This window comes from Labilibaculum filiforme (assembly GCF_002843315.1).
Taxonomy (GTDB): domain Bacteria; phylum Bacteroidota; class Bacteroidia; order Bacteroidales; family Marinifilaceae; genus Labilibaculum; species Labilibaculum filiforme.
Genome location: NZ_MVDD01000008.1, coordinates 57672 through 227960 on the forward strand (window position 1 = coordinate 57672; position 170289 = coordinate 227960).

The 170289-nt window shown below is 35.4% G+C and carries 128 protein-coding genes, 5 tRNA genes and 1 pseudogene (1 of these 134 cut by a window edge); 57 read left to right on the plus strand and 77 right to left on the minus strand.

The features are described from left to right. The 3 genes in view from BZG02_RS12200 to BZG02_RS12210 are tightly spaced (at most 39 nt apart) and all read right to left on the minus strand, a layout consistent with a single transcriptional unit that may run on beyond the window. On the minus strand, positions 1 to 969 hold the 5' portion of the coding sequence (locus BZG02_RS12200; RefSeq protein ID WP_101261721.1) for an ABC transporter permease. Its footprint begins 282 nt before the window's first position; the window shows 969 of its 1251 coding nt (coding positions 1-969); it begins with the start codon at positions 967 to 969; the stop codon falls past the left edge of the window. Positions 970 to 997: 28 nt separating this feature from the next. Continuing rightward, on the minus strand, positions 998 to 2251 hold the full coding sequence (locus BZG02_RS12205; RefSeq protein WP_101261722.1) for an ABC transporter permease: 1254 nt from the start codon (positions 2249 to 2251) through the stop codon (positions 998 to 1000). 39 nt (positions 2252 to 2290) lie between these two features. Further along, positions 2291 to 3004 carry an ABC transporter ATP-binding protein gene (locus BZG02_RS12210; RefSeq protein WP_101261723.1) on the minus strand — a complete coding sequence of 238 codons (714 nt, stop codon included), beginning with the start codon at positions 3002 to 3004 and terminating at the stop codon, positions 2291 to 2293. Positions 3005 to 3420: 416 nt separating this feature from the next. Between BZG02_RS12210 and BZG02_RS12215 the strand changes: the two genes are divergently transcribed. The 13 genes from BZG02_RS12215 to BZG02_RS12275 all read left to right on the plus strand — a co-directional run bounded on the left by BZG02_RS12215 (position 3421) and on the right by BZG02_RS12275 (position 23549). Next, positions 3421 to 4767 carry a deoxyguanosinetriphosphate triphosphohydrolase gene (locus BZG02_RS12215; protein ID WP_101261844.1) on the plus strand — a complete coding sequence of 449 codons (1347 nt, stop codon included), beginning with the start codon at positions 3421 to 3423 and terminating at the stop codon, positions 4765 to 4767. Positions 4768 to 4809: 42 nt separating this feature from the next. Beyond that, positions 4810 to 5334: a hypothetical protein gene (locus tag BZG02_RS12220; RefSeq protein ID WP_101261724.1), complete on the plus strand. Its 525-nt coding sequence runs from the start codon at positions 4810 to 4812 to the stop codon at positions 5332 to 5334. Between the two features lie 157 nt (positions 5335 to 5491). Continuing rightward, entirely contained in the window at positions 5492 to 5647 is a 156-nt protein-coding gene (locus tag BZG02_RS20835; RefSeq protein WP_180335711.1) for a hypothetical protein, read from the plus strand. A gap of 872 nt (positions 5648 to 6519) precedes the next feature. Next, on the plus strand, positions 6520 to 9639 hold the full coding sequence (locus BZG02_RS12230) for a SusC/RagA family TonB-linked outer membrane protein (RefSeq protein WP_101261726.1): 3120 nt from the start codon (positions 6520 to 6522) through the stop codon (positions 9637 to 9639). Between the two features lie 31 nt (positions 9640 to 9670). Then, positions 9671 to 11197 carry a RagB/SusD family nutrient uptake outer membrane protein gene (locus tag BZG02_RS12235; protein ID WP_180335712.1) on the plus strand — a complete coding sequence of 509 codons (1527 nt, stop codon included), beginning with the start codon at positions 9671 to 9673 and terminating at the stop codon, positions 11195 to 11197. A gap of 13 nt (positions 11198 to 11210) precedes the next feature. Continuing rightward, positions 11211 to 12365, plus strand: a complete 1155-nt coding sequence (locus BZG02_RS12240; RefSeq protein ID WP_180335713.1) for an IPT/TIG domain-containing protein — start codon at positions 11211 to 11213, stop codon at positions 12363 to 12365. Positions 12366 to 12473: 108 nt separating this feature from the next. Beyond that, positions 12474 to 13829: an endo-1,4-beta-xylanase gene (locus BZG02_RS12245; RefSeq protein ID WP_101261729.1), complete on the plus strand. Its 1356-nt coding sequence runs from the start codon at positions 12474 to 12476 to the stop codon at positions 13827 to 13829. Positions 13830 to 13932: 103 nt separating this feature from the next. Then, positions 13933 to 16488 (plus strand): glycoside hydrolase family 3 C-terminal domain-containing protein, encoded by a 2556-nt coding sequence (locus BZG02_RS12250; RefSeq protein WP_245868088.1) that lies wholly within the window; start codon positions 13933 to 13935, stop codon positions 16486 to 16488. Between the two features lie 289 nt (positions 16489 to 16777). Next, positions 16778 to 18244 (plus strand): MFS transporter, encoded by a 1467-nt coding sequence (locus tag BZG02_RS12255; protein ID WP_101261731.1) that lies wholly within the window; start codon positions 16778 to 16780, stop codon positions 18242 to 18244. A gap of 19 nt (positions 18245 to 18263) precedes the next feature. Beyond that, positions 18264 to 19403 (plus strand): endo-1,4-beta-xylanase, encoded by a 1140-nt coding sequence (locus BZG02_RS12260; RefSeq protein WP_101261732.1) that lies wholly within the window; start codon positions 18264 to 18266, stop codon positions 19401 to 19403. 130 nt (positions 19404 to 19533) lie between these two features. Continuing rightward, the gene (locus tag BZG02_RS12265) at positions 19534 to 20499 is read left to right on the plus strand and encodes a glycoside hydrolase family 43 protein (protein ID WP_101261733.1); all 966 of its coding nucleotides are present in this window, start codon (positions 19534 to 19536) and stop codon (positions 20497 to 20499) included. 96 nt (positions 20500 to 20595) lie between these two features. Further along, a complete protein-coding gene (locus BZG02_RS12270; RefSeq protein ID WP_218972231.1) occupies positions 20596 to 22305 on the plus strand; it encodes a glycoside hydrolase family 43 protein in 1710 nt (569 codons plus the stop codon). A gap of 164 nt (positions 22306 to 22469) precedes the next feature. Then, a complete protein-coding gene (locus tag BZG02_RS12275) occupies positions 22470 to 23549 on the plus strand; it encodes a hypothetical protein (RefSeq protein ID WP_218972232.1) in 1080 nt (359 codons plus the stop codon). 212 nt (positions 23550 to 23761) lie between these two features. On the opposite strand, the gene BZG02_RS12280 is transcribed toward BZG02_RS12275, so the two are convergent. From BZG02_RS12280 to BZG02_RS12305, 5 genes are all read right to left on the minus strand, one after another. After that, positions 23762 to 27700, minus strand: a complete 3939-nt coding sequence (locus BZG02_RS12280) for a hybrid sensor histidine kinase/response regulator transcription factor (RefSeq protein ID WP_101261734.1) — start codon at positions 27698 to 27700, stop codon at positions 23762 to 23764. Between the two features lie 256 nt (positions 27701 to 27956). After that, a complete protein-coding gene (locus tag BZG02_RS12290; protein ID WP_101261736.1) occupies positions 27957 to 28976 on the minus strand; it encodes an RES family NAD+ phosphorylase in 1020 nt (339 codons plus the stop codon). Positions 28977 to 28987: 11 nt separating this feature from the next. Beyond that, complete coding sequence (locus tag BZG02_RS12295; protein WP_101261737.1) at positions 28988 to 29905, minus strand: sce7725 family protein; 918 nt, start codon at positions 29903 to 29905, stop codon at positions 28988 to 28990. Between the two features lie 5 nt (positions 29906 to 29910). Next, positions 29911 to 30792: a sce7726 family protein gene (locus BZG02_RS12300; protein WP_101261738.1), complete on the minus strand. Its 882-nt coding sequence runs from the start codon at positions 30790 to 30792 to the stop codon at positions 29911 to 29913. Positions 30793 to 30999: 207 nt separating this feature from the next. Beyond that, positions 31000 to 31878: a radical SAM protein gene (locus BZG02_RS12305; protein WP_101261739.1), complete on the minus strand. Its 879-nt coding sequence runs from the start codon at positions 31876 to 31878 to the stop codon at positions 31000 to 31002. Between the two features lie 579 nt (positions 31879 to 32457). On the opposite strand from BZG02_RS12305, the gene BZG02_RS12310 reads away from it, so the two are divergent. Continuing rightward, positions 32458 to 32730 carry an acylphosphatase gene (locus BZG02_RS12310; protein WP_101261740.1) on the plus strand — a complete coding sequence of 91 codons (273 nt, stop codon included), beginning with the start codon at positions 32458 to 32460 and terminating at the stop codon, positions 32728 to 32730. 31 nt (positions 32731 to 32761) lie between these two features. On the opposite strand, the gene BZG02_RS12315 is transcribed toward BZG02_RS12310, so the two are convergent. After that, positions 32762 to 32832 (minus strand) — tRNA-Gln (locus BZG02_RS12315). A 156-nt stretch (positions 32833 to 32988) separates the two neighbouring features. Here BZG02_RS12315 and BZG02_RS12320 point away from each other — a divergent pair. Further along, complete coding sequence (locus tag BZG02_RS12320) at positions 32989 to 33360, plus strand: hypothetical protein (protein WP_101261741.1); 372 nt, start codon at positions 32989 to 32991, stop codon at positions 33358 to 33360. A 53-nt stretch (positions 33361 to 33413) separates the two neighbouring features. On the opposite strand, the gene BZG02_RS12325 is transcribed toward BZG02_RS12320, so the two are convergent. Then, positions 33414 to 33484, minus strand: a tRNA-Gln gene (locus tag BZG02_RS12325). 169 nt (positions 33485 to 33653) lie between these two features. Between BZG02_RS12325 and BZG02_RS12330 the strand changes: the two genes are divergently transcribed. The 5 genes from BZG02_RS12330 to BZG02_RS12350 all read left to right on the plus strand — a co-directional run bounded on the left by BZG02_RS12330 (position 33654) and on the right by BZG02_RS12350 (position 43161). After that, the gene (locus BZG02_RS12330) at positions 33654 to 36725 is read left to right on the plus strand and encodes a glycosyltransferase family 117 protein (protein ID WP_101261742.1); all 3072 of its coding nucleotides are present in this window, start codon (positions 33654 to 33656) and stop codon (positions 36723 to 36725) included. 255 nt (positions 36726 to 36980) lie between these two features. Next, the gene (locus tag BZG02_RS12335) at positions 36981 to 40043 is read left to right on the plus strand and encodes a protein O-mannosyl-transferase family (RefSeq protein WP_101261743.1); all 3063 of its coding nucleotides are present in this window, start codon (positions 36981 to 36983) and stop codon (positions 40041 to 40043) included. 2 nt (positions 40044 to 40045) lie between these two features. Then, positions 40046 to 40660 (plus strand): polysaccharide deacetylase family protein, encoded by a 615-nt coding sequence (locus BZG02_RS12340; RefSeq protein ID WP_101261744.1) that lies wholly within the window; start codon positions 40046 to 40048, stop codon positions 40658 to 40660. Positions 40661 to 40823: 163 nt separating this feature from the next. Further along, the gene (gene purD, locus BZG02_RS12345; RefSeq protein WP_101261745.1) at positions 40824 to 42095 is read left to right on the plus strand and encodes a phosphoribosylamine--glycine ligase; all 1272 of its coding nucleotides are present in this window, start codon (positions 40824 to 40826) and stop codon (positions 42093 to 42095) included. Positions 42096 to 42186: 91 nt separating this feature from the next. After that, positions 42187 to 43161 carry a DUF6427 family protein gene (locus tag BZG02_RS12350; RefSeq protein WP_101261746.1) on the plus strand — a complete coding sequence of 325 codons (975 nt, stop codon included), beginning with the start codon at positions 42187 to 42189 and terminating at the stop codon, positions 43159 to 43161. Between the two features lie 50 nt (positions 43162 to 43211). Here BZG02_RS12350 and BZG02_RS12355 read toward each other — a convergent pair whose 3' ends face one another. The 3 genes from BZG02_RS12355 to BZG02_RS12365 all read right to left on the minus strand — a co-directional run bounded on the left by BZG02_RS12355 (position 43212) and on the right by BZG02_RS12365 (position 47493). Next, a complete protein-coding gene (locus BZG02_RS12355; RefSeq protein ID WP_101261747.1) occupies positions 43212 to 45083 on the minus strand; it encodes a DUF4114 domain-containing protein in 1872 nt (623 codons plus the stop codon). Between the two features lie 383 nt (positions 45084 to 45466). Then, positions 45467 to 46537 carry a lysylphosphatidylglycerol synthase transmembrane domain-containing protein gene (locus BZG02_RS12360; protein ID WP_101261748.1) on the minus strand — a complete coding sequence of 357 codons (1071 nt, stop codon included), beginning with the start codon at positions 46535 to 46537 and terminating at the stop codon, positions 45467 to 45469. A gap of 101 nt (positions 46538 to 46638) precedes the next feature. Then, entirely contained in the window at positions 46639 to 47493 is an 855-nt protein-coding gene (locus tag BZG02_RS12365; RefSeq protein ID WP_101261749.1) for an oxidoreductase, read from the minus strand. 158 nt (positions 47494 to 47651) lie between these two features. Here BZG02_RS12365 and BZG02_RS12370 point away from each other — a divergent pair, with 158 nt between their 5' ends. Then, positions 47652 to 47858 carry a hypothetical protein gene (locus tag BZG02_RS12370; RefSeq protein WP_101261750.1) on the plus strand — a complete coding sequence of 69 codons (207 nt, stop codon included), beginning with the start codon at positions 47652 to 47654 and terminating at the stop codon, positions 47856 to 47858. 69 nt (positions 47859 to 47927) lie between these two features. Here BZG02_RS12370 and BZG02_RS12375 read toward each other — a convergent pair whose 3' ends face one another. Together BZG02_RS12375 and BZG02_RS12380 are read right to left on the minus strand one after the other, a co-directional pair. Beyond that, positions 47928 to 48335 carry a hypothetical protein gene (locus BZG02_RS12375; protein ID WP_101261751.1) on the minus strand — a complete coding sequence of 136 codons (408 nt, stop codon included), beginning with the start codon at positions 48333 to 48335 and terminating at the stop codon, positions 47928 to 47930. A gap of 68 nt (positions 48336 to 48403) precedes the next feature. Next, entirely contained in the window at positions 48404 to 48973 is a 570-nt protein-coding gene (locus tag BZG02_RS12380) for an RNA polymerase sigma factor (protein ID WP_101261752.1), read from the minus strand. Positions 48974 to 49159: 186 nt separating this feature from the next. On the opposite strand from BZG02_RS12380, the gene BZG02_RS12385 reads away from it, so the two are divergent. The 4 genes from BZG02_RS12385 to BZG02_RS12400 all read left to right on the plus strand — a co-directional run bounded on the left by BZG02_RS12385 (position 49160) and on the right by BZG02_RS12400 (position 52479). Continuing rightward, positions 49160 to 49759 carry a hypothetical protein gene (locus tag BZG02_RS12385; protein WP_101261753.1) on the plus strand — a complete coding sequence of 200 codons (600 nt, stop codon included), beginning with the start codon at positions 49160 to 49162 and terminating at the stop codon, positions 49757 to 49759. Between the two features lie 76 nt (positions 49760 to 49835). Next, the gene (locus BZG02_RS12390) at positions 49836 to 50954 is read left to right on the plus strand and encodes a L,D-transpeptidase family protein (RefSeq protein WP_101261754.1); all 1119 of its coding nucleotides are present in this window, start codon (positions 49836 to 49838) and stop codon (positions 50952 to 50954) included. 9 nt (positions 50955 to 50963) lie between these two features. Beyond that, entirely contained in the window at positions 50964 to 51677 is a 714-nt protein-coding gene (locus BZG02_RS12395; protein WP_101261755.1) for a L,D-transpeptidase, read from the plus strand. 1 nt (position 51678) lies between these two features. Then, positions 51679 to 52479 (plus strand): hypothetical protein, encoded by an 801-nt coding sequence (locus tag BZG02_RS12400; RefSeq protein WP_101261756.1) that lies wholly within the window; start codon positions 51679 to 51681, stop codon positions 52477 to 52479. 479 nt (positions 52480 to 52958) lie between these two features. Here BZG02_RS12400 and BZG02_RS12405 read toward each other — a convergent pair whose 3' ends face one another. Together BZG02_RS12405 and BZG02_RS12410 are read right to left on the minus strand one after the other, a co-directional pair. Further along, the gene (locus BZG02_RS12405; protein WP_101261847.1) at positions 52959 to 54626 is read right to left on the minus strand and encodes a glycoside hydrolase family protein; all 1668 of its coding nucleotides are present in this window, start codon (positions 54624 to 54626) and stop codon (positions 52959 to 52961) included. A gap of 56 nt (positions 54627 to 54682) precedes the next feature. Further along, positions 54683 to 56218 (minus strand): sulfatase family protein, encoded by a 1536-nt coding sequence (locus BZG02_RS12410; RefSeq protein ID WP_101261757.1) that lies wholly within the window; start codon positions 56216 to 56218, stop codon positions 54683 to 54685. Positions 56219 to 56446: 228 nt separating this feature from the next. Between BZG02_RS12410 and BZG02_RS12415 the strand changes: the two genes are divergently transcribed. From BZG02_RS12415 to BZG02_RS12430, 4 genes are all read left to right on the plus strand, one after another. Further along, positions 56447 to 58060, plus strand: a complete 1614-nt coding sequence (locus BZG02_RS12415; RefSeq protein ID WP_101261758.1) for a helix-turn-helix transcriptional regulator — start codon at positions 56447 to 56449, stop codon at positions 58058 to 58060. Between the two features lie 340 nt (positions 58061 to 58400). Then, a complete protein-coding gene (locus BZG02_RS12420) occupies positions 58401 to 58598 on the plus strand; it encodes a type II toxin-antitoxin system Y4mF family antitoxin (protein WP_101261759.1) in 198 nt (65 codons plus the stop codon). Between the two features lie 3 nt (positions 58599 to 58601). Continuing rightward, positions 58602 to 58919 (plus strand): HipA N-terminal domain-containing protein, encoded by a 318-nt coding sequence (locus BZG02_RS12425; RefSeq protein WP_101261760.1) that lies wholly within the window; start codon positions 58602 to 58604, stop codon positions 58917 to 58919. A 23-nt stretch (positions 58920 to 58942) separates the two neighbouring features. Continuing rightward, positions 58943 to 59899, plus strand: coding sequence for a HipA domain-containing protein (locus tag BZG02_RS12430; protein ID WP_101261761.1), 957 nt, complete (start codon positions 58943 to 58945; stop codon positions 59897 to 59899). 114 nt (positions 59900 to 60013) lie between these two features. Here the strand turns inward: BZG02_RS12430 and BZG02_RS12435 are convergent. Both BZG02_RS12435 and BZG02_RS21340 read right to left on the minus strand, forming a co-directional pair. Next, positions 60014 to 60739: pseudogene (locus BZG02_RS12435) on the minus strand (IS4 family transposase); the annotation flags it as partial. Further along, on the minus strand, positions 60643 to 61176 hold the full coding sequence (locus BZG02_RS21340; RefSeq protein WP_425432619.1) for a DUF4372 domain-containing protein: 534 nt from the start codon (positions 61174 to 61176) through the stop codon (positions 60643 to 60645). The gene BZG02_RS21340 and the pseudogene BZG02_RS12435, both read right to left, overlap by 97 nt. A 141-nt stretch (positions 61177 to 61317) precedes the next feature. Here BZG02_RS21340 and BZG02_RS12440 point away from each other — a divergent pair, with 141 nt between their 5' ends. After that, positions 61318 to 61884, plus strand: coding sequence for a hypothetical protein (locus BZG02_RS12440; protein ID WP_101261762.1), 567 nt, complete (start codon positions 61318 to 61320; stop codon positions 61882 to 61884). Positions 61885 to 61974: 90 nt separating this feature from the next. Here BZG02_RS12440 and BZG02_RS12445 read toward each other — a convergent pair whose 3' ends face one another. The 9 genes from BZG02_RS12445 to BZG02_RS12485 form a co-directional block, all read right to left on the minus strand. Beyond that, positions 61975 to 65199: a type I restriction endonuclease subunit R gene (locus BZG02_RS12445; RefSeq protein WP_101261763.1), complete on the minus strand. Its 3225-nt coding sequence runs from the start codon at positions 65197 to 65199 to the stop codon at positions 61975 to 61977. 156 nt (positions 65200 to 65355) lie between these two features. Beyond that, complete coding sequence (locus BZG02_RS12450; RefSeq protein WP_101261764.1) at positions 65356 to 66837, minus strand: RNA-binding domain-containing protein; 1482 nt, start codon at positions 66835 to 66837, stop codon at positions 65356 to 65358. 176 nt (positions 66838 to 67013) lie between these two features. Beyond that, the gene (locus BZG02_RS12455; RefSeq protein WP_101261765.1) at positions 67014 to 67538 is read right to left on the minus strand and encodes a hypothetical protein; all 525 of its coding nucleotides are present in this window, start codon (positions 67536 to 67538) and stop codon (positions 67014 to 67016) included. Between the two features lie 36 nt (positions 67539 to 67574). Then, positions 67575 to 70748, minus strand: a complete 3174-nt coding sequence (locus tag BZG02_RS12460) for a P-loop NTPase fold protein (protein ID WP_101261766.1) — start codon at positions 70746 to 70748, stop codon at positions 67575 to 67577. 42 nt (positions 70749 to 70790) lie between these two features. Further along, a complete protein-coding gene (locus tag BZG02_RS12465) occupies positions 70791 to 71759 on the minus strand; it encodes a Kiwa anti-phage protein KwaB-like domain-containing protein (RefSeq protein ID WP_101261767.1) in 969 nt (322 codons plus the stop codon). 3 nt (positions 71760 to 71762) lie between these two features. Further along, positions 71763 to 72320 (minus strand): hypothetical protein, encoded by a 558-nt coding sequence (locus tag BZG02_RS12470; protein WP_101261768.1) that lies wholly within the window; start codon positions 72318 to 72320, stop codon positions 71763 to 71765. A gap of 2 nt (positions 72321 to 72322) precedes the next feature. After that, positions 72323 to 73657 carry a restriction endonuclease subunit S gene (locus tag BZG02_RS12475; RefSeq protein ID WP_245868089.1) on the minus strand — a complete coding sequence of 445 codons (1335 nt, stop codon included), beginning with the start codon at positions 73655 to 73657 and terminating at the stop codon, positions 72323 to 72325. A gap of 49 nt (positions 73658 to 73706) precedes the next feature. Beyond that, positions 73707 to 74600, minus strand: coding sequence for an ORF6N domain-containing protein (locus tag BZG02_RS12480; protein WP_101261770.1), 894 nt, complete (start codon positions 74598 to 74600; stop codon positions 73707 to 73709). After that, positions 74590 to 76140 (minus strand): type I restriction-modification system subunit M, encoded by a 1551-nt coding sequence (locus BZG02_RS12485; protein WP_101261771.1) that lies wholly within the window; start codon positions 76138 to 76140, stop codon positions 74590 to 74592. Before BZG02_RS12485 ends, BZG02_RS12480 begins: the two co-directional genes overlap by 11 nt. Before the next feature lie 804 nt (positions 76141 to 76944). On the opposite strand from BZG02_RS12485, the gene BZG02_RS12490 reads away from it, so the two are divergent. The 5 genes from BZG02_RS12490 (at position 76945) to BZG02_RS12510 (ending at position 81132) form a co-directional block, all read left to right on the plus strand. Continuing rightward, positions 76945 to 77928: a hypothetical protein gene (locus BZG02_RS12490; RefSeq protein WP_101261772.1), complete on the plus strand. Its 984-nt coding sequence runs from the start codon at positions 76945 to 76947 to the stop codon at positions 77926 to 77928. Positions 77929 to 78241: 313 nt separating this feature from the next. Further along, positions 78242 to 78337 carry an AbrB/MazE/SpoVT family DNA-binding domain-containing protein gene (locus BZG02_RS21345; protein WP_425432620.1) on the plus strand — a complete coding sequence of 32 codons (96 nt, stop codon included), beginning with the start codon at positions 78242 to 78244 and terminating at the stop codon, positions 78335 to 78337. Positions 78338 to 78536: 199 nt separating this feature from the next. After that, a complete protein-coding gene (locus BZG02_RS12500) occupies positions 78537 to 79304 on the plus strand; it encodes a metallophosphoesterase (protein ID WP_101261774.1) in 768 nt (255 codons plus the stop codon). Between the two features lie 65 nt (positions 79305 to 79369). Then, on the plus strand, positions 79370 to 80377 hold the full coding sequence (locus BZG02_RS12505; RefSeq protein WP_101261775.1) for a MarR family transcriptional regulator: 1008 nt from the start codon (positions 79370 to 79372) through the stop codon (positions 80375 to 80377). Then, complete coding sequence (locus tag BZG02_RS12510; RefSeq protein WP_101261776.1) at positions 80371 to 81132, plus strand: hypothetical protein; 762 nt, start codon at positions 80371 to 80373, stop codon at positions 81130 to 81132. Before BZG02_RS12505 ends, BZG02_RS12510 begins: the two co-directional genes overlap by 7 nt. Before the next feature lie 532 nt (positions 81133 to 81664). Here the strand turns inward: BZG02_RS12510 and BZG02_RS12515 are convergent. Continuing rightward, positions 81665 to 81738 (minus strand) — tRNA-Ala (locus BZG02_RS12515). A gap of 515 nt (positions 81739 to 82253) precedes the next feature. Here BZG02_RS12515 and BZG02_RS12520 point away from each other — a divergent pair. Together BZG02_RS12520 and hflX are read left to right on the plus strand one after the other, a co-directional pair. Beyond that, complete coding sequence (locus tag BZG02_RS12520; RefSeq protein ID WP_101261777.1) at positions 82254 to 82937, plus strand: energy transducer TonB; 684 nt, start codon at positions 82254 to 82256, stop codon at positions 82935 to 82937. A gap of 220 nt (positions 82938 to 83157) precedes the next feature. After that, positions 83158 to 84384 carry a GTPase HflX gene (gene hflX / locus BZG02_RS12525; protein ID WP_101261778.1) on the plus strand — a complete coding sequence of 409 codons (1227 nt, stop codon included), beginning with the start codon at positions 83158 to 83160 and terminating at the stop codon, positions 84382 to 84384. 127 nt (positions 84385 to 84511) lie between these two features. On the opposite strand, the gene BZG02_RS12530 is transcribed toward hflX, so the two are convergent. After that, on the minus strand, positions 84512 to 85501 hold the full coding sequence (locus BZG02_RS12530) for an aspartate-semialdehyde dehydrogenase (protein ID WP_101261779.1): 990 nt from the start codon (positions 85499 to 85501) through the stop codon (positions 84512 to 84514). 94 nt (positions 85502 to 85595) lie between these two features. Between BZG02_RS12530 and BZG02_RS12535 the strand changes: the two genes are divergently transcribed. Next, positions 85596 to 91121 carry a lamin tail domain-containing protein gene (locus BZG02_RS12535; protein ID WP_101261780.1) on the plus strand — a complete coding sequence of 1842 codons (5526 nt, stop codon included), beginning with the start codon at positions 85596 to 85598 and terminating at the stop codon, positions 91119 to 91121. 212 nt (positions 91122 to 91333) lie between these two features. Here BZG02_RS12535 and lpxK read toward each other — a convergent pair whose 3' ends face one another. Together lpxK and sppA are read right to left on the minus strand one after the other, a co-directional pair. Further along, on the minus strand, positions 91334 to 92461 hold the full coding sequence (lpxK, locus tag BZG02_RS12540; protein ID WP_101261781.1) for a tetraacyldisaccharide 4'-kinase: 1128 nt from the start codon (positions 92459 to 92461) through the stop codon (positions 91334 to 91336). Between the two features lie 272 nt (positions 92462 to 92733). Further along, on the minus strand, positions 92734 to 94527 hold the full coding sequence (sppA, locus tag BZG02_RS12545; RefSeq protein WP_101261782.1) for a signal peptide peptidase SppA: 1794 nt from the start codon (positions 94525 to 94527) through the stop codon (positions 92734 to 92736). A gap of 181 nt (positions 94528 to 94708) precedes the next feature. On the opposite strand from sppA, the gene folK reads away from it, so the two are divergent. Continuing rightward, positions 94709 to 95197 (plus strand): 2-amino-4-hydroxy-6-hydroxymethyldihydropteridine diphosphokinase, encoded by a 489-nt coding sequence (folK, locus tag BZG02_RS12550; RefSeq protein ID WP_101261783.1) that lies wholly within the window; start codon positions 94709 to 94711, stop codon positions 95195 to 95197. Positions 95198 to 95246: 49 nt separating this feature from the next. Here the strand turns inward: folK and upp are convergent, their stop codons facing one another. The 6 genes from upp to BZG02_RS12580 form a co-directional block, all read right to left on the minus strand. Next, positions 95247 to 95903, minus strand: a complete 657-nt coding sequence (gene upp, locus BZG02_RS12555; protein ID WP_101261784.1) for a uracil phosphoribosyltransferase — start codon at positions 95901 to 95903, stop codon at positions 95247 to 95249. 96 nt (positions 95904 to 95999) lie between these two features. Next, positions 96000 to 96704, minus strand: a complete 705-nt coding sequence (gene radC, locus BZG02_RS12560) for a RadC family protein (RefSeq protein ID WP_245868090.1) — start codon at positions 96702 to 96704, stop codon at positions 96000 to 96002. Positions 96705 to 96820: 116 nt separating this feature from the next. Then, on the minus strand, positions 96821 to 97072 hold the full coding sequence (gene rpsT / locus BZG02_RS12565; RefSeq protein WP_101261785.1) for a 30S ribosomal protein S20: 252 nt from the start codon (positions 97070 to 97072) through the stop codon (positions 96821 to 96823). A gap of 28 nt (positions 97073 to 97100) precedes the next feature. Further along, positions 97101 to 97175 (minus strand) — tRNA-Glu (locus BZG02_RS12570). Between the two features lie 59 nt (positions 97176 to 97234). Then, positions 97235 to 97306 (minus strand) — tRNA-Glu (locus BZG02_RS12575). Between the two features lie 234 nt (positions 97307 to 97540). After that, a complete protein-coding gene (locus tag BZG02_RS12580) occupies positions 97541 to 98482 on the minus strand; it encodes a hydrogen peroxide-inducible genes activator (RefSeq protein WP_101261786.1) in 942 nt (313 codons plus the stop codon). Positions 98483 to 99208: 726 nt separating this feature from the next. On the opposite strand from BZG02_RS12580, the gene BZG02_RS12585 reads away from it, so the two are divergent. Continuing rightward, positions 99209 to 100522: an acetyl-CoA hydrolase/transferase family protein gene (locus tag BZG02_RS12585; protein ID WP_101261787.1), complete on the plus strand. Its 1314-nt coding sequence runs from the start codon at positions 99209 to 99211 to the stop codon at positions 100520 to 100522. A 289-nt stretch (positions 100523 to 100811) separates the two neighbouring features. On the opposite strand, the gene BZG02_RS12590 is transcribed toward BZG02_RS12585, so the two are convergent. Both BZG02_RS12590 and BZG02_RS12595 read right to left on the minus strand, forming a co-directional pair. Continuing rightward, positions 100812 to 103121, minus strand: coding sequence for a tetratricopeptide repeat-containing sensor histidine kinase (locus BZG02_RS12590; protein ID WP_101261788.1), 2310 nt, complete (start codon positions 103119 to 103121; stop codon positions 100812 to 100814). 94 nt (positions 103122 to 103215) lie between these two features. Continuing rightward, positions 103216 to 104583 carry a UDP-N-acetylmuramate--L-alanine ligase gene (locus tag BZG02_RS12595; RefSeq protein WP_101261789.1) on the minus strand — a complete coding sequence of 456 codons (1368 nt, stop codon included), beginning with the start codon at positions 104581 to 104583 and terminating at the stop codon, positions 103216 to 103218. A gap of 110 nt (positions 104584 to 104693) precedes the next feature. On the opposite strand from BZG02_RS12595, the gene BZG02_RS12600 reads away from it, so the two are divergent. After that, complete coding sequence (locus BZG02_RS12600) at positions 104694 to 105536, plus strand: MBL fold metallo-hydrolase (protein ID WP_101261790.1); 843 nt, start codon at positions 104694 to 104696, stop codon at positions 105534 to 105536. Here BZG02_RS12600 and BZG02_RS12605 read toward each other — a convergent pair. The 10 genes from BZG02_RS12605 to BZG02_RS12650 all read right to left on the minus strand — a co-directional run bounded on the left by BZG02_RS12605 (position 105529) and on the right by BZG02_RS12650 (position 114623). After that, positions 105529 to 105864, minus strand: coding sequence for a hypothetical protein (locus BZG02_RS12605; RefSeq protein WP_101261791.1), 336 nt, complete (start codon positions 105862 to 105864; stop codon positions 105529 to 105531). The genes BZG02_RS12600 and BZG02_RS12605 overlap by 8 nt on opposite strands. 36 nt (positions 105865 to 105900) lie before the next feature. Further along, on the minus strand, positions 105901 to 106338 hold the full coding sequence (locus BZG02_RS12610) for a DUF2752 domain-containing protein (protein ID WP_101261792.1): 438 nt from the start codon (positions 106336 to 106338) through the stop codon (positions 105901 to 105903). Further along, positions 106331 to 106789, minus strand: a complete 459-nt coding sequence (locus BZG02_RS12615; protein ID WP_101261793.1) for a DUF4190 domain-containing protein — start codon at positions 106787 to 106789, stop codon at positions 106331 to 106333. Before BZG02_RS12615 ends, BZG02_RS12610 begins: the two co-directional genes overlap by 8 nt. Before the next feature lie 153 nt (positions 106790 to 106942). Continuing rightward, positions 106943 to 107332, minus strand: a complete 390-nt coding sequence (locus BZG02_RS12620; protein WP_101261794.1) for a hypothetical protein — start codon at positions 107330 to 107332, stop codon at positions 106943 to 106945. Positions 107333 to 107421: 89 nt separating this feature from the next. Next, the gene (scpA, locus tag BZG02_RS12625; RefSeq protein WP_101261795.1) at positions 107422 to 109578 is read right to left on the minus strand and encodes a methylmalonyl-CoA mutase; all 2157 of its coding nucleotides are present in this window, start codon (positions 109576 to 109578) and stop codon (positions 107422 to 107424) included. A 48-nt stretch (positions 109579 to 109626) separates the two neighbouring features. Further along, the gene (locus BZG02_RS12630; RefSeq protein WP_101261796.1) at positions 109627 to 110022 is read right to left on the minus strand and encodes a GxxExxY protein; all 396 of its coding nucleotides are present in this window, start codon (positions 110020 to 110022) and stop codon (positions 109627 to 109629) included. 123 nt (positions 110023 to 110145) lie between these two features. After that, positions 110146 to 112008, minus strand: coding sequence for a methylmalonyl-CoA mutase family protein (locus tag BZG02_RS12635; protein WP_101261797.1), 1863 nt, complete (start codon positions 112006 to 112008; stop codon positions 110146 to 110148). A gap of 102 nt (positions 112009 to 112110) precedes the next feature. Continuing rightward, positions 112111 to 113166 carry an endonuclease/exonuclease/phosphatase family protein gene (locus BZG02_RS12640; RefSeq protein WP_101261798.1) on the minus strand — a complete coding sequence of 352 codons (1056 nt, stop codon included), beginning with the start codon at positions 113164 to 113166 and terminating at the stop codon, positions 112111 to 112113. 11 nt (positions 113167 to 113177) lie between these two features. Beyond that, complete coding sequence (arsC, locus tag BZG02_RS12645; protein ID WP_218972233.1) at positions 113178 to 113519, minus strand: arsenate reductase (glutaredoxin); 342 nt, start codon at positions 113517 to 113519, stop codon at positions 113178 to 113180. A 417-nt stretch (positions 113520 to 113936) separates the two neighbouring features. Further along, positions 113937 to 114623, minus strand: a complete 687-nt coding sequence (locus BZG02_RS12650) for a toxin-antitoxin system YwqK family antitoxin (RefSeq protein WP_101261799.1) — start codon at positions 114621 to 114623, stop codon at positions 113937 to 113939. A 135-nt stretch (positions 114624 to 114758) separates the two neighbouring features. Between BZG02_RS12650 and BZG02_RS12655 the strand changes: the two genes are divergently transcribed. Together BZG02_RS12655 and BZG02_RS12660 are read left to right on the plus strand one after the other, a co-directional pair. After that, positions 114759 to 115118 (plus strand): C10 family peptidase, encoded by a 360-nt coding sequence (locus BZG02_RS12655; protein ID WP_101261800.1) that lies wholly within the window; start codon positions 114759 to 114761, stop codon positions 115116 to 115118. A 223-nt stretch (positions 115119 to 115341) separates the two neighbouring features. Then, positions 115342 to 115545: a hypothetical protein gene (locus tag BZG02_RS12660; protein WP_101261801.1), complete on the plus strand. Its 204-nt coding sequence runs from the start codon at positions 115342 to 115344 to the stop codon at positions 115543 to 115545. 29 nt (positions 115546 to 115574) lie between these two features. On the opposite strand, the gene prfB is transcribed toward BZG02_RS12660, so the two are convergent. The 5 genes from prfB to prmC form a co-directional block, all read right to left on the minus strand. Then, positions 115575 to 116673 (minus strand): peptide chain release factor 2 gene (gene prfB, locus BZG02_RS12665; RefSeq protein ID WP_143470465.1). Its coding sequence is split into 2 segments (ribosomal slippage): positions 115575 to 116609 and positions 116611 to 116673, totalling 1098 coding nucleotides; the frame shifts between segments, so codons are not numbered across the junction. A gap of 913 nt (positions 116674 to 117586) precedes the next feature. After that, positions 117587 to 118186: an LPP20 family lipoprotein gene (locus tag BZG02_RS12670; protein ID WP_101261803.1), complete on the minus strand. Its 600-nt coding sequence runs from the start codon at positions 118184 to 118186 to the stop codon at positions 117587 to 117589. A 146-nt stretch (positions 118187 to 118332) separates the two neighbouring features. Continuing rightward, entirely contained in the window at positions 118333 to 119742 is a 1410-nt protein-coding gene (locus BZG02_RS12675; RefSeq protein WP_101261804.1) for an LPP20 family lipoprotein, read from the minus strand. Positions 119743 to 119825: 83 nt separating this feature from the next. Next, positions 119826 to 120317: a regulatory protein RecX gene (locus BZG02_RS12680; protein ID WP_101261805.1), complete on the minus strand. Its 492-nt coding sequence runs from the start codon at positions 120315 to 120317 to the stop codon at positions 119826 to 119828. Continuing rightward, positions 120317 to 121180: a peptide chain release factor N(5)-glutamine methyltransferase gene (gene prmC, locus BZG02_RS12685; protein ID WP_101261806.1), complete on the minus strand. Its 864-nt coding sequence runs from the start codon at positions 121178 to 121180 to the stop codon at positions 120317 to 120319. The genes BZG02_RS12680 and prmC overlap by 1 nt, the downstream gene beginning before the upstream one ends. Before the next feature lie 144 nt (positions 121181 to 121324). Between prmC and cls the strand changes: the two genes are divergently transcribed. After that, a complete protein-coding gene (gene cls / locus BZG02_RS12690) occupies positions 121325 to 122797 on the plus strand; it encodes a cardiolipin synthase (RefSeq protein WP_101261807.1) in 1473 nt (490 codons plus the stop codon). On the opposite strand, the gene BZG02_RS12695 is transcribed toward cls, so the two are convergent. The 3 genes from BZG02_RS12695 to BZG02_RS12705 form a co-directional block, all read right to left on the minus strand. Further along, positions 122781 to 123614, minus strand: coding sequence for a carboxypeptidase-like regulatory domain-containing protein (locus tag BZG02_RS12695; protein ID WP_101261808.1), 834 nt, complete (start codon positions 123612 to 123614; stop codon positions 122781 to 122783). The two genes, cls and BZG02_RS12695, sit on opposite strands and share 17 nt — an antisense overlap. 22 nt (positions 123615 to 123636) lie before the next feature. Next, the gene (locus BZG02_RS12700) at positions 123637 to 124479 is read right to left on the minus strand and encodes a carboxypeptidase-like regulatory domain-containing protein (RefSeq protein ID WP_180335714.1); all 843 of its coding nucleotides are present in this window, start codon (positions 124477 to 124479) and stop codon (positions 123637 to 123639) included. Positions 124480 to 124589: 110 nt separating this feature from the next. Continuing rightward, positions 124590 to 125333, minus strand: coding sequence for a uracil-DNA glycosylase (locus BZG02_RS12705; protein WP_101261810.1), 744 nt, complete (start codon positions 125331 to 125333; stop codon positions 124590 to 124592). Positions 125334 to 125593: 260 nt separating this feature from the next. Between BZG02_RS12705 and BZG02_RS12710 the strand changes: the two genes are divergently transcribed. Together BZG02_RS12710 and BZG02_RS12715 are read left to right on the plus strand one after the other, a co-directional pair. Continuing rightward, on the plus strand, positions 125594 to 126412 hold the full coding sequence (locus BZG02_RS12710; RefSeq protein WP_101261811.1) for a 2,3,4,5-tetrahydropyridine-2,6-dicarboxylate N-succinyltransferase: 819 nt from the start codon (positions 125594 to 125596) through the stop codon (positions 126410 to 126412). Positions 126413 to 126507: 95 nt separating this feature from the next. Further along, positions 126508 to 127071, plus strand: a complete 564-nt coding sequence (locus BZG02_RS12715; RefSeq protein ID WP_101261812.1) for an L-threonylcarbamoyladenylate synthase — start codon at positions 126508 to 126510, stop codon at positions 127069 to 127071. A gap of 31 nt (positions 127072 to 127102) precedes the next feature. On the opposite strand, the gene BZG02_RS12720 is transcribed toward BZG02_RS12715, so the two are convergent. Beyond that, positions 127103 to 127822: a head GIN domain-containing protein gene (locus BZG02_RS12720; protein WP_180335715.1), complete on the minus strand. Its 720-nt coding sequence runs from the start codon at positions 127820 to 127822 to the stop codon at positions 127103 to 127105. A 191-nt stretch (positions 127823 to 128013) separates the two neighbouring features. On the opposite strand from BZG02_RS12720, the gene BZG02_RS12725 reads away from it, so the two are divergent. Further along, positions 128014 to 128433: an acyl-CoA thioesterase gene (locus tag BZG02_RS12725; protein ID WP_101261814.1), complete on the plus strand. Its 420-nt coding sequence runs from the start codon at positions 128014 to 128016 to the stop codon at positions 128431 to 128433. Between the two features lie 53 nt (positions 128434 to 128486). Here the strand turns inward: BZG02_RS12725 and rimM are convergent, their stop codons facing one another. Then, complete coding sequence (rimM, locus tag BZG02_RS12730; protein ID WP_101261815.1) at positions 128487 to 129029, minus strand: ribosome maturation factor RimM; 543 nt, start codon at positions 129027 to 129029, stop codon at positions 128487 to 128489. Positions 129030 to 129039: 10 nt separating this feature from the next. After that, on the minus strand, positions 129040 to 129585 hold the full coding sequence (locus BZG02_RS12735) for a 30S ribosomal protein S16 (protein WP_101261816.1): 546 nt from the start codon (positions 129583 to 129585) through the stop codon (positions 129040 to 129042). Positions 129586 to 129886: 301 nt separating this feature from the next. On the opposite strand from BZG02_RS12735, the gene dnaE reads away from it, so the two are divergent. The 4 genes from dnaE (at position 129887) to BZG02_RS12755 (ending at position 136503) form a co-directional block, all read left to right on the plus strand. After that, positions 129887 to 134263 (plus strand): DNA polymerase III subunit alpha, encoded by a 4377-nt coding sequence (gene dnaE, locus BZG02_RS12740; RefSeq protein WP_101261817.1) that lies wholly within the window; start codon positions 129887 to 129889, stop codon positions 134261 to 134263. A gap of 49 nt (positions 134264 to 134312) precedes the next feature. Next, entirely contained in the window at positions 134313 to 134630 is a 318-nt protein-coding gene (gene trxA / locus BZG02_RS12745; protein ID WP_101261818.1) for a thioredoxin, read from the plus strand. A gap of 83 nt (positions 134631 to 134713) precedes the next feature. Then, positions 134714 to 135634: a DUF58 domain-containing protein gene (locus BZG02_RS12750; RefSeq protein WP_101261819.1), complete on the plus strand. Its 921-nt coding sequence runs from the start codon at positions 134714 to 134716 to the stop codon at positions 135632 to 135634. Between the two features lie 146 nt (positions 135635 to 135780). After that, positions 135781 to 136503 (plus strand): toxin-antitoxin system YwqK family antitoxin, encoded by a 723-nt coding sequence (locus BZG02_RS12755; RefSeq protein WP_101261820.1) that lies wholly within the window; start codon positions 135781 to 135783, stop codon positions 136501 to 136503. Positions 136504 to 136549: 46 nt separating this feature from the next. Here the strand turns inward: BZG02_RS12755 and BZG02_RS12760 are convergent, their stop codons facing one another. From BZG02_RS12760 to BZG02_RS12785, 6 genes are all read right to left on the minus strand, one after another. Beyond that, the gene (locus BZG02_RS12760) at positions 136550 to 137623 is read right to left on the minus strand and encodes an endonuclease/exonuclease/phosphatase family protein (RefSeq protein WP_180335716.1); all 1074 of its coding nucleotides are present in this window, start codon (positions 137621 to 137623) and stop codon (positions 136550 to 136552) included. A 4-nt stretch (positions 137624 to 137627) separates the two neighbouring features. Next, on the minus strand, positions 137628 to 138560 hold the full coding sequence (locus BZG02_RS12765) for a rhomboid family protein (protein ID WP_245868091.1): 933 nt from the start codon (positions 138558 to 138560) through the stop codon (positions 137628 to 137630). Between the two features lie 20 nt (positions 138561 to 138580). Then, entirely contained in the window at positions 138581 to 139399 is an 819-nt protein-coding gene (locus BZG02_RS12770; RefSeq protein WP_101261822.1) for a rhomboid family intramembrane serine protease, read from the minus strand. A gap of 95 nt (positions 139400 to 139494) precedes the next feature. Continuing rightward, the gene (gene mutL / locus BZG02_RS12775; protein WP_101261823.1) at positions 139495 to 141477 is read right to left on the minus strand and encodes a DNA mismatch repair endonuclease MutL; all 1983 of its coding nucleotides are present in this window, start codon (positions 141475 to 141477) and stop codon (positions 139495 to 139497) included. 113 nt (positions 141478 to 141590) lie between these two features. Next, entirely contained in the window at positions 141591 to 141896 is a 306-nt protein-coding gene (locus BZG02_RS12780) for a hypothetical protein (RefSeq protein WP_101261824.1), read from the minus strand. Positions 141897 to 142160: 264 nt separating this feature from the next. Next, a complete protein-coding gene (locus tag BZG02_RS12785) occupies positions 142161 to 142964 on the minus strand; it encodes an ion transporter (RefSeq protein ID WP_101261825.1) in 804 nt (267 codons plus the stop codon). Positions 142965 to 143159: 195 nt separating this feature from the next. Here BZG02_RS12785 and lpcA point away from each other — a divergent pair, with 195 nt between their 5' ends. The 6 genes from lpcA to BZG02_RS12825 all read left to right on the plus strand — a co-directional run bounded on the left by lpcA (position 143160) and on the right by BZG02_RS12825 (position 149823). Next, positions 143160 to 143738, plus strand: a complete 579-nt coding sequence (gene lpcA, locus BZG02_RS12790; protein ID WP_101261826.1) for a D-sedoheptulose 7-phosphate isomerase — start codon at positions 143160 to 143162, stop codon at positions 143736 to 143738. A 212-nt stretch (positions 143739 to 143950) separates the two neighbouring features. Further along, complete coding sequence (locus tag BZG02_RS12795; RefSeq protein WP_101261827.1) at positions 143951 to 145489, plus strand: YifB family Mg chelatase-like AAA ATPase; 1539 nt, start codon at positions 143951 to 143953, stop codon at positions 145487 to 145489. A 510-nt stretch (positions 145490 to 145999) separates the two neighbouring features. Next, positions 146000 to 146539 carry a hypothetical protein gene (locus tag BZG02_RS12805; RefSeq protein WP_101261829.1) on the plus strand — a complete coding sequence of 180 codons (540 nt, stop codon included), beginning with the start codon at positions 146000 to 146002 and terminating at the stop codon, positions 146537 to 146539. 20 nt (positions 146540 to 146559) lie between these two features. Then, positions 146560 to 147483, plus strand: a complete 924-nt coding sequence (locus tag BZG02_RS12810; RefSeq protein ID WP_101261830.1) for a DUF4238 domain-containing protein — start codon at positions 146560 to 146562, stop codon at positions 147481 to 147483. 783 nt (positions 147484 to 148266) lie between these two features. Next, positions 148267 to 148938: an inorganic pyrophosphatase gene (locus tag BZG02_RS12820; RefSeq protein ID WP_101261832.1), complete on the plus strand. Its 672-nt coding sequence runs from the start codon at positions 148267 to 148269 to the stop codon at positions 148936 to 148938. Between the two features lie 366 nt (positions 148939 to 149304). Further along, complete coding sequence (locus tag BZG02_RS12825; protein WP_101261833.1) at positions 149305 to 149823, plus strand: GNAT family N-acetyltransferase; 519 nt, start codon at positions 149305 to 149307, stop codon at positions 149821 to 149823. A gap of 255 nt (positions 149824 to 150078) precedes the next feature. Here the strand turns inward: BZG02_RS12825 and BZG02_RS12830 are convergent, their stop codons facing one another. The 10 genes from BZG02_RS12830 to BZG02_RS12880 form a co-directional block, all read right to left on the minus strand. Further along, positions 150079 to 151614 (minus strand): DUF4933 domain-containing protein, encoded by a 1536-nt coding sequence (locus BZG02_RS12830; RefSeq protein ID WP_101261834.1) that lies wholly within the window; start codon positions 151612 to 151614, stop codon positions 150079 to 150081. Between the two features lie 33 nt (positions 151615 to 151647). After that, a complete protein-coding gene (locus BZG02_RS12835; protein WP_281253687.1) occupies positions 151648 to 153846 on the minus strand; it encodes an ABC transporter permease in 2199 nt (732 codons plus the stop codon). 213 nt (positions 153847 to 154059) lie between these two features. Next, a complete protein-coding gene (locus BZG02_RS12845) occupies positions 154060 to 155595 on the minus strand; it encodes a DUF4933 domain-containing protein (RefSeq protein ID WP_101261837.1) in 1536 nt (511 codons plus the stop codon). A gap of 41 nt (positions 155596 to 155636) precedes the next feature. Beyond that, positions 155637 to 157985 carry an ABC transporter permease gene (locus tag BZG02_RS12850; RefSeq protein WP_101261838.1) on the minus strand — a complete coding sequence of 783 codons (2349 nt, stop codon included), beginning with the start codon at positions 157983 to 157985 and terminating at the stop codon, positions 155637 to 155639. Between the two features lie 32 nt (positions 157986 to 158017). Beyond that, complete coding sequence (locus BZG02_RS12855) at positions 158018 to 160417, minus strand: ABC transporter permease (protein ID WP_101261839.1); 2400 nt, start codon at positions 160415 to 160417, stop codon at positions 158018 to 158020. A 38-nt stretch (positions 160418 to 160455) separates the two neighbouring features. Beyond that, positions 160456 to 162822 carry an ABC transporter permease gene (locus tag BZG02_RS12860; RefSeq protein ID WP_101261840.1) on the minus strand — a complete coding sequence of 789 codons (2367 nt, stop codon included), beginning with the start codon at positions 162820 to 162822 and terminating at the stop codon, positions 160456 to 160458. A gap of 71 nt (positions 162823 to 162893) precedes the next feature. Continuing rightward, a complete protein-coding gene (locus BZG02_RS12865; protein WP_101261841.1) occupies positions 162894 to 165254 on the minus strand; it encodes an ABC transporter permease in 2361 nt (786 codons plus the stop codon). Positions 165255 to 165296: 42 nt separating this feature from the next. Continuing rightward, the gene (locus tag BZG02_RS12870; protein ID WP_101261842.1) at positions 165297 to 167609 is read right to left on the minus strand and encodes an ABC transporter permease; all 2313 of its coding nucleotides are present in this window, start codon (positions 167607 to 167609) and stop codon (positions 165297 to 165299) included. 203 nt (positions 167610 to 167812) lie between these two features. After that, the gene (locus tag BZG02_RS12875) at positions 167813 to 168505 is read right to left on the minus strand and encodes an ABC transporter ATP-binding protein (protein WP_101261843.1); all 693 of its coding nucleotides are present in this window, start codon (positions 168503 to 168505) and stop codon (positions 167813 to 167815) included. A 115-nt stretch (positions 168506 to 168620) separates the two neighbouring features. Further along, complete coding sequence (locus BZG02_RS12880; RefSeq protein WP_101261851.1) at positions 168621 to 169868, minus strand: efflux RND transporter periplasmic adaptor subunit; 1248 nt, start codon at positions 169866 to 169868, stop codon at positions 168621 to 168623. Positions 169869 to 170289: the final 421 nt, after the last annotated feature.

Below are 170289 nucleotides of genomic sequence, written 5' to 3' on the forward strand. Positions count from 1 at the left end.
AATGGCGCGTTTAATTCCTATTTCTTTAGTTCTCTCTTTAACAACTACATGCATAATATTACTCACTCCAATTATGCCAGTTAGGAGAACTCCAAGGCCAATAATCCAAAATAGGAATCCAATACTATTAAAGAGACCAAATATTTTTTGAAATAACTTGGCAATGTTAAAGTTCCCAATTGCTTGTTTGTCATCGGGATGAATGTTGTGGCGTCGAGCTAAAATTGAAAAAATGCTATTTTGAAGCTCATCAACCGACTCACCAACTTTTGCAGTTGCTAAAAAAGAATAAAATTTGTCTCCTCTGTTGTATAATCGCTGAAGAGTGGTATATGGCATTTGAATAATGTCTTCACGATTTCCCATGTTCTGACTTAATGGCTTAACCGTTCCAATAATTTTTAAGTAGATACCATTTACCTTCAGATATTGACCAATAGGGTCTTCATCTTTTTCGAACATTAGTTCCTGAACTCTTGGACCAATTGTAATTACCTTTCGATAATCTTTTAAATCATTTTCATTAATGAATCGACCAGCAGTAACGTCAACAGGATTAACCATATTCATCTCTGGAGAAGTTCCTTTGATTCTAAAGTTTCCTTTTTTTTCTGCACGAAACGTATTGTTTGTTGCACCTCCACTCCATCCATCAATTTCTGGAGCTATATTTTCTAATTCGGGAACAGATATTTTAATTGCGACTATATCATCATTTGTAAATTGATAAAATCGATTTCGAGGCAATCCTTTATAAGCTTTGGTAGTTCGTTGCACCCAAAATACTGTAGAATTGGTAGCAAAATTTCCCAAAGAAGATTGAATATTGTTCTGGAAACCTTTACCAATACCCAGCAGTGTTACGAGAATTAAAATCCCGAACATTACCCCCATGCCGGTAAGTATGGTTCTAAGTTTATTTTTTTTGAGTGCGGCAGTTATTTCCTGCCATTTATCCAAATCGATCATGATCTGATTATTTTTTTTAGTCTAATTACTATTCGTCTCTTAATGCTTCTATTGGTCGGATTCTTGCGGCTTTACGTGCAGGGAAAAATCCTGCTAAAGCACCCGTTACAACCAAAACAATGGTTGCGCCTACTGCAATTCCTAAGTCAACTTGTGGGTTTACAAAGTAGATTGCTGCGGGGGGATATATTTTGTAGATAAGATCGAACTGCGTAATAACTTCGAGCAATCCAACACCAGCAATTAGTCCAATATAGCCCGAGGCTGCGGTAATAAAAATGGCTTCCATTAAAATTAAGCCTATTACCGAAGCTGGCGATGCACCAATGGCTTTTCTTACTCCAATCTCTTTGGTTCTTTCTTTAACAACAATCATCATAATGTTGAAAACGCCGATAACGCCAAGTGCGATGGTGAAAATTCCAATAATCCATACAAACATTTCTATTGCTGTAAAAAGGGCAGCAAAGGTTTGAGAGTTTTCAATGTTATTTTGTATCCACAAAGCACTTTTATCTTCTTTGCTAAATCCGTGCTTGTCGGCCATTTTGTAAATGACTTGTTGCACCACGCCCTTACTTTCTTCTACAGAGATATCGTTAAGAGTAAAGGATATTCTTTGAAGGTGATCGTTGTTGTTAAAAATCTTTTGAGCAACTGTAATTGGAATGTAAATATCTCTGGAGTTTTCGTCGAAACTTTGTTGGCTAAATACTCCAACGACTTTAAACTTGATATTGTTAATATTGATTAATTTGTTGATTGCCGTTTCTTTAGGGAAAAGAACATCTTTTACAACATCTTGTATTACAACAACTTTTCGATTTTCTTTAATATCTTTTTCGTTTAAGAATCGACCAGAAAGTATTTCAAAGTTTTTAATTTTCTCATAAGTATCGTGAACCGGAGAAACGTTAAAGTTTCCAAAGTTATTTTTGTAGGAGATGGTTTCGGCACCAGGAATGTAAGACATTGCAGAAATTACATCCAGTTTACTGATTGATTTTTTAAGACCAAGATAGTCTTCATTAACCATCTGAATTCTTTTGCCTTCGGGGGTTCCTTTGTATGCTTTTGTAGTTCTTCCACCATATATCTGCATACTGTTGGTTGCATCTTGGGCAAAAACAGAAGTCATACCATTTCGTAGACCTCTTCCTGCACCCAAAAGAAAAATCAACATGAAAATACCTGTTGCCACCGAAAACCCGGTTAAAACAGTTCTGGTTTTGTTTTTACGAATGGTACTAAATATTTCTTGCCACTTATCTCTGTCGAACATAGCTTTATTCTAGGCGTTTAGGTTTGGAAAGTTTGCTTACTACTGAGGAATTTTACTGCTTTCCGTACGATTAACTTTTCTGGTTTCAATAATCGATTCGATTCTACCATCTTTCAAATTAATAATACGATCTGTCATGTGAGCGATGTCATTTTCGTGTGTTACGATAATTACAGTAATACCACTTGCGTTGATTTCTTTTAGAATATCCATTACTTCAATCGAAGTTTTAGAATCTAAAGCACCAGTAGGTTCATCTGCTAAAATAATTTTTGGATTTGTTATGATTGATCGTGCAATGGCAACTCTTTGTTTTTGACCTCCGGAAAGTTCATTTGGCATGTGTTCTGCCCAATCTTTAAGGCCTAACTTGTCGAGATATTCAACAGCCATTCTGTTTCGTTTTTTTCGAGCAACTTTTTTATAGTACAAAGGAAGGGCAACATTCTCCATTGCATTTTTAAAAGAAATAAGGTTGAACGATTGAAATACAAATCCCAAGAGATCATTTCGAAGCTTAGCGGCTTTGGTTTCGCTCATGGCTTTTATTTCTTGCTGATTAAGCAGGTAAACACCATCATCATGATTATCTAAAAGCCCAAGTATATTTAAAAGTGTCGATTTACCCGATCCGGACGAACCCATTATGGAAACTAATTCACCTTCTTTTATATGCAAATCGATTCCCTTTAAAACATGAAGTTTATTCGTGCCGGTAATATACGATTTGTGAATGTTTTGTAATCGAATCATAATAGATAGTGGTATTAAAAATAAATCTGTATACAATATTAATGTTAAATCATGTTATTGCAAACAAAATTAGATAAACATGTTTTTCTATCGACAAACTTGGAATTACTACTGATAATGTCGAGTTTTAATCGATTTAAAAAGTAAAGAAACTATTCATCTCAAATTAAGTATAGTTTATCAATCGGTATGCCATATGCTTAATTGGCCTGATAATTAATAAATTATGAAGATGTGTATTGTTGCGTGTTTTACAATTGTGTTCATTTACAGTACAAAGAGTGTACGATAATGTACATTACTTTTTAATTTAGCTATTAAATTAGTGTATTTTATCTTAATAAATGTGAATAAACACTATAGGATAAGCTCAAAGCCAAATATTAGTGTAATTTTAGCTTCTCTAAATGGAAAAAATGAATTGGAATAGCTTACTATCAGCAAAACGCTTTGGTCAAGAAGACCAGTTTTCTTCGGTACAACAGAAAGATGTTAGATCCCAGTTTCAGCGCGATTATGATCGATTAATATTTTCATCCCCTTTTCGGCGCTTGCAAAATAAAACACAGGTATTTCCTTTACCGGGGAGTATTTTTGTGCACAACCGATTAACCCATAGTTTGGAGGTTTCTAGTGTGGGACGATCTTTAGGAAATGCGCTTGCCGACAAACTTATTCAGCTTGATTCAACTACAGATTCTATTTTAATTAAAGAAATTGGAAGTATTGTTGCTGGTGCTTGTTTGGCACATGATTTAGGCAATCCGCCATTTGGACATTCGGGAGAGAAGGCTTTGTCTCATTTTTTTTCGGATGGCAAAGGAAAAAAATTGCAGGATAGATTCACGCAGAAAGAATGGTGTGATTTAACTAATTTTGAAGGAAATGCAAATGCGTTTCGCTTGTTAACTCACGCCTTTTACGGAAGAAGAAAGGGTGGCTTTGCATTAACTTATTCGAGTATTGCGGCTATTGTAAAGTATCCTTGGGAAAGTGATAAAATTGAGATTGTTAAGAAAAGAAAGTATGGTTTTTTTCAGGCAGAAAAGGAAGATTATCAGAAAATTGCGAAGGAATTAGGCATTCCAGAGTTATCGTCTGGAATATTTGCGCGTTTTCCCTTGGTTTATTTAGTGGAGGCGGCAGATGATATTTGTTACCAAATTATGGATATTGAAGATGCTCATAAGCTGATGATACTGAGTACTGAAGAAACAAAGACTTTACTATTGAGTTTTTATCATCCCGATAAGGACAAAAATAGTTTGCGCCGAATTGCCGAAACCTGTAAAGAGGTTACCGACATTAATGAACAAATTGCCTACATACGGGCTGGAGTGATAGGGAAACTAATTTCGGAATGTGTGAATGTGTTTGTGGATCGTTATGAATTAATCATGGCAGGGACTTTTACCTCTACGTTGATTAAAGAGATTAATGAAACATCCTTATCGGCCTATAAAAAGTGCTCTAAAGTAGCAGTTTCGCGAATTTATCGACATCGATCGGTTGTGGAAATTGAATTGGCTGGCTATAAGATATTGGGGACCTTGCTAGATGAGTTTGTTTCTGCTGTTCTGGAACCTGAAAATTTTTATTCTAAAAATCTACTGTCATTAATACCGGAGCAGTATCATGCAAATTGTGGCTCGGACTATGAGAAAATTATGGCGATATTGGATTTTATTTCTGGAATGACAGATGTTTTTGCTTTGGATTTGTATCGAACTATAAAGGGAATAGAGTTGCCGGGTATTAATTAATAGAGGTTTTGAGTTCTAAAAAAGTGGCATTAAATGCATTAAATGAGAAAAATATATTTGTTAATCGGCTTGCTTATTTCTATTCTGCCTTCGGTATTTGCACAAAACGATTGGGTTAAAACCATATCGGAAAAGTCAAAAATTAGTTTCGATTTGCCTGAAAATCCGATGATGCAGACAAAAGATTTAAATGGGATAAAAATTGAGGTGTTTAGCTATAAAGATGCAGCGACGGTTTTTGGAGTTGTTGCCTCCGATTTTTCAGGTGTAGGCTTAGATTTTACCTATTCCGATCCTACGGAATATTATCAGGAAATGAAAGAGGGGAGTTTGGTAACAGGAAATGCGATTTTAATTTTGGAAAGTTCGGTTCCTTATCAGAAAATGTTAGGCAAGGAGATTATTTATACTCAGTTGGTAGGAGAGCATGAATATACCTACTACAAGCGATTTTTTTTTAGAGGCAAGTTTATTTATCAGATTGCAATTGGTGGTCCTTCGAGAATGAAACAGTTTTTGGTAGATAAAAAAGACCTCTTTTTTAATACAATTGACTTTAAGGATTAGGTTTTTCTTGAAAAATACCCTTGGATGTTACGTAAATGTGAACTGAAAATACGCGTTTAGAAACTCATATTACGTAATTATTAAATCGTGCCAAATCGGCTTGACTTTGTCCATTTATCCTCTTAATTTTATGTTATTAAAAACCGATAAAACGAGGATGATGAATATTTTTAGCAAAATTAAAGAGTTGTTTTCCTTTTCGAGAGATGAGGATTTTATTGTGGTTGATTTAACTACAAAAATAATTCAGTCGATGAATTCTAAAGACTGGAGTAGGTTGCAGAATAAGAAGAATTATATGGTGATAAAATAAGTAATTTTTTATTCCTTAATTTTTTTTTCGGTAAAAGCCTGAAAAGATTCTTTTTCTTACAGATTTTATCATGGAGTTTCGTGCACATTATCATTTTAATAATTCGATAGTTTCCATTTTTCTTTGTTCGTTCTGAACTGTGTTTCCCTGCAATTGTAAAAAGCTTATTTGCCAATTAGTAGTGGAAGTTTTTGGTGCAATAGTTTGTCGTTTTTCGCAGTTACTATATCTAAAATAAATTTATTAGCGGTACAATTTCTGTTATAGATTGCTACATGCATACATCCTGTTCTTCATGTAAATAGGATTCTTAACTAGTTTTTTTGTTTTAATTCAAGCTTTTTCGCCTCCTTCTCCAAATATTTCTGCCCGTTTATTTTATACCAATTTAAGTTTGGTAAAAAATAGCTAGTTCCTAAAGTAGGTTTTGAAAAGCAAAGATGGCATTCCGATAAATAATATCGTGTATTTATTCCCTATTAAAAGGTTTTACTTTTTGATAGGTTTGTTGGTGCATTGAATCGTAATTTTGATCTTTTTAAAGAAAGTGTAGGTTTTTTCGAAGGGCGAAAATCGATTTAACCTTGAAAATATTCAATTTTAAATTGTCACTATTCAATAGAAAATTTAGTTATAAGTGATAGTATCATAGGGGGTTGGAAGAATTTCCACTTTCTATGGAAGATTTTAAACGTCGTACTGAGGCGTAAGTATTAAACTTGCGGGAGAAGAAAAATTGACATTACGCAAAGGTTTGAATTTCTGAAAAGACAAACTTAGATGTAAAAAGCTAACTATTGATTGGACTTCTTTTTTCACTAATTAATGTTGAATTGATTTCAATATTCCTATTCTAATCTAATTACTAAAAGATGAAAAGAAAACTTAATTTATTACTCTTAATGCTTGTTCTGAGCATTACTGCTTATTCACAGCAGATGGTAGTATCGGGTAAAGTAGTAGTCAAAGAATCCCGGGAGCCTTTGCCAGGCGTTACTGTTATTGAGAAAGGGACTACAAACGGTACAACTACCGACATGGATGGTAACTACTCTATTAATGTATCGAAGAATGGTGTTTTGCTTTATTCTTTTATTGGTTTCGAAACGGTAAACCAAGAAGTTAAAGGACAATCTTTAATTAATATTGAACTGATTGAGTCTTCTATTGGTTTGAATGAGGTTGTAGCGGTTGGTTACGGTGTAATGAAAAAGAGTGATCTTACCGGATCGGTTGTATCTGTAAAAGGAGAAACGATGGAAGACCAACCATTTGCAGGGGTTGACCAAGCGTTGCAAGGACGAGTTGCTGGAGTTACAGTTACCCAAAACTCTGGTGCTCCAGGTGGAGGTGTTTCTTTACGTGTACGTGGTATTACTTCCTTAACCGGAAACAATGAGCCATTATATGTTATTGATGGTGTGCCTTTACAGGGAAATTCAAATAATGATTCTTATACTTTTTCTGCATTAGGAGGTGGAAATGGACAAACTAAAGTAAGTGCATTGTCTAGCATTAATCCTTCGGATATTGAATCTATTGAGGTGTTAAAGGATGCTTCGGCATCGGCAATTTACGGTTCTCGTGGAGCTAATGGAGTTGTGTTGATTACAACAAAAAGCGGTCAAAAAGGAAAATCGAAAGTGTCTTACGAAGGCTATTACGGAGTACAACAAGTGGGAAAATATGTAGACGTAATGAATTTAAAAGAGTATGCTGAATATTATGCAGATGTATTAACAACGCAAGGAAAATCGGTTCCTTTCGAATTTCAAAATCCGGAATTATTAGGTGAAGGTACCGATTGGCAGAAAGAAATTTTTCGTTCGGCTCCAATTCAGAATCATCAGGTTTCTGTTTCGGGTGGTAACGATAAAACAACATTTTATACTTCCTTAAGCTATTTTGATCAGGAAGGTATCGTTATAAATTCTGATTTTCGTCGATTTTCAACTCGTTTGAATTTAGATCATAAAGTAAATGAATGGATTAAAGTTGGAAATAATGTTTCGATGAGTAATTCGAAGGAACACATTACTTTCAATGATGATGAAGCGGGTGTAATTAGTTCTGCATTAAGACAATCCCCAAATATTCCTGTTACTTATTCCGACGGAAGTTGGGGTGGACCAACCGATGGAATTGGTGTGGGAAACGGTAGAAATCCTGTTGCATGGTCCGAAATCAGAAACAGTGAATTAGAGCGTTATAAGATTAATGGGAACTTCTTCCTGGATCTTACTTTAGCCGAAGGTTTGACTTTTAGAAGTGAAATCGGTTACGATTTTAACTTGAATAAGACAAATGTATTCAATCCCACCTACGAAATTGGTAGAGAGGTAAACGAAATTAGTACTTCGTCAAAATCTAGTAGTGATAGTTTCTTTTGGGTATTGAAAAATTATTTGAACTATCTGAAATCTTTTGGTGATCATTCATTGAATGCAATGCTTGGTCATGAGTCTCAAAAGTCAACATGGGAGTCTTTAAGTGGTACAAGAACTGGATTTCTTACCAATGACATTACTGCATTAAATGCTGGTGATGCTTTAACTGCAACAAACGGGAACTCATTGGGAACACATAGTATTGAATCCTATTTTGGTCGTTTCAACTATGGTTTCAAAGGAAAATATTTAATGACAGCAACGCTTCGTGCGGATGCATCGTCGAATTTTGGAGAAAACAACAAGTGGGGATATTTTCCTTCCTTTTCTGGAGCTTGGGTGGTAACTAAGGAGCCTTTTATGGAGCAATTTTCAGGTGTGTTGAACTATGCGAAATTACGTGCAGGTTACGGTGAGGTTGGAAATCAGGATATTGGAGGATATGCTTATGGTGCAAGTTTAAGAAGTATCACAACTGTTTATGGAACAGGTTTTTCTCAAGCAAATATCGCAAATCCTGATGTAAAATGGGAATCGACAAGATCGACAAATATTGGTTTAGAGCTTGGGTTTTTGGATAATAAAATCAAGTTAGATGTTGATGTATACAAGAAAACTTCTAAAGATTTCTTATTTCCTCAGCCACTGCCTAGTTATTTAGGAGCAATGAATTCGGCCTCTTATATGGGATTAAAGCCTCCAATGGTAAATTTGGGTGAGATGGAAAACCAAGGAATTGATATTTCATTAACAACTAGAAATATTACCAAGCCTAACTTTACATGGTCATCTACATTTGTATTTTCAACTTACAAAAATGAGTTGATTAGTATGAACAGTGATGAGGGAGCAATTTTCCAAACATTTGAATTCAACAATACGTTAACGAAAACTGCCGAAGGGAAAGCTGTTGGACAGTTTTACGGATATCAAGTTGACGGATTATTTAAAGATGAAGCTGAATTGTATGCAAGTCCTTCGCAAGGAGATATCGGAGAAGTGAATGGTGTTTGGGTAGGAGATATAAAGTTTAAAGATATCAACGAAGATGGAAAAATTGATGATGCAGATCGTACTTTTATCGGTAATCCTCATCCCGATTTCACTTACAGTATTACGAATGAGATGTCTTATAAGAATTTTGACTTTTCGTTCACATTGCAAGGTTCTCAAGGAAATGATATTTACAACTGGACACGTAAATTGACCGAAGGAATGAAAGAGGTTACTGGAAATCAGGCGAAAACAGTTGCCAACCGTTTTATTGCTGGTGTAAATGAAGATACAAATTTCCCTCGTTTTGCATTTGGCGATCCAAATAACAACAGTAGAGTCTCCGATCGTTTTATTGAGGATGGTTCTTTCTTAAAAATTCAAAATGTGACTTTGGCTTATACTTTCGATAAAAGTCAATTAGCAAGATTGTCTTTCGTGAACAAGTTGAGAGTTTATGCTACTGTTCAGAACCTACACACATTCACTAACTATTCTGGTTACGATCCTGAAATTGGTGCTTACAATCAGAATTCTCTGCTAATGGGAGTTGACAATGGTCGTTACCCAGTTCCAAGAATCTTTATGATGGGTGTTAATGTTGAATTCTAAATCTACTTGTTACGTTAAAAAAATTACGATCATGAAAAATAACATATTCATATTATTACTCCTTTTTCTTTCGGCTTCTTGCTCGGATAGTTTCTTGGAGAATGCCCCTGAAGATTCGTTGGTAGTTGATAATTATTACAATACCAACGAGCAGGTTAAAAGTGCTGGAGCTCCACTTTACGGATATCCATGGTTTTACTTTAATGAAAAATTCCTTATCTGCGTTGGCGACAATTACAGTGGAAATTCAACGGGTACTTATTCCGACATTGCTCAGTTTACTTTATTTTCAGTAAATCAGGGAAACCAATTTGCAACCGAAGGTTGGGATGCTCTTTATAATGTAATTGGAACAGCAAATACATTGCTTTACAATTTAGATACAAAAGTTTCAGGTGATGTTGATGAGGATGTTCTGGAATCGGTTCGAGGTGAGGCGTATTTTATGAGAGCAACTGCTTATTATTACTTGGTGAGAACATGGGGAGCAGTACCAATTATTCATAGTATGGATCAGTATAATGCTGAAGCTGATGTGTATAGAAACACTGTTGAAGATGTTTATACTTTTATATTGAACGATTACGCTATGGCAGCGAGCAGAGTTCCGATTCAAAGAGCAGATAGCGAAGTTGGTCGAGTAACACAAACAGCTTGTAATGCAATGATGGCTTCGGTATATCTTACCTTAAAAGATTATGCCAATGCAAAAGCACAAGCCGAATTGGTTATTAATTCGGGTTATTATGGATTATTGGATAAGTTTGGTGATGTATTCCATCCAAGGAACAACAACAGTCGGGAATCAATTTTTGCATTGCAATGGGTTGCTAACCAAGGTTGGGGATATGCAAATGTAAATCAAGCTTACTTAGCCGCTTCTCCAAAATTAACAAATGCTGGCGATGGTTGGGGAACTTTTCAACCAAGTATCGATTTTCAAAATGCTTTTGAAGATGGTGATTTGAGAAGACATGAAACCATTATGGAGCCAGGCGATTTTTACCCAGACTTAGTAACTGCCGAAGGAGGTTATACTGTTCCCGAAGCTGGAATGACAAGTACAATGGCTGGTTGGAGAAAGTATGTGGTAGGTTCTAAAGATGAGTGGGAAGATGTTGGTTTCATGTCAACAAATTTGAACACATACATTATAAGATATGCCGAAGTATTATTGATTCATGCGGAAGCAATTTTAGGAACTAGTGCTTCTACTACAGATGCAAAAGCCTTAGAGTCATTTAATATGGTAAGAAAAAGAGCAGGATTAGCTGAAAAAACTTCTCTTACTTTCGATGATATTCTTCAGGAAAGAAGAATGGAATTTGCTGTTGAAGGAAAATATTGGTACGATTTAGCACGTATGGATAGAACCAAAGCAATAGCTATTATATCGAATCAGGAAAGAGGAGATTATAACGATGGAGATTATGATGACATCATTACAAGAAAAGTAACTCCTTCAGCTGGCGATTTTTTACTACCTATTCCAGGTTCGGAAGCAGATTTAAATCCGCTATTGTTAGAGGAGCCGGTTCCATTCGATTTTAACAACTAAAATGTCTTCTATTATGAAAACGAAATATAAAATGAACAATATCATCAGCGCACTACTTGTGTTGATGGTAAGTGTCCTGAGTTATTCTTGTGATGATGATGCCAATTTAAATCCAGCGATTGATGTAATGGTATCTGAGAATACAGACCTAAACATTAATTCAGGAAAGCCAAATGATTTGATTATTGCCGAAGGAAACGATCTTCAGGATGTTAAAACAGTTACTTTTAGAGCGCTTAGTGCACCTGAAGAAAACATTGTTGATGTTGTTTTTAATCCGGTATTGAATTCAAAATTAGCCATCATGTTTAATGTTCCTTTCGATGAAACAAAAGGAAGTGAATTTGGTGCGCAAGTTGTAACCATCACAAATAAAGATGGTGATGTAATTACGCACGATTTTAATTTAATTCAACCAGAACCAACAATCGGTGTATTTTCACCAGAGCGCCCAAAAGCGAATGAAACAGTTTCTATTTCAGGCGAATGGTTCCAGAATGTTATTTCTGTATCTTTTGCAGGAAGCCTGGTTGATTATACTATAATTTCATCAACTGAAATTTCGATAGTGGTACCTGATGGAACCGTATTAGGTTCTGATGTAACTATTGTTACTGATGGAGGTGAAGTAACTGCATTTCTTGATATTGATATAGGATACAACTTGTATTTAGTTGCTGATTTTGATGGAGGCGGATTGCGTCCGAATAATAATTGGATTACTTATGGCGATGCAGGACCGCTTGACTATGTAACAGGCGGACCAAGCGGAACATTTGCTCAATTTCAATGGTTAGGCGACAATTCTAACGGATACAATGGTTGCCAGTCGGATGCTACAGAAACAATGGTGGTAGAGAGTGACCCTGAAAAGGTGATGTTCTTGATTGATGTAAATTGTAATGGAAAAATTGGTTCGGTTGCTGAATTCTTAATTGTGGACCGCGATGGTGGTAACTGGGCATTCCGCCATGAATTTACCGAAGATGGATGGCATACAATAGAAACACCAGTTGCCGCATTTGGAGCGAACTACGATCCTGAAAATCAAGGAAGTGGTGATGTGGATCCAACACAGATTAATCAAGTTAAAGTTACTATAGCAGAGTGGGGAGCAAATCCTTCCACTGTACAGTTTGATAACATTCGTTTTCACGGTTTTTATTAGAGATTAGTTTTTTTTCAGGCTTGCGTCATGGGTTGCAAGCCTGAATTTTTTATTATTTGAGCTATTTTTATAATAGCTTTTAACCACCAAAAGTAATTGCAAAATAAGATGAACGAATTCAGATTTAGATTTTTAACCATTTTAATTGGTCTGTTAATTTCCATTACTAGTTGTTCAAGTGGCGGTGGCGATTCAGAGCCAGAAATTGAATTGGGAGATCCTATTGCCAACCAGGCTACAAGTATTACCTCTTCAAGTTTTACAGCAAGTTGGTCAAGAGTGTATCGTGCCGAAAGTTATCTACTGGATGTTTCGGAAGATGCTGGTTTTGCAACATTTTTGGCAGGGTATAATGCTAAATCTTTAGTTTCTCTTAACGAAGATATTACAGGGTTAGAAAGTAATATGCAGTATTACTATCGAGTAAAAGCTGTAAATGGAGCTATTGTTTCCAGTTATTCAAATATAGTAGAAACTACAACTTCATTTATTCCTGATTCAGATCAGACTTTAAAGAAAGCTGCCGATACATTCTTTGTTGGGGTTGCCGTTCAATCGGGAAAACTAAATGGACAGTACGATGAAACCTATAGAAAAGAGTTTAGCAGTATTACCGCAGAATGGGAAATGAAAATGAATGTAATGCATCCATCTGTTGACACTTATGATTTTGGTCCAGCCGATGCGATTGTAAATTACGGGCAGACAAATGGAATTAATGTTCATGGTCATTCGCTTATTTGGCACAATTCAACTCCTGATTGGGTAAAGAATTTTGCAGGAACCGATCAGGAATTCGAAGACATGATTGAGGAGTACATCACGACAGTGGTAACTCGTTACAAAGGAAAAGTAACCTCTTGGGATGTGGTGAATGAAGCAGTAGAGGATGGATCAGGAAATTTAAGAAATTCAATCTATCGTCAGAAAATGGGCGACGATTACATTGCCAAATGTTATCAGTTTGTTCGCGCTGCCGATCCTGATGTATTAATTTTTTATAATGATTACAGTATGATTATCGATCAAACAAAACAAGATGCTGTTTTTGCAATGGTGGATGATTTTATTGCACGAAATATTCCAATTGACGGCGTTGGATTTCAAATGCACATTTCTCACGATTATCCTGCGAAAGCAGATATTCAAAAGGCTACCGACCGAATTGTAGAAAGAAATTTAAAAGTTCACTTTTCTGAATTGGATGTCCGGGCAAATCCCAATAAGGATATCACTTCTTTAACCGCTGAAAGATCATTATCGCAAAAAGCGAAGGTAAAGGAAGTAGTTCAAGTGTACAATAGTATTCCGAACGATAACAAATACGCATTAACAGTTTGGGGATTGAAAGATTCTGAAACCTGGTTGACTGATTTTTATGGATATGTTGATTGGCCATTATTATTTGATGGAAACTATAACAAAAAAGATGCATACTACGGATTTTTAGAAGGCTTGCAATAAAACTGAATTATAACCAACTACTATGATATTAAATAAGATATTTCCATTTTGTATTTTTCTCACCCTTTTATCCTGTTCACAGGATGTGAAAAAACATGAGAATATGAATTTATCCTTCGAAGAAAGAGCGGAAAACTTGGTTTCACAGATGACATTGGCCGAAAAAGTTTCTCAGATGAGTTACGAATCGCCAGCCATTGATCGTTTGGAAATTCCTGAACACAATTGGTGGAACGAATGTTTGCATGGAGTTGCACGTGCCGGAGTGGCAACAGTTTTTCCTCAAGCAATTGGAATGGCAGCCATGTGGGATCGTGAACAAATGTTCGAGGTAGCGAATGCTATTTCCGATGAGGCAAGAGCAAAACATCATCAGTTTGCGGAAAATGGCAAACGTGGAATTTATCAGGGATTAACTTTTTGGACTCCCAATGTAAATATTTTTAGAGATCCTCGTTGGGGAAGAGGAATGGAAACCTATGGCGAAGATCCTTATTTGACAGGAGAACTAGGTGTTCAGTTTATTAAAGGTTTACAAGGCGATGATGATACTTACTATAAGGTAATTGCGACTGCAAAGCATTTTGTAGTTCATAGCGGACCAGAAGCAGAAAGACATAGTTTTAATGCTACGCCCAGTCAGTACGACATGCTGAATACTTACAGTCCTCACTTTAAAAAAGTGATTCAGGAAGGTGGTGTGTATTCGGTAATGTGTGCTTACAACAGTTACAATGGTTTGCCTTGTTGTGGAAATAAATCTTTAAGCAATCTTTTGCGCGAAGAATGGGGATTTAAAGGATATATTGTATCGGATTGCTGGGCAATTAATGATTTCTACATGCCAGATGCACATGCGGTTACATCTTCGCAACAGGAAGCCGCAGCAATGGCAGTAAAAGCAGGAACCGATTTAAATTGTGGTAATTCGTATCCTTCTTTAGTTGAAGCAGTTAAGAATGGTTTGATTTCAGAGGCTGAGCTAGATATTTCGGTGAAGAGATTATTGCTTGCCCGTTTAAAGTTGGGATTATTTGCACCTAAGGGAGCGGTGAAATATGAAAAGATATCCTACGATGTGGTCGATTCGGAAATGCATCGGTTGTTGGCATTACAAACTGCCAGAAAATCGATGGTTCTTCTAAAAAATGAGAACAAATTACTTCCTCTTAATAAATCAATCCAAAAAGTAGCGGTAATTGGTTCTAATGCCAACGATTTGGAAGTTTTATTGGGGAATTACAATGGTTATCCATCTGCGCCAGTTACTCCATTGGAGGGAATCAAGCAAAAATTACCAAATGCTGAAGTAAAGTATGCGGTAGGATGTAAATTGGCCGAGGGTTTGCCAATTTTTGAAGCCATACCAGCTTCCGTTTTATTTACCGATGAAACTTGTAAAACAAATGGTTTATCTGCAGAATATTTTAACAATAAAGAATTAAAAGGCGAAGCAAGTCATACGAGAATCGATTCGAATGTTGATTTTATTTGGGGAACAACTCCACCTTTTGAAGACTTAGCTTACGACCAATTTTCGGCACGCTGGAAAGGTGTTATTAAAGTGGAGGAATCAGGCGATTACGCATTGGGTGGCGAAGGATTTTTAGGAATTAAAATATTCTTTCAAGATTCTTTGTTGATTTCCAGAAGTGAGGTTCATCATCCGCATAAAGAATACGAATATGTGCATTTAGAAGCTAACAAGCCATATTCTATTCAATTGGAATACATTCAGGACAACACCGAGCATGCTATGATGCGCCTTTTGTGGGAAAAACCAAATAGTAATTTAGCCGATGAGGCCATTGCAATTGCTAAAGAAGCGGAGGTTGTAATTTTCTGTATGGGAATTAGTCCTTTGCTGGAAGGCGAGGAAATGAAGGTGAAAGTGGATGGTTTTGCTCACGGAGACAGATTAAATATCAAGCTTCCGGCAACACAAACTGCTTTAATGAAGGAAATCAAGAAATTGGGGAAACCAATGGTTTTGGTTTTACTAAATGGAAGTGCTTTGGCTGTTAATTGGGAAAATGAAAACATACCTGCAATAGTAGAAGCGTGGTATCCTGGTCAGGCCGGAGGTACTGCAATTGCCGATGTTTTGTTTGGCGATTACAATCCTGCTGGTCGTTTGCCATTAACTTTTTATAAGAGTGTTGACGATATTCCTGCTTTTAGCGATTACGATATGAAAGGAAAAACCTATCGTTATTTCGAAGGAGAAGCTTTATACGATTTCGGTTTTGGCTTGTCTTATTCTGATTTTACTTATTCGAACTTAAAAGCTCCAGATCATATTGCTCCAGGCGATTGTGTGGAAATATCGGTAGATGTAACTAATAATAGTAAAATTGATGGGGAAGAGGTAATTCAGTGTTATGCATCGAATCCGCAAGCTGGAGGAGTAAATCCAAATCGTTCGTTAGTCGAATTTCAACGAGTGATGATAAAAGCGGGCGAAAGTAAAACCATTCATTTTACCATCGAAGCGTCTCAATTAACTATTGTCGATAATCAATTCAAAGAAATGGTGATGGCTGGTGAATTAAAAATCTCGCTTGGTGGAGCTCAGCCCAATTTGCAACGAATTAAGGAACGAAAAGTACTAACAAAAAACATACTGGTTGAAGGTTCTGCCTGTGAAATGGGCAAATAAGTAAAACCTTATTTCACAGCTTAAATTTATAGCACTTCATGTTACAAATGAAGTGCTACAGCCAATTCTTTGTGCTTTTTTTAAGGGTGTTGTGTAGAGTTTGAATTGATAACAATGGTTCGGGAAGTTTTTGTAAGTATTTGATATCTAGAGTGTTTTGTTTATTGGTGCGAATCATTTAAGGTTCTGAAGATAAGTGAGATATGAATTAGTCTTGTGTCTTACATCTCATGTTTAACGATCTATTGTGATAAAATACAGTGATTAAATAGAATTATAATAATACAATATGAGTGAGTCGGCAAAAATTTCGATAAAAGAAAAGATAGGGTATAGTTTGGGTGATTTGGCTGCCAATCTAATTTTTCAAACCCTAATGACTTTCTTGGCATTCTTTTATACCGATGTGTATAAAATTCCGCCAGCTACGGCTTCTGCAATCATTTTTGCGGGAGGAATGATAGGTGCTTTTTTTAATCCAGTTATGGGTGTAATAGCCGATAGAACCAAAACAAAATGGGGAAAGTTTCGTCCGTGGATTTTATGGACTGCCGTACCTTTTGGCGCAATGGCTATGCTAGCCTTTAGCACGCCAGATTTCGGTCCATCGGGTAAAGTTATTTATGCTTTGGTTACCTACATTTTATTGGTGATGGTATATTCGGCTAGTAACTTGCCTTATTCGGCTTTAAGTGGGGTGATTACGGGCGATATGAAAGAGCGAAACAGTATCTCATCCTATCGTTTTGTGGCAGTAATGATTGCTCAGTTTATTGTACAAGCACTGCTTTTGCCACTGGTATTAATTCTTGGCGATGGCGATAAAACAGTTGGTTTCGAGAATACAATCGGAATTTTTGCAGTAGTAGGAGTCATCTTTCTTTTAATCACTTTTCTTACAACCAAAGAGAGAATTGTTCCTAATGCAGAGCAAAATACAAGTGTAAAACAAGATTTTGCTGATTTGTTTAAAAACAGACCTTGGATTGCCATGTTGATTTTAACAATTTTCATTTTCATTACGCTTTCTCTTAAGGGGGGAATGTATGTGTACTATTTCGAAAATTATTTAGACGAGCAAGCACTGGCTAGCTTCTTAAATAATATTGGTTTTAATAGTTTCATCGATGGATTGAATAGTCTTCTAACCAATATGGGATTAGTAGGCTTTCATTGGCCCGAAGATGTTTCTACGTCTGGTTTTAGTTTGTTTAATGCCTCAGGGATCATTTTCATGATTATTGGAATTGGATTTTCGAAGTTCTTCGCCGATAAATTTGGTAAACGGGATGCATTTGGAACCAGTTTATTTCTTTCGGCATTGTGTCTATTGGCTTTCTATTTCTATTCTCCACAATCTATAGCAATTGTATTTATTAGTCAGATGGTGCATGGTTTCTTCTACGGAATATCAACGCCACTACTTTGGGCGATGATTGCCGATGTAGCCGATTATTCCGAATGGAAAAATCACCGACGAGCTACAGCAATTATCTTTTCAGCAATGATATTTGGTTTAAAAGCCGGATTGAGTATTGGTGGCGCTTTGGTGGCAGGAATTTTAGCCATGTATGGATACAATGAGCAATTACTTGCCCAATCAGCAGAAACAGTTGGGGGAATAAAATTAGCAATGAGTGTATTGCCAACCCTAACTTTTTGTGTGAGTGTTGCCTGTCTTTTCTTTTACGATATCGATAAGAAAAAAGAAATACAGATAGAAAAAGAACTAACGCTTCGCAGACAAAATGCATAACCCTTTAAATAGACAAATTATGACACTAAGAAATTATACGAAAGGACTTTTATTGATTTGCGTAGTCTCTGCAATCATGAGTGCTTGTTCAGAAAATAAATGCACATCCGAAGAGGGGCTGAAAGATGCTTTTCAAGGATCTTACCTAATTGGAACGGCATTAAATACTCCTCAAATTTTGGGTGAAGATAGTTTAGCGCTTCAAGTGGTAACAAAGCATTTTAACACTATTGTTGCCGAAAACTGCATGAAAAGTGAGGTAGTACAACCGGAAGAAGGCAAATTTGATTTTAACTTATCGGATAAATTTGTTGAATTCGGAGAAAAAAACAAGATGTTCATCACTGGGCATACCTTAGTTTGGCATTCGCAAGCTCCGGCTTGGTTCTTTGTCGATAGCTTAGGAAATGATGTTAGTCGCGACGTGATGATCGAGCGCATGAGAACACACATTTCAACAGTTGTTGGTCGTTACAAAGGTCGCGTAAAAGGCTGGGATGTGGTGAACGAAACCATTATGGAAGACGGAAGCTTTCGCGATAGCAAGTTGGTTCAGATTATTGGAGAAGACTTTGTAAAATTGGCTTTTCAGTTTGCGCACGAGGCCGATCCCGAAGCTGAATTGTATTACAATGATTATTCCATGTCTATTCCTGCTAAGCGCGACGGTGTTATTCGTATGGTAAAAAGTTTGCAGGAAGCTGGAGTTAGAATCGATGGAATTGGAATGCAGGCGCATAGCTCAATAACCACTCCTGATAGGAACGAATTTGAAAAAAGTATAGAAGCGTTTGCGAGTTTAGGAGTGAAGGTGATGATTACCGAATTGGATATTTCGGTATTGCCTTTTCCAGATTTAAATGTTGGAGCAGATGTAGCAAAGAGTTATGAGTTTAAACCAGAGCTAAATCCATACCCAACGGAACTTCCTGATTCAATTTCTGTTCAGTTAAATAATAGATATGTTGAATTTTTCGAATTGTTCAACAAACATCAGGATAAAATTAGTAGGGTAACTTTTTGGGGAGTTAACGATTTACAAACTTGGCGTAACAATTGGCCCGTATCCGGAAGAACTGATTATCCTTTGCTATTTGATAGAAACAGTAAGGAGAAATCAGCAGTTCAGGCAATCATTAATTTAAGAAAAAAATTATAGCATAATTCGCGTAGTTGGGATTATAAGTCAGAGTCTGGATACCAATTGTGAGCTTAACAAGATTTGGCTGGCTTAAGCCACGATTGGTTTCAAGAATAATTCAGATTGAATTGAGATTAATATAACTAGAATGAAAGAACCAAAGTACTTAGTAGAAGATTTATATACTGCAGATCCGGCAGCGCATGTTTTTAATGGAAAACTGTATATTTATCCATCTCACGATATCGAAACAGGTATGCCTGAGAACGATAATGGCGATCATTTTGCGATGAGAGATTACCATGTTTATTCGATGGAGGAGATAGATGGAAAAGTAACTGATCATGGTGTTATTTTGGATGTGGATGATGTGCCTTGGTCGGGCAGACAAATGTGGGCACCAGCAGCTGCCGCTAAAAATGGAAAGTATTACTTCTATTTTCCGCTGAAGGATAAAAACGACATTTTTAGAATTGGAGCCGCGGTAAGCGATAAACCCGAAGGTCCTTTTATTGCTGAAAAGCATCCAATTATGGGAAGTTATAGTATCGACCCTGGAATGTTTGAAGAGAATGGCGAGCATTACATGTATTTTGGTGGAATTTGGGGAGGTCAGCTACAGCGTTACCGCGATAATAAAGCTATTGAAGTAGGTGCAGAACCTGCCGATGAGGAACCTGCTTTGTGTGCAAAAGTGGTGAGAATGGCCGACGATTTATTGGAGTTTGCTGAGGAGCCAAAAGATGTTGTGATTTTAGATGAGGATGGAAATCCATTAAAAGCTGGTGATCACGATCGTCGTTTTTTCGAAGCTGCTAAAATGCATAAATACAAGGAAAAATATTACTTCTCCTACTCTACGGGTAACACGCACTTATTGTGTTACGCCATTGGAGATAATCCTTATGGACCATTTACCTATAAAGGGGAAATTTTATCGCCGGTCGTAGGTTGGACTACTCATCATTCCATTTGTGAATTTAAGGGCAAATGGTATCTTTTTTATCACGATTGCAAACCATCAGGGGGCAAGACCTGGTTGCGAAGTGTAAAGTTTGTGGAATTGGAATACAACGAAGATGGTACTATTAAACCATTGGATGGAATGTCCTAAGCAATTCTGTTTTTTTAAATAGGTTAGTTGGTAAAGGTGTGTTGGGAGAGTATTTCAATGCACCTTTTTTTATAACTTCAACTTTAAAATATTAATATGACTGCTTCTTTTAATAAAGGTTTTTTACTGATTTTAATTTTAAGCTGGTTTAGCTCTTGCTCTTTCCACGAAATGGCAAGGAATTCGGCTAGCTTTTCCTATTTTAAATACGAGGGAAAAGATTCCTTTTACACGGATAATCAGTTGGATTCAAATGAATTTTACAATCCAATTTTGCCTGGATTTTATCCTGATCCATCCATCTGTAAAAAGGGAGATGATTTCTATTTGGTGAACTCCAGTTTTTCTTTTTTTCCCGGAATTCCAATTTTTCACAGCACCAATATAACAGATTGGGAGCAGTTGGGACATGTTTTAAATCGCCCATCGCAATTGAATCTAGATTCATTAGGTATTTCTCAAGGTGTTTTTGCCCCTGCAATTAGCTTCAATAAATTCAACGATACTTTTTATTTGATTGGCACAGTGGTTGGCGGAAAAAACAACTTTATTGTGAAGACCAAAGATCCTGCAGGCAAATGGAGCGAGCCAATTTGGCTTCCTAAAATAGAGGGAATCGATCCTTCTTTGTTTATCGATGAGGATGGAAAAGCTTATATCGTTCACAATTCTGAACCTAATGAAGAGGCTCTTTACGATGGACACAGAGCCATTCGGATGTGGCAGTACGATTTGGCTACCGATAAGGTAATTGGCAAAGGGAAAGTACTTGTAAACGGTGGTACTGATATCCGTAAAAAACCAATTTGGATCGAAGGTCCGCACCTTTATAAAATAAAAGATTACTATTATTTGATGTGTGCCGAAGGTGGAACCGCTGAAGATCATTCCGAAGTAATTTTTCGAAGCAAAGAAGTGGAAGGACCTTACATTTCCTACGAAAATAATCCAATTTTATCGCAACGTCAGTTGAGTTCTGATAGAGAATATCCGGTGACTTGTACCGGTCATGCCGATATTATTCAAGATAATAATGGCGATTGGTGGGGCGTGTTTTTAGGCTGTAGACCTTATGGCGATAATTATTTTAATACCGGACGCGAGACTTTTTTATTGCCTGTTAGTTGGAAAGATGGATGGCCGGTATTTTTAGAAGCTGATAAAGCCGTTGGCCTGATACAAGAAAAAACGGGTTTGGTTTCAACAATTGAAGAATCCGATCTTGTTCCCAATGGGATTTTTACAAAAACAGATTATTTCGATTCGGATACCTTGGGTTTGGAGTGGAATTTTATTCGTACACCACACACGAAATGGTATCGTATCAATTCACAGAAAAATGTTTTAGAAATCGATTTAATCGAAACCAACATTTATGAAAAAGGGAATCCAGCTTTTATTGGTCGACGACAACAACATGCTAATTTCGAGGTGCAGGTTGCAATGGAATTTAATCCTGTTAAAGATAAAGAAGTAGCTGGTTTGGTCTGTTTTCAGAACGAATCGCATCATTTTTTCTTTGGAAAAGTACAGGAAAAGGGCAAAACTTATCTTCATTTAGAAAAGGCTATTTCTGGAGGTAAAACTCCAGAAAAGCTGGTTATTAATCAATTGGAGCTGATTGATAATTCGAAAGTATCGCTTAAAATAGAAGGCAAAGGCAAATATTACAATTTTTACTATTCGCTTGACGCTGAAAACTGGATTTTGTTTGCAGGGAATATTGATGCAAGTATTCTGAGTACAAAAATTGCAGGAGGTTTTGTTGGTACTTATATCGGAATGTATGCTTCCTCAAATCATTAAGTAAGAGCTTAGCCCGTCAGCGGTTTTTTTTACCCTGACGGTGCTTCTTTACTATTTATTCCGATGATTCGGCATGGATTTAGGAGCTCGGAATTTGTGCGGAGAAGGATGTATAATGCGAATAAATATTTACCTATTTCATTCAATAACTAATTATTAAGAAAATGAAAAACCATTTATTACCAATTACACTAGCACTTTTACTTTTTGTTTCTTGTAATAACACAGAAAATAAAACCACCCTTAGTATTCAATCTGACGAATTCTATATTAACGATCAACCAACTCTAAAAGGAAAGGTTTGGAGAAACTATTCTATACAGGGATTGTTACCCAACGTAAGAATGGTGCAGGGAATTTACGACGATTTAAATCCGGAAACGGTAAACCGTTGGGCTTATCCGGATACTAAAACTTGGGATGCCAACAGAAATACCAAAGAGTTTATCGAAGCCATGTCTTTGTGGAAGGAGAATGGCTTGCTGGCCTTCACGATTAATTTGCAAGGCGGGAGTCCCGAAGGATATTCTAAAACTCAGCCATGGCACAACTCAGCAATAACTGAAAAAGGAGAATTACGTTCGGATTACATGAATCGCTTAAAGCAAATACTGACTGAAGCTGATCGTTTGGGAATGGTTGCTATTGTTGGCGTGTACTATTTTGGACAGGAGCGAAGAATGGAAAGTGAAGAGGCCATTAAAACGGGTTTGATTAATGCTGTTGACTGGATTTTAGAAAATAGTTTTCAGAATGTATTGCTGGAAGTTTGCAACGAAAGTTCATTTCTATATTCTTATTCCATTCTACAAGAGAAGCGAGTGCATGAGTTGATTAATCTGGCAAAATCACGCCAAGTGGAAGGTAGAAGTTTGTTGGTTGGAACCAGTTTTCTGGGAAATCATATTCCAACAGATACAGTTGCTGCAGTTTCCGATTTTATTTTAATTCATGGCAATGCTGTTGAAAAATGGGAAGGAATTGTGGAGCAAATAAATAAAACCAAGGCTCTAAAAGGATACAAAGGACAACCAATTGTGTATAACGAAGATGATCATGAGGATTTTGATCAGCCAATGAATAATTTTGTTGCAGCTACAAGTCAAAAAGTATCTTGGGGATATTTCGATTATCGCCGAAAAGGAGAGGCTTTCGAATGCGGTTATCAAAATCCGCCTGTCGATTGGGGAATCAACTCAGAACGTAAAAAGGCATTTTTCAAGATCTTAAGCGAGTGGAAATAAAATATGCCCGTCAGTGGTTTTTTTACCCTGACGGTGCTTTTTAATTTTTCAATTCAGTACATCATTTTGAATTGAAAATATTACGGTGCTCTGCACCATGTACATCATTAATTGAAATAGCCCGTCAGTGGTTTTTTTATCCCTGACGGTGCTTAATCTTTCAATTCTGAGTTGAAAATATTACGGTGCTCTGCACTTCAAATAAAAATTGCTTACTGTTTATCGAAATACTTACTTGGCGTTTTGCCAAACAATTTCTTAAAGCAGGTACTAAAATACTTTGGATCGTCGAATCCCGAAAGGGTAGCCACTTCGTTGATGTTGTATTTGCCTTTCTGTAACAATTCCAAGGCATGTTTTAAACGAATTATTTTCACAAAATCGTTTGGTGTCTGACCAATTAATGCCTTCAATTTTTCGTAAAGTAAACTTTTACTCACACCCATTTCCTGGGCAAAATCGTTCACGGCAAATTTTGGGTTATCCATTTGATTTTCGACCAATTGAACGGCCTTTTCAATAAAAGCTTTATCCTGAGCGTTAGCGTAGCTTACATCTTTTACAATGGGAGTTGTTGCACTAAGAAATCGTTCTTTTACTCGCATTCGGTTACGAATCAGGTTGTCGATTTTGGTTCGTAAAATTACGATGTCAAAAGGCTTTGTAATATAATCATCAACGCCAGTTTGCAGGCCTTTCATAATATCTTCCTTCTCGTTAAGGGCCGAAAGCAGAATGACAGGAATATGCGAAGTTTCGAAATTATTTCTTACGCTGTTGCTAAGGGTGAGTCCATCCATTTCCGGCATTTTCACATCCGAAATTAAAATATCAGGTTTCACTGTTGTGATATCGTTTAAAGCCACTTTTCCATTTTCGGCAAGCGAAACATTGTAGTATTCGCTTAAGCTGGTAAAAAGGTAGTTTCTTAACTCATCATTATCTTCAGCAATTAGTATTTTTGGCAATTTTTTACGTTCCGAAGCTGTTTTCTCTACTTGGTCGGAATTGATATCCATGTGTTCCACTTTTATTTCTTTAAGTGGCTTTACTTCAATAAAACTAACCTCTTTTCCGAAATGCTCTTTTCCCCTTTTTAGAATGATATTGAATTCGGAACCTTTATCTTCTTCGCTTTCAAATTGTATTTTCCCTTTGTGCAGGGCCACATAATTTTTCACCAGCAGTAAACCTATTCCTGTTCCTGGCACTTTCGAATTAATGGCATTTTCGCCCCGATAAAATTCTTTAAATAAATTGCCTTGTGCTTTTTTCGAAATGCCAATTCCTGAATCTTTTACGGTAATCGACCATGTTTTTTTATCTGCGATAAGCGAAACATGAACGGTTCCATTGTTGGGCGTGTATTTAATGGCATTAGAAAGTAAATTTTCAATCACTTTATCCATTTTGGCCACATCGATGTATTCTTCTAATTTTTCTAATTCAGAGGAGAAACTTAAAACAATTTCTTTTCGCTCGGCCAGAGTTTTAAAATTCACCACTTTTCGTTGCAAAAAGTCATGCAATTCAATCTTACTCAATACCAATTGACTTTTGTCTAGGTCGGATTTCTGAAAATCGAGTAGCTGACAAACCAGAGCATTTAGTTTATCGAGGTTGTTTACCGATAAATTAAGATAATACTTTCCTTTTTCCGATAATCCATTCTCCATTTTAAGTTCGTTAAGCGGAGCACTAACAAGAGTTAGCGGTGTTCTAATATCGTGTGCCGTATTGGTAAAGAAGTTGATCTTATCTTCAGAATTTTTCTTTTTAATTCGAATTTGCAGATAAATAAAGATCCATCGTGCTATTAAAATCACCGTAAGGAAATACAGTAGTTTGGCCCAAAGAGTATTGTAAAAAGGAGGAAGTACAGTTATTTCTATTTTTCTTTCGTCTAAAACAGTATCGGTAGAATAATCCAAGGCCTTAAGATGAAGCGTGTAATCTCCCGGCGATAGATTGGTATAGTTGGTCGATTTTCCAAAAGAGGGCAAACTCCAATTTTCGTCTAAACCTTCCAGTTTCGAGCTGTATTTTATTTCATCGGAACCAAAAAAACTAATGGAAGTATAGCTAATTGAGAAGGAGTGCTGATAGTGTTTCAGGACAAGTTTGCTGGTGTTGTTAATCGATTTTTCGAGAGGAGAAGCTTCTTCGTCCGGAAACACGACTTTATTAAACAAACTAAATTCCTCTAAATAGATTTTGGCCTTTTTTTCGGAGGGATTGATAGTTGAGGGGTAAAAACGAGTGACTCCATGATAAGAACCAAACAAAATTTCACCTGATTTACTTTTAAAACCAGCACATTGATTAAATGTCTTATCGGAGATGCCATCTTCAGTCGAGAAATTTTGAAAGTTTTCGTTATTTGTGTTGAAGCGTGATATTCCATTTTCGGTGGAGAGCCATAAAAAATCACCATCGGGAACAATGGCGTATATATGATCGGAAGGAAGGCCATCCTCCATGGTAAAAACTTTGGTATCTTTTAAAGTGGAGCTGTAGCGGAAAAAACCAGACCCTCGTGTACCATAGTAGATGTAATCTTTTTTATCTGGATAAATGCAATAGACCTTGTATCGTTTCGAAATTAGATTTAGCAGGCTGGTGTTTTTATCGAAAAGGTAAAGACCTTGAGTACCACCAATGCACAATTCCTCTTTACTGGTCTCCTGAATGCTATTTATGTTAAGTTTATTGTATTGGATAAAAGATTGTGATTTATTATGGAATTGGCAAAGATTCCCATCGCGACCACCTATCCAAATATTTTTGTCGGAATCTAAACTTATTTCGAAAATATAGTTGGTTCCAATCGATTTTGAATTCGTTTCATCTTGAAGATAATGATGCTTCACCTTAAAGTCGGGGCCAATAACATAAGCACCTTTTGAGTAGGAACCGGCCCAGATATTGCCGTTTGCATCCTCGCACAAGTCAAGGAAAACAATTGTTTCATTTCCAGTATTTGAAAAAAAATGTTGCCATTTCCCATTGCTTTTTTCAAGAAGACTTACTCCGTTGTTGGTTCCAAACCATAAATTTCCACTACAATCTTCTAGAATACTGTTCACAATACTGTTGCCGAGCGATTGCTCATTATTAATCTGATGGCTGATAATTTTAAATTTCAGTGCCGAAGGGTCGAGAATATTTACTCCGCCGGTGTAGGTGCAAATCCAGATTCTATTTTCTTTGTCTTTGTAGATATCGTAAATACCGTTGCCATTCATCGAAAATTGAATGTCTTCATCTTCCTGATAAATTTGTTTTACCTGAAAGCTATTTTGATCCACCAAATAAACTCCCATGCCATCCGATCCAATCAGTATTTCATTTTTGTTTAGTAATTCAAATTTACGAATCGGAACCTGAGGGAAATTTGTATTTATTTGCTTTAAATCAATAAGTTTTTGGTTTTCTAACTGATAGCAGTAAACGCCATCGTAAAAAGTACCAATCCAAATGGTTTTGCTCTGTTGATTATAAAATAAACTGTTTATTCGTTGATTCTTTCCCAGTTTAATATCCAAAGTCTGCAAGGCATTATTTTCAAAATCGTAGGAGTAAATTTTATCGAAAGTGGAACAAAGTAGCTTGTTAGTACCCATTAAACAAGTCGAAGTAATTAAAGCCTGTTTTAAGGGATATATCGAGAATTGCTGAAGGTGATTGTTTTTTAAAAAGAAAAGGCCATTGTCCGTTCCTACCCAAAGTGTATTTTCCTTATCAAAACAGGTAGTATTTACCCATAATTCGGGATGATATTTATTTCGATGAAAGTTAAAGTGTAGCTCGAATCGATCGTTTTGGTAATTGAATCGGTAGATTTGTCCGATGTCGCTGTAAGCCCAAACTAAAGAGTCCTTATCTATTTTTAAATAATAGTTTTCGGGAGCATTGTCGCGAGGTGTAGAGGGCAGACTATAATTTTTGATTGTCTTTCCATCGAATCGATCTACACCAGTTTTGGTCGAAATCCAGATAAATTCCTTTTTGTCCTGCAACACATTAACAGTCTGTCGGCTACTTAGGCCTTGTTCTACATTTAAATGCCTGAATTCTTGTGCGTTTAGAGCATTTATTCCAGAAAAAAGGAAGACAAAGAAAATGATCGTAAGTAAAGCTCTTTTATTCATTCCGCTAGATTGGTGTATTGCAAATAGATTCTTTTCCTTTAAAATTCTATTCTACAGAGTTTGGCAAAATGTTGGGGGTACTGCAATTTTAGCCAAAAAATACGGGAATTACAAGGATTTTAGGAGGAGAGACAGAAGAGATTTTAAAGGTGTTTTTGGTAGGAAAATTGTTTGCTGTAGTTCTCTTGATGACGGAAAATGAAAATCCCAAATCGGAAGGGAGTTGGGATAAGAAATAATATCTTTTAAGAGAACCTTAAATATTCTGAGAGCGGATTTGAATATTTGTTATTTGCTGCTTATAAACATTAACACAATCAAAATTGTTTTGGTCAAATATTACAAGGTTTTTTCCACCTGAGTGTAACGAGCTTTCAAATAATATACCGTCAGCTTCAATTATGTATCTAATATATTCACAGATGAATTGTGTAGGAATATAATCTAGGTTAGAATCATATCTCCTGATGGGTTTTGATAGATCGGAGCTTATTAGTTGTTTCAATAAGGTACTCTTTACAAAATCTTCAATTTGTCCAATATGTTCGTAAAGGCTTTGTTCTTCCGTAAAATCGACTAAGACAATCGACTGATTGTTTTTGGCAATAAACTCTCCGATGCTTAGTTCGTCTAAATAAGATGATCTTGTTTCGTAAAGTGTTGTGGTAGGGCTTGTGCTCAAATACAGATAAGGTATTCCTTGTGGATTGGCTCTCCCTGCAGATGCGATTTTTCGAGGAGGACATTTCATTTGGTCTAAAGGGTATGGATCTTGATCTGCAGATTCATTTATTCTTGCTCGGTAGAACGTTCTGGTACTATCTAATAAAATTTTCCTACTCAATAAACGATTCCACTCCAGCTCTTCTAATTCATCTAAATCTGTAATGAAACGCCTGTGTTTAAATAGTGTATCTTTTAGAATATGCCAATTATCGACACATTCAATAATTTCCTTGGTATAGCTATAATTGAGGTTTAAGTCTATATGTAGATCGGTGGAGAATGAAATGATGTCTTCCAGAAGAGTAGTGTCTTTTACTGCATCAGAAAAGAGGTTCCAATCACTATAAATAAGGTCATTAATTGGTTGGCCTTCATCATTCTTTTCGAATATATTTAAAAATTCAATGAAAAAATCTAATATTTCTTCTATCTCAACAAGTTGTACAGGATCAGGATTATTGCAATAATCACATATACCCATTGATGATACATTTGTTTTGATAAATCCTATAAGGTCTTCGTCCTTAAAGCAATTAATACAAACTTTCATGCGTGATTATTTTATAAAATAGAGTTAATTAGTTCCAAGTGGTTTTTGATTGTGATTTTTTTCACCATTCCTAAGCCAGGATATTTTTCTTGATTGTAATAATCTCTTAGTTCATTGGATGCATTGTTTTCGATATTTTCTTCGTCAAGAAAGTGAACAGCTTTTCGAGCAGCTTCAGCAAATTTTCCTTGGATGTTCTCGCGACCAAAATTTGATTCTGAGGTGAAATGTCTGATCCAAATTTCTTCATTTGCTTTTTGATAGGTTAGGTGAATAGATACAGCATAAGGAGTTGCTCCACCCTCCTTAAAATCACTGGTTAATACGGTATAATCAGAAAATCCTTGATAACCATCTTCACCGAAGAATAAATGTTCTTCTGTAAATTTTTGTTCTGGTATTTCCAGATAGTCACTGTTTCTCTTTTGGGCTTCGAATTTATCATCAATTCGGATAAAGAATTTATTATGTCCTCTTAGTGTTCTTTTTAGTGTTCTATTGTTACTAACAATATATTTAACTTGATCGGATTTAGCTAATGCTTCGAAATGTTCCGAAGAGGTATCAAGCATATCAGAGCATATTAACATTACATTTTCATAACCATTACTATGGATGGCAGTTCTAATTGCCAATATATTATTCGTCACGATGAAAGTGGGAATCCAATTGTCTTTATTCTCTAATTCAATACTAAGTGATTCTGTGATATGCGAAGAATCTTCTATTTCTCCAACTTGAGGATTTAATATCAAGGCAAATTTTACTTCGCCAGCAATTAATCTAGGAATAGCAAGCTTAAGGCTGTTAAAGGTTTTTTTAACTGGCTCGATAATAGGAATTATTTGATTATTGTCACCTCTTTGTTGAGCGTATTCACGAAGTGCAATTAGTTCGAATTGTCTTCCTCTTAAATAAGGGTAGTACATATGGGTTAAATTTTAATTGGGGCGGTTAGTTTCAAATGAAGATTGTTGTAGTTTTTTTTATCTAGGTTCATTGCTAATCCAATTTGTCTTAATTCTTTGGGGAAAGAACTCAATTCATTCATGTTTGATTTTCTTTTTTTCATCTGATCAATGAATAAAGAATTCAAATTTTCTTGTGGAATGTTATGGATCATTTCAGAGCAAATTTGGAACATGTCAAAGCTTGTCATTTTGGGTAATGCACCATAGTACTTTTTCACAATGCTTTTGTATTCTTCTGTACGAAGGGATCTTATTAAAATATTGGCATCAATAGTATCGTTGCTTTTAGCAACTCTCACTTCTTCAAGTTTTAAAGAACGAGGATTTTCAACTATTTTGATAATTCCTATAGAGTTATCTTCTTGAATATATTTTTCAACTAGAGATTCATGAGTGACAATAAAATTCTCTTTGAATATTTTAGTGTAATCGTTAAGTTGTCCTTTTAATCTTGTACTGGAATCTAATTCTGTTTTTATTTCGAATGCTTTACTTGTACCGTTAAACATTACTGTATCGGCAATTGAAGTACCAACACGAAATTCATTAATTGCAATAGTGTCGTTGATACCATATTTATTAATAAGAAGTTCGTTAATTAAGGTGTTTTTAAAAATATATTCGTTTCGGTAAGATTTTCTTAATTCTCCGTAAACAAAGCGAATATATTCATAGTAATTTTCAAATTGAGTGCCAATCTTTGCGTGGTCGTATTTTTTTATGTTGTAATTAATGAACGAATAATCATCATAGCGTAATAACTTTTTAAAGGCTGTGCTAGAAAAAACAGAGGAATAGCTTCTCAGTCTTTCAAGGTTTTTCTTATTTGTTAAGCTATGAGTCATTTGTTATTCTTTCTAAAGTAAATTTATAATTGCGTAAAAGTAATTAATCAATTTATAATAAAGGACAATTTCATGTGAATTGAATACCATTTCGAAGTTATGAAAAGCTGAAATGTAATCAAATTTATTTCGAGGATATATTTTTGAGACAGATTGCCACTGTCGCTTCGCTCCTTCGCAATGACAGAATAAATGGTGGTGAAGAGTTTACAATCCCCTCATCCACTCCGGTCTTAACTGCGCATTGGCCGGATCATTTAAAACACCATTAATCCGATTTAGCATCTCCTGTTTGTCACGAGGAAAATTGCCTCTCAAAATCAAGTAATTGGAGGCATGATCGCTTCGGAAAATCGATTGGTTTAATTCTAAGTTTTCGATAAAAATTTTCATTTCGGCAATTAACTCTATGGTATTGAGAGGGATAAATTCGCCATCGAACTTTTTCCTGAAACGTTCCTCTCCATAAGGATAGCTAATTACAAGAGTAGAGAGGAATTCGGGTTGTATTTCGTTCACTAATTTGGCAGAGTTGATGGCATGTTGATGCGAGTAGTTTTTGCCACCCAATCCATTTAGAATCATCACCGAAAGTTTAATTCCTGCTTTTCGAGCTCGTTGCAGGGCACGACTCGTACTTTCAAAAGTTTCCCCTTTGTTAATTGCGGTCAGTAGCTCATTATCTCCCGATTCAATGCCTACATAAAGTAGTTTTAGCCCTTTTCCGGCTAAAATCTGTAGCTCCTCGTCTGTTTTTGCTTCAATATCTTTGGGGATGGCATAGGCCGAAACACGAGTTAAGCGTGGAAAAGTAGTATTTAGTTGATCTAATATCCGCGAAAGCTTAGTAAAAGAGACTACCATCGCATTTCCATCGGCTAAAAATACTTTGCGATACTGATTGGCATAAGCCGACATAGAATCAATTTCAGCAAAAACATCTTCCTCCTTACGAACCGAAAAATTTTTACTGCTATACATCTCGCAAAAAGCACATTTGTTCCAGGCGCATCCTAAACTTACTTGTAAAATAAGCGAATAGGCTTCACTTGGTGGTCGAAACAGTGGTTCGTGATAGTTGATCATGTGGCAAAAGTAGAAAAAGAAGTGCCAAGTATCAAGTGCCAAGTGCCAAGTTAAAAGGATAAAGTAACAAGTAGAAAGTAACAAGTTTCAAGTTGGAATCAAATCCTAAAATTTAAAATTCTCCCTTTTCAGGGGAGATGCCGACAGGCAGAGGGGTGATTTATTCATGGAACAGGAAAAGTAACAAGTGTAAAGTTTCAAGTACCCAGTTTTATGTTGAATCAAATCCTAAAATTTAAAATTCTCCCTTTGCAGGGGAGATGCCGACAGGCAGAGGGGTGATTTACTCACGAAACAGGAAAAGTAGCAAGTAGAAAGTAACAAGTTTCAAGTTGGAATCAAATCCTAAAATTTAAAATTCTCCCTTTGCAGGGGAGATGCCGACAGGCAGAGGGGTGATTTACTCACGAAACAGGTAAAGTAACAAGTAGAAAGTATCAGGAGAGTTTCTGTAAATATATTTTATCTCATTCTTTAATTTGGGGGATGGATAAAATTTAATAGCCTGTTTTAATTACTAAATTTTAACCCTTAATTCATCATTTAAAATTCTATCTTGCATTTAAAAATTAGAATAAAATGGAAGGAAAGTCGGTAAGCATACGAGTATCAGGTAAGGTGCAACATGTAGGGTATCGGTATTATGCCAAAGAGGGTGCGAATCGTTTTGGTGTTTATGGCTTTGTGAGAAATCAGCCAGATGGCACGGTTTATATTGAAGCTATTGGAACAAATCTGGGTATTGAATTGTTTTGTGAGTGGTGTAGAAAGGGGGCGGATGCTTCCAGAGTAAAGGATATCTTTATTTGTAATTTGCCAGATCAGGATTTTACTGATTTTGTCATAAAATAAAAAAAGCTTCTGATCAAATCAGAAGCTTGTGTTGTCCCGTAAGGACTCGAACCTTAAATGCCTGGACCAAAACCAGGTGTGTTACCATTACACCACGGGACAATTCCCATTCAGTCATTTCTGACTAAGACGTTGCAAATATAATAGAAATATTTGTTTGCCAAAACCAAAAAATGCAAAAATATTGCAGGCTTTTATACGTTGTAGTGGTTGTGGTATTGTAATTATTCTGATTGTCAATTTGAAAGGCTAGAAAATATGGAGCAAAAAAAAATAGAATCGTTAACAGGAAAGTGGATTTACGAGGAAGATTATGGCTATGGGATAGCAAAAGGAGAGCTTTTATTAACTCAAATAGGGAAAAAATTAAGTGGAAAAATCATTTTTTCGGAAAATATAGAAGCTGAAGATACATTTATGATTCAAGAAACATTGGAAGGAGAGGTAAATTTGAATCGAGTTCAATTAAAAGCAATCGAGTATGATATTATTCATGCCGATTTTGAGATTAATTACGAATTGGATTCCTGGGATGGTATGTTAATTAACGAGACCACAATAGAGGGAGATAGTTTAGATGATCAAGGAATTTCGGGTAGTTTTAAATTTCACCGGGTTCTGGAAAAATAAAAATATGGGTAAAATAAAAAAAAGCTTCGAATAATTTCGAAGCTTTTTTCTTGTTGTCCCGTAAGGACTCGAACCTTAAATGCCTGGACCAAAACCAGGTGTGTTACCATTACACCACGGGACAATCAGATTTGCCTTTTTGCAAAGACTCTGCAAATGTAATACTTTTTTTATTTGTGCAAACAAAAAGTGTAAAATTTTCAAACAGAATTCGGGGGAACTGTTAAAATTGACTATTTTCGTTCAAAATATTATCCTGCAAATCGAATATAATAAATAAAAATACACACAAGATGAGATCTAATTACAATGTGGTTAACAATGTGTTAGGCTGGGTAGCCTTCGCCATTGCTGCACTTACCTACTTGTTTACTATGGAGCCTACAGCCAGTTTGTGGGATTGTGGAGAATTTATTACTACTGCCTACGGATTAGAGGTCGGACATCCTCCGGGAGCACCTTTATTCATGATTATAGCGCGTTTTTTCTCTCTTTTTGCTCCAAGTCCTGCCGAGGCAGCCTTACTTGTAAATTCGATGTCGGCCTTGGCGTCGGCCTTTACAATTCTGTTTTTGTTTTGGACAATTACTCATCTTGCTAAAAAATTAGTGATTACCGATGGCGAAATTTCAAAAGGGAATTTAATTGCCGTTATGGGAACCGGAATGGTTGGAGCACTTGCTTACACTTTTTCGGATACATTTTGGTTTTCGGCCGTAGAAGGGGAAGTTTACGCATTATCATCATTGTTTACAGCCGTGGTATTTTGGGCAATTCTGAAATGGGAAAACGTAGCCAATGAGAAGTATGCAAACCGATGGATTATTTTAATCGCTTATTTAATGGGATTATCGATTGGTGTTCACTTGCTCAACCTTTTAGCTATTCCTGCTATTATATTTGTTTACTATTTTAAAAAATATACACCTACCCGAAATGGAATAATTGGAGCATTTTTACTTTCTGTTCTTATTTTGGGAGTGGTTATGTATGGGGTTATTCCCGGCGTAATTACAATCGCATCTTGGTTCGAGTTGATTTTTGTAAATCAATTGGGTTTGCCTTACAATACCGGCGTAATGTTTTATGCAGTCGCGTTAATTGCATTGGTTGTTTGGTTAATTAATTTCTCTATTAAACGTGGTATGGTGGTTTTAAATACCATTGTTACTGCTTTTGTGGTGATCATGATTGGATATTCTTCCTTTGCAATGATCGTAATTCGCTCATCAGCAAATCCACCAATGGATGAAAATAATCCCGATAACGTGTTTGCTTTACTTTCCTATTTAAATCGGGAGCAATATGGCGACAGACCACTTGTTTATGGAGAGTATTACAATGCTCCAGCAGTTGATTTGGTGGAAACTAGTCCGGTTTACATTCAAAAAAAGGATAAAAATAATAAGGATAGATACATTGTTGCTTCGCACAAACAGCAATATAAATTCGACTCTAGGTTCAATACTTTATTTCCTAGAATGTATAGTTCCCGAGCAAATCATATTCAGGAATATGAGTATTGGGGCGATGTAAAAAAGAACAATCCAATTCAGGTTGGCGATGGTGAAACTCTTTACAAACCAAGTTTTGGTTCCAATCTAAAGTTTTTCTTCTCCTATCAGGTGAACCATATGTACTGGCGTTATTTCATGTGGAATTTTGTTGGTCGTCAGAATGATATTCAAGGACATGGTGATATTCTGAACGGAAACTGGATTTCGGGAATTCCTTTTGTCGATGAATTAAAAATTGGAAATCAGGATAAGTTGTATCCTGAAATGGCAAATAAGAAATCAAGAAATACCTACTTCTTTTTACCATTTTTACTTGGTTTAATAGGTTTAATCTATCATTATAGATCAAGTGCAAAAGGCAAACAAGACTTTTTTGTGGTGATGTTGCTTTTTGTATTTACCGGATTGGCAATTGTTGTTTATTTAAACCAGTCTCCTTATCAGCCACGTGAGCGGGATTATGCATACGCTGGTTCCTTCTACGCATTTGCCATTTGGATTGGTTTTGGCGTATTGGGCTTGTATCAGTGGTTGAGTAAGAAAGGGCCTTCGGTTATAACTGCAGGAGCAGTAACTACGGTTTGTTTGCTAGCCGTTCCTGCATTAATGGCACAACAAAATAAAGATGATCACGATCGTTCGGGTCGATATGCTACTTTGGCTTATGCAACAAACTATCTGAATTCTTGTGCTCCCGATGCCATATTATTTACTTACGGCGATAACGATACGTTCCCACTTTGGTATGCACAGGAAGTGGAAGGAATTCGACGGGATATACGAATCGTAAATTTAAGTTTATTGGCTGGCGATTGGTACATCAATCAAATGAGAACCAAAGCTTACGATTCCGATTTAATTCCTATGTCGCTTACCGCGGATAAGGTAGAACCAGGTATTCGCGATCAGGTTCCTATTGTGGAACGATTGAAAGGACAAGAACTTTTAAGTGAGATGATAAAATTCGTAGGCAGCGATAATGATGCCACAAAAGTAGAAACTCAATCGGGTAAAAAGTTGAATTATTTTCCAGGAAGAGATGTTTACGTGCCTGTTGATTCGGCTAAAGTGCTTGCAAATGGTACTGTTCAGCCAGAGGATGCTCATTTAATTGTTGACAAGTTAGAATGGAAGATCAAAAGAAGTTATTTGTATAAAAATGATATCATGGTTTACGATATTATTGCAAATAACAATTGGGAGAGACCTATTTACTTCTCGGTAGGAATGGGTACTGATAGTTTTCTTGGTTTGGAAAAATATTTCCAATTGGAAGGAGCAACTTATCGTTTGGTGCCTATCGAAACAAAAGGGGATCGAAGTGGATATGGTCATATCAATACAAAACTGTTGTACGATACTTACATGAACAAATTTACTTTCGGGGGTATAAATGATCCAGATGTTTATATCGATCAGTTCCATATTTTGACTGTAAATATCATGTCGTTCAGATCCAATTATAGTCGTTTGGCTAGCGCTTTAAACGACGAGGGCGAAAGAAAAAAAGCGATTGATATTTTAGATCGTTGCATGGAAGAATTGCCAACTGGTAAAATACCATTTGATAATACTTTGATAGGATTTATTCAGGAGTATTACAGAGCAAATGCAGTTGATAAAGCAAATGCTTTACTATTGGAAATGGCAACGCAATCTTACGATAAAATGAATTATTTCTTAAGTTTGGATGAGCAACGTGCAGTTTCATTTAGAGCGGAACAGGAACGAGAATTGCGGGTGGTACAAATGCTTTTAGGATTGGCCGATATGGGCGAACAAACTAAGCTGAGGGAAGATTTGCAATTAAAATTCGAATTGCTTTTTAAATCTGCCGCAGGCGAATAAAAAAATAGAATGAATTTTGAATGGCTGTCTTCCCACGGAGACAGCCATTTTTTTTGATTTTAGATCAAAAAAATACTGTTTTTCACAAACCAATACCTTGTATTCGTCTTCAAAAAAGAATATTTCTAAACTTATTCAACTTTAAACACAATGCTTTGTTAAGTTTTTTTCACATAATACAAATCAATTCTTTTTGTTAAAAGACGTAACTTCGCTGTCTGTGGCACAAAAAACAACCCTTATTTTTAAAAATCGATGAGTAAGTATCAAAAAATAAACATTATTGTAGGATGGATATCCTTTGCAATAGCAGCTGTTGTCTACTTTTTAACTCTTGAACCTACAGTTAGTTTCTGGGATTGTGGAGAGTTCATTACTTCTTCGTATAAGTTGGAAATTGGACATGCTCCGGGCGCTCCGTTTTTTATGATACTGGCTCGATTCTTCTCGTTATTTGCATCAGGTCCCGAGAATGTTGCACTTTTAATAAATTCCTTATCTGGTTTGGCAAGTGCTTTTACCATTCTGTTTTTATTCTGGACAATTACCCATTTGGCTAAAAAGTTGGTGGTTACCGGAAATCAAATATCCAATTCTCAAATAGCGACAATTGTGGGAGCCGGATTTATTGGAGCCATGGCTTATGCTTTTTCAGATACCTTCTGGTTTTCGGCAGTAGAGGGAGAAGTTTATGCAACATCATCACTTTTTACTGCAGTGGTTTTTTGGTGTATTTTAAAATGGGAGAATGAAGAAGGTAAGGCTTATGCAAACAGATGGCTCATTCTAATTGCGTACCTAATGGGCTTATCAATAGGGGTTCATCTCTTAAATTTATTGGCAATTCCGGCTATTGTTATGGTGTACTATTTTAAGAAATATGAACCAAGCAGAAATGGAATCTTAATGGCTTTGGGTGTTGCTTTGCTTCTTTTGGGTGGCGCAATGTATGTAATAATACCCGGTGTAGTGAAAGGGGCATTTCTTTTCGATTTGTTCTTTGTAAATGTAGTTGGTTTGCCATTTAATTCCGGGGCATATATTTTTATTCTTCTTCTGATTGCGACTCTTGTTTGGAGCATTCGATATACTATTTCTCATGGGAAAGTGGTTTTGAATACTTTACTCACTGCTTTAATGGTTATTTTAATTGGATATTCATCGTATTCTTTAATCATGATTCGTTCTGCTGCAAATCCAGGTTTGGATCAAAATAATCCGGAGGATTTATATTCTTTACTTTACTACCTAAATAGAGAGCAGTACGGCGATAATCCGTTAATTTATGGGGAAGCCTTTAATGCTCCTATGCTTGACGAAAATTCTTATGTAGAGGATAAGAATGTTTACATTAAAAAAGAGGGAAAATATGTAGTTTCCTACATTAAAAAGAAGCCTAACTTTAAAAGTTCCCATAAAATGGTATTCCCAAGAATGTACACAAAGGGAATGTCGGGCAGAAATCCCGATGAATTTGCAAAATGGACGGGGATAAAAGCAGATCAGAAAGAAAAACCCAGCTTTATTCAAAATCTAGACTTCTTTTTTTCTTATCAGGTGAACTACATGTACATCCGCTATTTTATGTGGAATTTTTCCGGTCGCCAGTCCGATCGTCAGACTTATAGTGGCGTTATTGATGGCAATTGGATTTCAGGAATTCCTTTGGTCGATAATTTTCGTTTGGGCGATCAGAGTCTGAGGCCCGAGCACATGACCAACAATAAAGGCAACAACAAATATTACTTTTTGCCATTACTTTTAGGATTGGCTGGTTTGTTTTATCAATACCGAAAAAGTACTGTTGGGAAAAAAGATTTCTTTGTAGTTCTCTTGTTGTTTTTACTTACCGGATTGGCTATTGTAGTGTACCTAAATCAGCCACCATTACAGCCTCGCGAAAGGGATTATGCTTACGCAGGATCGTTTTATGCCTTTGCTATTTGGATTGGCTTAGGGATGCTTGCAGTGCTTCATGTAACTAAAAAAGTATTTCGTAAGGATAAGCTTGCTATTCCTGTTGCATTTACACTTTGTTTTGTAGCTGTTCCCGCATTATTTGCTCAACAAAACTGGGACGATCACGATCGGTCGGATCGATATGTAGCCAGAGATTTAGCTTACGATTACCTAAATTCCTGCGAACCCAATGCCATATTATTTACCATGGGCGATAACGATACTTTCCCATTGTGGTATTTGCAGGAAGTAGAAGGAATAAGAACCGATGTTCGCGTTTGCAATCTAAGTTACCTTTCTGCCGATTGGTACATCGATCAAATGAAGCATAAAAACTACGATTCCGATCCTTTGCCAATTTCTCTTACCGAGGATAAATATTTGGCTGGAACACGTGATGTAGTTTATGTATTGGACGATCCTCGACTAACGGCTTATGTGGCAAAAAATGGTGGGCTGGACTTGAAAGATGCAGTAGAATATGTAGCCAGCGATAAGGAAAGCACTAAAAAAATATATGGATACGAAGAACGAATAGACCATTTTCCAGCCAATAAATTTCGAATGATTGTCGATAAGGAGCAAGTACTAAAAACTAATACGCTTAGTGAAAAGGATACGGCGAATATCGTAAAGCAAATGATGTGGGAGGTAAAATCAAATTACATCGAAAAAAGTGGTTTGATTTTGTACGATATGTTGGTGCAGAATAATTGGAAGCGACCAGTTTATTTTTCCATTACAGTGCCGTCGAGCGGATATTATGGTTTAGAAGATTATTTTAGATTGGAAGGTTTTGCCTATCGCTTGGTGCCAATTAACTTCAAAAGCGACGAAATGCAGATTGGTGGTGTAAATACCGATGTAATGTATACCAATTTGATGAGTAAATTTAAATGGGGAAATATCAATCATCCCGATGTTTATATCGATGAAACCTGTTCTCGTTTGTGTAGCAATATCAGAAATAATTTTCTTCGATTATCGGAAAGTTTGCTCGACGAAGGGAAAAGAGATTCCGCGGTGCAAGTTCTTGATAAATGTGTTGAATTGATTCCGAACGAAAAGGTAGCTTTCGATTATTTAGCAATCCTCTTGGCACAATCTTATTATCGTGCGGCAGAATACGAAAAAGGCAGTCAAATGATTGAAACCATATCCGACCGATTGGTGAAGGAAATAAATTATTACATGACTTTAACTCCGGTTTCAACTTCCGAATTTCCTCGTTTAAAAAGTCGAAATTTTGCTTTGTTGCAGGAATTGTATCGCATTACAGCACAATACGATCAAAAGGAATTGAATCAGAAAATAGAATCGGACTTTAAAATATTAGTAGAAAGTTATAAAAAAGAATAAAGATGTTGAGATGGATGAGAGCTCCGGGAATATTTAAAATATTTTTCCCGAGCTTTGTGTGGCGTTATAATTCTGGAGCAAAAAAGGTGTATCTAACTTTCGATGATGGACCAATCCCGGAATCAACTTTATGGACATTGAATTTGCTGAAGGAAAAGAATATAAAAGCGACTTTCTTTTGCGTGGGCGATAATGTGCATAAATATCCCGAATTATATCAAAACATACTTACAGATGGTCATGCAGTTGGAAATCACACCTACAACCATTTAAAAGGTTGGTCTGTGGATACGCAACGATATATCGAGAATGTAATTATGGCTTCCGATTTAATCGATTCCAAACTATTTCGTCCTCCTTATGGTCTAATAAAAAATTCTCAGGCAAAACACTTACTTCCCGAGTATAAAATTATAATGTGGGACGTTTTAAGTGGAGATTTTCGGAAGGATATTACACCCGAACAATGCTTGAGGGATGTGCTTAAAAAGGTGCGTCCAGGATCAATAATCTCCTTTCATAATCATCAGAAAACAAAGGCCAATATGCAGTATGCAGTACCTCGGTTAATTGATGAATTAAAACTTCAGGGATATGAGTTTGACGTTTGCCGGTAAGAAATATAAAATTCCTTTCTTTTCCATCAGGTAAACTGCAATTGAATACGTAAATTTGCTCTCGATCAAACTATTAATACCATTTTATAACTAAAACCATTTGATAATTCCTGTTTGTTTAGTGAAAAGCAAATTAGGAGTGGTTGCTAATTAATTCTATTCGATGAAAGTACTTCTTTTGGGTTCCGGAGGCCGTGAACATGCATTTGCATGGAAATTTGTTCAAAGCGAAAAATTGGAAAAATTGTATGTTGCTCCGGGAAATGCCGGAACTGCCACTATTGCAGAAAACGTAGCGATAAATCCGAACGACTTTGAAAAAATAAAAGAATTTGTCCTTGAAAAAGGAATTACCATGCTTGTTGTTGGTCCCGAAGATCCATTGGTAAATGGAATTCACGATTTCTTTTTAGCTGATGAGGCTCTTAATAGTATTCCTGTAATCGGTCCTGAGAAATTAGGTGCTCAATTAGAAGGAAGCAAAGATTTTTCGAAGGAATTCATGTTCCGACATAATATTCCTACCGCAAAATATAAAAGCATTACCTCGGAAAATTTACAGGAAGGTTTAACTTTTTTAGAAAGCTTAAAGGCTCCCTATGTGCTAAAAGCAGATGGACTTGCAGCAGGAAAAGGAGTTTTAATTATTTCCGATTTAAAGGAAGCCAAACATTCTCTTAAAGAGATGATTAATGGTATGTTTGGCGATGCAAGTAGTACCGTTGTTATTGAAGAATTTTTAGCGGGTATCGAGTTATCGGTTTTTGTATTAACCGATGGCAAAAATTACAAAACACTTGCCGAAGCAAAGGATTATAAACGAATTGGAGAGGGCGATACTGGTTTAAATACTGGTGGTATGGGAGCAATTTCGCCGGTTCCGTTTGCAACGGCCGATTTCATGAAAAAAGTTGAAGATCGTGTAATCGTTCCAACTATTGATGGTCTTCAGAAAGATAATATTCCCTATAAAGGGTTTATTTTTATTGGTTTGATGAATATTGGAGGAGATCCATATGTAATCGAATACAATGTTCGAATGGGCGATCCTGAAACGGAAGTTATTATACCGCGAATCAAATCCGATTTACTGGAACTAATGGAAGCGGTATCGAAACAGGAATTAGATACAGTTCATTTCGAAATGGATGATAGAACTGTAACTACTGTAATGCTTGTTGCTGGTGGTTACCCAGAGGCATACCAAAAAGGCAAAGTAATTACAAAATTAGAGGAGGTAGAGGGAAGTATTGTATTTCATGCAGGAACCACTTTTTCGGGGAAGGATGTGGTGACTAACGGAGGTCGTGTTATTTCTGTGAGTTCGTATGGAGATAGCATGCAGTCGGCTTTGGATAAATCGTTCAAAAATGCTGCTTTAATTAATTTTGAAGGCAAATATTACAGAAAAGATATCGGTTTCGATTTAAAATAATTAATGTATAAAAACTACTGCTCATCTTTTCATAAGGAAATAGAGTAGTAGTTTTTATTTTATATTGTTGTTCGCTAAAAGCTAAAAAATCATGCTCTTAAAGACAATTAAAGGACGCCATTCTATTTTGTTGCTCCTAATTCCGGTTATTATCGTATTGCTTTGGATGAGCGCGCTTCTGCATTCAGAATCTTTAACTGTTGGGCAGCAAATGCCATTGTATGAACTATTGTTATTCGTAACAGCAGGCAATAATCTCGTTTTAAGTTTGGTGGCCTGTTTGCTTTTAATATTAATGGCTTATGGAATGGTACGCTTGAATGAGAATTATATATTTATTCGGCAACGAACAGATCTACCTGCCTTTGTATTTGCTTTAATTGCTTCTGGAACAATTTCATTAGGAGGAATGCATCCGTCCTTATTTGCTGCATTTTTACTATTTCTATCTGTCGATCGGGTTTTTAAAATTTATCAGGGAACCGCAACACTTTCCAACTCTTTCGATGCTGGTTTTTTAATCGGTTTAGCAAGTCTGTTTTATTTATTTGCAGCAGTGTACCTATTTTGGTTTTGGGTGGCATTAGCAGTATTAGGATATTTACGTGGAAAAGAAATTTTAGCTGGTTTAATGGGATTTATGGTTCCTGTTTTTTTGGTGGTAGCTTGGTATTTTTGGAGCGATGATATAGGTGAACTTCAAAAAACAGTAGAAAGTCTTGCCTTTTTTCAGAATAGTTTAGGAGATGTATCTGTTTTTCAATATGCTTATTGGGGAATTCTTGGTTTTTTAGTTGTATTGTCTTCTATGTATATGTTTAATGTTTATGAGGAGAAAAAAATTAGTTCTCGTAAGTATTTTATTATCCTACTGAGTTTCTTTCTTGTTTCAGCTCTTAGTTTTAGCTTTTTTAACGGTGCAGGAGTCGAGCAATATTTTATTAGTATTATTCCAGTAACCTACATAACGAGTCATTATTTTGTATTGCAAAAGCATGCTTGGATAGGAGAGGTATGGTTTTATCTTTTGGTAGTTTCCAGTATTCTTATTCACTTTATAGGATAAAAAAAAGTGCCATCTCCTAAGAAATGGCACTCCATATAATAAGTTTGATCTTATTTTACAACAATATTTGTCATGTCGAAAGCAGTTGCTACTAAAGCATCTTCTTCATTGTCAGTAACTGTGAAAATAATATCATTAAAGTCAATGTCACCTGAAGGTAATTGAACATCTTCAAATCCTAATACAATATCTTTACAGTTCGATTCAAGAAACAATACATGTTGTTGTGTTGCATCTTTATTCCATGCAACATTGGTATAATGACGATAAACACCATCAACAGTTTCTCCATTTTTCCAACCTTGAGCAATTAAGCAAAATCCAATTACTGTGTTTTCTGGGAAATCTACATTACCTAACTGAACGCGATCACCAGTTTTAAGGCCACCTCCTGATCCTTCTTTCGAAGCATTAGGGAAAAGCATCTGAAGCTCTAATTCATCAGCACTTGTTGGAGGATTCGCAGCATCGTAAGTGTAGTATGCCAATGAATTTTTCCATCCAGCACCTTCGCCAACAAAAGTTAAGTAAACAGGAGAGTCTTTAACTAATCTTAGAATTAGGTTGTTTTCATCAGAAAATAATTCAGAATTAGCTGTACGGTTATCTTTGCCTTCTGGGAACATTGCAAGAATGTTATCCACTAAAGTAGCGCATGGTTTTGTTTCAATGATATCATCAGGTACACCTTCGTCCATTTCAATGGTAAGAATTTTTAATCCACCAGTACCAGCAGCAACAAAAATATAGTTACCTCTCGATTCAACAAAATTTACCGAAGCATCAAAATTCATACTTCCTAGCAACGTAACCTCATTGTTATTTTCTGGAACCATAGCACCAACATAAACACCAGCACCACCATTACCTATGAGTAATAATTCTTCATTCAAACTTACCGAGTTAGTTACGTAATCCGAATCAAGTCCACCTTCTGGAGTTGATGGGCGATTAAAACGTTCCCTTAAAGTTCCATCTAAATTACGAATATCTAATCCCGATACATTTAAAGCTGCAAGGATATACTCATCAGTAACATCAATTTCAGTTTTTGACTCATCGGTAATTGGACCTTGAACTTCAATTGCATTTAATTCGGCTAAATCAGCTTTATTAAATAATTGAATTTTCTCGTTAGTTGCGTTAAGAACGTAAACATTATCATCATTGCTACTTAAAGATCTAGCATCGTTAATGTCAATTGCTTTTACTAAAGAGTAATCGCTACGTTTAAAAACGCTTAGTGTACCATCCGATCCACTAGTTGCATAAATAAAATCTTCATCCACTTCAATATCGGTTCCTACATAAGAAGGAAGATCAATTAAGTTAGAAATTGACATGATTTTTTTAGAATTACTCAATTCTAAGCTCATCAAAACAGCAGGGGATTCAAGAACGTATCCAGCACTTTCAGGATCCAAAGCACCAACCAGATAAATAACACCATCGTAATAGTCAACAGCACTTATATCCACATCTTCAAATAATGCAGAAGCTTGTAATGTTGGATTGTCTTGATCTGAAATGTCGAATAATTCAATACCACCACTATATTCACTTCCTTTGGTATTGTAGGAAACAAATGCCATGTCGTCGATTATTTTTACATGGGTAGCCTGAATAGTTTCTCCTTGTACTTTAGGAGCTTCCACTTCAGCTTTCAATTTAAAAGCATAGTTCTTGGTATAATCAATTTCCATTTCTGTAGTTCCATCTTTGGTAGTTGCTCCAGGTAGATTATTGATTCGAACTAAATCATTTTTTGTTGTAACCCTACTGGATAGCTCGGCAGGATTATTGTTGATGGAAATACTTTTTTCAACTGTTTTCTTTTGTTCGGTTTGCAGACTGTCGTCATTATCCGAACAAGAAGAAACAATCAGAAAAAGCCCAATCATTACTAGTAGATATTTTTTCATAACTATTTTTTATTTTAACTGATATTACAATTTTAATTTATTTTGCAAGTTACACTGTTTCGTTGAAAAGATAAGTTTAATTATTGTTAAGCGCCGTAAAGATTTGATGAAAAGCATATTTTTATGGATGAATGAACATATAAAAATGCTCAATTGGTGGTTATTTCTATTGATATTCACCTCACTATCTTTGTTTGTAAGGTACTTATAAAACTACATTAAACGCTTGTAAATACTGTATTTTATGCTTTTATTACTTTTAAAACAGTTAAGAGTATACGTTAGTTTATTGTTATAGTTATAGCTGATATTTTATAGGGTTGGTTGTTTTTCCCAATATAAAACCTTAAAAAAACACATTCCGATTTGATGGAAATGAGAATTTATTTGCTAAAATGTTTCTTGATCCATTTAGGAAGAATAAATACTCCAATTAGAAGGTAAGGATAGTATGAAATTAGCCTCCAAAGCAAAGCCATTGCTGCTGCAACACCTGCCGATGGAAGAAATTCTCCTAAGTACTTCGTAAAAACCCATTCCGAAAATCCACTTCCTCCTGGAGTTGGACTTACCAGCATCATGATCCACATTACTAATTGACGTGCAAATATCATGATATGCTCGGTGATGCTGTATCCTTGAAATAGGAATGCAAGAAGAATTACATTCACTACCCAATATCTGGCTGTCCAGGAACAAAAGGTAGCTATAAATGCTTTCAACCAGAACCAGAACGGCTTTCTTCGTAATTCTTTAGAGCTTTCTATAATATCGGTTCCTGCCTGGTTGGCTCCCCGTTTCCACTTTCTAAGTACAGGAAGTTTAAAAATCCACAGTAGTAACCATTTTAAACCTCTTGGATTCCAAAATAAACCATAGGTTAACACAATAAAATAACCAGTTTTTACAAGGTAACCTACTAAAGCGAAATAGAGAAGAGAATCCAACCATAATGATTGATTGTGAATATCGGTCATAAAAAGCTGATTGATATCCAGAAAAAGAATCAGGAGTGGAAACATGAGAATGAAATACAACTCGTCGAGAAAGGAGGTTGACATTACTACAGCCGAACTTTTGCCAACTTTTAAGCCTTCCTTATTTAGGTATAAAATTGCTACCGATGTGCCTCCAATTGCCGAAGGAGTTATTGCTGATGTAAATTCCCAAAGCATAATAATACGGAATGCTTTGCCCCAAGAAAACTTTTTATCGGTAAGAATTCGCAAACGTGCCATGTAACCTAAATCGCGAATAATCATCATGATTAATGCGATACAAAGCCAAAAAAGGGAATACCACGAAAATTCTATTAAGGAAAGAGTTTTGCCATTAACCTCTTTAGACAACATATAAACTACCGCTGCGATGCCAATTAGAATAGGATATACAATTCTACTTGGACGAACTCCATGAAGCAGTTTTTTTTGACTATTGGTTTGATCTTTGTTCATTTTTTATCCTTAAGCAGACTAAAATTACGCAATTAATGAGTGTATTACTGCTTAATTCGATGAAGAATTTGTTAAAATGCCATAAAATTAGGATGAAGAAATCATAAAGAAGGATATTTCTTTTTGTTCTCGGAAGTCACAAGCATAATAAGTTTTTCCTTAAAGTAATTAAAACTATTCTCGCTGACCAGCTTTTGAAAAATACAAAGTAGTTTAGCATGCGCAGGTACTACGTATCTTATTTTTGGTTTTGGCGATTGACAGGCTTTCCATACTTTTTGGGCAACTTTTGATGCTTTTCCCTGTATTTTAATTGATTTGGAAATAAGATGAGTAAGTTGATTGGTCATGTTACTATAAGCCGTATTCTTCGAGTTCTCGTTTGCTTTTGATAAGGCAAGGTTTGCCCATTCCGATTCAATAGCACCGGGATTAATCAGGATTACTTTTATTCCAAAGGGTTTTACTTCTTGGCGCAAGCAATCCGATATTCCCTCCAGGGCATATTTTGAAGCATGGTACCAGCCACCCATTGGAAGTGTCATTCTACCAAGAATAGAGCTGATGTTAATAATTCGTCCTTTCCGATTATCTCTCATTTTTGGCAGTACCATTTGGGTTAATTGTATTAGGCCAAAAAGATGGACTTCGAATTGTTGACGAGCATCCTCTATAGAAACATCTTCAATAGCTCCATAAAGACCATATCCAGCATTATTCACTAAAATATCTATGCTTTTCGATTCTTTATAAATGTAATCTACAATTCGTTTACAATTTTCAGAATTAGTAATGTCGAGTTGCATGATTTTTGCACCCTTCTCTTGTAGATCTGTCATTCCAAATAGTTCAGGAGCTGTTGCATAAACTATGTATCCTTTCTGAAGAAGAAGTAGTGCTGTAGCTTTACCAATTCCAGAAGAAGCTCCCGTTATTAAAACAATTTCTTTATTCATAATAAATGAATCTGGATCAAATGAAAACTATTTAATGATTTCATCTTAAATTAATTATCAGAATATACACAGAATAAGAGTTTTTTCTAAGATGTTGCAGGGATAAATGTTCTTTCTTAAATTTTATTTTTTCGTTTTGCTGTTGGTAATTTAGGCTTTTGGGGAGTAATATCGAAATTATTCATGAGCAGGAAAAGGTCTTCACCAAAGAAGTAATTAATCAGCGATCGGCCAGTGCAGGCATAACCATCATTCGTTTTAGAGGTGAAACACTTAAGCACCAAAAAGCGGAAATTTTCAAGGTATACGATAAGCTTGGAAATATCCTTTTTATCAATGCGAATAGTCGTAAGCTTATCGAGTAGTAAGAAAATAAAAGTAGATACGATTTCTTTCTTGCTACCTGCTTTTTTAAATTAAAGCTCGATTGCTATTTAAACAATTTTTTTATTTAGAATTTTTCCCTGAGCATCTAGCAGTAAAGAGTAGCGGATGAGGTTTTTGTCGCGAACAATAAATTCAAAATTCTGAATGTCTGTATAATTAATTTTAATCGCATTCATAACTTCGCCGTGTTCTTTTATTGCCTGATAAATAGTTGCAGGTATCGACTCTAATGGAAGATTAATTTTTAAACAGGAATAAGTTCCGTTTGTCTGATATATTGCAATATGCTCTAATTCATTTTTATAGAAAATAGCCTCGTAGAATTGATCGGTTTTATTCCATTCGGTATTTAAAGGCGTATCAAATTGCTTGTTAAAAGCATCAATTATAGTCTGAGACGGTAATGATTCTTGCGGATCATTAAATATTTTTCGAAATAAGTTTTTGAAATCCATTAATTTCTTTTTCAGTTAGATTAATTCTCTCATTGTGACGTGTTTTGTCAAAATAGTAACGGAATTTTCTAATCTTTTGGGTGTGTTTTTTTATAAAGATAGATAACTCTTGTTCGGGCCCTTTTTAGTCGCATTTTTACGGCATCTTCGGTAATTCTAAGAGTTTCGGCAATTAATTTTCCAGAAAGATTGTCCTGATACTTCATTAATAGTAAAGCTTTTTCTTCCGGGTGAATGATTTCCAAAATGGCCAGCAGATTTTCGTATTTAAAATCTTCCAAATCAGTTTCCGATTCATCAATGATATCTGGTATTTCGTTTTGCTTGTTCCAGTTTGGATAATGCAGTTTTTTCTTTAGCCTTAAATAGTCGATTGAATAATTATAGGTGATAGAATAAAGCCAGGATGAAAAAGAGGAATTTCCTTTAAAACCAGGTAGTTTTTCGTAAGCTCTAGTTAAAATATCGTTCGCAAAATCCTCTGCTTGTTGTTTGTCTTTAATAAAGCTGTAGCATTTATCCATCACTTTATTAAAATATCTACGATACAAAAGCTCAAAAAGACTTGTTTTGTTCTCGTGAACGATCAAACGAATAAGTTCTTCGTCGCTAGTTTTACTATGATTTTCTCTCTGCATATCAGTGTATTGAGAGTTTATTTTGATGGTTTGAAATTTTTTTCAATATTTTTTTGAGTTTCTGCGTTACTTCGATAAAATCTTCCGTCTTAATGGAAATTTCAATCATGATTTAAATTACTTAAACGAAAATAGTCATTGAAATTGAAATAAAAACAAGAAAAATAAATTTTACTAAATTAAAAGATGAAAAAAAAGTTGTTGTTCGTATTGGCAGTAGGTACTACTGTATTATTTAGTAGCTGTGGAAAAGTACCACAAGTAGAAATTGATGGAGCAAATGCTGCTATCGAAGTTGCTAAATCTGTAGGAGCTAATGTTTACGTTGCAGAAGATTTTGCAGCACTTCAGGATTCAATGAGATCGGTAAACGAGAATGTTGAAGTTCAAAATGAAAAATTCTTTAAAAATTTCGATCAAGTTAAAGCTCAATTAGTAGTTGTTAATACAATGGCTGTTGATATTAAAGCTAAAGCTGAAGCTCGCAAAGAAGAAATAAAATTAGAAATTGTTAGTCTTCAGGCAGAAGTTGATTCTCTTGTTTTACAAAACAAAGAATTAACAACTCAAGCACCAAAAGGAAAAGAAGGTGTTGCAGCATTGGAAGCTATTAAAGGGGATATTAGCTTAATCGAAGCTTCTTTAGTTGATGTAGCAGGTCTTGTTGCTCAAGATCAATTAATGGCTGCATTAGATAAAGTGAAAGCTGCAAAAGAAAAAGCAGTAGCAATTAATACCGAATTAAACGAGGTAATTGCTAAATATGCTAAGAACAAAAGAAAATAGTATCAGCCATAATTTCTAACTGATTATTACCTCCCTGAAGAGTCTTCTTCAGGGATTTTTTATAAATGCTTAAAGAATGGGGAAAGGGAAGAGTAGGCTTCTTGTTCGTGGAGTTATTGCGGTAGTTGGTTTATTGCTTGTTGCGGGTGTAGTGCTTATTTGGTTAAAACCAAAGCCTCCTCAAAATGAATTAAAACTTGCCCGAGAGGCACTCAATTCCGCTCAAAAAGCGGGTGCTGAGGAGTATGCAAAGCCTTTGTACAAAGAGGCGAAGCAACTTTACGATTCAGCCATGAATTCATGGTCGGTTGAGAATGAGCGCTTTTTCCTAAGAAGAGATTATAAGCCGGTATTAAGTTTTGTGAATTTAACGATTGCAAAAGCTAGCGAAGCAGAGAAAAAATCTTTGCAACAAATTAAGAATACCAATGTGATTGCAAAACGTGGAATCGACGAATTGGAGATAAAAGTGCAGCTTTATAATCGGATTTACAAGCAAATGCCTTTGTGTGAGAGTATTAGTAAGTCGCATAATTTGGGAGTGATGAAACTTAGCGAGGCGAAAACTGCTTACACCAGCGATCGGTTTATCGAAGCATTGGCAAGTTATAAAGAAGCGGCTAAGTACCTAACTGTGGCCAACGAGAAGGCTGATGAGGTTCTGAAAACATGGTTTTCGCATTATGCCAAATGGGAAAAGATGGGAGCCGATGCAATACGCTTATCAAAAGGCGGAAATAAAACAATTTTGGTAGATAAAATGGATCATCAGTTATTTGTTTATCAGAATGGAAAGCTCCTAAGAAGTTTTAATGCAGAATTGGGTATGAATTGGATGGGAGATAAGCGCCACAAAGGAGATAAAGCTACTCCGGAAGGAGTTTATAGAATTACTCAAAAAAAAGAAGGCTCGCGCACAAAATTTTATAAAGCACTTTTGATTAACTATCCTAACGAGGAAGATAAGCAACGTTTTGCTTCGGAAAAGAAAAAGGGAGCATTGTCCTTTCGAACTCACATTGGGAACTTAATCGAAATTCATGGGTTTGGAGGCAAGGGGATTGATTGGACGGATGGTTGTGTTGCCTTGCATAATGAGGATATGGATGTGTTGTATCGACTGGTTGATAATGGAACATCGGTAGTTATTGTAGGATCTTTGAAGCCGTTAAGCGAGATTTACGAAAAAAATTAATGAAGAATCATGATGAATGATGAAAGCAATTTAGAAGGGGAATTGAATACGAGCATTAAAAAAGGGAAGCTGATTACGTTTATTTTTTGGTTACTAATGCCTATTTTCCTTTGGTTTATAATTCTGTTTTTGTTGGTAGGAGTTCCTTATTTGGAAAACAGTCCTTTCATATTTGACAAAACGCTAAGTGCAATTCAAGAGAGTGAGAATAATAGTAAGTTCGAGAAGGAGTTGCAGGCAGGAATTACGCAGATACAAAAAAAGATGGATCGGTTAACTCCCGGGGGAGCCTATTTAATTATTAATACCTCTGATAATACTTTTTCTTTGTATCAGAATAAGGTGCTTGTTCGTGAAGGTTTATGTTCTACCGGTAGTTATATAAAACTAGAGGCAGAAAATAATAAAAACTGGATGTTTCAAACTCCGAAAGGCGTATTTTCTATTCAGGGAAAAATTACTTCGCCCGTTTGGCGGAAACCCGATTGGGCGTTTGTAGAGGAGGGTTTACCAATTCCAGGTCCTAATTCTTCAGCTCGTTTTGAAGCGGGTGTTTTAGGAGATTATGCGCTTAGTTTGGGCAAAGGGTATTTAATTCATGGAACATTGTATAAAAGGTTTTTAGGACAGCCTGTTACGCATGGTTGTGTTCGAATGAATGATGAGGATTTAAAGACTGTTTATCAATCCTTGCCAATTGGGGCAAAGGTTTTTATCTACTAATATGAGTGAGCAAAAAAATCATAATTCCGGAAGTTCTCATTTACTCAGGAATTATATTGTGTATGGTGTTCTAATTGTAATGATTGGAATTGCCTTGCAGTACGGGATTTTTTCCGTTATTGGAGTGAGGCAAAAAATGAAAATGTTTGATGAGCAGGTGGACGTAGTTTTGCTACCATTAAACGAAAAACATATGGATTCGGTGATTGTAGATTTGTTTCAAAAGAAAGTATTCTTAGAAACTCGTTTTCAAATGTCGAAAAACGATTCAATTAGTTTGTCGTTAAATCTAAAAGACAGTCTTTTACAACTGGAAATGAAAGGAGTGGTGATAAAATCAACAAAAATTACTGATTTTGAAGTCGATGAGTTTTTGTATCAGTTAAAACCAGCTACCTACCAACATCTATTTGGTACTCAGATGAAGGTGAAGAGTTATTTATCGACCATTAGCAAGGCTCCAATTGTGGTAAAAAAAGCGCCTAAAGATACCACCGAAGCTCAAGCTGCCAGCGCAAAAATAGATTCCGTAAAAACGGAAGCAGTGCATTGGATGCTAACTTTAGATAAAGAAATTATTCTGAAAATTGAAGGAAGCGATGAGTTTTCGCGATCGGATTGGTGGAATGGACAAATGTTTTGGTTTCGGGAGGATTTGAATAGTTTTAAAAATTTAAAGGAGACTATTCGTTTTAAAGTTCCTGAATATTATCCTGAAATTCGATTGGTAATTTCAGAAGCCGAGGCCAAAGCCATCTATCGTGCTTTGCCATCAAAACCATTTGTTGGTATCAGATTATAGTAAATGAAGAAGTGCTGGGTTAATGTAAGTAGTAATTTCTATAAAACGAAAAGTCCGGGAACCACCCCGGACCTAATCTAACCCATTTTAATCTATGAAAACCTAATCCTCTCGGAAAGGATAGTACAAACTTATGAAAACTATCTGGATTGAAAATGCTAAAAGATGTTAATTAAGGTTAAACAGAATTTGTAGAGAAGTAAAATTTTAATTGGCATTTTTTTGTTTGTTATTTTTAAAGCTTGATTTTGTACCTGTGAGATTGTCGCAATGTGCTGTAGTTGAGGACATAGTTCGACAGAGCGTAATGAATCATATCTTAGCAAATATCAATTAACTATTTTATTTGTCAGGATTGTTGATAATACTCTTGTTGCTTCCTGGTCATTATAAAAGCTTACTTCCTTGTTCGGGCACTTTCATAATACTATTTTTTATTATTATTAGATATGGGAAATATCCGTTAATTACAATTCAATTTATCGTTGAATAATTCCACCTTCCAAAACGCTTGATTTTTGATTCTCTTGCAAAATTGTAACTCGAACATGTATTTGTTCTCCTCTTTCTTTAAATTTTCTAGCTTCTAAGGTCAAGCAAGTTTTTTCGAAAGATTGTAAAGACGGAACTGTTCCTGTTGCAATTGTTTTCCATTGATCATCTTCTTGATATTCTATATTTAGTTGCGAAGGAATCGATGATATTTGCCCAAAGTTTTGAACTTCAATTTCAATTTTTAATTTATTGTTGCTGATTCCATTCAGTACAGGAAATTTGGCAGAAAGTGCCTGCTGATTGTATTCCAACCAAGGCAAACGTGCATAGCCAAAAAGTAGATCCCCTTTTTTTGTTTTACCGAGTAATTTTCCCGTAAAATTTTCTTTAGTGAAGCCATTACCAGATGCTTTAAAAAGAAGAATTAAGTGATCTCCTGATTTTTCGGTTTTATAAACTGTACAGCCACGACCATAATTTACTTCTTCCGAAGCTCCAAAACGAAGAGATGGAATATTTAGGTCTTTCTGTGGATTAAAATCAGCTTCAGCTTTTACCAACACGCGAATTATTTTGGTGGAAGCATCAATTTTATCCTGATCTAAGATAGTAATAAGTCGACCTACGCTTAATGGAATTGCAATGTTTTTTGAGCTGTGCGTGTCGCTGCCTAGATCCTGCTTTTTAATGGTATCGGCTACGGCAAAATTGGCTTGGTATGCTCGTCCATACTCATCTTGTAGCATTTTAATGCGTTCGAATTTATACCAGCCTTCCACCTGTCCATTTTCATGACGAGCAATTCCAGGCATATAGGCTTCGCCAGTATCCAATTTCCAGTTGATGCCATCTTTAGAGCGCAAATAGTAGGCAATACGTCCTAGCCAGTCGTTTACAATCATGTGGTACTGAATGTTGGTTCGCCAAACAACCGGATCTTCATACCGTCCGTCGTAGGGTGGGTAGGTGCTTTTTTCACTTACCTGATAGTAAGGAGGAAGTCCGGTTTGACTAAACCAAATACCTCCGCCACGACAAACCATCAAATACGAACCATCTTCACGTTGTGCAAATGTATGGTTAGACATATGGTCGAAAACGGGACGTTCTCTTTGGTCGTAAGTAAACTTGTTGTATTCCCAGGGTCCGTTTAACGATTTGGCAATGTAGTAGCCATCATTTACGTAAAGGAAAAAACGCCCATCTTTTAATGGGTATATTTCAGGATTGTGTCCTTTCCCAATTACATCAATCACTTTAAAAGGCCCTATCGAATTCGTTGAAATTGCATGAACCGTTTCTGAATTTGGCCATTCCATGTGTCCTTTCTTCGAATCTTCGCGCCAGCGACACAAAAACTGGTGAAACTTGCCGTCGTCGGCCTTGATAATATTTCCACCCCAGTACGACCATTCGTTATCTTCAATTCCATTATTGGTGTAACGTGGTTTAACGGCCGCTGTTCCCCAATTTTCAGCACTTAATTTTCCGTTGGCTGGCATGGGCAGAAATCTATCCATGAAACGTCCGCCGTAAACAAGACCTTCCCATTCTGCTGGGCGTTGTCGCTCTATATCTTGCGCTTGCGATGGTATCGTAAACAAAATGGCAAGAATAATTAAAGCGAATATAATTTGATGATTGAATTTCATGTGCATCTATTTTGTTAGTTTCAATTTATTTTTTGATGTGTTTTTTGTAAAAAGATTTATTGATCCCTTTTTACAGAATATCCTTGTTGGCGATATTTCTGTAGCAAGGAATCTAGAACCATAACTTTACCCTGATTTTCAGTGTAAAGATTTACTCTTTGTTCAGCATCATTTTCCAGATCAAACAAAAGACCTTTGGTTTTAAAATCAGAATAGTTTCTTAATTTTTTAAAGGATGCCGGCATTTTTGAAATTTCACCTGTTGGTTTGTTGATATACAGCCACTTTCCTTGTCGTAAACCATACATTCCTTTATAAGTATTTTGAACGGTTGCTTCACGAATAGGAGATGAATAGGTTTTGCCTTTTAGTACAGCTGACAAATCATAGCTGTCTGGAGCTGCGTTTTTAGGGATTTTAATTTTAGTAATAGCGGCTATGGTTGCCATAATATCAACCTGAGAAATTACTTCCTTGGAAATCGAACCAGCTTGAATATTTCCAGGCCATTTAACTACGAAAGGAATGTGGTGTCCTCCTTCCCATACATCGCGTTTTAATCCACGGAATTCGCCCATACTGAAGTGCCCATATTTTTCAGCTCGTTCAAAAGCAAATCGTTCAGGGCCGTTGTCCGAACTAAAAATAACAAGAGTATTTTCTTCAAACCCATTTTCTTTTAGGGCTTTTAAAATTTCGCCGGCAACCCAATCGGTTTGAACCATAAAATCGCCATATGCACCTGCCTTCGATTTTCCATCAAACTCATCGTTAGGAATAATAGGAGCGTGAGGAGCGGGAAGTGCCAAATACAAAAAGAAAGGTCGGTCACCCTTTTGTTTGCCAATCCATTCCTTCGTTTTTTGTGTTAGTGTTGGCAAAACTTTATAAGGATCCCAGTTTTTTACTTTCGGTCCAGGACGAGAATCCCAATCAGCTTCTTTTACTTCCCTTTCGAATTGATTAAATTCAAAAATAGCATTGGGAGCTTCTACAAATTTATCATTCTCAATAAAAGCGTATGGAGGAAAATTGATGGTTCCATCGCCAAAGTAGTAGTCAAAACCCTGGTCAAGAGGGCCTCCAGTAAGTGGTTTGCTCCAATCAAGATCTTTTAATTCGTACATTTTATGTGTTTTTCCCCAATATTCTCGTTCGCCCGATGGTTCTTCATTAATAAAATTCCAATTCCATCCTAAATGCCACTTTCCTATACATGCTGTGGCATAACCTGTTTCTCTTAATATTTCAGGAAGGGTAATGTCTTGCTCTTTAAACATAGGTGGACCAAAAGACTCAACAATGTTGTGTGTACGTCGCCAGTGATATTGACCTGTTAGTAAAGCAAAACGACTAGGGGAACAAATACCCGATGAGCTATGAGCATCGGTAAAGCGCATTCCTTCACTAGCTAATTTGTCAAGATTTGGAGTTGGAATCTTTGAATCGGGATTCTGACAATTTAAATCACCATAGCCCATGTCATCAGCATATATTATTACAATATTGGGTTTTGGTGCCTGTTTTTGTTCGCAACTTGTAAATCCTAATAGTAGAAGGAAAGCCAAATTAAGCGGGATTAGTATTTTCATGCTATTATATGGTTTAATAATCTTTTTTTCTTGCTGTTTTTAATTTTGTATCGTATCGAAACCGATTTGTATAACAAAAATGATAAAAAGAGAGCAGGTGAATTCATTTTAGATCTTAGAAAAAACTAAACAATGTTAAAATAGAATGGAAAATATCTAAACAATTTAAGTTATTCTAATTAATTTCCCGCTGTTAAATTGCTGTTTAGCAAAAAATCAATTTTAACAATGAGAAGTATCGCTTATAAACATCTCCTTATTTTCACCTTCGTTATATTGGTAAGTTCTGTTGTATGTGGAAACGTCAAAAATGCGGATCGGATACAAAATCAATCCGATACAATAGTAACTCATTTTCAAATTCAATTGCGCAAAGCTGAGCATGCTGGCGATACAATTAAAATTATAAATTATAAGCAGAAAATGATTCGTCACCTTTCTGGAATTGGGCGTTTTCATCAGGCATATGATAACATTTGGTCTTTACTTCCTCTGGTTCAGACAGACGAGTTTGCTATCGAAAAGTTGGAGCTGTTTCAGAAGTTAACGGGTTTGTATATTATTTTCGAGCAGTACGAAAAGGCCGGTAGCTACATTCAACAATCTTTTGATTTGGTAGACGCAAACATTGAAGAGGAAAACTTGAAAGCGTACCATACAGGAATGATAAAAGGACAACAAGCATGGTTACTAATGAAGCAAAGCCGAAATTATGAAATGGCTGAGAAGCTATTGTTGGAGAAATTGCGATTGATGCATCAAGCTAAGGCAAGCAGAAATGAGATTCGCTATACAAATTTGCAAATAAGTGAACTTTACCTTGATATGTTTAGAACCGAAGATGCGGGGAATTTACTTCGCACCATTTATGATGAAGTTGGTGAAGCGCCAATGCAGATTCATGCGCTTCTTTTTCATTATTACGGGCGATATTACAAGCAACTTTCAAAAAATGATTCTTCTATTTTTTACCTTCAAAAATCTATAGAAACAATTGACTTTTATCATATTCATCTCGACAAGAGAATTGATGACTTAGAGCTTTTGTCGGAATGCTATGTTGCTAAAGGAGATCATGAAAAGGCACTGCGGTATTTACTTGAATCCAAAATGTTAAGCGATAGTTTGTTTGGAAGTAAGAGTACGTTAAATAAAGAGCTGTTCGAAATTAAAGACAAATACACATTGCGTTTGCAGGAAGAAGAACGAAAATTTGATGCCCAGCGATTGGAACTCCTTGAACGTAAAAATCAGGTGTGGCTTTATAAATTATTGTCGTTGATTGCTTTATCAATTCTTATAATTACGGTGTTGCTTGTTTATTTTAACAGGCAAGCGAGTAAACTGCGTAACGAAAAGTTGTTATTAAAGAAGGAGCAGGAGCTTGAAAAACAAAAACAAAACGTTGTACTCGAAGTAAAAAATAAAGAATTAATGAGCAGAGCATTACAAATGCTCGAACGAGACACAATTTTGAATGATCTGACTCAAAATATTGCAGATTTACCCAATAATGATAAAACAATTGGGGAATTAAAGGACTTGGCGAATTCCATAAAAATCGACAAGTCTAAAAAGTGGGAGGAGTTTGAAATTCATTTCACGTCGGTTAATTCTCAATTTTTTAAGCTCCTGCGCGAAAATTTTTCGAAACTAACAGCCACCGATTTAAAATTCTGCGCTTTTATAAAACTTGGTTTTTCGAGTAAGGACATGTCGGAATTGATGGGCATCAGTCCCGATAGTGTAAACACATCTCGCAGTAGAATACGAAAAAAGATGGGTCTGGATCGACAAACTAATATCGTAGAGTTTTTGCAGAAGTTGGAAATTATAGAATAGCTTCTGGAATTCGAAAAATACATACTATAGTGTAGAAATCATTTAAGGAATTACATCATCCAAAACCATTGAAAAGTTCATGGTATACCTGAAGCTTTCATTAAAATGATGAAAAGTTTACGTTATACTTGAAACTTTTTAGATGGGATGAGCTATTTTCTGATGTATTCGAGACTTCTTGAATACTATTTTTTAATAGGTAATCTATATGTGTGTCGATTTTAATTATACCCGAAAGGGTATAATGTGTTGTTGAATCTTTTTTTTATACCCGAACAGGTATACTATTAAATTATTTACTATATTTATACCCGAACAGGTATAATGAAAGAGAATTTATATGATATTATCACAATTCTTAAAAGAAAAACGCAAGTTACTTAAGCTTACCCAGCAAGATCTTGCGGACAAGGCAGGTGTCGGTATAAGGTTTGTTCGTGATTTGGAACAAGGGAAAGAAACTTTGCGAATGGATAAGGTCAATCAAGTCTTAAAACTGTTTGGTCACGAATTGGGACCAATAATAATAGAAAGGTAAGCTATGAGAAAAGCAAAAGTATATATGCATGACAAATGGGCTGGTCTCATTCTAGAAAATGAGGATGGTTTTCAATTTTCATACACCGAAGAGTATTTAAAAATGGAAAATCCTGAACCTGTAAGCTTAACATTGCCTTTAACAAACAAAGAGTATAAAAGCAGTACCATGTTTCCTTTTTTTGATGGTTTAATACCAGAAGGATGGCTTTTGGATATTGCTGAAAAAAACTGGAAGCTTCGTGAAACAGATCGTATGGGACTACTTATGGTATGCTGTAAGGACTGTATTGGGGCAGTAAGTATAATTGGGGAAGAATAGAGTAAAAAATAGAACTGGAAAGAATGAATAAAGTATGTCTTAATTGCTATCAACCTTTGAAAGAAGGGCAAAATGATTTCCATCCTGCTTGTTGCAAGAAGATCTTTAATCGGAAAGATGTTCCTGTATTACCCTATTCTGAAGATCAAATATTGGAGTTGGCAAATCAGGTTATTAAAAGTCAGATAGCTGTAACCGGAGTTCAGCCGAAACTTTCAATGGAGATTGCTAAAAGCAAAGATGATCAGGGGCAGATGAGGTTTACAATTGTTGGATTATGGGGTGGATATATCCTAAAACCACCAACACAGCGTTTTTGCAATATGCCAGAATTAGAAGATCTCACTCTGCATTTAGCAAGCATCGCTAAGATAGAAACGGTTCCTCATTCTTTAATTAGAATGCAGAATGGTAAGCTGGCTTATATAACCAAACGTATCGATCGGGTAGATGGGAAGAAACTCCATATGGAGGATATGTGTCAACTTACCGAACGATTAACAGAATTTAAATACCGTGGTTCGTATGAACAGATTGGTAAGGCAATTGAAAAATACTCAATGAATCCTGGATTGGATTTGGTTAATTTTTTTGAGCAGGTGGTGTTTTCATTTTTAACAGGTAATGCTGATATGCATCTAAAAAATTTCTCTTTAATTAATAATCCAATCCTTGGTTACGTTTTGACTCCGGCGTATGATATGCTCTCTACTGCGCTTATAATGCCTGAGGATGATGAAGATTTGGCTCTTACTCTTAATGCTAAGAAGAAGAAAATTAAACGTAAGGATTTTACTTCTGCTTTTAACTTGTTTGAAATCCCAGAGAAAACACAGAATAATATATTTTTAAAATTTGAGAAGGTTGTGCCTTCTTGGTTTGAGTTAATTAAGATTAGCTTTCTTCCCGAAGATATGAAAGAAGCCTATATTGAATTGATTCTAATGCGAGCGGGAAGATTGGATTTAAATTTGAAATAAAAACAGATCGAAATTTGAAGGACTAATGAGGTGTTCTCTTATGAATTAGAGACTTCTTAAGTACTATTTATTAATAGATCATCTCACTAGTGTCCCATTAAAATTGGGACGTTATTAAAAATTAAACAAATTTGGCTCATTAAGCCTAAAACGTTCTTTGTTATTTTGAAATTTAGTTCTCTCAAATAGGTCTCGAAGATGAGTTTTATCTGTTAAAGATATACTCAATATCTGCAAAACCTCATATGTACTTCTGTCAAGTTGCATGTCTTTTTGGACGATTGCCACCAAGCAGTAAGTACACATGACTGCGTAGATTTGAATCCGAACAGCATTTTCAGTAGTACCCCAGAACTTTTTGATTTTCAGATGTTGCTTTAACCACTTGAAGAAAAGCTCGACTTGCCAGCGGTTCTTGTAAAGGTCAGCAACTTGAAGTGCAGAAATGTGCATCGCATTGGTTAAGAATACAAGCTTACGCTTTTGTTCTTCATCCCAATATCTGACCAATCTAAGATGTTCTGGATAGTATTGTTTAGGATAAAAACCTGTCAATTCAATTGTTACATCTGAAAGTACGTTCTTGGGCAATCTTCGTTTCCATTTGATCATCTTGCATTGTAGATTCTTTTTGGCTCCTTAAACATAGAAAGCTCCTATTTGATGAATCTTAAACAACATCTTGAAGTGATTATATGCACGGTCAAATATGTAATATGAGCCTGATTCATAAGGGATTTCTTTCATTGCAGTAGAATCGTGAACAGAAGCTTCCGTGATATGGAAAAATGCGGGAATCTGTGTCTCCACATCATATAATGTATGCACTTTGATTCCACCTTTTTTCTTACGAAACTTCGCCACCAGAATATGGAAAGGCACAAGTCAATCGTCGTTGAATCAAAAGCGTAGACATTGCCTTCAAGCTTGAAGATGTCAGCAACTCGTTTCTGTCTGGCTTCGTTTACCAGATAGTAAGCATACTCTTCAAAGATGTGATAGTCTCTGTCTTGGTTGGCTCTGGCCAAAGATGATTTTGAAATATTCTTGCCCAAGCCCAAATGATAAGATTTGGAGTGATGAGCGTCAAGTGCGACAATCAAATCTCTTAGACTTTCACGGTTTGACAATTGCCCGAACATCAGAGATAGCAATTGATTCCAACAGGTGAAATGTTTCACGTATTTGTCTCCTTTGTATTTAGCAATAATACGATTGAATTTACTTCGATTCAGAAACGAGACCAGTTGAGCGAAAACGTATTTATCTTGATACATATGCAATCAGATTAATCTGATACAAAACTAAAAATTCAAGTCCGTTCGCTTGGAAAACCTCTATAACTAACTAAATTTCAATTTTTTCAAAGAACTTTTTTATATTTTAATGGGACACTAGTGAGTCAAAAACACAAACAAATGATTGATTTATCTAATGAAATGTATATTACCAAAGATGTTTACAGAGCTTTAGTCGATTATGGAAATATATTGTTAGTGGATCTGCTTCGCAAGGCCATTAATCTCGAAGAAAAGGAAGATGAATATGGGGAGATATACATTTCGATACGGGAAGAATTTCAAACACTGGCTTTTCAGGACGGACAATCACAGAATCATTATTTTGAAGAGCTATCTGATTTAACAACTTCTTATTTGAAGGGATTGAAAGATTCAGATAAAACAGCACTTTGTTTTCGTTTATTGGAGGATGATAAGTATTATAATCGATTACTCGAAAATGTAGACGATGCAGATACAATGCAGGAGTATGATCTCAGAATTGGAAGAGAAATGGCCAGGTTTATTTATCAGGAGGACAAAAAAGAACTGATGGAGTGGTGCATGGAATTTTTAATGGATATGATTTGTGTTTTTTCGACTGAATTTGATTTTAGCTTAATAGATGAAAGTCTCAAGGATGATTTGGAGTATAAATTGAATGAATATAGGAATCCGGTATTTATGAATTTTTCGATGAGATAATATTATTGTAAGATTGGTTAAGTAGTAATCCTAATCCTAATAGTGCAGTAGTACCGAGTAATAATTTTTCTTTTTTATTCATGATATGCTTTATATCTCCTGATACTTCTTAAAGTTCTCCGCTTGTTCAAAAATCTCCTTATACACTTCGTCACGATCGACAGGAGGATAGTCATTTTCGGCTAATAGGATGATTAAACCAACCTTTAGTTCGGCTTTGATATCATCTCGTTTGCTCCAGTCGGTGTATTTGGCTTTGTCGTCAACAACATCTTTAACCTTTTTGGCCAATTCGATCAATTTATCTTCCGGATAGTTGAAGTCGTATTTGTGAGCCAGAGCTTTTAAAATGTCGTAGAAGGCTTTTTCCTCAAAGTCGATACCCATTTCATGGAACGATTCTTTCTCCTTTCTCAAAGCATGGTAGAGGTCGATAATTTCATCGGTGAATTCTTCCAGAACTTCACTTCTTAAAACATCATCTTCGTTTCGTTCGTTGTATTTGCTCACCAAATCGGCCATTTTTTTCGAGAAGTCAATGCCTTTAATCTTATTGATTTTTTTAAAGTCTTGAATGGCTTTGGCTAGTAACTGTTGCAATAGCTTTATTTTGGTATTGGGTAGCTTTATTTTTTCAATTTTAGCCAAATAATCTTCTTCGAAAATATCTGTTTGTGTTTCCTTGTTATCGCCAAGCTTGAAAATTTCTTCTACACCATCACTCAATAGTGCGTCTTTAATCATTTCACGAACTTTAGCGTTCATTTGCGCCGTATCGGGAGCATTACCCTTGGTCAATTTGAATACAATGGAACGAACGGCCATATAAAAGTGAATGTAATCACGTTCATCTTCAGTTAGTTTTTCACTTCCGGAGCAAATGTCGTAAGCTGCTTTTAAGCGTTTCACCAAATACATAAAACGTTTCTCAATTTCCTGAGTTACCTGAACGTATTCTGCAGCCATATTTAGAGCGTTCAACTGCTCCAGGTTCGAACCATAAAAGTATTTCGAAGTATCAAACTTATGGAAGATCTTAGCCAGTAAGTCCAAATGATCTTTCACAACGACAACTGATTGTTCAATGTCTTCGAAATTCTGACTGTCGGCTTTATTATAATGAGCCAAGGCCAGATTCATTTGTTTTTTGATCCCGATATAATCGACAACCAAACCTTTATTTTTTCCTTCGAACTTGCGGTTTACACGAGAAATAGTCTGAATAAGATTGTGGCGTTGAATAGGCTTATCAATGTAAATGGTATCTAAGAAAGGAACATCGAAACCAGTTAACCACATATCTACCACGATAGCAATTTTAAAGTTTGATTTTTCGTTTTTAAATTGTCGATCCAGCTCTTTTCGATACTCTTTACTGCCTAGCATTTCGTATAATTCTTTCGAATCATCTTTACCACGAGTCATGATCATTTTCACACGCTCCATGGGTTTAATTTCTTTTTTTTCTGAATCTGTTAGATTCACACCTTGTTCACAAGCTAATATTTCGGCCCATTGAGGGCGCAAAGCAATTACATTCTTGTAAAATTCATAAGCTATTTGGCGACTACTGCATACAAACATAGCTTTCCCTTTTACCGTTGATCCTTCGTTTACACGTTTTTCGTAATGTTTCACAAAATCTTCGGACAATGCTTGTAAGCGATCAGGATCTCCAATAATGGTGTTCATATTGGTTGTTGCCTTCTTGCTTTCTTCTATCTGATAATCGTTGGCACCTTCTTCAACACACTCACTGTAATATTTTTCAATATTCTCAAGAGCAGAGTTGTTTAGTACTACTTTGGCTGCACGGCCTTCGTAAACAATACGTACCGTAATTTCATCTTTTACCGATTCTGTCATGGTGTAAGCATCCACAACTTCACCAAATACGTCCAAAGTTGCATCAACTGGTGTTCCGGTAAATCCCACGTAAGTGGCATTTGGCAAGGAATCGTGCAGGTATTTTGCAAAACCATATGTCTTGGTCACCCCTTTGTCTGTAATTCTTAGTTTTTGGTCCAGATTGGTTTGACTACGGTGTGCTTCGTCCGAAATACAAATTACATTGCTTCTGTCAGTAAGTAATTGGGTGTCCTCAGTAAATTTGTGGATGGTAGTTAAAAATACACCTCCAGAATTTCGTCCTTGCAATTCCTTTCGTAAATCGACCCGACTTTCCACACTAATCACCTTGTTGTCACCTATGTAATCTTTAGCACTTGTAAACTGGCCCGATAACTGATCGTCCAAATCGGTTCGGTCCGTAATCAGAACAATAGTAGGACTCGCAAAATATTTACTCTTCATCAGTAAGCGAGTCAAAAAAAGCATGGTGAAGCTTTTGCCACAACCGGTGGCTCCAAAGTAGGTTCCGCCTTTACCATCTCCATTCGGACGCTGATGTATTTTAATGTTTTCGTACAACTTACGTGCTGCGTAGTATTGTGGATATCGACAAAGTATCTTTTCGTCCTTTTTCGAGGAATCGGGTAGGTAAACAAAGTTGTGAATGATATCGCACAAGCGTTCTTGCCTAAACATCCCTTTTATCATAGAGAACATGGAATCAATTCCATCCACCTCTGTTTCGTTTCCCTCTATTTTGCGCCAGGCGTAATAAAACTCATAAGGAGCAAAAAAGGAGCCAGCCTTGTTGTTTACACCATCGCTAATCACGCAAAACGCGTTGTATTTGAATAATTCAGGAATATCTCGATGGTAGCGAGTCGTTATTTGCACATAAGCATCATGAATTGTCGCTTCGGGATGAATGGCCGATTTAAATTCGAAAACGACCATGGGTAAACCGTTGATGTACAAAATACCATCGGGAATTCGTTTTTGATAGCCTTCAATCTCAAGCTGATTGACAATTTTATAAATGTTCCGGTCCGATTTACCTTTGTATTCTTCTTGTTGATCTGCAGCAATCAGTTCCTGATTTATTGGCAGAGAAATACTCGAAGGGATTACTACTTCCGGAAAATCCATTAACTGAATGTATAGATCCTTTTTGCTCCGATCTTCCCGTTTGAAAACAAAACCATCACGCACCTTTTTCATGATGACTTTATTGCTCTCGTATAAATCGGAAGAGGGGAGTTTCTCCAGGTCCCGAATAATTAAATCTACCTCCGAATTGGTAAGCTTCTCTGCTAGGTACTTTCGCAGTAAGAATGCTTTCAAGTCTTCTTTTATCAGCACTTCTTCAGGAGCTCTTTTAATGTCAGCACCCAAAAAATGCGGAATGTTCTCCTGTTCTAGAAGTTCAATAAAAGCTTGCTCTAGTTTTTCTTCGGTAAATTTCATCTCAATATCTTCTATTTGTACATTGTTTTTACAAACTTGGACCACCTACTTAATCATGATCACTTAGTTACTCACTTAGTTACTTTTCGAATCTAAGAAATTAATATTTTTATTATTATTCTGATATTCAGCCTATCATCTTAGTTACTCACTTAGTTACTTATTATCACCTTCGTTATTCTTAATAAGAAGAACAAGTCGTCCTTTATGAGTTGTGAAATATTTTTGATGTTGACTTTGTGGTTTATCCTTTATTGTTCTTTGAATAAGATCAAGAGCAATAAGAGGTTCAATATGTCTGTTAAAATTCTTTGTTTGGTTACTTACCATTAAACATTGTTCAAGTATCTCTTTTTTCTTTTTAGGATTATTAGAGAACTCAAGAATCTTTACTTGTTCATTTGTTATTTCATTAGCAAGTCGAGTATACTTCATTATACTTTTCTCACTTGGTTCCTTTTGGGGTTCTATCAATTTTAATAAGTGCAAATAATGGATGTTGAATTGGTTTTCTTTTATTATTTGCCTACCAACTTGTTCGGTAACTTGTTCGGTGACTTGCTGATTAAGTTCAGCAGGGAAGGTCATTCTCAAAAAGTTATCCGAAAATTTAAAGCAGTCTTTTCCATAAGATTCCAATATTCTAGGAACACCAGAACCAAGCTGTTCTACCAAATCTACATCTTTGTAGATTCTCATAATTTCTTTGTTGCGAGGAACGGAAAAACCTTCAAAAAATTCATCTTGATTTAAACCTTCAGGTAAGCCACCAGCCGAAGTGATTTCTATTCTATCTGGGAAAATTTCAAATTTAGGAGGCACCTCTCTCGTAAAATCGTTGTGAACAAATGCATTAATAATCGCTTCACGAAGAGCGACAGCATTCCACAATCTTTTTTCCTGTCTTTCCTTAGCTGTTATTTTAGTAATAGTCCTGTTTTCCAACTCTATTTTGTCAATAACCTGCTTGCTTGCTTTTATCAGAGAACAAAAACCATATTCATTGCTCTCAATCAGATCAGCTCTTCCTACGTCCTTATATTTTGCAACTTTAATAGACGTACTGTTATTGTCAGCCATAAGATAGGCTACGTAATTTAATGCACCATCCTCATTTAAAAGTTCCAGATTGGTGGTGAATTGTTGATTTAATTTTTTCCCAGATGCTTCGTAATAAATATGTAATTGCTCAAAGCTTAAATCTTGTTTGTTGGATCTAATTTTCCCGAGAGAATTTCTAGTACGTTTTGCGAACAATTCATCTATCATTTTTTGTGGCATAGGGTCAGCAGCAGAACCAACCCGAATAAAACACCCTTTTTCCGACATGCCATTTTTTCGAACGTAATAAGGCTTTTCGGAACCACTAGCAATATTAATTTTCACAACATCTTTACCGTCTCTTTCTTCACACAATACGTCAAATAAGCCCATGCAAGATGGAACAATATTATTCTTTAAGCGATCCTTTATTTTCAATTGTGTATCATCTGCATCTTCTAAACCAATTGTGTTTCCATATTTGTCGATACCAATAAAGATGTTACCACCTTCTTTGTAGTTTAAAAAAGCTACAACCTCTTTTTCCAATTCATTGGTTAATTGCTTTTTATATTCTATGCGATTGGTTTCTATCATATCTCTTTTATTTACCACCCTAGGAAAATACCCTTAGGTGAAAATAATAATTTTTAATTGCTTACTATTCTACTAAGTGGATTTTCACCTATTTGCCAATTCTATTATTTGCTAGGTTCAAAATGTCAAGTTTTTTGCGCAAAAAACTTGACATTTTACTTTACTGGTCAACTTATTTAGTTCCCATTTCTCTGAAATACTTCCAATTCCCATTCTGCAAGGGTCTGATTTTTACTTTCGGCTTCCTTTCTCATTTTAGTAATGATATTGAGATAAACTTCTGTGTCGCTTATTGTTGTCCAGCTAATAGGAGTAGTTTTTAAGCCTTTTACCTGTATTATTCTATCAACAGGACAGTGCGGAGGCATTGCAATTTCGCCCAAACACCAATAATACTTCAGAATCAGATTTAGTAGCTTTTGACTAACTCCCACATTCAATTTTCCATTAACTAGTATGTCTTTGAAGCTCTTAGAAAATAGAATAATTCTTTTCAAATTTTCAACATGATCGGACTCTGTAACCAAGTCAACATACTGTGGAATAATTTCATCCGTAATATATTTTTTAAGACTTACCCGAAACTCTTTTCGTTCTAGTTCACCAACATCTTTTTTATAAATGCTAACGTGCTGAAATGCACCACCAAAAGTGAGGAGCCAGAATTCGTTATGGAGAAAAGTTTGTTTCGGAGTATGCATTAATTGCAATTTTAATATTTAGATGCTGACTTATTGTTATTTAATAGAAGTTGATTCTGTTTCTAGTGGTTCGTCTTTAGGAAATTCAACTCCCAGATATATAGCTATGTCTTTAATGTTTTCATCTTCGGAAGTGATCGCCATTTCCTTTAATGCTTCTTTAAAATCAAATGCTTCATCTTCACCAGCTTTTAAAATAATCTCAGGTAACTTATCCTTATTTTTGAAAATGAGATCTCTACAATATTGGTCCTTAAGCAGGAGAGTTGGTAGTATTCTTCGAAGTGATTCTTGCTTTTTATCAAGGGTTGAGAAATTAAATAACCAATTGCCAAAAAAAGTAAATAGAGGAAGGCTCATTTCTGCAGTTGATATAAAAACATCTCGTACATCATTAAATACTGCAACGAGTTTCCGGCCAGAGCTATCAATACTACTAACGATTTTATCCCAATTCTCTTTGTTTGGGATAGGGATATTACCGATAGCAATCTCTTTCAATGTGAATTTAAAAGCATTTATTGCATTTGTATTCCATTTATAATTTAACATCAGTGCCATTTCTACTTCGTAAGAACTTGGGCTTTTAAAATAATCTTTCCAAAGCTCTTCTGAAATTGAGTTTAAGTACTCAGTAAGAATTGCTCTGATATGGTCAATTAATGTATTATTTACCTCTAATGTTTGATCTATTAAATCTATGGATACATTTTCTTTAATATTTTCAACATTAACTCGGGTATGTGGCCAGCCATCTAACTTAGTGATAAGTGATTTGTGTGAAATTTCGGCAGAATCACATATAAACTGGAAATTTTTAAGAAGGGTGAGAATGTTTGCTTTTTGATTACCGTTATTGTTTTCGGTTAATTTTTTAGCAACTGATTTGTATAATGAGTACGCACTAAACAATTTTAACCCTATTAAATAGTCACTATAATTAATGTAAAAATTTATTTTGTTGGTTAATTTAATTACGTCATCTGTATCATTTGAGGAAAGAAGTGTATTGAAAATACTGGTATACGATGAATTAAAATTGTTCTGTTTCGCAATTCTCATTGCTAAAAGATCATAGTAAAAATCATCGTTCTTGGTTAAGGTATTAAAGTGTGTGTATATAGTACTATCAGGGATATCTACATCAAACTTATCAGATACTTCTTTATATTGTTTTATTAAAATCTTAAAATGCTCCAAAGTTCCTGAATTCGATTGAATATATTCTTTTATTTTGCCTCGATATAAATCTAATTCATAATCACCATAAATATAACGGACATAATTTATAGCCTTCAGTTCATCTATTTTTTTAGAAGCTAAGGACTCATCAAGCATGTTAGCATCTGTGACAACTTTATACTTTTTATATGAATGCTTAGCAGTTTCTATGAATGAGATAAAATCTTCAGTATCGGTTTCCTTAGGTTCTAATTCTTTGAGAAGATCAATATCATATTGTTTATCTTTAATTTGATTAATGAGTTCATTAATGCTATTGTAATAGTCGGTGGCATTGAATTTTTTGTTTGAATCAGTCATTACAGATATAATACTTCTAATGTATCCTAATTTATCTTTGATTCTGTTAAAAAGTACTTTCTGAAAATCTTTAATTTTTTGTGTATTGTTCTGAACTTCTTTTGATCTACGATAAATAAGTTCCCATATATCATTTTCCATTCCTTTCGTTACATATGCTTCTGAATTAATATTGTTTAGCATCAGTATAGCATTTTCAATATTTGTTATATCTGGAATTATTGCTAACAGGATATCTTCAAACTCTTTAGTTTGACTGATAAGTTTAATCGTGTCTATATCGGCATTACTTAATGAATCTTGAAGTTTCTTTGAATAAACAACCTGGAGTGCGTTATCAGCTGGGATTTGATAGGTTAATGCAGTAACACATTTTTGCATTTCTTCATCACCGTCATAAATAAAAGATAAACCTTTTAGATAGGTTGGAGTTATAATTTCCTCAAGAGGCTTTTCTAATATTTTTGTTTTTCCAAGTATAAATAATGCAATGTACTTGTGCGGTATAGTTTCCTTTGTAAGGATTTTAATGGATACAAATTCATTGATAAAAGCAATAATACCTCTGGGTGTTATTGTTTCTGTAAGTGCGTCGTATATTTGTAGTACTTGTTTTAATTCAGGATCAATTTTGCCAAATGCATCATCCCATTTTTCTTTAAAGTAGTTTTTCCAGTTTGATAAAATGGGAAGAGAAACACGATAAATGACAGAAAAGGTTTTATTTATGTAATCATCACCATAACAGTCTTGATCTCCATTTTCCTTAAATGCAGTTCTGATGTGGGCTCTATCAAATGGAACAATGATATTAATGTTTTTGTAGTCTGTTTCGGCAAAAAATACGTGAATAGAGGACCAAAGTTCTTGTACTTTTAGACGTGGTAATCGATCCATGTTGTCAAAAACTAATACTAATCTATCATTACTAAGATCCTCCTCAATTTCTTTCATCCAGTCACGGAATTTCTTGACAGATGGCTCTTCTTCAGAGATGGTTTCGTAGGTGGTTTTTTCTATTTTATCTTTTTGGTAAATTTCAAAGAGCTTTTGCAGGGCAAGCTTATAACGCTCCTTCCGAGTTATCTTTTCTTTTGGTAGTTTGTATAGAGTTCTAAAAAAGACCACCATCAGGAATAGCAAAGGAATAGCCACTATTAAAGTTTTCAAGTACGGGCTTTCAATCTTCTCTGTTAAAATTTTTAAGATTGGAGTAAAAACGACAACCAATACAGAAATAATTATTCCGATACTTAGACTAGGCTTAGCTGTGGTGTTTGTTTCTTTATTTTTTGCAAGCAGATTTTTTAGTTTATCTTTCCATTTATCTGATTCAAACTTTGAGAGTTTGGTGGTCAAATCTTCAGTTAACTCTTCAAGGATAGCGCGTCTTTGTATATCTTCTTGATGCCCCCAAGCATCATAAGTGAAAAAGTGAAAATTTTGGGTGTTTTCAGAATTTTTTACCTTTAGAAGATTCTCTACAATCATGACCAAGTTGCTTTTCCCAGTTCCCCAACCTCCATCTATGCCAATCATTTTACAAGAATTAGCTTTTAATTGATCAGCTATGGATGTAGCAATTGTTTGTTGTGATTGCCCCTCGAATTGGTCTTTCCCAATTGGGCTGTTTTTAAGGAATGTTGGATATTTAGTTTGTGTTGTCATCGATATTTGGAATTTTGCAATCAGAAAAATATATGGATATGTTTATTTGCCTGGATCATACTTATGCTTCACATCAACATCAAAACTTTCATCATTAATTTTAGAAGTAAGACGGCCATTATTGAGAACCAATAAGACAGAATCTATATTTTCTTGTGTCACAATTAGTTTGCCGTCATCAGTATACGCGATATCCCAATCATCCTCTTGTGCAACCATTTGTAGTCCAGTTAGAAAATCTTGATCTAGATAGTAACCTGATTTTTTTACCTGTGAGAGTTTTCTTAATCTAGGCAAACTATCTCCAATAATCTTGCTGATTTCATGGGCATTTACGAAGAGATTGATTGTTTTGAATTCTTCGATGATAATATCTCTATTTTTTTCCATGCCGTCGCGGAAATTTAAGGCTGATTCGAAATTCACTTTATTGGCTATGAAAATTGTTCCATTAAATGAGAAGAAATCAACTTGATTGTCGATTTTGAAAATGCTCTGTTGTTCCAAATCAACAAGCATATTTCCGGAAAATATCATATTCATTCCAATTTGCCGGATCTTTTTAGCCTTCCACCCTTCAGAAATCTTTCTTACTGTATAAAGTGGTTCTTGATCAGCAACATCTAATCTTGCAATATAAACCCAAGAGTTGAGTAAATCGTCCATGTTACCAATAGTAGGAAGAGGTTCTTCTGCATTCATATCGTTTAGTATCTGTTGCAGATCAGTTTCTTCTGCTTCAATACCAAGTACATTGTTATCTAAATCAGAAGTGTTGAAATCATACTCAAGTGCTTCATTAGAAGAATTGATCTTATTGTTAGCAATATTTCTTAGCTTATATCCTAACTTAGGATCTATATTTACAAGACTTGTCGTGTAGGTAGCTTTTCTGTTTCTCAACTTGCGTTTTACAATGTATAGTGAAACAGTGGCTTGGGTCCAATCAATGTCTTTAACTGTTTCAAATGATTCCTGAATGGATTCAACTAGGGTTTCAACTTCTTCCATTAGTTAGATTTTAGGATTAATTTGGGTTATTAGTGATATGTTTTCCGATAAGTCTATAATTCTGCAATAAGAATCTTTTTTTGGTTTACTTCCTTTAACCAAACAGCATTTATCTAGAATTTCTGAATTTTGTTCATAAGAAATATTGTAGAGATTATATCCGAAAAGAGCAAGTGTTGGGTTAATAAAAATGCTATGCGTTTTTAGCGTTAATAGATAAAGAATTAGCATGAAAAAGGTAAAACTCAATAATGAATTAATACTATCCAGATCTAAGGCAAAAAAAGACACCATATAAGGAATACTATAATTAAGCAGATCTCCAGATCGATTTGATGCTTTTATTACTTTAACTGGAGGAACTGATATTTTGGGTTGTTTAACAGCAAAAAGAATTACAGCACAAGAGAAGATACTTATTCCAATACCAATCCAAACTAGAATTGGATGTGATAACTCCCATGTTTCAAAATTCAGATCCTGAATTAAGAAAATTCCCCAAAGTGGTGAATAGGCACTAAGGAATAAAAATAAGGATGCTATGATTCTGGTATTAAGCATTTTTATTTGTCGTTTTTATTTTCAATCATTCCCTCAATATCAGGCACCCTTACTTCTCCAGAAATCAACTTAGGCAAAAGTGTATCTCGAAGTTTTGTAAGTGATTCAACCTGCTTTTGATTAGTTAGTCTTTTATTATTCCAGTCATCAGTTTTTTCTTGATAATTTTTCAGGATGTTAATGTCAGGTATTAGTATTGGAAAATTTTTGAAAGCAGCTCCCGATACTTCTTTAAATGTTGACCCTGTTGCAATCGCTTCAATATCTTCAACCTTACTTTTTAAGAAGCAGTATAAATATTCTGAATTGATATTTTGGTTAGGAACTAACGATTTGAAACCTTGGTTTGTTGAAACTTCATTTTCAGCTATAGCAACATATCCTATTGGTGCTCTTGATGAGAATAAAACTGACCGCTTGGGCATTAATTTGGCACTACTCTTACTTAATCCTAAAGGGGAAATATCTTTTGCTCCTCTGGAGATATATTTCCACTCATAACCAGATAAGTCTTTAGGACTTAACCAAGGAATTCCTTTTTCTGAAAAATATTCATCAACTTTAGTAGATGGTGTTCCACCACCAATTACGTCAGCTACATCAGAAATTTTCCCAACTCTCCATCCCAACGGCACCCACTTCTCCAACTCCTTACTATACTCCAACTCATTTGGAAATAGTTTCTGAATTTCTTCCGGTAAAGTTTTTCTATCCTTACCCAAAGCCTTACGTTTTTCAGCTTTTGCTTGTAGTTCTTCAGGAATTGAATTTCCAACAGCTAGAGCATTGTCAATTACAGGATCAAAATCAACAAACCAAGATTTAAATAAGGCTTGTGCCATTTGCTCCAAAGTTTGGTTCATTTGGCGATTGAGTTCTATTTTATTATCCAGTGAACCTAAAATGTGAGCAATGCGTTTTTGTTCAGATAATGCGGGAAGGTCAAGTTTAAATTTTAAACAATCAGGAACTCTTATATGACTAACTACCGAACCTGTACCTTCATGCATTTGAAATTGATGTTGTAAATCTGCAGATCTAAAAGAATATAAAAGAAAACGAGAATCAAGTTTATTCGGATTAGCTCTATACTGCATTAGCCTTTGTCCTAAAAAAAGATTATCATTACTAGTTATTCTACCAACTTCTCCAAGCGGAGCTTCTCTTGTAAGTAAAACATCTCCCTCAAGAACTTTTGCTCGTCTAGTCCATTTCTCAAAAATTTCTTTTGTTACGTATTTGCAGTTAATCGTATCAATTTTTCCATTACGAACATTAGTTGTTCTTAACATCTTGTATGGTGTTTCAAAATCAACTTTTGGTGCAGTTTTATTCACACAGTCAACTATTAACTCGCAAACTTCAGAAATTACAACTCTTTTCCATTTACTCTCCATACCCCAAAACCTCCCTATTTTTCAATTGTTCAATAATTTTCATGCTTTCGGCATTCATTTTCGAGAAAGCGAACCATTTTTTACCTAAATCTTTTAGCGAAGCGCCAATGTGGTAAAGTTCTTTTTGATCGAGAATCAGAAATCGATCGTGAGCTTTATTCAAGCGTTTTACTTTTATTTCGGGATATTGTGTATTGTGTTTCTTCAAATCAAGTTGTAATTGCTTGTTAATTTGTTGTGTATAAATTATTGCTTCTACTTGTTTGTTGCGTTTGCTAAGCAGAGTAAGTACACTGTCGTCCACATAATTATCGATTAAAATGATAGATTTTTTTGCTTTACGAATTAAATCAGAAACAAAAGTGTAGGCATCAAATACCTGTCCGTCGAAAAATATGCCATGATCCGGTATTTTTTCTTTGTTCTCCAAAGCATTAAAAACTCGTTCAAATTTATGTTCATTTTCCACTTGCTTTTGTTCTATCCGATCCAATCGTTGTAAAGTTAAGCTGCTATTCATTATTTGTTTGCGCATTAAAACAAAGGCATTCATAATGCGAATACTAACTTGTATGGCAGTTTCGCTTCGTAAAACTGCTGACAACATCGAAATTCCTTGTTCGGTAAATACGTAAGGAAATGATGACGAATGTTTCAGCGATTTAAACCGGTCGCAATTTGCGACTAGTTGTTCAAACTCTTGCGCATTTAATTGAAATCGAAAGTTTTCTGGGAATCTTGCAATGTTTCGTTTTACCTGTTCGTTTAGTCTTTTAACAGCAACTTGATAAAGTTCAGCCAAATCACGATCTATCATTACCTGAACACCTCTGAATTGAAAGATTCTGTTTTCTATTTCAGATTTTATAATGTCATTCTCCATATCCCAAAACCTCCATATTTTTACGAATCACATCATCTAATTTTTCTGATTTTGTCATTTGTTGGTAAAGTGTTTGGGTCAATTCTGTCATTTTGGTTTCGAATGGAATACCGTCGTCTTCAATTTCGGCAGCACCAACATAACGCCCAGGCGTTAGTACGTAATCGTGTTTGGCCATTTCTTCTTTGCTAGCTACTTTGCAATATCCAGCTTTGTCTTCGTAAACGCCATCTTTTTCTTCTCCTCTCCAGGCATGGTAAGTGCGAGTAATTGCTGCCAAATCATCAGCTGTTAATTCTTTGTGCGTACGGTCTACCATTGTTCCCATGTTTCGGGCATCAATAAAGAGGGTTTCACCTTCTCGGTTTCGGTAACCGTGTTCGGTGTCTTCCTTTTTATTCTTGGTTAAGAACCAAAGGCAAACGGGTATTTGTGTGGTGTAGAATAATTGTCCCGGTAGGGCAATCATACAATCTACCAAATCATTTTCTACAAATTTCTTGCGAATTTCGCCTTCGCCACTGGTGTTTGAGCTCATGGAGCCATTGGCCAAAACAAAACCTGCTGTTCCGTTTTCCGAAAGTTTAGAAAGCATATGCATAATCCATCCATAGTTGGCATTACCAGTTGGTGGTGTTTCGTAACCATTCCAACGCGGATCGTTGGTCAGTTCGGTAGTCGCTCTCCAGTCGCTTTGGTTAAAAGGCGGATTTGCCAGAATGAAATCAGCTTTTAAATCGGGGTGCTGATCCTTAAAAAAAGTATCGGCGGGTACGTCGCCCAAGTTTCCGGAAATTCCACGAATGGCCAAGTTCATTTTTGCCAGTTTGTAGGTGGTTGTGGTATATTCCTGTCCGTAAATGGAAATATCTCTGGTGTTGCCCTTGTGGCTTTCCACAAACTTTATGGATTGCACAAACATACCTCCAGAACCACAACAAGGATCGTATATCTTCCCTTTGTAAGGTTCTAACATGGCAGCCAATAGGTTTACGATACATTTAGGGGTGTAGAATTCTCCACCGCCTTTTCCTTCGGCAGCTGCAAATTTTCCCAAGAAATATTCATACACACGGCCAACGATATCTTCCTGCTTATCAGCAACGGTATCAATATTGTTAATGGTATCGAGTAGGGCAGAGAGTTTGCTGCCATCCAATCCCAAACGCGAGAAATAATTATCGGGCAATGCACCTTTTAGTGCTGCATTATTTTTTTCGATGGTAGCTAAGGCTGTGTCAATTTTTATGGCAATATCATCCTGCTTGGCATGTTGCATTACATGGCTCCAACGCGCTTGTTCTGGTAAAAAGAACACATTTTTCATGGTATAAAATTCTACCATCTCTAAAAACTGCTCTTTTCCTTCAGCTATTAGCTCTGCTTTTCGCTCTTCGAACTTATCACTGGCAAATTTCAGGAATATCAAACTCAACACAACGTGCTTGTATTCCGACGATTCTACCGTTCCCCTCAATTTATTGGCCGAATCCCAAAGGGTTTCTTCCATACTCTTTCCATTTCCGTTCTTTTGGGCCATCTATACTATCTTATTGTTTATTTAAATTTGGACTTTGCAAGGTAAGTAAATTGAAACAAAAAAGGCTTTGCCAAAGCTGCCAAGTTTAATCTATTTGATATTTTCTTCAGTTTTTGAGGATAACGGAGTACTTCTAAGTTGTAGAATATAAAAGGGATGAAGTTTTATTCGTGTTATGGCTTATATTGTAGTGCAATAGCGTAATGCATTTATTGCTTGGCAATACTTGCCATACTGTATGGTATTGCTGGGCTTGGTCAATTAAAAGAGTATCTTGTCTTTATTATGATATTGATAGATCACGTTTTTAAGTTTTAATTATTAAAAACGATTGCCGACTCGTTTGCCGATTCAAATTTTATCACCTAGTGGATTTATAACTAGTTGTTTAGAGTGTGTTTGTAGCCGATTGCAGACTTTTTTTTCTAATAGAAAAATAAAAAATAAGTTTCCTAAAATTAAGGAGCGAAAATTAGTACGTCTGGTATAACCAGTTTGTATGGCTTAACTGGTACTACCATTATCATAGAATCATTAAATATAAGAAAGACCATCTTGCTGAATAAAGGTATTTATCTACCTTTACATATATAAAATATTGCGTTACCGAAGTTTCTCTAGAGATAAAACGACCAATTTTATGCAATCAGAGAAATGGACGAGTGAACGCACCAGGAATTGGTGTGTTCCCTTGTTTGTTATGCTGATTGCAGGTGCTTGGTCGTACCTTTCTGCGGTATAATAATATAGGGGACATGCCTCTTTTTATTTTGGGATAGAAGTGACTCTTAATCCCAAAATGATATGAAACCAATATCTCTAAAAATCCACGAGAAATTATCTCACCTTTCTCAAGAACAAATCAATGATCTTTGCCACAGATATGAAGCTGGAGAAGTAAATAAAGGTTTAATAAAAGAGTTTGAAATTGATACTTACATTTCTGGTTTGGTAAACCTTTTACCGCCAAAAATGACTAGTGAGAATTGTGTTCATTGCAAAAAAACGCTTTGGGTACAGCGATCGAAACCAAGTTCTTATTCTAAAAATACATTTTGTCTGGAATGTGGTCATGAAAGCTCCTGGACCTGCAGATGCGATAATTGTAAAGAATCAGAGCGCTTAGAGCAAGAGCAAAGAACTCAGAAAGTTCAAAAATTAATCAAGAGTCGGTTTAATCCGCCAGAGGCTAAACGACAATTGGTTGATGTAAACAACGAGGAGTTAATTTATCTTTCAGCTTTTATTAGAGCAAGCGATACGGAGAGTTCTTTCTCGGATATTAGTTTCCATAACAGCTCTTTTAAGTTATCACCTAACAAGTACTTCGATCAAGAAATTATTAATTTTTTAATCGATGCTTCTCTTATATTTATGGTCTCCATACCTGAATATTATAACGAAACTATTGAATCAGAATCTGATTTAGATAATATTGATTTATTTGTCAGTCATTATGCACTGAACATCACTGATGATAGATTCGATGAAATAGGCATATGGAATAGTCTATATTATCCCCAATGTAGAAAAATCTCTGAAGAACAGCTCAGAAATGTTTGGAAGAAGATTGCATCGCATGAATGTTTGGAATATGTGATTTGTATGGTAGAAGATATTGGTATAAATTATTGGTACACTGATAAACATTTACAGCATATCAGAGAAATAGTAAAGAATTTCTCCGTCAGCCAGTTTTATTGCATGTTTTTTAGTTGCCTAAAAACAGGACTTATAATCAAACAAAAAATCATTGGAGCGGAAGAGAGACTTTGCATAAAAGTATAGTCTATACTTTAAATAGATCGGAAAGAGCTACAAGTAATGCTTGGGAGATTGGTAAGTATAACAGAAACCAAAACACAAAACGTTCTACTATAAGTGAAGTTTTCTTTAATCTCTTTTTGAAAATTGACCAAGCTGGTTTTTATGAGTGTCCTGCCACTTTTCAATGTGAAAATGATAATAAGACGATTTCCAAGACTGACAAACAGCAAGAAAATAAGGAGTTTAGGAGTATAAAGAATATTGTTGAAGGTTTTGATGATGTCCCCCAATTTGAATAGATCTTAGGGGTTGATTACACTAAAAAAGAAAAGCTATGTACAGTCTAGATGAATTATTGGAAGGAATAAATGAAACTAATATTCATGAGGAATTATTATGGGGAGATCCTGAAGGGAATGAGGAGTGGTAGGATGGCTACGAAACGTGTATAAACCGAGGAGCTTTGAAAACGGAAAAAATGTGTTTATAGTAATATATTGGTAGTTGTTTTGTGAAATTTCGTACAACTTTAGAAGATATAAGAATAGAATAAATCATTTTAATTTAAAATCTCAGAAGCTTTTTTTTTTTGATATTATTCTAGTTTTTAATTATTAATACTATTTAAAATGATCATACAATATTGCTCTGATCTGCATTTGGAGTTCCCAGAGAATGAAAAGTTTCTTAGGACGAATCCTATAGAATCTATCGGCGACATCTTGATTCTCTCTGGTGACATTGTTCCTTTTGCTATTATGGATAAATATTTATGGTTTTTCGAGGATCTTTCCAGTAAGTTTAAACAGATATATTGGATTCCGGGAAATCATGAATATTATTATTCAGATATATCCAGTCGTACGGGTGCCTTAAATGAAAAGATTCTTCACAATGTATCATTGGTAAACAACCTTTGTATACAGCATGATGATATTACGTTCATTTTCTCTACTCTATGGTCTAATATCAGCGACCACAATCAATATTTTATACAGAATAGACTTTCTGATTTTGTTGTCATAAAGAATCAGGATAGGTTATTTCTACCTCTTGATTACAACAAGATGCACAGAGAATCGATCGATTTTATTAAAAGCGCACTTAATCATTCTACGACAGATCTTACAGTAGTAGCAACGCATCATGTGCCTACTTTTCTGAATTACCCTGAACAGTATAAGGGTGATATACTTAATGAAGCTTTTGCTTCCGAACTCTTTGAGCTCATCGAGTCGTCTAATATCAATTATTGGATTTTTGGGCATCATCATTCTAATATAAACAATTTCACTATTGCTAATACGCTGCTTCTTACTAACCAATTGGGATATATTAGAAATAATGAGCATCATTTGTTTAAAACAAGTACAATTAATGTTGCAAATTTAAAATAATAAACCTATAATTGCACGATAAACTAATAAGGTTTATTGTGCAATTTTAAGTTTAGTCATCTAACATGAAGGACATAGAGAAATATTTGCAGGAAATATTAGGTGAGTTAATAGGTGTAGAGAGGCTCCCTGAAAATCAGTTGAATACTATGCCACTTTATATATATCATGCTTATAATATATATAAAACGACCTTGTTGAATCGGGCTGTTATATTGGTTGAGAATAAGAATATTGATGATTTTAGGATTTCACAAGCAGATAAACATATTGAACTTTTGAGAAATGCGTTCAATAAGCCTGTTGTGCTCGTATTAGCTCAATTAGCCTCCTATAATCGCTTACGATTAATCGATAAAAGAATCAACTTTATTGTACCAGGTAAACAACTCTTTATTCTTGACTTAATGATGGATCTTCGAGAATCTTTTGCTCCTTATAAAAAACAAAACAAAGAGAATCTTACGCCTTCCGCTCAGTTGATTGTGTTATATCATATTCTGAATAAAAACGATTTAAATGCGATAAAGAATCTTTCTTTTAAAGACTTGGCTGAGAAATTGGGGTACTCGTCAATGGCGATAACCAAAGCTGTTGAAAATCTGAAACAACTTGGCTTGATCGAAGTTCAGGGGCTTAAAGAGAAGAGAATCAGTTTTGTGTATGATAGGATTGATTTATGGAATAAGATGAAGGAGAATGGATTCTACTGTGATCCTGTTCTTAAGAGAGTTTTTGTTGATGAGATTCCACATGATACAAAACTTCTGGGAAGCAATGAGTCTGCTCTTGCTGAATATTCAGATATGAATCCTTCAAGACAGTTGTTCTTTGCCATTGAGAAGAATGCTTATTATGCTTTACAAAAGAGAAATAAGCTTATGAATGAGAATAAATACGAAGGGCGATATTGTTTGGAGGTTTGGAAATATAACCCCTTAACACTCGCGGAGGTTTTTAACAGGCATCCTAAGATTGTCGATCCGCTTTCTTTGTTTATCAGTTTTATGGAGGATAGTGACGAGCGTATTCAAATGGCCTTAGAACAAATTGAAGAGAAATATTTATGGTAAGAGGAATAGATATATTTAAAGAATATTTTAAAGATTTTAGTGGTAACTATATCATCATTGGTGGTACGGCTTGCGATATCCTTATTGAAGAGGCAGGGTTCACACCAAGAGCAACTAAGGATATCGATATTATCTTAATTGTAGAGGCTTTAAGCAAAGAATTTGTAGTTCAATTTTGGGAATTTATAAAGGAAGGGAATTATAAGCAACGCGAAAAAGGGGAGGGTGATCGTAATTATTACAGGTTCATAAAGCCTGAAAATAAAGGATTCCCTTATCAAATTGAACTTTTTTCTAAAACTCCTGATCATCTTGATTTAGATGGAGAGCCATATCTGACTCCCATACCTACAGATGCTGAACTTTCCAGTCTGTCTGCCATTTTAATGGATGAGACATATTACAAGTTCACTCTTGATAATAGCGAAGTGAAGGATGAAGTGAATATTGCCAATACCATTGCCCTTATTTGCTTAAAGGCTCAGGCTTTACTCGATTATATCGAGAGAGCTGATAAAGGAGAAGAGGGTAATTCTAAGCATATAAATAAACATAAGGCAGATATGTTACGTCTAACACTTCTTCTTGCTCTTGATGAAAAAATAGAAATTCCAGATGCAATCAATGAGAATTTAAAGAATTGTCTTGAAATAATGTATAGCGAGCCTCCTAGTAAGGATATTTTTAAGAATATGGGGATTACAATTTCTCCAGATGAAGTAATTGAGCAATTTAAAAAGGTTTTTAATTTATAGATTAAACGCTTTCTATAATGTAATTTTCACTTTGCATATATATATTGAAGGAAATTCCGGTTTCTTAATTGTGTTGATCGTGACAAATAAGAAGGGAAAATTTGGATCTGTTTAATTTCGTGTAAACCAATGAGGCCTAATAATCAGTCAGTTAATAAGTGATGTAAACCGTGTAAACCCTACATGTTAACCGTAAGGTGTTGATGATTAGATTATAATGCGCTTGGTTTACAGGTTTACACAGAAAATTGCAATACTTATATAGTGTAGAAATTATTTAAGGAATTACATCATCCAAAATCATTGAAAAGTTCACGGTATATTCGAAACTTCTGTGAAAACTTGGTAAAGTTTACGTTATACTTGAAACTTTTTTAGATGGAATGAGCTATTTTCTCATGTCTTAGAGACTTCTTGAGTACTATTTATTAATAGATCAACTTTAAATTAGAACCGGAATGTTTGCGAATCTGTTTGCGAACAACAAAAAAAGCGCCCACGGTGGAAGCCCGTAAACGCCTTATCTTCAATGTGGAGAATACCGGAATCGAACCGGTGACCTTTTGACTGCCAGTCAAACGCTCTAGCCAACTGAGCTAATCCCCCAATAGGAGTGCAAATATAGATGAAAATTAAACATCTCAAAATATAAATAGAATCATTTTTCACCAAACCCTAACATTTTTCAGTTAGGTACGTAAAAAACAAGTAGAGTGAAGAATTTATTGCAGTTCAAAATTGTTTGTCAATAGACAATTGATTGGTAGCAATGTATAGTGTGTGTATAGGTAGGATGAGTACGAACACAGTAGATTCTTCACTCTACTTTTGTGTAATTTCTAATTTAGATTGTCTATAAAGAAAAAATCGACTAAATTTATAGTTCATTTATACACAGAGGTTTTATCCAACTTTAAATTACTGCAAACTTCCTATCTTAAATATAAATTTTCAATCGTTTACGATCTGGGAATCAAATTTATTGCGTAGGAAAATTAGTTTGCTTTTAATTTTTATATCTTTATGCCTCGAATTGATTTTTGAATCAAAAAGCATTTTGATTATAAAATTGAATTACTTAGTTTTAAGCGCTGAAATTAAAAGAAAATTAAAAGAAGATTATGGAAGTTAAGAAGTCACCAAAAGCAGATCTTGAAAATAAGAGAGGTCTTTTTCTTGAGATTGGTCTGGCTCTTACTCTTGCCTTTGTGCTTCTTGCATTTGAATGGAGTGTAGATTCTAGCGAAGCTACTGGCCTGCAAGATCAACAAGAAATGGAGGCAGAGGAGGAAATGATTCCTGTTACCAGACAAGAACCTGTTAAGCCACCACCACCACCACCACCAGCTCCTAAAGTTGCTGACGTTTTAAACATTGTTGATAACGAAGAGGAGATTGAGGATGAATTAGAGATTGAAGATTCGGACGCTGACATGGATGAAGAAATTAAAATTCAGGTTGTAGCAGAAGAAGAAGAGGAAGATGAAGCACAAGTTTTTGTGATTGTAGAGGATATGCCTGAATTTCCAGGAGGAGCTCTTGAACTACAAAAATGGATTGCAAAATCTGTTAAATATCCTGTTATCGCACAGGAAAATGGTATTACTGGTCGTGTGTTTGTAACTTTTGTTGTAAACAAAGTAGGAGCGGTAGAGCAAATTCGTGTTGTTCGTGGAGTGGATCCATCGTTAGACAAGGAAGCTGTGCGTGTGATTGGTGATATGCCAAAATGGAAGCCAGGTAAGCAGCGTGGAAAAGCTGTAAAGGTATCTTATACTGTACCTATTAACTTCCAATTGCAATAAAACAAATCTATATTTTTTTAGATAATAAAGGCTCTGATTTTTCAGAGCCTTTTTTTATGGTATAATCGCTGTTGCTTTCTCGAATATTGTTTATTTTTGCGCGATAATTTCCGTACTTTGTTATTGGTATTCGTTTTAAGCTTAAATTTTTTGATTTGGCTTATCCGGAAAGATGGTTAAATAAAGGCAATTAAGCCTTTGTTTTTTGTAAATTGATTAAATGGGAGAGAACCTTATATTAGATAAAGAAGTAGAGAAAGCTATTTTGATCGGTGTTATCGATAAATCAAAAAATATGACCGAAGGTTTGGTTCGCGAGTATCTTGATGAACTAGATTTTCTGGCTTTAACTGCTGGAGCAGAAACGGTGAAGCGTTTTACGCAGAAGATGGATTATCCAAATCCGAAAACATTTGTTGGAGCAGGGAAATTGGATGAAATTCTTGATTATTTGGAAAGTAATAAGGATATTCGATTAGTGATTTTTGACGATGAATTGTCACCATCACAGCTTCGAAATATAGAGCGGGTGTTGCAACGTAAGGTGCTCGATCGAACAAATTTAATTCTAGATATATTTGCAAGTCGTGCTCAAACGGCTAATGCGAAAACTCAGGTGGAGTTAGCACAATATCAGTATTTACTTCCTCGCTTAACAAGAATGTGGACTCACTTAGAGCGTCAGCGTGGAGGTATTGGTATGCGTGGACCTGGTGAAAGTCAAATCGAGACCGACCGTAGAATTATTTTGGATAAAATATCCAAACTAAAAGAAGATTTGGTTAAGATTGATAAACAAAAGGCAACACAGCGTAAAAATCGTGGCAAAATGGTTCGTGTAGCTTTGGTTGGATATACCAATGTTGGGAAATCTACTTTAATGAACATGATTAGTAAATCGGAAGTATTTGCAGAGAATAAACTATTTGCAACTTTAGATACTACTGTTCGCAAGGTAGTAATTCAAAATGTTCCGTTTTTATTGGCCGATACTGTTGGTTTTATTCGAAAATTACCTCATAATTTGGTGGAATCTTTTAAATCGACATTAGATGAAGTGCGCGAGGCAGATGTAATTTTGCATGTGGTAGACATTTCTCATCCTAATTTTGAGGATCAAATTAAGGTGGTGAATGAAACTATGTTGGAAATAGATAAGCGAGAAAAACCAACATTCTTGGTTTTTAATAAGATTGATGCTTTTACTTACGTGAAAAAAGATGAGGATGATCTTTTGCCTAAAACAAGAGAGAATTACAGCTTAGAGGAATTAAAGCAAATGTGGATTGCAAAAGGGGATACTCCTTGTTTGTTTATTTCTGCAATTCATAAGCAGAATGTGGAAGAGTTTCGCGAAGTAGTTTACGATGTGGTGAAAGAAATTCATTCAGCTCGATTCCCATATAATAACTTTTTATATCAGGATTACTCCAATTTAATGGATTAAGAGATACGGAAGGATTTCAGTCGTGAAGTTATTCTGCGAATGCTAATTGGATAATTTTAACGCGCACTATTCGCAATATAAAATAAAGGCCAATGAATTTGTTTTCATTGGCCTTATTTATAGAGTGTTATACTAGTTTGTTTTTCGCGAGAAACTCAGCAATTTGAACTGCATTTGTTGCGGCTCCCTTTCGAAGGTTATCCGAAACAATCCAGAGGTTTAAGGTATTTGGATTGGAGAAATCTCTACGAATTCTGCCAACAAATACTTCATCTTTTTCATGAGCATATTTAGGCATTGGGTATTCGTTCGTTTCCATATTATCCTGAACAATTACACCTTCTGCTTCCGAAAGAATTTTTCGAACTTCAGCCAAATCAAAATCATTTGCAAATTCGATATTTACAGATTCAGAATGGCCTCCAACTACTGGTACTCTTACAGCAGTAGCAGTTACTCTGATGCTATCGTCTTTTAATATTTTTTTGGTTTCGTTCGATAATTTCATTTCTTCTTTTGTGTAACCATTATCGGTAAATACATCACAATGTGGAAGACAATTTTTATCTATTTCGTAAGGGTAGGCCATTTCTCCTTTTTTCCCACTTCGCTCATTTTCTAACTGAGTAACGGCTTTAACACCAGTTCCAGTAATTGATTGATAGGTTGAGATCACCAAACGTTCCATTTTATATCGCTTATGCAAAGGAGCAAGAGCAACTACTAATTGTATGGTTGAGCAATTCGGATTGGCAATAATTTTGTCTTCTTTAGTTAAGTCGACAGCATTTATTTCCGGAACAACCAACTTTTTGTCCTTATCCATTCGCCAAGCCGATGAATTATCGACAACAGTAGTTCCTACTTTAGCGAATTCAGGAGCCCATTTTAAAGAAGTGTCTCCTCCTGCAGAAAAGATTGCAATTTGTGGTTTTAAATTAATTGCATCTGTCATACTGATAACTTTGTATTTTTTTCCATTAAATACAACTTCCTTTCCTATAGATCTTTCACTGGCTACAGGGTATAATTCACTAATCTGAAAATTTCTCTCCTCCAGAACCTCCAGTATTTTCTGACCAACCAGACCGGTGGCGCCAACAACTGCAATTCTCATAACATAACTTGGTTTAAATTGTTGATTATAAATTGGATTATAGTTAAATTAGCCTTTTAATCAAAAAGCAAATCAAATTTAAAAGGATTTTTCCATGAAAAAAACTCTTTCCCTTAAATTGTTTTTATTCCTGTTTCTGTTGAACAGTTATTGTTTATATGCCGATGATATATGGAAAACTGATTTCACTAATGATGTTGGCAAAGGTTATTGGGGAAGTAGTTTCGATATGGGCGGAATTACGGATTGGTTTTTGGATATTTCCAATTGTACGCTTTCTGATGACGAAGATTATCTAAAAGTGGTAGCAACTAGTGGAGGCCGATTAGAAGCTAAGGATATTGACGGCGAGGCGACTTGGAAAAGTAAGGTGATTGATATTTCTGATTTTACAGATATATCGATCTCCTTAGTCCTTGCTGAAACAGGCAGTTCGACAAGCGCGAGTAAATTTGCGAAAGCTTACTATGTTTTAGATGGTGCTGAGGAGATACTGTTGGAAGGTAATGGGGATAATGTGGGTAATTGGGGGAGTGTAAATGCAAGTCAGTCAGGTTTAAATGGCAATAGTTTAGAGATTGTTATACGGATAAATAACCCGAATGCTGGTGATTTGGTTTACGTAGATGAGATTGTAGTTAGTGGAAATCCTGTAGTTCCCGAAACGGATAAATTGACTCGTTTATACGCTTCTGAGAATTTTGTGGATCCAGTGCAACTTGGCACTAGTTGCAATGAAAAGGAAAAAGCTTTGCCTTTTTTCCGATTTGTTGTTGATGAAACAGCAGCTGCTGCTGATGGTTTCCCTACTAAAATAGCAGGAATGACCTTTTATAATTCAAATCCCGAAAAGGGAATGAATTGGAAGGAGTGTATTGGCGGACTTTGTTTGTATTTAAATGGAATAGAGATAGTTCCGCAAAATATAATGTGGGATCAAGATTCTATTTTATTGAATTTTAAGGAGGATCAGATTACCATCCCCGATGCCGAAAAAATGGAATTCGAACTACGAATTTATTTGAATGCCAATCATTCATTGCGAGATGGGGAAACGCTGCAATTAAATTGCATGGAGGCAGGGAAAGGTTTTACAACTTTTGTTTCGGGTTCTGGTTTTAATTCAGCTATTGATGAATTTCATTCTGCAGTTCACCAAATAGAGGTGCTTGCCACACGAATGATCTTCTCTGAGTGTCCAGATCATCTTATTCGAAATCGAGATTTTTCCATTTTAGTAGCTGCGGTGGATGATTTCAATAATGTAGATTTGGATGCCGTTCATGCAGTAAGTTTGTCTTTGGAGAAGGGTACTGGTAATCTAGAGTCTTTGAATGGGTTTCAGAATTCATTGGTAAAAGGGGAAGCATCTTTTTACTCCTTAAATTATTCGCAGCCGGAAATCATCAACTTGGCTATTACTAATGCTGCATTCGCAAAAACTATTTCGGAGGATATATTGGTTGAAAATACTTTCGAAACGGATGTAAATAGTCACAATTCTTATGTTGCAGATTCTACTATTTCTTCTTTTCAGACTAAAAAAGAGAAGGCTGTGGAGGTTTTTCGTTTTTCTGTACAGGATGCTGGAAAGGATAATGCTCCAACTATTCTTAATCAGATTAGATTTATTGGATCCAATAAAAATCAAGTAAATTGGAAGAAATGTATCGAAAAGTTTATTGTAAAGAATAAGGGAGAGGAGTTGAATTCGGAGTTTTTGATGGCGGAGAATTATCTGGATATTCAATTTCCGGAAACTGAATTAGCTAGAGTAATAGAGAGTGAAGAAACGAGTCAATTTTCTGTGTATTGCTTTTTAAAAGAAGGAAAAACTGTGGATGGTTCTTTATTTCAAATGGAAATAGATTCTTTACATGCCGGATGGATTGTTTCTGATCTTGGTAGTGGATTAAAAACACAATTTACGGGCAATTTAGCTGGACCTGAATTTACTTTTGAGGTAGTAGCAAAAGAAATGTCCTTTACAAGTATTCCTAAATCAGTAAATTACAAGGAGGATTTTAGCATCCTGGTTCAGCTGATGGATAGTTTGGGAAATGTTGATACAAACTCTGAATTTGAAATAGCGCTTTCTCTGGCTTCAGGAAGCGGAGAGCTTAGCTCCGAAAATTTGAAAATGTCTAGTAGTAATGGGAGTTTTAATTGGGAGCATTTGAATTATAGCGAAGCTGAAAATTTCACTATTCAGGCGGAATGCGACTATTTTCCAACCATACTTAGTGATAATATATCTGGTACCGATAAAACCTCTCTAATTGTTCCTGCTAGCTCTATTTTGTCAACCACACTAAGTTCTTTGGCGACATCTGAAAAGAAAGCTATCCCTGTACTTAATTTCAAAATATTGGATGCTGCAACACATGATAATTTACCAACAATAATTTCCAGTTTAAAGTTCTATAATTTATTTCCCGATGGTTATTTTTCTTGGGAGCAGCATATTTCTGGAGCTGTATTACTATTCAATGGTAATATTCTTGCTTCTACAGCTACTGTTAGTGAAGATTGTATAGAGTTTACTTCATCAAAAGGAGTATTGGACTTGCAAAATAATGGTGAATTAAATCTTACTTTAGCGATTTTTTTTAGAAAAGGGCAACTTCCTGATAATGATTATTTTCAGGTAGGAATACCAAAGAATCATGAATGGAAATGTGTTGAAAGTGGCTCTAAAATACAGGAGACTTTACCAGAAGAAATTGTATCTGAAATTTATTCTATAAGTGTTCAGGCGAGTCAACTGTCATTTGCTTCAAGTCCTTTCGGGATTACTAATTCCCAGGAGAAGTTCAGTCTAAAGATTGTAGCTTGCGATGCGTTTAAGAATATCGATAAAGATGCTGTTGCGTCTGCCGATCTTCGTCTTTTGAATGGAAATGGGGAAATAATTGTACCAAATAACAATTTACCATTAAAAAATGGGATGGTGACTATCGACTCTGTTCAATATTCTGGAACAGAAAGATTTGAGTTAACGACGGAGTCAAATTTGGAGCCCGATTCTATTAAAATTCTGCTTGGCCCGGATGACTTAGGTATTTGTGAAGATTTTGAGTCGAAGAGCCTCGAAAATTGGATGAACACAAAAGATTGGATGGTTTCTTCCTATTTGCCAATTAAGGGAGATTACTCTTTAAAGCACAATTTATCGGAAGAGTATGGAAGGAGTTTCATTTCTAAATCTCTATCTGATTGTAATCCGAATGCAAGCGCAATTAATTGGCAATTCATTATTCGAAATGGAGATTGGGATCCAAGCTCAGGGAATAAATTTGCATTTCATGTGTTGATGGATAATCTCGATCCTGAAAAAGCTACAAGTAAATATTCAGTTGGTGTAAATCAAACCGGAGCTGGTGATTTTCTTAGTTTATGGAGTTTAGATCAGGATCAAAAACTGCAGGTACTTTTGGTATCGAGTTTTAATTGGAATGAAAATGAATCGCTTGCCATTTGGGTTTCCTATTCACCAAATGGCGTTTGGGAAATGCGATACAATCGATTAGGCATTAAGGAAAATTGGATATCTGCAGGGCGTGTTGCTTCCGAAGTAGATACAAGGCAAAACGAATGGTTTTCGGCTTTAGATTTTACTTTCGAAACGGCATCTAGAGCTGGAAATTTATGGTTGGATGATTTACAGATTGAAGCTATTAATACGGCTCCATTTTTAAAGTCATACGAAATTGTGGGTGCCGATTCCTTGCTTTTGGAATTTTCGGAGCAACTCGATTTCCCAAAATCTTCAGAAAGTAAAAATTTTGCACTGAAAAATGCGAATGGGCTTTCTTGCCAACTAAAGGTTATGCCAGGACTTGCCCCAAATTATTTACTTCTAATTTTGGATAATGAATTAAAAACAGGCGATTATTTGTTAGAGCTTTTCAATATTACCGACCTTAAGGGAGCAGTGTTGAAAAAGGAATCCATTCATTTTGGATATTTTGCACCTGCAACTATTCATGATGTAATTATCAACGAACTAATGGTCGACGAAACACCTTCTGCTGGTCTTCCAGAGTATGAGTATATCGAATTGTATAATGCTAGCGAATATCCAATAGCTGTTAAAAACTGGATTTTAAAAGTAGGAGAGAAGGAAGCTGTTTTAACTCCGGATACTATTCCGGCGAAAGGGTATTTAATTCTGTGTGCTAATGCTGGGCTTATGGAATTCAGTTCGTTTGGTGATGTATTGGGAGTTAGTGGTTTTCCGGGTTTAACAAATTCCGGAGGAACAGTTGAAATTCAATCGGATGCTAGAGTACTTATTGATAAGCTAAGTTATTCGGATACATGGTATTTGTCCAACCAAAAATCGGACGGAGGTTGGTCCTTGGAACGAATAGATCCTAAAAATACTTCGTGGCAGGAAAATAATTGGATGGCTTCTGTAAACGAGTTAGGAGGAACTCCGGGTACAACTAATTCTATTTATGCTGAAAATCAAGACATTGTCACTCCTAGTATTGAATTATGTAAGTGTATTTCAGCGAATGGTTTACAACTTGTTTTTAGCGAACCAATGGAAAGTGTGGCTATGTTTAACTTAGCTAATTTTCAAATTTCACCAGATTTAATTCACCCTAAAGAAATAATTCAGATCGATTTATCGGGTAGGGAATTTCAATTGTATTTTAAAGAAGATTTTATTGTAAATAGTCAATATCGACTCATTTTTACAAATGAAATTAAGGATTTAGCAGGAAATATTATATCCGTTAAAGAGTGTGATTTTTGGGTGCCAGGTTTGCTTTCGGAAGGAGATTTGGTGATTAATGAAGTCTTGTTTAATCCTTATCCCGATGGATCGGATTATGTGGAGATTGTAAATATTTCGGATAAGGTAATTGATTTATCGAAACTTAAATTAGCCACCCGAACTGAGAATTTTGAGTTAACTGGTTTAGTTACTGTTTCGGAGCAATTTTTACTCCCCAATGAATATTTATTGCTCACCGACGACACCCTAAATATTCAACAGAATTACGCTACTTGTAACTCAGTCGCTTTTTGTCAACTTAAATCTTTCCCTTGCTTTTCGGATAAAACTGGACGGGTGGTTCTTATTTCAAATGATGAATTGATTGATGAGTTTGCATACCATGAAAATATGCATTTTGAATTATTAGCATCTAAGGAAGGTGTCTCTTTGGAAAGGATCAATCCAAATGGGGAAACGAATAGTGAAGCCAATTGGCAATCTGCGGCGCAAAATGTTGGCTTTGGTACTCCTGGATTACAAAATTCGGTTTATAATAGCACCAATAGTTTTACTTCTGAAATAAGTTTGGTTCCACAAGTGTTTACTCCAGATAATGATGGTTTTGATGATCGTTTGCTAATTCATATTCATGTAGATGATGATGCTTACCTAACTACGGTTCGGATCTATAATTCAATGGGGATTGAAATCCGAAAATTAGCGAACAATTTGAATTTAGCCAACGAGGATTCTTTATTTTGGGATGGATTAACTTCGCAAAAAGAAAGAGCTCCAATAGGAATATATTTAGTGTATATCGAATTATTTAGTCCAAATGGGAAACGCAAAATTTTTAAGGAGTCCTGCGTGTTAGGTGGAAAATTCAATTAAATAATTAAGAATAGCTCGGCATTAGGCGAATGTAAAAAAAAACAGCTATTGATAATTTGTATTATTTTTTGTAACTTAATGATGCTTAGGGTATTTGGGTGGAATAATTTAGAAGTAAAATGTTTTAAAATTGCTTTAAGCGATAGCTATTAATTAATGTAGTGGTTATTTGATGGTAAAGTTAAGGGGAATCAATTGATTCCCCTTTTATATTATATCGAGTCGGTTTTGATGTTATGCAGATTACTGGATCGTTTGTTTTTTTGCACATAGTTCATTATCTGAACATCAAATTTTGACTTGTCATCATTCAAAAATTTTATCCGTAAAGGGATAAAAAATAGATGCTTTTTAATTGAATCCTGATTAATCTTCATATCGTAAAAACGAGTGGCATCTTTTTCTGTAGTAACAATTATTTTATTTTCACCTTCCAGTTTTTCAAATCGAGAATGGATCATTTCAATATCTTTAGAACCGAATGAGTAGTGGTCAGGGAATTGCACCTCTTCTACCGAATGCGAGAAGTTTTCGAGGTATTCTCGTAAAGGTTTTGGATTGGCTATACCAGTTACTAAAAGAATCGAAAAATTCTCTTTTCCCCATTCTTCATTAATAATATTGATTGCATCGTTTTTAAAAACGGGTACTAAATTTCCGTAATTAAGACAGGTAAAATATAAGGATTGAAAGGGGAGAAGATCTAATTCTTTCACAATTATTCTTCTATCAATAGGAGTCATATCCTCCGGAGATTTACTTACAATAATAATATTGGCTCGATCTTTCTCACTTGCACTTTCGCGTAGCCTGCCATACGGCATTATAAAGTCTTGGGTAATAGGCCGATTATAATCTATTAATAAAACCGACAAACCAGCTTTTATAGATCGGTGTTGAAAGGCATCATCAAGTAGAATTGCGGCCAAATCGTTACCATGTTCCGATTGTAGCAGGTTTTTCACGCCATTTACTCTTTTCTTATCTACCGAGACTAAAATATCCGGAAATTTTCTTTTAATCTGCATTGGTTCATCACCAATCTGATAGGAGGTAGAAGAGGCATCGGCAAGTAAATATCCTTTTGATTTTCGTTTATATCCTCTACTAAGTGTAGCTATTTTATAATCATCTTTAAGTAAGGTAATTAAGTATTCGATGTGAGGTGTTTTTCCGGTTCCGCCAACGGTAATATTTCCAACCGATATGATAGGGATTTTAAATTCAGTGCTGGATAGTAGGTTGAAATCGAAAAGTAAATTTCGTACCGAAACAATCAACCCATATAGCAAACTAAGAGGGAAAAGTAGACTTTTCAGGATGGGGGATAGTTTTTTCATTCGATAATAAATTTGAAAGAGGTGAAAAGCCTAATTCGGATAAATTGCACGGTGTAGTTGAATATATTGCCTAAAATTACAGAAATAATTCAAATGATAATAATTTTCTTACAGCGGCAATTAAAAATCATGCATGCTAGGCATTTAAGATAGGAATTCGTTGCTTCAATTTATAATTTATAGATTGATATTTGTGAAATAGTTCGTTTCTAGATAAAAAAAAGATCTTCATTAAAATGAAGATCTTTTTTTTTAAAATCAAAATTATTTTTTTAGTGTAGATCGATTTCATAAGGAATACGAGCTTGAATTCCTCCAAATTGAATCAGATCTTGTGTTTTTTCGTAGGTGTTATAGAAGCTACCCAATTCATTTTTAAGAATACGAGTTTTTGCAGAACCAGTTAATTCTTCCACAATAGCTTCAATAGGATCTTTTAGTTTAGGAAGAGAAACAATTCTATAGTCTTCAACTCCCGATTTTTCTTTGGCTAATTGAATAGCTGTTTCCAATCCTCCTAAAATGTCAATCAAACCATTTTTTTGTGCATCCATTGCATTCCAAACTCTACCTTGAGCAACTTCATGTACTTGTTCAACAGTCATGTGTCTTCCTTCGGCAACGCGACTTAAAAAAGTATCGTACCCGTTGTTGATAATGTTTTGAACAATTTCTTTTTCGGTTGGTGTGAATTTTCTCGATGAAATAGGTAACATTAATGGGTAACTACCTCCAAAAGCAGCATGTTCATTAGTTCCGTAAGAATCGGTTGTTAAACCAAACTTCTCTCTTATTAATTCTTCACCCGAAAAGAATAAACCATAAATTCCAATGGAACCAGTAATGGTATTTTTATCAGCAACAATAGTATCTGCAGGACAAGCAATATAGTAACCACCCGATGCCGCCACATTCCCCATCGATGCAATTACGGGTTTTGCTTCTGTTGCTAATTTTACTTCTCTCCAAATAAAGTCAGACACATTTGCATATCCTCCTGGAGAGTTCACCCTTAAAACAATAGCTTTAATAGTTGAGTCAAGACGAGCTTCGCGAATTGTTTTAGCCAATTCAGGTCCTATGGCATTTTCGTTTTGCTCTAGGCCAATTGCGCCACTAGCATAAATAACTGCAATTTTATTTTTAGAAAATTTATAGTTTGCATCTGGTCCTTTTTCGTAATCGGCAGTACTTACAAGTCTTAATTTCTTGTCTTCCTTAATGTCGGATAATTTTCTTAGTTTATCTTCCATCTCATCTTCATAAATCACTCCGTCGATTAGTCCATATTTTTTAGCATCGTCTGCTTTTCTAATAGCAACTTCGTCAATTAGTTGATTTAATTTTTCAACCGAAATATTTCTTTCTTCGGATATTCCTTCCAGAAGTTGATTCCACATAGCACCAACATAAGCCATGGTTTGTTCGCGACTTTCATCACTCATATCATCGCGGAAATATTGTTCTGTTGCCGATTTGTATTTTCCAACCCGAATAACTTGAGCTTCAACTCCAATTTTCTCTAAAAACTTGCGGTAGAAAGTTCTTTCGCCACCCATACCCAAAAGAAACAAACCTGCTTCAGGGTTTAGAAACACACTATCGGCAACCGAAGTTAGATAATATGCTTTTTGAGAATGACCAAAGTTGTTGTAGCTAACTATAAATTTGCCACTTGTTTTAAATTCTTTTAATTTATTTCTTATTTCTTCGATGGATGCCATTCCTCCGAAATTTGCAGGAACATCTGTTACATTCAGGTAAATACCTTTTATTTTTTCATCTGTTTTGGCTTTTTCAATATTAGTAAGTATTGTGTTTAGGCCAATATTGGCATCTGCACTCATGGTTAAAAAATTGAAGTTGGCCATCGGGTTATCAGAACCACGATCGACTAATTGTTGATTTAACTTGATTTCCAGAATGCTCTTTTCTTTTATAGTGACAGGTTTATCGCTACCTGCAACCACTGCAGAAATGATAATTATTCCGAGAAATAGCAGTACAAAACCGCCAATAATAATTCCTAAAATGGAGGCAAAAGTAAATTTGAAAAAACTCTTCATATGAGATATATTTTTGTGGATATTTAATTAATAACTAATAATTATAGATTATGGTAAAATTAGATATAAACAAATATATTTAATTTAGTTGAGATGGACTTGGTGCAAGCTCTTATTTTCGATATTCATTTTGATATCGGGGTTTTCTTTGTTTCTTTTACCGATAAAACAAGAATTTCACATGGCGAGAGTATATTTTTTATTGGGAGGGAACCTCGATAATAGAGAGGAAATCCTTTCAGAGGCAATTTCGAGGATGAAATTGAGGATAGGAGAGTGCACAGCTAGTTCATTTATTTACGAAACAGAACCTTGGGGTTTTGAGCACGAGCAGAATTTTTTAAATCAAGTGGTTGTGATTGAAACCCGACTAGAAGGATTGGAAATATTGGATATTACTCAACAAATTGAGAAAGAATTAGGACGGGTTCGTAAAAAAAATCAGTACAGTGAAAGAACTATTGATATAGATATTCTTTTTTACGGTGATAAAATTATTGCTACCGATCGATTGGTGGTGCCGCATCCACGAATTCAGGAAAGATTATTTGCACTGGTTCCGTTACTCGATGTTGCGCCGGAATTCCTGCATCCTATTATAAACAAAAGCATAAAGGAACTACATGCAACTTGTTTGGATACAATGGAGGTAAAAAAGTTTAAGGAATAAAAAAAGGCTTGTTTTTACAAACAAGCCTTTTCAAATATACTATTTTAATTTATCCCAATTTTGCACCAAATGCAAGATCACCTGCATCACCACATCCAGGAACAATATATGATTTTGAATTTAAATCTTTATCAACAGCTCCCATCCAAATAGTGATATTCTCGTTAGGAAGTTTGTTTTTGATAAACTCAACACCTTCTTCACTACCAATTACGGCAACAATATGAACGTGTTTAGGAGTGCCTTTTGTAAGCATTGCTTTGTATGCTAGTTCCATAGAAGAACCTGTAGCAAGCATTGGATCAGCAAGAATTACAACTTTACCATCTATGGATGGAGAGGAAATGTATTCAAAATTAATTTTGAACTCACCATTGTCTGCATATTTTCTGTAAGCAGATATAAAGGCATTTTCCGATCTGTCGAAATAATTTAAAAGTCCGGTATGCAAAGGCAAACCTGCTCTAAGAATTGAAGCTACAACAACTTCGCACGAAGGAAGGTTTGTAAGTGATTCTCCAAGAGGAGTTTGTATCGAACTTTCACTGAAATCCAATTCCTTACTGATTTCGTAAGCAAAAATTTCTCCAACTCTTTCTAGATTTCTTCTAAAACGAAGAGGGTCTTTTTGAATGTTTATATCTCTGATTTCAGCTATGAATTGATTAAAAAGAGAGTTTTTTTCTCCTAAAGTATTGACCACCATGTTTATTTATTTAAAATTTAGCTGAGCGCAAATATAGCCATATTTCAAAAATATTAGACAAGGAATTGCTTAAAAAGTTGATAAGTCTAATTCATTCTAAATTAGGCCTTCGTCGGCGAAGCTAAAAAATTGATTATCTGCAATAATTAGGTGATCCAATACGGCGATACTCATTAGTTTTCCGGCTTCGCTTGCATTCTTGGTTACTTCTTTATCGGCTGCAGAAGGTTGTAGGTTACCCGAGGGATGATTGTGGCAAAGAATTAGGTTGGTTGCTCCTAAAAGGAGGGCATCTTTAAATACCAAGCGTACATCAAATACGGTGCCGGTGATTCCACCTGACGATACGTTTTTTATTTCGACTATTTTATTGGCGCGATTCAAGTAAACTACCCAAAATTCCTCGTGTCCTAAATCTTCTACATAAGGGGAAACAATTTCAAAAGCATCCTGACTGCAGGTAATTTTTTGTTTTTGCTTAGATGGAAAAGCTTTTTGTCTTCGTCCTAATTCCAAAGCCGAAATAATACTAATTGCTTTTGCCTCACCAATTCCGGGGATTTTTATTAAATCTTGAATAGTTTTTTTTGCAAGAATATTTAGGTCGTTATCGCAATTAGAAAGCATCGATTTAGATAGTTCGACTGCTGATTGTTTTCGGTTGCCACTACCAATGATAATTGCTAAAAGTTCGGCCGAAGATAAACTTTTAACGCCTTTATACATTAATTTCTCTCGGGGACGATCCTCTACAGCCCAATCTTTAATGCTTAATCTTTTATACTCATCCATTTTTTTCATGTATTATAACTTAATTAAAGTTATGAATATATATGAAAAAATCAAACGAGAGATTACTGCATGCCAAAAAAGGGTTCTCATGGAGAACCCTCTATTATAGAGTAGTAATTTCTTACTTACAGTTTGTTAACGTATAGAGCTAATTTCGACTTTAAGTTAGCCGCTTTGTTTTTATGAATTACATTGATTTTTGCAAGTTTATCTAACATTGCAGTAACCGTTGGTAATAATTCGTTAGCAGCTTCTTTATCAGTAGTAGCACGTAACTTTCTTACAGCATTTCTAGTAGTCTTCGCGTAAAACTTGTTGTGTACGCGTTTTGCTTCAGACTGTCTTATTCTTTTAATTGCAGATTGATGATTTGCCATCTCTTAAAGTTATCTAATTTATTTATCTTGGTAGTCCGTAGGGGAATCGAACCCCTGTTACCAGGATGAAAACCTGGCGTCCTAACCCCTAGACGAACGGACCATTATCTTTATTTTTGCGTAGCAAAGATAAGTTAAAAATAACTTGCTACAAATTTTTCGTAGTCCGTAGGGGAATCGAACCCCTGTTACCAGGATGAAAACCTGGCGTCCTAACCCCTAGACGAACGGACCATTTATTTTAAAGAGTTGCAAAGGTAAATCAAAATTTTAAATTTGCAAGCGTAATTCTTTATTTTTTTTCTTTCAAAAACTAAAGGAATAAAAGCAGTAATGGTGACCGCTATTTTTTTCTTTAGCGATGCAAAGTAAGAGATAATTCTTTGAATTGGCAATACTTTATTTGAAAAAAGATTCACTTTTTTTATCGAATAATTCTAACTGCTTCTTTCTTAGAATAAAGAGTGCTTAACGCCATTCAACAATTGTTCCTCTCGCACTATTTAAAAGGTCTTTCGGGATGATGTTTTGGATACTTTTAGCCAATAGATCGAGTAATTTATTTTTAGAATAATGACGAGAATATACCAAACTAACTTCCCGCAACGGATGCAAATTTGTAAATCTTTTAATTTGATTCAGCTTGTCTTTGGGTAAATATTGAGTAGCTAATTCAGGAATTAGGGTAAAACCTCCTTCTTTATCTACAATTTTCATCAATGTTTCTAAGGAATTGCTTTCAAACTCGAATGGTAATTCCTGATGTTGCAAATCGTGCATTTCACAAAGATTGATTACCTGATTTCGAAAACAGTGGCCATCGCCTAACATCCATATTTCCGGAGTTGCAATATCTTTAACCTCAATAATCGATTTTTTTAGCAGTTCATGATCCTTGTGTGCGTAAATCATCATCTCTTCGTAAAATAAGGGTCTTTCCTTTATTTTATCCTCTTTAGCAGGAGTAACAAATATGCCAACATCTATTTTATCCTTTATTAAGCTTTTTATAATATCTTCCGATACCATTTCTTCCACCTCTACCTTAATAGCAGGGTAGTTACGGATATAATCGCCGATAAACATTGGCAATAAAAAGGGGGCAAGTGTGGGAATAATACCAATCTTCAAGCTTCCTTCAATTGTATTTTTATGGTCGTTTATAATATCATTTATTTTCTTTGTATCTCCTAAAATAATTCGGGCTTGCTCGATAATAGCCGCACCAACATCGGTTGGGATAATTGGTTGCTTGCTGCGATCAAATATATTGATATCTAAAAATTCTTCTAGTTTTTTTATCTGCATACTAAGTGTTGGCTGTGTAATAAAACACTTGTCAGCAGCAGTGGCAAAATGGCGGTAAGTATCAACTGCAACGATATACTCCAACTGGGTAATTGTAATCATGTTTATTGAGTTTGGATTAAGGTTCAAATATAAAGATTATCTATTGGTTCATCAGCATTATTGATTTGATAGATGATAAAAAGTGTGGTAGATTTGGAATAGTAATTTAAACCAACAATTATTTTGTATTTCGTACGAAGGTTATAAACAGCTAAAGTAGCATACTTTACGAAATTATGGGTTACAAAAAATAATAGTTTGATAGTTTTTGTTATTTAAGTTTTATTAGATGTTTGGGTTTTGTAGCCGGGAATTTATTCCCGGCTTATTTCATATGATTATTATTTGTTTTTTAGTTGTCATATGGAACTTACCATGCTGAAATAATCATCTCCCTGTGTGTAGAAAGCTTTGTACATGGACGTTTCATATGATTATAATTTGTTGTTTAGTTGCCATATGGAACTTACCATCCTGGAATAATCATCTCCCTGTGTGTAGAAAGTTTTGTATATGGACGTTTCATATATGTAAATGAAGTACTTAGGTGTACTTTAACGAATTCGTAAGTGCCTGTAAGAAATCATTTGAGAATTCCATTTGTCCTACCTTCCTTTTATTTTTAATATTTTTTTTGAAGATGCTTCGCAAAAGCTTAATTATGAACCATTAGTGCAGATATGTTTTGTAGCACTAATGCTGAAAAACAGAAATTGAACTCAAAAAATATACTACTTTAGTCGGCGATTTAGAAAATATTAAAAACATCATAAAACCGATTAAAAAATGCACAAAGAGATCAAAATAGTTTCTTTTGAGGAAGCAGCAAAGGTGATTAAGTCTGGTGATAGAGTTCATTTGCACTCTGTTGCATTGGCTCCACACAAATTTATAAATGCAATGTGTGAAAGAGGTCGTAGAGGAGAAATTTACGATGTGTCTATTCAGCATCTTCATACCGAAGGTCCGGCACCATATGCTGACGCTGAGTTTGAAGGTATTTTTAATTTGGAATCTTTGTTTGTAGGTGCTAATGTTAGAAAGCAAACACAAGCAGGTTATGCTGATTACATTCCTGTTTTTTTGAGCGAAACTCAAAAAATGATTCGTCAAGGTATTCTTGACGTTAATGTAGCTGTTGTACAAGTAAGTCCTCCAGACAAACATGGTTATGTATCTTTAGGAACTTCAATAGATTGTTCTCTTGCTGCTGTTGAAACCGCTGATACGGTTGTAGCAATTATCAATCCAAATGTTCCACGTGCTTTCGGTGATGCATTGATTCCATTGAGTATGTGTGATGTGTTCTGTGAAGATAATTCTCCACTTGTTGAACATCACAATGCTCCTCTTTCGGATATCGAAATTGCTATTGGAAAGAATGTAGCAGGTATTATTCCTGATGGAGCTTGTCTTCAAATGGGTATTGGTGGTATTCCTAATGCTGTATTAGCTCAATTGGGTAATCACAAGAATCTTGGTATTCACACTGAGATGTTTGCTGATGGTCTTCTTCCATTGGTGGAGAGCGGTGTTGTAAATGGAATGAACAAGAAATTGGATAAAGGTAAAATCGTTGCTAGTTTCTTGATGGGAACTAAGGAACTTTACGATTTTGTTGATGATAATCCAGGAGTATTAATGATGGATGTTGGTTACACTAATGGTGTTGAGATTATCAGACAAAATCCAAAAGTGTGTGCTATCAACTCTGCTTTATCAATTGATATTACAGGTCAGGTTTGTGCCGATTCAATCGGAACAAAACATTACTCTGGAGTAGGTGGACAAATTGACTTTACTCGTGGTGCTGCGGCATCAGAAGGTGGTGTGCCTGTTATCGCTATGCCTTCAGTAACTGGTAAAGGTGTTTCTAAAATTGCGCCAACCCTTTTACAAGGATCAGGTGTTGTAACAACTCGTAACAATATGCATTGGTTTGCTACTGAGTATGGATGCGTGAACCTTTATGGTAAAACATTACAACAAAGAGCTAAGGCAATTATTTCTGTTGCTCATCCTAATTTTAGAGAAGAATTAGATCAGGCAGCATTCGAAAGATTTGGTAGCCACTATCACTTTGTTGCTAAAAAATACTAATACTATTCAGATATTCTGATAAAAATAAACGAGGCCTTTTACGAGGCCTCGTTTTGCATTTAGCAATAGCCAAGTCGAAAACGTAAAAGGAGAAAGTAATTTTTTTTTAAGGATGAGTTTTGGTAGGAGTTTGGAAAACTGCCAATAATAAGTTGACCACCATAAGAGCTTATAGGCACGCAATTTAACTTATGCATGTAAGTAACCATTGCTAGGTGAAAAGTTATGCATTACACGGTATTCTGCCGTAATCGGTGCTGTGAAGTTTGCTTTGGAGTACAACTTTTGGTTATTGATCTTCTACTTTCGGAACCGAACCCATTAATTTGTCCGACTTAGGAATTGTAATGTAAAAACTACTCCCTTTTCCTTCCTCACTATCGGCCCATATTTTTCCGCCATTTTTCTCAACATATTCTTTACAAAGGAGCAAACCAATTCCAGCACCTTTTTCTTGTGCGGTTCCTAAAGCAAGGTAATTATTGTCTAAACGGAATATTTTATGGAGATTAGTTTTACTCATTCCCACTCCCTCATCCGAAAAGTCCAATTCTATCCAATACTTTTTTTCTCGGGCTGAAATAGTAATTTTTCCTTCGCGGTAGGAGAATTTTATCGCATTGGAAAGTAGGTTTTTGAATACTTCGCAAATGGCAGCAGTGTCTGCATATGCCTTTGAGGAGCTATCCAAATTAAAAATTATTTTAACATTCTTCTCCACGAGCTGTTCCGAAAGTTTTGTTAAACTATGGTCCAAAAGTTCTTTCACATTAAAGAGGCGTGGTGAAAATTTTGTTTTTCCCGATTGAGAAGCAGACCAAAGTAAAATATTTTCAACCAAATCGTAGGTTTGAAAGGACAAGTCTTTAATGTTTTTCGATAAATCTTTTTGTGTTTCAATTTTAGCTTGATCAAAACTCTCAAGAAGTTTAGAGCTCATGAGTTTCATATCATTAAAAGGAGTTCGTAAATCGTTTGAAATGATATTGAAAATTTTATCCTTTGTAAGATTTAAATCCCGAAGCGAAACTTCTGTCTCCTTTAGCAGAGAGTTTATTTCCTCCAACTCGTTATTTTTCTCTTTTAAAGCTTGTGTTGCTTCCTTTCTTATTTTGATATTCTTGTTTGCGATATAGCCGATTATTCCGGCAAGTATTATTAAGGCTACAAAAAGATAAATTACGATAGATTGTTGTCTGCTGTATGCCTTCAAACTTTTAATTTCATCTTTATTTTTTGAAATCTGATAGTTCGCTTCAAATTCAGCAATTTTATCTTTATCAATCTGATCTACTATGCTATCGTATTGAGTGCTTGAGAATTCGCGGAAATATTCCAATGCCTTTTTATAATCGCCTTGGTTCGAGAAATATTCAAATAAATTTTCCGATGCAATTTTTTGTAAACTTCTGTCTTTGCATAAATTAGCATGATCGAATGCCAAAAGTAGATAGTCTTTTGCTTCCTTATCGGGATAATATTTCATTAATATTTCGCCGATGTTGTTCGAGGAATAAGCAATGCCTTTATAATTTCCTATCCTTTTATGAATAGTTAATGATAGTTTATGGTATTCGAGACTTTTGTCGAAATTATTGTAAGTTTCGTAAAGATTTCCGATTAACGAGAATACATTTGCTTGTTCTTTCTGATCGTTTGTTTCGTCGTAAATCTTTAAGGCATCGTTATAATTTTTTAATGAAAAATCTAATTCATTTAGATCCTTGTATACGGTTCCTATATTTTTGAGTGTAGCGGCAATAAAGAGTTTATTTCCTATTTCTTTTCTTAAGGCAAGAGATCGATTGTAGTAAGCAAGAGATTCGTTAAAATTGTTTAATCTCCAATAGATACCTCCAATATCATTTAATGAAAAAGCAATAAGTGTTTTATCGCCAATTTCTTCTCTAATTTCAAGAGCCTTGCTGTAGTAATCGAGTGCTTTATTCGGTTTGTTTAGGTTCTTGTATACATTACCAAGGTTGTTTAGAGAGGAGGCAATATCCGATTTATCGCCTAATTCAGATCTAATTTCGAGTGCTTTAAGGTAGTATTCCAATGCGTTGCCATAATCTTTTTTTAGCCAAAAAACACTTCCAATATTATTTAGAGTATAAGCAACTTCTTTTTGGGTTCCACTTTCTTTCCTGATTTCCAACGATCGATTAAGATGAATAAGTGCTTCGTCGGATTTGTTAAGAGTTTTATATATTTCCCCAATATTATTTAGCGAGCTTGCAATTCCTTGTTGGTCATTAATTGTTTTTCGAATTTCTAAAGCTTGATTCTGGCAGTCGAGTGCTAACCTATAATTATTTACTCTTCGATATAAGTTTCCTAAATTATATAAGGATGCCGATTTTTCAATAGGATTGCTTGCGTTAAGAATCACAATTTCTTTTGCATACTCGATACTTTTGTCGGGATTTGTATCCATATACAATCGAGAAAGTTCTTTAAGTAATGCAATTCTTTCTGATCCTTCAGTAGTTTTTAGCAACTCTTCGGCATTCGGAATTTGATTCTGAGCTTGACCCATTACTGTCGTAATTGGGAAAAGAAGAAGAATTAATAAAAAATATTTAAGCTTATAAAGCATAATAATACTTGCTTTAGGGTTGGTTCTGCAGTAAAAGTAGTATTTATTTATCTTTTCCAACAATATAAAAATATTTGTAATCGTGTTACTTATATTATTTGGTATTTACAATAATATCTTCGGCAAGTTGAGGAAGGTTTACACCGGTGAAATTACCTGAACTCATCAATAAAACATTTGTATTTTTAAAATTCATGGTAAGAAGATCGGATATTAGTTCCTTCGAGTTAATATACACTTTAAGATTAGTTCCTCCAAATGCGTCTTGTACCTGTTTGCTATTTATTGGTTCCAATTTTTTGTGCTCAATGGTTTTTGGATCAAAATATACGAATGCCTGATCGGCCATGCTCATGGTGTTTTTGTAATGAGGCAGAAATTCTTTTTTTAAGCTACTAAAGGTGTGAAGCTCCATGCAGGCAATTAATTTTCTATTTGGATATTGTTTTTTTACTGCTTGTGTAGTTGCTTTCAATTTGGATGGAGAATGAGCAAAGTCCTGAAAAACACAACAGTTGTCGTTTTCTGCAAGCTTTTGAAGACGACGTGCTGCACCAGAAAAATTTTGAATACTTCGGTAGAAATCCGAATCTTTTATTCCAATACTTTTACAGATATGAAAAGCTCCCATTAGGTTTTGTAGATTATGCTCTCCAAATATTTCAAGGGCAAACTCCTGCTTATCGGTGATTAAAATTGTTTGGTTATTTTCTAGTCTGAAAGGGTGTGTGTTGTAAGGAATATAAGTTACATCTTCTCTTTTCTTTGTAAGAATTTTTTGAATGTGTTCATCCTTTTCAAAATAAATTAAGCTACCATTGGGCTGAATTAAGTTAGTGAATATTTCGAATTGCTCCACATAATTTTCGAAGGTTGGAAAAACGTTGATATGATCCCAGGCTATTCCAGTAAGTAAAGCAATATGAGGATGGTAAAGGTGAAATTTCGGTCTGCGGTCAATTGGAGAAGATAAGTATTCATCTCCTTCGAAAATGGCAATTTTCGTATCTTTAGTCAGTTTCACCATAGTTTCGAAACCTTCAATTTGAGCACCTACCATATAATCGAAATCAATGGCATTTTCTTTCAAAACATGCATTACCATGGATGTAGTTGTGGTTTTGCCGTGGCTTCCACCAATTACAATTCGGGTTTTGTCTTTTGTTTGTTCGTAAATATATTCTGGATAGGAGAAAATTTTTAATCCTAATTCCTGTGCTCTTAAAAGTTCCGTATTATCAATTCGAGCATGCATTCCTAAAATAATAGCATCAAGGTCGGAGTTTATTTTTTCAGGAAACCAGCCCCATTTTTTAGGCAATAGCTTGTGTTTTTCCAAACGAGATCTTGACGGGTCAAAAATTTCATCATCGGAACCCGAAACGGTAAAGTCTTTTAAATGCAATGCTATTGCAAGATTGTGCATGGCGCTGCCACCAATTGCTATAAAATGTACTCTCATTGATATTCGTTTTTAAAAATTGTATTTTTGACCTGTATAAGTGATTAGGTCTGTAAAGCAGTATTTACAGTATAATTTAGCATTAAAGATAACATATTTACTTAGAAATAATGGAAATATATAATATAGAAACAGGCAATTTTAAGTGCGACGGAGGGGCAATGTTCAGTGTTGTACCAAAACTTCTTTGGAGTAGGAAATATCCTAGCGATAAGGATAACTTGTGTAACTGTGCAATGAGGAGTTTACTTGTGGTTGACGGAGATCGTAAGATTCTGATTGACAATGGAACAGGAGATAAACAGGGCGAGGACTTTTTTAAGCATCATCATTTAAATGGGGAGGCTAGTTTGATTTCTTCGCTTTTGAAGCTTGGTTTTTTGCCAAGTGATATTACAGATGTGGTGTTTACTCATTTACATTTCGATCATTGTGGGGGAGCAGTAAAGCATAATGAAAAAGGAGATGGTTTCGATCTTGTTTTTCAAAATGCTACACATTGGGTAAGTAAATTACAATGGGATAATTTTAATAATCCAAATATTCGGGAAGCAGATGCTTATTTTAATGAAAACATTGTGCCTATTCAAGAAGCCGGGAAATTAAAATTGGTAGAGAAGGAGGGAGAGTTGTTCCCTAATTTTGAATTGCGATTTGTAAATGGTCATACGCCAGGCTTAATGGTTTCCATTATAAAGAATGAAAATTACAGCTTGGTGTTTGCCGGAGATTTTATTCCAACCGCCGCAAATGTTCCAGTAAAGTGGTTGGCTAGTTACGATTTAAACCCAACATCATCTTTGCAGGAAAAAGAATCTTTTCTTTCGGAAGCAGTTGCGAATAATTACATCCTATTTTTTCAGCACGATATCGTAAATGAATGTTGCAGTTTGGTACAAACATCCAGAGGAGTAAAAGTGGACAAGTGCTTCTCTCTTTCGGATATTAAATAACACTTAATTCGCTCTGGTAACCGTATTCTGCCAGAGCATTTTCTATATTTAGTATCCTTTGAGTGATCGTTTTTTTCGTTCCAAAATCTTTGTGCGAAGAATTGAGAGAGTGTAAATAATACTCTAATACACGAAGTTGAGTGGAAAGAGTCGACTTTTCAAATTTCTTTTCCAAATCAAGATGTTTAATACCATTCTGATCCAGTAAGCTTTGCATAAAATATCCAGCTCGAATAATCCTTTTGGATAAATTGAGTTCATTATGAACATGTAAAACCATTAGACTGGTCAGTAGCGCGAGAAAAACAATCACAAGTAGTGCTGACATATCGTAGGAGTTAGTTTAATAATATTTAACTTACCACTAGTTTACGATGGTTTCTCGAAAAAGTTTTAAAGTGAAGAAGATTAATGGTTTAAAGGCATGGTAAAAGCCAATTGTAGAGAATAGGATATCTATAAGTACATATGGTTTTATCCATGAATAACGCTCATTTATCCAAATAAATGAGAAAACTCTAAAAACGAACTGAACCACAAAAAATAGAAAAATAGCTAAGCCATAAGGATTAAATGTTTTTGCCAGTTGTAGGTTGCCACGTACAATTGCAGAGAAACAACGAGACAGTCCGGTGGAAGGACTGGCTTCTTTCGTAATTTGAGTATAAAAAGATGGAATAGGATGTTTGCTTTCTTCTGGCGAAAACAGAGTGGCGTAACTAAATATGCAAAGAATAATTCCGGCTAACGAGAGGTTAATTATTTTGTAATTTTGTTGAGCCAAATAGGAGGAACTACTCATTATCTATCTTAATATCGATATTGATACTGTCCGTTTTTATATGAATTGAATCCACACAAACTTCATCCAATTGTTCTTCCAGTTCTTGAAGAGCATCCTGTAAGTCAGGGTTGTAAACAGATTCATCAATCACTTCCTCCATTACATCTTCTACAAAACCTTCTATTTCGTCTTCGCTTAAGTTCGCAATACCTACTACAAAAATCAGCCAAAGTGATGCAACCAGCACACCAATGCTGGAAACAATTAAAGCTGTAATATTAATTCCGCGGGCACCATTTTCACGATTGGCCTGACTAAGTCCTACTGCACTTAAAACAATAGCTAAAATTCCTGGAATAATTGCGATAACTCCAATGCAAGGAATAAATCCTAACATGAAAGTTATGATTCCCAGTACTAATCCAATAATTCCTAGTGTTTGTCCGGCATTTGTGCGCTCTTGTTCCATGATTGAGTTGATTGATCTAAATGATAAAGGTACTAATTTTTTGATATTATTAGTAAAAGATCTTTTTCCAAAGTTGTTTTTGACCTTTCGATAATTCGCCCTATTTCTTCGTTATTTTGGAAAATGATTACTGTTGGTACATTGGTAATATTATTATCTTTTGCATCGAAATCGGGAGAAGATTTTATGTGTGTCTAATGCATTCATTTTAAGCTTGTCAAAGGGGAATTGAATTTCTTCTAATATTTTAATGAAACGAGGTACTTCTCTATGACTGTCGTGACACCAGGAACCTATGATTAGGGATATAGAAATAGTTTCGAGTTTTTGTGTTCGAAGCTCTTTTACAATTTTGGTATCGGCTAAATAAGAATCAGGTTTGGTTGGATACCATGTAGAGCAAATATCTAGTTTAAAAGCGTCTAAGGTAATTTGGCCGTAAAGTATTTTTTTAGTGATTTGCGTATCGTTGATGCTTTGGTTTTGAGCGGAGATATTAAAGATGTTGAAATAGATAAAAAGTAGTAGAACTAGATTTTTCATGTACTCGAAATTTTAATTAAAGCTAAAATTTAGCACAAAAAAAGACAGGAACGGTGTTCCTGTCTTTAAATATAATGATAATAAAAGAACTAGTCTTTGTATTGCTCAATAAGAATTTCCAACATTTGGATAGCACATCTTGATACTTTGGTACCAGGACCAAATACACCAACAACACCAGCTTCGTATAAGAAATCGTAATCCTGAGCTGGAATAACACCACCTGCAGTAACCATGATATCTTCACGACCTAATTTCTTTAATTCTGCAATAACTGCAGGAACTAAAGTTTTGTGACCAGCAGCTAATGAAGAAACACCAACGATGTGTACATCATTTTCTACAGCTTGCTTAGCAGATTCTTCTGGAGTTTGGAATAAAGGTCCCATATCCACATCAAATCCTATATCAGCAAAACCAGTAGCAACAACTTTACCACCACGGTCATGACCATCTTGTCCCATTTTTGCAACCATGATACGAGGACGACGTCCTGTCATTTCTGCAAATTTGTCTGCTAATTTTTTTGCATTTGCAAAATCAGCATCTTGTTTCGATTCTGATGAATATACTCCTGACACGGTTCTAATAACGGCTTTATATCTTCCACAAATTTTCTCACATGCATCTGAGATCTCACCAAGAGAAGCACGTAATTGTGCAGCTTTAACAGCAAGATCCAATAAGTTACCTTCACCTCCGTTTGCACAAGCGGTGATGGCTTCAAGAGCAGCTTGAACAGCTTTTTCGTCACGGTTAGCACGTAGTTTCTTCAATCTTTCGATTTGAGCAATACGTACGGCAGTGTTATCTACTTCCAGGATATCCAATGGATCTTCTTTTTCCAAACGATATTTGTTAGTACCTACGATAGTTTGAGTGTTGGCATCAATTTTAGCTTGAGTACGAGCTGCAGCTTCTTCGATACGAAGTTTTGGAATACCAGATTCGATTGCTTTCGCCATACCACCTAATTTCTCAACCTCTTCGATATGAGCCCAAGCTTTGTCAACTAATTCCTGAGTTAATGACTCTACGTAGTAAGAACCAGCCCATGGATCAACAGCTTTACAGATTGTAGTTTCATCTTGAATGAAAATCTGAGTATTACGAGCAATACGAGCAGAGAAATCGGTTGGTAATGCAATTGCTTCATCCAATGCATTGGTGTGAAGAGATTGTGTGTGACCTAGCGCGGCAGCCATTGCTTCGATACAAGTACGTCCAACATTGTTGAATGGATCTTGCTCGGTTAATGACCAACCTGAAGTTTGCGAGTGAGTACGCAATGCCATCGACTTAGGATTCTTAGGATTGAATTGTTTTACAATCTTAGACCATAGTAAACGACCAGCACGCATTTTAGCAATCTCCATGAAGTGATTCATTCCAATTGCCCAGAAGAAAGACAAACGAGGAGCGAATGTATCTACATCCATACCTGCAGCTACTCCTTTTTTCAAGTACTCTAAACCATCAGCAAGCGTATAAGCCAACTCGATATCAGCTGTAGCACCTGCTTCTTGCATGTGGTAACCAGAGATAGAAATAGAGTTGAATTTAGGCATGAAATTCGAAGTAAATTCGAAAATATCAGCAATAATCTTCATTGAGAAATCTGGTGGATAAATGTATGTGTTACGCACCATGAATTCTTTCAAAATATCGTTTTGGATAGTTCCTGAAAGTTCTTCTAATTTAGCACCTTGCTCTAAACCTGCAACAATGTAGAAAGCCAATACTGGAAGTACTGCTCCGTTCATTGTCATAGATACTGACATTTGATCCAAAGGAATTTGATCGAAAAGGATCTCCATATCCAGGATAGAATCGATTGCAACTCCTGCTTTTCCAACATCACCAATTACACGAGGATGATCTGAATCGTATCCACGGTGAGTAGCTAAATCGAATGCTACAGAAAGACCTTTCTGACCAGCAGCAAGGTTACGACGGTAGAATGCATTTGATTCTTCGGCAGTTGAGAAACCTGCGTACTGACGAACTGTCCAAGGACGCAAAGGATACATTGCTGAATAAGGTCCACGTAGGAATGGTGGCAAACCTGAAACATAGTTTAGGTGCTCCATACCTTCTAAATCTTCCTTGTTAAAAGCTGTTTTAACAGGAATTTGTTCTGGTGTCATCCAAGATTTTTCAATGCCGTTTTCTTTTTCCCATTCCTGAGATGTTGTAGCAGCTCTCTGAGATGACTTGATATTTATATTTTTAAAATTTGGCTTCATTTCTTTTTAGATTTTTGTTAACGCAAAGTCGCTAAGACGCAATTTATTTTAGAAATAATATTGATTGACTTTTCGTTTAATACCTTGTTTAATTAATGGAACATTAAAATTGATTAAAAAACCTAGCTTTTTATCTGCAAGTTTTAGATAGGTTACCAATTGAACTTCATGTACTGGTAATAGAATTTCCACTGCTTTAAGTTCAATTATCACCTCATTTTCAACTAATAAATCAATTATAAAATCTTTTCCTAAAGTTTTTCCTTTAAAAACGACTGGTAATTTAACTTGTCTTTCAACTCTTAATTTAAGTCTTTTAATTTCTTCTTCGAGACAAACTTCATAAACAGATTCAAGTAAACCAGGACCGAGTTCTTTATGCACCTCATAAGATGCTTGAACTATTATCTGACCTATTTCCTCGTATCGTATTTTAGAAATCATCTTTGCTTTATTAAAACGCTAAGTCGCTAGGACGCTAAATTATCTAATCCATTAGTTTAAAAACTTTTCGTTTTCGTGTCTTTGCGTTTATTTGTTGTTGCGTCTTTGTGTCTTAGCGTTGAATTAAATTCCTAACTCGGCTTGATATGCTTTTAAAGTTTCAAGAACGTTCGACTTCACGTTAATAAAGTTTTCAACCCCTTTTGCTTTTAATTCGTCGGCACATGCCGGAGCACCTGCAACAACGGTAATTGCCTTACCTTTAAGAGCTTCGTAAACTTCAGGAACGATAGTTGCGTATTCATCATCAGAACTACAAACAACAACTATTTTAGCACCTTTTTCGGTTACGAATTTTACACCTTCTTCAACTGATTTAAAGCCGTTATGATCTGCTACTTCAAATCCAGCACAAGCGAAGAAGTTACAAGCAAACTGAGCACGAGCTTTACGCATGTTTAAGTTTCCGATTGGGAACATTATCACTTTAGGACGACCATTTGTTTTGCTGTAAACATCAGTTTTGTTACGAAGAGTTTCGAAAGCCTGAGCACCACGGTATGGTTTCAATGTTTCGCAAACAGCATCGGCTGCAGTTTTATCTGCAGGAGCAAGAACAGTTTCAGGAAGAGCTTCCAATACTTCTCCAAAATTTGGGAATTGGTTAGTTCCTAAGAAATTTTCTTGACGAGTAGCGATTTGAAAATCACGTTTTTGAGCAGTTGCTTTAATTGTAGACTGAACGAATCCAGCTTTAAATGCAGCAAGATAACCACCTTTGTCTTCAACAGTCAGGAATAATTTCCATGCTTCGTCGGCGATAGACTCAGTAAGTGATTCAATATAATAGGAACCCGCAGCAGGATCGGCAATCTTAGCCATGTGCGATTCTTCTTTTAATAATAATTGCTGATTACGAGCAATTCTTTCAGAGAAAACAGATGACTTTGCAAATGCAGAATCGAAAGGTTTTACGGTAAAAGAATCCAAACCACCTAAAACAGCAGACATAGATTCTGTTTGGGTGCGCAACATGTTCACATAAGGATCATAAACAGTTTTGTTCCATTCTGAAGTTTCACCATGCACATGCATTTTGCAAACTTCGTTGTTTGAAGGACCAAATGCTTTAACAATGTTTGCCCATAACATACGTCCAGCTCTTAGTTTTGCAATTTCCATGAAATACTTAGAGCTTGTTGCAAAGTTGAAACGGATTTTAGGAGCTACTTCGTCAACCGAAAGTCCAGCTTCAATCATTTTGCTTAGGTATTCGGCACCTGAAGCTAAAGAAAATCCTAATTCTTCAACAATTGAAGATCCGGAGTTGTTGAATAAGCTACCACCAACTGCAATTACTTTAAAATTAGGAAGAGCTTTGGCCGCTTCAACAGCTTCTTTTACAAACTTGTACGAAGCTTCTTCTGATCCGCAAAAGTTACCAACAGTACTAAAACCAGAATTGATATCGATAGAAACCCCGCCATTTAATTTATCTAGAGCGATACCTTTTTCAGTAGCAATTGTCTGTAGGTTTTTGATTAAATCAATTGAACCATGAGATTTTTCGAAGTTGATTTCTACACAATCCAAGAAAATACCTTCTAATAAAGTAGTTAGCTCCACTTTGCTTAGGTCTTTCCAATTCAATACGAATCCTATGGAATCAATACCTTTGTTTAAAACATCAAGTGCTTTTGCATTTGCTGCTTTAACATCTTCCACAATAATATCCTGACGAACTAACCAGTCGTTGTTGTCTTTTTTATTACCACGAACATAAGGAAAATCTCCAGGATAGGTATTCATGAAGGCTTTGTCATCCATGTTCTCCAGTCTGTAGAAAGGCTGTACATTGAATCCTTCATTAGTTCTCCAAACCAACTTTCTATCAAAGTCAGCACCTTTAAGATCTTTAGTGATTTTGTCAATCCACTCTTGAGTAGATTGAGGAGCAAAGTCACTAAAAAGTTTATTATCTGCCATAACTGTAACTGTTTAAAAATTAGAGCCTAAAAATAAGGCCTTTTTATCATTAAAGGAAAGTTTAAAAAATGTTCTTCATCATACTTTAAGAACATGAAAAAACTATTGTTTTGTTTTAAAATTTACTATAACTGGAGCGTGGTCAGATACTTGCATCCATTGTTGAAGTGTGTTTCCACTATTTTTCACAAAGTGATTATTTGTAAAAAGGTAATCGACTTTTCGATTCCAGTACCCGTTTTTATCTGTTGTATGAGTGAAATGTTTCGAATTATCAGCCTTAAATTCTTGCAAAGGAATGGCGGCTTTATAGTTTTCGTAAAAAGGCATTAACCATTCAGTTTCGGAGCTGTAATTATCAGCTTGAAAATCTTCATCGGTGCAAACCGAATCGTCGAAATTACTAGTTTGATTGCTAAAGGGAGGAAGAGAGTTAAAATCGCCACCTAAAATAAATTCTTGTCCTTTTTGATTTAGGGAATCGACGTAAGTCTTCAGAATTTCTAACTGTTTTTTCTTGGTATCATCATTGGCATAGGCTGATAGATGAGTGGTTAAGAGTTTTATTGATTTCTGATTGCTTTCAAGGTTTATTTCTAAAATGTTCCGCTTTAGATAAAAATAACGAACTATAAAATTTTGCGATTGAATTAAAGGCAAGGCAATGCGTTTAGCATCGGTGAATTTCCACTTGGATAAAATAGCGTTACCCGAATCCATTTTTCCGATTCCATCGCTAGGGATGTATCTGGCTTTCCATTGGGAGGCGTAAGCGGCATAGTTAAAATTAGTATTGTCGAGCAGATATTGAACCTGATCAACAAAAGCACTTCTTTTTGCGTTTACATCGGCTTCTTGAATAAACAGGATATCTGGGTTTACTTCTCGGATCTTTTCTGATAGAAGCGCCATATTGTCAATCACTTCAGATTTTTCCATGATCACCCGATTGCCATGACCATCAAAAAAGAAGTCGATTCTGCCACCTCCAAATTTAATGTTCCAAGTCATTACTTTTAAGGTATCCGGAAAGGCGAATTCTTGTTTTTCGATGCTTTCGTACAAGGATACTTCTGTTCCAATTTCAGTTGCAAAAGGATCGCAAGCAACCAATAGTAGCGATAAAAGGACGATGTATATAGTGCGAAATTTGTTCATGTTCGTATTTATTAAAAAATCTCCTCCATTTTTTCAGCTGGCACAGCAAATATTCCTTTGTGGTCTTTAATAACTATGGGACGTTGAATTAGGTTTGGGTATTCAATTAAGATTTTAATCCATTCATCGGTGTTGAAATTTTTTCCTTTAAAATCAGTTTTGTAGATTTTCTCTTGAGTACGAATAATTTCCCATGGCTGTTTGGCCATTCTCATTAACACATCAGCAAGTTCTGCTTCGGTAAATTCTTCTTTAAGGTACAAGCGGATTTCAGGTTCTAAACCTTTGTCTTGTAAATATTTTAAGCCGGCTCTACTTTTGGAGCAACGAGGGTTGTGGTATATTTTCAACATTTTTATTTCTGATTTACTGTTTAAGGTGATACAAATATACGGCTTTACAGATAATGGAAAGACAGATTTGAAGATATTCACCTATTTATTGCAATACTTGGCTTTAGGTGAGTGAAAATTTGAAAACCGGCTTGCTTCCTGAATCCGGGAAATGCCGTTCGATTAAAAAGAAAGCTTTTCGGGTGCAGTAAAATGCCGTTTGACTCATCCGGTGAGCTTTTCATTTGGTAAAAAGCAGCGTACGATCATTCTAATGCCATTTTCCAGTTGCAGAAAACCCTCTTCGATCAACAGCACGGGCTTTTCTTGTACTGGAAATGTCCGTTTGACCAGCCGGATGCACTTTTCTGTTGCAAGGGCAAGGTCATTCTACTAAAAAAAATCAAACTATTTCGTGAACACTCTCCCATTTTACATTTAGGGGTTTGTGTTATCTGTATTAATGACCTCTATAGGATATTCATCTTTTGTACGGCCATTTTTAAACATGGCTTTTTGATTCACACTTCCATCTTCATTATAGGTAGTCCATTCTCCTTCTCTCACACCATTTTTGTAAGTCCCCTTTTCCTCTAGCTTTCCGTTTTTGGAGTACCAGTGCCATTCACCTTCTTGTTTGCCATCCTTATATGTTCCCTTTCTATTTGTGTTTCCATTCTCCCAATACCAGCTCTCTTGTCCTTCTTTTTTTCCGTTTTTATACTTCCCTTTGCCCCATAACTTTCCGCTTATAAAATAATCTTTCCATTTCCCCTCTTTCCTTCCATTTTCAAATCTTACTTTACTTGCTCTTTTACCGACTTTTTTAAGTTTTAAACGGGTTTTAAAGAATTTCTGGTTTCTGTACCAAATTTCTTTTCCCTGTTTTTTTCCATTTTTATACTTTATTATCCGAAAGCTAATATTCCTATTCGTGTATTCTTCCCACTTCCCTACTTTTTTTCCATTTTTATATGCCCCAGTGGCAACTAGCTTTCCATCTTTGAAATATTCTTTCCATATTCCTTCCTTTTCTCCCTCTTTATTTAGTTTGTTTTCCTGTGCAAAGAGATTTGCTTGTGAGCATAAAAAAAATACTAATAAAAAAGTGAGTAATGTTTTCATCCTGCGTTATTATAGTTAATTTCAAATGACCGTATAAATTATATTGTTGACTATAAATAAAAACTACAATTTAGATGATTATGAGAAAAATTACATTATTTATATATTATTTTTCTTTTTTCCTGCGAAAAAGAAATGGATACTATTAATACGGAAATAGTATCAGTTTTTGATTATGAAAAAGCAAAAGTAGAATTAAAAGTTAATAGGCCAATTTATGTTCAGGGAGTTGATAAGTTGGGAGATGGTATTAAGGGATATGCTTTTGTTTGTGATGGATACAAAATAATTGGAACTTATGTGATAAATAATGGAGTTAAACCTGTTAATCCTGCTTTTTCTACAAATTATGTACACATTAATTGGGGATGGAAAGAGGATACTTTTATAGAGGGATTTGATGGTTGGAGTTTTGCCGAAGGTTTAAATGTTACAACTACGAATGGGATTCATTTCTATAATGATCAAAATACGATGCTTTTATTGAAATTTTAAAGATATTGGTGAGATAAAATTTAGACTTAATGAATAAGTGTTTGCGGTCACACATATTTTAATTAATGAACCACCAATGAGGTGGTTTTTTTGTGATCTATTTGTTATCCAGCAGACATGATTAGTTAATTTTCTTTATTAGTTTTAAGGTGTTGATCTATTTGGTGGCTATAAAACCATTGGGCTATTTCAAATTCATTGGCACAGATTCAAATAAAATAGCATGAAGAATTTTATAAATAATAGAAAATTTGAAATAGTTGGAGGCTTAGTAGGTCTTTTGGGTGGATTTCTTTACTGGAAATATGTTGGATGCGTTTCTGGAACCTGTCCAATTCAGGCCAATTGGTACACCATGGTTCCTTACGGATTTCTTTTTGGTGTGCTGATAGGAGGGATGTTTAAACCGAAAAAAAGAAAAGAGTAGAGGCGTAGCATGCTACGCCTCTACTCTTTTTATTTTTTTTCATCATTACTAAATTCCATTAGAAATGCTTTAATGAATCCATCCAAATCACCATCTAAAACGGCTTGTACATTTGAGGTTTCGTGGCCTGTTCTTACATCCTTAACTAGTTTGTAAGGTTGCATTACATAGGAACGAATTTGTGAACCCCATTCAATTTTCTTTTTTGATCCTTCAATCTTGTCAGTTTCTTCCTGACGTTTTCTCAGTTCCAATTCATATAGCTGTGATTTCAGCAATCGAAGTGCGTTTTCACGATTTCCTAATTGCGAACGAGTTTCTGTATTTTCGATAATGATTCCAGTAGGAGCATGTCGTAAACGTACGCCTGTTTCCACCTTGTTTACATTCTGTCCGCCAGCACCACCCGAACGGAAAGTATCCCAGCTGATATCTGCAGGATTAATCTCAATTTCGATGGTATCGTCGATGGCAGGATAAACGTATACGGATGCAAAAGAGGTCATTCGTTTATTGGCTGCATTAAAAGGGGAAAGACGAACCAAGCGGTGTACGCCGTTTTCCGATTTTAGGAATCCGTAAGAAAAATCGCCTTCAAATTCGAGAGTCGCCGATTTAATTCCAGCTTCGTCACCTTCCTGATATTCTAACGAATTTACTTTATAACCATGAGCTTCGCCATAACGCAAATACATTCGGTAAAGCATTTCGGCCCAGTCGCAACTTTCGGTTCCACCAGCACCGGCATTTATTTTTAGAATTGCTCCTAGCTTATCTTCATCCTTTCGGAGCATATTTTTTAGCTCCAAAGCTTCAATTAGGTCTTCTGTGGTAGTAAATTGCTCATCAACTTCCTCGGGCGATGCTTCCTCTTCCTTTGCAAAATCATACAAAATTTGAAGGTCGTCAAATGCTTCTTTAACTGTATGATAGGAGTCAACCCAAGATTTAAGTCCACGAACTTTTTTCATTTGAATCTCGGCTTCTTTTGGTTTGTCCCAAAATCCTGGAGCCTGAGTTCTTAATTCTTCTTCCTGTATTTGAATTATTTTGGCATCAACGTCAAAGATACCTCCTTAACGCTTGCGTGCGCTCCGCTAAATCTTTTAGCTGGTCTGATGTGATCATTTTCGAAATTTATTATTTGAGATGTAAAGGTAGTAAACAAAGAGAAAGGAACAATCTGAAATAAATGTGTAATGTTGTTTTTAGTAAATTGAAGCGAACAGTTTTGAGAGTAGTTTGCAAGATATTCTTTATAAGCTAAAAACTGAATTATTTTGGCATCAAGGTCAAAGATACCTCAGATTACTTTTTTGGCGCTTGCGTGCGCTCCGCTAAATCTTTTAGCTGGTCTGATGTGATCATTTTCGAAATTTATTATTTGAGATGTAAAGGTAGTAAACAAAGAGAAAGGAACAATCTGAAATAAATGTGTAATGTTGTTTTTAGTAAATTGAAGCGAACAGTTTTGAGAGTAGTTTGCAAGATATTCTTTATAAGCTAAAAACTGAATTATTTTGGCATCAAGGTCAAAGATACCTCAGATTACTTTTTTGGCGCTTGCGTGCGTTCCGCTAAATCTTTTAGCTGGTCTGATGTGATCATTTTCGAAATTTATTATTTGAGGTGTAAAGGTAGTAAACAAAGAGAAAGGAACAATCTGAAATAAATGTGTAATGTTGTTTTTAGTAAATTGAAGCGAACAGTTTTGAGAGTAGTTTGCAAGATATTTTTTACAAACTAAAAACTGAATTGTTTTGGCATCAAGGTCAAAGATACCTCAGATTACTTTTTTGGCGCTTGCGTGCGCTCCGCTAAATCTTTTAGCTGGTCTGATGTGATCATTTTCGAAATTTATTATTTGAGATGTAAAGGTATTCAACAGTTAGAAATTAACAATGATCAGTTGTTGGTTCCTAATTTTTCAACATGCGTAAGAGAAAGCCTTGTTCTATAAAAAAAACAGCGCATGAATTGTTTTCATGCGCTGCTGTGTAAAAATATTTAAAGACATTAATCTTTAAATAAAAATCCTTCTTTAAAATCCTCTTTGTTCAGCTTCCAATTTTTGCATTTCAGCATTAAAAGTTTCTTTAAATTTTTCGTAATCGTAATCCACTTTTAGTTTATCATCCTGCGATAACTTTTGGTTGATTGCTTCTTCCAAATCTTTTGAGCTCATTTCAAGAGCAATGTATGTTTTGTATTTGTTTTGACCTGTTCTGGTTTGTTTTTCACAAATCACTTTAATGTTGTTCAGTTGTTGATTAATTACTTCACGGGTTAATCCTTCGAAACGCTCTTCAACTTGTTCAACATTGTTCAGTTCTGTTGAATTTACATAGTTATCGATAGTTCCTTTAACTGTCGATTGAATTAATGTTGCCAATTCGGCGCGAGCATTTGCTCCAGCTTTCTTTTTAGATACCATTTGATCTAAACTTTCGCCAATAGCCGATGCTCTAAAATAGTTTTTATCACTTTGGTAATCGGGTCCGGTGCAGTACACCTCAATTAGTTCTTCGCCTTGTGCTTTTGTTGTAACTGCTTTTTCGGCTGATCCGCAAGAACTCATTCCTGCAACCAATAAAATTCCTAATCCAAGGAATAAGCTTTGATGTAATTTTCTTGTTTTCATCTTTTTTTTAGATTTTAGATGTGAGACTTTAGAAGTGAGATGATTGTTTCTTTTCAAATGTCTCTACCATTTTATGAAATTATTTGTATTATTTTATTGCCAATAGAAGACCAAAAGTCTCTTATTTTATTATTCTCATTTATTTTTTACAAATCCAATTGATTAAGTTTTGGTACAATTGTGTTGTTAATTTCATACAAAGCCTGATCGTAAGCTTCTTTTACTGCGTAATCGTAGCTAATTGGTTTCATTCCTTTTACTTCGTAAATGGCATCGTTAAAAATTTCCATGCCTGTTTTTGCATCAGTAAGAGAGAAAAAACAATCCAGATATACGATATATACTTTGTAATTTCGACCTTCTTTTATTTCTCCTTTTATTACATTGGTGTTGATATCGAGTATTACTTTGGCTTCATTTTTATCTTCTGTAAAGGAGAAAAAATTCTCCGATAGCTCTTTCTTTAGGCTATTGGTAAGAATTTCTCGTTTTGAATCTACTCCAAATATTTTCTCGCTAAAGTTCATAAATGCTTTTAAGCGCTCCACATTTAAAATAATTTTACTTTTTGGTGCTGATTCTTCGGTGAAGAAAAGTTTATTTAACTCATAATTCTCGTTGTTTTCATTTAAAATAGAGGAAAGATCAAGAGAAACAGTAATTTCTTGTAGTTTTTGGCGCGAGGTAACTTTTGATAATTGCGAGGATGCATAGCCAAATTGGTCTGTAGCAACATTTTCATTCAAAATACCTTCTCCTTTTGTGAATTTAAGCTCCAAAGGCAATTGAGGAATTATTTGATCCTCCTGGTCGGCTAGCCAAGTTGCTTTTACCAAGATTGGCTCTTTTTGAGAAGTAGATATTTCGAGTTGAATCGCTTTTTTAGCTACGTCAAGTTGTGTTCTGCTAAAAATATTTTGGATGGAATTATAAATATCTGTTCCTAAGTTGATGGTTCCATCCAATGTCATTACGCTAAGATCTTCATCTAAGTGATTTTTTATCGCATCCAACGATTTGGCATAGTAGTTTAAAGCTTGAAACAAATCGAGTTGAAGCTCGTATTGTTTGCCTTCTTCAAAATAACTTTGAGCGAGTTTTTTTGCTTTGTTTAGCTTTACTCTTTTTAAGAGTGCATACTGATTTTTTGATAGTTGATAGTAAACCCAGTATTCACCTTCTTTTTTATTGTCCCAGGATGCAACCATTTCGTATCCTTCCAAATCCTGCACAAGAGAGGTTCTTATGTCAGCTTCGAATTCTTCTTTAAAACTCGTATTGTTTTCGAATTGATGTAGTACGGAATTAGAGGAAATAGAGATAGAAATTTCGGAGCACAAATCCTGTAAAGCTTGATTTTTAGCCAATTGCATATAGCTTGTTTCGTTGGCATCTTTTCTCACTACAGCTATGCCAACATAGTAATCCGATGATATAGGACGCTCTTTTACCCATTCAGGAGCTCGGCGTTTGGCTGCTGTTGTATTTGGTGAACAGCTCACCAGAAATGCAATAATAAAGCAAAATTGTAGTAAGGTGCGTAAATGTTTAATCATTTTTATGATTTTGTAGGTTTAGATTCTCGAATTTTAAAGATAAAGAATTGTAAACAATAAGGGTGCCAAAGCTAAATTAAAATTTAATTTGTGTCTGAAATAAGTTCATTAATTATTTTTAAGGATAGCTGAGACTCAAAACCTCTTCCTTGTGCAAATCGGAACAGTTTGGCTCTTAATTGATAAGGATCTTTTTCTTTAGTGGTTTTTATTTTACTGAACAGAATATCATGCAGGTTTTGGTTGTATTCATTTTCATCAAATTGGTCTATTGCATCCAATATAAGATGTTCCGAAATTTGCTTTTGTTTTAAATGATGAGCAATTTTTATTCTTCCCCATCGGTTAAAACGGAATTTATCTCGAGCGTAAAAATTGGTATATCGTTCTTCGTTAAGAAATTTTTCTTCTACTAAAGTTTGGATAATTTGATCCTGATCGTCAGATGAAATTTCCCAATCGTTTAGCTTTTTCCGAATGTCATAGCTGCATTTTTCTTGTCGGCTGCAAATAAACATGGCTTTCGACAAGGCAGATGCCACACTAATTTCTTTTTTCTTTTTTTTGTACTCCATTAATACGATTTTATAGCAGAAATCATTCTGTTTTTTCCATTGATATCCATTCTTAGTTGAATGTTTTTAAACTCATATTTTTCTAGTAATGTTACCATTTCCTTTCCTAAACTTTCGTTGATTTCAAAATAAAGTTTGCCATCTTTTTTTAAATGTTGAAGAGCAAGTTCCGTTATTGTCCGGTAAAATAGTAACGGATCGTTATCGCTTACAAATAATGCACTAGCCGGTTCATAGTCCAAAACATTTTTCTCCATTTTACTCTTTTCGGCTTCGGTAACATAGGGAGGGTTGCTTACAATAATATCAAAATTATCCCAGTCGAAATTTTTCCAGTTTAAAATGTCCCGATGAAAGAAGGTCACATCAATTTTATGGAGTGTGGCATTTTCTTTCGCTTTTATTATTGCACCAATTGAAATATCTGCTGACGAAATATGGGCATTTTTTAAATTTTTCGCTAATGAAATAGGAATGCAGCCGCTACCGGTTCCAATATCTAAAATGGATAAACCATTTTGTTGGTTTTCATTAATAATTGCATGAACCAACTCTTCGGTTTCGGGGCGTGGAATTAATGTGTGTTCGTTTACTTTAAAAGTAAGATCGTAAAATTCTGTTTCTCCTAAAATATACTGTATGGGTTTATTGGTTTTAAGCTGTTGTATATAAGTGTCAATGATATCAAAATTATCTTTGGTAATAGATTCAGTTTTGTTCATCTGAATTTGAGTTCTCGAATATTTTAAAACGAATTCAAGCAGAATATAGGCCATACTTTCTGTTTCTTGTACAGGATATATATTTTGGAGTTCTTTTTTTATGTAATTTATTGTAGATTGTATTGTGCTTACTGGAGTCATCTGAGTTAAGAATATTGGTGAGAACTGATATGTATTAAATGTGAAAAATGGATATAACAGCAAATGATTGTCCTATTACTCACATCTAGTATCTCATAACTATAAAAAAAACAAAGATACAAATCTTCTGAAGTAGTCGAATATATGCTATTAACAATTAATTGGTCGGAATTCTGGTTTAATTTATTTGAAGTGTTGGCAGTTTTGTATGTCATCACCATTATTTCTACGGTAATTATTGTAATATTAGAAAATCGTAGTCCAGTAAAATCCATCTCGTGGATTCTGGTTCTAATTTTACTACCCGTTTTAGGTTTTATTTTCTATTTGGTATTTGGACAGAGTTTTCGGAGACGGAAAATGTTCAGTATGAAAGAATTGGGAGATATGAAGTGGCTTCAAGTAATGAGTCAGGATCAGAAGCTTCATTTGGATAAAAATCGATGGTTAAAGGATGAGCGAATTCATGAAAAAAAGAATTTAATGACTCTGCTTTTAAACAATTCGAAGGCATTGCTTACCGGTTACAATCGCGTAAAAATTCTGAACGATGGAAAAGAAACATTTCCGTCTATTTTTAAAGCCCTTCGGAAGGCAAAAGATCATATTCATTTGGAGTATTACATTATTGAAGATGGAGAATTGGCTTCGGAATTACTAGAGATATTAATGCAGAAAGCAAAAGAAGGGGTTGAGGTTCGTGTAATTTACGACGATGTAGGGAGCTGGAAATTAAGCAAGAAATATGTGATTGATTTGCAACAAGCAGGTGTGAAGATTCATGCTTTTTTACCGGTTCGGTTTCCCGTTTTAACAAGTCGGGTAAATTATCGAAATCATCGAAAAATAATTGTAATTGATGGGGATACTGCTTTTGTTGGCGGATTGAATTTTGCCGATAGGTATCTTCATGGAATTCCCGAAATAGGCTCTTGGCGAGATACACATTTGAAAATTGTTGGCGAAGCTGCTTCCAGTTTGCAAATTGTATTTTTAATCGACTGGTATTTTGTTCGTCAGGAGGTTTTGCTTGATCAAAAATACCTTCCCTACAAAAGAGTGAAGCAAAAATGTTTGTTGCAAATTACCGCATCGGGAGCCGATTCCGATTGGGCAAGTATTATGCAGGCCTATTTCTCGGCCATAACTTCGGCAAGGAGGAATGTGTATATTTCATCGCCATATTTTATGCCGAATGGAAGCATTTTAATGGCGCTAAAAACTTCGGCCATGAGTGGTGTGGATGTTCGTGTGTTACTTCCTAAAAAGTCGGATTCTTACATGACTTATTGGGGAACGCTTTCTTATATTGAAGAATTATTGGAAGCTGGTGTGCGTATCTTTTTTTACCAAGGAGGATTTAATCACAGTAAAATAATGATGGTAGATGGAATAATGGCAACTGTTGGAACGGCTAATATGGATGTGCGTAGCTTTGAACAAAACTTTGAAGTAAATGCCTTAATTTACGATGAGGATACTACTTTGCAATTGCGAGCCCGTTTTCTTTCAGATTTAAAGGATAGCGAAGAATTGCATTTGCACGAATGGCAGAATCGATCGAAAAGGCAAAGAGTAAAAGAATCAATGGCTCGATTATTTACTCCTCTTTTGTAGTTTCTTCCTTGTATTTATCGAACCAAAACAGGATCTGTTTCATCACAAAATAGTCGGAGGAATTGGCAGTCACTTTTATATGAGAACCCGCATATTCCATAAATTCTAGTAGTTCATCGCCTTCCAAACCCGTTGCATCGGCAATAATTTCGGCATTGTATTTCGATCTAATTTTTTTTGTATCTCCCTCGTTTCTAATCAATTTGGAAATTTTCTTTTTCGATTTTTCCGATTTGCTCAGTTTGTCGAACAGGAAATCACTTGGTGCAAAAATTGCGCTTACAACTCCCATTTTCCCTTCTCGATTAGGTCGGTATTGTGCAGGTACAACATTTGGTTCTTTTGTATTGTAGGGGGCTAATTGTTCGGTAATGCTTTTATTAATTGGGTTTTTTTCTTCGATTTTGGTATTGATAAAATCTTCTTTAAACTCATCCCAGGTTCCCAATGCGAAAATATCTACTTCATCTAGTAAATAGGAAATGTCGTCTAATTTAATTTGAAAGAAGGGAGGGAATTGGGTATTAAAAATGAATGGGACTGGCCAATCAATAGCCTTGTAACCCAAAGCGCTAATTCGGAGTGTATCGTATTGCTGAATTTGCAAATGGAAAACACCAAGGCTGTCGCAAATAATTCCTCTGCGCGTTCTTTTAATGGTAATGGTTGCTAAAGGAATAGGATTTAGGCTTTCCGAATGAAGTACTTGTCCCGAAATACTGATAATGGAATCTGTTTTAGAGTTTTCCGAAAATGAGTAAGTGCTGGAGCTAAGAAATAGAATTAATAAAATGTAAAATAAGCTCTTTAAATTCATAATAAGAGTTTAATTCATTGTATTAAGGGCGCAAATGGTTCATTATTGTTCCTAATGAATCAGCATAGCTTAAACTGTTTTCGAACTGAGGTTTTTCTTGCAAAAAGTTTTGGTAAAGTTGTTTAATTCGTACCCCAATATACATTTCACTAGTTTGATGCGTAAAATTTTCTTTTGAGTTAATGTAGGTCATTAGTAGTTCCAATCGGTGACCCGATTCATGGGTTAACTCAGCAATTACTTCTTTGTTGAATTTTTTTTGAAGAATTCGCAGTTGCCAGTCCGTTAAAGGCACAACTCCCATTCGTGCTCTTCTTTTGCTTCCAATCGATTTAATTAAGCCAACACCATCGGCCACATTAAAACCAAAACCTTGTCTGTTTAGCGAGCGTGCTTCAGCTTGGGCAAGTTTCAAGTTGCCAAAATCGAATGTCGTGGCTATATTTTCTTCTTCTTCTGGCAAATCTTCCTGAATAAATCTTTCTTTAAATTGTGCATAGGTTCCTAAAGAGTATATACTCACTTCATCCAGAAGAATACTCCCTTTTTCCATGTAAATTTCTTGAAAAATTTCTTCTTCTACTTCGGGAGCGATGATTGTTACTGTTTGTTCTTTAAAACCTAAAGCCGAGATTCTTAATTTTTGATTAGGATGAACTCGTAAGCGAAAGAAACCCGCACTGTCACAAATAATTCCCCAATTGGTTCTGTCCAAATTAACATTGGCAAACGAAACTCCCTCTAAGCTTTCTGGATTAATGACCTTTCCCGAAACGATAAAACTATCATCATTTTGTTCTTCCTGAGAAAATGCCCCAAGGAAAATAAATAGGGAAAGAAATAGGGTAAGTAGACTTGTTTTCAAATTGCTGGATTTACTTATTGTTTTGTAAAGATACTTTTCAAAATGAATGATTGTTTAAAATATTACACTTTTTAACAGACTTTAACCCATATTAATACAGAAGATATGGCTTATTTGCCTGACCAGTTAATAAGTTGCCTCGTTTTTTCAAATGGATTTATTTTCCCGTAAAGAATATCATTTTCGCGTTGGTAGCACATCATAGGATGGGTAGTTTCTATTTTGTTGGTTATTGTAATTTTTTTTACGATTTGATGTGCATTATTGCCCCATAGGAACCAAATTATCTCAGAATTTGCATTCGCAATATAATGCAACAATTTTTGAGTAAATGGAGCCCAAAGTTTGGCGTGTGAATTTGGTTTGCCAATTTCACAGGTAAAGGCGGTGTTTAGAAGTAGCACATTTTCGTGTTCCGACCAATATTTAAATAGCTGATTTGGTGGCAAAATAGTAAAATCATCCTCCATCACCAGTCTATCTCCTTCGTTAAGTCGGCTTAAAATTTCCGAATACTTAAGAGTTTCATTTGTCGTGGCTTTATAAATACAGCGCAGGATATTTTTTAGGGATACATTTCGAAATTTATCGTGCCACGAATTTAATCCGTTTACTTCAAATGCTCTGCCTGTTGCAACTCCTGATTGTGGATAAGGATCTTGTCCTAAAATTACAATTGGTATTTTATCCAAATTCATTTCTAGAAATCGCAGACTGAGATTTGGTGCTGGGGTCGAAATTTCTAAAGGAATCGACTTTTCAATTTCCGCTATCAAATCAATAATTTCTTCGGTTAGAAAAGAAGTCCAAGTTTGGTGAATGGAAATTTGAGAAAGGAAGCAAGAATGACTCATGTAGGCTACGTTTTTTTTGTAAGTTCAAAAATAGTAAATGCAATTATTAATTAAGAATTGTATTGTAAGAATATTACATGTTCTCAGTCGCTTAAGCTTATTTAGATATTATTTCGTTTCATTTTAAGTACAATCTCTTTCATAATTAGTCAAACTGTTTGGCTATTCTACTTTTTAGACTCTTGAAGACCTTTCTACTTTTATTCTTTTTGACTAGTTTTGTTAGCTAATTAACCAAAATAGATAAGATACAACTGATTATGTACCAGAATTTGAGAGAAAGCATTGAAGCAGCATGGGATAACCGGTCACTTTTAAGTACTCCTGAAGTACAAAAAAGTATTGAGGAAGTAATCGAACTTTTAGACAAAGGGATTCTTCGTACTGCAGAACCGGTTGCAGACGGATGGCAAGTAAACGAGTGGGTGAAAAAAGCAGTGATTCTTTATTTTCCAATTCGTAAAATGGAAACCATTGAAGTAGGTCCATTTGAATTCCACGATAAAATGGCATTGAAAACCAACTATGCCGAATTGGGAGTTCGAGTTGTTCCTCATGCAGTGGCACGATACGGAGCTTTTATTGCGCGAGATGTGGTAATGATGCCTTCCTACGTAAATATTGGTGCTTATGTGGACGAAGGAACTATGGTCGACACGTGGGCAACTGTTGGATCTTGTGCACAGATCGGGAAACATGTTCACCTTAGCGGAGGTGTTGGTATTGGTGGTGTTTTAGAGCCAATTCAAGCCGCTCCGGTAATTATCGAAGACAATTGTTTTATTGGTTCCCGATGCATTGTGGTAGAGGGAGTTCATTTAGAAAAGGAAGTTGTTTTGGGTGCGAATGTAGTACTTACTGGATCCACAAGAATTATAGATGTTACTGGTGAAGAGCCGGTTGAATATAGTGGATTTATTCCTGCTCGTTCGGTAGTGATTCCTGGAACAAGAACCAAGAAATTTGCTGCAGGAGAGTATCAAGTTCCTTGTGCTTTAATTATCGGAAAAAGAAAAGCTTCTACCGATTTAAAAACCTCCTTGAACAACGCATTGCGCGAGTACGATGTAGCCGTGTAATTCAATGAATAAATTAGAATTAGTAATGAGTAATTGAAGCAATTCAATTACTCATTTGCTTGCAAAATATTATCGACGCACATTTACTTACAAACATGCACAACGACATAAAAAAAGCATTGGAAGTGCTTCACGCTGGTGGAGTTATTCTATATCCTACCGATACAATTTGGGGAATAGGTTGTGATGCAACAAATCCCGAAGCAGTAAAAAAAGTTTATGAAATTAAGAATAGGGTAGATTCGAAAGCCATGTTGGTGTTAATGGAGAATCCCAATCGTCTGAATTCCTACATCGACGAAGTTCCCGAAATTGCTTGGGATTTAATTGATACAAATGATCAACCCATGACGCTGATATATCCTGGAGCTAAAAATTTGGCAGCTAACCTTATTAGTTCCGATGGAACAATTGGTATTCGAATTACCAATGAAGAGTTTACGCAAAATTTAATTCAACGTTTTAAGAAACCAATTGTTTCCACTTCGGCAAATAGGAGTGGGGAGCTTTCGCCAGCAAACTTTTACGAAATTAGCGATGAAATAAAAGAAGCGGTAGATTATATCGTGGAATACCGACAAGAGGAGATGGAAAAATGCAAGGCTTCCAGTATCATTAAAATTGGATTAGGAGGAGAAATTCAAATAATAAGACCGTAAGGACACAGTGTTTTATGTCCTTACGGATATCTTACATTCCAATTGATTTTATAGAGCCGGAGCCTGCAGATTTTGAATCTATGGAATCCGGTTTCCCTCTGTAATAAATATCACCACTTCCTGCTACTCTTGCAGTCAGTTTTTTAGTAACATATACCTTGCTATTTCCCGATCCGGATACATGAACATCAACATTTTCCGTTTTTAAATAGCCTGCATCAACATTTCCAGAACCACTAATGTGAATTTCAAGTGCTTCTATTAATTCCCCTTTTAAATGAATGTCCCCCGATCCAGAAATATGACATGCTGCATTGGTAGCCACTAAATCTTCAATAAATATATTTCCGCTTCCGCTGATAACATATTTTGCATCATCTGTTTCTATTGTACTTTTGGCTTGAATAGTTCCCGATCCAGAAACACTGATGTTTTTAATTTGTGAGGAAGAAATGTACACTTCGATATTTTTAAATGAGCTGTTCCATCCCCAGCTTTTATTTTTTTTGCGCTTAATTTTTAAGGTTCCATCTTCAACTTCGGTAATAATTTCTTCTAAATCATCGGCATCGCCTTTTATTTTTACCGAGGTAGAATTTTCCTGAGTAATAAATACTTTGGCTTGTATCGAAAGACTAATTGACTCAAAAGAGCCAATGGTTCGGGTTTCTGTTTTTTGAGCAGTGACCATACTTCCAGTAAAAACAAGGGCAAATATTGCCAATAGGGAAGCGATACTTTTTGTGTTCATATCAATTTGTTTTAGGTGAAAAATCATGTACTATTAAAGGACGAACAAGTCGACTAAAAGTTGCACTAGTATTTTAAATAAGCAGTTATGCGCTTTTTAAACGAGAATTGATTTTCTTAAAAAAGTATAAAAGTTAGTAGCTCATTTACTCTTTTCACTAATTGTATATACATTCGCTTAAAATTTTTACAATGGAATTTAAGCATACAAAGAAAATACAAATTCGTTTTGGCGATATCGATTTAATGGGACATGCCAATAATGGCGTGCAGTTGAGTTATTTAGATTTGGCTCGAATGGAATATTTCCAAAAGGTTTATGGGGAGGTAATTGATTGGAAGGATGCCGCTTTAATTGTAGCTCATTTGGATATAGATTATTTGTCGCCCATATTTCTAAACGACAAAATAGAAGTTCATACAAAAATCTATAAAATTGGAAACAAAAGCGTTTCCTTGCACCAGAATATTGTCGATTGTAAAACAGGAGAAATTAAAACGAAAACATCGCAAGTAATGGTTGCTTTTAGTCCTAAATTAGGCGAAAGCATAAAAGTTCCGGAAACTTTAAAAATTAGAATCCGTGAGTTTGAAGGAAAAATATTGGCTTAATTACTTTCTCAAGTAGAATTCGCACTTATTATTTGGGAAAGGGAAAAGAAGATTTATTCTTCTAGATACATATCAATAAGGCCATCGGGAGTTTCCATCGTGATGGTTTTATTTTCCTCATCAATTTCAATAAAGTTTTCTTCTGCAAAAGGAATCAGTATTTCCTGATTATTAACAGAAATAACCAGTACAATATTTCCAGAGTAATCCTGAATGTCTTCAATTTCACCCAATTCGCCTTTTTCTTCATCAATATAAAGAAAGCCAATCAGTAAATTTGGATCCAAATCATCCGCGTCATCAATAAACTCAGGAACATCCTTCATGGGAATGTAAATGTCACAGCCAATAAATCGCTGTGCTTTAGCTTCCGAATCCATATCTTCTAAAAAAATGCGAACCGAGGAATGATTTCGCGGGCTTATTCCTTTTTTAGGAATAAAAAAAGGAACCAGTCCTCCGTCGATATCGACAAGAACTGATTCCAATTTATTTTTTTCAAGAAGATTGCTGTTTTTTTTGGCAACCAATTCGCCTTTAACTCCATGAGTTTTAGTAAATGTTCCGGCCAAATAACAATCTTCTATTCTAAGCATGCATTTAATATTAAGCTTCAGTTTCTTCTGAACCTTCTTCAGTTGCAGCCTCTTCGCTAGTTGCTCCAGCTTCTTCAGCTTTAGCAGCAGCTTCAGCGTCAGCAGCTCTCTTAGCGATAGCTTCTGCTCTGTTTGAGCTAATTTTAGTTTCAGCTTCTAAACGAGCTTTCGATGCATCATCAGCATTTTTCGAAAGACTATCTTTCTTAGCGTTGATTTTTGCGTCTTTCTCTTTTTTCCAAGCTTCGAATTTTACTTCAGCAGCAGCTTCATCAAAAGCTCCTTTTTTCACACCAGCAAGCAAGTGTCTTTTCATCATTACACCTTCGTAAGATAAAATTGCTCTTGCAGTGTCAGTTGGCTGAGCACCGTTTCCAAGCCAGTTAACAGCTTTGTCAAAATCCAAGTTAATTGTAGCAGGATTGGTGTTTGGATTATAAGATCCAATACGCTCAATGTATTTACCATCACGTGGTGATCTGCTATCTGCTACCACAATGTGGTAGAATGCGTTTCTTTTACGACCGTGTCTAGCTAGTCTAATTTTTACTGGCATAACTTTTTTTTAATAAATGAATAAGTTGTGGTATGCATACCACGATTTATAAGCGCGACAAAGATACTATTTTATTTTTGATAAAAAACAGGTCGCGAAAGATTATTTTGTTGTCTATTAGTGATGTAGGTAAAGTATTAACTCTCAGTGTCTACAGAATAATAAACAGATGTTGGTAATTTAGAAGGAATAGTACATCTATATTTACTAATTTTGCCCTGCTGGATCCCTTTTTTTTATTCCTTATCTTCGCAAACCGCCTCTCATTTTAAGGCATAACTATATTAATTCTGATACTGAGATGTTTTTAATATTTGATACAGAAACTACTGGCTTACCCAAAAAATGGAAAGCACCATTAAGTGATTTTGATAACTGGCCACGTATGGTGCAGTTAGCATGGCAATGTCACGATATGGAAGGGAAATTTCTCTTTGCAAAAAACCATGTTATTACTCCTGATGGGTTTGTAATTCCTGAAGATGTAGTGGCGGTGCATGGTATTTCAACCGAAATAGCTCTGGAAAAAGGAATTCCGCTCGAAGAGGCCTTACTTGATTTTATGGAAGACGTAAGGAAATCGAAGTATGTGGTTGGACACAATGTTTCTTTTGATATAAATATAGTAGGCTGTGAACTTCTACGCTGCGAGAAGGATGAACAGGAGCTGATTACGGCTGCTGCTCTTGATACTATGACTGGCAGTAAGGAATATTGTGATTTAAAGCGGAAAGGGCAGCTTAAAAACCCTACGCTTACCGAGCTTCACATGAAACTATTTGGCGTTCCCTTTGCCGAAGCTCATAATGCTGCCGCCGATGTGGAGGCTACGTCTCGTTGTTTTCTCGAGTTAATAAGGGTTGACGGGTTAAAAACGGAGTTTGTGATGATGTCGGAGGCGGAGATTCAGGCATTTAAACTCCAAAATCCAGAGGCAATTAAGCTGGTAGGAATTAAATACGAATCTTTTAAAGTTAATACTGCTTTCGACGAAATTTCCATTGAAGAGGAAGAACGAAAAAGACGGGAAGCTTTAAAAAATATTACGCCACAAGCTTTTGTGCATTTGCATGTTCATACGCAATATTCCATACTCGACGGAGCTGCTAAAACAGCGAATATTGCTGCGAAAGCCAAAGAAGATGGTATGGCTGCTGTTGCAATTACCGATCATGGCAGTATGTTTGGTGTAAAAGAGTTTCATGTGGCTTGTGGCAGAGCAGGAATCAAACCTATTATTGGGGTGGAAGCTTATGTTGCAAAACGAGGTCATTTGCGAAAGGAAAGTAAAACAGATGCCTCGGGTTATCATCTTATTTTATTGGCGAAAAACTATAAAGGATACCAGAATCTTTTGAAGTTAACCTCCATAGCCCATACCGAAGGGATGTACTACAAGCCTCGTATCGATAAAGATTTGTTAGAAGAATATAGCGAAGGACTTATTGTGAGTAGCGCATGTTTGGGTGGCGAAGTTGCTCAGCATATCATGAGTGGGAATATCGATAAAGCAAAAGAAACTATACTTTGGTTTAAGGATGTATTCGACAGCGATTATTACTTGGAGATTATGCGTCACCCTAATAATGATCCTCGTTTAAAAGGCGATGTTTGGGAAAATCAGGTGAGAGTAAATAAGGTGATTCGGGGATTGGGAGCAGAGCTTGGTGTGAAGGTTATTGCCACTAATGATTCTCATTTTGTAAATCCCGAAGATGCCGAAGCACATGATGTATTGGTGTGTTTAAATACTGGACGTGATTACGACGATACCACAAGGATGCGTTATACCAAGCAGGAATGGTTTAAAACAAGCCAAGAGATGAATGAACTTTTTGCTGATGTTCCTGATGCGCTTGCAAATACGATGGAAGTTGCGGAGAAAGTGGAGGCTTTCGAGCTGGATTCCAATCCAATTATGCCGTCGTTTGATATTCCTGAAGAATTTGGCACCCTTGAAGATTATAAAGAAAAATTTGACGAAGCAACGCTTATTAAGGAGTTTGAAGAAGATCGTTACGAAAAGCTTGGTGGGTACGATAAAATAGTGTCCATTAAATTAGAATCCGACTATCTCGAACATCTCGCATTTGCAGGAGCAAAAAAACGGTATGGGGATACGTTGCCAGATCACGTTGTTGAGCGACTCAACTTTGAGTTGAATACTATTAAAACAATGGGTTTCCCTGGATATTTCCTGATTACCCAGGATTTTATTAACTGGGCAAAAAATAATGGAGTAATCGTTGGGCCGGGGCGTGGTTCTGCAGCAGGTTCTGCTGTGGCATATAGCATTGGTATTACCGATGTTGATCCTATAAAATATGATTTGCTGTTTGAGCGTTTTCTTAATCCCGACCGTATCTCTATGCCCGATGTAGATATCGATTTTGATGATGACGGGAGGCAGGAAGTTCTTGACTATGTGACAGATAAATATGGACACGACAAGGTGGCTCATATTTGCACCTTTGGAACCATGGCCACCAAAAGTTCTATTAAAGATGTAGCACGTGTATTGGGTTTAGAATTAGCAGAAGCAATTCGATTGACCAAGTTGGTGCCCGAAGCACCCAAAATGAGTTTTAAGAAAGCCTACGAAGAGGAGCCAGCACTACTAGAAGAAAAAGATTCTCCCAATCCGCTTATTGCTCAAACTATTAAGTTTGCCGAGTCTTTAGAGGGATCGGTACGACAAACTGGTGTGCATGCTTGTGGTATTTTAATTGGGAAAAATCCTCTGGACGAGCACTTGCCGGTGATGCCTACTAAAGGAGAGGACTTATTAACAACCCAATACGATGGTCGTTTTGTGGAAGATATTGGTTTGTTAAAGATGGATTTTCTTGGTTTGAAAACCTTGTCTATTATTAAAGAAGTACTGGCCAATGTGAAGTTATCTAAGGGACTCGATATTGATATCAATAAAGTAAACCTCGAAAACGAAGAAACTTTTCAGCTTTTTAGTCGTGGCGAAACAACTGCAATATTTCAGTTCGAGTCACCAGGAATGAAGAAACACCTTCGAGCCTTAAAGCCGAACCGTTTCGAAGATTTGGTTGCGATGAATGCCTTGTATCGTCCGGGACCAATGGAATATATTCCTTCGTTTACCAGAAGGAAGAATGGCGAAGAGGAGATTGCCTACGATCACCCAATTATGGAGGATTATTTGAAGGATACCTATGGAATTACGGTTTATCAGGAACAGGTAATGCTTCAATCTCGTGCTTTAGGTGGATTTACCCGAGGCATGTCGGATACCTTACGTAAGGCGATGGGTAAGAAACAGATTGCCATGATGGATAAGCTTAAGGTAGAGTTTATCAATGGATGTCACGACAATCCTAAGTTTATGGAAGGTGTTGGTGGCGATAACGCTAAGGCGGATAAGCTAATTGAAAAAATTTGGTCGGATTGGGAGGCATTTGCAAAATATGCTTTTAATAAATCTCACTCGGTTTGTTATGCTTATATCGCTTATCAAACAGGTTTCCTTAAAGCTCATTACCCAGCCGAATTTATGGCAGCTGTGCTTAGCCGCAACTTATCGGATATCACGAAAGTGACTATTTTTATGGAGGAATGCAAGCGCATGCGAATGCCTGTATTAGGACCAGATGTGAACGAATCTTATGCGCGTTTTACGGTGAATAAAGAAGGTGCAATTCGATTTGGTATGGCAGGAGTGAAAGGTGTTGGAGAACAAGCAGTTGATGATATTATTGAAGAAAGAAAAAAAGGCCCATTTAAAAATATTTTTGATTTTGTTGAGCGTGTAAACCTACGATCGGTAAATAAGAGAACGCTTGAGAATCTTGCAATGTCGGGAGGTTTCGACAGCTTCGGATTAAAGCGAAGTCAGTACTTTCATGCCGATGAAGCAGATGTTACTTTTATGGAATATTTGGTGAAATATGGGAATAAACTGCAGGCGGAGAAAGATAATTCGCAACAAACCTTATTTGGCGATGTAGACGATTATGTAGTTACCCCTCCAAAAATTCCTGAATGTGCAGAGTGGAATAAGTTGGAGCGTTTGAATAAGGAGAAAGAGTTAATTGGAATCTATTTGTCCGCTCATCCACTTGATGATTATAGATTAGAAATAGATTCTTTCTGTAACGCAAGCTTGAGCCAATTGTCATCGGATTTAACAAATTTTAAGGATAAAGATGTAAATATTGCCGGAATGGTTACTGCAATACGTCGAGGGACTACAAAAAATGGCAATCCTTTTGCAATTGTTAACATTGAAGATTTCACAGGCTCGTTTGAAATGGCTTTCTTTGCTAAAGATTTTGTGGAATACAGCAACTACTTTATTGAGGGGTTATCTGTATTTATAAATGGAAGGGTACAAACCCGATCGTGGCCACGAGGTTCCACAGAATTGGAGTTTAAAGTGAAAGGGATAAACTTGCTTTCCGAGGTAATGGAGAAGCGAGTGAAAGAAATTACTATTGAGATTCCCGTGAGCAGTCTTTCGGATGAACTAGTAACCGAAATGGCAAGTTGCATGGAGGAAAGTAAAGGGAATTTAAGGGTGAATTTTGTGATAACTGATGAGCGAAATGTAAGAGTGAAAATGTTCTCAAGAACTTGTAGGGTAAACCTTTCCAATGAATTGATAGAATATTTTAAAAATAATTCTGATATTGAATTCAAAATTAATTAACTTGCACAAGTTAATGATAAAAAAATAAAAAACTTAAAAATAGATTACCATGACAATTGCAGTAAATGATGCTAATTTCGAAGAGGTTGTGTTGAAATCAGATAAGCCTGTGTTGGTTGATTTCTGGGCAGAATGGTGTGGCCCATGTAGAATGGTTGGTCCAATTGTAGACGAGCTTTCTAAAGATTATGACGGTAAAGTTGTAGTTACAAAGATGGATGTTGACAGTAGCCCGGCTACATCAGCAAAATTCGGAATTCGTAACATTCCTACTATCCTTTTCTTTAAAGGTGGTGAAATTGTTGACAAACAAGTTGGAGCAGTTCCAAAATCAAGTCTTGCTGAAAAAATTGATGCTTTATTGTAAGCATTAAATTGTAAAATATTTAGGCATAGGGAGATTCTTTCTATGCCTTTTTTTCTTTATTTCCAGTTTAAATAGATTTTTTTTTGAAGCAACTTTCAGACTTAATACAATTTGAAGCATTTGATAATCTGGAGCTTTTAGCGAAACAGATTGTTGAAGGATTTTTAATTGGATTGCATCGAAGTCCATACCATGGATTTTCGGTTGAGTTTGCTGAACACCGGCTCTACAATAAAGGGGAATCGACCAAGCATATTGACTGGAAACTATATGCTCGCAGCGATAAATTATTCGTTAAACAATTCGAGGAAGAAACCAACCTAAGGGCTCATATTGTTATCGACACCTCTTCTTCCATGCTGTTTCCTTATCAGCAAAAGCACCAAAATAAACTTGGTTTTTCGGTATTATGCGCGGCTGCATTAATTCATCTTTTAAGAAAACAAAGAGATGCTGTTGGCCTGTGTACTTTTTCCGATAAAATTGATTTATTAACACCTGCTAAACTTTCTAATACACATGCAAATTTGCTTTATGCACATTTAGGAAAGCTCTATAATAAAGAAGGAATTGAGAAAAATCGGGAAACCAAAATTTCGGATACCTTGCATAAGCTTGCCGAAGCATTACACAAGCGTTCGTTGGTAATTGTATTTTCAGATTTTATGGGAGACGAAACTCCAAAGGAATTATTAGAAGCCTTGCAACATTTGCGCTTTAATAAACATGAGGTCTTGCTTTTTTCCATTCGAGATCAAGAATTCGAAAACGAATTTAACTTTACCAATCGTCCTAGTCAGTTTATCGATTTGGAAACGGGAGAAAGCATTAAATTAAATCCTTCGGACATTAGAAATATATACAGTGAAAAGCAGAAAGATTTCTTTCAAGAATTAGAGCTTTTGTGTGGTCAATTCTCTATTGATTATTTAAATGCCGATATCCGAAAAGAATTTCATCAGGTTTTACAGTCTTACTTGCTGAAGCGTAAGAAAATAATGTAAAAACAAACATTCTAAATTGCTAAATCGAGTGCAACTAGCCTTCTTATTCCAGTACATTTATTTATTAGAGGAATAATTTTCATCTTCCATACCTTTACATTATTTTTATAGGATACTCACTAATATATTACTAGAGAATCCGCCAAATGAAAAATTGGATGTGCCTATTCGTATTGTTTTTGCTTTTTTCATGTGAACAAAAGAGCGAGAAATCGGTAAATGCTGAAGCATCTTATGTGGAAAATGGAGTTGTAAAGCAGTACGATGAAGCGAATCGACTAAGTGCCGAAATTACTTTTCGGAATGGTGTTCGAAATGGAGTTACTAAAATTTATTATCCTTCGGGCGAGTTGAGCGATGAAATCATTTACGTAGATGACAAGAAAAGGGGAGTTGCCAAAAAATTCCATAAAAACGGGAAATTATATAGCTTAACTCCTTACAGCAAGGACGAAAAGCATGGGATTCAAAAGAAATACTACGCGAACGGCGATATTTGGGCCGAAACTCCTTATTGGAACGGACAAGCGGGTATTGGTTTAAAAGAATACCGACAAGATGGTAGGTTGCGAACAAATTTTCCGACTATCGAAATTCAAAAATTAGTGAAGGAGGATGTAGTAGTTCTCTCCTTGTCGTTAAGTAATTATTCGAAGAATGTAATTTTTTACCTGACAGATTTAATGGAGGATAAGTATATTCCTTTTGAGGCCAAACCTCATTATGCAAAAGCAGGAGTTGCTCGATACGAAATTCGTTATAATCGTGCGGAGGGGATGGATACAACACTCAATATAGTTGCCAAATATCAAACGCAGGATTACAACATCAACGTTTCACAACGCTCCTATCAACTAGAAGTTCAGTAGTGGCAAATTGAAAGCAAAAACTCCTTCTGCTAAAAAGTGTTTTTAGTTATTTTTCAATAAATGATAGTCTCGATAAAATAGGGAAATGATCGGAGTACGGTTTCTTAATTCGTTTGTATTTGTTGCAAAGCGTGTGTTTGTCATGCAGAATGTAGTCGATTCGGAACGATGGAAAATCGCCAGCATAAGTTGTGCTAATACCACGTCCTTTGTCCTTAAAGCAATCACTGAAATCGTCACTTAAGGTTTTGTAGGTAAACGATTGAGGCGTGTCGTTAAAATCACCGCATATAATTGTAGGGTGTGGCGATTGATCGATATGCGCACGAATTATTTGAGCTTGTTTTGCTCTTCGGATAAATGCATAGCGCAAACGGAAGGAAATATCTTTCAATTCATTTAGTTCCTGCTCATCTCCCTTAAATTCTTTTTTATTAATGAATTCGTAATTTTTCCCCACAAAACGATTCGATTCTAAGTGAAGATTATATACACGAAGTATTTTTTTTCCAATTTGTAAATCAGCAAAAATAGCACTGCACAAATTTCCTTTCTCAAAAGGAATCTCGCCATGATGGACGATTGGATATTGAGAGAATATGGCCACGCCAGTACCATGCTTACTGCGAATGGAATGCTTGGAGTTTAGCCGTTTTTTAAGGTTGTTTATAGAAAGTAATCCCGATTTTGTGGTTCTAAATTCTTGAAAACAAATAATTCCAGCCTCCAGGTCTTTGGTAAGCTGAATAATGTTCTCCGGGGTTTTCGGATCTTTCGTCCATTTGTAAATATCAAAAGAACGCACGTTATAACTAACAATTCCAATCGAGTTTTCGATTGCGTTTGATGTTCCCGAAAAGTTAAATTGAATAAAATTGGTAAAGGATTGATATCCTATGAAAATAGCTAAAAGTGGAATTAAAAAGCTCCAACGTTTTCGGATGATCCAGTAAACAACAAATAGAATATTAATAGCCAATAAATAAGGATAGGCCAAGCCCCAAAATGCAGGAGGCCAAAAATTATCCGGATTAATATGAGCCGCCAGATAGGAAATCAAAAGCGAGCCTGAAAATATCAGGCTAAAAATAACAAGTGATTTGTGCAGAAAATTTTTCAAACTATTATTTCTGATTACTGGATTTAAAAAGAATTTCTTTTTCTTCTTTACTTAAACTATCGTAGCCCGATTTAGCAATTTTTTCTAAAATAGCATCTAAGTGTTCTTGATTTTGCTTTTTAAGCTTATTGTACTCTTTGTCGTCCATTTTTTGGGTGTTTTTATAGCTCACCTTCATTTTTCGTTTCTTAAAAAGACTTAAAAATGAATCTGTCATGGCGTTAAAACCAGACGAAATATCTTTTCCCTTTCGCAATTGACTAATGAATAACCAACCATAAAAAGCACCGCCTAAATGAGCAAGATGCCCGCCTGCGTTGCCATCGGCAATACTTAAAACATCGGTAACAATAAAGAATAAGGCGATGTATTTGATTTTTACCGGACCAATAAATACGAGATGAATGATGTGGTTTGGCGCATAAACTACTGTAGCGATAACAATTGCCATAACCGAAGCTGATGCTCCAAGAGCATAGGAGCCAAAAAGAGCATTTTCGAAAACTGGGAATAGATTGTACGCAAAAATATAGGTGGCTGCACCTGTTAAACCGCCAATTAAATAAATACTTAGCAGTTTTTTCTGATCTAAGTAACTAAGGAAAATTCTTCCAAACCAGAACAACCAAAGCATATTCATTAAAATATGCAGAAATCCTTCATGTAAAAACATGTAGGTAAAAACGGTCCAAGGTCTGCCAAGTAAAGCATTGGTTTCGGCGGGTACCGATAACCAGTACACTAAAAATGGAACTTGCGAGCTCTCCAGATTAAACAGAAATGTTAAAACACCCACAATTTTAACAATCAGAAAAACACCAAAGTTGATGTAAATTAGTCTTGTTAAATTACTTCCTTCTTTAAAAGAGTCTTTAATTCCGTCCCAAATGCTCTGGTGGGAATAGGACTGATATGGATTATTGAAATTCATGCTCATGAAATAGCAATCTTAAACTATTAATAAAATCGATTTGAATTTTTCTGCCAATATTTTATCAGGATAAACCCAAAAAGCATACCACCCAAGTGGGCAAAATGGGCAATTCCATCTGCCGAATTCTGAAAGCCTAGATATAATTCAATGGCACCGTAACCAATCACAAAATATTTTGCTTTAATAGGTATAGGAGGGAATAAAAGCATCAATTCCGTGTTAGGAAATAGCATACCAAATGCAAGTAGAATTCCGAAAACAGCTCCCGAAGCTCCAACTGTTGGTACATTAATATTCTCGGTAATCATTTGGTTTACCATGGCAATAGCCTTCTGAGTATCGTAGGGATTACTAGGATTCTCGGACCAACTATTAACAAAATCGGTAACCCAAGGATTAACTTTTCCCATGTGTTCGCGAATAAACTGAAGCATCAAATCGGGCGATGGAGTATTGCTAAATGCATTGGCTGCAGCTTTCATCGAAGAATATTCAAGCCATCCAACAAATGTATGAAGCGCTGCGGCACCAAGTCCGGTGGCGAAATAATAGATTAAAAAACGTTTTGGTCCCCACACACTTTCCAAAACTCGCCCAAACATAAAAAGGGCAAACATATTAAAGAACAAATGGGTGAACCCTCCATGCATAAACATGTGAGTAATGAACTGATGTGGCCTAAAATATTCTGATGCAGGTTGGTGTAAGGCAAAAAGATTATCAATATCAAAACCAAATCGGTCGCCTATCACCATCGTTCCAAGCAGTACCAATACATTTATAATTATCAGGTTTTTTACAACCGGAGGGAGATCCAAAAGGGAAGATCTAAATTGACTCATTCGAATTTATTTTAATATTTTCTTGTTAGCTAACAATAGTTAGACCAATTTATTATTTGTATGCTTTATTAACAAATTTAAGACAGATTGTCACTTTATTTGAACCTACTTTCTAATTCCTGCGACTCAAGAACCGAAATAATTGCTTTGCCATCGGGAGTAAAATTGGGTGTGGCACATGCAAAAAGTTGATCAATTATGGAGCTCATTTCCTCATTGGTAAGTGCTTTGCCATAGTTTAATGCGGAGGCTTTCGCTAAGGATTTTGCAAGATTCTCACGAATTTTTAATTTCACATCCATCTGGTTCGATTTGTAATTTGCAAGTAAATTTTCAACCAATTCTTTTGGTTCACAATTGTGGATATCTGCTGGAGTTCCATTAATAACAAAAGTTTTCTTGCCAAATTCTCGGATATCAAATCCCAAAGCCCTCACATCATCAATAATTACCTGTAAAAGAGTATAATCCGAAGCATTAAGTTCAATGGTTTGTGGGAATAGAGTTTGCTGTGCAATTCCCTGATGATTCTCCAACGAATTCATAAATTTTTCGAACAAAATACGTTCATGTGCTTTGCGCTGATCGATAATCATTAAACCAGAACGAATGGGCGTTAAAATGTATTTGTTTTTAAGTTGAAAAAAGTTTTTTGCTTTTTGAATTTGTTCTTGAGGTTGCAATTTCTTTTGTACAAATTCCTCCATTGGTTTTTGAGGCTGAAAATAATCCGGAATATTCTCACGGTCGATTTTCGCCTGGCTCAATTTTTCCTCGGCTTCTCTTTTAGCAGGCTCTTCGTACAAAGTTTCCCATTTTTCGGGAACTGCTTTTTTTGCAGGACTACTTTGTGCAGGAGGTGTTTTTGCTTTAAATTCCTGATAAAATTGGTTCGACTCAAATGATCTGCGCTCTTCGTCGAATGGATTGTAACTTTTTTCCCCATCAAAAGGGTTGTAGTTTATATCTGCTTCGAATGGGTTGAATTCAGGATTTACCTTAATCATTGGAGCCTCAATATCGGCATTGCTGTCGGCCACAGGAATTTCTAAACTGTTATCTTCATCGAAATCGATGGAAGGAACAATATTAAATTTCCCCAATGCCTCACGAATGGATGCTTGAATAATTTGATAGATTGCTCTCTCATCCTCAAATTTAATTTCTGTTTTGGTTGGATGAATATTGATATCGATAATTTGCGGATCGACCTCAAAAAAGATGAAGTAAGGCGGTATGGTTTCGGGCGGAAGAATTTTATCGTAAGCCTGCATAATTGCCTTGTGAAAATAAGGGTGTCGCATGTAGCGGTTGTTCACAAAAAAGAACTGTTCCCCTAAGTTTTTTTTCGCATTTTTCGGTTTCCCGATAAAACCAGTTAGCGTAACAATACTGGTGCTGGTATTTATACTAATTAACCTTTGGTTCATACCTTTGCCAAACACATTAATTATTCGTTGGCGAATATGGCTAACCGGCAGGTTGTAAATTTCTGTGTCGTTATGAATAAGTTGAAATGCAATTTCGGGATGCGAAAGTACAATTCGATGAAATTCGGTAATGATGTTTCGAAGTTCGGTTGAATTTGCTTTTAAGAATTTTCGGCGTGCAGGAACATTAAAAAAGAGGTTTTTAACAATGAAATTACTTCCATCGCTGCAAGCGGCTGCTTCCTGAGAAACTGCTTCGGAACCATTAATTACGAGGTGAGTTCCTAATTCATCTTCGGTACGTTTGGTTTTTAATTCGACGTTGGCAATTGCTGCAATAGAGGCAAGAGCTTCGCCACGAAAACCCATGGTTCGAATAGCAAACAGATCATTTGCTTTTCGAATTTTAGAAGTTGCATGTCGTTCGAAAGCAAGACGAGCATCAGTAACCGACATACCACATCCGTTATCAATTACTTGAATTAATGTTCTTCCTGCATCTTTTAAATTGATTTTTATAGAGTTACATCCAGCATCAATGGCATTCTCCACAAGCTCTTTTACAACTGAAGCTGGTCTTTGAACCACCTCACCCGCAGCAATTTGATTGGCTACGTTGTCAGGCAGAATCTGTATCAAATCCGACATATAAATTTCTACTTCTAAAGTTTAATTTTTAAGTAAGGTATTTGGTAAAATCTAAATTGTCTGTTTCTCGAAATATCGAAAAGAGACAAGGATAAATTAAGAAAAGGAGAAATTTAAATGATTCCATCCCAACCAAAAAGGTAAATGTATGCTGCAAATGCAAGCAAAACAAAAATAATTAACAATCGAATGTTCGATTTGTTTCTAGCAGAACCAGCATCAACGCGACCATGGCGAAGTTCACTTTTCATTCTGCCTTTTATATTGGGGATGTATTGTTCATTTTCATCCTTCAAACCTAGTTCGCCTCGAATTCTTTTTTCTCTGTCTTCTCTTGCTTCTTTTGCAGGATCCCAATATCTAGGTTGAATATTAAATTTTTTGTGTTCAGGTTTATTAAAAAAACTTGTAAATCCCATGATAAAATGTTTTATACCAGTTAAAATGTAATGTTGTAGGTATAATTCTGAATGTTTTTGCGCCTCAAGCTCTGTAATCTATAACGAGAACACAAATGAATTAGTACAAGCAATACTTTTTGTCTTAAAAAGACGTACAAATATACCGATTTTTTTCCGGATTTTTCTTTTCAAAAATGCATATGTGCGAGTTAAAAAGATGCTGCAAAGCGGAATTTAGGCATGCGAATTTACAACAGATGCTTTATAAATGCCAATTTAAATTTAGTTTAACTTTTTGCCACATTTATAACAATACACAGCATTTTCTAAATGATCTTCGGCCATGCAGTTGCTGCAAACCTGAGTAGATGTGGGTTTTGAGGATAGTTTTGTTAGTTCGGCAGTTACAATTCCGGTAGGAACAGCAATAATGGCATAACCAATTATCATTACCACGCTGGCAAAAAATTGACCTAAGGAAGTGGCAGGAGAAATATCGCCGTAGCCCACTGTGGTAAGCGTTACAATTGCCCAATAAATTCCTCGAGGAATACTAGTAAATCCATTTTCGCCACCTTCCACCAAATACATAATGGTTCCAATAATAATTACCATGGTAAGAACCGCGAAAAGAAAAACCGATATTTTTATTCTGCTATCGCGAAGTGCTCGAATAATGATTGCTCCTTCCTTGGTGTAACGATTTAATTTTAAAATTCGGAAAATACGAAGTAATCGTAAAGCTCTAATTACCATAAATCCATGAGCTCCAGCCATAATAAGTCCTAAGTAGGAGGGAAGTATCGATAGAAAGTCGATAATGCCGTAAAAGCTGAAAATATATGCTTTGGGTTTTTTAACGATCCCAATTCTTAGAAGATATTCTAAGGAGAAAATTGCAGTAATTACCCACTCCGAAATTTTTAGCAGGCTGTGGTAATCTCTTTCGATGGATGGTACACTTTCCAGCACTACTAAAAGGATGCTAAGGATAATAATAACGAGTAACGAAACATCAAATATTTTCCCAATTTTGGTGTCGGCCTCGAATATTATTTCGTAAAGTTCCTCTTTAATAGTACTCATGAATGAAAGAAATTAGAATTTTAAAACATAAACTTACTAAAAAAAAGGATGGAAGAGTATTGATAAGTCTCGAAAAGTAGGAAAAGCAAAGAAATGGATAAAAAACCTTAAAAATGGAAGTTGTGTGAATCGCACAGCTTAAATCTTAAATCTCATTGCTCTTTTTTTTATACTTTTGAGTAAAATTTGAATGATATGATTTTAAACGATATAAAAGATAGCTTTTTGGATGCCCAAAAAGTGTTGAATGAATTTATTTCCGATGAGGCTAATTTTTTAGCCATAGAACGAGCCGGGGATGCCATGGTAAAATCCTTGCAAAATGGAGGCAAGATTATTTCATGCGGAAATGGCGGATCGATGTGCGATGCCATGCATTTTGCCGAAGAATTAACCGGTCGCTTTCGAAACGACCGACCTTCCATGCCTGCAGTAGCAATTTCGGACCCGAGTCATATTACCTGTGTTGCCAACGATTATGGATTCGATTATATTTTTTCGAGATATGTTGAAGGAATGGGACAAAAGGGAGATGTTTTTTTAGGCATCAGCACCTCAGGAAATTCGGCAAACATTCTGAATGGCATTAAAGCGGCCAAAGAAAAAGGCTTATTGGTAGTTGGGTTAACGGGAAAAACTGGTGGCGAAATGGCAGAGTTATGTGATGTTGAAATTCGGGTGCCTTGGAAAAACTATTCCGATCGGGTGCAGGAAATACACATTAAAGTAATTCACTGCCTAATTCAATACATCGAGGCAAAAATGAAAGCCTAATAAGGCAATTGAAAACTAAAGGATTGATTTTATAACCTTTAGTTTTTTACTTATAAAAAATACCTTAAAAGGGATCAAGAGAATGTCGAAATGATATTCTCTTTTTTTTTTGGAGCTGCTTTTTGCACCTATAATTTGAATTATGTGTCGTTTACTTATAGATTATTGTTATATTCATGCCTTGGTTTTGTTAATTAGTAAAAATTATAAATATGCTTGTTAAAACCTATGGTAGTGCGGTGTATGGTATTCATGCCACCACGATAACAATAGAGGTGAATGTTTTTCCAGGAGTGCGTTTTTCTTTGGTCGGGTTGCCCGATAATGCTGTAAAGGAAAGTCAGCAACGAATAGATTCCGCTTTGCGCGAGGTTGGTTATAAAATTCCGGGTAAAAAGATCATTATCAATATGGCTCCTGCCGATATTCGAAAAGAAGGATCGGCTTACGATTTGCCTTTAGCAATTGCGATACTAACCGCCACCGAGCAAATTAATTGCGAAGTGCTTGATAAGTATATAATTATGGGCGAATTATCGCTCGATGGTAGTTTGGTTCCCATAAAAGGAGTACTGCCGATGGCTATTCAGGCACGCGAGGAAGGATTCGAAGGGTTAATTTTGCCAAAAGCAAATGCACGCGAAGCCGCCGTTGTAAACAAGTTAAAGGTAATTGGAGCAGATAGTATAAAAGAAGTGATTGACTTTTTAAAGGGCGATATGGATATTGCCCCTACCGAAGTCGATACGCGAGCAGAGTTTTATGCTCATCTGAATAGTTTTCCACACGATTTTGCTGATGTAAAAGGACAGGAAAATGTGAAGCGCGCTTTAGAGATTGCAGCTGCTGGCGGACACAATATTATTATGATTGGACCCCCCGGAGCAGGAAAAACCATGTTGGCCAAACGAATATCAGGAATTTTACCTCCCTTAACACTTCAGGAGGCATTAGAAACGACCAAAATTCATTCGGTTGCCGGTACTCTCGAAAAAAACAGCGCTTTAATGACGCAAAGACCATTCAGAAGTCCGCACCATACCATTTCGGATGTGGCTTTGGTAGGCGGCGGAACATTTCCACAGCCAGGAGAAATAAGTTTGGCGCATAACGGGGTGCTTTTTTTAGATGAGTTGCCCGAATTTAAACGAACTGTTTTAGAGGTAATGCGACAACCTTTAGAGGATAGAACCATTACCATTTCGAGAGCAAAATCGACTATTGAGTATCCTGCGAGCACCATGCTAATTGCATCCATGAATCCTTGTCCGTGCGGTTACTACAACCATCCCGATAAAGATTGTTTGTGTGGACCGGGAATTGTGCAAAAATACCTGAGTAAAATTAGCGGTCCGCTATTGGATCGAATTGATATTCATATAGAAGTAGTTCCTGTTTCTTTCGATAAAATATCCGATCAGCGATTGTCGGAAAAGAGTGAAGTGATTCGCTTACGAGTTGAAAAAGCTAGAAAAATTCAGGAGGAACGATTTGCCGATCACGAAGGAGTGCATTGCAATGCTCAAATGAGTTCGAAACTTTTGAGAAAACATTGTTTACCCAACGAGGCTGGCAACCAACTGCTAAAAACTGCTATGGAAAAGGTAGGGCTCTCGGCCCGAGCTTACGACCGCATATTAAAAGTTTCGAGAACCATTGCCGATTTGGAAGGCTCAGATACTATCGAAACCGACCATTTGGCTGAAGCCATTCAGTACCGCAGTTTGGATCGCGATGGCTGGGGAGGGTGAGGTTTAATTATGAATGATGAATTAGGAATTATGATCCCGATAATTATCGGGAATGAATTAAGAATTTTCGCGCTGAGGGGCTCAAGAAGAATTATGAATTAAGAATTTATGGCTGAGGGTCTCACTTGTAGTGAGGCTCTCAGTTTGTATTTGAAATGCCTGGGTTTTGAAAAAGACGACAACGAAAGCATTATTATAATGTGTGTATTCTTTGGGCTTATGCTGGTGGGGTTTATTTTTATTCTATCTAATCGAATGTGTATTTTAATTGATTTTCCTTTAATTAGAATAGGTCTGCATGGTATAATATGATTGATTATCAGACTGGTTTGATAGGTTGTGTTTTTGAAGATTAGTTGTTGTGTAAAATTTAGTTCGGCACAAAGTTTTGCACTAGATTTGTAAATGAATTTGAAAATAACCTTTGAGATGATTTAACATAAAAAGTGACAGGTCATAATGAATGGAAAGAAATATAAATTACGTATTAATAATTAAATATTGTAAATAATGTTAAAAGTATTTGACGACCCTAATTTTATTATTGCATTCAGTGCTTTCATGGTATCTCTGTTTGGTATCGGGCTTTCTATCCGGACTTTGAGAATACAAAGAAGACATAATTATGTGTCTCTTATGCCTATAGGGCAAATTGTCTTAGGAGATTATGAGGATGAAATTTTTGTTAAGATATCAAATGCTGGTGTTGGACCATTAATTATAAATAGTGTTGAAGTTTATAACTCGAAAATTTCCAGATCCAACCTTATAGATTTTCTGGATGTTGATATGCCAAGAGGATTAACTTGGAGCGATTTTGTAAAAGAATTAGCTAACAAAGCTATTCGAGTTGATGAAGATATGTATTTAGCTAGAGTTGAATCATTAGATTATTCTGAAGATAAAAGTACAAATTATGACGATTTTAAAAAGAGTACTCGTGCAACTTTAGGAGGTCTGACGATTTTGGTTAAATATTCAGATGTTTATGGGAAGAATCATTTTGAAGTGAGTAGAACGTTAAATTGGTTTAATAGAACTTTAGATTAAGATTCTTTAATTATTATCACATGGCATTAACAAAAAATAATCACTATAATCCTTGTTTTTGGACAGCAAATTGGAATTTCGAGTACTACAAAAGTAAGTCGAATAATCATAAAAGTTTTGATAAACCTAGAAATCAGGTAGTACATTGCTTGAATCTACGAAAAGATGAAATAATTTCACAAAAAGTATGTAATATATTTTTTGAAAAGAAAGCTGGACTTGCCATTGTAACAAAGGAAGCAAGGTTAAGTTACTGCAAAAGATATTTTCCAGAAGAATATCCTAATTATCAAAAACTATCTAATGAAGATGATAATGGTGATCTAACTTTAGATTTTGAGAATCATTTTACAGGTATGGAAGATTTGTATAAGGAGATATTGAATAGTACCATAGAAAATGGAAAAGTGGAAAATATAGCTGAAAAAACAAGTTTATCCTATTTCCTTTTAGTTCAAACTATTCGAAATCATAATACATTGAGGAAGCTTAATAAACATGGTGAATTCTATGGCAGAGATAAATTTGAGATTTTATTATATCTGAAACACAAACTATCGAATAAGGATGAAGTAATGGAAATGATACTCCCATATCTTTCCTCAAAATGGACCTTTTATAACTTGAGTAAGTTTAAATTCCCATTATCGGATTGCCCTATATTAGTTAGTTCTTCTAATATAATGGTTGCTTTATCCCCTAATTTATTACTGGAAATTGAATTAAATAATAAAGTATTACCAAAAGAAATTTGTCAAGTTAAAAAAAGAATTTCTTACTTTAAATATCGACAATTTCAGAAAAGAACAATTGAAAATTCTTCAAGAGAAATTATTTTCGGGGAAAAAGAATTGTTAGAAAATTGGAAAAAATCAAAAATTTATAGAAATCATTTAGATCGTATTTCTAAGTTGTTTAAAAATAAACCCTCACCAGCTAATTAAAGCCGATGAGGGTGAACTTTCCGGTAAAATCCATATGAGACTGGAAAGCATATGTGTATGACAAAACACTATTTTCTAAATGGTAATGTATTGATTTCGCTCAGGTCTCTTGTCTGGATTCCTAAGTCTCGTAAATTGACCAAATTGCGGTCTATATTTCCGATTCTTTAATTACTTCTATTACTTGGTGTATTTGATCGAAGCTTTTCCGGAAAGGGGATTTTTTGCATTGTGCTGTGAATGTATTTTAATATGAATTGCAGACACGCCATGGCATGTCTCTGCGGCATTACGTAAAAAAAAGGATCACAGATCCCAATCTCGAAACCTGCTGATTACAAATCAGCAGGAGCATTTATTTATTGCCTCTGACTTTAGCCATTGTACTATTTCAGATTGTTTATTTTTATTGAATTACAGACACGCCAGGTCGTATTCCTTAGGGATTTCGAAATTGAATGGTTATTTTTTTTACTACTTGAATTTTGCTTCTTGTTACTTGTTACTTTTTTTCTTGCTACTTCCCGCTGGCTTAGGGATTGTAGTGGAAAGCCCGCAGGCAGGCTTGGCTGGTGGGAGGGAATGGCGAGGACTTGTAGCGAAAAGCCCGACCGACTAGAAGGAGGTAAGCCCCAAATGATACTGGCGGAAATCACTCAATTTTTAGAATAGGAGGAAAAGAAAAAGACGATTGGCTCGTTTTTTATATTGTTTTGCTACATTTGCTTTTAGTAAAATAAAAATCGTTGTGCTAAAAACGAAGCATTAAAAGAAACACGTACTATGCGAAACAAATTGAATGATCCAATTGCAAGGTTAATGGGATTGCGTTACAAGTCTCATCCTTGGCATGGACTTGATGTGGGAGACAATGCGCCGGAATCGGTAATGGCTTTTATAGAAATGGTTCCTACTGACACCGTTAAATATGAGGTGGACAAAACGAGTGGGTATCTAAAAATTGATCGACCACAGAAATTTTCGAATGTTGTTCCTGCTTTGTATGGTTTTTTACCTCAAACGTATTGCGGAAAATCGGTTGGTGATTATTGCAGTGAAAAATCGGGTAAGGAAAATATTATGGGAGATTCTGATCCTTTAGATATTTGTGTTTTGACCGAGAAAGCAATATCGCACGGTGATATTATTGCTGAAGTTCGTCCGATTGGTGGTTTTCGAATGATTGATGGTAACGAGGCCGATGATAAGATTATTGCAGTGCTAATTAATGACGCCACTTATGGTGGTTTTACGGATATTAAATGTTTGCCTACAATAATTGTGGATCGGTTGAAACATTATTTTTTGACTTATAAGGATATGCCGGGCTTGGATAGCGAGGCCGAAATAACCCATATTTATGGTGTTGAAGAGGCTCACGAGGTAATTGTTAGGTCGATGAACGATTATAAAACCAAATTTGAGAATTTGGAAGATATATTGCGACACGTATAATCAAGTAGTAATTACGAATTACAAGTTAAACGATAGAAAGCGATGGTTCGAAAGAGCTGTCGCTTTTTTTGTTGTTAGAGAAATGCCTGATTTTATAGATTTGATGCTTGGTGATTGTAGTTTGGGGGAAGCTTATGTGGGGAATGTGAATTGAAATTTACTTAATTGTTGTATTTTAGTGGGAATATGGCTTTTAAGGAGAAAAATTTGTAGAATTGGAAGATATCTGCGAGCTTAAAAGGATGCGTTGTAATTAAAAAAGAAATATAAATATGAAACGTCCACGTACAAAGCTTTCTACACACAGGGGGATGATTATCCCAACATGGTAAGTTCCATATGGCAAAAACTTAAAATTATAAACATATGAAATTGTTTGAAACAGAAAGGCTTTATTTGAGAGAAATATTACCAACGGATGCCGAGAGTATGTTCGAAATGGATTCGGATGTTGAGGTGTATAAATTCCTGGGACGGAGACCAATTCGTGATATTGGGCAAAGTAAAAAGATGATTGAATCGATTCGGGAGCAATACACGAAAAATGGTATTGGTCGTTGGGCAATTGTTGAAAAGGAATCGGGAAATTTTATTGGTTGGACTGGTTTTAAATTGGAAAAAGAGAATTACAACGGACGCAGCGATTTTTACAATCTGAAATTTAGATTGTTGCGTAAGTATTGGGGAAAAGGATATGTTACCGAAGCTACAAAAGCAGCTATTCAATATGCTTTTGAGGAACTAAAATTAACGGAGATTTTTAGCATGACTTTGGTGAGTAACTTAAAATCGCAACGAGTATTGGAGAAACTTGGATTTAAATTGAAAGATAAATTTAACTATCAGGGCGATGATATTACTTGGTACAAATTGGAGAATAAATAATTATTTTTTAAATCCCCAGCTAAAGCAGGGGATAAATGATGAATGGATATGATCGGTGAATTCATGTTTTTGCCTCTGGCTTTAGGCAGAGGATTTTTTAAGCCCCTTTAGAGGTTTGGGGTGTTTTTGGGGAATGGGTTTTTCCGAAAAAGAACAGGCCATGGCATGTTCCGGCAATTTTCGGGTGCAGATTTGTAGAATCGAAAGACAGACCATCAAAAAATCCGCAAAAGGGAAATTTTAAGCTAGATTTCATTAGTTAACAATCATTAAAACATCATCCTGATCGAAAAGAGAATTAGTAAGTAGTTTTAAGCGTTCTTTTTTCTCTATCGAAGCAGAAGAATTTTTATAAAGAGCCGATTTTATATGATCTTTCAGCTCTTTCCCTTTTAGTGAAACTAATACTTCTCCTTTTTTTCCAATCATATAGCATAAAGGCCAAACCGCAAGTCCGCCATCAATATCATTCTCGAGAAGATGAGGACGATAATCTGTTGGATTCGCTTTTATGATGTTTAGATGATCATTATTTTTAGAAAATACGGCGTGATATATTTTCACACTATGAGTGCTTCTGTTTTTCGGAGAATCGTAATTATCTATACTGAAGGTCAAAAAGATGTGATCTTTTGCATCAGCCCAGTCCATTGGAATTATTTTTCCTTTCAAGCTTGCGTCTGGATCTACACCAGTTTGTTTATTAAGCTTATATTGCGCTAAATTTAAAACATAAACAGGGCGAATAATATTAGGTGGAATCACCTGAAAAATAGTATCGTTAAAATCTGTTCGAAAGAAAAAGTGGCCTGCTTTTTCGTATTTAGTTCCAAAATCGGTTCCCCGCATAGAGCGCTTGGTGTAATTTTTAACTTGTTCTAGTTTTCTAAAACTTGCCAAGGTATCGCCTTTCGTATTTAAAATACCAAGCATTTTATCATCTGTCAGGTTGGTGATATAGGTATTTTTATCTGGGTTGAAAACAGAAAAATCTCTTTGAAGATCATCTATATAGGAACCAAAAGCTCCATTTGGATATAAAAATTTTTCTGGCTTGTTAATGCCATGATTAAGATCGACACAAACTTTACCCAGGCCAGTAATGGCATTGGGGTTTTCAGGATCGAAGGCTAAATTTAATGCCATTTGCTGGTTCGAGCAATCGAGCTCCATAATCATATTCTGACCGGTTATACTATTTTGGTAATTGTAGAACAAGTTATTGCCACGAGACCACACATTAATTGAACCTCCTACATGAGTATAATCACTATAGTAATAACTTACTATATTTTTATCCAGTTCTATCTCAACACCTGTTAACTTGTTTTTAACAACCGAGCGTATATAAGCACCTTTTTTAGAGTACAAATGAATGCCGTACAAATTAGAAGCAACAATGTATTTATCCATTATATGATACTTTAACTTAAGGTCTCTTGCTACTGTAGAATCGGGTATTGCTTGCATTTTAATGTATTCAATATCGCTTGCTACATCCGATAGTTTCATTTCTTTACTAGTATCGAGGCTATTGGCAATATCGATAATTTTCGGAGGATGATTAACATCTACACTTCGAATCTCCTTGAATTGAAAGCCTTTCGGTAATTTGGCGATAGAATCGGCCCCTATTTTTTCTTTTTCCAATCGGATGGATTCTTTTAGGGCAATTTGTTCTTCTTCGCTAAGAATTTTTTGCGCCAAAGCTTTCTCATTGTTTTTAAGCTTGTTATTCTGACAGGCAAATAGTGCAGAAAGTAAGAGAATGACTAGAATATGGTTTTTCATTTTTTTTGATTTGTATCGATAGTTATTTTAGGATTACTCGTACCTCAAACTCTCTACCGGATTTCTTGTAGCCGCTCTCCACGACTGAAACGAAACGGTAAGCATAGCAATTCCCATGGCGATGATTCCTGCCAAGGCAAAAATCCACCAGCTGAGTTCTGTTTTGTAGGCAAAATTTTCGAGCCATTTGTGCATGGCATACCAGGCAATTGGGCAAGCAATCACAAAGGCGATTGCTACCCATTTTAAAAAATCTTTATTTAGCATTGCAATTACCTCGTAGGTTTTGGCGCCGTTTACTTTTCGGATTCCTATTTCTTTAACTCTTTGACAAATTGAAAACCAAGAAATGCCAAATATTCCTAGCAAAGCTATTAAAACGGTAAGTGCAGAGAATAGGCTGGTAATGTTCTTAAGACGGATTTCTTGTTGGTATTCTCTATTTAAAATATCATCGAAAAACTGGTAGGAGAAATCTCTTTGGTCGCGATGTTTCTGATAAATTTTCTTTATGAACAGAATTGTTTCTTTGAAGTTATTCGCCTGAATATTTATATTCATGGTCATGATATTTTCAGGGGAATTTGTTAATACCAATGGGCCAATGGGGTAGTGCAAGGGTTTAAAATGAAAATCTTTCACTACCCCCACAATTATATTATCATCTATTCGCTGACCAATCGGATCTGAAAAGCCAAATAATTTTTCTGCAGTTTGATTGATTACAATTGGGAATATTACGCTTTCATTGGTAAGGTTCTTTTCATTTTTTGCTGATTTACGCATTTCTTCCCAGTAGTCATCATAGTTCATTTGAAGGAATTTACCCTGCACCAGTTCCAAACCATAGTTATTCGCAAAATCTTGATCGACACAAAATACAGAGGCCTTAACACTATCCAATAAACCTTGATGATTGAGGGCGTAAGTGGTTTCCCATCCACAGTTTACCGGAGCATAACTACTTGCCGAAACACTGATGATATTGGGATTTTGAAGCAATTCATTTTTGAATGCGCTACTATCGTACCATAAACCAGTTGGTACAATTATCATGTTCTGGTGATTAATTCCCAACTCCTTAGACTGCATGTAATTTAATTGTTTTATAATACCGGCAGAAATAGCTAAGGAAAATATAGCAATTGCAAATTGAATGATAATAAGGAAACTAAAAAAGCTCATTTTAGAACTGCTTGATTTTCTCTTTTGAAAAATAGAAATAGGTTGAAGTTTAGAAAAATAAAATGAGGGATAAATGCTAGCTAAAAGAGCCGTAATTACGGTTATTACAATAAGGTTTAAAATAAGTTTGCCAGATAAATGGAAAGATAGATTTTGGCCAATTATATTTATAAACCATGGTAGTAGCAACCAGCACAATAGTAAAGCCAAAAAAGCAGCTGCGAAGGTTTGTAAAAGAGAATTTCCTATGAACTGAAAAATTAGATGCTTTCTTTTTGCTCCATTAATTTTCTGAATGCCTATCTGTATTGCTTGTTCAGAGGAAATAGCTGTTGTAAGAATCGAGAAATTCAAGATAACCATCCATAAAATAAGCAAGGAAAGACCAGTGAAAATCCAGACATATTTACTACTACTTATATTTTTATCAATAAGACCTGGGGTATAATCGGAATGTAAATGAATATCGGCCAAGGGCTGAAAGATAAGCTTGTCTGTTTTGTTGGTGTACCTTCCGATATGATTGCTAACCCGAGAAAGGAACGATTCCTCAATATTTGCATTTTCGGCTAGTTTAATATAGGTTCTAACCCAATAGGAATTGGTCCAAAGCTTTTTACTATTTCGGTAACCATTACTATAGTTTTCTGAAATTATGTAGTCAAAGCTGATGTGACTATTTTCGGGAATACGCACCACAGCACTTATTGTATAGGTCTCCTTTTCATATTTGTCGCTAATGATTTGTTTTCCAAGAGCAGACTCGTTTCCAAATAGTTTTTTAGCACTTGCTTCTGAAAGAATAACATTTGCACGATCATTAAAAACAGTTTCAGGATTTCCTTCGAGAAAATTAAAACCAGAAAAAATTTTAAAAAAATCATCATTAACAAAGCATTTTCTTGCTTCAATCTTTTCGTTTATATTTTCCCGGTAAAGAGGCGAATCTTCGGAGGAGTAACTGATAAAGGTGGCGGCTTCAATTTGTGGGTAATCTGCTTTAAGCGTGGAAGCAAGAGGCTGATAAGAGTTTGCCGATTTTACAATTTGATCCCCTTGCTTTGATAAGGTGAGAACACGATAATTTTGTTGTAATCAGCGTGAAATTTGTCATGACTTAACTCATTAAACACCCAAATGTACATCAATAAAGCGGCTAAAATTCCAATGGTAAATCCGGAAAAGGTAATTAAAGAGAATACAATTCTCTTTCTGAAAGATCGAAATATGAATTTGAGGCTTTGTTGCATTGCTTGGATATTATTGAACGAGCATTAAAATATTATCTTGATCGGAGCATGTGTTTGCTAACTGTTGCAATGCTTCTTTTTTCTGAATTGGAGCGCTTGAGTTTTTAAATTCCAGCGATAGAACATGATCTTTTACATCAGAACCTTTTAAAGAAATCATTATCTCGCCTTTTTTATTGATCATGTAGGATTCTGGCCAAACGGAGATTCCGCCATCAACATCATTTTCCAATAGGTTTACATCATAGTTTGTAGGATCTGATTCTAGAATATCCAAGTGCTGTGTTTTTTTCGAGTACAATGCATGGTAGATTTCGACGCTTTTATTTTTTCTGTTTCGTGGGCTATCCGTATTATTTTTAATGAATCGTAAAAAAACATAATCTTTCGCATCGGCCCAGTCTTTTGGTATTATTTTACCCGTAAGATCGTAATCAGGATCAAGTCCATTTTGCTTACTCACTTTATATTGTCCTAAATTAAGAACGTAGATTGGTTGTATTTGATTGGGAGGTGTTAGTTTAAAAATAGTATCGTTAAAATCGGATCGAAAGCAAAAATTTCCATCCTTTTCATATTGACATCCAAAATCAGCTCCTCGAATTAGCTCTTTTGTGTAATTTTTTAGTTGCTCGAATTTTTTAAAACAGGCTAAGGTATCCCCTTTGGTATTTAGTATTGCGTACATATTTTCGTTATCCAATTTTTCGATGTAGGTGTTTTTATCCGGATTAAAAACATCGAATTGTTTGTAAAAATAACCGATAGGAGCAATGGTCATTCCATTTGGATATAAAGGTTTTTCGGGTTCGTTTTTTCCATGATTAATATCGATGCAAACTTTCCCAAGACCATTTATTACATTTGGATTTTCAGGATCGAAGCTTGAATTTTGAGCAATCTGTTTTTGCGAACAGTCCAATTCCATAATAAGGTTTTGTCCGGTGATGCTATTCGTATAGTTGTAATAGAATTGATCTCCTCGAGCCCACACATTGGTTGTAGCTCCTTTTTGAGTGTAATCGGCGTAGGTAATTATTACTGCATTTCTTTCCGAATCAAATTTAACACCAGTTAATTCATTTTTAACGATGGTTTTTACAAACGCTCCTTTATTTGAAAACAAATGAATTCCATAAATATTAACTCCTACGATATAATTATTCATCATGTAATATTTGAATCCTAGATCGTTCGGAATGCTAGCGTCCGGAACAGCCTCCATTCTGATGTAATCAATCTTGTTCGAAACGGCTGAAAGTTTTAAGGATTTCGCTTGACCTAAACGATTCGCGATATCGATAATTTTCGGAGGATGATTAACATCTACACTTCGATTCTCTTCAAATCGAAAGCCTTTCGGTAATTTGGCGATAGAATCGGCCCATATTTTTTCTTTTTCCAATCGGATAGATTCTTTTAGGGCAATTTGGTCTTCTTCACTAAGAATTTTTTGCGCCAAATCTTTCTCATTGTTTTTAAGCTTGTTATTCTGACAGGCAAACAATGCGGAAAGTAAGAGAATGACTAGAATATGGTTTTTCATTTATTTAGTTTTTTTGATTGATATCGATATTTATTTTAGGATTACTCGTACCTCAAACTTTCCACCGGGTTTTTCGTTGCAGCTCTCCACGACTGAAACGAAACGGTAAGCAGAGCAATTCCCAGGGCAATGATTCCTGCTAAAGCAAAAATCCACCAGCTGAGTTCTGTTTTGTAGGCAAAATTTTCGAGCCATTTGTGCATGGCATACCAGGCAATGGGACAAGCAATAAGAAATGCAATGACTACCCATTTTGCAAACTCTTTGTTTAGCATTTTGATGATCTCGTAGGTTTTGGCACCATTTACTTTTCGGATTCCGATTTCTTTGGTGCGATCGTGACATATAAATACGCTTAGACCAAGAAGTCCGAATAATGCTAGTAAAACACACCATATCGTTAAAAATTCAATAAAATGAGCTATTTTTTCTTCTTTGGAATATAGATTATTCAGTTCATCATCCAGAAATTGCACTTCCACTTTATTTACAGAATCAAATTCCTCTGCAACATTATTGATATATCTAAAGATCTCGCTGTAATTTCCTGGTTTTAAGCGCAACATCAAAATGTTCTTTCTTCCGACATCATCAGTTAACCAAAACTGCATGGGTTCTATTTCTTCTTGGAGACTAGAAAAATTAAAATTCTTTGCTACCCCAACAATTTCACCAGTAAAATCAAAACCTCCCATTTTTCTCTCCAATGGTTTATCCCAGCAAAATTGTTCAACCGCTTTTTCATTTAAAATAAACTTATTATTATCTGAATATGAACCACCAATAAAAGCTCGTCCTTCACTAATTTGGATCTTGAAAAAATCTAAAAAACGATTGTCAATAGGCCAACACTTAAGCTCTACATATTGGCCATCAATTTCTCTTCCCCAGCCCATTCCAACATGACCTGGAATAAAATTGGAATAAGTATAATCAACAATTCGATCATGCTTTAATAATTCATTTCCAAGAGTCTCATGATGATTTCTTAAATCATTTGTTGTTTTTAGAAAAACAACATGTTCCTTCTCTATTCCAATATCAAAATTTTTCCAATAATTAATTTGCTTCTCAATGGTTACAGCAGAAATAATTAAGCCTATTGTAAATATAAATTGTACAATTACCAATGTATTTCTGAGCATCTTTTTTTTGCCCTTAAAGAAGGCTTTGCCCTTTAACGTTTCCGAAATTGGTGCTGATGTGATATAGCGTGCAGGATATAAACTCGATAAAACTCCAAAAAATAGAGCTGAAAGGAAAAACCAAACAAAAAACAGAGGCCGTGATTTGAGTGACAAACCTTGAATTTCGAAAAAACTTTCGATTGAAGAAAAAATAAGAAAATGTATACCGATAGCCAATATAATTGACACTATTGATAGTAAAACAGACTCAGCTACAACTTGAAATCTAGCTCCAAGTTTTTTTTCACCCAAAATTTGCTGAACTGATAAAGCTTTAGCCCTCTTTGCAGCTTGAGATGTAGAAAAATTGACGAAATTAACAAAGCCCATAAGTAAAACCATGAAGCCCAATAAGGTGAAAATATCGAGAATTAATCGACTTGCTTTTCCCAGCTTAGATGACACGTAATGTAAATCGTTTAATGGTCTTAAAATTAAAGGTTCTTGATTAGGGTAGCGCTCCTTAATTCCATCCAGTTTTTCTTTAAAAACATCAATCTCAGATATTTTCTTAACCAATGCTTCAAGATTAACACCTTCGTGAGTCTGAATAAATACGTTAAAACTCCATTCTGACCAACTTTTCGTGAATTTGTATTTTCCTTTACTATCACGAGTTAAAGTCTCAAATGAAATAAAACAATCAGATTGAAAACTTGAATTTATAGGAAGATCTTTCATAATACCCGAAACCTTAAGTTGGGTGCCACGGATTGTAAGAATACGCCCACTAGCATTTTCTTCACCAAAAAGTTTTTTACTTAAAGATTCTGTAATAACAACACTACCCGCTTCACTCAAAGCAATATCCTTATTACCATATAGCAAAGGGAAACTAAACATGCTTAAAAATTTCTCGCCAGCATAAAAAGAAATAGCCGAAACAGACTCATTTTTAATCTCCATTTCTGGTGTATAAACTTTAGATTCCACACCTCCCCAAAATGGACTCACAGCATCTACCTCAGGAACATTCTCTCGGATAACCTCAGCAGTAATAGCAGGAATAAAGGAAGAATAACTCGTCTCTACACGGTATATTGAAGCTCCATTGGCATGAAAATTATCAAAGCTTTTCTCAAAGGAAACATAAAGACTTATAATAATAATGCATGAAAAAGCTGTTACCAAACTTAATATGGTAAATATAGAGGCCGTTTTATATTTTAATATCGACCTGAAAATGTGTTTAATTTGCTGCATATCTTGAATCTATTAAGTTTTAATCATCATTTTTACTCATATCTCAAACTCTCCACCGGATTTCGGCGTGCATTTCGAGTGAAATTTATGACCGTTACTAGAGCTACAAGTAAAAGAATGATCAAACTACATATGAAAAATATCCACCAATGTAAAGGGAGTTTATAAGCAAAATTCTGCATCCACAAGTTAGCTGTAAACCAAGCTCCTAAAGCACCAAGTAATACAGCAGGAACAGCCAGAATCTCAATATCCCACAAGAAGACCTTTAGAAGACTTGAAAATTTAGCTCCGTTTATTCTGCGAATAGCCAATTCTTTACGACGTCTTACCGCCTCGTTGGAAGTATAGCCTAATAGTCCAATAATTGTAATGAGTAAGATTATTGTACTACCTGCCACCATTGCATTTCGAAATCCACGTTGTTGCGTATAGCCTTTTTCTTGCTGTATTTCAAGACTCTTTATATCGGCATCTCTATAAGGTAAAGCAGTATTAAATACCTCTCTTATTTTATCCATTACTCTAGCTTGAGTATTCGGATAGGTTTTCACCAATATGTTGAATGAATAGGATGGATATTTGATAGCTGTTTTTATAAAATTAGATTCAGATCTATAGAAAAATACGGCAGGACGTATATCTGGATCAGCCTTAGAGCCTATTGTGAAATCCGAAAAAACACCCTTAATAATTGTGCTCCCATGTTCACTAATCACTATTTGTTTACCAACCACACCTTCATTCCATGCATTGTGCATTTGAAGTAGTTTAGCACCTTTCTTACTAATTAGCACATCACCTTCAAGAGTTGTTTCCTCAGAAAACACCTGTCCTTCTGTTACTTGTATATTTAGTATGGACAAATAACTATCGTCAACAGCATAAAAATCTGCAATGTTGAATAAATCTCTTTGTCCATCCTGAGATAGAATGTTATTTCCAGATTTGGAGTCGCATGGCAATGTTGCTCCAAGTCCAATTTTTTCAATTTCAGGCATCGATCTTAATTCGTGTAATACACTAGCTATTTTACTTCCATCCATACCGCTAGTTGATCCATAAAAAACACCTTTGGCTTGATAACCATGAGAACTATTTTTCATGTTATTGTATTGCAAACTAACAATAACCAGCATCGATAAAATAAAAGAAGCGCCTATAAACTGGAAGGCTAATAAAATCAATTTCCAACTGTTCTTTTTTTGTTGATAGTAACGAAAAGCATTAGCTACAGGAATACGGGAGAAAAAACGAGCTGGCAAGTAACTCATTAGAATAAGCATAAATATCAATATGCCCATTAAAGGCAAAATAACATAGGGATTTAAAACGGATTGCAATTTATGCCCAACTTGTTGCTCGGCTACTGGTTGTAATACTATAATCAGAATAAAAGCTACGATTAAGGATAGGAGAAATAGAAGGGCTGACTCAGAAAAAATAATTTGTTGCAAATGGCGAGAATGAGCTCCAAAGGTTTTATAGATTGCCGATGATTTTGACCTTTTTACCAGCACGCTTAGTGTGAGTAGAATATAGTTTAATAAAGAAACAAATAAAACCGAAAATGCAATTGTACTTAGAATTAAAATAATGTCTTTTAGGGTTTCTGTATAAACTTCCTGAATGGGTTTAAGTGAATATTTCAAAACAAATCCATCGTCTTGAGCCTCAATTTTTCTAATATCCTGATGTACTTCTTGCATTTTTCTAACTGCAGAAGCTAGATTTTCTGGTTTAACCCCTGGAGCTAGTTTAACACAGGAGAAATAACGATCATTTCCAAGCCAATTATCAGAGCCATCCCACATAAAATAGCTTGTTGAAACCATTGATATTAATACGTCGTATTTGTAATTCGTGTTTTCTGGCAAAGCTTCAAATATACCTTCAATCGTTAACTTACCACCTGGATATTCTTTCAATTCAATAGCTTGCCCAATAACATCGCCACCTATACGAGTAGCAATTTTATTCGAAATCATACATTTCATAGGCGATTTGAGAATTTCCACAGGATTTCCCTTAAGCATAGGTCTAGGTAATACTTCGAAGAGATGTTCATCTGCCAAAACAAACTTAGCCTCGTAGCTTTTCTTGTTTTCGGTGTAAAATATTGATGAACCTATAGAATTTAATCGCGTTGCAGCTTCTACTCCTGGCACCTCTGCTTTTAAACCCGGAGCAATTGCACCACTAACTTGATTAGCACTTTCCAATTTATCTTTAGACTTCTCTGCTTTGTAATTTTCAGCGACAACATAAATACGATCCGAATCGGGATAAAAACTATCGAAACTGTGATAATAGAATACCTCAGATAAAAGTAAAATACCAAAAGCCAAACCTGTAGCTAAGGAGACTATACGGGCGACACTGTGATCACCCTTTAAAAATAAGCGTCGAAATGCAAGTTTTAAAAACATCATAATTTGTCATTTGTTTTTCAATAGAATTTCTATATTCATTACTCGTACCTCAAACTCTCTACCGGATTTCGAGTCGCCGCTCTCCACGACTGAAACGAAACGGTAAGCAGAGCAATTCCCAGGGCGATGATTCCCGCTAAAGCAAAAATCCACCAGCTGAGTTCTGTTTTGTAGGCAAAGTTTTCGAGCCATTTGTGCATGGCATACCAGGCAATGGGGCAGGCGATTACAAAGGCGATTAACGTCCATTTTAATATATCCAGATTTAGCATACTCATTATCTCAATAGTTTTGGCGCCGTTAACTTTGCGGATTCCTATTTCTTTGGTTCGGTTTTCAATAACAAAAAAGCTTAGACCTATCAGTCCTAAACAGGATAGAAAGAGAGAAATTAGAGCGGCATAGCTCACAATTTTTTGAAACAGCTTTTCTTTTCGATAAAGCTGTTCCCAGGAATCATCAAGAAAATGGTATTCAAAAGGGAAATTCGGTGAAAACTCGTTCCACGTTTTTTTAATTAATTGAATGGTTTGTTCCAAAATCTTCGGCGTATTGGCGGTTGTTTTCAGGTAAATTACTTCATCGCTTTTTCCTGAGCAGGTAAATACAGCTTCGCGAATGGGGGAATGCATCGATTCAAAGTTAAAATCATTCACCTCACCTATTATGGTTCCAGAAGAGGGGTCTTCATCAAGGAGCATTCGTGCATCAGAAAGTTGTTTGATGTCGAAATTGCGAATAGCTGTTTCGTTGAGAATAAAGTCCCACTTTGCTTTTGAGTGTTCTGTAAAATTTGTGCCCTGTTTTAATTGGATGTTAAAGAAATTGAAAAAATTAGAGCTGACTCTAAACTTGGCAAAACGGATTGTTTCTTCCTTTCCTCTGTTTATAAAAGATAAACCCCAATTTTCAGAAATTTTTAGGATTGGTTCGCTCGAAAAGGTAAGGTCTTCTATTCCCGGTGTTTGCAGTAGTTGGTTTTTAAAAGCCTGCGTGTTGTTTTCCAGATCAGTGTTGGTACTTGCGTAGAGAATATGTTCCTTTTCAAACCCAGGATTATTGTTGAAGAGAAGTTTGTTTTGGTGGTTGATTACAAGCAAACAAGTTATTAAAATGATTGAAATAAAAAACTGAAACACCAGCAAGCTATTTCTTAAGCTGTTTTTTTGTTTTTTATCAACATGCCTGTTAATAAGTGCACTTGTTGTTTGCCTGCTAAAAATCAATCCGGGAAATAAACCTGTTATTGCCAGTGTAAATAGCATGATGAAAAACAACATACATAGATTCCAACCGGAAAATATTTCGATTAAGGCAAAAGCAGAATGAGTTAACTGGTTAAATCCGCTTAATAGAAGCCATACGAAGCCGATTACCAGTACTAGAACAATAAGAAGGGTTATTGCTGATTCGTATGTAAACAGAGCCAAAATATGTCGTTTATTACTGCCCATGGTTTTAATAATAGCAACATTCTTATATCTTTTTCCGCGTTGAGCAGTCACCAAATTAATGTAATTAACACAGGCAAGAAATAGAATTAGAAAACCAATGATTTGGATGATGGCCAGAGTAAATTTATTTCCATGTTTTAATTTGCCGTGCTTTGGAAAGTTAAAATAGATTTGAGAAAATGGAAATATGGAAAACTGAATAAGATCTTTGTATCCGTCAGGTATATTTTCTTGGGACATATTCATAATCTTCTCCTGCAGAAGTTCTGGATTGACATTTTCCTTGGTCTTGAGGAAGGAGATGAAATTTTGATTTCCCCATCCCTGATTTTTATACCAATCAATTTTATAATTGGTTAATGTAGAAAGAACAGCCTTAAAATCCCATGACGAATTCTGAGGTAGATCTTCGATAACAGCTGTTACTTCTACTAATTCATTTTGTAAATGAGTGGTATTGTATAGTAAACTTTTCCCAATAGGGTTTGTATCACCAAAAATATTTTTGGCCAACGATTTTGTCAATACCAATTGATTTGGTTTGTTCAAAGAATTAGATGGGTTTCCATAAACTGATGGCAGCTGAAAAACCTTAAAAAAAGAAGAATCGGCTATCAAAAGTTTTTCAATCTTAAAACTGACATCATTATTTTTTACAAATACCTGAGGAGCCTGCTCGTATTGACAGTTTGTTATAGATTCGATCTCTGGTATTTCTTTTTTTACCAACTGACTCATTTGTTGTGCTACTCCTGGCTGATCATTTCGAAGAAGGGAAAATACCTGTTCGTGCTGAGGAAGAAAATGATCAGTTGATAATTCTTTTTGTGCAAAAGAGAATATTAACAATCCGATGGTTATTCCTACAGAAAGGCCCAAAATATTAATCAGCAACACTACTTTGTTACTTAATAGGTTTCTGATAGCAAGTTTAAGATTGTATAGAAGCATTGTTTATATTCTTAAGAATGTTTTAATAGTCAATTATGGGTTAAACACAGATTAACTTGAAATCAAATTCATTACTCATACCTCAAACTCTCCACCGGATTTCTTGTAGCCGCCCGCCACGACTGAAACGAAACGGTAAGCATAGCAATTCCCATTGCGATGATTCCTGCTAAGGCAAAAATCCACCAGCTGAGTTCTGTTTTGTAGGCAAAATTTTCGAGCCATTTGTGCATGGCATACCAGGCAATTGGGCAAGCAATCACAAAGGCGATTGCTACCCATTTTAAAAAATCTTTATTTAGCATTGCAATTACCTCGTAGGTTTTGGCGCCGTTTACTTTTCGGATTCCTATTTCTTTGGTGCGTTGAATAATCGTATTAAGCACCATGCCAAATAAACCCATAACTGATAAGACTATAGCCAAAAATGAAAATGCAGTAATTAGTTTAACCTGTTGCTGTTCTTTTTTATAGAATTGATTGATTTGATCGGTTAGTGTATAAATATTTACAATTACGTCTGGAGATAACTTTTTGAAATAGCTGTTGATTTTTTTCTGGATTTCTTTGTTGTTAACTCCATTGGTTTTTATGACAAGCAAATTCATGTTTTGCGGTTTTTGCTGAAGAATAGCCATTGGCTGAATCTGAGAATGAAAAGAATGACTGTTGAAATCTTTAACAATTCCACGAATTTTAAATCCATTAAATGATTCACCAACTTTTAAATTGTATTGCTTTGCTGCAGATTCGTTAATTATAATATTGCTTTTACGATAATCATTAAAATCCTGTCCATCAATAAATTCAACCTTGAGAAGGTTTAACATTCCTTTGCCTGTAAATAAGCCATCAAATACGACTTCATTATTTTCATACATAAAGCCAATTGTTGAACCTACATTTGTTGGAGGAATTGAAGATGAGCCGGCTGTAGCTATAACCCCAGGTATTTTTTCAATTTCATTTGAGATTGACTGGTGTTGCTTGCTTATTTCACGAGAGTTAAGATCACAAATAATTACATTTTCAGTTTCAATATTCTTGGAACTTGTCTGAGCATAATGCAATTGTTTCTTTATTGTTAGAATGCCAGTAACCAAAATAATAAAGATTGCAAAATGTATACTTAGAACAGAATTCGTCCAGCCTTTCTTTTTCGATGAGTTCAATTTTATTCCCTTAATCAAATCAACTGAAGATCGTTTTGTAATAGTTAAGCCGATTATAATCCCCGAAATTGTCCCTGTTACAATCACAACTAGAAATAAGACCAGCCATGATTGCCATATCATAAAAACCTCTAAACCTAAAGTGCGTTCAAGCGTTTTGTTTATGAAAGGAAATCCGATTAGAACAACCAATGACGCGGGAAGCAAACTAATGACTGAAAGTATATTTGATTCCAATAAAACTTGTTTTAGAATGGATTTAGTTGAGGCACCCATGGCTTTTTGAACCCCAAAATCTTTTAGGCGGTTCTCTATTTTTGCTTTCGTCAGAAACACATAGTTCACAACAGCAATCATTAGAATAAATAAGGAAATGATAAGTAGGTATTTCAATTGTTCTGAATTTCCGGTTCGGCTTTCGATTCTTTCATTCAAACCTGTTGACTGCAAATAGATATCAGTGACAGGTTGTAATGCATAATCCTGATTTTTTCTCGCTTCATTAATAGTTCTGTTCTTATAAGCCTGTATCTGTAGCAAGATATTTTTTGGGTCTGCTTTTTTATTTAAAAGAAGGTAGGTTTCATTTATAAAATGATTCCAATCTTCAAAATCTTCAGATGTACGTCTAAAATCCTCAAAATATCGATATCTCCGCTCAAGGAATTCTTTCATTAAGTCTAAATGACCAATGAAATTGGGATATAATCTGGAATTTTGAGGGAAGTCTTCATAAACACCGCAAATTGTTAAGGGTAAAAATTGATTGTTGATTTTTATCTGAAGTATTTCATTAATAGGATTTTTATTGTCAAAATACTTATCGGAAGTCGAAGCAGAGATGCATATTTCTTTTTCAGACTGGGAGGCATTTCCTTGAATAATCCTAATCCCCAGACAAGTGTAGATCGAAGTGTCAGCACATGCAAATCGTTTATCTTTCACTAAGTCATTCTTAGAATTCTTTAATTCTACATCCGAATCTTGGGAATACCTAAAATAATTGTCAATAAGAGGAATTTCTTCTTTTATTGTACTGCCCAAGGGATAAGGAGTTGTATTTTCAGAACCTTGCGAAATCCGATATAAATTTTCTTTATTGGGAATAAAACTATCAAAAGAGTTTTCATGAATATAAAGTAAGCTCAACAAAAACACACAGCCCAAACCAATACCCAATCCAAGTATACTAATCAACGATTGGGTTTTGTTTTTAATAATGCTTCTAAAAGAAATTTTCACACTATGCGGAATATTCATTTATATACTATTTTTTAATCATTAATAATCTTCAAAAATTGATTACTCATACCTCAAACTCTCCACCGGATTTCTTGTAGCCGCTCTCCACGATTGAAACGAAACGGTAAGCAGAGCAATTCCCAGGGCAATGATTCCCGATAAAGCAAAAATCCACCAGCTGAGTTCTGTTTTGTAGGCAAAATTTTCGAGCCATTTGCTCATGGCATAGTAAGCAATTGGGCAGGCGATAATAAATGCGATGGTTACCCATTTTGCAAACTCTTTGTTTAGCATTTTGATGATCTCGTAGGTTTTGGCGCCGTTTACTTTTCGGATTCCGATTTCTTTGGTTCTGTAACGTGTTGTTTTGTAGGAATTGGCAAACAAACTTATCATTGATAAAAGGATACTGATAATACAACAAGCTCCTAATAGCTTTACATAGTTGTTGTTTTCACGATGATACCACTCAAAACGATCTCCAATGGATTCGATATTTAGAGGGTAATCAGGTATGAATTTATTCCAAGCTTGAAAAATAGCCTCTTGTGTTTGCGCTTGTCTTTCATCAATTGGTTTTACAAGTAAATGAAATCCCGTATTCTTATACTTAATCATGGCAGGTTGCACAACTGATTTTAAGCTGGAATAATGAAAATCTTTTACGATACCTATCACTATTTGATCCTTAACTCCTCCAGGGATACTCCTCCCAATCAAATTGATTTCTGGAAACCTATCAGCCAATGATTCATTTATTAAACACTTCTTTTTATCTGCTACCGGATTGCCAGAAAAGGCTGTTCCTCTCGACAATTTGATGCCTAAAGTATTAATATATCGGTCATCACCTTCGAATATAGCAGGCGTATATTTATGCTGTATTCCATTTTTTTGATATTCTAGAAAAACAATATAATGTTCTAACACAGGTGACGCAGTTGCAATAGATACATCATTAATAAATGGATTCTTTTTTAATTCATCTCTAAGGATAGAAACTTGTTTAGCATATTGAACCGGAAGTCTAACTTCTATAACGGATTTGTCGAGGCCAATTGGCTTATCTGATATAAAATGAATTTGCTTAAGAATAAAAAAAGAACAAATGATAAGAATCACTGTCGTTGCTAATTGTAGAATACTAAAAATAGGTAAGTTAATACGTTTGCTCTTAATCGTCTTTTCTAAACCTGTAAAATTAGATTTAAGCTTGGATTGTATTCTATAGAATGTAAAAAGTAGTGTGATAATAAACAGAAGTATACATACACTAGATAGAAGAAGAATTTGATCCATTTGGAAAAGAAGCTCCCGTGTGATATGTGTTTTAACTAATTTATTAAAAAATGGTGCTATCCACATCATTAAAAACAAACTCCCTAAAAAAGAAACACCAATAAGAAAAGATGCTTCGGACATAAAAACCTGAAGTAAACGAAACTTAGAACCACCATTAATTCGACGTATGGTAAATTCCTTAGACCTCTCTATCAGCTTGTTTCTGCTTAAACCGAAATAATTAAAAGATGCAATTACAAAAATTAAAAAGGCAACTACAAAAGCAATCCAAAGTTCACCTTTGTTCCGACTTTGCCAAATTCCCGACTTCTCTGTCGTATCAAAATAAGTATCTCGAAAAGGCTTCAAATAGTGTGTTCCAGGAGTATCCGCATAAATAATAGGAATAAACGCTTGATTTGCTTTAAAAATTTTCTCAACTTCACTTACACTAGCTCCTCTTTTCAAACGGACACAACAATAAGTATCCATTTCTTCTTTTCCTAAAGCACGAACAATATCAAAATTAAATTGCGTATTTTGGATAGGCTTTTTAAAGACACCTGTAACAATCATGTCTTCTTTATTCCCATCTTTTAAAAAACAAATACTCTGACCAATAGCATCATTGTAACCAAAATATTTTTGAGCCAAAACATCTGATATAACCAGACTATTAGGAGTTTTCAAAACTGTTTTACGATTGTTTGCCAGAAGTTCAAAAGAAAAAAAACTGAAAAAATTTTCAGAACTAGCCATGATTCTTGGTTTGTCAAAATAAACGTCATTATTTACAATAAGTTTACTAGAGCCTGAAGTACTAATCCGACAAAAATCTACAATCTCAGTAAAATTATCTTTCATGTATTCAGCAGAACCAAAACGACATTGATAAATTTTACCTTCTCCAAAAGGATGATCGGCTTGTAAAGTATAAATCTGCTTACTATCAGCATGAAAAGAATCGGTATTCAACTCATAATTAATAAACAAAGCAATTAAATTGATACAAGCTAAGCCTGTAATCAAACTGATAAAAATAACACCACTGCTCAATTTATCCCTTAAAATACTTCTTAAAATAGTCTTCATATCTAGATTAATCTTATGGTATTATTCTATATGATTTCTGTTCTATTGTAATAAACAATTGACTAACGAATTTACTCATACCTCAAACTCTCCATCGGATTCCTAGTCGCCGCTCTCCAAGCTTGAAACGAAAGAGTAAGCAGAGCAATTCCCATGGCAAAAATCTACCAGCTCAATTCTGTTTTGGATGTGAAATTCAGAAACTACAAGTTACGTTCCTCCACCAAACTCTCCTCCATAACCACTCTTCCATCAAACAGATTGATGATTCGGTGCGCATAGCCCGCATCTTGAATGGAGTGAGTTACCATGATGATGGTGGTTCCTTCGCGGTTTAGTTCGGTAAGCAATTCCATCACTTCCTGTCCGTTTTTGGAGTCGAGATTCCCTGTTGGCTCATCGGCAAGAATTAATCCTGGGTTAGAAACCACAGCCCGGGCAATGGCTACACGCTGTTGCTGTCCGCCCGAAAGTTGTTGAGGATAGTGTTTTGCACGGTGACTCATGTTCATGCGTTCCAGCACTTTATTCACCATTTCTTTTCGGGTTTTATTGCTGATGCGCTGATATACCAATGGCATTTCCACGTTCTCAAAAACATTCAGTTCATCAATCAGATTAAAACTTTGAAAAACAAAACCGATGTTTCCTTTTCGCAGATCGGTGCGCTGACCTTCTTTTAAGCCTGCAACTTCGGTACTCCCAAAAGTGTATTGTCCTTCCGAAGGATTATCGAGCAAGCCTAAAATATTCATTAGGGTAGATTTACCACAACCCGATGGCCCCATAATGGCCACAAATTCACCTTTATTAATTTTCAGATTTACATTATTCAAAGCCAAGGTTTCAATCTCATCGGTTCTGAATATTTTGCTTAGGTTTTCGGTCTTAATCATATCTATTTAATTTTTGAATCATTAATTATTGCTCCTTTATGTGTTCTGAATTTGGGATAGGGGTAAATTACGAATTTCTAGTTATTATGTTGTTTTACTATCCGTAGGTTTATGCTTATTTAAAATCAATCCGCTCATTGTCTCCAAAGGCATCGTAGCTCGAAGTAATTACTTTATCGCCAGCTTGCAATCCCTCCAACACTTCAAAATATTGAGAATTCTGTCTGCCAATTTTAATGTTTCGTTTGGTGGCAAAACGCCCCGATTCATCCAAAATAAACACCCATTGTCCGCCGGTGCTTTGAAAGAATCCTCCACGGGCCAGCAGAGTCGCTTCAACAGCTTGTCCCAATTCCAGTTTTATGTGATAGGTTTGTCCGGTGCGTAAATTCTCCGGCGATTGCCCATCAAAAATCAGATCCACCTTAAAACGGCCATCGCGAACCTCGGGATATACCTTTTTAGTCTTCAGAATAAATTCCTGATCGTTTCGTAGTAGAGAAGCACTTAAATCGCGACGAACACGGTCAATATAATGCTCGTCGACTTCGGCAAGCACCTTAAAATTGTTCAAAATATGAAGCTGACCAATTCTCTCGCCTCGATTAATCGATTGACCGATTTCAATATCCAAACTTCCCAACTGACCATCGGCCGGAGCTTTAATATTTAAATTCTCGAGTCGTTCGCGAACCATTTCAAGGTTTTGTTTCATATTATTCAAACTGCTATTCATTTGTATTTTTTGATTTTCTCGAAAAATAGAATCTTGAATCATACGTTGATATCGTAACTGTCGATCTTGTAATGATAAGTCGTAATCTTCCTTCGACCGCAAGTAAACTTCTTTGGCCACAAATCCTTTTTCAAAGAACAGCAAGTTCTGTTCGTACTGTCTTTTTTGTCGGATGATATCGCTGTCGATGCTAAGAATTTGTTGTTTATTGCTGATTTTCTGTTGTTCCATACTAATTAAGGTATTCCGCAACTCGTTGGCCTGATAGGCAAGTGACGATTCGGTATTGAGAATTTGTAATTTTAAATCGTTGTTAATCAAACGAAGAATTACATCCCCTTTTTTCACCAATTCTCCTTCATCAATTAATTTCTCGGTTACTTTTCCACCTTCTTCAACATCCAGGTAAATAGTCGTTTTTGGTTCAACGGTTCCAATTATCGAAATGTAATCCTTGAATTCAGCCTGCGAAACTTCTGTTAGAGTCAGTTTCTCGAGTTCGGCCCGATAGGTAGAGGTAGAACTACTCAGCAGTAGCCAAACTAAAAAACCAAGAAAGAGGATTCCAAGTAGCATATAAATATGCTTGGTTTTGAACCCTTTCTTTGCTTCTATTTTTCGATCCATTGACATGATTTGCTTTTTCTTTAAATTGATCAGAATAATTACATCTGTTATTTACACATTGTGTATCCAATCTTATGCCAAGGCTGGTAATTAGCATGTTGTTAGGACTTTGTGTTGTGGTGGCAAAATTGAAGTGTAAAAAAAATGGACAATGCTTGTCTAATTTTTTGAAAAGCTTTCTACTTTAGATAAAAATTAGATATTGTACCATTTAAGTAATTAGAAATTAATAATGGGTAGTTAATAATTATCAAACAAGATGTATTGCAGTTAATTATAAAAAATAAAATACGACTATAGTACCCTCGTTTTGTTGGACCAAGATTTCTGTTTTCTAAGTTGAATTTAAGCTGCCATATTATAGATTATAAACGGCTTCTTCCTATCGATGCCTTGATGATCTCTGTTATGATATCTATCA

Excerpts from the sequence above, each read along its gene's own strand:
- BZG02_RS12880 (WP_101261851.1), bottom strand. The coding sequence starts at position 169,868 with ATGGATCGAAAAATAGAAGCAAAGAAAGGGTTCAAAACCAAGCATATT.
- BZG02_RS12300 (WP_101261738.1), bottom strand. The coding sequence starts at position 30,792 with ATGACTCATAGCTTAACAAATAAGAAAAACCTTGAAAGACTGAGAAGC.
- BZG02_RS12220 (WP_101261724.1), top strand. The coding sequence starts at position 4,810 with ATGAGAAAAATATATTTGTTAATCGGCTTGCTTATTTCTATTCTGCCT.
- BZG02_RS12720 (WP_180335715.1), bottom strand. The coding sequence starts at position 127,822 with ATGAACACAAAAAGTATCGCTTCCCTATTGGCAATATTTGCCCTTGTT.
- BZG02_RS12850 (WP_101261838.1), bottom strand. The coding sequence starts at position 157,985 with ATGCAGCAAATTAAACACATTTTCAGGTCGATATTAAAATATAAAACG.
- BZG02_RS12260 (WP_101261732.1), top strand. The coding sequence starts at position 18,264 with ATGACACTAAGAAATTATACGAAAGGACTTTTATTGATTTGCGTAGTC.
- BZG02_RS20835 (WP_180335711.1), top strand. The coding sequence starts at position 5,492 with ATGATGAATATTTTTAGCAAAATTAAAGAGTTGTTTTCCTTTTCGAGA.
- BZG02_RS12860 (WP_101261840.1), bottom strand. The coding sequence starts at position 162,822 with ATGCTTCTATACAATCTTAAACTTGCTATCAGAAACCTATTAAGTAAC.
- BZG02_RS12640 (WP_101261798.1), bottom strand. The coding sequence starts at position 113,166 with ATGAACAAATTTCGCACTATATACATCGTCCTTTTATCGCTACTATTG.
- purD (WP_101261745.1), top strand. The coding sequence starts at position 40,824 with ATGAAAGTACTTCTTTTGGGTTCCGGAGGCCGTGAACATGCATTTGCA.
- arsC (WP_218972233.1), bottom strand. The coding sequence starts at position 113,519 with ATGTTGAAAATATACCACAACCCTCGTTGCTCCAAAAGTAGAGCCGGC.
- BZG02_RS12630 (WP_101261796.1), bottom strand. The coding sequence starts at position 110,022 with ATGATTTCTAAAATACGATACGAGGAAATAGGTCAGATAATAGTTCAA.
- BZG02_RS12395 (WP_101261755.1), top strand. The coding sequence starts at position 50,964 with ATGATGAATGATGAAAGCAATTTAGAAGGGGAATTGAATACGAGCATT.
- rimM (WP_101261815.1), bottom strand. The coding sequence starts at position 129,029 with ATGCTTAGAATAGAAGATTGTTATTTGGCCGGAACATTTACTAAAACT.
- BZG02_RS12780 (WP_101261824.1), bottom strand. The coding sequence starts at position 141,896 with ATGGGATTTACAAGTTTTTTTAATAAACCTGAACACAAAAAATTTAAT.
- BZG02_RS12655 (WP_101261800.1), top strand. The coding sequence starts at position 114,759 with ATGGATACTATTAATACGGAAATAGTATCAGTTTTTGATTATGAAAAA.
- BZG02_RS12715 (WP_101261812.1), top strand. The coding sequence starts at position 126,508 with ATGCACAACGACATAAAAAAAGCATTGGAAGTGCTTCACGCTGGTGGA.
- BZG02_RS12310 (WP_101261740.1), top strand. The coding sequence starts at position 32,458 with ATGGAAGGAAAGTCGGTAAGCATACGAGTATCAGGTAAGGTGCAACAT.
- BZG02_RS12440 (WP_101261762.1), top strand. The coding sequence starts at position 61,318 with ATGATTGATTTATCTAATGAAATGTATATTACCAAAGATGTTTACAGA.
- BZG02_RS12520 (WP_101261777.1), top strand. The coding sequence starts at position 82,254 with ATGGAAGTTAAGAAGTCACCAAAAGCAGATCTTGAAAATAAGAGAGGT.
- BZG02_RS12380 (WP_101261752.1), bottom strand. The coding sequence starts at position 48,973 with ATGCAGAGAGAAAATCATAGTAAAACTAGCGACGAAGAACTTATTCGT.
- BZG02_RS12490 (WP_101261772.1), top strand. The coding sequence starts at position 76,945 with ATGAAACCAATATCTCTAAAAATCCACGAGAAATTATCTCACCTTTCT.
- BZG02_RS12875 (WP_101261843.1), bottom strand. The coding sequence starts at position 168,505 with ATGATTAAGACCGAAAACCTAAGCAAAATATTCAGAACCGATGAGATT.
- BZG02_RS12660 (WP_101261801.1), top strand. The coding sequence starts at position 115,342 with ATGAAGAATTTTATAAATAATAGAAAATTTGAAATAGTTGGAGGCTTA.
- BZG02_RS12230 (WP_101261726.1), top strand. The coding sequence starts at position 6,520 with ATGAAAAGAAAACTTAATTTATTACTCTTAATGCTTGTTCTGAGCATT.
- BZG02_RS12305 (WP_101261739.1), bottom strand. The coding sequence starts at position 31,878 with ATGATCAACTATCACGAACCACTGTTTCGACCACCAAGTGAAGCCTAT.
- BZG02_RS12245 (WP_101261729.1), top strand. The coding sequence starts at position 12,474 with ATGAACGAATTCAGATTTAGATTTTTAACCATTTTAATTGGTCTGTTA.
- BZG02_RS12680 (WP_101261805.1), bottom strand. The coding sequence starts at position 120,317 with ATGGAGTACAAAAAAAAGAAAAAAGAAATTAGTGTGGCATCTGCCTTG.
- BZG02_RS12535 (WP_101261780.1), top strand. The coding sequence starts at position 85,596 with ATGAAAAAAACTCTTTCCCTTAAATTGTTTTTATTCCTGTTTCTGTTG.
- upp (WP_101261784.1), bottom strand. The coding sequence starts at position 95,903 with ATGGTGGTCAATACTTTAGGAGAAAAAAACTCTCTTTTTAATCAATTC.
- BZG02_RS12830 (WP_101261834.1), bottom strand. The coding sequence starts at position 151,614 with ATGAAAAACCATATTCTAGTCATTCTCTTACTTTCTGCACTATTTGCC.
- BZG02_RS12255 (WP_101261731.1), top strand. The coding sequence starts at position 16,778 with ATGAGTGAGTCGGCAAAAATTTCGATAAAAGAAAAGATAGGGTATAGT.
- BZG02_RS12445 (WP_101261763.1), bottom strand. The coding sequence starts at position 65,199 with ATGAAATTTACCGAAGAAAAACTAGAGCAAGCTTTTATTGAACTTCTA.
- mutL (WP_101261823.1), bottom strand. The coding sequence starts at position 141,477 with ATGTCGGATTTGATACAGATTCTGCCTGACAACGTAGCCAATCAAATT.
- prmC (WP_101261806.1), bottom strand. The coding sequence starts at position 121,180 with ATGACTCCAGTAAGCACAATACAATCTACAATAAATTACATAAAAAAA.
- BZG02_RS12710 (WP_101261811.1), top strand. The coding sequence starts at position 125,594 with ATGTACCAGAATTTGAGAGAAAGCATTGAAGCAGCATGGGATAACCGG.
- BZG02_RS12385 (WP_101261753.1), top strand. The coding sequence starts at position 49,160 with ATGAAAAAAAAGTTGTTGTTCGTATTGGCAGTAGGTACTACTGTATTA.
- BZG02_RS12505 (WP_101261775.1), top strand. The coding sequence starts at position 79,370 with ATGAAGGACATAGAGAAATATTTGCAGGAAATATTAGGTGAGTTAATA.
- cls (WP_101261807.1), top strand. The coding sequence starts at position 121,325 with ATGCTATTAACAATTAATTGGTCGGAATTCTGGTTTAATTTATTTGAA.
- BZG02_RS12460 (WP_101261766.1), bottom strand. The coding sequence starts at position 70,748 with ATGACAACACAAACTAAATATCCAACATTCCTTAAAAACAGCCCAATT.
- BZG02_RS12355 (WP_101261747.1), bottom strand. The coding sequence starts at position 45,083 with ATGAAAAAATATCTACTAGTAATGATTGGGCTTTTTCTGATTGTTTCT.
- BZG02_RS12480 (WP_101261770.1), bottom strand. The coding sequence starts at position 74,600 with ATGGAGAATGACATTATAAAATCTGAAATAGAAAACAGAATCTTTCAA.
- BZG02_RS12605 (WP_101261791.1), bottom strand. The coding sequence starts at position 105,864 with ATGTCAGCACTACTTGTGATTGTTTTTCTCGCGCTACTGACCAGTCTA.
- BZG02_RS12670 (WP_101261803.1), bottom strand. The coding sequence starts at position 118,186 with ATGAAAACAAGAAAATTACATCAAAGCTTATTCCTTGGATTAGGAATT.
- BZG02_RS12405 (WP_101261847.1), bottom strand. The coding sequence starts at position 54,626 with ATGAAATTCAATCATCAAATTATATTCGCTTTAATTATTCTTGCCATT.
- BZG02_RS12455 (WP_101261765.1), bottom strand. The coding sequence starts at position 67,538 with ATGCATACTCCGAAACAAACTTTTCTCCATAACGAATTCTGGCTCCTC.
- BZG02_RS12465 (WP_101261767.1), bottom strand. The coding sequence starts at position 71,759 with ATGGAAGAAGTTGAAACCCTAGTTGAATCCATTCAGGAATCATTTGAA.
- lpxK (WP_101261781.1), bottom strand. The coding sequence starts at position 92,461 with ATGAAAAAACTATCCCCCATCCTGAAAAGTCTACTTTTCCCTCTTAGT.
- BZG02_RS12810 (WP_101261830.1), top strand. The coding sequence starts at position 146,560 with ATGGCATTAACAAAAAATAATCACTATAATCCTTGTTTTTGGACAGCA.
- hflX (WP_101261778.1), top strand. The coding sequence starts at position 83,158 with ATGGGAGAGAACCTTATATTAGATAAAGAAGTAGAGAAAGCTATTTTG.
- BZG02_RS12820 (WP_101261832.1), top strand. The coding sequence starts at position 148,267 with ATGCGAAACAAATTGAATGATCCAATTGCAAGGTTAATGGGATTGCGT.
- BZG02_RS12705 (WP_101261810.1), bottom strand. The coding sequence starts at position 125,333 with ATGAGTCATTCTTGCTTCCTTTCTCAAATTTCCATTCACCAAACTTGG.
- BZG02_RS12770 (WP_101261822.1), bottom strand. The coding sequence starts at position 139,399 with ATGAGTCAATTTAGATCTTCCCTTTTGGATCTCCCTCCGGTTGTAAAA.
- BZG02_RS12375 (WP_101261751.1), bottom strand. The coding sequence starts at position 48,335 with ATGGATTTCAAAAACTTATTTCGAAAAATATTTAATGATCCGCAAGAA.
- radC (WP_245868090.1), bottom strand. The coding sequence starts at position 96,704 with ATGAAAAAAATGGATGAGTATAAAAGATTAAGCATTAAAGATTGGGCT.
- trxA (WP_101261818.1), top strand. The coding sequence starts at position 134,313 with ATGACAATTGCAGTAAATGATGCTAATTTCGAAGAGGTTGTGTTGAAA.
- lpcA (WP_101261826.1), top strand. The coding sequence starts at position 143,160 with ATGATTTTAAACGATATAAAAGATAGCTTTTTGGATGCCCAAAAAGTG.
- BZG02_RS12390 (WP_101261754.1), top strand. The coding sequence starts at position 49,836 with ATGGGGAAAGGGAAGAGTAGGCTTCTTGTTCGTGGAGTTATTGCGGTA.
- BZG02_RS12340 (WP_101261744.1), top strand. The coding sequence starts at position 40,046 with ATGTTGAGATGGATGAGAGCTCCGGGAATATTTAAAATATTTTTCCCG.
- BZG02_RS12765 (WP_245868091.1), bottom strand. The coding sequence starts at position 138,560 with ATGAGCATGAATTTCAATAATCCATATCAGTCCTATTCCCACCAGAGC.
- BZG02_RS12485 (WP_101261771.1), bottom strand. The coding sequence starts at position 76,140 with ATGGCCCAAAAGAACGGAAATGGAAAGAGTATGGAAGAAACCCTTTGG.
- BZG02_RS12845 (WP_101261837.1), bottom strand. The coding sequence starts at position 155,595 with ATGAAAAACCATATTCTAGTCATTCTCTTACTTTCCGCATTGTTTGCC.
- BZG02_RS12335 (WP_101261743.1), top strand. The coding sequence starts at position 36,981 with ATGAGTAAGTATCAAAAAATAAACATTATTGTAGGATGGATATCCTTT.
- BZG02_RS12350 (WP_101261746.1), top strand. The coding sequence starts at position 42,187 with ATGCTCTTAAAGACAATTAAAGGACGCCATTCTATTTTGTTGCTCCTA.
- BZG02_RS12430 (WP_101261761.1), top strand. The coding sequence starts at position 58,943 with ATGAATAAAGTATGTCTTAATTGCTATCAACCTTTGAAAGAAGGGCAA.
- BZG02_RS12215 (WP_101261844.1), top strand. The coding sequence starts at position 3,421 with ATGAATTGGAATAGCTTACTATCAGCAAAACGCTTTGGTCAAGAAGAC.
- BZG02_RS12510 (WP_101261776.1), top strand. The coding sequence starts at position 80,371 with ATGGTAAGAGGAATAGATATATTTAAAGAATATTTTAAAGATTTTAGT.
- sppA (WP_101261782.1), bottom strand. The coding sequence starts at position 94,527 with ATGAAGAGTTTTTTCAAATTTACTTTTGCCTCCATTTTAGGAATTATT.
- BZG02_RS12235 (WP_180335712.1), top strand. The coding sequence starts at position 9,671 with ATGAAAAATAACATATTCATATTATTACTCCTTTTTCTTTCGGCTTCT.
- BZG02_RS12450 (WP_101261764.1), bottom strand. The coding sequence starts at position 66,837 with ATGATAGAAACCAATCGCATAGAATATAAAAAGCAATTAACCAATGAA.
- BZG02_RS12360 (WP_101261748.1), bottom strand. The coding sequence starts at position 46,537 with ATGAACAAAGATCAAACCAATAGTCAAAAAAAACTGCTTCATGGAGTT.
- BZG02_RS12600 (WP_101261790.1), top strand. The coding sequence starts at position 104,694 with ATGGAAATATATAATATAGAAACAGGCAATTTTAAGTGCGACGGAGGG.
- folK (WP_101261783.1), top strand. The coding sequence starts at position 94,709 with ATGGCGAGAGTATATTTTTTATTGGGAGGGAACCTCGATAATAGAGAG.
- BZG02_RS12865 (WP_101261841.1), bottom strand. The coding sequence starts at position 165,254 with ATGAATATTCCGCATAGTGTGAAAATTTCTTTTAGAAGCATTATTAAA.
- BZG02_RS12825 (WP_101261833.1), top strand. The coding sequence starts at position 149,305 with ATGAAATTGTTTGAAACAGAAAGGCTTTATTTGAGAGAAATATTACCA.
- BZG02_RS12205 (WP_101261722.1), bottom strand. The coding sequence starts at position 2,251 with ATGTTCGACAGAGATAAGTGGCAAGAAATATTTAGTACCATTCGTAAA.
- BZG02_RS12210 (WP_101261723.1), bottom strand. The coding sequence starts at position 3,004 with ATGATTCGATTACAAAACATTCACAAATCGTATATTACCGGCACGAAT.
- BZG02_RS12650 (WP_101261799.1), bottom strand. The coding sequence starts at position 114,623 with ATGAAAACATTACTCACTTTTTTATTAGTATTTTTTTTATGCTCACAA.
- BZG02_RS12330 (WP_101261742.1), top strand. The coding sequence starts at position 33,654 with ATGAGATCTAATTACAATGTGGTTAACAATGTGTTAGGCTGGGTAGCC.
- BZG02_RS12420 (WP_101261759.1), top strand. The coding sequence starts at position 58,401 with ATGATATTATCACAATTCTTAAAAGAAAAACGCAAGTTACTTAAGCTT.
- BZG02_RS12500 (WP_101261774.1), top strand. The coding sequence starts at position 78,537 with ATGATCATACAATATTGCTCTGATCTGCATTTGGAGTTCCCAGAGAAT.
- BZG02_RS12400 (WP_101261756.1), top strand. The coding sequence starts at position 51,679 with ATGAGTGAGCAAAAAAATCATAATTCCGGAAGTTCTCATTTACTCAGG.
- BZG02_RS12805 (WP_101261829.1), top strand. The coding sequence starts at position 146,000 with ATGTTAAAAGTATTTGACGACCCTAATTTTATTATTGCATTCAGTGCT.
- BZG02_RS12250 (WP_245868088.1), top strand. The coding sequence starts at position 13,933 with ATGAATTTATCCTTCGAAGAAAGAGCGGAAAACTTGGTTTCACAGATG.
- BZG02_RS12595 (WP_101261789.1), bottom strand. The coding sequence starts at position 104,583 with ATGAGAGTACATTTTATAGCAATTGGTGGCAGCGCCATGCACAATCTT.
- BZG02_RS21345 (WP_425432620.1), top strand. The coding sequence starts at position 78,242 with ATGTACAGTCTAGATGAATTATTGGAAGGAATAAATGAAACTAATATT.
- BZG02_RS12755 (WP_101261820.1), top strand. The coding sequence starts at position 135,781 with ATGAAAAATTGGATGTGCCTATTCGTATTGTTTTTGCTTTTTTCATGT.
- BZG02_RS12270 (WP_218972231.1), top strand. The coding sequence starts at position 20,596 with ATGACTGCTTCTTTTAATAAAGGTTTTTTACTGATTTTAATTTTAAGC.
- BZG02_RS12290 (WP_101261736.1), bottom strand. The coding sequence starts at position 28,976 with ATGAAAGTTTGTATTAATTGCTTTAAGGACGAAGACCTTATAGGATTT.
- BZG02_RS12615 (WP_101261793.1), bottom strand. The coding sequence starts at position 106,789 with ATGGAACAAGAGCGCACAAATGCCGGACAAACACTAGGAATTATTGGA.
- BZG02_RS12470 (WP_101261768.1), bottom strand. The coding sequence starts at position 72,320 with ATGCTTAATACCAGAATCATAGCATCCTTATTTTTATTCCTTAGTGCC.
- BZG02_RS12610 (WP_101261792.1), bottom strand. The coding sequence starts at position 106,338 with ATGAGTAGTTCCTCCTATTTGGCTCAACAAAATTACAAAATAATTAAC.
- BZG02_RS12265 (WP_101261733.1), top strand. The coding sequence starts at position 19,534 with ATGAAAGAACCAAAGTACTTAGTAGAAGATTTATATACTGCAGATCCG.
- BZG02_RS12425 (WP_101261760.1), top strand. The coding sequence starts at position 58,602 with ATGAGAAAAGCAAAAGTATATATGCATGACAAATGGGCTGGTCTCATT.
- BZG02_RS12280 (WP_101261734.1), bottom strand. The coding sequence starts at position 27,700 with ATGAATAAAAGAGCTTTACTTACGATCATTTTCTTTGTCTTCCTTTTT.
- BZG02_RS12240 (WP_180335713.1), top strand. The coding sequence starts at position 11,211 with ATGAAAACGAAATATAAAATGAACAATATCATCAGCGCACTACTTGTG.
- BZG02_RS12295 (WP_101261737.1), bottom strand. The coding sequence starts at position 29,905 with ATGTACTACCCTTATTTAAGAGGAAGACAATTCGAACTAATTGCACTT.
- BZG02_RS12410 (WP_101261757.1), bottom strand. The coding sequence starts at position 56,218 with ATGAAAATACTAATCCCGCTTAATTTGGCTTTCCTTCTACTATTAGGA.
- BZG02_RS12870 (WP_101261842.1), bottom strand. The coding sequence starts at position 167,609 with ATGAAGACTATTTTAAGAAGTATTTTAAGGGATAAATTGAGCAGTGGT.
- BZG02_RS12585 (WP_101261787.1), top strand. The coding sequence starts at position 99,209 with ATGCACAAAGAGATCAAAATAGTTTCTTTTGAGGAAGCAGCAAAGGTG.
- BZG02_RS12620 (WP_101261794.1), bottom strand. The coding sequence starts at position 107,332 with ATGAAAAATCTAGTTCTACTACTTTTTATCTATTTCAACATCTTTAAT.
- BZG02_RS21340 (WP_425432619.1), bottom strand. The coding sequence starts at position 61,176 with ATGTATCAAGATAAATACGTTTTCGCTCAACTGGTCTCGTTTCTGAAT.
- BZG02_RS12320 (WP_101261741.1), top strand. The coding sequence starts at position 32,989 with ATGGAGCAAAAAAAAATAGAATCGTTAACAGGAAAGTGGATTTACGAG.
- BZG02_RS12725 (WP_101261814.1), top strand. The coding sequence starts at position 128,014 with ATGGAATTTAAGCATACAAAGAAAATACAAATTCGTTTTGGCGATATC.
- BZG02_RS12785 (WP_101261825.1), bottom strand. The coding sequence starts at position 142,964 with ATGAGTACTATTAAAGAGGAACTTTACGAAATAATATTCGAGGCCGAC.
- BZG02_RS12590 (WP_101261788.1), bottom strand. The coding sequence starts at position 103,121 with ATGCTTTATAAGCTTAAATATTTTTTATTAATTCTTCTTCTTTTCCCA.
- BZG02_RS12675 (WP_101261804.1), bottom strand. The coding sequence starts at position 119,742 with ATGATTAAACATTTACGCACCTTACTACAATTTTGCTTTATTATTGCA.
- scpA (WP_101261795.1), bottom strand. The coding sequence starts at position 109,578 with ATGAAGCCAAATTTTAAAAATATAAATATCAAGTCATCTCAGAGAGCT.
- BZG02_RS12795 (WP_101261827.1), top strand. The coding sequence starts at position 143,951 with ATGCTTGTTAAAACCTATGGTAGTGCGGTGTATGGTATTCATGCCACC.
- BZG02_RS12530 (WP_101261779.1), bottom strand. The coding sequence starts at position 85,501 with ATGAGAATTGCAGTTGTTGGCGCCACCGGTCTGGTTGGTCAGAAAATA.
- BZG02_RS12580 (WP_101261786.1), bottom strand. The coding sequence starts at position 98,482 with ATGATTACAATTACCCAGTTGGAGTATATCGTTGCAGTTGATACTTAC.
- rpsT (WP_101261785.1), bottom strand. The coding sequence starts at position 97,072 with ATGGCAAATCATCAATCTGCAATTAAAAGAATAAGACAGTCTGAAGCA.
- BZG02_RS12635 (WP_101261797.1), bottom strand. The coding sequence starts at position 112,008 with ATGGCAGATAATAAACTTTTTAGTGACTTTGCTCCTCAATCTACTCAA.
- BZG02_RS12695 (WP_101261808.1), bottom strand. The coding sequence starts at position 123,614 with ATGAATTTAAAGAGCTTATTTTACATTTTATTAATTCTATTTCTTAGC.
- BZG02_RS12735 (WP_101261816.1), bottom strand. The coding sequence starts at position 129,585 with ATGCCAGTAAAAATTAGACTAGCTAGACACGGTCGTAAAAGAAACGCA.
- BZG02_RS12855 (WP_101261839.1), bottom strand. The coding sequence starts at position 160,417 with ATGATGTTTTTAAAACTTGCATTTCGACGCTTATTTTTAAAGGGTGAT.
- BZG02_RS12275 (WP_218972232.1), top strand. The coding sequence starts at position 22,470 with ATGAAAAACCATTTATTACCAATTACACTAGCACTTTTACTTTTTGTT.
- BZG02_RS12365 (WP_101261749.1), bottom strand. The coding sequence starts at position 47,493 with ATGAATAAAGAAATTGTTTTAATAACGGGAGCTTCTTCTGGAATTGGT.
- dnaE (WP_101261817.1), top strand. The coding sequence starts at position 129,887 with ATGTTTTTAATATTTGATACAGAAACTACTGGCTTACCCAAAAAATGG.
- BZG02_RS12415 (WP_101261758.1), top strand. The coding sequence starts at position 56,447 with ATGAGAAGTATCGCTTATAAACATCTCCTTATTTTCACCTTCGTTATA.